At 59.8% G+C, this 230,686-nt stretch carries 165 protein-coding genes (1 of these 165 only partly in view); 76 read left to right on the top strand and 89 right to left on the bottom strand.

Annotated features, from left to right (window positions below; genetic code table 11):
- Positions 1-76 precede the first annotated feature (76 nt).
- From Enr13x_RS37770 to Enr13x_RS08850, 3 genes are all read right to left on the bottom strand, one after another.
- Positions 77-223, bottom strand: coding sequence for a hypothetical protein (locus Enr13x_RS37770; RefSeq protein WP_197455494.1), 147 nt, complete (start codon positions 221-223; stop codon positions 77-79).
- 685 nt (positions 224-908) lie between these two features.
- Positions 909-1,373, bottom strand: coding sequence for a hypothetical protein (locus Enr13x_RS08855; RefSeq protein ID WP_145385674.1), 465 nt, complete (start codon positions 1,371-1,373; stop codon positions 909-911).
- A gap of 735 nt (positions 1,374-2,108) precedes the next feature.
- Entirely contained in the window at positions 2,109-3,305 is a 1,197-nt protein-coding gene (locus Enr13x_RS08850; protein ID WP_145385673.1) for an IS91 family transposase, read from the bottom strand.
- A gap of 846 nt (positions 3,306-4,151) precedes the next feature.
- Here Enr13x_RS08850 and Enr13x_RS08845 point away from each other — a divergent pair.
- The 5 genes from Enr13x_RS08845 to Enr13x_RS08825 all read left to right on the top strand — a co-directional run bounded on the left by Enr13x_RS08845 (position 4,152) and on the right by Enr13x_RS08825 (position 11,066).
- A complete protein-coding gene (locus Enr13x_RS08845; RefSeq protein ID WP_145392196.1) occupies positions 4,152-5,492 on the top strand; it encodes an IS110 family RNA-guided transposase in 1,341 nt (446 codons plus the stop codon).
- A gap of 274 nt (positions 5,493-5,766) precedes the next feature.
- Positions 5,767-6,792, top strand: a complete 1,026-nt coding sequence (locus tag Enr13x_RS08840) for an IS630 family transposase (RefSeq protein ID WP_145385672.1) — start codon at positions 5,767-5,769, stop codon at positions 6,790-6,792.
- A 418-nt stretch (positions 6,793-7,210) separates the two neighbouring features.
- Positions 7,211-8,755: an arylsulfatase B gene (locus Enr13x_RS08835; RefSeq protein ID WP_145385671.1), complete on the top strand. Its 1,545-nt coding sequence runs from the start codon at positions 7,211-7,213 to the stop codon at positions 8,753-8,755.
- A 444-nt stretch (positions 8,756-9,199) separates the two neighbouring features.
- Positions 9,200-10,621 carry a DUF4832 domain-containing protein gene (locus Enr13x_RS08830; protein WP_145385670.1) on the top strand — a complete coding sequence of 474 codons (1,422 nt, stop codon included), beginning with the start codon at positions 9,200-9,202 and terminating at the stop codon, positions 10,619-10,621.
- A 169-nt stretch (positions 10,622-10,790) separates the two neighbouring features.
- Positions 10,791-11,066, top strand: a complete 276-nt coding sequence (locus tag Enr13x_RS08825; protein WP_145385669.1) for a hypothetical protein — start codon at positions 10,791-10,793, stop codon at positions 11,064-11,066.
- 444 nt (positions 11,067-11,510) lie between these two features.
- Here Enr13x_RS08825 and Enr13x_RS08820 read toward each other — a convergent pair whose 3' ends face one another.
- The gene (locus Enr13x_RS08820) at positions 11,511-12,857 is read right to left on the bottom strand and encodes a sulfatase (protein ID WP_145385668.1); all 1,347 of its coding nucleotides are present in this window, start codon (positions 12,855-12,857) and stop codon (positions 11,511-11,513) included.
- A 350-nt stretch (positions 12,858-13,207) separates the two neighbouring features.
- Here Enr13x_RS08820 and Enr13x_RS08815 point away from each other — a divergent pair, with 350 nt between their 5' ends.
- The 3 genes from Enr13x_RS08815 (at position 13,208) to Enr13x_RS08805 (ending at position 27,116) form a co-directional block, all read left to right on the top strand.
- The gene (locus Enr13x_RS08815) at positions 13,208-14,308 is read left to right on the top strand and encodes a cis-3-hydroxy-L-proline dehydratase (protein ID WP_145385667.1); all 1,101 of its coding nucleotides are present in this window, start codon (positions 13,208-13,210) and stop codon (positions 14,306-14,308) included.
- 192 nt (positions 14,309-14,500) lie between these two features.
- A complete protein-coding gene (locus tag Enr13x_RS08810; RefSeq protein ID WP_145385666.1) occupies positions 14,501-21,223 on the top strand; it encodes a tetratricopeptide repeat protein in 6,723 nt (2,240 codons plus the stop codon).
- A gap of 517 nt (positions 21,224-21,740) precedes the next feature.
- Positions 21,741-27,116: a tetratricopeptide repeat protein gene (locus Enr13x_RS08805; RefSeq protein WP_145385665.1), complete on the top strand. Its 5,376-nt coding sequence runs from the start codon at positions 21,741-21,743 to the stop codon at positions 27,114-27,116.
- 29 nt (positions 27,117-27,145) lie between these two features.
- Here the strand turns inward: Enr13x_RS08805 and Enr13x_RS08800 are convergent, their stop codons facing one another.
- Complete coding sequence (locus tag Enr13x_RS08800; RefSeq protein ID WP_145385664.1) at positions 27,146-28,207, bottom strand: hypothetical protein; 1,062 nt, start codon at positions 28,205-28,207, stop codon at positions 27,146-27,148.
- 223 nt (positions 28,208-28,430) lie between these two features.
- Here Enr13x_RS08800 and Enr13x_RS08795 point away from each other — a divergent pair, with 223 nt between their 5' ends.
- The 3 genes from Enr13x_RS08795 (at position 28,431) to Enr13x_RS08785 (ending at position 32,092) form a co-directional block, all read left to right on the top strand.
- Positions 28,431-29,741 carry a hypothetical protein gene (locus Enr13x_RS08795; RefSeq protein WP_145385663.1) on the top strand — a complete coding sequence of 437 codons (1,311 nt, stop codon included), beginning with the start codon at positions 28,431-28,433 and terminating at the stop codon, positions 29,739-29,741.
- 127 nt (positions 29,742-29,868) lie between these two features.
- On the top strand, positions 29,869-30,654 hold the full coding sequence (locus Enr13x_RS08790; protein WP_145385662.1) for a hypothetical protein: 786 nt from the start codon (positions 29,869-29,871) through the stop codon (positions 30,652-30,654).
- A 208-nt stretch (positions 30,655-30,862) separates the two neighbouring features.
- Positions 30,863-32,092: a DUF11 domain-containing protein gene (locus tag Enr13x_RS08785; RefSeq protein ID WP_197455880.1), complete on the top strand. Its 1,230-nt coding sequence runs from the start codon at positions 30,863-30,865 to the stop codon at positions 32,090-32,092.
- A gap of 45 nt (positions 32,093-32,137) precedes the next feature.
- On the opposite strand, the gene Enr13x_RS08780 is transcribed toward Enr13x_RS08785, so the two are convergent.
- From Enr13x_RS08780 to Enr13x_RS08760, 5 genes are all read right to left on the bottom strand, one after another.
- Positions 32,138-35,773 (bottom strand): protein kinase domain-containing protein, encoded by a 3,636-nt coding sequence (locus Enr13x_RS08780; protein WP_145385660.1) that lies wholly within the window; start codon positions 35,771-35,773, stop codon positions 32,138-32,140.
- Between the two features lie 69 nt (positions 35,774-35,842).
- Positions 35,843-36,595 (bottom strand): RNA polymerase sigma factor, encoded by a 753-nt coding sequence (locus Enr13x_RS08775; RefSeq protein WP_145385659.1) that lies wholly within the window; start codon positions 36,593-36,595, stop codon positions 35,843-35,845.
- 152 nt (positions 36,596-36,747) lie between these two features.
- Entirely contained in the window at positions 36,748-37,656 is a 909-nt protein-coding gene (locus tag Enr13x_RS08770) for an SDR family NAD(P)-dependent oxidoreductase (RefSeq protein WP_145385658.1), read from the bottom strand.
- Positions 37,657-38,106: 450 nt separating this feature from the next.
- Positions 38,107-38,619: a CAP domain-containing protein gene (locus Enr13x_RS08765; RefSeq protein WP_145385657.1), complete on the bottom strand. Its 513-nt coding sequence runs from the start codon at positions 38,617-38,619 to the stop codon at positions 38,107-38,109.
- The gene (locus Enr13x_RS08760; RefSeq protein ID WP_145385656.1) at positions 38,619-38,855 is read right to left on the bottom strand and encodes a hypothetical protein; all 237 of its coding nucleotides are present in this window, start codon (positions 38,853-38,855) and stop codon (positions 38,619-38,621) included. Before Enr13x_RS08760 ends, Enr13x_RS08765 begins: the two co-directional genes overlap by 1 nt.
- A 40-nt stretch (positions 38,856-38,895) precedes the next feature.
- On the opposite strand from Enr13x_RS08760, the gene Enr13x_RS08755 reads away from it, so the two are divergent.
- Together Enr13x_RS08755 and Enr13x_RS08750 are read left to right on the top strand one after the other, a co-directional pair.
- The gene (locus tag Enr13x_RS08755) at positions 38,896-40,320 is read left to right on the top strand and encodes a hypothetical protein (RefSeq protein WP_231744168.1); all 1,425 of its coding nucleotides are present in this window, start codon (positions 38,896-38,898) and stop codon (positions 40,318-40,320) included.
- Positions 40,321-40,393: 73 nt separating this feature from the next.
- Positions 40,394-41,299, top strand: a complete 906-nt coding sequence (locus Enr13x_RS08750) for an MBL fold metallo-hydrolase (protein WP_197455879.1) — start codon at positions 40,394-40,396, stop codon at positions 41,297-41,299.
- Between the two features lie 405 nt (positions 41,300-41,704).
- On the opposite strand, the gene Enr13x_RS08745 is transcribed toward Enr13x_RS08750, so the two are convergent.
- From Enr13x_RS08745 to msrA, 16 genes are all read right to left on the bottom strand, one after another.
- Positions 41,705-42,223 (bottom strand): hypothetical protein, encoded by a 519-nt coding sequence (locus Enr13x_RS08745; RefSeq protein WP_145385655.1) that lies wholly within the window; start codon positions 42,221-42,223, stop codon positions 41,705-41,707.
- A gap of 17 nt (positions 42,224-42,240) precedes the next feature.
- Entirely contained in the window at positions 42,241-43,332 is a 1,092-nt protein-coding gene (locus tag Enr13x_RS08740) for a carboxypeptidase-like regulatory domain-containing protein (RefSeq protein WP_145385654.1), read from the bottom strand.
- Between the two features lie 48 nt (positions 43,333-43,380).
- Positions 43,381-44,280, bottom strand: a complete 900-nt coding sequence (locus Enr13x_RS08735; protein WP_145385653.1) for a hypothetical protein — start codon at positions 44,278-44,280, stop codon at positions 43,381-43,383.
- Between the two features lie 513 nt (positions 44,281-44,793).
- Positions 44,794-46,605, bottom strand: coding sequence for a V-type ATP synthase subunit A (locus tag Enr13x_RS08730; RefSeq protein WP_145385652.1), 1,812 nt, complete (start codon positions 46,603-46,605; stop codon positions 44,794-44,796).
- Between the two features lie 151 nt (positions 46,606-46,756).
- Positions 46,757-47,416, bottom strand: a complete 660-nt coding sequence (locus tag Enr13x_RS08725) for a DUF2764 family protein (protein ID WP_145385651.1) — start codon at positions 47,414-47,416, stop codon at positions 46,757-46,759.
- Positions 47,417-47,422: 6 nt separating this feature from the next.
- Positions 47,423-48,145 carry a hypothetical protein gene (locus Enr13x_RS08720; RefSeq protein ID WP_145385650.1) on the bottom strand — a complete coding sequence of 241 codons (723 nt, stop codon included), beginning with the start codon at positions 48,143-48,145 and terminating at the stop codon, positions 47,423-47,425.
- Between the two features lie 4 nt (positions 48,146-48,149).
- Positions 48,150-48,614 (bottom strand): ATP synthase subunit C, encoded by a 465-nt coding sequence (locus tag Enr13x_RS08715; protein ID WP_145385649.1) that lies wholly within the window; start codon positions 48,612-48,614, stop codon positions 48,150-48,152.
- Positions 48,614-50,515: a V-type ATP synthase subunit I gene (locus tag Enr13x_RS08710; RefSeq protein ID WP_145385648.1), complete on the bottom strand. Its 1,902-nt coding sequence runs from the start codon at positions 50,513-50,515 to the stop codon at positions 48,614-48,616. The genes Enr13x_RS08715 and Enr13x_RS08710 overlap by 1 nt, the downstream gene beginning before the upstream one ends.
- A gap of 15 nt (positions 50,516-50,530) precedes the next feature.
- Positions 50,531-51,121 carry a V-type ATP synthase subunit D gene (locus Enr13x_RS08705; RefSeq protein WP_145385647.1) on the bottom strand — a complete coding sequence of 197 codons (591 nt, stop codon included), beginning with the start codon at positions 51,119-51,121 and terminating at the stop codon, positions 50,531-50,533.
- Positions 51,118-52,404, bottom strand: a complete 1,287-nt coding sequence (locus tag Enr13x_RS08700; RefSeq protein WP_145385646.1) for a V-type ATP synthase subunit B — start codon at positions 52,402-52,404, stop codon at positions 51,118-51,120. The genes Enr13x_RS08705 and Enr13x_RS08700 overlap by 4 nt, the downstream gene beginning before the upstream one ends.
- Before the next feature lie 753 nt (positions 52,405-53,157).
- Positions 53,158-55,179 carry a YXWGXW repeat-containing protein gene (locus tag Enr13x_RS39340; protein WP_145385645.1) on the bottom strand — a complete coding sequence of 674 codons (2,022 nt, stop codon included), beginning with the start codon at positions 55,177-55,179 and terminating at the stop codon, positions 53,158-53,160.
- Positions 55,180-55,791: 612 nt separating this feature from the next.
- A complete protein-coding gene (locus Enr13x_RS08690; protein ID WP_145385644.1) occupies positions 55,792-57,225 on the bottom strand; it encodes a phytoene desaturase family protein in 1,434 nt (477 codons plus the stop codon).
- 115 nt (positions 57,226-57,340) lie between these two features.
- The gene (locus Enr13x_RS08685; RefSeq protein ID WP_145385643.1) at positions 57,341-58,021 is read right to left on the bottom strand and encodes a hypothetical protein; all 681 of its coding nucleotides are present in this window, start codon (positions 58,019-58,021) and stop codon (positions 57,341-57,343) included.
- A complete protein-coding gene (locus Enr13x_RS08680) occupies positions 58,018-58,983 on the bottom strand; it encodes a sugar phosphate isomerase/epimerase family protein (protein ID WP_145385642.1) in 966 nt (321 codons plus the stop codon). The genes Enr13x_RS08685 and Enr13x_RS08680 overlap by 4 nt, the downstream gene beginning before the upstream one ends.
- Positions 58,984-59,416: 433 nt before the next feature.
- On the bottom strand, positions 59,417-59,995 hold the full coding sequence (locus Enr13x_RS08675; RefSeq protein ID WP_145385641.1) for a hypothetical protein: 579 nt from the start codon (positions 59,993-59,995) through the stop codon (positions 59,417-59,419).
- A 52-nt stretch (positions 59,996-60,047) separates the two neighbouring features.
- Complete coding sequence (gene msrA, locus Enr13x_RS08670) at positions 60,048-60,740, bottom strand: peptide-methionine (S)-S-oxide reductase MsrA (protein WP_145385640.1); 693 nt, start codon at positions 60,738-60,740, stop codon at positions 60,048-60,050.
- Between the two features lie 109 nt (positions 60,741-60,849).
- Between msrA and Enr13x_RS08665 the strand changes: the two genes are divergently transcribed.
- Positions 60,850-61,344 (top strand): acyl-CoA thioesterase, encoded by a 495-nt coding sequence (locus Enr13x_RS08665; RefSeq protein WP_231744167.1) that lies wholly within the window; start codon positions 60,850-60,852, stop codon positions 61,342-61,344.
- Between the two features lie 222 nt (positions 61,345-61,566).
- On the opposite strand, the gene Enr13x_RS08660 is transcribed toward Enr13x_RS08665, so the two are convergent.
- The 4 genes from Enr13x_RS08660 to Enr13x_RS08645 all read right to left on the bottom strand — a co-directional run bounded on the left by Enr13x_RS08660 (position 61,567) and on the right by Enr13x_RS08645 (position 67,340).
- Positions 61,567-62,835, bottom strand: a complete 1,269-nt coding sequence (locus Enr13x_RS08660; RefSeq protein WP_145385639.1) for a DUF1559 domain-containing protein — start codon at positions 62,833-62,835, stop codon at positions 61,567-61,569.
- A 41-nt stretch (positions 62,836-62,876) separates the two neighbouring features.
- Positions 62,877-63,140, bottom strand: coding sequence for a hypothetical protein (locus tag Enr13x_RS08655; protein WP_145385638.1), 264 nt, complete (start codon positions 63,138-63,140; stop codon positions 62,877-62,879).
- Between the two features lie 337 nt (positions 63,141-63,477).
- On the bottom strand, positions 63,478-66,006 hold the full coding sequence (gene uvrA, locus Enr13x_RS08650; protein ID WP_145385637.1) for an excinuclease ABC subunit UvrA: 2,529 nt from the start codon (positions 66,004-66,006) through the stop codon (positions 63,478-63,480).
- Positions 66,007-66,344: 338 nt separating this feature from the next.
- A complete protein-coding gene (locus Enr13x_RS08645) occupies positions 66,345-67,340 on the bottom strand; it encodes a lysophospholipid acyltransferase family protein (RefSeq protein WP_145385636.1) in 996 nt (331 codons plus the stop codon).
- A gap of 574 nt (positions 67,341-67,914) precedes the next feature.
- Here Enr13x_RS08645 and Enr13x_RS08640 point away from each other — a divergent pair.
- The 3 genes from Enr13x_RS08640 (at position 67,915) to Enr13x_RS08630 (ending at position 71,123) form a co-directional block, all read left to right on the top strand.
- The gene (locus Enr13x_RS08640) at positions 67,915-68,715 is read left to right on the top strand and encodes a sugar phosphate nucleotidyltransferase (protein WP_145385635.1); all 801 of its coding nucleotides are present in this window, start codon (positions 67,915-67,917) and stop codon (positions 68,713-68,715) included.
- Positions 68,708-69,658: a ribose-phosphate diphosphokinase gene (locus Enr13x_RS08635; RefSeq protein WP_145385634.1), complete on the top strand. Its 951-nt coding sequence runs from the start codon at positions 68,708-68,710 to the stop codon at positions 69,656-69,658. Before Enr13x_RS08640 ends, Enr13x_RS08635 begins: the two co-directional genes overlap by 8 nt.
- 364 nt (positions 69,659-70,022) lie before the next feature.
- On the top strand, positions 70,023-71,123 hold the full coding sequence (locus Enr13x_RS08630) for an acyltransferase family protein (protein WP_145385633.1): 1,101 nt from the start codon (positions 70,023-70,025) through the stop codon (positions 71,121-71,123).
- Between the two features lie 2 nt (positions 71,124-71,125).
- Here the strand turns inward: Enr13x_RS08630 and Enr13x_RS08625 are convergent, their stop codons facing one another.
- On the bottom strand, positions 71,126-72,739 hold the full coding sequence (locus tag Enr13x_RS08625) for an amidophosphoribosyltransferase (RefSeq protein WP_145385632.1): 1,614 nt from the start codon (positions 72,737-72,739) through the stop codon (positions 71,126-71,128).
- A gap of 313 nt (positions 72,740-73,052) precedes the next feature.
- Here Enr13x_RS08625 and proB point away from each other — a divergent pair, with 313 nt between their 5' ends.
- The 3 genes from proB to Enr13x_RS08610 all read left to right on the top strand — a co-directional run bounded on the left by proB (position 73,053) and on the right by Enr13x_RS08610 (position 76,754).
- The gene (gene proB, locus Enr13x_RS08620) at positions 73,053-74,204 is read left to right on the top strand and encodes a glutamate 5-kinase (RefSeq protein WP_231744166.1); all 1,152 of its coding nucleotides are present in this window, start codon (positions 73,053-73,055) and stop codon (positions 74,202-74,204) included.
- A gap of 98 nt (positions 74,205-74,302) precedes the next feature.
- The gene (locus Enr13x_RS08615; RefSeq protein ID WP_145385631.1) at positions 74,303-75,484 is read left to right on the top strand and encodes a S1 family peptidase; all 1,182 of its coding nucleotides are present in this window, start codon (positions 74,303-74,305) and stop codon (positions 75,482-75,484) included.
- A gap of 445 nt (positions 75,485-75,929) precedes the next feature.
- Positions 75,930-76,754 carry a hypothetical protein gene (locus tag Enr13x_RS08610; RefSeq protein WP_145385630.1) on the top strand — a complete coding sequence of 275 codons (825 nt, stop codon included), beginning with the start codon at positions 75,930-75,932 and terminating at the stop codon, positions 76,752-76,754.
- Between the two features lie 66 nt (positions 76,755-76,820).
- On the opposite strand, the gene rfbA is transcribed toward Enr13x_RS08610, so the two are convergent.
- The 3 genes from rfbA to Enr13x_RS08595 are packed head-to-tail and all read right to left on the bottom strand — an operon-like array spanning position 76,821 to position 80,118.
- Complete coding sequence (rfbA, locus tag Enr13x_RS08605) at positions 76,821-77,705, bottom strand: glucose-1-phosphate thymidylyltransferase RfbA (RefSeq protein WP_145385629.1); 885 nt, start codon at positions 77,703-77,705, stop codon at positions 76,821-76,823.
- The gene (gene rfbB / locus Enr13x_RS08600) at positions 77,702-78,769 is read right to left on the bottom strand and encodes a dTDP-glucose 4,6-dehydratase (protein ID WP_145385628.1); all 1,068 of its coding nucleotides are present in this window, start codon (positions 78,767-78,769) and stop codon (positions 77,702-77,704) included. The genes rfbA and rfbB overlap by 4 nt, the downstream gene beginning before the upstream one ends.
- A complete protein-coding gene (locus Enr13x_RS08595; protein WP_145385627.1) occupies positions 78,766-80,118 on the bottom strand; it encodes a prolipoprotein diacylglyceryl transferase in 1,353 nt (450 codons plus the stop codon). The genes rfbB and Enr13x_RS08595 overlap by 4 nt, the downstream gene beginning before the upstream one ends.
- A gap of 192 nt (positions 80,119-80,310) precedes the next feature.
- Between Enr13x_RS08595 and Enr13x_RS08590 the strand changes: the two genes are divergently transcribed.
- Positions 80,311-81,135 (top strand): hypothetical protein, encoded by an 825-nt coding sequence (locus tag Enr13x_RS08590; protein ID WP_145385626.1) that lies wholly within the window; start codon positions 80,311-80,313, stop codon positions 81,133-81,135.
- 49 nt (positions 81,136-81,184) lie between these two features.
- Here Enr13x_RS08590 and metF read toward each other — a convergent pair whose 3' ends face one another.
- Positions 81,185-82,075 (bottom strand): methylenetetrahydrofolate reductase [NAD(P)H], encoded by an 891-nt coding sequence (gene metF / locus Enr13x_RS08585; protein ID WP_145385625.1) that lies wholly within the window; start codon positions 82,073-82,075, stop codon positions 81,185-81,187.
- 486 nt (positions 82,076-82,561) lie between these two features.
- On the opposite strand from metF, the gene Enr13x_RS08580 reads away from it, so the two are divergent.
- Positions 82,562-84,022 carry a GntP family permease gene (locus tag Enr13x_RS08580; RefSeq protein ID WP_145385624.1) on the top strand — a complete coding sequence of 487 codons (1,461 nt, stop codon included), beginning with the start codon at positions 82,562-82,564 and terminating at the stop codon, positions 84,020-84,022.
- Here Enr13x_RS08580 and Enr13x_RS08575 read toward each other — a convergent pair.
- On the bottom strand, positions 83,939-85,276 hold the full coding sequence (locus Enr13x_RS08575) for an A24 family peptidase (protein ID WP_197455878.1): 1,338 nt from the start codon (positions 85,274-85,276) through the stop codon (positions 83,939-83,941). The genes Enr13x_RS08580 and Enr13x_RS08575 overlap by 84 nt on opposite strands.
- A gap of 186 nt (positions 85,277-85,462) precedes the next feature.
- On the opposite strand from Enr13x_RS08575, the gene Enr13x_RS08570 reads away from it, so the two are divergent.
- The 6 genes from Enr13x_RS08570 (at position 85,463) to Enr13x_RS08545 (ending at position 90,393) form a co-directional block, all read left to right on the top strand.
- The gene (locus Enr13x_RS08570; protein ID WP_145392190.1) at positions 85,463-86,848 is read left to right on the top strand and encodes a cryptochrome/DNA photolyase family protein; all 1,386 of its coding nucleotides are present in this window, start codon (positions 85,463-85,465) and stop codon (positions 86,846-86,848) included.
- Positions 86,849-87,224: 376 nt separating this feature from the next.
- Positions 87,225-87,656, top strand: coding sequence for a 50S ribosomal protein L13 (rplM, locus tag Enr13x_RS08565; RefSeq protein ID WP_145392189.1), 432 nt, complete (start codon positions 87,225-87,227; stop codon positions 87,654-87,656).
- A gap of 100 nt (positions 87,657-87,756) precedes the next feature.
- Positions 87,757-88,170 (top strand): 30S ribosomal protein S9, encoded by a 414-nt coding sequence (rpsI, locus tag Enr13x_RS08560; RefSeq protein ID WP_145385623.1) that lies wholly within the window; start codon positions 87,757-87,759, stop codon positions 88,168-88,170.
- Positions 88,171-88,185: 15 nt separating this feature from the next.
- Positions 88,186-88,407 carry a translation initiation factor IF-1 gene (gene infA, locus Enr13x_RS08555; protein WP_094411247.1) on the top strand — a complete coding sequence of 74 codons (222 nt, stop codon included), beginning with the start codon at positions 88,186-88,188 and terminating at the stop codon, positions 88,405-88,407.
- Between the two features lie 166 nt (positions 88,408-88,573).
- Positions 88,574-89,386, top strand: a complete 813-nt coding sequence (locus Enr13x_RS08550) for an inositol monophosphatase family protein (RefSeq protein WP_145385622.1) — start codon at positions 88,574-88,576, stop codon at positions 89,384-89,386.
- 407 nt (positions 89,387-89,793) lie between these two features.
- The gene (locus Enr13x_RS08545) at positions 89,794-90,393 is read left to right on the top strand and encodes a PIN domain-containing protein (protein ID WP_145385621.1); all 600 of its coding nucleotides are present in this window, start codon (positions 89,794-89,796) and stop codon (positions 90,391-90,393) included.
- Positions 90,394-90,671: 278 nt separating this feature from the next.
- Here Enr13x_RS08545 and Enr13x_RS08540 read toward each other — a convergent pair whose 3' ends face one another.
- The 7 genes from Enr13x_RS08540 to Enr13x_RS08510 form a co-directional block, all read right to left on the bottom strand.
- Positions 90,672-91,688 carry an acyl-CoA desaturase gene (locus tag Enr13x_RS08540; RefSeq protein WP_145385620.1) on the bottom strand — a complete coding sequence of 339 codons (1,017 nt, stop codon included), beginning with the start codon at positions 91,686-91,688 and terminating at the stop codon, positions 90,672-90,674.
- Positions 91,689-92,013: 325 nt separating this feature from the next.
- Positions 92,014-92,220 (bottom strand): small basic protein, encoded by a 207-nt coding sequence (locus Enr13x_RS08535; RefSeq protein ID WP_145385619.1) that lies wholly within the window; start codon positions 92,218-92,220, stop codon positions 92,014-92,016.
- Between the two features lie 120 nt (positions 92,221-92,340).
- The gene (locus Enr13x_RS08530) at positions 92,341-92,736 is read right to left on the bottom strand and encodes a hypothetical protein (RefSeq protein ID WP_145385618.1); all 396 of its coding nucleotides are present in this window, start codon (positions 92,734-92,736) and stop codon (positions 92,341-92,343) included.
- A 2-nt stretch (positions 92,737-92,738) separates the two neighbouring features.
- Positions 92,739-94,037 (bottom strand): beta-ketoacyl-[acyl-carrier-protein] synthase family protein, encoded by a 1,299-nt coding sequence (locus Enr13x_RS08525; RefSeq protein ID WP_145385617.1) that lies wholly within the window; start codon positions 94,035-94,037, stop codon positions 92,739-92,741.
- Between the two features lie 22 nt (positions 94,038-94,059).
- Positions 94,060-94,569 carry a 3-hydroxyacyl-ACP dehydratase FabZ family protein gene (locus Enr13x_RS08520; protein ID WP_145385616.1) on the bottom strand — a complete coding sequence of 170 codons (510 nt, stop codon included), beginning with the start codon at positions 94,567-94,569 and terminating at the stop codon, positions 94,060-94,062.
- Positions 94,569-94,958: an acyl carrier protein gene (locus Enr13x_RS08515; protein WP_095737163.1), complete on the bottom strand. Its 390-nt coding sequence runs from the start codon at positions 94,956-94,958 to the stop codon at positions 94,569-94,571. Before Enr13x_RS08515 ends, Enr13x_RS08520 begins: the two co-directional genes overlap by 1 nt.
- An 85-nt stretch (positions 94,959-95,043) precedes the next feature.
- The gene (locus Enr13x_RS08510) at positions 95,044-95,535 is read right to left on the bottom strand and encodes a 3-hydroxyacyl-ACP dehydratase FabZ family protein (RefSeq protein ID WP_145385615.1); all 492 of its coding nucleotides are present in this window, start codon (positions 95,533-95,535) and stop codon (positions 95,044-95,046) included.
- A gap of 661 nt (positions 95,536-96,196) precedes the next feature.
- Between Enr13x_RS08510 and Enr13x_RS08505 the strand changes: the two genes are divergently transcribed.
- From Enr13x_RS08505 to Enr13x_RS08485, 5 genes are all read left to right on the top strand, one after another.
- The gene (locus tag Enr13x_RS08505; RefSeq protein ID WP_231744165.1) at positions 96,197-99,085 is read left to right on the top strand and encodes a DUF1553 domain-containing protein; all 2,889 of its coding nucleotides are present in this window, start codon (positions 96,197-96,199) and stop codon (positions 99,083-99,085) included.
- A 1-nt stretch (position 99,086) separates the two neighbouring features.
- Complete coding sequence (locus tag Enr13x_RS08500; protein ID WP_145385614.1) at positions 99,087-100,487, top strand: DUF1501 domain-containing protein; 1,401 nt, start codon at positions 99,087-99,089, stop codon at positions 100,485-100,487.
- Between the two features lie 236 nt (positions 100,488-100,723).
- On the top strand, positions 100,724-101,335 hold the full coding sequence (locus Enr13x_RS08495; RefSeq protein WP_145385613.1) for a peptidylprolyl isomerase: 612 nt from the start codon (positions 100,724-100,726) through the stop codon (positions 101,333-101,335).
- Positions 101,336-101,865: 530 nt separating this feature from the next.
- Entirely contained in the window at positions 101,866-102,111 is a 246-nt protein-coding gene (locus tag Enr13x_RS08490; protein WP_145384425.1) for a hypothetical protein, read from the top strand.
- Between the two features lie 92 nt (positions 102,112-102,203).
- Positions 102,204-103,424, top strand: a complete 1,221-nt coding sequence (locus tag Enr13x_RS08485) for a hypothetical protein (RefSeq protein ID WP_145384426.1) — start codon at positions 102,204-102,206, stop codon at positions 103,422-103,424.
- Positions 103,425-103,558: 134 nt separating this feature from the next.
- Here Enr13x_RS08485 and Enr13x_RS08480 read toward each other — a convergent pair whose 3' ends face one another.
- The gene (locus Enr13x_RS08480) at positions 103,559-107,305 is read right to left on the bottom strand and encodes a family 16 glycoside hydrolase (protein WP_145385612.1); all 3,747 of its coding nucleotides are present in this window, start codon (positions 107,303-107,305) and stop codon (positions 103,559-103,561) included.
- A 585-nt stretch (positions 107,306-107,890) separates the two neighbouring features.
- On the opposite strand from Enr13x_RS08480, the gene Enr13x_RS08475 reads away from it, so the two are divergent.
- The 3 genes from Enr13x_RS08475 (at position 107,891) to Enr13x_RS08465 (ending at position 112,165) form a co-directional block, all read left to right on the top strand.
- Positions 107,891-108,562, top strand: coding sequence for an RNA polymerase sigma factor (locus Enr13x_RS08475; RefSeq protein ID WP_145385611.1), 672 nt, complete (start codon positions 107,891-107,893; stop codon positions 108,560-108,562).
- A gap of 135 nt (positions 108,563-108,697) precedes the next feature.
- Positions 108,698-109,972 carry a PQQ-binding-like beta-propeller repeat protein gene (locus Enr13x_RS08470; protein WP_145385610.1) on the top strand — a complete coding sequence of 425 codons (1,275 nt, stop codon included), beginning with the start codon at positions 108,698-108,700 and terminating at the stop codon, positions 109,970-109,972.
- A gap of 408 nt (positions 109,973-110,380) precedes the next feature.
- Complete coding sequence (locus Enr13x_RS08465; RefSeq protein WP_197455877.1) at positions 110,381-112,165, top strand: arylsulfatase; 1,785 nt, start codon at positions 110,381-110,383, stop codon at positions 112,163-112,165.
- A gap of 48 nt (positions 112,166-112,213) precedes the next feature.
- On the opposite strand, the gene Enr13x_RS08460 is transcribed toward Enr13x_RS08465, so the two are convergent.
- The 8 genes from Enr13x_RS08460 to Enr13x_RS08425 all read right to left on the bottom strand — a co-directional run bounded on the left by Enr13x_RS08460 (position 112,214) and on the right by Enr13x_RS08425 (position 124,430).
- On the bottom strand, positions 112,214-115,195 hold the full coding sequence (locus Enr13x_RS08460; RefSeq protein ID WP_145385608.1) for an exo-alpha-sialidase: 2,982 nt from the start codon (positions 115,193-115,195) through the stop codon (positions 112,214-112,216).
- Positions 115,196-115,426: 231 nt separating this feature from the next.
- A complete protein-coding gene (locus tag Enr13x_RS08455; protein WP_231744164.1) occupies positions 115,427-116,896 on the bottom strand; it encodes a sulfatase in 1,470 nt (489 codons plus the stop codon).
- Complete coding sequence (locus tag Enr13x_RS08450) at positions 116,893-118,488, bottom strand: sodium:solute symporter (RefSeq protein WP_145385607.1); 1,596 nt, start codon at positions 118,486-118,488, stop codon at positions 116,893-116,895. Before Enr13x_RS08450 ends, Enr13x_RS08455 begins: the two co-directional genes overlap by 4 nt.
- Positions 118,488-119,933 (bottom strand): sulfatase, encoded by a 1,446-nt coding sequence (locus Enr13x_RS08445; protein WP_145385606.1) that lies wholly within the window; start codon positions 119,931-119,933, stop codon positions 118,488-118,490. The genes Enr13x_RS08450 and Enr13x_RS08445 overlap by 1 nt, the downstream gene beginning before the upstream one ends.
- A gap of 264 nt (positions 119,934-120,197) precedes the next feature.
- Positions 120,198-121,163, bottom strand: a complete 966-nt coding sequence (locus tag Enr13x_RS08440) for a dihydrodipicolinate synthase family protein (RefSeq protein WP_145385605.1) — start codon at positions 121,161-121,163, stop codon at positions 120,198-120,200.
- The gene (locus Enr13x_RS08435) at positions 121,148-121,849 is read right to left on the bottom strand and encodes a GntR family transcriptional regulator (RefSeq protein ID WP_145385604.1); all 702 of its coding nucleotides are present in this window, start codon (positions 121,847-121,849) and stop codon (positions 121,148-121,150) included. The genes Enr13x_RS08440 and Enr13x_RS08435 overlap by 16 nt, the downstream gene beginning before the upstream one ends.
- 722 nt (positions 121,850-122,571) lie before the next feature.
- Positions 122,572-123,822: a DUF1559 domain-containing protein gene (locus tag Enr13x_RS08430; RefSeq protein ID WP_145385603.1), complete on the bottom strand. Its 1,251-nt coding sequence runs from the start codon at positions 123,820-123,822 to the stop codon at positions 122,572-122,574.
- Between the two features lie 191 nt (positions 123,823-124,013).
- Positions 124,014-124,430, bottom strand: a complete 417-nt coding sequence (locus tag Enr13x_RS08425; protein WP_145385602.1) for a hypothetical protein — start codon at positions 124,428-124,430, stop codon at positions 124,014-124,016.
- Positions 124,431-124,698: 268 nt separating this feature from the next.
- Between Enr13x_RS08425 and Enr13x_RS08420 the strand changes: the two genes are divergently transcribed.
- Positions 124,699-127,842: a DUF1553 domain-containing protein gene (locus Enr13x_RS08420; protein WP_145385601.1), complete on the top strand. Its 3,144-nt coding sequence runs from the start codon at positions 124,699-124,701 to the stop codon at positions 127,840-127,842.
- Between the two features lie 2 nt (positions 127,843-127,844).
- Entirely contained in the window at positions 127,845-129,302 is a 1,458-nt protein-coding gene (locus tag Enr13x_RS08415; RefSeq protein WP_145385600.1) for a DUF1501 domain-containing protein, read from the top strand.
- 490 nt (positions 129,303-129,792) lie between these two features.
- Here Enr13x_RS08415 and tnpC (Enr13x_RS08410) read toward each other — a convergent pair whose 3' ends face one another.
- The 4 genes from tnpC (Enr13x_RS08410) to Enr13x_RS08395 all read right to left on the bottom strand — a co-directional run bounded on the left by tnpC (Enr13x_RS08410) (position 129,793) and on the right by Enr13x_RS08395 (position 137,060).
- The gene (tnpC, locus tag Enr13x_RS08410; protein ID WP_145385599.1) at positions 129,793-131,349 is read right to left on the bottom strand and encodes an IS66 family transposase; all 1,557 of its coding nucleotides are present in this window, start codon (positions 131,347-131,349) and stop codon (positions 129,793-129,795) included.
- 349 nt (positions 131,350-131,698) lie between these two features.
- On the bottom strand, positions 131,699-133,255 hold the full coding sequence (gene tnpC, locus Enr13x_RS08405; protein WP_145385599.1) for an IS66 family transposase: 1,557 nt from the start codon (positions 133,253-133,255) through the stop codon (positions 131,699-131,701).
- 1,117 nt (positions 133,256-134,372) lie between these two features.
- Positions 134,373-135,596 carry an aldose 1-epimerase family protein gene (locus tag Enr13x_RS08400; RefSeq protein WP_145385598.1) on the bottom strand — a complete coding sequence of 408 codons (1,224 nt, stop codon included), beginning with the start codon at positions 135,594-135,596 and terminating at the stop codon, positions 134,373-134,375.
- 204 nt (positions 135,597-135,800) lie between these two features.
- Positions 135,801-137,060 (bottom strand): hypothetical protein, encoded by a 1,260-nt coding sequence (locus Enr13x_RS08395; protein WP_145385597.1) that lies wholly within the window; start codon positions 137,058-137,060, stop codon positions 135,801-135,803.
- Between the two features lie 239 nt (positions 137,061-137,299).
- Between Enr13x_RS08395 and Enr13x_RS08390 the strand changes: the two genes are divergently transcribed.
- Positions 137,300-138,652, top strand: coding sequence for a dihydroorotase (locus Enr13x_RS08390; RefSeq protein WP_145385596.1), 1,353 nt, complete (start codon positions 137,300-137,302; stop codon positions 138,650-138,652).
- Between the two features lie 363 nt (positions 138,653-139,015).
- Positions 139,016-139,693, top strand: a complete 678-nt coding sequence (locus Enr13x_RS08385; protein ID WP_145385595.1) for a YceH family protein — start codon at positions 139,016-139,018, stop codon at positions 139,691-139,693.
- 178 nt (positions 139,694-139,871) lie between these two features.
- Here Enr13x_RS08385 and Enr13x_RS08380 read toward each other — a convergent pair whose 3' ends face one another.
- Positions 139,872-143,003 (bottom strand): CRTAC1 family protein, encoded by a 3,132-nt coding sequence (locus Enr13x_RS08380; RefSeq protein WP_145385594.1) that lies wholly within the window; start codon positions 143,001-143,003, stop codon positions 139,872-139,874.
- 76 nt (positions 143,004-143,079) lie between these two features.
- Here Enr13x_RS08380 and Enr13x_RS08375 point away from each other — a divergent pair, with 76 nt between their 5' ends.
- Positions 143,080-144,711 (top strand): FG-GAP repeat domain-containing protein, encoded by a 1,632-nt coding sequence (locus Enr13x_RS08375; protein WP_145385593.1) that lies wholly within the window; start codon positions 143,080-143,082, stop codon positions 144,709-144,711.
- Between the two features lie 263 nt (positions 144,712-144,974).
- Positions 144,975-146,111: a serine hydrolase domain-containing protein gene (locus tag Enr13x_RS08370; RefSeq protein WP_197455876.1), complete on the top strand. Its 1,137-nt coding sequence runs from the start codon at positions 144,975-144,977 to the stop codon at positions 146,109-146,111.
- Between the two features lie 161 nt (positions 146,112-146,272).
- Here the strand turns inward: Enr13x_RS08370 and Enr13x_RS08365 are convergent, their stop codons facing one another.
- The 3 genes from Enr13x_RS08365 to pdxA all read right to left on the bottom strand — a co-directional run bounded on the left by Enr13x_RS08365 (position 146,273) and on the right by pdxA (position 151,041).
- Complete coding sequence (locus tag Enr13x_RS08365; protein ID WP_145385591.1) at positions 146,273-147,508, bottom strand: hypothetical protein; 1,236 nt, start codon at positions 147,506-147,508, stop codon at positions 146,273-146,275.
- Between the two features lie 285 nt (positions 147,509-147,793).
- Positions 147,794-149,410 carry a DUF6798 domain-containing protein gene (locus Enr13x_RS08360; RefSeq protein ID WP_231744163.1) on the bottom strand — a complete coding sequence of 539 codons (1,617 nt, stop codon included), beginning with the start codon at positions 149,408-149,410 and terminating at the stop codon, positions 147,794-147,796.
- A gap of 584 nt (positions 149,411-149,994) precedes the next feature.
- Positions 149,995-151,041 carry a 4-hydroxythreonine-4-phosphate dehydrogenase PdxA gene (pdxA, locus tag Enr13x_RS08355; RefSeq protein ID WP_145385590.1) on the bottom strand — a complete coding sequence of 349 codons (1,047 nt, stop codon included), beginning with the start codon at positions 151,039-151,041 and terminating at the stop codon, positions 149,995-149,997.
- A gap of 388 nt (positions 151,042-151,429) precedes the next feature.
- Here pdxA and Enr13x_RS08350 point away from each other — a divergent pair, with 388 nt between their 5' ends.
- Both Enr13x_RS08350 and Enr13x_RS08345 read left to right on the top strand, forming a co-directional pair.
- The gene (locus tag Enr13x_RS08350) at positions 151,430-152,965 is read left to right on the top strand and encodes a C25 family cysteine peptidase (protein ID WP_197455875.1); all 1,536 of its coding nucleotides are present in this window, start codon (positions 151,430-151,432) and stop codon (positions 152,963-152,965) included.
- A 119-nt stretch (positions 152,966-153,084) separates the two neighbouring features.
- On the top strand, positions 153,085-153,642 hold the full coding sequence (locus tag Enr13x_RS08345) for a hypothetical protein (RefSeq protein WP_145385588.1): 558 nt from the start codon (positions 153,085-153,087) through the stop codon (positions 153,640-153,642).
- 147 nt (positions 153,643-153,789) lie between these two features.
- Here the strand turns inward: Enr13x_RS08345 and Enr13x_RS08340 are convergent, their stop codons facing one another.
- Both Enr13x_RS08340 and Enr13x_RS08335 read right to left on the bottom strand, forming a co-directional pair.
- The gene (locus tag Enr13x_RS08340) at positions 153,790-154,593 is read right to left on the bottom strand and encodes an ABC transporter permease (protein ID WP_145385587.1); all 804 of its coding nucleotides are present in this window, start codon (positions 154,591-154,593) and stop codon (positions 153,790-153,792) included.
- A gap of 13 nt (positions 154,594-154,606) precedes the next feature.
- Entirely contained in the window at positions 154,607-155,290 is a 684-nt protein-coding gene (locus Enr13x_RS08335) for an ABC transporter ATP-binding protein (RefSeq protein ID WP_145385586.1), read from the bottom strand.
- 323 nt (positions 155,291-155,613) lie between these two features.
- Here Enr13x_RS08335 and Enr13x_RS08330 point away from each other — a divergent pair, with 323 nt between their 5' ends.
- From Enr13x_RS08330 to Enr13x_RS08300, 7 genes are all read left to right on the top strand, one after another.
- The gene (locus tag Enr13x_RS08330; RefSeq protein WP_145385585.1) at positions 155,614-156,387 is read left to right on the top strand and encodes a hypothetical protein; all 774 of its coding nucleotides are present in this window, start codon (positions 155,614-155,616) and stop codon (positions 156,385-156,387) included.
- 30 nt (positions 156,388-156,417) lie between these two features.
- Complete coding sequence (locus Enr13x_RS08325) at positions 156,418-156,879, top strand: hypothetical protein (RefSeq protein ID WP_231744162.1); 462 nt, start codon at positions 156,418-156,420, stop codon at positions 156,877-156,879.
- A gap of 170 nt (positions 156,880-157,049) precedes the next feature.
- Positions 157,050-157,577, top strand: a complete 528-nt coding sequence (locus Enr13x_RS08320) for a four helix bundle protein (RefSeq protein WP_145385584.1) — start codon at positions 157,050-157,052, stop codon at positions 157,575-157,577.
- A 22-nt stretch (positions 157,578-157,599) separates the two neighbouring features.
- Positions 157,600-157,905 carry a four helix bundle protein gene (locus tag Enr13x_RS08315; protein ID WP_145385583.1) on the top strand — a complete coding sequence of 102 codons (306 nt, stop codon included), beginning with the start codon at positions 157,600-157,602 and terminating at the stop codon, positions 157,903-157,905.
- A gap of 5 nt (positions 157,906-157,910) precedes the next feature.
- Entirely contained in the window at positions 157,911-159,188 is a 1,278-nt protein-coding gene (locus Enr13x_RS08310) for a valine--pyruvate transaminase (protein ID WP_145385582.1), read from the top strand.
- Between the two features lie 56 nt (positions 159,189-159,244).
- A complete protein-coding gene (locus Enr13x_RS08305; RefSeq protein WP_145385581.1) occupies positions 159,245-161,386 on the top strand; it encodes a hypothetical protein in 2,142 nt (713 codons plus the stop codon).
- Positions 161,387-161,430: 44 nt separating this feature from the next.
- On the top strand, positions 161,431-162,354 hold the full coding sequence (locus Enr13x_RS08300; protein WP_145385580.1) for an alpha/beta hydrolase: 924 nt from the start codon (positions 161,431-161,433) through the stop codon (positions 162,352-162,354).
- A gap of 185 nt (positions 162,355-162,539) precedes the next feature.
- On the opposite strand, the gene Enr13x_RS08295 is transcribed toward Enr13x_RS08300, so the two are convergent.
- Both Enr13x_RS08295 and Enr13x_RS08290 read right to left on the bottom strand, forming a co-directional pair.
- Positions 162,540-162,881 carry a hypothetical protein gene (locus Enr13x_RS08295; protein WP_145385579.1) on the bottom strand — a complete coding sequence of 114 codons (342 nt, stop codon included), beginning with the start codon at positions 162,879-162,881 and terminating at the stop codon, positions 162,540-162,542.
- On the bottom strand, positions 162,878-163,255 hold the full coding sequence (locus tag Enr13x_RS08290; protein ID WP_145385578.1) for a 4a-hydroxytetrahydrobiopterin dehydratase: 378 nt from the start codon (positions 163,253-163,255) through the stop codon (positions 162,878-162,880). Before Enr13x_RS08290 ends, Enr13x_RS08295 begins: the two co-directional genes overlap by 4 nt.
- Positions 163,256-163,522: 267 nt before the next feature.
- On the opposite strand from Enr13x_RS08290, the gene Enr13x_RS08285 reads away from it, so the two are divergent.
- Complete coding sequence (locus Enr13x_RS08285; protein WP_231744161.1) at positions 163,523-164,644, top strand: glycosyltransferase family 9 protein; 1,122 nt, start codon at positions 163,523-163,525, stop codon at positions 164,642-164,644.
- The gene (locus Enr13x_RS08280) at positions 164,644-165,000 is read left to right on the top strand and encodes a nucleotide pyrophosphohydrolase (RefSeq protein WP_145385577.1); all 357 of its coding nucleotides are present in this window, start codon (positions 164,644-164,646) and stop codon (positions 164,998-165,000) included. The genes Enr13x_RS08285 and Enr13x_RS08280 overlap by 1 nt, the downstream gene beginning before the upstream one ends.
- A 144-nt stretch (positions 165,001-165,144) precedes the next feature.
- Here Enr13x_RS08280 and Enr13x_RS08275 read toward each other — a convergent pair whose 3' ends face one another.
- Together Enr13x_RS08275 and Enr13x_RS08270 are read right to left on the bottom strand one after the other, a co-directional pair.
- A complete protein-coding gene (locus tag Enr13x_RS08275; RefSeq protein ID WP_145385576.1) occupies positions 165,145-166,173 on the bottom strand; it encodes a D-alanine--D-alanine ligase family protein in 1,029 nt (342 codons plus the stop codon).
- A complete protein-coding gene (locus Enr13x_RS08270) occupies positions 166,170-167,192 on the bottom strand; it encodes a putative zinc-binding metallopeptidase (protein ID WP_145385575.1) in 1,023 nt (340 codons plus the stop codon). Before Enr13x_RS08270 ends, Enr13x_RS08275 begins: the two co-directional genes overlap by 4 nt.
- A 90-nt stretch (positions 167,193-167,282) precedes the next feature.
- On the opposite strand from Enr13x_RS08270, the gene Enr13x_RS08265 reads away from it, so the two are divergent.
- Positions 167,283-168,566 (top strand): GTPase, encoded by a 1,284-nt coding sequence (locus tag Enr13x_RS08265; protein ID WP_145385574.1) that lies wholly within the window; start codon positions 167,283-167,285, stop codon positions 168,564-168,566.
- 368 nt (positions 168,567-168,934) lie between these two features.
- Here the strand turns inward: Enr13x_RS08265 and Enr13x_RS08260 are convergent, their stop codons facing one another.
- Complete coding sequence (locus tag Enr13x_RS08260) at positions 168,935-170,020, bottom strand: trypsin-like peptidase domain-containing protein (RefSeq protein ID WP_145385573.1); 1,086 nt, start codon at positions 170,018-170,020, stop codon at positions 168,935-168,937.
- A gap of 182 nt (positions 170,021-170,202) precedes the next feature.
- A complete protein-coding gene (locus Enr13x_RS08255) occupies positions 170,203-171,426 on the bottom strand; it encodes a S1C family serine protease (RefSeq protein ID WP_231744160.1) in 1,224 nt (407 codons plus the stop codon).
- A 56-nt stretch (positions 171,427-171,482) separates the two neighbouring features.
- Between Enr13x_RS08255 and Enr13x_RS08250 the strand changes: the two genes are divergently transcribed.
- Both Enr13x_RS08250 and Enr13x_RS08245 read left to right on the top strand, forming a co-directional pair.
- Positions 171,483-172,403, top strand: coding sequence for an NAD-dependent epimerase/dehydratase family protein (locus Enr13x_RS08250; RefSeq protein WP_145385571.1), 921 nt, complete (start codon positions 171,483-171,485; stop codon positions 172,401-172,403).
- Positions 172,404-172,437: 34 nt separating this feature from the next.
- The gene (locus tag Enr13x_RS08245) at positions 172,438-173,229 is read left to right on the top strand and encodes an MBL fold metallo-hydrolase (protein WP_145385570.1); all 792 of its coding nucleotides are present in this window, start codon (positions 172,438-172,440) and stop codon (positions 173,227-173,229) included.
- A gap of 54 nt (positions 173,230-173,283) precedes the next feature.
- On the opposite strand, the gene Enr13x_RS08240 is transcribed toward Enr13x_RS08245, so the two are convergent.
- Genes Enr13x_RS08240 through Enr13x_RS08230 form a run of 3 tightly spaced genes read right to left on the bottom strand, consistent with a single transcriptional unit; the run spans position 173,284 to position 176,507 of the window.
- The gene (locus Enr13x_RS08240; RefSeq protein ID WP_145385569.1) at positions 173,284-174,048 is read right to left on the bottom strand and encodes a 2-phosphosulfolactate phosphatase; all 765 of its coding nucleotides are present in this window, start codon (positions 174,046-174,048) and stop codon (positions 173,284-173,286) included.
- Positions 174,048-175,466 carry an MATE family efflux transporter gene (locus Enr13x_RS08235; protein ID WP_145385568.1) on the bottom strand — a complete coding sequence of 473 codons (1,419 nt, stop codon included), beginning with the start codon at positions 175,464-175,466 and terminating at the stop codon, positions 174,048-174,050. The genes Enr13x_RS08240 and Enr13x_RS08235 overlap by 1 nt, the downstream gene beginning before the upstream one ends.
- Before the next feature lie 6 nt (positions 175,467-175,472).
- A complete protein-coding gene (locus Enr13x_RS08230) occupies positions 175,473-176,507 on the bottom strand; it encodes a rhomboid family intramembrane serine protease (RefSeq protein ID WP_231744159.1) in 1,035 nt (344 codons plus the stop codon).
- Positions 176,508-176,822: 315 nt separating this feature from the next.
- Between Enr13x_RS08230 and Enr13x_RS08225 the strand changes: the two genes are divergently transcribed.
- From Enr13x_RS08225 to Enr13x_RS08200, 6 genes are all read left to right on the top strand, one after another.
- Positions 176,823-177,155, top strand: a complete 333-nt coding sequence (locus Enr13x_RS08225) for a HesB/IscA family protein (protein WP_095741396.1) — start codon at positions 176,823-176,825, stop codon at positions 177,153-177,155.
- Between the two features lie 307 nt (positions 177,156-177,462).
- Positions 177,463-177,663 carry a membrane protein insertion efficiency factor YidD gene (yidD, locus tag Enr13x_RS08220; protein ID WP_145211708.1) on the top strand — a complete coding sequence of 67 codons (201 nt, stop codon included), beginning with the start codon at positions 177,463-177,465 and terminating at the stop codon, positions 177,661-177,663.
- A 471-nt stretch (positions 177,664-178,134) separates the two neighbouring features.
- Positions 178,135-183,012, top strand: coding sequence for an Ig-like domain-containing protein (locus tag Enr13x_RS08215; protein ID WP_231744158.1), 4,878 nt, complete (start codon positions 178,135-178,137; stop codon positions 183,010-183,012).
- Positions 183,013-183,396: 384 nt separating this feature from the next.
- On the top strand, positions 183,397-183,714 hold the full coding sequence (locus tag Enr13x_RS08210; protein WP_095741374.1) for an HU family DNA-binding protein: 318 nt from the start codon (positions 183,397-183,399) through the stop codon (positions 183,712-183,714).
- Between the two features lie 227 nt (positions 183,715-183,941).
- Positions 183,942-185,234: a Gfo/Idh/MocA family protein gene (locus Enr13x_RS08205; protein ID WP_145385565.1), complete on the top strand. Its 1,293-nt coding sequence runs from the start codon at positions 183,942-183,944 to the stop codon at positions 185,232-185,234.
- Between the two features lie 171 nt (positions 185,235-185,405).
- Positions 185,406-187,457: a S46 family peptidase gene (locus Enr13x_RS08200; RefSeq protein ID WP_145385564.1), complete on the top strand. Its 2,052-nt coding sequence runs from the start codon at positions 185,406-185,408 to the stop codon at positions 187,455-187,457.
- 130 nt (positions 187,458-187,587) lie between these two features.
- On the opposite strand, the gene Enr13x_RS08195 is transcribed toward Enr13x_RS08200, so the two are convergent.
- Genes Enr13x_RS08195 through Enr13x_RS08180 form a run of 4 tightly spaced genes read right to left on the bottom strand, consistent with a single transcriptional unit; the run spans position 187,588 to position 191,816 of the window.
- Positions 187,588-189,102 (bottom strand): DUF1559 family PulG-like putative transporter, encoded by a 1,515-nt coding sequence (locus Enr13x_RS08195; RefSeq protein ID WP_145385563.1) that lies wholly within the window; start codon positions 189,100-189,102, stop codon positions 187,588-187,590.
- The gene (locus Enr13x_RS08190) at positions 189,099-190,607 is read right to left on the bottom strand and encodes a hypothetical protein (protein WP_145385562.1); all 1,509 of its coding nucleotides are present in this window, start codon (positions 190,605-190,607) and stop codon (positions 189,099-189,101) included. The genes Enr13x_RS08195 and Enr13x_RS08190 overlap by 4 nt, the downstream gene beginning before the upstream one ends.
- Complete coding sequence (locus Enr13x_RS08185) at positions 190,604-191,296, bottom strand: hypothetical protein (protein WP_145385561.1); 693 nt, start codon at positions 191,294-191,296, stop codon at positions 190,604-190,606. The genes Enr13x_RS08190 and Enr13x_RS08185 overlap by 4 nt, the downstream gene beginning before the upstream one ends.
- Positions 191,289-191,816 carry an RNA polymerase sigma factor gene (locus tag Enr13x_RS08180; RefSeq protein WP_145385560.1) on the bottom strand — a complete coding sequence of 176 codons (528 nt, stop codon included), beginning with the start codon at positions 191,814-191,816 and terminating at the stop codon, positions 191,289-191,291. The genes Enr13x_RS08185 and Enr13x_RS08180 overlap by 8 nt, the downstream gene beginning before the upstream one ends.
- 482 nt (positions 191,817-192,298) lie before the next feature.
- On the opposite strand from Enr13x_RS08180, the gene hrpA reads away from it, so the two are divergent.
- Together hrpA and Enr13x_RS08170 are read left to right on the top strand one after the other, a co-directional pair.
- A complete protein-coding gene (gene hrpA, locus Enr13x_RS08175) occupies positions 192,299-196,474 on the top strand; it encodes an ATP-dependent RNA helicase HrpA (RefSeq protein ID WP_145385559.1) in 4,176 nt (1,391 codons plus the stop codon).
- Positions 196,475-196,959: 485 nt separating this feature from the next.
- The gene (locus Enr13x_RS08170) at positions 196,960-197,169 is read left to right on the top strand and encodes a hypothetical protein (RefSeq protein WP_145385558.1); all 210 of its coding nucleotides are present in this window, start codon (positions 196,960-196,962) and stop codon (positions 197,167-197,169) included.
- 269 nt (positions 197,170-197,438) lie between these two features.
- Here the strand turns inward: Enr13x_RS08170 and Enr13x_RS08165 are convergent, their stop codons facing one another.
- From Enr13x_RS08165 to Enr13x_RS08140, 6 genes are all read right to left on the bottom strand, one after another.
- The gene (locus tag Enr13x_RS08165; protein WP_145385557.1) at positions 197,439-198,671 is read right to left on the bottom strand and encodes a M16 family metallopeptidase; all 1,233 of its coding nucleotides are present in this window, start codon (positions 198,669-198,671) and stop codon (positions 197,439-197,441) included.
- Between the two features lie 138 nt (positions 198,672-198,809).
- Positions 198,810-200,075 carry a M16 family metallopeptidase gene (locus Enr13x_RS08160; RefSeq protein WP_145385556.1) on the bottom strand — a complete coding sequence of 422 codons (1,266 nt, stop codon included), beginning with the start codon at positions 200,073-200,075 and terminating at the stop codon, positions 198,810-198,812.
- Positions 200,076-200,365: 290 nt separating this feature from the next.
- Complete coding sequence (miaB, locus tag Enr13x_RS08155; protein ID WP_145385555.1) at positions 200,366-201,775, bottom strand: tRNA (N6-isopentenyl adenosine(37)-C2)-methylthiotransferase MiaB; 1,410 nt, start codon at positions 201,773-201,775, stop codon at positions 200,366-200,368.
- A gap of 3 nt (positions 201,776-201,778) precedes the next feature.
- Positions 201,779-203,221 carry a dihydrolipoyl dehydrogenase gene (lpdA, locus tag Enr13x_RS08150; RefSeq protein WP_145385554.1) on the bottom strand — a complete coding sequence of 481 codons (1,443 nt, stop codon included), beginning with the start codon at positions 203,219-203,221 and terminating at the stop codon, positions 201,779-201,781.
- Positions 203,222-203,401: 180 nt separating this feature from the next.
- Positions 203,402-204,010, bottom strand: a complete 609-nt coding sequence (rpsD, locus tag Enr13x_RS08145; protein ID WP_145385553.1) for a 30S ribosomal protein S4 — start codon at positions 204,008-204,010, stop codon at positions 203,402-203,404.
- A 225-nt stretch (positions 204,011-204,235) separates the two neighbouring features.
- A complete protein-coding gene (locus Enr13x_RS08140; protein WP_197455874.1) occupies positions 204,236-205,348 on the bottom strand; it encodes a 3-oxoacyl-ACP synthase III in 1,113 nt (370 codons plus the stop codon).
- Positions 205,349-206,322: 974 nt separating this feature from the next.
- Between Enr13x_RS08140 and Enr13x_RS08135 the strand changes: the two genes are divergently transcribed.
- The 3 genes from Enr13x_RS08135 to Enr13x_RS08125 all read left to right on the top strand — a co-directional run bounded on the left by Enr13x_RS08135 (position 206,323) and on the right by Enr13x_RS08125 (position 210,824).
- Positions 206,323-207,096 (top strand): gamma-glutamyl-gamma-aminobutyrate hydrolase family protein, encoded by a 774-nt coding sequence (locus tag Enr13x_RS08135; RefSeq protein WP_231744157.1) that lies wholly within the window; start codon positions 206,323-206,325, stop codon positions 207,094-207,096.
- Between the two features lie 302 nt (positions 207,097-207,398).
- Positions 207,399-210,323 carry a hypothetical protein gene (locus tag Enr13x_RS08130; protein ID WP_145385552.1) on the top strand — a complete coding sequence of 975 codons (2,925 nt, stop codon included), beginning with the start codon at positions 207,399-207,401 and terminating at the stop codon, positions 210,321-210,323.
- 123 nt (positions 210,324-210,446) lie between these two features.
- Positions 210,447-210,824, top strand: a complete 378-nt coding sequence (locus Enr13x_RS08125; protein ID WP_145385551.1) for a PH domain-containing protein — start codon at positions 210,447-210,449, stop codon at positions 210,822-210,824.
- 71 nt (positions 210,825-210,895) lie between these two features.
- On the opposite strand, the gene Enr13x_RS08120 is transcribed toward Enr13x_RS08125, so the two are convergent.
- From Enr13x_RS08120 to Enr13x_RS08100, 5 genes are all read right to left on the bottom strand, one after another.
- Entirely contained in the window at positions 210,896-212,191 is a 1,296-nt protein-coding gene (locus Enr13x_RS08120) for a transposase (RefSeq protein WP_197455625.1), read from the bottom strand.
- Between the two features lie 205 nt (positions 212,192-212,396).
- Positions 212,397-213,710, bottom strand: a complete 1,314-nt coding sequence (locus Enr13x_RS08115) for a DUF3592 domain-containing protein (protein ID WP_145385550.1) — start codon at positions 213,708-213,710, stop codon at positions 212,397-212,399.
- A gap of 66 nt (positions 213,711-213,776) precedes the next feature.
- Positions 213,777-215,174, bottom strand: a complete 1,398-nt coding sequence (locus tag Enr13x_RS08110; protein WP_145385549.1) for a sulfatase family protein — start codon at positions 215,172-215,174, stop codon at positions 213,777-213,779.
- 57 nt (positions 215,175-215,231) lie between these two features.
- Complete coding sequence (locus Enr13x_RS08105) at positions 215,232-216,752, bottom strand: tripartite tricarboxylate transporter permease (RefSeq protein WP_197455873.1); 1,521 nt, start codon at positions 216,750-216,752, stop codon at positions 215,232-215,234.
- A 17-nt stretch (positions 216,753-216,769) separates the two neighbouring features.
- Complete coding sequence (locus Enr13x_RS08100; protein ID WP_197455872.1) at positions 216,770-218,173, bottom strand: Bug family tripartite tricarboxylate transporter substrate binding protein; 1,404 nt, start codon at positions 218,171-218,173, stop codon at positions 216,770-216,772.
- A gap of 168 nt (positions 218,174-218,341) precedes the next feature.
- On the opposite strand from Enr13x_RS08100, the gene Enr13x_RS08095 reads away from it, so the two are divergent.
- The 8 genes from Enr13x_RS08095 to Enr13x_RS08060 all read left to right on the top strand — a co-directional run bounded on the left by Enr13x_RS08095 (position 218,342) and on the right by Enr13x_RS08060 (position 227,937).
- Positions 218,342-218,539 (top strand): hypothetical protein, encoded by a 198-nt coding sequence (locus Enr13x_RS08095; protein WP_145385547.1) that lies wholly within the window; start codon positions 218,342-218,344, stop codon positions 218,537-218,539.
- A 145-nt stretch (positions 218,540-218,684) separates the two neighbouring features.
- On the top strand, positions 218,685-219,908 hold the full coding sequence (locus Enr13x_RS08090; protein ID WP_231744156.1) for a DUF1559 domain-containing protein: 1,224 nt from the start codon (positions 218,685-218,687) through the stop codon (positions 219,906-219,908).
- Positions 219,909-220,341: 433 nt separating this feature from the next.
- Positions 220,342-221,823, top strand: coding sequence for a sulfatase (locus tag Enr13x_RS08085; RefSeq protein ID WP_145385545.1), 1,482 nt, complete (start codon positions 220,342-220,344; stop codon positions 221,821-221,823).
- A gap of 108 nt (positions 221,824-221,931) precedes the next feature.
- Entirely contained in the window at positions 221,932-222,585 is a 654-nt protein-coding gene (locus Enr13x_RS08080; RefSeq protein ID WP_145385544.1) for a hypothetical protein, read from the top strand.
- Positions 222,586-223,005: 420 nt separating this feature from the next.
- Positions 223,006-223,665, top strand: coding sequence for an ECF-type sigma factor (locus tag Enr13x_RS08075; RefSeq protein WP_145385543.1), 660 nt, complete (start codon positions 223,006-223,008; stop codon positions 223,663-223,665).
- A 181-nt stretch (positions 223,666-223,846) separates the two neighbouring features.
- Positions 223,847-224,455, top strand: coding sequence for an RNA polymerase sigma factor (locus tag Enr13x_RS08070; RefSeq protein ID WP_197455871.1), 609 nt, complete (start codon positions 223,847-223,849; stop codon positions 224,453-224,455).
- A gap of 10 nt (positions 224,456-224,465) precedes the next feature.
- On the top strand, positions 224,466-227,444 hold the full coding sequence (locus Enr13x_RS08065; RefSeq protein ID WP_145385541.1) for an SUMF1/EgtB/PvdO family nonheme iron enzyme: 2,979 nt from the start codon (positions 224,466-224,468) through the stop codon (positions 227,442-227,444).
- A gap of 103 nt (positions 227,445-227,547) precedes the next feature.
- Positions 227,548-227,937 (top strand): translation initiation factor, encoded by a 390-nt coding sequence (locus Enr13x_RS08060; protein ID WP_145385540.1) that lies wholly within the window; start codon positions 227,548-227,550, stop codon positions 227,935-227,937.
- A gap of 17 nt (positions 227,938-227,954) precedes the next feature.
- Here Enr13x_RS08060 and Enr13x_RS08055 read toward each other — a convergent pair whose 3' ends face one another.
- Positions 227,955-228,362, bottom strand: coding sequence for an FHA domain-containing protein (locus Enr13x_RS08055; RefSeq protein ID WP_197455870.1), 408 nt, complete (start codon positions 228,360-228,362; stop codon positions 227,955-227,957).
- Positions 228,363-228,722: 360 nt separating this feature from the next.
- Between Enr13x_RS08055 and Enr13x_RS08050 the strand changes: the two genes are divergently transcribed.
- Positions 228,723-229,754 carry a nucleoside hydrolase gene (locus Enr13x_RS08050; protein ID WP_145385538.1) on the top strand — a complete coding sequence of 344 codons (1,032 nt, stop codon included), beginning with the start codon at positions 228,723-228,725 and terminating at the stop codon, positions 229,752-229,754.
- Between the two features lie 219 nt (positions 229,755-229,973).
- Here the strand turns inward: Enr13x_RS08050 and Enr13x_RS08045 are convergent, their stop codons facing one another.
- Both Enr13x_RS08045 and Enr13x_RS08040 read right to left on the bottom strand, forming a co-directional pair.
- Positions 229,974-230,630, bottom strand: coding sequence for a methyltransferase domain-containing protein (locus Enr13x_RS08045; RefSeq protein WP_145385537.1), 657 nt, complete (start codon positions 230,628-230,630; stop codon positions 229,974-229,976).
- Between the two features lie 49 nt (positions 230,631-230,679).
- Positions 230,680-230,686: the 3' portion of a hypothetical protein gene (locus Enr13x_RS08040; RefSeq protein ID WP_145385536.1), read on the bottom strand. 737 nt of this gene lie beyond the right edge of the window; the window shows 7 of its 744 coding nt (coding positions 738-744); the start codon falls outside the window, past its right edge — the gene reads right to left on this strand; it ends in the stop codon at positions 230,680-230,682.

Raw genomic sequence — 230,686 nt, 5'->3', positions numbered from 1 at the left:
GGTGGTCACCGCGTCGGCGCGATGGACCTGAACTCAAAAACAAACTCAACTCGCCGACTGCGGTGCACCACTTCGTTCACGCGGTCGGCCATGACGACAGCCCGAGCCATCGTCGCTGACGGCCAATGTACTCGATCGGAATCGCCGTGGGAAATCGAGTGTCCCAATCTGCGGTCGGCACTTCAGGCGTCGGTCTGTCTTGAATCGTACTCGTACTCAGCATCGCGGTACTCGTGCTCGTACTCGATCAACAGGCGCCGGTTTGTCTTCGTCGGTGGAGTCGACCGCGCACCTATCGAACCGTGACATCAAATGCGAATCCCAGGAAACAGAGGTCCGATGAAATCCGGTGGACGTCCTCCGGGTCACGATCAAACGACAGCAAATCAATTGCCACAAAAGAACGCGAGAAGACGCAAAAGAAGAAGTGGACGCTGTCACCAGGCGCCGGTTAGCAGCGCGAACGGTAGCGATAACGGGGTTGCGGCCAGAAAACCTGAACTCACGAAAAGACGGCGCCCGCAACTCCCGTTCATCGCATTGTTCATCGCGTGCTCGTGTTCGGGCGTCTCGGTCATCCGTTGCTTTACTTTACCCGATGCGAATCTCCGAAAGCAAACTTGCTACCGAGTGGTCAGGCGTCGGAGGTCAGCGGTGCAGTGTCCGGGCGTCGGATTTTGACAGGCGTCGGATTTTGACAGGCGTCGGTTTATTCGACAGGCGTTGGTTGAATCGACAGGCGTCGGATTATTGACAGGCGTTGGATTGTTCTGGTACGCGAGTCGTCTTCAGGCGTTGGACGTTTGCTCGTCGCAGTGTCCATCGCAACGCTCGCTTGATCTGACCTGAAGCCGATGAACGGTACACATCACCGAGGACGCGCGAGAGACTCTCCATTGCCAAACCGCTCAGCTCGCGTCCTTCGGTGCATGTGATGGTTCCCCTTGTTGTGTTGCGGTTTCTGCATCGTCGTTCTCGAATCCTCGAATGATACTCGATGCAAGGGATGCGGCAAACAATGCGATCAATAGATCAAACCAAGTCGCGATGATGCGATGCGGCCCCATTTCCCAACCATTGCCCATCGGCAAGGTATCGGGGCCATCGTACGTTATGTTCTCGTAGATCCATTGCTGCAAATCATAGGGGCAAGCGTGCATAAAGTGAGTCGCAAATCCAAATACGCCAAACGTAAGTGCGTAAGCGTGAATCGATCCCTTGGTGTACCGCGCGATGACGAGGGCGGTTGCAGCCGCGAGAACATGAAACACGTAGACGGCGTCCGCACCGAAACCGCTGGGATTCGAGACCATTGCGAACGCGATGGCGAAGGCCGTGACAAATAGCAGCAGTGTTGCCAGCGTAAATTTCACGTTGATGCGTTTCGTGAGAGCTTGTTCTTAAGTAGGGGAACGGCGGTGGTCACCGCGTCGGCGCGATGGACCTGAACTCAAAAACAAACTCAACTCGCCGACTGCGGTGCACCACGTGGTTCACGCGTCCGGCCACGACGACAGCCCGTTCCATCATCGCTGATTGCCAATGTACTCGATCGGAATCGCCGTGGGAAATTCGGTATCCCAATCAGCGGTCGGCACGTCAGGCGTCGGTTGTCAGCGTTGGGATCGACAGGCGTCGGTTTGTCTTCTTCGGCCGAGTCGACCGCGCACCTATCGAACCGTGACATCAAATGCGAAACCCAGGAAACGGAGGTTCGACGAATTCCGGTGGGCGCCCTTCGGGTCACGATCAAACGACAGCAAATCAATTGCCACAAGAGAACGCGAGAAGACGCAAAAGAAGAAGTGGACGCTGTCGTCAGGCGTGGGTTACCAGCGTGAACGTTTAAAATCACCCGGTCGCGACGAGAGATTCTCCAATGTCAAAACGCCCGACTTCGCGACTCGGGTGCATTTTTTGGTTGAACGAGGCCTTCGTTCGGCCCCGATGTCGTGGGACCGGCTCGACCGATGTTTAGGAGTTTACCCGATCGAACGACCCGTCGTGGGGGATTCTCGCAGCTGTCCCCAACGAATGGACCTCATCGGGCGCGCACCTTCGGTACCGTCGGTGGCAATGGCTGTCCCTTGTGAAATTCTCCAGCGGCATCATGCGGCTTGCCCTTGTTTCTCACGCCAAGAATACGCATCAGAGGGAGGATCCCGCCCGGCGGAAAATTCGTGATGCGAGACCAACCGTTTACCACACACCGGACACGTGCAAGCATCAAGCAGCCCGGCCGACTCGCACCATTGTTGCCAAGTCAACTGTTCAAGCGAGTCGGACTCTGGCGGCTCCACGCCGAGCGCGGCACGGGCCTCATCGAGCTGGGAGTATTGGTTGCCGCTGTACAGACCGTAGCCGCGGACCGTCTGAAATCGCCGCGGCGGCACGTGCTCCAGCCAGCGGCCGAGAAACTGATCGATCGGCAACGCGGTCACCCCCTGACGTTTCCCGTCCCCACCGTCCTGCGTTCCAATCCGATAGCGAAACACGACCTTGTCATCTTGAACGTCCAGTAACCGTGACTTGCCGATCGGGCCGCCCTTGATGTACCGAGCCAAATAGGTCGCCACACCGGAGCCATCACGATAGGCGTCAAATATTTTGACGTTCCACGGTTTGTCGCTGAGCTTGGCCAACAGCTTCTGAAAGTCGGACGCGCTCATCGAGTCGGGCAATTGGATCTTGCCTGATTGAACCTTCTGCTGAAGCATCGCCTTGAATTTGCCGCGGAACTTGAGCATCAACACTTTGCGGGGCAGCAAACAATCTTTTTGGGGACGGCGCCACGTCCCATCACCAGCCAGCCCGCCGGCGGTGACGATGCAATGCAAGTGCACGTGCGGCAACAGGGTCTGGTTCCAGGTGTGCAGCGCCGCCAGGATCCCAGGCTTCGCACCGAGGTACTTGGGGTCCTTGAGCAGTTGCTGGAGTGTTTCCTTCGCGGCGTTGAAGAGGGTCTCTGCATAGGCAGCCTTGTTGAACCGCCAGATTCGATTCAGTTCGCTCGGGAGTGTGAAGACGATGTGATGATGCGGGCAGGGCAGCAAGCGTTGCTTACATTTGGCCAGCCACTGCTCTCGGGCCACCCAGGCGCACTGGGGGCAGCACCGATGCCGACAGGAGTTGTAGGCGATGCTGTGGTAGTGACCTTCGGGGCAACTGTTGACGTGCCCACCGAGCGTCCGAGTGCGACAGTGTTGGATGCACCATGCGGCGCGAAGCATCTCCCGCGAGACGTGAAAACGCGAGGCGAAGGAGTCGAAATAGCGTCCGAAAATCTGTTGAAGCGTGATGGCCATCGGCACCTCGCAATCAATGTTTGCAGCTCAACCCGAAGGCCAGTTCAACGATTGATTATTGGTGGTTGAACCGAGGTAAAAAGCACATATTCCTCGGCTGGACCGCGGAATATCTCCTACCACCCAATCTTACGGGTTTGGAGCGAGTCGTTCAAGATTGTGGGTGGATCAGCCGGTGGAGATGGCGGGAAGCGGTCGGCAGCGGGCGTTGAGCCCTCCTTCCAGAGGACGTCGAATTGATAAACGGCGGCGTTGATCGTAGCGGAAGTCGCTGAGACTTTTGCAGCGCCGGCCCCCTCTGGCGTTTGCTTGCTGCGCAAACGCCGTCTCTCCCAGAAGGGGTTCTTCGTGGATTTTAGTGGCTAATCGCTCAGGACCCAGGTTTTTCGAGGCATTGCTGCGATGTCCGAATGGGGAGAGCGAGGACAAACGCTCGGTTCAAACGACCCTTCGCCGACACGGGGGCCGGCGGAGGGCACGAAGCACCTTCGGCGCATCGCAGACCAGGTGATTCCTTGGCGGGTTGCTCCTCAGCCGCCGCAGGCCACAAGTGACCAAATGATTCCGAGGAACTGGGTGTGAGGATTATCATGTCGGATACGCGGCGGGTCGTGGAGGCCGTTCTCTACGTGGTGCTTCGTGCCCGCTTCTCAGCCTGGTCCCGGGAGTTTGCTTGAAAATGACATTGGTGGCTCGCCTCACGGCGTTGACCCCGTTTGAGAGAATAACAGAGCCCTACTCCCGCGCCTGCCGCGTTTTTCCGTTGAAGTCACCTTTCGGAGTTCCGCCATGGCCAAGAAGAAATCCTCTGGGAAACCTAAGCGTCGATCACGTGGTGGGTTTCCGATTGACAACGCACCCGTTCCACAATCACTTGACACAATCAACTTGAACGCTGCCGGCATCGATATTGGTTCGACCCAGCACTATGTTGCCGTGCCCTCCGATCGCGACTCATCACACGTTCGCTGCTTCGGCACCTTTACATCCGATCTGGCGTCGCTCGCAGATTGGTTGGAAGAGTGCGGAATCAAAACGATTGCAATGGAGTCAACAGGGGTCTATTGGATTCCAGTTTTCGAGCTTCTCGAAGCCAGGGGGTTTGAAGTGAAGCTTGTTGAGCCTGGCAAGCTGAAGAGCGTTCCTAGCCGAAAAACGGATGTCTTGGATTGCCAGTGGATCCAGCAGCTTCACACATACGGTTTGCTGGCCGGATCGTTTCGACCGGATTCGGCAATTTGTGTTCTGCGTTCTTACATGCGGCAACGAGCCATGCTCGTCGCCAACGCGAGCGAGCATATCCAACGGATGCAGAAGGCGATGATGGAAATGAATGTCCAGCTCCATCACGTCATTTCGGACATCACCGGCACCACTGGCCTTGCCATTTTGGATGCCATTGTTGCGGGCAGTCGAGACCCTCACCTACTCGCAAAACTTCGCGATCCAAGGTGCAAAAATGACGAGTCGACGATCGCGAAAGCTCTGGAAGGCAATTGGCGTGAAGAACATGTATTTGCGTTAAAACAGGCTCTGGAACTGTACCGTTTTTACGGTTCCAAACTGTCGGAAGTCGATTCCAAGCTTGAAGAACATTTGGGTACATTTTCCGACCGAAGTGACGGTGAGATTCTGCCGAAGCTGAAGGCTCCTAAAGCTGGAAGCAATAGCCCCCGGTTCGATATGCGCAATCAGCTCTACCGGGTGCTGGGCGTCGACATGACGACCATTGATGGGATTAGCGGTCAATCCGCAATCACACTGATTTCTGAAATCGGTACCGACATGAGTAGGTGGGCAACAGAGAAGCATTTCACTTCTTGGCTTTGCCTATGTCCGGGCAGTAAGAAGACAGGTGGGAAATTGCTCAGTGGTAAAACACGTACAAGTGCGAACCGAGCCGCCGCCGCACTTCGAACAGCCGCCGCGTCCCTGGCACGATCAAACTGCGCCTTAGGAGCGTTCTTTCGCAGGATCCGTTCCCGTCTTGGTTCACCCAAAGCGATCACGGCGACGGCCCACAAGCTCGCGAAAATAGTTTATGGGATGCTGAAGTACGGGAGGGAATATGTCGATGTCGGCAACGACTATTACGAACAGCAATACAAGAAGCGAGCAATGGAAAACCTGGCGAAACGGGCAGCTGCACTCAACCTGCGAGTGGTCCCCAATGAACTAGCTGGGTAGGAAGTTCCTTGAGAGCAGAGCCCGCCTCCGCTTCACCTGGCTTCGCCATCCTACCGAACAGAACCATCGGACATCGCAGTCATCCCTCAAAAAACCTTCCCCGAGTATTCGAGAGCACCCACTAAGCACGTGAGCATGTGTAGTTCATGGAAATTGGCAAGGCTTTTGCAGGTTTGTCACGATGGGCGCGGTTCGTTCTTTTGCTAGCTAATTGTCCGGTCGTCGGACGGGCCTGGCAAGGTCGGTGCCTCCCGACAATCACGGGAGACTTACCATGGCAAGACCTGCAACCGTTTTCGCGAAAATCACGAACCAGCAGCAACGTGACCGTCTGATTGAGCTTTGGAAACAGCATCCAAACCATTACACACGAATACGGGCACACGCGATTCTTCTGAGCGATGCTCAATACGAAATTGAGCAGATCGTCGATATTCTTAGTGTCAGTAGAGACAGCGTGCGAGCTTGGATCAAACACTTTGAACAAGACGGACCAGACGCCCTGCTGGACGAAAAGCGACCAGGCGGACCGAGGAAGCTCAATGAACAGGAAGAGCAAATCCTCAAAGATTTGTTGCGGCAATTTCCCTCCCGGCCTGCCACAGTCCTGTCGCGTTTGCGAACACGGACCGGCAAATCGATCAGCCGACATTCGCTGCGTCGTTACGCCCGACGATTCAATTTGAGCTGGAAGCGGTTTCGGCGCAGCCTGCGGAAAAAACGAGACGAAAAGGCTTTCCGGTTGGCTCAAGAGGAACTCGCCGAGTTGCTCAATGAACCTGAACTGGATGTCGTATACTTTGACGAAGCGGGATTTTCGCTTAAGGGCGTGGTGCCATACGGATGGCTTCCCATCGGCGAACGGACCGATGTGCCAGTCACCGGCGCCCATGGGGCGACGGTTCAGGCACTTGGCTTTGAGCATCAAGATGGAACCACCCATACCTATCTTCACAAAGGGTACGTCAACACGCAAACGGTCATTGAAATCATGGATGATTTTTGTGAGACGATTGACCAAACAACGGTGGTCATCCTCGACAATGCATCTTGCCACACCAGCGGAGCTTTTGAAGCATCGATCGAACGCTGGGCAGAGCGTGGGCTGCTGGTTTATCATCTTCCGCCGTATAGTCCCGAACTGAATTCGATCGAGCGACTATGGAGGCAACTAAAGTATCAACAAATGCCCGCCACGGCCTGGGAACGATTCAAAACCTTGTTACAAACGCTGACGACGAAGCTATGCGAAATCGGTGAGGTAACCTACATGCCATCACTTGAAAGTTATGCCGAATAACTCGTGCTGACGTGCTTAATATCCGCGAAGAACCCTCAGTGGGAGAGAGACTCAATCGGTTGCCAAATCCGTAAGGACCGTCGGAAGAATTAGTGGCGGGGATTGATTGTGGGATAGGCTTCCAGCCTGTCGTTTTCGCCATGACAGGCTGGAAGCCTATCCCACTTATTCTTCCGACGGTCCTAAGTAATTGAATTGACGTCCCGAGGCGTCGTTGGGAGGCCTTCGACGGGACCGTCCAGCTTGGGAATGATGCGAAACGTGAAGAACGCTGGACACCACATTTCCTGGGAAACGTTCGTGCCGGGGAGGCTTCGCTTGTGACTCCGAAGCCGGGGCCTTGGATCGAGGTGGATGATTACAATAGGCTTTACCCGATTGCAACTTCTTTCCTCTTCCCCTCCTCAACCGGCTCCCCATGCAACTTTCGAATCGTTTTGCCATCATCGCCCTGGTCGCCTGGGCGTGTTTCGCTTCGCCGTCATCCGCGGCCGAACAGCCAAATATTGTTTTGATGTTGTCCGACGACATGGGTTGGGCCGATCCGGGGTTTCAGGGCGGCAATCCGGATTTGACTCCCAACCTGGATCGTCTGGCCGGCGAAAGTCTGCGGCTGACGCAGTTTTATGCCCATTCAGTTTGCGCCCCGACCCGCTGCGCCTTGATGACCGGCCGTTACGCGTTTCGCAATTGGATGGATTGGCGCTCGGAAGATTTTGGCAAACCGAGTTACCTGAAAAAACTCGGTCTGGAACTCGCACACACACCCGACGGCACACCGACGCGGATGCTGCACGGACTGGACACGGGCGAACACACGATCGCCGAAGCCTTGAAGGCATCGGGCTACTACACCGCCTTGATCGGCAAGTGGCACCTGGGCGAATGGCTGCCCGGACAACTGCCGATGGGCCAAGGCTTTGATCACCAGTACGGTCACTACGGCTGGGGCATCGATTACAACAACTACACGATCCCCCACAATTCACCGGCAACCTTTGCGGTTTATGACTGGCATCGCAATCAACAACCACTCGACGAACAGGGCTACTCGACTGACTTGTTCGCCAACGAAGCGGTCCGTTTGATTTCTGAGCGCAGCGATGATGTTCCGTTTTTCATCTATGTCCCCTTCAATGCGATTCATGGACCGCTGGAAGAAATTCCACGTTACACCGACACGCTGGATAAACGCTCGGCGGCATTGAAGTGTTTGGACGACGCCGTGGGGCGGATCGTCGGCGCGGTCGATCAACACGGATTCGCCGACAACACGATTGTCGTGTTCGCCAACGACAACGGGGGGCTGACCGAAGAGGTCAACCGTCCGTACCACGGGACGAAGAACACGACCTTTGAAGGCGGCGTTCGTGTGGCGTGCACGATGCGATGGCCCGGAAAAATTCCCGCCGGAAAAACCAACGACGCGATGATGCACGTCGTGGACTTGCTGCCCACGTTTGTCAGCCTCGCCGGCGGCAGCACCGAACCCTGTCAGACGCTCGATGGAATGGACATGTCAGGGGTAATCTTGAACGGACAACCGAGTCCACGAACGGAGGTCGTTTACGAAGTCGCCGGCAGCGTGCGTTTGCCGACGATTCGATCGGGCGACTACAAACTGATGGGTGACATGCTTTACAACGTCGTCAGCGATCCGAGCGAGTCGACGGACATCGCTGCAAAACATCCGGAAATCGTCGCGCGGTTGAAATCGCGTCTTGATGCGATCGGCAAGCAACGGCCGCCGCTGGAAAAGGTGCTCGGCTCGCCGCCGCGATTGATGCGCACGCCCCAGCCGTGGGTTTATGGACAAGCCGAAAATCGCGACGCGCCGGACTGGTTGAAAGAACGCGTGATGGCGGTGCGGATCAAGCAGCCCCAGTCGTGGGCGCCCGGCGAGACCCCGTGGCCCCAAGCGCCGACCGGTGCGACGATCCAGTACAGCGGCGACGGCCGTTAGGTCGCAGTGTCTTGGAACGGGGTGGCGCTGGTGCCCAGGCTTCCGCCGATTCGCCCCGCAGGGCGCTGTGCGGGGTGCGCGGGGTGCCTCAAGGCACCTGCAAGGCGCCTGAAGGCTGGACACCAACACTCCGCACGACCTGGTCGATTGAGTGCGATGTGGTCAGCGGATCGTTGTACGACGTCCTTTCTAGGTCGTCGTCGGGCAGAGCCCGACGAACGACGGCCCGGAAGGGCCGTCGTACTCGAAAAACAAGGCGCCTGAAGGCTGGACACCAACACTCACGTACGACCTAGTCGATTGAGTGCGATGTGGTCAGCGGATCGTTGTACGACGTCCTTTCCAGGTCGTCGTCGGGCAGAGCCCGACGGACGACGGCCCGGAAGGGCCGTCGTACTCGAAAAACAGGGCGACGTTACCTCCACAACCCTTTAGGTATCTCCGATGAAAAACCGAGTTCACGCGATACTGCGAATCTTCTGTTGCACTGTCATTTATTTGCTTGCGTTGCTCGGCGACCGGACCACGACCCACGCGCAGCAAGCGTTTGACCTGAAACCGGCCGACAGCCCGCTCGACAATCCGCTCAAGGGGTTGGTGCCGTACGCGCGTCCCTACCCGGATCGATTCCCGCACAGCATGGAGTTCAGCTATCTGGCACTCAGCGATCTGATGCTCGCGGAAGACGCATTCGATTGGCGGCCGCTGGAAAAGTTACTCGACGACATCGCTTCGCGCGGCAACCAGGCCGTGGTTCGCATCTACGTCGAATACCCCGGCAAGAAGAGAGGGATTCCGAAGTATCTGATCAAGGGCGGATTGAAGCTGCACACGTACCTGAACACCAACACGGCGCCGCTGCCGCCGAAACAGATCACGACACCGGACTACGAGGACGAACAGCTCCGTTCGGCGTTTCGTGCGTTCATCGCCGCGTTCGGCGACAAGTACGACGGAGACGCACGGTTGGCCTACATCACCGCCGGCTTGCTGGGCACCTGGGGAGAATGGCATACGTATCCACGAAGCGACCTCTGGGCCAGCAAAGGAACCCAAGGCATCGTGTTGGATGCCTACGAAGCCGCGTTCCCGTCGACTCCCGTCCTGCTGCGCTACCCGGCCGGACCGGATCACGGCTACCAGACCGAAAACGCCTCGCGCCCCTTCGGTTATCACGACGATTCGTTTGCCTGGGCGACGATCGACACCGGTAAACAGGAAGACGATTGGTTCTACATGCCGGCGCTCAAGGCCGCCGGTGGCGCGGCAATCAACAAATGGAAATCCCATCCGATCGGCGGCGAGATTCGCCCGGAGGCTTGGGGCAAAATCTTTGACGCCCCTGATCAGTGGCCCAAGCAGGCGCAGAGTTTCCGCGACTGTGTCAGCCAAACACACGCGACGTGGTTGATGGACACTGGTCTGTTTCGTGAAGTCGCTTCACCGCAGCGGTTGGAACGTGCAACGCGCGAAGTCCGGCGGATGGGGTATGATTTCTTTGTCCGCCGTGCGGCGTTTTTCCCCGATGAACGAACTGGCCGATGCAAAATCAATCTGCAGTTGATCAATCAAGGCGTCGCGCCGTTCTATGCCGACTGGCCCACCGAAGTGGCTCTTGTCGATGAAGCCGGCAAAATTGCCAAACGAAGGCTCGTTCCGGGGCTGTCCATGCGGGGGCACTTGCCGAGTGCAACGGCGCATGAATTATCGGCGTCGATCGACACCGCAGGGCTTTCGGGAACCTACAGCGTGTTGATGCGAGTGGTCCATCCACTCCAAGGAGGCAAACCGTTGCGGTTCGCCAACGCGGAGCAAGGACAAACGAAACCGGGCTGGTTGACCCTCGGGAAAATTCGCTTGCGGTAGCGGAAAATCAGCGGAGGGACGGCAGAATGATTCGGGGCAGAATGATGGGGCGTGTAGGCTGGAACAAGGTGGCAATCCATCCACAAAGCCCGGGGCTGTTCTGATAGGATTGGGGAATTGCACGTCATTCCGTGCAGCGGATCCCAAACAACGTTTGAGTTGAAGTGTCATGAAAAAGCTGATTGAAACGCAAATGGGCAACGAGATCGGGATTAACATTCACAGTGCCCACCGGATCGAATCGGCGTCGTTGCTTGCCGCCGAGGACGATTATTTTTCGGTTCGATCCGGCGATGACGCGAACGTTTTCCACGTCCCGTATGTCAACATCGTCAAAGTGATCGAGAACCCGGAGGGCGTGACGGTCAGCGGCTTTTTCAAGAGCCACAAAACCCATCCGTTTGTGATCAAAATCGGTCACGTGGTGGAATACGTCCCGACGTGATCTTGCCGCCGTAGTGGACCGTCTAGCGGTAAACGTCATGCGCCGGTCATCCGTCTGATTGGATCGCGGAGTCAAACCGGCGGGTTGCAGTGCGACGCTGGAAACGCCAGCCTAAGGACAGCCCCGAGTGCCCGATTTAAATGAACCCACGGATGGCAGAGCGAACCCACGGATAGAAAGCAGCCTGGGATCCGTGGGTACGCGCTGCCATCCGTGGGTGTGATCCATTGCTGTGGTACCGGAGATCGTCTGTTCGATCAGATCGATCGAGGGAAGCGGATTGCCAGACGGTCCATGGCTCCCCCGCATGACATCTACCGATAGACGCTGCAGTAGGTCACGCTGTGCATGACGTCACGATGGCATGCACAGCATGCCCTACTTTTTCTCGTTCTCAGTGATGTAGGTCACGCTGTGCGTGACGGGTGGCATGCACAGCATGCCCTACTTCTTTGGCTCGGGCTTTTCCTGCTTCGGCAACCACTTGGCCAACTGTGACCTAATAGCGTCACTTCCCTGTTTCGAGGCCAGGTTCTTCCATTCGTAAGGATCGGCGACGACGTCGTAGAGTTCTTCTTCGCCGTTGGCGTAGCGGATGTAACGATGCGTCTCGGTCTTGACCGAATGGTTGCCGCGTCCGTGCGTGGTGATCGCCGGGAATTCCCAAGCCGCTTGCGGATCCCGCAGCAACGACGAGATGTCTCGACCACTGACGTGATCCGGGGTCGCGATGCCGGTCAATTCGCACAGCGTCGGGTACACCGACATCAAATCCACCGAACGGTCACAGCGTGTGCCGGGCGTCGTCAATCCCGGCACGACCCAGATGAAGGCGGTCCGCGTGGTTTCTTCCCACAGCGCGAACTTACGCCAGTGTTCCTTTTCGCCCAGCGACCAACCGTGATCGCTCCACAGGCAGATGATCGTGTTGTCTTTGTTCGGGCTGGCGTCAAGTGCATCGAGCAATCGACCGAGGTTCATGTCGGTGTAGCTGCACGTCGCCAGATAGGATTGAATCGCGGCCTTCCAACGACCACTCTTGAGGAATTTGGCGTGGTCGCCTTGTGGGCCGGCCATCTTCACGCCCGACGGCGGAATGTCGGCCAAGTCGTTTTCGATGTGCGGCGGCAACTGGATCGATTCCAGCGGAAACGCATCGTAGTACTTTCGCGGGGCGACGAACGGCAGGTGGGGTTTGTACAGTCCGCAGGCGACGAAGAACGGCTTGTCGCTTTTCTTGGTGATGCGTTCGATGCAGTAGTTGACGCAGTGCCAATCCATGATGTCGTCGTCTTTCAGGTTGGGGTGCGTCACATCGTCGTGGTACCCATCCATTTTTTTTACCCCCGGTCCGTTCGCACTTAACCCGTCGTCGGACATGTACTCGGTCCATTCGCTGGGGTAGTACTGTCGGGAGTGGTAGATTTTTCCGGCACCGGCGACGTGGTAACCGGCGTTTAGAAATTGCGCGCTCAACCCCTCGCCGGCCGCTTGGTGTTTTTTCCAGGCGTGACCGTTTTTGTAGCAGCCTGACACCCACGGTCGCCGTCCGCTCATCAACGCACAACGCGACGGTTCGCAAGCCGGCACGGCACAATGGGCGTTGGTGAAGGTGACGCCGCGACGGGCCAGCCGATCAAAGTTCGGCGTGCGAGCCTGCGGGTTGCGGTTCAAATGCGTCAACCAATGGTTCAAGTCATCGACGGCGATGAACAGAACGTTCGGTCGATCCGCCGCCGAAGCGAAACCGGAGAGACAGCACAGGGCGGCGACAATCATCAATCGCGACATGGGAGATGGCCGGGGTAAGGGGGAGGCGGTCGAGGAGGGGGATATTCAACCGTGCCAGTGTATTCGATTCCCAAGGCTGCGGTGCGGCATGGAATCGAAGGGGCACCGAAGTCACCTGTTTGATGTCAAACGCATCCTCACCGGTTAGGCAACGAGCGGAATCTAAAGGCCATTCTGCAGGCGCAAGATCAATCAAAGGGTGCGCCCGGAGCCTCGCACGTGACCGCTGCCCCCGAACCGCTGCCGCAACGACGCCGTTGCTGTTAAATTCTCGGTTCGACATCGATTGCTGCCGTCGCGGAATTCGCCTGGCAGTCATCTCCCATTGCCCTACCGATCGAGACGACGAGATGAAGATTACCGGATTCAAGGTTTACCAAGTCGACCTGCCCCTGGCGGAAGGCAATTACAGCTGGTCGGAGGGGAAGAGCGTCGACGTCTTTGATTCCACGGTCGTCCAAATCGAGACGGATGCGGGCGTGGTCGGTTTCGGTGAAGTCTGCCCACTCGGACCGGTCTACCTGCCCGCCTACGCCGCCGGAGCCCGGGCGGGGCTCCAAGAACTCGCCCCCCAACTGATCGGCGCAGACCCGACCGAGTTGTTGGCGCTGAATCAAAAAATGGACCGCGTGATGAAGGGCCACCCCTACGTCAAAACGGCGATCGACATGGCATGCTGGGACATCCTGGGCAAAGTCTCTGGGTTGCCGGTTTGCACCTTGCTGGGCGGCCGATTCGGAGACGACGTGGTGCTCTATCGTGCGATCTCCCAACGACCGGCCGCCGAGATGGCCGAGAACGTCGCCGGGTATCGCGAAGAAGGCTATCGACGGTTCCAGTTGAAGGTCGGTGGCCGACCCGATGAGGACATCGAGCGAATCCGCGCGGCCCGAGAGGTGTTGCAGCCGGGCGATAAACTGGTCGCCGATGCCAATACGGGCTGGTTGATGCACGAAGCGATGCGGGTCGTCGGCGCCGTGCGTGACGTCGACGTTTACATCGAACAACCCTGCGCGACGTATCAGCAGTGTTTGACGATTCGCGAAAACACCAATCTGCCGTTTATCTTGGACGAAGTCATCGACTCGGTCGACGCGATCCTGAAAGGTGCCTCCGACCGTGCGATGGATGCAGTCAACATCAAGATCAGCAAGTTCGGCGGACTGACCAAAGCCAGACAGGCGCGCGACCTGTGCGTGTCCCTGGGGATCGCGATGACGATCGAAGATAGCTGGGGCGGAGACATCATCACCGCCGCGATCGCGCACCTGGCACACAGCACCCCGACGGACTATCTGTTCACGTCAACGGACTTCAACAGCTACGTCACCCAGTCGATCGCCGACGGGGCACCCAAACGGGTCAACGGCCGGATGGCGGCATCGACCGAGCCCGGGCTGGGGATCACCCCTAAATTCGACGTCCTGGGCGACCCGGTCTGGAGCTGCTGAGCGACCCCGTTGCTGCGAACACGCTCAGAATGGACGCCGGGCTCACGTCAAAAAATGAGCTGACCAGAAAAGGCAGTGGAGGATTTCACGCACATTTGCGTTATTGACGGGGTCTACGTCATACTGGGAATCAGCAAGCCGCAGACCAGGCGTTGCGGCAATGGATGTTGAGCACGCCCTGAGACGACAAAGATGGCGACACGGTTTTCCTTCTCACTGCGTTCCAGGTCGATTCATTCGCAGGCCGTCTCGATCCGTTTCGCAGCGCTGGGCCTGTTGACGCTGCTGGTCACCGCGTCGCCCTTGTCCGCGCAGCCTCCCGATCGAGAACGTCAGATCGCGGATCGGTTCCTCGAAGTCCTGGTACGGAATCCCCGTCCCGGCACGGCGCTCGATCGGGTCTATGACTTTCATGTCCAACACCAATCGCTCGATCGATTGCTGCAGTCGCTCGATGATGCCCATTCGGGTCACAAGCAGACGGTCCGCGGTCTGATTCAGCTCAAGCGGGCAGACGCATCGGCCGCGGTTGATTCCCTGCAAAATGCGGAAGCGTTGTTGACTGGAAATGCCAACGTCAGCCACCAGCTGGCCAAGGCGCTGGCGGACGCGGGTGAACACGAAAAGGCGATCGAAGCGTTTCAACGTGCCATCGCGAAACAGCCCGATCGTCGACACGCACCGGACATCTATCTCGATCTCGGCAAACTGCATTGCCGGACCGGCCACGTCGACCGGGCGATCACGCTTTGGCAACAGTTGGTCGATCAATTTCCCGACGATCCTTCGATCGCGGAAAAGGTCGCGACCGCCTTGGTGGCACAGCAAGCCTACGAACCAGCACTCGACCACTATCGACGATTAGCCGAACAAGCCAAGTCGGCGGAAACCCGGGTCGGCTATCAAATCAAAGTCGCTGATCTGACGGCCCGGATCGGTCAAACGCAGCAGGCCCGCGAGCAATTGCAATCGATTCTGGACCGTTTGCGTCCGGGAAGCTGGCTGCACGCCGACGTCCGCAGCCGATTCGAACGGAGCTATCTGTCCGCCGGCGACACCGACGCGTTGGCGGATTATTACCGGCACCAATCGGCACGTTTTCCGGACGACGTCACGCTGCCGATTCGTTTGGCGGAAATCCTGGCGGGATCGGGGCGCACTGCGGAAGCCGAGACGATCCTGTTGCAGACGCTCGACAGCGCGCCGCAAGATGTCGATGCCCGTCTTGCCTTGGTGGAAATTCTCCAAGGCGAAGGCAGGGCCGGCGAGGCTGCTGGACAAATCGAACAATTGATCGCCATCGATCCGGCCAATCCCGACTATCGGTTGCGTCTGGGAGAAGCCCGTCTCGATGATTTATCCATCAGTCTCAAGCGACGGCGCGGTGCGGCCCGCGACGCGTGGGATCAGCTCGCGGAAATCAAGTCTGATGATGCCGCCCTGCTGGCGATCATCGCTGGACGTATGCATTCCATCGAAGCCTCCGATCGCGCCATCGAACTCTATCGGCAAGCCATCGATGCGGCCCCCGACGCCCCACACTATCGCGCCTCCCTGGGCGAGCTGCTGCACGATCTCGGGCGGCACGACGATGCGGTCGCGGTCTGGCGGTCCCTTGCCGAGGGCCCGCGGCGCAGTGCGGAGACACTGATTCAGTTGGCCGGAATCTTCGCGTCCGTCGAGCGGACCGATCTGGCACTGCAAAGCTGGCAGCAAGCGGCCGAGTTGGATTTGTCGTTTGACCAACGCTTGCATTACGTCCGCGTGCTCTCCGACGCGAATCGGCACGACGCGGCGTTTCAAGAATTGGAAAACGCCTCGGGTTTGGCGGAAAGCGGCGAAGAACGCGAGCGGCTGATGCGGCATCGAATCGAAGCACTGCGGGCGGCGGGCAAACTGGACGAGCAGATTGCCCAGGTTTCCGTCCAAGAACCGACGGCGGAAAACCAGCGGTTTCTGGCATTGCTTTTCCGGGCCAACGGACAACCGGCGGCGGCATGGCTTTCGATCGACGCCGCACTGAAACTCGATCCGGAAAACGTGACGGCCCTTCGCGATGCGGTCGACATCGCCGACGGATTGGGTCGACTCTCCGCCGCCGCGACGCATCTGGAAGCGTTGGTGCAGTTGGACAAACGTTTCCAGGTCAACCATCTCGGTCGGCTGGTCCAACTTCGGGAACAGTTGGGCGAAACGGATCTCGCATTGAATGCCGCTCAAGCCATGATTGACGCGAACCCGGCGTCACCGGAATCGTATCATCAGTACGCTCGAATCGCCTTGGCGACCGGTCGGGATGAAGCGGGCGAGAGCGCGTTGCGACGAGCCATCCTGGTGGACCCCCGGGACATCGAAGCACGTGTCACGCTGGCAAGGCGATTCGCCGAACGGTATGAAACACTTGCCGCGATCGATTTGTTCTGGCAAGCCATCGAATACGAACCGGAATTCACGGCACGGACGGAGTTGGTCCAACAGCTGGTGCCCCTGTATGCACGACGCGGAGAAATCGACCAGCTCGTGGCCCGGCTGGAACGCGTCGAACTGGACGGGCTGGACCCAAAAACCAAGCCCATTCTGATCGCGACCGTTTGGACGGTTGTCAAAGATTTCCGGCAATCCCACACGGTTCTCAAGCGGATGCTCGGCAAACATCCTCGCGATGTCAAACTGCTGCAGGCGATGGTCGATCACTTGTCGCAATCCGGCGATTTGCTCGCGGCGGTTTCGTATCAACGCCGGCTGGTCCGTGTGGAAGACACGCCGTCGAATCAAAGTCGGCTATCGTCGCTCGAACTGGAAGCCGGATTGATCACGCAAACCGAAGTGACGATGCGGGAGATGAAGGCGACGAAGGATCCCACGCGGATGGCGTCCATCATTCGTCGGATCGCAGCCACCGATCCCGAGCAGGCGGCCGAACTGTGTCGCGTCGCGTTGCAGAACAATGGCGACTTGTGGGACATTCAAATCGTCCGGGCTCAACTGCTGTTACTGTCCGATGCCCCCGAACGCGCTGAGCATGTGGCCCAAGCCGGAAAGTTGGCCGGCGAAGTGGCGGGGTTGAAACTCGATCCGGACTTGGCGTCCATCTCAGGCCTTGCCCCGACGGCCCCGTCCAACGCCACCTTGCGGGTTTCCTCTGCTAGATACTCGAACCCCGCCGCACTCACGAAGTATGTTGTGGTGAGCCGCGCCGCGCCGGGAGCGTCCCTGACGCTCAAAGTCCGGCGACCGAGACAAGCCTCGGTGGGCCGCGATGGCTATCCCGCGTCCGCTGCGGCGTCACTGCAGACCATTTTGTTCCTCAATGAACGACGCATCACGAGTCGGCGAAACAACGGATCCAAAAGTTATTCGTTCTCCTTCGGCAGCAATTTTCTCGCACCCGGGGATTACTTCCAGGCTTACTGGATCGCGCGTTGCGTGCAGATTCTCGCGGATCGTGAATTGGCGTCACTCAACGGACAACCGATCACGGCGAAGCAAGTGATCGACAAACGGTTCTCCAACCCGCCGATCGAGTCCGAGGACGTCGACGCGTTTCGCCACGCAATCCGGCTGCATTCGATTCAAAATTCGCTCGACGATACCGACACGTTGCCACCCGAAGCGATCATCTGGCGGTTCGCCCAGCTCGATCCGGCGAGCGATCAACCGGCGCTCGCCGAGCTGCTCGCCAGGCGATCACGCAATCGACACGTACTGGCAAGGCCCCGGCAGGACAAGATTTCACCGCTCGACGATGCAAAACTGGCGATCCTGGCCGACGTTTGCCAAACACACCAGACCCTGGCGACGAAGCGTTCGGCGCCGATCGAAACGATTAGACGTGACCTGCAGTTGCGACAAAACCTGGTGGCGGAGTCTCGTCTGGCAGGAAAAGACGATCCGTTCTCCGAGACGCTTGATCAGCCGTTCGCCCCGTCGAGCTACCATCGCGGCATCGCAGAAATCCAAGCAGCATTGTGGGAAAACGCTTTCACACTGGCGGATGAAAAAGCCGCCGATTTGGTCCAGATCGCCAGGTCCAGTCGCCCCGGCAGATCGATGACCGACCAAGTGGTGCCGTGGATCGTCTCGCCAAACAGTGACGACGAACAAGCCTTCGTGATCCGCCATCGACAACTGCTGGCCGATGCTTGGATCGCGCATTGGTCGCGCTGGTCGATTCTTTACCGCCAAGGTCTGCCCCCGTCAGAATTGTTTGGTGGTGACCAGCTGCAAATCGTGACTCCGGTGTTGTTGCCGGGTCTGCACCCGCCACGCTATGAACTTTTCAAACTGCAGCTGCCACTATCGAAGCGATTGATCGAGGCCAATCTGTTGCGGGGAGTGCTGCCGCTGATTCCAAAGCAGTCTGTGAGAGGATCCTCATCGACCATCCTTTCGGTCCCGGACGATTTTCTGCAAAGGTTGGTCGAGCCGCTCGAGGGTGCAACGCCGCACGAGTTGAAATTGCGGCGGATTCTTGCTGCGTTCGCGGCGTGGTGGGACCAACGGCCGCTGGATTGTTTTGTCCAGCTGGAAACGCTGGCCGATGAGTTCCCCGACGATCTCGACTTGCAAATCGAAGCGGCGCGTCTGGCCGTGGTCACCGAGCAACCGGCTAAAGCATTCGAACGTCTCGATCAAATCAAAACCACGGACGATTCAGCCCGCCAACAAGTCGAATTGGCACGCGTGATTCTGGCCGCACAGGCGGGCAACGATGACCTCGTTCGTTCCACCGCCAGACAGCTACTCGCTCGGCCGATGGATGACGACACGCGAACATTCCTGACGAAACAATTGGAATCGATCCATTCGAAAAACGCATCGGTCGCTTCGTTGCAGCAGGCGATCAGGAAACAGCCCGTCGCCCCCGCCCCGAATCGCGTCCCCATCCGCAATCCCGTGGCGGATGCTGTCGAACAAATCCAGTTGGCGCAATCGCTGCTCGAATCGGGTAATTTTATCACCGCGTCGGAAGTCGCCTATTCGGTCATCCATCGCCAACAAGACCCACGCAAGGCAAACCGAACCGGTACACGGCGTCAAGCGATCCAGATCCTGGCCCAGACGAACCGCTTGCAGCCCCTGATCACCACGACCAAGCGTAAACTCGAGTCCTCTCCGAACTCGAGTGTCTATCGCGAAGAACTCGCCGATTTGTATGTCGCCGCTGGGGAACCGGAACTCGCCGGCCGGCTCTGGGAACAGACGATCGAATCGGAGAAGCTGACGCCGCGCCAAATCATCAGGCGGGCGAGTTCGCTGCGAGGCAAACAGAAATTCCATCACGCCGCGGTGCTATATTTGGTCGCGTTCGAGCGCGATCCGAAACAATGGCAGAGTCACTGGAATGTGTTCACTCGCGCGGCGTCGATGTCGACCTCGCAAGAGATTCTGTTTGATCACCTTTGTCGAATCGACATCCGATCGTTCCCCCTCGAATCCGCCTGCAGCGTGATCCGGATTCCCGGATCGGGGCCGTTCAGCGAGGCTCGGCGACGCTTTGCCCAGCATGTCGTGAACCATCCCCAAGCCGCCACACAATTGGACGTGCTGTTGGCTGCGATTCCAAAATCCGAACGGAAGCAGATTCCCGAATTGACCTCGATGATGGTCGATGCCATCACCTCACGGGATGCCTTTCGCCACGATTCGCCACTTTGGAGCATGCGGGGGTGGAACGAATCGGGAATCGTTCCAGGCGTGTTGAGCGATCTGATGGATCTGTTGCATCGCGATGACCAAGCGTCGCAACGGTTTCTCATGGCGGTCGATGTCTCAGCGTCGGAGGACACTCAGGCGAATGGCGAGTTTCTGAAGGCCGTTTATGAACTGCATGCCGAGGAGACACGGGGTGCGGCGGCGGAGCGGATTCGCGCGATGGTTCCGCCTCGCTTGGATGCAGCGATCACGGCGTCTCCGGCAGGAAACATTCCCGCCGGACTGCTTTGGCAAACCGGCCAACTGATCGAAACACTCGATCCGATCGATCAGAAAGCGATGCTGCAAATCGGAATCTTTCAGGCCGCGGTTCGCCATTCGCCATCGGATCCCGTCGCATCACATCCCGTCGGCTCGCCACTGGATCAACTGTTTCGCGCCTACGTCAAAGTCGGACGGGGCGATCTGGCCCGACGCGGTTGGCTGCAGCGACTCCGCACGTGGGAGTATCCGCGCACCACGGGCGTGCGAGAGAATCGGCAATTGCAGGTCGCGGCGCACCTCGCTGAGCACCTGTTCGAATCCGGTTTCCCGATCGATGCCGCCGGAATCTGTCGGCGTTTCCTGGACCAGCCCCTGGTGTTCCAATTGGCCAGACGATACAGCCAGGGGCGAAATCATCAAAGGATTTTGGAAACTCGCCTTGAATCCGCGATCGAATCCGTCGATGCCGAAAACGCCATCTTGTACGTCAATGCAATGCGGGCTGATCTGTTGGCCGGCGTTCAGGAGGCCCCTGTGGATCTGTACGCAACCAAGCTGGACCGCTTGACCGAGACTCCACGGGATTGCCTGTTCGAGCTGGCAATCCGAACGGCCTCAGAGACTCCGGCCGGACGCGATGCATGCCAGAAACTGCTCACAGAATTCGATCGCATCGCCGATGGCGAAAAGCAACCCTCATCCAATCTTCCCGCCCGTCTGATGTTGGCGTCGGTCGTCAGGCCGGACGATTTGAGCGACCTGGTCGATGAATGCCTGCAAACGTTGCCTACGGAGACACGGTTGAAAGCGGGTCCGTTGCGTGAATGGGTCCTGGCATTGACGGCGATCGAGAGGAGCGACGTCGAATCCGTCGACGCGGCATTGGAGCAAATGATCGCGCGGTTGGTTGAAATTGCGGACGAAAACGGTGACCAGGCAGCCCTGTCGGTGCTGACGGGCCTCCATCATCGCGACGACGCCCCCGCCGCTCGCTGACCGGCACAAGTGGCGTAAGCTTCCAGCTTGCGACCCCTGCAAGCCTCAGCTTGCACCCGCCGTCCCCAGGGGGAAGCGTCACGGTCTGTTGATTGAGTGAGCCGCGACGCGTCAGCGGCCGGGCATTTCGGCGCCCGCCCGAGGCCTGACGGCCAGCGGCTCACCATTGACTCCGCAGATCCCGAATCAATCAACAGCCCGGTCAGCAACCGGCACAAGTGGCGTAAGCTTCCAGCTTGCGACCCCTGCAAGCTTCAGCTTGCACCCGCCGCCCCCAGCGGGAAGCGTCACGGTCTGTTGATTGAGTGAGCCGCGACGCGTAAGCGGCCGGGCATCCAGACGCACGCCCGAGGCCTGACGGCCAGCGGCTCACCATTGACTCCGCAAATCCCGATTCAATCGACATGCTGGTCAGCCAGTGGCGCGTGATCTTGGTACGCTGAATCGGTACAATCGTTGATTGTCGTGCTCGTATCGATGTCGCAGCGGCGCAGTTCGGAGAGGAATTTCCACGACGATGACGCAAAACAATCGCTCTCGAATCCGATCGCCGCGTGTTGCCCTGCTGGTCTGTCTGCTCACGATCTGTGGCATGCTCTTTTCCGATCGATGTGGCGTCCTGGCCCAACGCCCGGCTGCCGAGGCTGACCAGGCGATCGAGCGATTCACCGAGGTGCTGCTGCGGCGGCCGAGACCGGGAATCGCGCTCGATCGCGTGTACAGCCACCATCTGCAAAATCGCACGCTCGACGATTTCCTTCGATCGCTCGACGTCGCCGAAACCGCCGAGCGTGCCGGTGAGCGTCAGATGACGCTCGGGTTGATTCAGCTCCGCCGCGGCTTGTACGACGATGCGATCGGGGCGCTCGGCAAGGCCGAACGCTGGTTGGAAAACAACGCCCTGGCGAGCTTTCATTTGGGAAAGGCGTTACAAGCGACGGGGAAAACCGACGAAGCGACCGAGGCCATGAAACGCTCGATCGAACGAGGCCCCGGACGCGTCGACGCGGTGGACATCTACCTGCAACTCGGTCGACTCTATGCTCAATCGGGCCACCAAGATAAAGCGATCCGAACGTGGAAACAACTCGAACAACAGTTCCCCGGCGATCAAACGATCGCTGAACGGGTCGCCCGTCACTTGGTCAATGAAAGACTGTACGAACCGGCCTTGGAACAATACACCCAACTGGTGCGCAAGACGGAGCACGCCGAACAGAAACTTCGTTTTCAAATCCAGACGGCGGAATTGCAGCGTCTGCTCGATCGCCCCGAACTGGCGAACGAACAATTAAAATCCCTGTTGCGGCGACTACGTCCGGGCAGTTGGCTGTATCGCGATGTCCGTGATCGGCTGGAGGCGGGATTGCTCCACGATGGCTCATTCGATGCACTGATCGAGTTTTATTCCGCGGAGGTGGAAAGGTTGCCCGATGACCTGTCGTTGCGGATTCGACTGGGTCAAATCCAAACACTTGCCGGGCGTTTGGATCTGGCCCGACAGACGATGCAGACCGCCGTCGATCGGGCTCCGGGCGACGTTGCCGCACGTCTGGCCTTGATCGATATTCTGGATCGCGCCGATCGTCCGGCAGAAACATCACCGCAGTTCGAAGCCCTGGTCCGTCTAGACCCCAACAACCCCGATCACTTCATTCGCTGGGGCCGTCTGTTGTTACGTGACGCGGACCGGAAAGTCGACGAACGACGTGACGCCGCGGTTGCCGTCTGGGAACGCCTATTGAAGTCGCGTCCCGATGATCCGGTTCTGCATGTCCGCGTCGCCAAATTGCTGGCCGGTATCAACCGCACGGAACACGCCATTGCCCTGTACCGCAAAGCGGTCGAACTGGCCCCCGATTCGACACCCTATCGCGAATACCTGGGTGAACAGCTTCATTCACTTAAGCGGAAGGACGAGGCCATCGAAGTATGGCGATCGATCGCGGCCGGGCCGCGGCGGAATCGCGAGTCGTTGATTCGGTTGGCGGAAATCTTTGCGGCGTTCAAGTTCAACTCTCAATCACTCCAGGCGTGGCAGGAGGCGTCGTCGTTCGATCTGACTTTCAATCAACAGCTCCGCTACGCCCGTGCCCTGCTGGACGCGAAAGCCTACCGCCAAGCCATCGCGCAACTGGAGGCGGCCGAGTCGATCGCCGAAACGCGAGACGAGCGTCAACACGTGCTTCGTGACCAAATCACGGCCTACACCGAAGCCGGAATACTGAGAGAAAAGATCGCAGAAACCGCCGATCAGGAACCCTCGGTCAAGAACCGCTTGCTTCTGGCGTTGCTGTACCTTGCCGACAATCAATTGTCCCGCGCCGCCCTGACGATCGAAGCCGCGGCCGAGCAGGCGCCCGACGATGTCGCAACACTACTCGTTGCGGCGGAGACCGCCGAGCAACAACAGCGGCGAATGGACGCGATCCGCTATTTCGAGCGTTTGGCGGAATTGGACCGAAGGTTCCAGACAACGTACCGGCGTCGGATCGTGACGCTGCACAACGAACTCGGCGATTTGGACCAAGCGATCGACGCCGCCGGCGCCTTGATCCGCGTCGCTCCGGGTGCACCTGATTCCTATCGAATCTATGCCGAACTGGCGTTCGCACTCGGTCGCGATGAAGAAGCGGTTGCGGCACTGCGAAACGCGATCGATTTGGCGCCGCGAGACAATCTGAACCGGCTGACGTTGGCCAAGCACTACGCCGAACGGTTCCAGACCGATCCGGCGATCCAACTGTATTGGGAAGCGATCGAACTGGAACGCGATTGGGATCGTCGTCACGAGCTGCTGGAATTGTTGGTTCCACTGTACGAGCGGCGTGGAGAATCGGGGCAGCTGCTAAGACGCCTGGAACAATTTGCGTTGGCGACCAAGGACCGTTACCACACGCAGCGGATGATCGCATCGTTTTGGCAATCGATCGGCAATTTCAAACGTGCGGGATTTCTGTTGCGGCAATTGGTGGATCAAAACCCGAACGATGATGATCTGATCCGCCAGACCGTCACCTGTCTGATGGCGGTGTCAGATTTCCAGGCCGCGATGGAGTATCAGCGTCGATTGACCGACCTGAAGGGCACACCGGACGACTATGACTTGTTGGCGGAACTTCATGCCCAATGCGGCCATTCAGATCCTTTCGAATTGTTCGCACGCGAACTGGCGGTCACAACCGATCCACAACGGGCGATGAAGATCATCGATCGCGCGGCCAATCGGAGTCACCAACAGGCCATCGAACTGTGCCGGATCGTGACCGCAGGTGAACCGGCGTGGTGGGGAATCCAGTGTGTTCATACTCAATTGCTGTTCAAAACCGCCGGCGACACCGACGACGCTCGTTTCGCCGAAGCGATCCGCATGGCCGGCGAGTTTGACACGTTGGACATGCGGCTCGATACACCGCCCCCATGCCTAGGCTCTCAGGCATCCGGCACGGGTTTGTCGGGCAACTACACAATTCGATTGCCCGCGAAAGTCAGTCGTTCCAGCAGGGCCAATGCGGGCACGGTCACGGTACCGAAACGTAGCTTCACGTATTTCCTGGGTAACTTGCTGGGAAAAGTGGACTCGCCCCGTGCCGTCGGTGTCCCGGTGCCGCCCGTCGTCAAGGATTACATGATCCCGGAAGACTTCCATCAAGCGCGCTGGATCTGTCGTGCGATCAGTGTGCTTGGCCGCTGCAAACAGAACGCCCGCGACGGCAAACAGCAAACGCCGCACGAAGTCATTGACGAATTGTTCCCCCTGCCGCCGCTGGATCAGATCGATGATCTGGGCAAGCTCGAAGAGAAGCTCGCATTTTATGGTCTAAAGAACTCGCTGACCGGTACATCCGGCGGCCCACCGGAATCGTTGTTTTGGAGAATGGCGGAAGTGGACCCGACAGGGGAGCACCCGGCATGGCGTAAGGCATTAGAAACCAGGAAGAAGCGTCTGAGCGTTGAAGGCGATGGGTCGTCGCGCCGCCTGAAGTCACTCGATGACCGCCAACTGGCAATCTTGGCAAAGGTTGTCGCGGCACGGCAGCAAATGCGACGTGCGGGCGTCGTGACGACGAAGCAGATCGGGGAAACGCTCGAATTGCATCGCACCATGATGCGTGAGTTTCGGCTCGCCGGAAAGGAAAGTCCGACACTGAATCGTGATCCCGCGCAGCAACCGAACCGTTTGATGGTTGCCATCGCGGATATCCAATTGGCGCTTTGGGACAACGACGTGCCCCATGCCGACAAACTTGTCGCCGGGTTGACCGACATCGCACGCCGCGATCCACAACCCGATTTGCTGAAAGAATTGCAGGCCAACAAAGTCATCACCTGGCTCCTTGCACCCACCGTGCCCTCGGAACTCGAATTCCAACGGCGCCATCAGACGGCTCTCCTTGATGCCTGGTTGGCCCACTGCACTCATCGAAACACGCTGAACCAGAAAACACTCAGCGTCGCCTCGCTCGTCCGCCAATACGAACCAGCCCACCAACGACAGGGCATCACGTCCACGGCTTCCATGACGGTCTTGAGCTTCCCCAATCGGCGTGTTTCGCAGCACGGTTGGCAATCAACACTTTCCAAACATCTGATCGACGACTATCTGATTCACGGTATCGAGCAACTGGCATTGAATAACAATTCCCGTCGTTGGAACGCCGCCGGGGATTCCCAGTCGGAGGGTTGGTGGATAGAGCTTCAACGTGATTTGGAAGGAGCGCCGGAACAAGAACTGAAACTGCGCCAGTTGGTCGCGGCGTATGCGGCGTGGTGGATGCACCAGCCCGCTGATTGTTACCAGAGGATGCAGTGGCTTTGCGAAAGGTATCCAGGGGATGTGGACCTGCAGATCGAGTTGGCGCGGTTCGAAATGGAAACCTCCAAAGCCGACCAAGGGTTCGCGCGGCTGAGCAACATGGAGACGACCGATGACCAGTCGAAGCTGAAAATTGAACTGGCCAAGTTTCATCTGGCGATGCGTTTCGGCGCCTTGCAATCGGCTCGCGGTACGGCCGCTCAGATCCTCACGCTGCACGTCGACCATGCCACGCGCACGGCGATGGAAAAGCTCGTGGCAGAGATGGGGCTGGACATCCAGTCGGGTCCGAGGGCCATGGCTCCACAAAGCAGGATGCAGGCGTCGCGTTTGTTGCGACAAGATGATCTGTATCAACTGCGAATGGCCCAATCCCTGTTGATCGACGGCAATCGCACCACGGCGTCGGAGGTCGCTTATTCGATCCTTCAAGATCACATGGCCAACGGAAAGATTCTACGGTCCGCGGTGTCTCGCCAAGCGATGGAGATCCTGATCCGTGCCGGTCGAATTGACCAACTGGTTTCGATGTTCGAGCGGCGAATCGGTCTTGGGACCACCCCCGACGCGCCGATTCCTGATGGCTTCGTGGACGCATTGGCAGAGTTGTATCAACGCGCCGATCAAGGTGAGAAGGCGATACAGATTTGGAAGCAAGCCATTGATCAGGAACAGTTAACGCCCGAATTGATGGTCGCCCGAGCCAACCAACTCGCTTCGGAACGCAAGTATCATCAAGCCGCCATCACGTACCTGTTCGCGTTCGAGCAAGCCCCCGGTCTGTGGAAATCGCATTGGAGTGCGTTCGCCCAGTCGGCGGAAATCTCGAAATATCCCTCGGCAATTTACTCGCGACTGTTGGCGATGGACGTCACCCCGCATTCGCTGTTTTCGCTTTGCAACGTGATCGGCATCCGCTCCGGCGACGAATTCAGCGAGACTCAACGAGCATTCGCCAGGCACGTGATCCAGACGCATCCGGACGTCTCCAAGAAACTCGCGTTGTTGAAGCAGTTCATCCCCGAATCGGAGCGGTCGAATTTTCCCCGATTGGTGGAATTGTTGAAGCGGGATTGAGCGAACGCGTGGGCGAGAGGTTCGGCGATTCAGCGGTACCGTTCGCGTTCTTTGGCGCTGACACGGATATTAAAACGGTCTTCGTAGCGACCGGTTTCGTTGACGAAATCGATTTCGGTGTCCTGGTTTTCGAAGCGGAAACGTTGGATCGGGGGAGGGGCAACGGGACGAATCGAATAGAATTCCAGCAACGAGATCATCTGGCGTTTTTTGAGCGTCGACCGGAGTTCCTGTTGGGGGGCATCGGACGAGGCGATCGGATCGCTGAAGTGCTCGATTCGAATCGGCAGGCCTTTGCCGAAGTTGATTTCGGGGTCGTCGTCTTGGGCGATGGCCACGTTGACGCGTGTGGGAAACAGTGCCGGCAACTCGGCCCCGTTGACCAGCGCGGTGATTTCGTCGCGTCGACTTTGTTTCAACGTGCCGATGACGACCAACAGGGACCGTCCGGCGAGCGAGCTTTTGCCGAGTTTCAAGTCATAGTCTCGGCGAATGCTATCCAGCATTTCGCACGGACCCCCGACCATCATGCTCGGTTTGATGCGGTCGTTCCTGCGTAGCGTCCGGGCTCCTTCGTCCAGCCAACCCACATCGACACGGCTGAGGGAGACGACGCCGGCGACCTCGGTGCGGGTCCAGGCCAGCCGTCCGTCGCTGATTTGTTGCAGACGATGTTTTCCGGTGCCATCGTGCATTTCGATTTGAAAAGAAAACTGTCCGGTGCCGCCGCCGACCTGCAGAAAGGTCCCGACGCCGAGCACTTCGCGGCCGGAGGTTCGAACACGTTGTCGAATTTTGCAATCAAAGGCGGCCCCATTGGCCAAGCGATCGATGACTTGATCGATCAGTGCGGCGGCGCGCTGCTGGTCGGCGACGCTGTCAGCCGAGTCATCGCCTGAGCCATCGCCCGTACTTTCGACAGCAGGTTCAATGGGCGGGGCGGGGTCGGCTGGGGGCGGCTGTCCACCGAGTGGAGAAGCGACAAACATCGCGACGAGGACGCAAGCGAAGGCGAAGGGGCGCATCGGCGGCGTGAAACGGAGTTTCACGGGGCCTTTCGGCTGATCGCGGTCGTGTCGATCGATCTTCATGGTCGGGTTATGGCGATTTTTCCAAAGAATCAGGACGCAACGTGCCGATGGGTTTATCACGTGGCCGTCCTGTCCGTTGCGTGGCGCGAATCGTAGATGCGATTCGGGTCACACGTCCAGGCAGATCGTGCACGAGAAACTACCTTTGATTTTTCAGCCCAGGCGGGGACCGACCCCGCAAACCGCATTCGAGCGCGGTGCTACCCAAGGAATGGGGGAAAAGATGAAACGATTCGTCACTCACTTGTCGCTGATTGCGGCTGGTGCGATGGTCGCGACCGGATGCGTACCGACTCGCCACAATTTACCGCCCGCGCAACAAATGATGGAGCCCGGTCCTGGAGTCGGAGGCCCCGGCCCCGGCGTTTTGGGACCACCACCGTACGCCGGTGCCATGAACGCTCCGGCCGGACCCGGCGGCATGATGGCGGCCAACAAGGTTCCCGCGGAACTCCCGTCGGAACTCGCCGCCGCAGGCCGAGATCTGAGCCAGAGCGAAATTCAACAAGTCGGATTCGTCCAGGGGATGCATGGCGGCGGTGCCGCCTGCGGATGCATGGACGGATCCAGCGGACCGATGGTCGGCGGCCCCGGCATGATGGTCGCCGCGCCGATCAATCAAGCCGTTCAAGTCACCTTTGGACGCCCCGAGGGCATGCAAGTTCGCTACGACCAAAGCGGCAGCGGCATGTTCGACAGCGAACCGTTGATCGTCCCCGCCCGCCAAAACTTTCCCCAAGGAGGTTTGTTCCGCATCAAGCTGACCAACATCCCGGGACGTGAAGGCGTGGAACTGTACCCGACGATCGAATTGGCCTATGCCAATCCTCGTACCGGGGCTTACCTTGCCCACAACTCGATTCCGCTTCAATTCGATGAAGAGGATTTCGACCAAGTGGTCACCGGTAACTTCGTGACCAAGGTGCTGTACCTGCCCGATCCGGATTTCCAAGGCCCGGCCTTGGCGGGAATCGATACGCTGGTGAGCACACGTTTGGATCCGGGCGTGGATCCGATCGTCGAAGCCGACCGACGCGGTTCGATCCTGGCGATCATCCGACTCGGTGACAAAGATATCGAAATGCCCGGCTCGGGCGGCATGGGACTGGGAATGTCTCCGCCGATCGCCGGACTGCCCGCACCGTTCGCACCCGCGTCAACCAGCGGCTGTGGACCCGATGGCGGTGCCTGTTCGATGATGCCGCCGCAGCTGCCGGGCATGATCGCCGGCGTCAACGCACCCCAGTACGGCATGCCGATGAGCGGCACGCCGATCGGGTTGCCCGGACCGCCGCACATTCCATTGGGGGCCCCCGCGGGATTGAAGAAACACGTGATGCGGAACCGCACCCCGATGAATATTCCCCAGCCCGTCGAAACCATGCGAACGACCGTTCGGCATCAGCCCGGCTACAGCTATCCCAACCCGGTCAGCCGAGTGCGGATCACCGAGCAGAACATCCACCCGGGTGCACCGGCGGGACGTCCCCTGTTGCAGGGTAGTCAATCAGTCGATCCGAATTGCGAACCCTGATCGCAGGGTCCGCAGGATGATGGGCTGAAGAGGTAACTGTTGAAAGCACGCGGCGTCGGCATCTGAATTTCGGATGACCGACGCCCACGTTTGAGTGGACCCCATGATGCAAACCAAGCCGAACGCCATGCATACCAGGCCCAAAACCGCCGCCATCGCGATCGACGTGGCCGAATCGAGCAACCGAACTGCGGCGTTGGTTTGGATGTTCGTCCTGGCCTTGCTGATCGCCTTGTTCAGCAGCGTCGCGTTCGAGAGCGTCGCCGCAGCGACCGAACCGCTCGACACCAGCGGCCGACATCCGCTGTATTACAAATCACTACCGCCGGGTGCGATCTGGCAAAGTCCGGCTGCGGTGACGATGCAGCAGGGCACGTTCCAACCCGTCGCCTTCTCAGGACCCGCCGGCACCAAGTTTTCCTTGCCGCTGGCGGGCAGCCACAGCGAAGAGGAACCGGATCTGATGGCCGGCTTGATGGTCGGTGCGGTGTACCGCTTTCGCATCACCGGCATCCCCGACGCCATCGGCGCTGAACTTTATCCGACGGTCGAGCTGATCGGGCGAATCTATCCGCCACGCGGACTCGAAACGCTTTACCCGATCCCGATCAACCTGAACGAATCGGACTTGCAGGAAGCTCTGGACGGCAATCTGGTCACCCGGGTCGTCTATCTGGAAGATCCTCAAACGGCCATTCCGCTTGCCCAGCAACGCACCGAGTCGCGTCCGATCGATATCCCGTTGGACCAAGACGCGCTCGCAACAGCCGATTCGTTCGGCCGCCCCGTCGCGATCGTACGTCTGGGATCCAAGTCGCCGCCGCGGAATCCGGCACTGACCTCCCAGTTCTACTTCGGCTTTCCCGCATGGGCGCCGATTTACAAGCCCGAACCGATGCCCGAAACACCTTGAACGCAGCCGCTGCACGGATCCGTTGAACCGGCGTCCGATGTTTCACTCCTCGCCCCACCGCACACCAACCGTGCGTTTGGACCACGGACGTGGACGACACGCTTTGTTCCCGATACACCTTCAACCTCAATCGACCATGTTTCACCGCTTTGTATCTTGCCGATCTTTCTGTCGAGGCACGTTCGCGGCAGGGACACTGTTGGGAACGATGGTGGTCCTTGTCGGGTGTCAGTCGCCGACGGCGACCAAGGGATTCAGGTTACCGGGAACGCCGCACTTGCCGGGCATCCATCAATCGCCGACGCCGAAGATGAATCCCGGCGGTCACACGCCTGCAGTCCCCGGGGTCTCCACCACTTCATCGATCCAACCGCAGCAAAACGAAATCGCACAGGTCGGCTACTTTGGCCGATTGAGTGATCGCGGCGACGATCCGGCCGGTGTCTGCCAAGGATGCATCCAAAGCACCGACGAAGGGCAATGCCAAACCTGCGCGCCCGCCTATCCCGTCATGACGATGGGCCAGCCGTATGATCCGCAAGAGTTCTTGTGCAACGGCGGTGACACCCCACCGGCAGCCCGCGTGATGATCAATGACCGCGTGGGCGGGTTGGAACCCCAAGATGCCGTGGTGCATTACACGACCGAAGCGGGAGACATCGCGGTCCAGGCCAGCAATCCCGTTTGCCTGTACTCACCCCGCTTTGGCGCGATTCGCCAAGTCAGCGGCGCGGTGGCCGGCGAGAAAGCCATCGGCCTGCGTGGCACCTTTCAACCGGTCGGGCCCAACGGGATTGGGTTGACCCAGCCGAGCTTGGTGGTCGGCGAGACGTTAGAACTGGCTCATGCGGATGTCGCACGACGCGTCGACGCGATGCGTGATCGCAATCGCGGTGTTCCGGTCGAAGGCATCGTGCAACCGCTGCTGGCCGAAGACGCCTTGGAGATTCTGGCGACACTCGATGCGATCTCGCTGAATCGCTTGGATGAATCGCAAATCGCGATCCTGAAACAAGGTGCCGTCGCCGCCCAATCGTGGATGATCCGCGATGCGGTGGAAGTCATGATCGAAAGCATGACGCCGCCGGTGCTGACACGTGATGCCAAGGTTGAAGGGTTCGTCGAATACGATTTCCCGGATGCCGGTCGTCTGGAAATCATGAAGGTGGCCGACAAGCATCATGCACAGCAGGGCGAAGAAGTCAGTTTCGCCATCCATGTGCGGAACGTCGGTGACTCTGCGGTCAGCAACATCGAAATCGCGGACAGCCTGGTCGGACGCTTGGAGTACATCGAAGACTCCCAAAACTGTGATCGCCAAGCCGAGTTCACGACGCACGGCAACGCCGCCGGTTCGGTGCGGATGCTGTGGACGCTCGCCGAGCCGCTGGCCGTCGGCGAAACGGCCAAGATCGAGTTCAAGTGCCGCGTGCGGTAGGGCACGCTGAGCTGGGCGCGGGAAGAAGTGGCAAAACAAACGGGCTTAGGGGAGTCGAAAACGATGGATCAACGTCGGTTCATGATCGTCCGTTTCGATCGAATCGATCTGCCCGACGAGGTCCCGCTCATTGGTCAGCGAGGCGACCACGGGATCGCTTGCGGCGCGGATCGACAGCGTCAGTTCAGCGGGCCGCGCATGATAAAACATCCGCTCGACCGCTTTCGACGTTTCGCCTAAATAATCGATTTGGTCTTGAACGGTCACCGCCACCGATCCTCCATGATCGAGTGCCACACGCATCAGCCGGTTCTTGATCGATCCATCGGCGAGCAACGCTTGATGCAGATCGAGCGCCGCCAGCACCGCTTGACTGGGATCCTCGAATCCGACGCGAATTCGATCCGCTGATCCCGGTAGCGTCGCCCCGCCGTGTCGCGCGACGACTTCCGAGGTGAGCCCCAAGAACATTTGACCGGCGATCGCATCGGCCACCTCGCTGCCCTGTGCCCCGTCCGAGATCGAGACCATCATCAATGCCATCGCGCCGACTGAAACAAGCTGGCCGGGTGCAAGAATCTCGCCGGGAAACCATTGACGGAACGAACGCAACGTCGACGCGCGGGCGGCGGTCAACACATCCGTTCGGGGAGAGCGTCGTTCGACACGGATGACTTGCTCACGCGGCGAGCGATTGGTCAGCATCAGACGTTGGTGACCGGACTTCATCTCCGGAGCCGGCATCGCCGCGGCCCCGCTCTCGGGATCCCCGCTCTCCGGATCGGCAGACGATTCCCGCGCATCAACGTCCACGTCCCAGCGAGACGTTTCACCGGGCTGTCCGACGTCGAAATCGATCGCCAACCCGCAGGGCAACCCACGAAGGTGATAGCTTCCCACGTCGAGCGAGAGGTCCAGACGAAACCGCTCTCCGGCCTCGATCCGAATCTGGGCGACGACGTGCGGTGAATGGGCCGGCCCGCCGATGCAGTACGTTTTGACGTCGGCTTCGCGGATCTGGGGACTGACGCGAAAAATCAACTCGACCGAATGGGCAAAGTCGACTTCGAACTCGAGGTTGCAGGCGGGACAATGACTATGGTTTTCTAACTCCCGCAGCGTTTCTTTGATGTCCGAGGGGATGCGGCAGATCGGACAAAGGAGATCCCAATACAACACCAACAACCCCTCGTGCGCCGCGGCGAGAAAGGTTTCCACGACCGAATCATCCGACAGGGCGAACTGCCGTGCGAAGGCAAGCGGTCGGATCCGCGCCAGTTCCTGCGCGGGTGCTTTCTCGATGTGGTGGGCCAATCGTTCGATCACCCGCCGGTCCAAACCTCGCGTGTTCAGACGATCGGTCAGGATTCCCAGCCGGCGTCGGCGGGCCAGCTTTAGTCGGTTGGGCTGACGAAACGGATCGTCGACGTCTTTGGCCGTGAGCGAACGATCGATATGGTGATAAACCCGCTTGAGCGCTCGTTTGGCTTTGACACCGACCTCCAACGCGGCAGCGGCGCGGCCGAGCACGCTGCGCGGCTGGACCATGACTTGGTGCACCAGATGCGTTCCGCCGTCGGATGAACCCTGCAACTGGACCATGCTGATCATCCATTTGAAAGGCCCGGATTGAAAATCACGCAAGACGGCCAGTTGCTTTCCTTCGATCCACTCGAAGGGGTGCTCCTGCCACTCGAATTCCATCCCCAGACGCTCCGCTCGGGCCGACTGCGTGACACCGCCTTCCGCGTCGACCTGCGGTGAATAGTCGACCACGGGAAGCCCGATCGCCTGGTTCAACCGTTCGGTGTTGGAGACGTGTGGCCACAGCGCAGCCGGAGCGGACTTCAGCGGCCACTCGAACCGAAACCGCATCGCGGCGTCGTGGTCCCCTGGTGCGATCGGATGCATTTCGATCGAAACCGGTTCGCCTCGCAAGAGTCGATCGACGTCGGTCAACAAACCCTCGGCGTCGGCGTGTCGCAGCACCGGCCGTTTGGCGAGCGTCCGATCGATGACGTCAGCGAGTGAATCAGACAGCCCGGCTCGAAGGTCCGTGACGCGCGGTGCCGGCTGGTTTTGATGCTGATCGATGACCTTCTGAATGTTGTCGCCGAGAAACGGAGGTCGACCGACGAGCAGATGAAACAGCGTCGCCCCCATGGCATAGACGTCGGTCTCGGGTCCGACCGGTTCCCCACCACATTGCTCCGGCGACATGTAGGCGGGCGTCCCCACGACGGACCGCGGTGCCGCGTTATCGCCGCCGTCGGCCTCAGCGACATCGTTGAACAAGTCCTGCGCGAGCCCGAAATCGACAAGCGTCACAGCGACGAGGTTGATGTCACCCGAACCCAGCGTCTCTGCACCACCAGGCTCGCGCACTTGAACAATCACGTTCGCCGGCTTGACATCACGGTGGACCACCCCGTCGGCGTGAGGCTCCACCAAGGCACGCGCGATATCCGACAGTATTTGCAGCGCGTGGTGCTCGTCAATCGTTCCGTATCGGGCCAGCAGCGTTGCCAAGTTGGGTCCGTCGACAAATTCCATCGCCAGATAGTGCACGCCGTCTTGGCAATTGACGTCCAGCAGTTTTGCGACGTGGGGATTGTCGATACGGGAGAGGATTAGTGCCTCGTCGCGAAATCGCTTGACCACATCCTTGCACCGGGCATGTTCCGGATGCAGCACTTTGACGGCGACCGTGGCGCCATCGGCCAAGTCGATCGCTCGATACACCGATCCCCACGCCCCCGAGCCGATCCGACGCTCGATTTGAAATCGGCCCAATCGCCGTCCCCCCAGGTCGCCTGGGTCACACGGACCGGGAGCGGACCGTTTCAGATCGATCGTGTCTCCTTCTTCCTCGCCGCCGGTTCCGATCGATTCTGACGTGGCCGCCGTAGCATAAGTCGATCCACGCGTTGCGGAGGCGGGCGGTAGGCGGGCGTTGAGTTCATGGCAGACTTCATCGGCCAAGGGGCGATCCAACGGATCTTCGGCCATCATCGATTCGACCAGTGACTCCAGTGCCGCTAAATCACCATCGGCCAATCCGGATACCATTTGGTTGCCCCGTTCACCGATTTGCCCAACGCCGAGCAACCATGACACGATCGCCCCGAGCGCAAAAATGTCGTTGGCGGCTCGGTCGACAGCCCCCGCATCGGATGACGTCGGCACACACGCTTGATCAAAGCGATGTGTCGCGCTAGACGAGACACCGAGCGATAGGAACTCGGTGAAGTCGATGACCGGTTCGCCGGCATCGCTCAGCCCAATGCGACTGGGGTAGAGCTTGCCGTGAGCAACCCCCAAGCCATGAGCGTGCATCAACACTTCGGCCAAGCTGACACAGATGCCCATCGTCTGCGGCCACTGGATCGATGGTTGGTCCAGACCATCGGCAAGCGTTTGCGACAACGCGGAACCCAACACGACAAATCGCGGTTCATCGTCCAGATGGATCTGGATCAAGCGTCGGCTGCCGGGATGATCGAGCAGGGCAATTTTTTGCAACTGCCGAGAGAGCCGAACCCAACGGCGTGGATTGGCCGCCGCCGCGGTCAGATCGTTCAGCTGAACCAGATTTCCCGTTGACGCCTGCCGTGCCAGATAAGCGACGCCATCCTTCCCGGCACCACGTTGCGACAGCAGTTGATAGCCGGGAAACATCATGGGATTCACAAGGAAAGGTTTGGTGCAATACCGCCAATGAAGGACCGACACTTCTTTTCCGTACGTTGTTTAGTACGCCGAGAGACACTGCTCCAAATCACGGATTTCGGCATCGACGTCCGCTTCGGCTGCACCACGGCCCTGCAACAACGATCGCATCGTTCGACAGAACATCCGTTTGGCGGTGACCAGAGCGTTTTGCGCCTGGGTCGTCGACTCGAACGCGCCGCGTCGTACGATTTCGTCGTAGGGTGTCGGTTCGGCCCCATCCAAAATCGGCCCCAAGATCCGACCCTGGAAGACGGTCCACAGGTCTTCGCGGCCGTCTGCGTGACATTCGTCCTTCATCTGCTGAAGAACGATCGCCAGTGTTTCTTGAGCCCAAGCGGTTTCGCTGATCTTGTCGGGCGTGTTGGTCGTCGCGTTCTGATTCGAAAGCGTCTCATCACTCAGGCTGACGGCCCGTTCCGCCTGGCGTTTCTTGGCGTTGCGGCGACGCAGTTGGTTTGCCAAGTAGTTTTCGAGCGATTTGACGAGCAAGGAGCGGAATTTGCCGCGGTCTTGATCGGCCGCCGCCAGCAGGTCACTGTCGAGCACGCTATCAGTCACAAAGCTCTGCACCAAATCGTCCGCGTCGTTCGGGTCGACTCCCTTTCGAATCACCAGATGCGCGCGAATCGCAGGCCAGTATTGACTCAAGACCTCGTTGAGTGCCTGACGCTGATCTTCGCTGACCCGATCGCACGCCCCCCGCACCAATGTCCACCGCGTGGTCGGAAAACGACAAAATTCACTCACCGTCACGCGTCGATTGCGAGTCATCGGTCTCCCCAAAACGTTGCAGGCCCCAACGCTTTCAGTGTATCACCGGCTGCGGCCGACGACGACGCATTCAGGTGGAAAGCGTGCCGGAATGAAGGCCCATCAGCCGGCGGCCCCACGTCGTGTCGGCGCAAGGTTGTCCTCGTCCGCGTTCAACGCCGTCCCCACTGACGCACTTTGGGAAGATTGCGGTACAACAGCCAATTGTACGCCCGGCTCGGCATGGTACGTCGCATCCAGGAAAACATCACCGCGTCGACACTTCCGTAGACCCGCAGCGGTGGAGACTTTCGCCGCATCACCCGAAGCACTTTCTTCGCCACCGAGTCGGGAGTGGCGAGCGCCCGATTCATCGCCATTGCAATGAATCGTTCCATGTGATGGTAGTGCTCGTGATAGTCGTTGTCGCAATTCGCCGAGGCTTCGGCACCCATCATCGTGTAGGGCACTTTCTCGAACGCGTCGGACCGCATGAACCCGGGCTGGACAAGTGTCACCGAGACATTCCATGGTTTCACTTCGTAATAGAGCGCCTCACTGGCCCCTTCTAAAGCGAACTTTGAAGCCGAATAAACGGACATGGTCGGCATCGCCATCATGCCGCCGACCGAGGAAATGTTGATGATCTTTCCGCACCGTTTTTTTCGCATGCCCGGCAAGACACAACGTGTCAGTTCGATGGGGGAGCGAAAGTTGATGTTCATTTGATGCAGGCGTTCCGGTTCGGTCACGTGTTCGACACAGGAACGATAGGCGACACCCGCGTTATTGATCAGAATGTCGACACCACCGAGCTTGGACGAGATCTCGTCGACTAGCGACTGCCGTTGGTCGGCGTTGGTGACATCGAGCGGGCGAATCCATACGTCATCGCATTGGGCAATCCCCTGCTCGCCGAATCGCGATAGTGATGATTCTCTTGCCGTCAGAACAATGTGGATCCGCCGCCTCCGTTGCTCCTCCAGCAGCCGGTGTCCGATCGCGAGCCCCAAGCCGACCGAAGCTCCCGTCACCAGCACGACCTGACGACGATCGGCGTTTGCGAGGATCTCCAGGGTCATCGGGTCGGGGCGAAGGGGGCACGAAGCGAGAAAAGACTCCTCTCGCTCGTGTGGGGCAAACCCCGTACCCGACCGGGCTAAGTTGGGAGGCCTCGGTGCCTAGTGGGCACGCCCTTGCCGTAAATCGCTTTCCCGGATCGGTCGCCGCCCTTACCGACCCTGCACGGTCTGCCCCGCGGCATCATCGCGGATCGGGTTGCCCAAATATCGTGCAGGACCGTGACCAGCGAGCGGAAAAGGGGTCAGGTACCAAAAACCAAATGGCCCGCAGGGTGCTTCGCATTTTTGGTACCTGACCCCTTTTCCGCGGTACCCTAAGTATAAAAGTTGACGAAGCCCTAGCAACGCACGGAACATAAGTGGGATAGGCTTCCAGCCTGTCGACGCTGCAATGACAGGCTGGAAGCCTATCCCACTCGCAAGATCCGATACTAATTTTCCGTGCGTTGCCTAGTGGACTCGGCCGCACTTCGGGCAGCGTTTGGGTGTGGAATCGGCCACCCGCGAGGTCACGCGCGATGCCGCCACACGCAACGGCTTGGGGGTCAGATGCGACGTCTTGATGATCGGGTAACGATTCGGATCGATCAGCGCCCGGCCGCTGCCGCCACGCCCGACAAAGACCATGTACCGCTCCCCGTCGGCGCCGATCGCCAGCCCTGCTCCGGCGTAGCGGAAATCGCATTCGGTCGCACAGGTCAGCCAACCCCAGGATTCCGTTGCTTCCCCACAACCTTCCGTCCAACCGGCCGGAACCGAGGGGCCCTGGTGCCCGTTCTTGAGCCCCCGTGCGGCGCGGTATTCGGCTTTACGTTTGGCAAATTCGGTCATCGCGGGGTCTTCGATCAATTGCGGCAACCCGGCGGCGCGGCGCCACGCGTTGACTTCATCAAAGGCGCCACCCTGGGCGATGGCAACGGAAGTCAGTGCGAATGCGGCGAGAAGAATCAAACGTGATTTCATCAAAACAATCCCTTTTCATCGATGGGGGCGACAAGCGTCCATGAAACGACCGTCGGCGAACGAGGCCCGACCGTCAGCGGCACACCGTCATCGGTGGCCGCGAGGAAACCTAACGCTTCCGCTTGAGCAGACAACCCGGCCGACGGGCCGATGCGCGACGGCAGGGCGGGTGGCGGACAGGCGAACACACCGCGTTGGGCCAAGGGGGCCGACCGGCGTGCTATATTCTTGACCACCACCCAAACCCCTCCGCCAAATCGATTTCCACATCACCGAATGAACCGCCAGCCCTCGATGCTCCGCCTGCTCGTTTCCCGCCAACTCTTGCTGATCGTTGTGCTGCTGGGCACTGCCTTGCCCTTGGCGGCACAGGCTCCGCCATACGATGTCATCCCCCAGGCGGATCCGCCCTACTATCGAGTCCGCTACGATGCGTCCGAGCAAGCCGCTGATCCGAACGCCACCGATCGGAAACCCGGCGAATTGATCTTCCCGGTCAGCTACACGATTTGGATTCCCCCGGGTGTGAACACGTTGCGAGGTGTCGTCGTGCACCAACACGGATGTGGCGAAGGCTCGTGCAAATCGGGACTGACGGGCGCCTTTGATCTACACTGGCAGGCCCTTGCCAAGAAACACGATTGTGCCTTGCTGGCTCCTGCTTATGAGCAACCGCAGGCAGCGGATTGTCAGATGTGGTGTGACCCTCGCAACGGATCGGTGACCACCTTTGAACAATCGCTGGTCGACCTCGGCAATCTGTCCGGCCACCCCGAGCTCGCATCGGCGCCGCTGGCGCTATGGGGACACAGCGGCGGCGGTCACTGGTGCGGCGGGATGGTGATGATCCGGCCGAACCGGGTTGTGGCGGCATGGCTGCGTTCGGGCGTTCCGCTGCTGGAACCTAATCCGGATCGCCCCGGCATCAAACCGCACACATTGCCGGAGGCCGCGTTGGGCGTGCCGATGATGTGCAATCCCGGTACAAAAGAAGGCGTGACGGTGAAGGACGGACGGTTTGCCGGCGTGTGGCCTGCGAACTTGCAATTCTTCGACGCGGTCCGCGGCCGCGGCGGGTTGCTCGGCATCGCAATCGATCCCCTGACCGCCCACGAGTGCGGGAACCAGCGTTACCTGGCGATCCCGTGGCTGGACCGCTGTCTGGAACTTCGGTTGCCGAAGAAACCCGGTGGTTCGCTGCGTCCCATGCCCACGGCGTCCGCCTGGTTGGCCGAGCCGACCGGCACGACCGCCGTGGCGGCGAACGACGTTGACGGCGATCCCCTGAAAGCCAGCTGGCTGCCGGACGAGACGATCGCGACGTTGTGGATACAGTACCGCAAGGACACCCGCGTTGCCGATTCGTCACCGCCACCGCCGCCCAAGTCGGTTCAGCGACAGGGCAATCGATTGCGTTGGCAAGCGGAAGCGGATCTGCAAAGCGGGATCGAGAAGTTCATCATCCTCCGCAACGGCAAGCCGCTCGCCGAAGTGCCATCGGAAGGGACAAACCGATTCGGTCGGCCGATCTTCCAAGGCTTGCAATACAGCGATACCCCCACGCAACCGTTGGTGCAGATGGAGTTCGTCGATCAATCCGCCCAGCGGGGTGAGGACGATGAATACTCCGTTGTCACGGTCAACACCGCTGGTTTGGAATCGCAACCGACCCAAGCCGGTCCGGCGCTCGGCGGTGATTGAACGCAGCCCGCCGCCGCAACCCGCCCAACCGCCGTGTGCCGACACGCAATCGGCGGCGACATGCTAGATCGAGGTGCTGGTCGAGACAATCGCAGAATTCCACGGTGACGACTGGAATGCCGTACTGGACAAACAGTGGACCGATGCATTGAACTATGCCGCGGCGATCATGCAGCAGTCGCCCCACGAATCGTCAGCCCCGTCATTCATCAGATTGTGTGGCCGCGGTTTCATTCCCCTGATCCTTCACCGAAACGCCCCGAACGAAAAAACGTCAACGATGACCGACACCGACCAGCCCGATGCCGCCCCGCAACCCCGTTTCCGCGTCAGCATCCTGCCGGTCACGCCGCTTCAGCAGAATTGTTCGATCATCTGGTCGACCGAAACGAAACAAGCCGCCATCGTTGATCCCGGCGGCGATGCCGATCAAATCATCGCGGCCGTCGAAGAACTCGGTGTCGACGTGTCGGCCATCTGGCTGACACACGGTCACATCGATCATGTCGGCGCGGCCGGCCCGCTGAAGAAGAAGTTTGGTGTCCCGATCATCGGCCCGAATGCGAAAGATCAGTTCTTACTCGATTCCGTCGAAGCCGAATGTGGCAAGTACGGCATCGTGGGCGCGACCAACGTCACGCCCGATCGTTACTTGAACGAAGGCGACAAGGTCGAACTGTCGGGCATCGAGTTTGACGTCTACGAGTGCCCGGGCCATACCCCCGGTCACATCGTGCTGGTGCAGCCCGACGACGCCTTCGCCTTCGTCGGCGACGTGTTGTTCTGCGGCTCGGTGGGACGTACCGATTTCCCCTACGGCAGCACCGAAGACCTGATCGAATCGATCGTCCAAAAACTCTGGCCGCTGGGCAAACAGATCCAATTCCTGCCCGGCCACGGACCGGTCTCCACCTTCGGCCAAGAACGTCTCAACAACGCCTTCGTCGCCGACTCAGTGCTCGGCATCGAAGACCAATAGGACGACCGGTTTTTCGAGTACGATGGCCCTTCCGGGTTGTCGGGCGAGAAAAAAGGGTCAGGAGCCAATTACGTGGACGAGGCAACCAAAGAGCTGCGCAGAACCCCCAAGATGCTCCTGCCCCTTCCTCCGGTCATCGCCATCTCTCCAACGCCGAAGAATCCAGTGTCCCAGATCGTCCATCTTTGTATCAGATGGCGCGGGGCATGCGGACCAGCAAATTGATTCGGATGATTGCTCATCCAGTGTCAACGAACTGGCCATGGAATGATCACTTTGAAAAGTACTTTGGCTGTAGATCTTCCATCGGCTGAAACGGTTCACCAGACGTGCTATCGATCAAAGTCCCGGCGTTCGCACCGGGAGTGGAGTTGCCGCTGATCTCGTTTCGTTGACCGGACAAACTCACGTCCTTCGCCAGTGCAGCGCCCAACAGAGCGGCTCCGGCCAGCGCCGTGACAGCGCCGTGACCGCGCCGGCAATCGGTGTGTAACGTCGGCTCTCTTTCCAATCAGGGTCTGCGTCGATGGAATTCATCAAGCCAAGGTTGATCAACGAGACGCCGGTCACGACGAGCGTGACACCGCCCAGCAACACAGTGGTGACACGCACCACATCCAAGCTTTGGGAACGGAGAGCGTTGCTCGATTCAATCGGTAAACTCATTTGAATCGTCGCGCCCAAGTACACGATCATCACCACCACCAAACCACCGACGGGCAACAAACACACCAGCAGCCTCAACGTCCGTCCGTCAAGGGGCAATTTTGCCGGACCGTCATCGTTGTCCGTTGCTGGTTCCGTGGCGGGCGTGTCCGCCCTCCCTGTGCTCTGACCATCAGGCGGGGCGGTCGCAGTTGAGTGGTCTTCCGCCGATTCCACATCGTCAATCGCGGAATCGGTTTTTTCGCCTTGATTGGTCATGGGAACCCTTCAGGTAACTACTGGCAAAGGAAGCGGCGGAACAGAGGCCGCGTTCTTGGCGGACAAACGGGTCGACAGACGGGGTGACAAACGCGGATGGTCGGACAAACCACCTGCGCAGAAGAGACTCCAGGGACCGGGCATGGGGAGACTTGATCAAAGGCCGTCAACCCGTACTCTTCACGAAGGTAGCGAATCTTGTTGGCAACACTGTTGTAGATGCGTCCGCTACCGGGCCGAATTTGGGGCAGTGTTTTCACCGCCTCCAGATACTCAAGAATTCGATTGCGAAGCTGGATGTCGTCGTCATCGACCTGATCTTTGAGTTCGGTTCGCTGTAGAAACTCCTCCATGGTCAGCAGATTGTCGAAGATCTGCTTCAGTTCATCTTGGGCCCGGTCTTCGGACAACATCGGCCGAAGCTCTGCGCGTTGCATCGGTGCAACCTGGATTCGCATCTCGCGAGGTGGGACGCCGTCAGCACTGTCCCCCATCGCTTCGACGGCCGCTGGTGCGGCACCGCCGGAGGAAGCGGGCACTCCATCTAAAACCTTATTGATGGTCTGGCCTTCATCGCTTTTCAATTGCTCGTCCGTTCCCGGTACCAAGCCCGGCAAGAGCGGGACAAAATCGAGCCGCACCTGACGGAGATCCACGTTCGTGGCGATCTTCAAACGATAGCTGCCATCGTCGGGATCTGTAATGTCGCGATCCAACACGATATCGGGTTCGTCCTGCCGCACCGCACGAACACTCACGTTCTTAGCCGGATTGCCGTTGCGATCCTTGACCGTTCCGGAAATCGTGACGTCCTCCGATTGAAGTACCGTCACGAATCGCTGCTGTACGTCGAGTGTCTGGCTCGATCGGATGAACGTGAGATCCTGGTCGGACAGGTCGGCGAGCCGCGCATGCAGCTCTCGATCATGGGCATCAAGGAATCGCGCCACGCCACGGTGCAGATCCACCTCCAACAGGGTCGCCCGAACCGATTTGCCAGTTTGACGATGCGTCCACTCTCGATCGGTTGCGTCCGACGCAACCACCACGTGCGACATCGCCAACCCCAAAACGGAAAGAAACGCCAACGCGGTCTTGTGTATCGTCATGCTGATGCTCCAAAGTAGAAAGAGACGAAGATGTTTTCAAAACAACCGCTAGGTCGTGATCAATTCCAAAGGAAGAATGGTCGTCGGAGTGGCCTGCTTGAATCGGAACTTGATGATAAAAAACAGGTAGTCGCCCGGTTGAGATTCTGGAACGTCGATGAAAAGTTCCTGGGTGACGTCGTCGTGTTTCCGCGTCAACGGCGTGAATGACTTCAAATGCCCTTTATCTGAAATCAGAAACGGCAGGATATCGTGGCGTTTGTCTGGACTGCCTTTCTCCAGCGAGGGAAGTGTTCGGATCATCGCGTCAAAGGCGCGGTGGGCGACATCGAATCGCGGCGTTTCGGCGATCGCATAAATCGTCTTTCCGTCCTCTTCATCCGCCGTCCCCTGCTGCAACGCCCGATCGATGACTTCAAGCTTTTGCTGGTCCGAAACCTGACCGGCAAGAGCCTTCGTCAAATCACCAATCGCGCGTCGGCCATCGATGACGTGCTGCATCGACTCATGATGCATCCCCATCAGCTCAATGGTCTTGAAGACCCATGTCGACTTCTGTGTTTGTGGAAACACTTCCGGTCGAATCAGGTTGTTGACCGACCAGACCTTCGCATTCAAAATCGAGGGCGGGTCACGCTGGACATTGACCGGATCAAGGCTGGGGGCAAGATTCGGCGCGGAGTAAAACGTGACCACGGCAAATGCGATCGCGCCGGTGGAGCGGATTTCGCTGTTTTCCTTCAGCCATTTGATCTCCAGATTGCCCGCGATAATGTTCGCCGACAATCCTGCCGCCAACGAAAGAAAGATCCGAAGCGCGTAGACCGTCATCGGATTGGTCGGCGGCTCGCTGATCACCAAGGACCAAATCGCGACGGCAAATCCGACGACAATGATGCCGTACGAAATCGCGTCAGAAAGCCGCAGTAGCTTTGGATGTTGCGTCACGCCCCAGATGCCCCCGAATGGCCAAAGTCAAACCACACACCCCTTTGTTGGGAGATCTGGACTATAACCCAACAGGCGGATCTTTAGCAAGCAATTCCTCCCAAACAGAAAAGATTAACACGCGTGATATCTGCACGCTTGTTCAGAGAGTGTCGGGCCACGTGTGACCGATCGGGCGAACCTCGAGCCTGCGATCCGAGCCTGCGATCCGAGCAGCGTCACGGGCGTGGCCTGCTGGCGCCGGCTTGCTGGCGCCGGCTTGCTGGCGCCGGCATGGGGTTTCGACGGTTGCGTAAACCCGATTCATGCGCAGGACGCCGGCCAGACCCAGGGTTGCATCAGGCTTCGTGGACGCGGCCGCGCTTCGGGCAGCGTTTGGGTGTGGAGTCGGCCAGCGGCGCGCTCACGCGCGATGCCGCCACACGCAACGGCTTGGGGGTCAGGCGAGAATACGTAGCGCGTAAAAGGTGTCCGACACCTTTTTGGTTGATTGGGAGAGACGGGAGGATCAGGTTAACTTGCGTCGACGACTAATGCGGTGGCTTGGAGTTCGGAAATCCGCTTGCGAAACCGTTTGAAATCATCGGAGTCGGTTTTCGCAGTGTTTAGGTTTTTGAACAGCCCGGTCAGTTCGGTGAAGAACACTCGGGCTTGCTCTTTGTCTTCGAATGCGTACTCGTCGTTGATCAGTTTCTGGCAGAGCAAGAACGTTTCCTTTTGTCGCTCCAGCGGCACCGAGACGTCGACCGGGTCGAAGGCATCTTGTTGCAAGTACACCATGTCCAAGAACATCGCCTTTTGATGCGTCACGTAGTCTTCGATCGAAATGCCTTCTTCGCCGGTGACCTGCATCATCTGGTCGATGCTCTCGCCGTCTCGCAACAGTTGGTGCATCGCCGAAACACCGGCGGTCCAATGCGGGTCGACTTCGGATTTAAAAAACGATTCCAGCTGATCGCGATAGCGGGACCACGAAATCAACGGATCGATCGCGGGATAAAACCGTTTGTAGGCGCGGTCATAGGACAATCCTAAAAAGCACTTGACTGTTCCCAAGGTCGACTGGGTGACCGGTTCTTCAAAATTGCCGCCGGCGGGCGAAACCGATCCGATCAGGGTCAAACTGCCGGTTTGGCCGTCGGCCATCCGCAACACACCGGCACGCTCGTAGAGTTCTTTGATCGCACTGTCCAAATAAGCCGGAAACGCCTCTTCGCCGGGGATCTCTTCCAACCGTCCGCTGGTTTCCCGCATCGCCTGGGCCCAACGCGAGGTTGAATCGGCCAACAGCAACACGTCCAGCCCCATCTGCCGATAGTATTCGCCCAGCGTGATGCCGGTGTAGATGGACGCTTCACGGGCGGCGACGGGCATCGACGAGGTGTTGCAGATGATGATCGTGCGGTCCATCAGTTTTCCGCCGGTTCGCGGATCCGGCATTTGGGCAAAGTCATGAATCGTTTCAACGACTTCGCCCGCCCGCTCGCCACAGGCCACCACGATCACCACGTCGACGGTGCTGTACCGCGCGATCAATCCCTGCATCACGGTTTTCCCGGCCCCGAACGGCCCGGGGATGCAGGCAGTCCCGCCACGGGCGATCGGAAAGAACGTGTCGATGATTCGCGTGGTGGTGATCAGTGGCTGTGACGGAAACTCCCGTTCGATCAGCCGCTGTTGCTGCATCAGCGCCGAGATCGGTCGACGAACGGGCCACGTTTGGACCAGCGGGATCCGCATCGGGCGGCCCTTGGAATCCGTCAACGTGGCCACCGTCGCGTCGGTCCGCCAGCGGCCTTCGGCGATCGCTTGGACCGTCATCGTACCGCTCGCATCGAAGGGAACCATCACCTTGTGAACGATGTTCTTTTCGGGGATGGTCCCCAGCACCTGACCGGCAACGACTTGATCGCCGACCTGACACACCGGTGTGAAATCCCACCGTCTGCCCGGGTCGAGCGCCGCGACGTCGCGGCCACGTTTGAGAAAGAAACCGTCCAACTCGGCCAGATCGCTGAGCGGGTTTTGCAAGCCGTCATAGATCGTTCCCAGCAGCCCCGGACCGAGTGACACCGACAACATCTCACCGGACAACTCGACCTTGTCACCGAAACGCACGCCGTCGGTTTCTTCAAAGACTTGCAATTCGGCCTGGTCGCCGTTGACCCGCAAGACTTCGGCTTTCAAACGTTCGTCACCGACGCACACGTAGGCGACCTCGTTCTTCATGATCCGTCCGCCGGACACTTCGATGCGAACGATGTTTCCGTTGACCCCCAAGACCTTGGCGGTGGCAGAGTCTTGATCGTTGGCGGTAGCGTTCATTGAATCCCCAGGTGTCGGCGAAAAGAAAAGAAACGTGGCGTCAGCTTCCAGCTTGCGTCCAGACGGTTTCCCACGCTTGGCGCGGGTGGAGCCGACGGCATTCGCCCAATGCCATCGGTTTTCGCACGGAAGGAGTTTGCGGAACAACGCATCAGCAATTTACCCCACCGGTTTGCAGCAGGTCATCGACCAAGGCGTTGAATCGTTGTCTGCCACGATCGACGTCTTGGCTTGCCCAACGATGCAGGATCTCCCATCGCGCCACGTACAACACCACCGACTCGAAGGAAAAATTGTAGTGATCGTTCCAACGACTCCAGTGATTCCACAGCTCCGTGAACAGGTGCCACTGGGCCCGTCGCGGTTGATGGTCATCGAGCGATTGGCAGAACCGGGGCAGCCAATGGAACCGGTCGTTGAGCCGAAAACAAGGTTCATCCCAGTGCCGTTGGATCCAGACGGCCAAGGGCAATTCGGGAAACACGGGCGGCGGCGATCCATCGCGTTGGCATCGCAGTGCCGCGACCAGCATCCGCATTTCAAATCGATGGTGAACCAGCCGGGCGACCAAGGGATGACGGATCTCGACAACCAGCCGGCGGTGCGTCTCGCGAATTTCGACGTCGCTGCGGTCGCGTGGCTGACGGTCCCAACGAAAGAAGTCGGAAACCTGTTGAACGATTTGCCGGTCGTGGTGACCGAGCATCGATAGCCTGTGCCGCAACGCGGCCGCGGAGATCGGGATCGGCCCGTCATCAAACGCGCGCGGCAACTGCGGCAGCGATGCGATCAGCGTGTAGTAGGACTGCATGTCACATCAGGCCTCGGTGGCGAGGGAACTGATCCGTTGGCGAAACTTGGGTGCCAGGAAACGCATCAGCGCCGCCGTGACCGCCTCGTCGCTGAAATTGATCTCGATGTCTTCGTCGACGATCCGGATGCGAAATCCGTGTGTCAACGATCGATCGGCTTGCAACTCAACGCCCTGCCGCAGCATTTGAGCGGCTTGGCCTTTGACGAACGCCTCGATCGCCTTTTCCCCGTCAGGGGAGACCAGGAGTTTTAGCTTGGCCGTTTCTCCGGACTTGTCGCCAGACTTCTCGCCGGCGGCCCCAGGTTCGAGGGTCGCGACCGCTTGGGCGGCCATTTCGCGGATCAGCTCGGCGACAAATTCGGTGTCCTCGAATTGTTCGCGGACCAATCCGCCGACCCAACCGCGGAATTCATGTTGCAGCTGTTCCTTGAGGTGCAAACTGGCATCGCGACTGGCCAATTCGAGCGCCCGCTTGCCGTTGGTCTGCGTCCGCTCGGCTTGCAGCTGGGCGTCGCTTGCGATCGTATCGGCTTCGGCACGCGCCGCGTCGATGATCTTGGCGGCCTGCTTCTTGGCTTCGGCCAACAAGGCTTCGGCCTGCTGTTGGCCTTCCTGAACGCCTTCGCTTTTGAGCCGGTCGATCAGTTCTTGAACGCCCACATTCGCGTCCGCTTTGGCTTCGGTTTGGGCGTTGGCGCCCGTGTCGACGGGGGATGAAGTTGACATGGAATCAGGACCCTCCAGCCGCTGCGGGCAATCCGCCCGCCAGGATCAATGCAAAGACGAACGCGAACACGGCGAAGCCTTCGACGATCGCCGCCGGTGCCACCGAGAGCCCGAAGACTTCGGGCTTACTCTTGGTCGCGTGAATCGCCGACGCACAACATTTGCCTTGGAACCAGCCGCTGAACAACAACGCCAGTCCGCACAGCACTCCGATCGCAAACATCCCCGGGGCCGCTTGGATCTGGAAACTGCCGTTCATCGACAGCATCACGACAATTCCATAAATGGTTTGTGAGGACGGCAGCGCGGACACACCGATCAGTCGCCCGTAGCCTCCTTCCACATCCAGCATCGCTCCGCACGCGGCTTGGCCCCCGGCGGCGCAGCCCAAGATGCTGCCGATCGCCCCCAGAAACAGCGGGGCATAGATTCCGATCCTGCCCAACATTTCCACCATCGGTTCGTCCATCACTTGTTCGCTCTCATTTCAAAGGCTTGGAACGGTTGTCCCTCATCAGTCAGGGACCAGCTAAAAAATTCAATGCAGGTCAAACGCAGCCCGTGGACGACGCCTCCGACCACTGCCAGGACGAAGTTCAGTGTGTGGCCCAACAGAAAGACCAATAACCCCAACAAGATGCCTACGCCGGGCACCTGCGACGCATCGGACGCCATCTCGTTGAACAACAGTGCCAGTTGAGCACTCGCCAACCCCAAGGCGAACAGCCTCAAGTAACTGAGTGCGTCCCCGAACGCCTTGGTCACACCGGTCAGCCCCAAGGCGCCGTCGAGACATCGCGCCAGCAGGTCGCGGGGACGACTGGAAAACACCGGCCGCGTGCTGGAAAAGAAAAACACCAACACCAGCCCGACGCCCAACATCCACCAGCCACCGGCGGCGACGGTTTCCGACCACGCCGCTGACTCTCCGCCGAGCGTTTCCGCCAACAATGCCATCACGTCGGGCTTGGGCAGCATGGTCAGCGTCAACAGCCAGCCGCCGATCAAGGCGACCACCCAGCCGACCGAGGACAATGCATGTCCGCTGCCCAGCCAACGCCAGGCGACCACCGCGTTGGCCAGCACCAGGTGAAAGACGCCGATGGTCGCCGAAATCAACATCATCGCCTCGCGGTCCTGCATGATCGAGTGGTCACCGCTCTTGATCACCAGACGGTCCAACCAACTCCCCGGTGCCGGGGAGACGCCGAAAAAGCTTCCGATCAACAGACCGTACACAATGGTGACGGCGACCATGAACACCGCCAACTGCAGGAACTGACGTCCCGCGGCGGTTCGGCCGAGCCGCCGGGCGGACAGGGCCACCAGGCAACCGAGCACGACGCCATAACCGGCGTCGGCCAAGATCATGGCAAAGAACGCGGCGAAGGAAAAAAACATCACCCAGGTCGGATCCCAACTGCGATAGCCGGGGGTCATGAAGAACGTGACGGCGCCCTCGGCACCGGCGATCGGACGCGGATTGCTGAGCAACGTCGGGGGTAATTCGTCCATCTCGGGGGCCCGCTGATGCAGCGCCAAGGTGTTTTCCCGAGCAAAGGTTTCCAGCGCCGCCAGTTTGCCGCGCGGCGCCCAGCCTTGCAAAGCAAACATCGGGCCATCGACCAACGAGCGTTGCTTCGCGTTCATCCGCGCCGTTTCATCCTCGATCGCCGCAAGCTCTCGTCGCAAACGATCCAACCAACGGGTCAGCGCAATCCGCTGCACTTGAAGCCGTTCGCGTTGTTCGCCGATCTCAGCCGATCGCGACTGCAGTTGCGACAGCGGACGCGGATCCAACTCCTCGGGATCGCACGGCATGTCGGCGGGCGGATGTTCCGCGATGATCACCCAGTATTCATGTTCCGCGTCGGTGTGGACCACGCTGACACAGCCGTTCGCTCGGACGGAATCCGGGACCTGGCGTGCCTCGCGATGCATCAGACGGTAAAAGAAGAACTGCTGTCCGCGCAGCTCGTCGGCCGCAGGCAAACGGAAGTCGCCCCACGGACGGGTTTGTTCGATGTTTTCAGCCACGTCTTCCTGTTCGTCAACCAATTCCCGCGATTCGGATTCGATCCGCAAGACTTCGGCAGCGATTCGCGTGACATCACCATGATCCGACACAGTCGTTGCCGAACCGCGCCGCGTGGATCGTGATGGCGGGGGACGTTTTTCGGGGCAACTGTCCAGATAGGCGATCGCCGCTTTCAAGTCCTCGGCACCAATGGCCGTCCCCTGGGGCTTGCTCCCATCGTTGACCAGATCAACCAGATGGACACAACCCAATCGTTGCAGTTCCAACACGACCCGGTCGCGGTCTTTCAATTCACCGATCAAGGTCACACGATGCAGCGGAACAATGGCCATCTCTTGATCCTCCGCCTAACGTGACTTGGCAATTTTGGAACGCACGACGGCCGCGCGTTCTTGGTCGGACAGAAAGATCACGATTCGGCGGATATTCTCCTCCGCCTGGGGAATCAGCACCTTGTCGAACAGATTCACCCGTTGGGTCACGCGCCGTAGCGCCGCGCCCAATGCTTCGGTTCGCTTTTCGGCAACCTTCATTCGCACCCGCAATCCCACCATCTGTTTGAGGGCTGCGACCAGAGAATCGACCCAGAACGGGATCGCCAGACGCGAATAAGAATCGACTTCTAAACGCAATTGGCCGAACTTGGGGATGGAGGTGCCGACGACGTTTTCCGTTTTGATGTCCACCTCGGCGACTCGCACCCATTGGGCCATTTCGGCGATGTCAATCGTGGAACCGCCGATCAGCGGATACAAGGATTGCAGCTCCTCACCGACACGATGCACTTCGGCCTCGATCTCCGCCAATTCCTGTTTCGACTGTCGCCACGCGGCTTGCAACTGCTGACGTTTCAGCTCCAACGAGGGCAAGAACCGGCGATACAGTTTGGCTTGATCGCGTTGCCGTTTGAGCGTCGTTTTGTTCAGCGCGAGTGTCATGATGCCGGGTAGTACTTGTTCAACAACTTTTCGCGAATCAACAACTCTTGTGGCTCAAAACATTCCGCCATCGTTTGCCACCCCAGGTCCAACGCTTCTTCCAACGGCACGGCGACGTCGAAACGCATAAAACGCTGGGTGAACAGCTCGCCGAATTTCAACAGCTTGTGGTCCATCGCCGACAACTCGAACGCCATCTGCTGTTTCTGTTCGGCTTGGCGAGCCCCCGAGAACAAGCGGATCATGGTGTTCATCACCGCGGAGTGGTCTTCGCGAGTGACTTTGCCGATCACTTGCTGTTTCAAACGTGACAGCGAACCGAAGGGGTCGATCATCCCGTCGTGCAAATAGAATTGTCCTTCGGTGATGTAGCCGGTGTTGTCGGGCACGGGATGGGTCACGTCGTTGCCGGGCATGGTGGTCACGGCCAACAACGTGACCGACCCGGCACCGCGATAATCACACGCCCGTTCGTAGCGCAACGCCAACTGGCTGTACAAGTCGCCCATGTAGCCGCGATTGGACGGGATGCGTTCCATCGCCACGCCGATCTCTTTCAAGGCATCGGCGAACGCCGTCATGTCGGTCATCAGCACGAGGACGCGTTTATTTTGTTCGACGGCAAACCGCTCAGCGACTTTCAACGCCAAATCGGGTGCCAGCAACCGTTCGACGATCGGATCCGATGCCCGATTGGCGAACATCACCGTGCGGGGGAACACACCTTCGTTTTCAAACGTGTCGCGAAAGAAGTGGAATTCATCAAAGATCAGCCCCAGCCCACAGAACACGACCACGTCGGCATCGGCCTGGATCGCAATCCGAGCCAGCAGTTCGTTGTAGGGTTCGCCGGCGATCGAAAAGATCGGGATCTTTTGACTTTCCACCAAACAATTGAAAACATCGATCATCGGAACCTTGGTCTCGATCATCTTCGACGGCACGACCCGCATCACGGGATTGACCGAAGGCCCGCCGACATCGACACGTCGATGCCCGAGTAGTTCCGGACCGCCGTCGACCGGTTGGCCGACGCCGTTGAAAATGCGGCCCAAGATGTCATCGCTGAAGAGCACTTGGGCGGCGTGTCCCAAAAAGCTGACCCGCGCGTCCGAACGCAACCCTTTGCCGCCGGCGAACACTTGTAGCGAAACACGTTCGCAATCAATCTCAGTGACTTGAGCCAACGAGGTGGTCCCGTCGCTGTTTTTGACCCAGGCGAGTTCTCCGAGCGCGACGCCACTGGCGTGAATCGTCAGGATGTCGCCAACGATCGAGAGCACTCGGGTATGTGAAAAGAGTTCTGGAAAAGGCACAGTGGAGTGATCCGCACAGGCGTAGGAGTTCACAGCATCATCACGTGGATATTTTTCAGATCAATGTCATCGTTAGACACAAGCGGTGGAGCACACTGTGTCGTACTCGCACGCCCGCACGGCGCCCGAAGCGTGACATTTGATCGCGTGAGTCGTCGTCGGCGCGGCAAACATGGATCGCGTCTCAGGTTTTGCAACGATCTACGAGAAAGCCCCAACGTCGGGTGTGCGGTCGGCAAAGCCTTCGCACAGCCACCCTCGAAAGAGCAATCCCCGGGCCAGACGATGAAGCCATTTAGAAAAAACAGTGGCGTAAGCTTCCAGCTTGCGTCAGAAGCGTCCAAGGCGGAGCCTTGGGACGAGGCAAGCAGGATGCTTACCCCACTTCCCACTTGTTCCCGGGCTCCGCCTGGGAACACAATGCGATGGAGGCTCCCGCCTCCCGAGTGCACACCGCGTGTGGCAAGAGCCGCACCGCAGAAGCGTTCCAAGGCGGAGCCTTGGAACGAGGCAAGCAGGATGCTTACCCCACTTCCCACTTGTCCCACTTGTTCCCGGGCTCCGCCTGGGAACACACTGCGATGGAGGCTCCCGCCTCCCGAGTGCACACCGCGTGTGGCAAGAGCCGCACCGTCAGAAGCGTTCCAAGGCGGAGCCTTGGAACGAGGCAAGCAGGATGCTTACCCCACTTCCCACTTGTTCGCAGACGCCGCCCTTCCGCTACTTGCCCCGACCTTTCCCCTTGGAACCCCTGGCTCCAGACCCCGGATTGCCGCGGCTGCCTCGGTCACCTCCGCCGCTCCGACCCACGTCGCGTCCGGACGCTTTGAATCCGCCGAAACCGCCGCCGGTCGCTTTGAGCCCGCCATCACCCCCACGGCCGCCGGACGCCTTGAGCCCACCGATGTCGCTGCGGTTGCCAAAGCTGCCGCGATTGATCATCGGCGGAGACGATTGCCGCGGCGGAGACGATTGCCGCGGCGTGTAAGATTGCCGCGGCGTGTAAGAGCGCCCCTGGGGGATCGAACGGCCGGGCGTGGAGGAACGAAGATCGGGGATGGAACGGACGCTCGGCAGGTCACGGCTGGTGGAACGACCGAATCCGGACGACGGATTAAATCCGCTGCCACGCGGTGATCCGAATTGACGAACCGGCGGCGATGAGTTCTCAGGTGTCGGCGTGCGGTTCCCCCTCTCGCTGCCCCTGATGTTGTTGCCACTGATGGCGCTGCCCCTGATGGCGCTGTTCGACCCGTCTCGCCCGCGAATCGACGAGGGCACGCTGCGCCGCGGCACATCGTCCTCTGGCAAGCGAAAACTGGATACCCGTGAAGGCCCCCGCATCGTTGCGGATCGACCGGCCGTTGATGCATCACCCAGCTTCCTTCCTGGTGACAACTTTTCAAAATCGCTGCGCGCCTTGCGAGTCTTCTCCTGTGACTGTTCCGCGAACCGCCCCAACGACGAGGCTTGGGTATCGCTGATGCGACGGAATCGAATGTCATCCGCATTCCGCCGGGCGTAGTCTTCCAACGGATTCCCCAAGTTTGGCCTGCCGACACTCACGCGGCTTCCCTGGCCCGGTTCGGGACCGGGGCCCTGCGGCCCTCGATCCGCATGTTGTCTCGCATAGGTACGCGGCGGTCTGAGTTCTTGATGTTCCCTGAACTGTTGATGTTGTCGTGCGATGCGATCCAGTGAAGGCTCTCGATCATGCAGCGAACGAATTCCGTAATAGGAGTACAACGGATCGTAGCGCCGTGGACGCTGGTAGTAGCTGATCCAGGGTTGGTACCGCGTACCGTATCCCGCTCCGTAATAATCGCCAAAGTAATAGCGACCATAACGCGGGTTAACGAACAGATTCGCCAGCAGATCCAGACCGCTGTTGATCACATAGCGCGGCCGATACCAGTAGTTGGCGCGCAGATAGATCGGTGACCGATAATACACCGGGGTAAACAGCACGCCACGCCGCTGAAGACGATAATCCCAATAGCCGGATCGGAAGATGCAGCCCCGCGGTGTCCAGACGTATTGATTCGGGATCCAGACCCAATTGGGCTGGGATCTGGCCCAGAAGCCCGGCGTCCATTGGTATTCGCTCGCTTGATAGTTCCAGTTCCCGGGCACATAGAAATAGTTGTCTGCCGGAGCCGGAGCGGCCGGCCCCTGCTCGAGTGATTCCGGCGGCGGGGGCAGATAATCGACGGTTGGCGATTGCTCGTTCGCCCAAAAGCCTGCGACGCGACGATAGCCGTCTTCGGCCGGCTCCCAGTAGCCGGCGACCCAGCGACGATGCGGGGGCACTTCGCGCCACACCCCACTGATCCACAGGTAGTCACCGAGTTCTTCATCCCAATCCCAATACCCCGGGATCCACGTCGACCGATCACTTTCCGGTCGCAGCGTCGGCGGCAGTTCCTTGACCGCCGGCGGAGGCGCTTTGGTGACCACGGGAGCGGGTTGCGGATCGGCCGAATACGGTTCGGCGTACGACTCGTGCAACGGTCCGTGCGTCAAGTATTCCACGCCCGCTTCGCCCGCCAGTGGATCGTTTGGCGCCGGATCCACCGTTTGGACGTCGGAACTGACGCTTTGCGGCGCTGGCTGAAGCTGAATCAGCGGGACGCTCCGCTCGTCGCCCTGAGGACTTTGAGCAAACAGCGGCGTGGACAACAGAATGACAACTGCGGTGTGGAGACCAGATTGGTAAAGAGAACTTGGGAAACGGATCATCATGGGGGGGTGGCTATGGTTGAATTGCCCGGCGGACGCCTTTGTGCTTCGTCAACTTTTATTCGTAGGGTACCGCGGAAAAGGGGTCAGGTACCAAAAATGCGAAGCACCCTGCGGGCCATTTGGTTTTTGGTACCTGACCCCTTTTCCGCTCGACAAACGCAGGCTCGAAAATTGAAAGCTGACAAAGCACTAGGTGCCAAACGTGATTGCAAACGACGTACCGTCCGCCCCATCTGATCCGATCCGAGCGGACATCCGAGCTTGTTGACGTTGTGGAACGCGAGTCTCCGGCGGTTGCGATTAATTTGTCCGCGATTGGGCCGAATCAATCGCGACGCAACGCGACAGATCGATTTGACGACACGCCGGCTGGTTTTGCGACGATACGGGAGCTTTGCCGGCTGCGATTTTCGGGTTACGTACGAGCGGCACGGGCATCGGTAACCTGAGATTCAGCAACCGTTGGTGTTCGAGCCTTGAGGGACCGTCCAACATTGGACGGCCGGTTTCTTGAGTACGATGGCCCTTCCGGGCTGTCGTCCGTTGGACTCCCGACGACGACCTGGAAAGGACGTCGTACCACTTTCGCAGCGATCGGGGCCGAGCCCGGGCTCACACCGGCGAGGATTCGCTGGTCAGCAACTGATCGACTTCGTTGCTGACGATGACGCCGTAATTGATCGCCCCCAGCCAACCGCTCATGATGATCCCGACGCTTCCGGCGTGGTACATGCCTCCGACCTGGCTGGGCAGTTCTCGGCTGACCCCCAGGCCTTCGAATTTGGTGCCGAAGCTGGCGCCTCGTTCGTGGAGGGTGTAGTGCTGGAACGTGCGCGGTGTCGCGGCCTCGGCATGTTCGATCTTGTCACGCACGCCCGGCAGGTAACGCTCCAACGCGTCGATCGTGGTCTCCACCAGATCTTGCTTGCTCGCTTCATAGTCCTGTTCGTTCAGATCGTTCCAGTCCGACCAATTGGCGTTGGTGCTGCTGACGACTGCGTAGCGTTCTTTCGTTTTCCACGGTCGCGTCCGCGGATAATAAAAGCTGAACGTGCGACTGGTGATGTCACGGCTGAGCAAGGACTCGGTTTTGAATTCCTCCGCCGTGCTGGTGAAAAACAGGTCGCCGCTGCTCTCGTCGATCGTTTCGCCCTCTTTGAGCGCCATGTAGACCTGCGTGCTGCTATTGTTCAGCCGCACGGCGTTGGTTCGTTGGACGTAGTCGGCATCGAGTTTTTCTTCGCCGATCATCTTCAAGATCGTGGTCCGCAGGTTCGCATTGCTGACGACGGCACGGCAACGAATGGTTCGATCGCCGACCCGGACCGCGTTGACCCGACCGTCTTTGATGTCGATGTGGTCGACCGGACAATTGATGCGGATGTCAACGCCGTTGGATTCCAATTCCTTTTTCATCCGCTTGATCAGGTCGTCGGTTCCCCCTTCATAGATATACACCCCCTTGCTCATGAAGTTGCTGAAGACGATTCCATAGGTGATCGCGGGGTCTTCCAGTGTGGAACCGTTGGCGTAGGTGATCGGTTCCATCAACAGACGAACGATGTCGTTGCGTCCGGGAAAGAACCGCTCGAACAATTCGCCGGTGGTGGTGGTTTGGTCGTCGTAAAAATTCATCCCCCGCGCGGTGTCAAAGAACGACTTGACCGTTTCGGGATCCTGATCGAACTGCTCGACCAACAACCGCGAGAAGTCTTCGCGGTCGAACGTCGTGGTGAGCGAAAATTGGGGGTTGTCGAAGCGGATGTTTTTCAGCTGGACGATTCGATCGGAGATGTCACGGTTCCAATAACGGCGACAGGATTTGATCATCCCGTGGGGGAACCCGTGCAGGGAGATGTCGAAGGTATGGCTTCCCGGCCGCAGAAACCAAGTTGCCAACCCGCCGAGTTTGTAGTGCTGTTCCAACAACAGCACCCGATGGCCGGCACGACCGAGAATGTTGGCACTGGTCAGCCCGGCCAACCCGCTGCCGATCACCACGACATCGTATTCGTCTTGGGCACCTTTTAGAAAATCACGCGGCATGGAACGGCAGCAGCAAGGGGGAAGAATGAATCGGATGCGTCTTGCGGGGATAATTTGAACGATGACAGGCTGGAAGCCTATCCCACCAGGGATGACAGGCTGGAAGCCTATCCCACTAGATGGCGCCGATGTCGGGTTGCAGTTCGGCGAACACGCCCACCATTTCACCGCTCGGCGGCCCGTCACCGTACAGCATCATCGCCCCCTCGCCAACCAAGACCCGCTCATCCAACAGCCGCAGCGACTGGCCGACCGGTCGGGTCGAACTCTGGCGGGTCACGCCAGCGGTCAGCCAATCGTGTGACCGGCGAAAGATCTCGACGTGGTTTTCCGGCAGCACGGTCGCCATCCGGCGGGTCCCATCGGCACCGCGACGAAGTGTCGTGATTTTCCAGCGATCATCCCGTGGATCTTTCAGAATTCGCACCGTCACGACCGATTCGCCCGGCGGCACGGCGACCGCACCGAACCAGCGGGGCGCGGCTGCGGATTCCGGCCACAGCGAACTGTACGCGATCCGATACGGCGGCGAGGCGGGGACACGCACCCGCAGCCGATACGTCATCGGCTGGTCACTGATCAGTCGTGCCGCAGCAATTTCGTCTGCTGCCGTGGGCGGCAGATACCCCGTTTCCTCACGCAACCGCCGCAATTCGGCTTCGGCCGTTCGCAAACGGACCGCCGTCACACCGTAGGCCGACGCGAGCGCGACCACCAACAGCATCGTCAACAACCCGGTCAGGGAAAACTGAACCGGCAAGCGTCGCGACGACGTTGCGGATGCCCCTTCGCTCATCCGACCGACAGGGACAGGGCTTGCTGGACGACGGCTTTTGATTTTTCCAAACCTTCGCTCGCAACGGCCAGCGCGTCACGTTTCCAGTAGTCGGGGTTGAACAATTCCAGCGAAAACGTTCCCGTGAATCCGTTGTCAATCAATCCGCGAATGATCTTCGGCAACGGGCACACGCCATCGCCGGGGAACACGCGATCCTTGTCGGCGATTTTGTCTTGCGGCGGATCGGCCGGGTAATCGTTGATGTGAAAGCACAGCATTTTAGAGGCTTCGATCATGGACAGACCGGCGAAGTCGTTGCCGCCCTTGTAGATGTGATAGAAGTCCGGCAAGACGCAAGCGGACGGATGAGCCGCCGCGGTGGCCACGTACGCCAATTCGCCGAGTTTGCTGAGCGTGGGCGAAAATCCCCACAATTCCAATTGGGGCTGAACGCCGACCGAGGCTCCGACTTCGCACAACGCGCGATAACGCTCGGCGACCAACTCCAACGGCGGCGAAACACTGCCGCCGCGATGCGCCCCGATCGGCGGCGCCGCGATCAGTTTGCCGCCCAGGCCCGCGACCAGTTCCATGTCGTGACGGGCCGCTTCCAGACCCGCCCGCCGCTGTTGGTCGTCGTCCGAAATCCAATTGGCAAAACCGATGGCGCTGGCGACAAACAGCCCCGCGTCCTCGATACGTTTGCGCAGGTCCGCAAGTTTGCCGCCTTCGGCAAGGAAGGTTTCGATGTCACGCATCCAGGGTTCGATCCCGTCGTAGCCGGCCGCCGACGCGACATCGACCTGTTTTTCGATGCTCAGATTTTGACCGCGAATCGTACTGGTGTTGAGCGAAAAACGAACGGGCAGGTCGGGGGTGCTCGGTTCTGCAGCGGCGAGTCGTGTGGGCAGGCTGGGAAACGTTGCAGCCGATGCCGTGGCGGCGGTGGCGGCCCAGATAAATGAACGTCGGTTGGTCATGTCGATCTTTGGAAAGCTAGGTAGGGTAGCCGCGTAGTTTAATCTCAAACGGACCTGCGTTGGCAACGTGGCGTAAGCTTCCCGCTTGCGTTTTCGGCACCGCTTGCGGAAATGGGGCAGGTACCAAAAATGCGAAGCACCCTACGGGCCATTTGGTTTTTTGTACCTGCCCCCTTTTCCGCTCATCGTTGATTTTAAAGGGATTTCGTCACTCTCCCTCTGGGAGAGTCGAGCGTAGCGAGGAGAGGGTTTGCGTCGTTGCTTGGGGGCGCCCATCAAGAGTGAAGTGAACGCCGCGATTCACCGTTCGACCTCCCCTCGCTGCGCTCGACCCTCCTGTCAGGAGGGTTGCTATAAAAACTGCACGACCTCCACACGGGAGGGTTGCTCGATTCGAATTTCAATTCGTACACAACGTTAGGGTCAGAAGATCCTAGCGACCATCGGCAACAAACCGGCCGGGCTGGATAGTGACGGGACGCTTCTCGGCTGGGAAGACGCGACGGAATTCAGCCGCCGCCAAGTCCGAGAGCCTGGGTGAGAGCGTTTCGATCGCCAGCCGATAGGCATCAAACGCGGACGTGCGACGGCCGGCAAGGTACTGCTTGCGGGCGAACCGAACGAGCGCTTTGCCTTCGGCATCGGGGTCCGTTTTCGAAGCCGCAGGCGTGATCGGTCGCTTGGAGAGCGACGAGGTTCCCGTCCCCTTCGGCGGCAACCCACGAATCTGGCGATCGATCGCGTCGTGATCGATGATCGTGACATGGGCACTCGCCCCGGCATGCCCCACCCCCGCTCCGATGCCGCGCCCGCCGCCACGACGCGAGGACCGTCCGCTCGCCGACCGCGAAACGCCGCCCAAAGAGGCTCGTCCACCGGTCGGCACGAGCACGCTGCCGGAGTACGTGAACCGCGAGAACGACGGCAATTGGATCGTCGACTGGGCCGACGCGAGATGATCGATCCCCAACGTCAACAGTGCGGTGGTGACAACAATGCCGAGTCGATTCATGGGACAAATCCGCCTCTGACGCGTCGTGATTGACCAACATCCAGACCGTCAGCTACTTCTTGATTTTGTCGCCAAAGTTACGATTGAACTTTCGCACCTTGTCTTTGACGACCAGTTGGCAATAGCCGTAATTGGGGTTCTTTCGATAGAAGTCCTGGTGAACTTCCTCGGCCGGATAGAACGTCGTGGCCTTTTCCAGCAGGGTGACGATCTTGCGGTCAAATTCGCCCGACTTGTTCAATTTCTTGATGTACGCTTCCGTCGCGTCCTTCTGCTGCTCGTTGTGGAAGAACACGCTGCTGCGGTACTGCGGCCCTTCGTCGGCACCCTGTTTGTTCAGTGTGGTCGGATCGTGCGTCTTGAAAAAGACTTCCAGTAGCTCTTCGTACGTGACCTGGGACGGGTCGTAGTAGATTTCGACCGCCTCGGCGTGTCCGGTTTTCTTTCCGCACACCTGCTCGTAGGTCGGATTGGGAACGGTGCCACCGATGTAACCGCTGATCACGTCGTTGACGCCGACCATCCGCTCGAACACCGCTTCGGTGCACCAGAAACATCCGCCGGCAAAGGTGGCGACAAGTTCTTCCTTCGGCGGCTGGTCTTTGGTATCAACCTCGACAGCGGAGACATTCAGGCAGAAGCTGGCCAGCGCGGCCAGGACCCAAAAGCAGATCCAGAGGGTTTTCAGCGTCTTGCGTTGGGGTTGCTCGACCACTCGAACTGCAACTCTCGTGTTTGACATCATCGAACGGATTCCTAACTGATCTGGTTCTGCGTGCACGTCTAGACTGGACTCGATTATACGCTTCCGGAAAGGTGAAAAGTCGTCAACCGACCGAACATAGGCAGAAAGCTTGACACAATCAATCGAAGATCACGCCGCGACGGCGACAGACGCCCATTTCGACATCGTCCACACCGTCGCGGAGGACGAAATCGACGCGCAGCAGCACGTCCACAATTTACGCTACGTCCAGTGGACTCTCTGGGCCGCCGGCCGGCACACCGAGTCGATCGGATGGGATGCCAAGGCGGCCCTGGCACGCGGGCTCGGGTGGGTGGTACGCGAACACTCCATCCAGTACCGCGGTGCGGCGTTGGCCGGAAACGAAATCATCGTCCGGACCTGGGTTCACGATCTGCAGCGTTTTGCTTCGCGGCGAAAATACCTGATCTGCCGCCCGGCCGATCGCACGGTGTTGGCCAAAGTGGAAACCCGTTGGGTGTTTGTGGACTTGAACCGACACAAGGCTTTGCCGATCCCGGACGAAGCCAAGCAGCATTTGGTGATCTGCCCCACGCCGCCGCCCTTGCCCTGGGAACCCGCCCGATCCCAGCGGGACGCGTGAGCGACCGGCATCCCAGCGGGACGCGTCACGGTCTGTTGATCAAGTGAGCTGCGACGCGTAAGCGGCCGGGCATTTCGGCGCGATGCCCGAGGCCTGACGGCCAGCGGCTCACCATTGACTCCGCAGATCCCGATTCGATCGACATGCCGGTCAGCGACCGGCGCGTGTTGATTTCGCCACCCCCAGCGCCACTGGCTCACGCCACGTGCTGAGATGCGGCCGCTACTGATTCAGGGCCTCGTCGATGATTTCGCGACTGGCACGCGTGCCGAGTGCACCGATGATGCCGTACGGGCTGGCGTCCCCGGGGCGAATGCCATCGTTTTGTCCGGCCCGGGAGTCTCCCGACCCGATCGAGTCGGAAATGAAGACGACCGCCCCGTCCCCCATCAAAATGTGCGCGCCGCCTTGGTGACGACTGCTGATCGACCAGTTGCCTTCGGTCAATTCGTGTGCACCGTGCAAGCACAATTCGGTGTTGGGGGGACGATTGGTGGTGACACTGGAATGGATGTGCCCGAAGTTGGCCCAACTGAATCCGCGCCGTGTTCCCAATTCGACCGCCACCAAATACGCCGAACCGTCGTCGTTCTTGGGGTTGTGTGCGGGGAACGCCGTCGGAACCCAAAACGAAGGCCGTTCCGGATCGATCAGGGTTCCGGAATCCTGGCAGGCCATCGTCCCACCGGCCGCACTCATCGTCACTTGCAGGCCGTCGACATTGCTGACGTCGAACAACCCGTGCGATCGAGTGTCGCGGTCCAGCAGGTCGGTCATGATTTCGCCACAGCAAATCGTGTTGGAGAGCCCGTCCAGGATGTCGCGGAATCGCGTGAATTTGCGTGTGACAAAAATCCCACGTTGCCAGCGGGCCACAGCGCTGGCCTGGATCACCGAAGGCGGTTGGTAGTCGCCGTGTAAAAAGTTGGTCAACCCGATCCGCGTCGACATCGCGCTGTCCCCGATGCAAGCCGCATAGTTGGTGCGCCCCAATGCCGGCAATCCCGTACCGGGGTCGCTGGGACAGCGCAGCGTAGGGATTTCGGTCACCCAGGGCCGGTAACCATATTGGCCCCCTTGGGGCTTGGGCCCCATCGGTTGCCAGGGCGGATTGATCGGGTTCCCCAGCGGGTCGGTGGCCAGCCGATTGGAAATCTGCCCCCACAAGGCTTGCTGCTCCATGAACGGGGTCAGCCCGACCAGAAAGCTGAGGCTCTTTTGGTTCGTGCGCGGTGAATAGAACGCCAACGTGTTACCGGCCAGGTAGTCGATCCCGGTCCCGCCGCCGTGCATCGGCAGTCGCTTGAAGGCGGAGTGATAATTGTGGAGCGCCAGACCGACTTGTTTGAAGTTGTTGCTGCAACTCATCCGCCGCGCCGCTTCGCGGGCCGCCTGGACGGCCGGCAACAACAGGCCCACCAAGATTCCGATGATCGCGATCACGACCAACAGTTCCACCAGCGTAAACCCGGCAGTGCTTCGCCTCGACATGGAGGGCTCCTCGTTTCTGAAAAATTGGTGGACGGTCGTCTTCACTCGGCAGGCGGCCCGGTCGCTGCCGCGGCATCTTGCTCCAACGCTTCCTGCTTGGCTTTCTCAAGCTCTTCGATCTCTTCCTCGGACAGCCCCGAGGTTTCATCGATCTTGGCGTTCATCGCCCGCTGCTCTTGCTCGCTGATCTGGTAGGGGTTCTCGTTCAAGGGGACATCAACCACCCCTCCTTCATGACCACCACAGCCCGTCATGACGAACATCGACAAGCAGACCAGACCGGCTGCCAAAAGCATGCTTTTCATTAGAGTTCACTCGAAAAGGACGTGAAGAGGACGCGTCGGCGGAGCCGGACAGAACCGGGACGACTGTATTGTAGCCAGTTTCGCGCGGCAAACACGCAGGAAGCATTTGGGGCGATGAAAGGGAAGTCGGCATGCCTCGTCGAGGCGAGGGGCATGCGGATCAGGTGAAGAAGTCACCCTCCCTGGCAGGGAGGGTCGCGGAGGAGTTTACGCTCGGAGCGGGGAGGGTCTATGTGGCTGGAAACCGCTCAGCGACGATCGCTCGACCCTCCCCTCGCTGCGCTCGACCCTCCCTGCCAGGGAGGGTGACTTGTCGCGTTCCCCACCGCGTCCCCGATTACCGTAGTTTCTTGGCCAGAAACCTCGCCGTCGCGTTGTCCGCTCGTCCGGCGATTTGTTCCGGCGTCCCCTCGGCCATCAGCCGGCCGCCGTTGATGCCGCCGCTGGGGCCGAGGTCGATGATCCAGTCACAGCAGGCCAGCAGGTCGAAGTCGTGCTCGATCACGACGACCGTGTTGCCCGAATCGACCAACCGTTGGAGCACGCCGACCAGGCGTTTGACGTCGTCAAAATGCAATCCCGTCGTCGGCTCGTCGAGCACGTACAGCGTGTTTCCGGTTGAGGTGCGGGCCAATTCCGTCCCCAGTTTGATTCGCTGAGCCTCGCCGCCGCTGAGCGTCGTGCTGCTCTGCCCCAGGTGCATGTAACCGAGCCCGACGGCTTGAAGCGAGCTGAGCAAGCGATGGGCCGAGGGCATGTTTTCAAAAAACGCGGCGGCCTGGTCGATCGTCATCGCCAGCACATCGGCCACGTTGGCGCCTTTGAATCGCACTTGCAACGTTTGGCGATTGAAACGTTTTCCGCCGCAGCGGGGACAGGTCACGAACAGGTCGCTGAGGAAATTCATCGAGATCCGCTCGACGCCGTGCCCCTTGCAAAGTTCGCAGCGTCCGGCGGCCGAGTTGAAACTGAATCGGCTGGTCGTGAACCCGCGTGTTTTGGCCTCCCGCGTCGCCGCAAAGACCTTGCGAATCTCGTCCAACACGCCGCTGTAGGTCGCCGGACAGGAACGTGGACTGCGCCCGATCGGGGCCTGATCGATCGGCACCAATTTGTCCAATTCCGCCGCGCCGGTCAGTTTGCCGAACTGGGCAATCCCGCCTGCCGGGGTGGGCAAACGTTTGCCGTGGGCCAATTGATACTCGACCGCGGGCAGCAGCGTGTCGACGACCAGCGAACTTTTACCGCTGCCGGACACGCCGCTGATTCCGATCAGACATCCCAGGGGAAATCGCGCGGTGATGGTTTTCAGGTTGTGTGTGTTGACGTCGGTCAGGGTCAGGAAACGATCCGCCGCGCGACGCGTTTCCGGGACCGGCACCGCGTCGACGCCGGACAGGTACCGTCCGGTCAAACTGCGTTTGTTGGCCTGGATCCGTTTGGGCGTTCCGGCTGCAACAATCTTGCCGCCCTGGGCTCCCGCGCCGGGACCGACATCGATCAAACGATCGGCCGCCCGCATCGTCGCTTCATCGTGTTCGACGACGACGACGGTGTTGCCGTTTTGTTGCAGCCGTCGCAGACAGCGGATCAAGCGATCATGATCGGCCGGATGCAATCCGATCGAGGGCTCGTCCAGGATGTAGCAAACGCCGACCAGGCCGCTGCCGATACTGGTCGCCAGCCGCACGCGTTGCAGTTCGCCGCCGGAGAGTGTTTCGGCGCTGCGGTCGAGCGTCAAATACGAGACGCCGACTTCGTCTAAGAATTCCAGTCGCTTACTCACCTCGGACTGGATCGGTTTGGCAACGGCGCGATGGAGTGGCGAGAGCGTGGGGCCGAGGCCGCCGATCCAAGTCGCCGCGTCGGTCAAATTCATCGCCGTCAGCTCGGTGATCGAAACGCCATCGATCGTCACGCCCATCGCTTCGCTGCGCAACCGCCCACCGTTGCAGCTCGGGCAAATCGTTTTCCCATCGCCCGAATCGACTTGCCCCAGCCCGTCACAGGTCGGGCAGGCGCCGTAGGGGCTGTTGAAGGAAAACGTCCGCGGTTCGATCTCTTCGACGCTGGCCCCGCACTCGATACATGCCATCGCGGTGTTGTAGATCGAATCGATCCAGTTTCCACTTTCATCTTGCACCGCCGCGGTCACCAGCCCCTTGCCCAGCCGCAACGCCAACGAGAGCGAATCGGCCAGCCGAGACTCGACGCCCTCTCGCACCACCAATCGGTCCACGACGGCTTCGATGGTGTGGTTTTTGCGCACCGCCAACTCGGGCGCGTCTTCCAACAGATACATTTCGCCGTCGACGCGGACGCGGACCAAACCGGCGACCTGGATCGATTCGAACACGTCCCGATGAGCTCCCTTGCGGCCGCGCACCATCGGCGCCATCAACACCAGCTTGCTGCCCTCGGGTCGGGACAACAACGCATCGCGGATCACGTCGGCGGACTGGCGGGCGATCGCCGCACCACAGCTGCCGCAATGCGGTAGCCCGACGCGTGAAAACAACAGACGCAGGTAATCGTAGATTTCGGTGACCGTGGCGACGGTGCTGCGGGCACTCGTCGAGCCAGGCTTTTGATCGATCGCCATCGTCGGCGCCAAACCGTCGATCAGATCCACATCCGGTCTCGGCAACGAATCCAAAAATTGCCGGGCATAGGCCGACAGGCTATCGATGTATTGGCGTTGTCCCTCGGCGAACAGCGTGTCAAAGGCCAGCGAACTCTTGCCGCTGCCCGAAACGCCCGTGATCACCGTGATCGCATCGCGGGGAATCTCCACGTCCACCGATTGCAGATTGTGAACCCGCGCGCCGCGGATTCGGATCGAGCTGGCGGAACGGGATTTCGGCACCGATCGTTCTGGATGCGGGGGAAGGGACGAAGACACGTGATGGTCCGTCAGTCTAGGACATCAGGCAACCGATGACATCAGGCCCAGCGACCGTCGGTGACGTTGTGTGTCACTTCTCGGGACGTCAATTGTATAAGTGACGGAGTTGATCGCAGCGGAAAACGCCAAGACTTTCGCGAGCCGCCGGCCCTCTCTGGCGTTTGCTTGCTGCGCAAACGCCGTCTCTCCCAGAGGGAGAGAGACTCAATCGGTTGCCAAAAGCAGCAGCAGTTGAATCGACGTCCCCAGACGTGACGCACAGCGTCACCTACAGCAGTACAGCATCACCTACCGCAAACTCAAGCCGCCTTGGCAAGTCGCTTGGCCACCCGTGGCGGCGGCTCGCGCCAGCGTCGGTGCAACCACCAGTATTGTTCGACCGCTTCGGAAACGCTGATCGCCAGCTGTCGGTTGTACCACTTGGTCAACGATTCGACGGACTCGCAATCACCCTGGGGGTCATTCTCCGGATCGGCGACGGCGACGCAAGCGGATTCAAATTTCATCGGCTGGCCATCGATCCGCCGGGTGGATCCGGCCAGCATGGGCGCACCGCTGCCGAGCGAAAACAACGCCAGCGCTTTGTGGCAGGACGCCGGAACGCCCAGAAACTTGGTCCAACATCCCTTCGGGCCGGCGTGTTGATCGGCCAGGATCGCGAGGGTGCCGCCGTCGGCCAAATGCTGATCGACCTGGATCGCGCAGCCGTCCTTGTCCAACATCCTCTGCCCCTTGGCGCTGCGGAATCGGTGGACCCAGGCGTCCAGAAAGGGGTTGTCCAAACGACGGGCAATGGTGGTCGATTCACACCCCATCAATCCCGCGGTGTAACCGCCGATTTCGAAGTTCCCGAAATGCCCGGTCACCATCACGGTCGGGCGTTTGGACAGACAGTTGCGCAAAATATCGCGGCTGTTGCGAAAACAAACATACTGGGACCAGTTGGTCAGGTGCAGCCGCCGCTGGGCCCAGGCGATTTCGCAGACCATCAGCATCAGCGAGTGCCACATCGATGCTTCGATCGCCTTCCGCTGACGCTCGCTGGCGTGGGGAAAGACCTGTTTCAAATTGCTCGCCGTGGTGCGTTTTCGGAGCGGCCCGAGACGGCAAATCAGGGTCGCCAACACTCGACAGAGGGCATCGCCCAGGTCCAGCGGCAGCGTCTGGATCACCGCGACGACCAGCCGAATGACGAGGTAGCTGGAAAAATCGATCGCCCGCTGCCGCGCCGGTTTCCAGCCGGCGGCCAGTTTCCTGCCGGCGAGGGGCATGAATCGTGTGATTGGCGTGACCATCGGGATCAGATCGAAACGGGGAAAGACTTGCGTAACCTGACGCCGCCTGCCGCGGACGCCCCCGTCCAGAGTGTCTCAGAAGTGACGCCTCGGACTCCAGAGCGATTTTTGCGGCTCCAGAGTAAAATGCCACCCCAGCGGGACGCGTCACAGGCTGTCGGTTTTGGACCGTCGGAAGAATAAGTGGCGGGGATTGATTGTGGGATAGGCTTCCAGCCTGTCGTTTTCGCCATGACAGGCTGGAAGCCTATCCCACTTATTCTTCCGACGGTGCTTAGTGAGCCGCGACGCGTCAGCGGCCGGGCATTTCGGCGCGATGCCCGAGGCCTGACGGCCAGCGGCTCACCATTGACTCCGGTCTTTCAAGCTGAAACCGGACGGCTCGCGCCGTTCCGCTAACACCTTCGGCCGACCGACGTGGGTTGATCGACGCGATAAAACCGGGCATACGGACACTATTTTCGCATTCGTCGATTGTCACCGCTGGGGTGGTGGTTGTTGGATCGGTGCTCGAAAGCGAACATGCCGCTTCCCAGCATTTGGTTTTCGTTTGTCCCCCCCAATCCCCAGACCGATGAATTCCCCCGACCCCTCCGGTTCATCTCCCCCCAAACCCCAGCCTTCCGACGGCCCCTGCGCGGTCGTGTTGGCCGCCGGCAAGGGGACCCGCATGAACAGCGATTTACCCAAAGTCCTCTGCCCGGTCGTCGGCCGTGCGATGATCCATTTCGTCATCGATGCGTTGGAAGCCGCCGGCATTTCGCGTCAGATCGTCGTGGTGGGCTACGAGGCCGATGCGGTCAAGCGAGAACTGGCGACGCGGTCGGGCAGCAACATTCAATTCGCGTTGCAGGCCGAACAGCTCGGGACCGGCCACGCCGTGCAGTGTTGCGGTGACTTCCTGGCCGATCAAACCGGGCCCACGATCGTGGTCGCGGGAGATTCCCCCTTGATCCAAGCCGCCAGCTTGAAAACGCTGCTCAAGCATTTCAACGAAACCCAACCGGCCCTGCTGTTGGGCACGCTGAAAAAAGACGACCCGACCGGTCTGGGCCGGATCGTGCGGAACGAAGCCGGCGAGTTCATTGGGATCGTCGAACACAAGGACGCGACCCCCGAGCAGTTGGCGATCAACGAAGTCAACATGAGCACCTACCTGTTTCGCACGCCGGATCTGCTCGACGCGCTGGCGATGTTAAAAAACGACAACGCCCAGGGCGAATACTACCTGACCGATTGTGCGCGTTTGTTGCGAGAATCCGGACGCCCGGTCGCGGCATTGCCGGCGCTGCAACCGTGTGAATCACTGTCGATCAACAATCCCGACGAACTTCGATTGGTCGACCAACAGATGCGGACGATGGGTTATGCGTGAATTAAAAATCTTTAGCGGCAGGGCCAATCCCGATCTGGCGATGAAAATCTGTCGCCACCTGCACCTTGAACCCGCCGCGATCTCGCTGGGCAAATTTCCCGACGGGGAAAACTACTGCAAACTGGACGAAGACGTTCGCGGACGCGACGTGTTCCTGGTCCAGCCGACTTGCCCGCCGGTCAACGACAACTTGTTCGAGTTGTTGGTGATGATCGATTGTTGCAAACGCGCCAGCGCCGAACGCGTCACCGCGGTGATCCCGTACTATGGCTACGCGCGACAAGATCGCAAAGACGAAGGCCGCGTGCCGATCACGGCCAAGATGGTCGCCAACATCATCGCCCGCGCCGGTGCCGATCGCGTGTTGACGATGGATCTGCACGCCGCCCAGATCCAAGGCTTCTTCGACGTCCCGGTCGATCACCTGTATGCCGCACCGGTGCTGAACGAACACTTCAGCAACCGCGGATTGACCGATGACAAGATCGTCGTGGTCAGCCCCGACGAAGGCAGCATCAAACGCGCCGTCGGCCACGGCAAACGCCTCGGCGGAAAACTGGCCATCGTCGACAAACGACGCACCAACGCCTTGGAAGTCCGTCAAAGCACGATCATCGGCGGTCCGGTCGAAGGCAAGATCGCGCTGATGTTTGACGACATGATCAGCACCGCCGGATCGATTTGTGGTGCCGCCAAACTGGTTCACGAAGCCGGTGCCGCGGAAATCCACATCGCCTGCACCCACGGAGTCTTCTGCGGACCGGCGATCGAACGGTTGCGCGAAGCCCCCGTCGATTCGATCACCGTCACCGACACGATTCCGATCGCCGCCGACAAAATGTTGCCCAAGATGGCCCAGCTGTCGGTCGCCCCCCTGTTGGCCGAAGCGATCAAACGGATCCATCACGATCAATCGATCAGCGAACTGTTCCGCGAACGGTAATACGTCCGGGCTCAATCGGAACACCGCACCCAGTTCAGAAACAACCCTCCCGCGCGGAGGTCGTACAGTTTTTAAAGCAACCCTCCCTGGCAGGGAGGGTCGAGCGCAGCGAGGGGAGGGCTCGGTCACTGCTTCGAGGAAGCTGCCGCTCAACTTCATGCCGATGCGATGAATCGGGCCTGCGGGGCCATGCCGGGGATGGCAATCAGGAAACTGACGGCGCATCCGGCACATCCGGAGTTTCTTGAATGGTTTTCGCTCCGCTCATCGCGGGTCGGGTGAAAACCCTCCGTTGGCGGCCAGCGGGCAATCCACATTTCAGGATCATCTCCGCACGCCCCACAACGGTCATCTCGGTTTTCTTATGGCCCAGAACTCGCCAGCCCCTGAACACGTTCTCCAGCCGCATCGACGGATTTTGGAGTTGGATTCGCTGCGGGCGCTGGCCGCGATCAATTTACTGTTGTTCCATTTCACGCACGTGTACAGCGTGAAATTCGGTTACACCTCGCCGCTGGGTTTCGAATGGCCCTACGGCGCGTACGGCGTCGAGATGTTTTTTATCCTGTCGGGGTTCGTCAACAGCATGTCGCTGATGCGACGCGGAAAACCCGTCGACTTCGTCGCCGCACGATTGATCCGCATCCTGCCGATCTTCTTGATGGTGATCGTTGCCAATCTTTGGATCATGAGCTTCGCGCCGCTCAACGAGATCGGCATCACGACGGCACAGTTCGCCGCCAATTTGACGTTGCTGCCGCGGATCTTCGGCCACGAGTGTGTCGATCCGGTGATGTGGACGCTGCAAGTCGAGATGATGTTCTACTTCACGCTGGTGGCCTTGTATCGATCCGGCGGTCTGCGACGCTACTTCATCGGTTGGGGATCGCTGCTGGTCTTGTCGTATTTCGTCTGTCCAACGCTCGATGCGGTGGAATCGACCGCGACGGGCACCTGGTGGTTCTCGCTCGCAACGGCCGCCCGGCGACTGATGCTGCTGGATTTCGTGCCGTTGTTTGCGATGGGGTTCCTGCTGTACATGATCAAAACCAAAACGGGTCGGATGTGGCAGAATCTGGCGGGCATCGTGGTCGCCGCCTTCGTCTTCCACAGCATCGATCACGGCAAACACAACCCGGCGGCGACGGCACTGATCCTGGGGCTGGTGACCGCGTGTGCGTATGGCAAGATGCCGCTCTTGCGATTCCGCCCGCTGTTGTTCGTCAGCACGATTTCCTACGCGCTCTACCTGTGCCACAACAACTTGGGGTGCGTGTTGATCCACCGACTGGACCACAGCGGTTATCCGCCGGTGGTGTGTTTCGGTTTGGCCGTCGTGTTCGCGTTCTGCCTGGCGACGCTGGTGACCACGCGGGTCGAAGGCCCGATCACGAACTGGTTGCGGACGCGTTGGGAACGCTATCGCAGTGGCGAAGAGGCCACAGCGACGGTGGCGGCGGAGTAGCGTCACTGCTCGCTGAGTGCGGCGGCGAGCTGTTCGTAGGTTCGCCCGGAATCGATCTTGTTGCCGCGGTTGTCCAGCGCGATCTGGTAGAGGTGTTGGCCACAGGTGGTCGGGTAATTCCCGGTCACACAGGCCCGACACAGATTGTCCGCTGGCAGATCGATGGCGCGTGCGAGCGCTTCGACCGGCAGATACCGGAGCGAGTCGGCGCCCAAGTCATCGGCGAGCCGTTGCTGGGCTTCATCGCTCAATTCGCCTTCGGTGCCGAAATACTTGGGCCCGATCAACTGATCGATCGTGCTCATGTCGATGCCGTAAAAACAGGGCGCGACGATCGGCGGACAAGCCACGCGAACGTGAATCTCTTTGGCCCCGCCGACTTCGCGAATCCGATCCAACAACACGTTCATGGTCGTGCTGCGGACGATCGAATCTTCGACCAGGATGATCCGTTTGCCTTCCATCACTTCCCGCAGCGGCGTGTATTTCGTCGCCGCTTTGACTTTGCGGGCCCGGCCGCCTTCGATGAACGTTCGACCGGCGTAGCGGTTTCGGATCAAGCCTTCGCGGCAGGGGATGGAGAGTTGATAGGCCATCGCGTCGGCGGCGGCTTTGCTGGTGTCCGGCACGGGGACGATGATCGTGTCGGGATCGTCCAACGGGACGCGACCGAGTTCGCGTTCACAGCGAGCGAGTTCTTCCCCCAGTCGTGTCCGGGTCATATAAACGCTGCGGTCATCCAACGTGCTGGCGACGTTGGCGAAGTAGATCCATTCAAAGAAACAGTGGGCGGGTTTTTGGACCGGCGCGAATTGTTCCATCCGAAACCCGGACTCGGGGCTGACAATGATCGCGTGTCCCGGCGGCAGCGATTTGATCTGATCGGTTTCAAACCCCAGGTTCAGCAGCGCGACACTTTCGCTGGCTGCGGCAAACAGGGGGCCTTCTTGGACATAGCACATCGGCTTGATGCCCAGCGGATCACGGGCGACGATCATTTCGCCTTCGGCGGTCAACAATGCCAACGAGTATGCACCGTCAAAATCGCCGGCGACTTGTCGCAGCACATCGATCCATTCGATCCGCTCGGTCGAATGGCTGAGCACCCGGCCGATTTCGTGCAGGATAATCTCGGTGTCGGTATCGAGTGTCAGGTGATGGTCACCGTCGGCCAACAAACGTTCTTTCAAGACGCCATAATTCGCCAGCTGGCCGTTGAAACAAAAACTGAACCATTTTCGTTTGTGGATGTGATCCCGCACAAACGGCTGGGCGTAACTGCGGTCGTCCTGGCCACAGGTGGCGTAGCGGACGTGACCGATGGCCGCACGCCCGGCCAGACCGCGCATCAGGGACTCGCATTTGGCGCGGTGGTTGAGCCGAAACACCTCGGTGACGGTGCCGACGTCTTTCCGCGTGTGCAGCAATTTGGCTCGATCGGGATCATAGGTGGACATCCCCGCAGCCAATTGGCCGCGGTTCTGGATATCCAGCAACATCCGGGGAAGCAGCCGAGAGATCTGACGCGGCCCCTCGTCGGTGCACATCGGGCTCCGCCCGCGGCCGGAAAGATGGTAAATCGCCGCGACACCGCATTCGTGATGCAACTCGCTCATGCCGGGGTTTGCTCGTCAAACGTTGAGAGGGGGGGATCATGGGATCGCAGCGAGCAAAAGACTCGTCGCTGATGTCTACGTGCCTATTGTCCAAATGCAGACCGATTTGTCGAACCGCCCAGTCGCGGGGAGGATTCGATTTTCGAAAATTTGACGCGGTTTGGCCAATCCCCCGCCGGTTGCCGGATAGCCGATCGTCGGGTCTAAAGTTATCGTGTCCGCACGTTCTGTCGCTTCGACAGTTTACCTGAGAACGTCCGCCGGAACTGGTTTTTCGCGTTCCATCCAAACTTCCTCGCCGTTTGTTGCCTTTGTGACTGATTCGGATTCCAGCCAGCTGCGTCACGCCGCGATCGAGGGAGCACGCTGCGTCGTCGTCAAAGTCGGCACGCGGGTGTTGACCGATCCCCAAGGCAAATTGGATCGCCGCCGCATCGAATCGCTCGCCGAGGGCCTATGTCAGATCGCCGACACGGGACGCCAGACGGTGATGGTCAGCAGCGGGGCGGTGGGCGCCGGCATGGGAAAACTGAATCTGGACCGACGCCCGACCGATTTGGCGAAACTGCAGGCCGTCGCCGCGGTCGGACAGGCCGATCTGATCCAGGCCTATGAGAAAGCGTTGGCCGGGTGCGGCCGGCACGCCGCACAAGTGCTGCTGACCCGCAACGATCTGCGCCGCCGCGACGGCTACCTGCACGTCCGAAATGCGTTGGCGAGCATCCATGAATTGGGCGCCGTGGCGATCGTCAATGAAAATGATTCCGTCGCCGTCGCTGAATTGATGACAACATTCGGCGACAATGATCGGCTGGCCGCACAAGTCGCCGGCCTGCTGGATCAAGCCTTGCTGATCATCCTGTCCGATGTCGACGGACTTTATGACGGTCCCCCGGACGCCACCGGCAGCCGACGTATCGACTTGGTGAAATCGCTCGACGAGGAAATCTTGGGACTGGCCCAAGATCATCGCAGCACGCTCAGCAAGGGCGGCATGTCCAGCAAGCTGTCGGCGGCAAAGCTGGCGACCGCCCACGGACACTCCGTCATCATCGGCCCCGGGCGCGACGACGCGGTGCTGGAAAAGATCCTCCGCGGTGATTCGATCGGAACGCTGTTTTTGCCCACCCAGCGAACCCTCCGCGGGCGACGCCGTTGGATCAGTGGTTCGGCGGAAGTCGAAGGTCAGTTGATCGTGGATGCCGGAGCGGCGCGGGCACTCCGCGAAAACGGCCGCAGCCTGTTGGCGATCGGAATCCATGCGGTCCAGGGCAAGTTCAACGCCGGGGCCGTGGTGGCGATCGTCGACCACGATGGCAACGAAATCGCCCGGGGCCTGTGCAATTATCCCTCCAAAGAAGTCGACCGGATCAAGGGCAAGATCAGCGACATGATCGCCGGCATTTTGGGGCACCGGCCTTACGATTCGGTCGTCCATCGCGACAACATGACGCTGCGAATCTGAGGCGGTAACACTCCCCGGCGTTCTCCGCTTGGTGAAACAGACCCGCCCGCCACGCGGCAAATGAATTCGCCGCGTCCTTTCTGTCGCCAGGTGCCGCCATGCCCGTTTGGACCCCCAAAACGCTGCTCTTTCCGTTCTTCATCGCCCTGGGCCTGATCGCCCTGCCCGACCGTCCACTCCGCGCCGATTCGGCCGGCTATCAAAAGACGCTCAAAAGTACCGCGTGGGTGATCACCAGCAACGCCGAAAACGAAACCTCCGCGGGGACCGGCGTCTACGTCGACGCCGAAAAAAAGCTGCTGTTGACCAACGCCCACGTGATCGGCGAAAGCCGCAAGGCCGTCGTCTTCTTTCCCACCCAAACCGCCGGCAAGCTCGCCGTCCGCCGCAAATTCTACCTCAACAACATCCTCAAACTGGGCATCCAGGGCGATGTCGTCGCGGTCGATCGCAAACGCGACTTGGCCCTGATCCAATTGCCCCGGGTGCCATCGGGCATCGAAGCGATCGAGATGGCCGACGACAGCACGACGCCGGGCGCCAAAGTCGCTTTGGTCGGCAACCCCGGCGATAGCGAAATCCTCTGGGTCTACACCGCCGGCACCGTTCGATCGGTGTACCAAAAGAAATTCAAATCCACCCACGGCGAACATGACTTCATGGCCCTGGAAACGCAGAGCCCGATCAAGCCGGGCGACAGCGGCGGCCCGATCGTCGACGAAGACGGCAAGTTGGTCGGATTGGCCCAGTCGTTCTCCCCGCAAAGTCCACTGGTCAGCTTCTGTGTCGACATCACCGAAATCCGCCCGATGCTGGACAGCCCCTGGAAAAGCGCCCCGCTGCCGGCCAAGGTGCTGCTCGATGAAGCCGGGATCGAATACACCAAACACGCCAGCGGCCACTACCAGATCGATCGCAGCGTCGGATCGAAAACCCAAGCGGTTTTCGTCGCCAAAAACACCGAGTACCACGGTCGGGCCGACATCCGCCGCATCTGGTCGACGGTGCAGACCACCGACCAGGCCCCCGGTGAAACGCTGCTGATGCGTCTGATGCGTCAGAACACCGCCACCAAACTGGGCGCCTGGGCGGTCGAAAAAACCGCCTCCGGCTACGTCATCTTCTACGTCGCCAAACTCGACGCCACCGCCAGCGACGAAGCCCTGGAAAGCACCATCGACTACGTCGCCCGCCTGGCCGCCGCCATGGAACAAGATCTCAAACCGAAACCCGACCAACAAACCGCCCAAGCGACCCTGCAAGCCTGGTTGGCCGAGTAGGGGGAGGGACAGGTTTCAGGTTGCAGGTTTCCTGACTCTGACGTTTTCTATGTATCGCGTTTCGCCGGACTGGCGAAGTCTGTTAGGCCCGGAGGGCCGGCAGAGTGCATGCCGGTGGCGTGAGCCACCGGAGATGGTTACACGGAATCTCTGAGGCCCAGCGGGCCGACACAATTCCCCAGCTTTTAGCATTACCCGCAGCTCATGAGACCGATTGTGCCGGCCTTTCAGGCCTCCGTGATCGAGGTCTTTCCATTTCGGTGGCTGACACCACCGGCAAGCATTGTGCCAGCCCTTCGGGCTGCATCGCGAACAAACATAGAAAACGTTAGCGTCAGAAAACTTGAAACTTGAAACTTGAAACATTCTCCCACGAGATCCGCTTGGATGTTTGAACGGCAACTCAACGCCGCAACCCAACATCCTTTCTTCCGGATCTCGACCCATGAAACGCACTGCCAAAAAAATCTTCGTCGCCGCAACAATCGCCGCCGTCTCGATTCAATCCGTTCCGACCGCTTCGGCCTGTGGCGGGCGCGGGGGACGCGTTTCTTACGCCCCGGTTTACGGGAGCTATGGCCGAGCCGCGTCGAACTATCGGACGACCTTGCCGACGACGCCACCGATCCACAACGCTCGGCCGCCCTTCAACCCGGCGCTGCATCAGACGTCGCAACCCGCCGCGGTCGCCCCGCCGGTTTCCACCGCATCGTCCGTCGCAGCCGTCCGCCCGCGGCCGCGGGCTCAAGTCGCATTGCAAACGGCGGCACCGCAACAAACCGGCACGCCACAAACCGTCCAACCGCAGGCGTCCCAGCAACTGACGTCCCAACAACCCGCCACGACGCCGGCGGCCACGCCCGATGCGGAATCGTCCGCGCTGGCAGCCCTCGCGTCGCTCGCCGCGGCGAATTCCACCGCGACCACCTCCACCGCGAACATTTCGAACCCGGCACCGACCTCGACGACTGCGGTCGCAGCCTCCACAACCACGCCCCAACACATCGGCAGCTTTCGGGCAGCACTGCCGAGCAACGTCACGATCCAATTGAACTTGAACGACAGCGGCACGTTCTCCTGGATCGTCTCCAAGGACGGCAAGACCAGCCAGTTCTCGGGCCAATACCGGGTGACCGACGGACGATTGACGCTGGTTCGCAGCAACGACTTGCAGCAGATGGCCGGCAAGCTGACGCTGGGACCGAACGGATTCACGTTCCAGTTGGACGGTGCCAACAACGCCGGCTTGGATTTCAAGAAAGTCGCGTAGTCGCGTAGGTCATGCTGTGCATGACAACCGGCTTGCATCGCATGCCCTACGCTTCGCCACGATCGTTTAGCTGCGATGCGTGATCGGATGCTCGAGCAACTTGCGGAGATAGCGTCCATACTCGCTGTGCCGGAGGGATTCGGCACAGCGTGCGAGCCCCTGGCGATCGATCCAGTTGTTTCGAAACGCGATCTCTTCGGGACAACAAACCTTCAGCCCGGTGCGTTTTTCGATCGCGCCGACAAAGCTGCTGGCGTCATGCAAGCTCTCGTGCGTGCCCGTGTCCAACCAGGCGATCCCGCGCCCCAGCACTTTCACTTCCAATGCACCCTGTTGCAGGTAAACGCGATTCAAATCGGTGATCTCCAGCTCGCCGCGCGGTGAAGGCGACAACTGCTTGGCAATCTCGCTGGCTTGGGGGTCGAAGAAATACAAACCGGGGACGGCAAAACTAGACCGCGGCTCGGCCGGTTTTTCTTCCAACGTGATCACCCGCCCGGCCGAATCAAACGAGACGACGCCATAGGCCGATGGATTGCGCACTTCATAGGCAAAGATCTTTGCACCGCGGACCAGTTTCGCCGAACCGCGGAGCAGTTGGATCAGGCCCTCGCCGTAAAACACGTTGTCCCCCAACACAAGACAACTCGGTTGGCCCTGCAGAAAGTCTTCCCCCAGAATCAGCGCTTCGGCTAACCCGCCGGGACGTGGTTGGACGGCGTAAGAAATCTGAATCCCCCACGCCGAACCGTCCCCCAACAACGACTGAAACAACGGCGTGTGACTGGGGGTGCTGATCAGCAAGATGTCTTGGATACCGGCCAACATCAACGTCGATAGCGGATAATAGATCATCGGTTTGTCATAGACGGGCAACAACTGTTTGCTGATCGCCGCCGTCAGCGGCGCCAGCCGACTGCCACTGCCGCCAGCTAAAATGATGCCCTTCATGATGGATCCGCCTTTGAGACCTGGCCGAGTCGCTGGAGTTGGTAATTCCCATCCAGGATAGCTTGCCACCAATCGCGATGGGTCAGGTACCAGCGGACGGTGTGGCGAAGACTGGTTTCCAGATCAAACTGCGGACGCCAACCGAGTTCGCTGCGAATCTTGGTCGAATCGATCGCGTACCTGAAATCATGGCCGGGCCGATCGGGAACAAACGTGATCAACTCCTCGTACCGCCCGCTGCGTCTGGGGTGCAACTCGTCCAGGATGCCGCACACCGAGCGGACCAGATCGATGTTGCGCCGCTGGCTATCCCCGCCGATGTTGTACGTTTGGCCGACGCGTCCGTTCTCCAACACACTGCACAGTGCTCGGGCATGATCCAGCACGTACAACCAGTCGCGGATGTTTTCGCCCTTGCCATAAACGGGCAGCTCTTGTTCCCCGAGCGCCTTGATGATCATCAACGGCAGCAGTTTTTCGGGGAACTGATACGGCCCATAGTTGTTGCTGCAATTGGTCACGATCACGGGCAAGTTGTATGTCGTTTTCCAAGCCCGCGCCAGGTGATCCGATGCGGCTTTGGTGGCCGAGTACGGCGAGTGCGGGTCATAGGGCGTCGACTCGGAGAACTCGCCGGTCGCACCGAGTGCCCCATAGACTTCATCGGTCGAGACGTGCAGAAAACGAAACGACGGGGCGCGTTCGCTCGCCAGGCCTTGGTGGTATTCCGCCGCCGCGGTCAGCAGCTGGAACGTGCCGACGATGTTGGTCTGGATGAATGCGGCAGGTCCATCGATAGAACGATCGACGTGCGACTCGGCGGCCAGATGCATCACGGCGTCGGGACGATGCTGGGCAAAGACGCCGCGCATTGCCTGCAGGTCCGCGATGTCGAGCTGACAAAACGTGTAACGGACATCGTCGGCCAAGTCGGCCAACGAGTTCGGATTGCCCGCGTACGTTAATTTGTCCACGTTGACGATCCGGTGGTCCGACGACGTCAGCAAATGTCGGATCAGGTTGCTGCCGATGAATCCGCACCCACCGGTGATCAAGATTTTCACTTAGCCACCCCTGGAGTCGCCGCGCCGTTGCCATCGACCGTTTCCGTGCGGACGAAATAAAGCCAGATCAATGCAGCGATCGAGAGGCAGAACACCACGACACTGACCCACTGTGAAATCGACAGCGACGTGTTGAATTGCCCCGCCTCGTCCACCCGAACGATCTCCAGCACGTACCGCAACACTGCATACGAAGCGAACCCGATGAACATCAACGCGCCGGTGCGCGTGATCATCAGCGACAAGGCACAAAGTGCGATGCAGAGGACCAGGGCACTGATGCTGCTGATCGGTTGCGCCGCACGCACCGGCAACGCCCGCTCGGGAAGATCGTCGGGGGACAACACATGGGTCGTTCCGGAAATCCGCATCATCCATCCCGGCACGACCTCTTCTTCGGCAGTCGCGGGGTCGGCTTGCTGGAACGGTCGCCGGTCAAAGTCACCGGCTTCGAAGACGTCGTTGGCCTTGATGCCCAGTTCGTCCGCAACACTGTCGGGCACCACCGAACGAATTTTGCCTGTTTTCAAATCGATGTCCATGCCCAGCAATTCGCCGCTGGTCAGTTGTTCCTGATAGACCTTGGTGATCGGCGGAAACTGCAGCGACGCCCAACCGGGTTCGCATCGTCCGCCGTAACAGCAACCGTTCAGCAGGCAGCCGATTCGTCCGAAAAAGACGCCCAGGAAGATGCACGGCACGATCGCATCGCCGAAACGCAGCAGCGGGATCTTGTTCCGGAAGGTGAAAATCAGGAAGGCGAGGAAGCCGCCGATGAACGAACCGTAGACGACCAGTCCGCCTTCGGTGAACGCCAGCATGTTCTTGATCGTTGCCAGTGTCGTCTCCCCGATGTACTGGTCGCGGTACTGGATCACATAAAACAGTCGTGCACCGACGATGCCCCCGATGAAGACCCAGGGGGCCAGAGAGAAAATCAACTCGGGGTTCATGCCGGCGCGCTCGGTTCGGTAGGCCGCCAGCGCGATCGCGCTGGAGACACCGAGGACCAAGAAGACGCCGTAGCCGCGGATCGCCATCCCGACCGGATCTCCGGCGACGTTTTCCAGTTCGACGTTGGGCAAAATAAAAACGACCAATCCCGCCGCGATCGCCCAAAACAAGCCTTCACCGGCCATCACCTGGCCGAGCGTCGGTGGTCGATGCTCGTCGTGACCGCGCTCGCCCTGCTTGCGTTCACCGTGCTGGCCGCCCATCCGGCTGATTTGACGCTGGGCCCAAACCAGTCGAACGACCAATGCCAGCACGAGGATCCCCAGCGCCCAGCCGAACCCAAACACGGGAAACGGCCCGATTTCGTGGGGAATAAAGAAAAGCGTGCGTTGCATCGATGTTGGTGAAGCGTTGAAGTTGCGAAAAACCCGGTGACATTGGCCTAGACCACCGGCGACTCCCTTTTCTACGCTCCAGAGAGTGAAAAAGTCCAGGTCGCCTCGCAATCCCCCCGGATACCGACGACGCGTTACCGACCACGCGATGCCGACCCCCCGATCACGAACCACACCCACGAGATCGCCAGCATGATGCGGCCTTCCCAATCCATCGCTCCCAAGCGGTTCGCGGCAACCCTGATGTTTGCCTGGTGCAGCCTGCTCGTGTTGGCAAGCACCAACGCGGCCGAACCGCCCCAGCTCCGGCTCGCCGCCGCCAACGTCCCGATTCCTCCCGGCGAAGCATTCCAGGTCACCGTCGAGGTGTTTGAAGTACTCGGCAACGAAAAACTGCAACTCCAGGACCGCCACCTGCTGCTGTTCAAAGGCGGCAAGGCCTACGACTTTGGATTGACCGAACCGCGCGACGTGACGCTGATCGATCCGGTGAATTCCCAAGTCATCCTGCTCTCACGCGTCGACCACGTCAAAGCGACGATCACCCATCAAGAGATTGTGACCGCCGCGGCCCGATTTCGACTGTTCGCAACCAACGAAGGCCTGGAAACCCGGTTGGGAATCGACGCCGAAACGACCAAGGAGGCGAACCAAGACAATCGCTACAGCATCGAATTCGGCGACTATCACTACAGCGTCACGACCGCCGAGCCGTCGATGGCGGCTCAACCGCATCGCTTTGCCGAGTTCACCGATTGGGTCGCCCGAGTGAATCTGGTTCGCAAGCTCGGCACGCCACCGTTTGCCAGAATCAACCTGGGAAACACCATCGCGGCCGACGGTTTGATTCCCCAAACCGTCACGCTGACACTGAAATCCCAGACGCGCTCCAGGATATTTGTCTCGTCGTACAAATTCAAACCGGGGCTGAGCAAGGAAAGCCAGCAACGTCTCGACGAGGTCGCCGGCATGCTGACCCTCTATCGGGACGTGCCGCTGGCGGCGTTTCCGAGATAGTCGTGCGCAACTTGTAGCGGAAGGGCGCGAGCCTCTCCGGTGTGTCACACTACGACTGAACGCCCAGCGACAACCCGTCCAGCATTTGGCCCGCCGCGTCGCTTTTGTTGAGCACGTAGTAGTGAATCCCGGGGACGCCGTTTTCGATCAAATCGATCGTTTGCACCCGCGCGTGATCCACGCCGACTTTGAATTGATAGTCGGCGTCGTCGTTTTCGTTCATCGCCGCTGCCATCTGGTCGGGAATCCGTGCCTTGCACATGCCGGCGATCCGAAGTGCTTGTTTGAAATTGGTCACCGGCAAGATCCCGGGCACGATCGGAATGCTGATCCCCGCGGTCTGGCAGGCATCACGAAAACGATAAAAGTCATCGTTGTCGTAGAACAGTTGTGTGACGATCACGTCCGCCCCCGCATCAACCTTTCGCTTCAGGTTGTCGAGATCGGTTTGTGCATCGGGCGCTTCCTGGTGAATTTCCGGATAACCGGCGACCGCGATGCCGAACTGGTCGGGAAAACTCGCTTGGATCAACTCGACCAGTTCATTGGCGTACCGCAATCCGCCTTCGACCGCCTGAAACGATTCGCTGCCCTTGGGCGGGTCGCCACGCAGGGCCACGATGTAATCCGCCCCGCGCCGCTTGGCTTCGGCCAAATACTCGCGGAGCTGCTCGACGGTCGATCCGACACAGGTCAGGTGCGACGCAACCGGCAACCCCGTCATCTCCCGCACCCGCTGGACGACATCCAACGTGCGCGACTGGGTCGAACCGCCGGCGCCGTAGGTGCAAGTGAAGAAACTCGGCTGAAACGCCTTCAATCGCTCGACGTTCTTTTCCAGCAGATCCATGCCCGCGTCGGTTTTCGGCGGAAATAATTCGAACGAAATCGCGCATTGCTCGCCGTTGAAGTGATCGGCAAGTTTGATCGGAGAACTCATCTGGGACCGAAGATCGGAGTGGGAAGTCGTACTGAAACGGACACCCATTGTAGCTGTCCGATCAAATTCGCAATGCGTGAGTCTCAGAAAGAGTGGGACAGAGGCTTCCCGCCAGGGACCGTCCAGCTCAAGGCGACCGCTTTTCGCACGTACGACGGCCCCTTCCGGGCCGTCGTCCGGAGGGCATTTCGCACGTACGACGGCCCTTCCGGGCCGTCGTCCGGAGGGCTCGCCCCGACGCCCCAGAAAAGACGTCGTCCCCTCAAGCCTGCACACCGGCGCACTCGTCACGCCCCTTTCTCCATCACGTCCCGTTAAGGGCCAAATCTTGACCCACGGTTCCCACCCGCCTAGACTCGCCGCTCCCGCCAGCGACTCCGGATCCGCTGAATGCTTCTCGGGCATCCCCTTCCGCCTTTCCGCCTGCTCCACACGGTGCCTCCGTTGATCGATGTGCCTTTGCTTCCCCCAGTTGATCTCTCGTCGATGACTTCTGCTGCGACGCTGTGGGGGCAAACCGAGTCGGTGACGCCGCCGGCAGGTCCGCTGATCGCGTTGCTGGTGTTCGGCATCGCGTTGCTGTTGGTGCTGATTCTGAAGCTGAAATTATCCGCGTTTCTGGCTCTGTTGGTCGTGTCGGTCTTCGTCGCCGCGACCAGTCGGACGGTCAATCCGGAAGCGGTCCCGCTGACCCAAGTCGCCGACACGATCGTCAAGAGCATGGGCAGCGCGCTGGGGTTCATCGCGACGATCATCGGGATCGGCGCGATCTTCGGCGCGATCCTGGAACACAGCGGCGGGACTCAGGCCCTGGCCAATCACCTGGTCCGCATCTTCGGCCCGAAGCGTGCTTCATGGGCGATGTTGTTGACCGGATTCATCATCTCGATCCCCGTCTTTCTGGACGTCGCCTTGGTGATCTTGGCGCCGCTGCTGTTCGCCCTGGCCCGCGACACCAAACGGCCGTTCCTGCATTTCGGGTTGCCGTTGGTCGCGGGGATGGCCGTGACCCACGCGTTCGTCCCCCCGACGCCCGGGCCGGTTGCCGTGGCGTATCTGCTGGGGGTCAATCTGGGTTGGGTGATTCTGTTCGGCGTGATGGTCGGGTTGCCGACGGCGATTCTGTGCGGCCCGTGGTTGTGCGTGAAGCTGTCCAAGGGCGTGGAGATCAACTTGCCGCCGGCCCCGTTGATCGAGGAGGAAGAGCAAGTCGCGTTGCCGTCCTTCGGTTTCATTTTATTTTTGATCGCGCTGCCGATCGCATTGATCTTGGCCAACACGATCGTCGAACAGTGGATCGCGGCCGGGTTGCCCGAAGGCCTGACGCGTGACGAGCGGGGCACACAACTCGCCGCGACGTTGGCCGCCGCATCGCCCGTGGTGCAGTTCATCACGTTCATCGGGCACCCCGTGATGGCGCTGCTGTTTTCAACGATTTTTGCGTTGTATTTCCTGGGCACCAAGCGTGGCGTGGACCGCGAGACGCTGCTCGAGATTTCGACCAAGGCGCTCGGCCCGGCGGGGATCATCATTCTGATCACCGGAGCGGGTGGTGTGTTCAAGGGCGTGCTGGCCGCGACGGGGATCACCGACGCGATGGAGGAAATTTTTCGCGATTCGGGAATCTCCGTGCTGTTGTTGGCCTGGGTGTTTGCGACGCTGATTCGAGTCGCGCAAGGGTCGGCAACCGTCGCGATGTTGACCGCGGCCGGTCTGATGGGAAATTTTGTCGATGGCATGAGCCAGCCGCAATTGGCACTGATCACCGTGGCGATCGCGGCCGGAGCGACCGGGTTTTCCCACGTCAACGATTCCGGGTTCTGGATGATCTCTCGCTATTTCCAGATGTCCGAAGCCCAGACGCTACGCACCTGGGGTGTGATCTCGACCCTGATCTCGTTGATCGGATTCTCCATCGCCATGGTGTTCTGGCAATTCGTCGGTTGACCCTTCCGCGGCGATCTCCGCTTCACCAACCCGGTCTTCGGCGACGGCGACCGAGGACGCGACAGCCGTGGCGGCGGTGCGGTCGCGGACGAACCACGGCACCACCAACACCAGCAACGCCGCGACGATGATCACGTTGCGGCTGCTCTGGTCGCTCGGCCAGTACGGCGTTTCCCAAAGCACACGCCAAAACACGAGATGCAATGTCAACGCAAACGGCAATGCAAACGCGAACGATTCCATCGCACCACGATCGGCGATCTGGCCCTTCGGCCCGTCATTGATGGGGATCCAGCGCAGCAACGGACGCAGCAGCCACGACAAGATCGCCGCACCGATCACCAACGCCGGCATCGATTGCCAGCCGATCACGATGGCGGGGATCGACAGCATCGCGATCAAATCGACCAGCCGCCGGGTACCGCCGCCGAGCGGATCCAGCTTTAGATCGGCCGTCGGACAAAGCCCCTTGGCGAGCACGCGTCCGAACAACGCCGCCGCAACCAACGCGGTGGCCACCCGCATGATCGCATCGACATGAAGCCCCTCGGGTACCCAGTACAGCGGCCGAGTGGCCTGCCAAGGGACGACCATCACGGTCGGATAGGCCAGCATCGCAGCGACCACAACGATGCCGGCAAACACGATCAATCGGGTCGGCAATCGCGTCCCATCAATCCGGATCAACGCCATCGCCCAGAGCGTCGAAACCGCGACGGTGTGGTAGGTCAAAATCGCCAACAACTGCGGTGACACCCGGGGCGTCCAAAGCGGACCGCCATGCCAGTGGACGAATTGCGCCGGCAGCGAAAGCGAATACAGCTGTGTGATTCCGATCAGCGTCAGCGAGACCCCGACCAGCGCTTCGACGATCGGATAACGGCGGGAGATCGGCAGCGAGCAAAACCGACAACGCCCGGCCAGCGAGATCCAACCCAAGACCGGGACGTTGTCCTGGATCTTCAACGTGTTGGCACAACGCGGGCAATGCGAGTGACCTCCGATGCCTTCGCCGCGCGGCATCCGCCAGGCGACGACGTTCAAAAAGCTGCCGATCGAACTGCAGAAAAACAGCAGCCAGCCGACGATCGTCGCATCAATCAACCGCGGCTGGATCAGATCCTCGAAGTCGTAAAAGGCATACATTCGCGACTGGATCGACGCCAAACCGAAGATGTAGGCGGCCGCGACAAGCGCGATCGCGGTCAGCGTGGCCAGCAGGGGAAGTTTTTTTCGCAGTCGATTTCGCGTCAAGTTGTCAGATCCGATTGAATGCCGGGCCGGTTGCTCTGGCACAATACTATCGCCGTGGTGACGTCCGCTACAGTCTTGCTTGAAAATTCCCCCCGTCGATGAACCAAGATGCCAATCCCCGAGATTCGACTCTCTCAGGCGAATTCCCGTTCCTTGCAACGCGACGGCCAGTACGTGTTGTACTGGATGATCGCGTCGCGACGAACACGTTACAGCTTCGCGCTCCAACATGCCGTCGACCGGGCTGAAGCACTCGGTAAACCGCTGGTGATCTTCGAACCGCTCCGCGTCCGCTACCGCTGGGCCAGCGACCGCATCCATCGCTTCATCATCGAAGGCATGCGCGACAACGCCGACGCCTTGCGCGACAAACCGGTGACTTATTTCCCGTACGTCGAACCGAAACCCGGTCGCGGTTCGCCGTTGCTGGCGAAATTGGCCGAAAAAGCCTGCACGGTGGTCACCGACGAATTCCCGTGCTTCTTTCTGCCCGACATGATCGATGCGGTCAAGGATCGCTTGCCGGTGCCGCTGGAACTGGTCGACGGCAATGGCGTCGTGCCGATGCGGCTGCCCGGTCGGACGTTCACGGTCGCACACAGCTATCGACGCTGGATGCAAAAAAACATCCTCGATTGTCTGACCGAATTGCCCGAACCCGACCCGCTGGGCGACGTTTCAATGCCCGAACTGGACAAATTACCGGCGTCGGTGACGCGAAAATGGAAGCCGGCGGACTTGGACGCACTGCTCGAACCCGACGGTTTGGCGGCGATCCCGATCGACCATGACGTCGCCCCCAGTCCGGTGGTGACCGGCGGCAGTGCGGACGCCGAGAAACGCTTGGACCGCTTTCTGGCCGAACGGCTTCAGGTCTACCACACCGACCGCAATCACCCCGACGAAGAAGCCACGACCGGACTGAGCCCGCACCTGCATTTCGGCCACATCGCCACCCACGAAATCGTCGAACGGGTCTTGGATCACGAAGAATGGACGCCGGACCAGGCCTCCGATGCGAACGGCAAAAACCACGATTTTTGGAACACCAGCGAACCGGCCGAAGGGTTTTTGGACCAGATCCTGACCTGGCGTGAAATGGGCTTCAACCTGGCGTTTCGCGAGCCTGACCAATACGACAAAATCGAGTCGCTGCCCGATTGGGCCAAGAAATCGATCGCGGCAACGGCCGACGACGAGCGTCCGGTGACCTACACGCTGGAGCAATTCGAGGCGGCCGAAACCCACGACGAGCTCTGGAACGCGGCCCAGCGGCAACTCGTCCGCGAGGGCGTGATGCACAACTACATGCGAATGCTGTGGGGCAAAAAAATCCTGCACTGGACCGAGTCCGCCGAGCAGGCGCTGGAGTTCATGATCCACCTGAACAATAAATATGGACTCGATGGGCGTGACCCCAATTCGTACAGCGGCATTTTCTGGGTGTTGGGGCGATACGACCGGGCCTGGGGTCCCAAACGCCCCATCTTTGGGAGTTTGCGCTACATGACCAGCGACAGCGCTCGCAAGAAACTTCGGCTGACGAAGTACTTAAGTCGTTTCGAAAGTTGAGGCCGCATCCCATTTTCGACCCCGAAAACTCTGAAAAGCCCTTGCCGAGCTGCGCGGGTGTCGATACGCTTCCGAATCCTCCGCCCGAGGACCGTTCTCGGTCTTTCATCGGCGGCAGACCCGCGAACTCGATTCGCTCAGCTTCCAAGCGAGATGGCGCCGTGATAAACCGGCTGAAATCGCAGCCGAAGACAAAGGGTGCCTGACAGCACGGCCGACCTGCACGTCAAAATTGCAGCGACCGCACCGATGGCAATGACCAGACTGGCAACGACCAGATCGATCGCCCCATTGTGCTGAGCCTTCCGTTTGACCTTCGCCCGACCGCACATTTTCCGTTACCCGTAGAACTGTTTCCGTGACGCAACCTACCTACATGGCCAAACCCGGCCAAGTTGAAAAGAATTGGCACGTCGTCGACGCCTCTGACGAGGTACTCGGACGCTTGGCCAGTGACATCGCTGTCGTCCTGATGGGCAAACACCGCCCGCAGTACACCCCGCACGTTGATTGCGGCGATTTCGTGATCGTCACCAACGCGGACAAGGTCGCGATGACAGGCCGCAAGATGGACGACCGGCACTACACCTGGTACACCGGCTACCCGGGGCTGAAGCTGGAAAGCTACGCCGATCGCCAGCAACGCAAGCCGGAAGATTTGATCTTCCACGCCGTCCGCCGGATGTTGCCGAAAAATAAATTGGCCCGCCAGATGATCAAGAAACTGAAGATCTATGCCGGCCCCGATCACCCGCACGTCGCCCAGGATCCGAAGCCGCTGGCCCGGAAGGGCAAGAAAGTTAGCTAGCCCGATTTGGCCAGCTCGATTTGGCCAGCCCAACGCGTCTGTCTCGCTCGGCTGGCACCTTGAAACCACCCTCCAAACGACTCATTTACCGACTCTACTGATGACCCTGGTCAAAAAAGACAAGATCAACGGTGACGCTCTTGGAACCGGACGACGCAAAAGCAGCGTCGCTCGCGTCCGCGTCCGTGCCGGCGAAGGCAAGATTACGATCAACCGAAAACCGTTGAACGAGTATTTCGTCAACGACCAAGATCAAGCTGCGATCACCGCAGCCCTTGCCGCCGTCGAACTCGCGGACAAGCTGGACGTCGTCGTGCGTGTCACCGGTGGCGGTCTGACCGGTCAAAGCGGAGCGGTTCGTATGGGACTCGGTCGTGCACTCGTCAGCTACGACGAGTCGCTTCACGATGCCCTTCGGGATGGCGGGTTCCTGACGCGAGACTCTCGCATGAAGGAACGAAAGAAACCTGGTTTGCGCGGTGCCCGACGTGGCGTCCAGTTCAGCAAACGATAAACCCTAGGAAAACAGTTGGGAAAGAAAGAAGAAGCGTTCGAAGTCGAGGGCACTGTCACACAGGCCCTCGCCAACACCCGGTTCCGAGTCCAATTGGAAACCGGCAACGAAGTCATGGCGCACGTCGCAGGACGGATGCGCAAGCACTTCATCCGTATCGTTCCAGGCGACAAGGTCCGCGTCGAGCTGTCGCCCTATGATTTGACCAAGGGTCGCATCACCTACCGAGAACGTTAGCGGTCAAGCGGAACGTACGCGGGCAAGCCTCGAGTACTTTGCCGACGTCTCGTTACAGAGTCCGTAAGAAAGTGGCGTAAGCTTCCAGCTTGCGCTCCACGGGTGAAACGAGACGGCATCCCGATCCCGCCCGCTCACCAGTCGCAGCAATTCGCCCGAGCCGTCCATGCCCAGCGACCTGGTATCGATCCTCCGCACCGCCAAGTCGGCCGCCTACTCCGGCGGCCACGTCTTGCATCGCTACTGGCACGAAGGGGTCGAGCTGCGCGACAAGTCCGACATCGGCGGCAAGAGCTACGACCTGGTCAGCGATGCGGATCTGGAAAGCCAATCGGTAATCGCCAATCTGATCACCGAGAAATTCCCCGATCACGAACTGATGGGCGAGGAAGACTTGGTAGGCGATACCGGTGCCGAGCACCTCTGGGTCATCGACCCGCTCGATGGCACCAACAACTTCCTCCACCATGTCCCGCACTTCGCCGTCTCGATCGCCTACTACCGCGACGGCATTCCGACTGTTGGTGTCGTCCACAACCCCATCAGCGGCGACACCTACGCGGCGGTGAGAGGCGAGGGGGCGAGCCACAACGGCGACCCCATCGGCACATCAGCGGCGACCGAGTTGTCCACGGCCCTGATCGGCTGCGGCTTTTATTACGACCGCGGCGCGATGATGCGATCGACCCTGGCGGCGATCGAAGATTTTTTTGGCCACCACATCCACGGGATCCGCCGCTTCGGAACCGCCGCGCTGGACCTGTGTGCCGTCGCCAACGGCATGTTCGGGGCGTTCTTCGAGTACAAGCTGTCGCCCTGGGATTTCGCCGCCGGCCAACTGATCGTGACCGAAGCCGGAGGCAAAATCTCCGACGCCCAGGGAAACCCGCTGGGTCTGGAACCGTCCAGCGTGCTGGCAAGCTGCCCCGGCCTCTACGACGCCGCCCTGGCGATCACGTCGAAGCATCACCCTGCGTAACTGCTGAAAGGCTGAAAGGCTGAAAGGTGCCACCCACCATTCCAGCGCTATGGGGCGAATGGGACAGATACGACCTATGTGTCCCATCGGTCCGATTTGCCCTATTTGCGGTGCGGTCACAAGGTGCCGCCTGCGGCCCCAAAAGGCGCCCCCCACCATCCTGCGACCAATTTTCGACGCGTGAAGCTGGGTCCGGAGGTGACGATCAATCACTTTGCGCCGAACGGGGTGAGTGCTGGTGAACCGATTGGTCGATCACGCGTGCCGGAACGCTGACGGTCCGACATTTCTGACCCAGTCTTGTCTCAGACTAGCAGGCGTGGTGCCGGCCATCTCTCTGGCAATGAAAGCCGATTCACACCCCCCAGTTTTGCGGGGGAAGTGACTTTCCGCAAAATCCCGAACAGATGCAACCGAAGTACATTTTGATCGATTCGGAAAACGTTGGCCGTGATTGCTCACGGCACCTGGTGGGAAACGCCTTCAAAGTGCTCGTGTTCGTCGGCGCCAAACAACCGAATGTTTCGGTCGAGACGGCGAAGGCTTTGCAGCCGTTCGGCAAGCAGGTGGAATACATCACGATTTCTGGCAGCGGCCCCAACGCGCTGGATTTCCACATCGCGTTTTACATCGGTCAAATCTCGCAGTCAGACCCGTCGGCGGCGTTCCGCATCATCTCCAACGACGAGGGCTTCGATCCGCTCGTTCGACACCTCAAATCACGTCAGATCGATGCCAAACGAATCGGATCACCGACGGCGGCGAAGTCGCCCATACCCGCCAACGACGGCACGCTGACGCAACGCTTCGAGGCGGCAATCGCGTTTCTGAAACGGAACAAGGCGTCCCGGCCGCGGAAGCTTGAGACACTTCGCTACGCCCTCTCCAATTCGTTCAAGAAGAAACTGCCGGACCAAGACATCGAACGGGTCGTCAACCAACTGATCGCCAAGAAGCACGTGACCGTTTCTGGAGCGCAGGTGAACTACAACCTGCCGGGGAAGTGACTCAAGCCGCTCACTTCGCACCGTCGGAAGAATGAGTGGCTGGGATTGATTGTGGGATAGGCTTCCAGCCTGTCGCTTTCGTCATGACAGGCTGGAAGCCTATCCCACCTATTCTTCCGACGGTCCTTAGCGCCAAGTGGGGCGTTTGTTGTTAGCGGCAGGGCGCGAGCCCTCCGGTCTTTCACGGTGCTAATGAAGCGCGACCGGACGGCTCGCGCCGTTCCGCTAACACCTTTAAAGCCAAAGTGGATGGCACTGGGGGGCAAGCCTCACCGGCCTTATTTCGTCATCGACTTGGGCCGCACGACGTCTTTGACCAGCCCGATCATTTCCATGCATCGAATCACACGCCACGACATATCAAACTCCCACCAACGGTGACCGTGGGCGGCCGATCGAGGTTCGGCGTGGTGATTGTTGTGCCAGCCCTCGCCATGGCTGAACAGCGCGACCAGCCAATTGTTGCGGCTATGGTCACGCGTCTCGTAGTTGCGATAGCCGAACGCGTGGGCGACCGAATTGACCGCCCAGGTGCCGTGCAGCACGAACACGGTCCGGACCGCGACGCCCCAGACGTAATAGCTGGCCGCATACTTGAGCGCCCCGGCACCGCCGTCGACAAAATAACCCACCAGGGCGCCGACCAGGGTCAACGCGATGGCGTGCCCCAGGAAGACAAAGAACCAGCCGCCTTTTCGCTCCAGCCGCAAATAGAACGGATCACGCAGCAAGTCGCGGACGTAGCGTTCGTAGTGGGACGTCCGATCCAGGTCTCGATTGCGGACCACGACCCAGCCCATGTGGCCCCATAAAAAGCTGACCAGCGGCGAGTGCGGATCGGGTTGGTCGTCGCTGTGCTGGTGGTGCATGCGGTGGATCGCGACCCAGCGAGCCGGCGAATCCTGCAAATTGCACATCCCCAGAATCGCCAAGCCATGCTCCAGCCATTTCGGGCACGTGAACCCGCGGTGGGTGAGCAGACGGTGGTAGCCGATCGTGATCCCCATCATCCCGAACACAAAGTGGCCTGCGATCGCAATCACCAGCCCCGACCAGGTGAACAGCCAGGGGACGAAGGCCAGCAAGGCAACCAGGTGGACGAAGGAGAGCACGGCGACGTATTCCCACAGAATCCGCGTCGGCCGCGTTTTCTCGGGGTGGGGAAGACGCTGCGGATCGATCGCCGGAACCTGATCACTGGCCGTCTCGGCAGCCGCTACGGCCTCCGCGGTCGAGCGTGACTCGGTGGGGTCGGGTTCCGCAACAGTCTTTGGGGTGGCGTCGGCAGTGGACATCAAAAGGGCCGGGTTGGGGGAATTGGCGACTGGCGGGTGCGACCCGCGACTGGCGTGCCGAAAAGGCCCCACGCGCATCCCGATTCAACTCGGCCACGCCGTCTTTCCAGACCGACGAAGCGATTGCGCCACGACGTTCGCCGGCACGCGACGAGGGATGCAGGGGCAAGCGTTTCCGAAGGTCTTAGTTGTACGCGAACCCCGTGGCATTCCGGCAGGGCAAACGGCGAAGAAAAAAGCCGTGGGCGAAAGAATTCGCTCACGGCTTGATCGTTCGTGCGGCAACGCACAGCCGAAGCTGAACCTGCGCGACAAATGGGCTCGACTACTTCTTGTCGTCTTCGGCTTTCTTGACCTTCTTTTTCTTCTTCAGCGAGACCTTCACCACGCGAACCTTGGGCATTCCCAAGATGGCTTCGTCTTCGTTGAATTTATCAAGTCGTTGCAACTGGGCGATCCGCTCGGCTCGGGTCAGCACGTTCCGCGCTTTGATCGCCCCAGCTTTTACCTTCAGGCTGCGATCGAGCGTCATGGTAGCTTCCTCGGGGGAGGGAAAAGGGGTGTATTGAAGTTGTTTCGAGCCGCGAAGGTTAATGCCTGGGGCCGGAATCCGCAAGGCTGAGCCGCGAATTTTCGCCACCGGGGGGCACGTTCACTTTTTCAAGTAACCGGCACTCGTTTGGAAATACTTTCGCCGCCGAACCACATGCCGGTCGGCGTCGGAAGCGGCCACCAAATCCGCCAGATTGGCTTGGCAGTAACGGCACTCCGCGGTCTCCAGGTGAAAGCGGATGTAGTCCGCTTGATCGTCCGCCAAGGTCTCCAGCAAGAACTGGCCCAGCTCCTCTCGCGAGGGGCACGACAATCGGCCGCGACGCCAGATCGCGCCCAGCGTGTGCAGCCCCGCGTTCTCGCGGCCACGCACGGTGATCAACCGCTGCCGCAACTCCGCGTCCTCGCGCAATTGCCCTTCCAACGCCGTCGAGCGCTCGTCGGAAAGCGCCTCATCGAGGAAAGCGACCAGTTCGGCGTCGGTGAATTCGGGCATCGTTACACGTCGCGGCTGAGGCACAGGGTGACGTTTTGGCCACCGAAGCCAAAGCTGTTGTTCAGGGCGTATTTCACGTCCGCCGGGCGCGCTTCGTTGGGGACATAGTCCAGATCGCAAGCGGGATCGGGGTTTTCGTAATTGATCGTCGGCGGCAGCACCGAATCTCGCATCGCCAACAGGCAAACGATCATCTCGGTCACCCCGGCGGCGGCAATCAGGTGGCCCATCATGCTCTTCGTGCTGCTGACGGGAACCTTGGCCGCGTCGTCGCCAAAAACTTCGTGGCAGGCCAGCGATTCGACTTTATCGTTGACCGTCGTGCTGGTCCCGTGGGCGTTGACGTAACAGATGTCGGCGGGTTTCAGGCCGGCGTCGGCGATCGCCATCCGCATCGCCGCGATTCCTCCGTGGCCGTCCGGGGGGATATCGGTGATCCGGTAGGCGTCGGCGGTGGTTCCGTACCCGGCGATTTCGCCGTAAATCGTCGCCCCACGAGCCTTCGCGCGATCCAGATCTTCCAAAATCACCATCGCCGCGCCTTCGCCGAGCACAAAACCATTGCGGAGCCGGTCGAACGGACGGCTGGCCTTGGTGGGTTCGTCATTGCTTTCGCTCAGCGCGGTCAGCAGGTTGAACCCCGTCACGCCGAAGGGATGGATCATGCTGTGCGTTCCACCGGCCAACATCACGTCGGCGTCGCCGCGGCGGATCATTTCGGTGGCTTCGCCGACCGCTTGGCTGCTGGCCGCACACGCGGTCAGACAGTTCATGTTGGGGCCCTGGGCATTGAACAGCGTCGCCAGGTGGGCCGCCGGCATGTTCGGCTCCTGTTCCAGTTCGCTGGCCGGATCGAGCAACTCCAGCCCGCGTGCGATGAACTTGGACGCGTCAAATTCTCCGCCGGCGATCGCCGCGGTCATCATCTGGCTGAACGTGTTGAAATCCTGGTTCCCTTCACCACTGCCCAAATAGACGCCGAAGCGGGTCGGATCGGTGATCGTTTCCAAAATCCCGCTGTCGGCCATCGCTTGCCGGGCGGCTCCGATGGCGAATTTGGTGTGCCGTCCCAAGGTCTGGGGACGGCCGAGAGGCAGATCTTCTTCGGCCAGCTCCCAATCCTTGACCTCGGCACTGATCTTGGTCGGAAACCCGCTGGCGTCGAACAGGGTGGTGTAGGCGACCCCGCTTTTTCCCGCCTGAAGCCCGGCCCAAACCGAATCGACGTCGTGGCCCATCGGGTTGACCATGCCGATCCCGGTGACGACGACGCGTCGGCGGTCTTTGTGATCACGCTGCATGCTGACTTCTCGGCGCTGGAAACTAATTGAGTTTATCGTAGGTCGGGAATCGATTTCCGTTGGCGTCGACCGCCACCGAAAAGAACTTCATGATCCGCAGCATGACCTTCAGATCATCCGGTTCGAACAACGGACCGTCGATCAAATAGCCATCTTCGAGAAACGCGAACATCAAATCGATCTCCGCTTGAATCTCGCCGTCGCAGTGGCTGGTACTGGTGACGGTTCCGCCATTCTCCTGAACGGCGTCCATTTTGACTTCATACTGCAGCGTGGTGCCGTTGAGCGCGGGCGCATGAAACTTCGCCCGTCCGACCTTGGCCAGGACGACACGTTTGTCGAACAAAAAATGCTCCGCCACCAGGATCCCGCCCAGCTGCGCCATCCCCTCAATGATCAGGGTCGGCGGCAAAAACGGGTATCCCGGGCAATAGTTGTCGACGGCCTCTTCAACCAAGCTGACGTTCTTGATGCCCTTGGCGTGCGAGCCCGAGACAAATTCGGTAAACCGATCGACCCAGAGCCATCGCATCAGTCGTTGACCTTGGCACCGACGTACCGGCAGAGATCGCCAACGGTCAGCAAATTGCCGAAGTTTTGCACCTTCGGGTCCGCTTCGAAGTCGCTCAAGTCGGCCCAGGGCATGCGTTTTTTCAGTTCTGCCAGGCCGTCGGCGGTGACCACGCCGTCTTGAACGTATTGGCTGTTGGTCAAAATGTCTTCGGGAGACAATTCTTCCCGCGGGATCTGGATATCGAACGCCTTTTCCAGCTTAAAAACGATGTCCAGGAAGTCGATCGATTCGGCGCCCAGGTCACCGACCAGGGTCGCGTCCATCGTGACCTCGTCGTCGTCGACGCCCAACGCGTCTTCGAGTGCCGATTGAACCTTCGCGAAAATTTCGTCTTCTGTCAGAGCCATCTCGTGTTTTCCTTTGCAAATGCTTTTCCGCACGTCCCGCCCAGGGGTTCGGTCCCCCGGTTCAAAACTGGACCTGCAGATGAAACTAGGTGGTTGGATTGGGGGTGAACGAAACGTCACCGAACAACTCTTTGAATTGCTTTTTTGCCCGCCGAATGATGTCCGCGTCTGTACCAGTCTCCGGCGGCTCGTTGCTACCCGAACGTTCTAAAATCAGCCGCGCCGAGACGGTCACCCGCCCCTGTTTTTCGGCATTCGCTTTGACCGTGATCAGCCCGTCGGCCTCTTTGACACGCTCGGCGGTGACCACCAGCGTTTCGTCGGGGGACAGGAAGTCGCCGAATTTCACGTTGCGGACTTCTCGGAGCAACACCAACGCCGAAGCAAACTCGTCTCCCGTCCGGATCATCCAGACCGCGGCTTGATGCAGCGCCTCAAGCATCATCACCCCCGGCATCACGGGAAACCGCGGAAAATGATCTTTCAAATATTCCTCATCCGCTCGCAAAGTACGTTCAGCCACGATCCGCTGTCCGGGATCCAGGCTGACGATGCGGTCGAGTTGGCGATACTTCATGAAACGGCGATGGTGAAACAAGAATCAGTAGGCATGGCGTCTTGCCATCTCGACGCGATTGAAACGCCCTGGACGCGTTTTCACTCTCTCCAGCCATCGGCTGTTGAGCCCGTCACGCTTGAGTTTGGATGGGTATCGGCACCGGTAATGTCAGCCGATTCGGAAAACTCAATGTTTTCCGCAGCCACAAAATAGTGATCTGGACAATTTCGCTCAACCACAGCAGAGCGAACTCCGCGGCTTGCCGACAAGGTTTTGTCATCAGCCCCCCCGGGGTCTGTCCCCGCCGAGACGTTTTGCCCCGGGGTCTGTCCCCGCCGAGACGTTGTTTCGATCGGTCGCGAGATGGGACCAATAGGACCAATGGGACACATAGGTCCTATCTGTCCCATTGGTCCCATTCACCCATGGCCCCCCGATCAAACAACCCGGGGTCTGTCCCCGGTGGGAAATTCGGGGTCTGTCCCCGGGGAAATTAACCCCGGCCGCAAACAACCCGGGGTCTGTCCCCGGCCGCAAAAAACCGGGGTCTGTCCCCGGGGAAATTGGGGTCTGTCCCCGGTGGGAAATTTGGCGGCGGTGGGGGATCTCTGGTACGCTACGGGACCTGCCTCTTGCATCGCCGTCTCCCCGATTGCCCTGCCTTGATTGTCCTGCCCCGATGCGATTTCACTCTCCTGCGCCGCGAGTCCGCTCCCAAGCCTGCTTTGCCGCGTTGTTTTCCTTGATGGCAACCGCCGTCGGCGACGTGATGGCGGTCGCCCCCGACTCCGAAGCGTTCTTTGAACAACGCATTCGCCCCGTCCTGGTCAAACACTGCTACGAATGCCACTCCGCCGAGTCCGACGAAATCGGCGGGGCCCTGTGGCTGGACAGCGCCGGGTCGATGCGCGATGGCGGTGAGAGCGGGCCGGCGATCCGCGTCGGCGATGCCGACGCGAGTCTGCTGATCTCCGCGATCCGCTACGAATCCAGTGAAATGCCTCCGGATGCACCGCTGCCGCCCGCGGTGGTCGACGACTTCGTCCGCTGGATCAACGCCGGCGCGATCGATCCGCGAAAAAAATCTGCCGACACATCGCCCCGTCCGGCCGCCGACGAAATTGATTTGCAGCAAGGACGCGAGTTCTGGGCGTTTCGCCCCCTAACCGACTTCCGCAAATCGCTTTCGCAGGACTCCAAAGACGCGATCGGTGAAGATCTGATCGACCACCAACTCGACGCACAATTGGCCGAACAGGGAATCGAGCCGGTCGGCACCGCACCGCCGGAACCGCGATTGCGGCGTCTGGCGTTTGATCTGACCGGTTTGCCGCCGTCCGAATCCATCCGGCGTCGATGGATGGAATCGCCGAGCGAAGCGACGTGGATCCAACTCGTCGACGAATTGCTCAGCTCCCGCGCCTTCGCTCAACATTGGGCACGGCACTGGATGGACGTCGCCCGCTACGCCGACAGCAACGGCAGCGACTTCAACGCGACCTTCCACGAGGCCTGGCGCTACCGTGACTACCTGATCGATTCGTTTGACAGCGATCGACCGCTGGACGAAATGATCCGCCAGCAAGTCGCCGGCGACCTGTTGCCCGCCGCGACTGATCAACAACGGCATGACAACGTCGTCGCGACGACGTTCCTGATGCTCGGCCCCAAGATGCTCAGCGAGCGGGCCAAAGAGAAATTGATTTTAGATGTGGTCGACGAACAGATCGACACGGTCGGCCGCGCGTTCCTGGGCATGACACTCGGATGCGCCCGTTGCCATGACCACAAGTTCGATCCGATTCCCACCGAAGACTACTACGCACTGGCTGGGATCTTTCAAAGCACCCAAACACTCAACGGCGAATCGCAAAAATACGTCAGCACATGGAATCGCGTCGAATTACCGACCACGGACGAACACCGGCAAGCACTCGACCAGCACCGCACCACGCTCGCTTCTCTGGAAAGCCAAGTCAAGCAAGCGACTCAAGAGCTGCAACTGGCAAAGGAGAGCGAAAACAACGGAATCGTCGTCGACGACCGTGAAGCGACCAAGATCGGCGATTGGGTGGGATCCACGTACACGAAAGGCTTCATCGGTTCAGGTTACGTGCACGACAACAACACCAACAAGGGATCGCTGTCGATCGAGTTTCGCAAACGCCTGCCGACCAGCGGCCGCTACCTCGTGCGTTTTGCCTACAGCAGCAACGCGAGCCGAGCGGCAAAAATCCCGGTCACGCTCATCACCGCCGATGGAAACGAACAGCTGATCGTCGACCAGCGGAAACGGTCGGACACGCCGCCTTGGAATGATTTGGGAACGTTCCGGTTTTCCGCCGATGAAGATGCGGTGGTGACGATACGCAACGACGCAACGGACGGCTATGTGATCGCCGACGCCGTCGCATTCGTCTCCGCTGAAGAAGCGGCGGAGTCTGACGAGTCGCGTCAGGCGGCCGAGCGAATCGCCGCCGCCCAGAAACGACTCGACGCACTGCAGAAGCAACTCGATGCCGCCAAGAAAAACGCACCGCCGCCGCTGCCGGTCGCGATGGCACCGCGAGATTTGCCGACCGACAAGATCGCCGACAGCCCCGTCCATATCCGTGGCGAAGTCAACAACGTCGGCGACGTGGTCCCGCGCGGTTTCTTGCAAGTCTGCGGCCCCGGCGACGCGGCGATCGAAACGCCCTCCGGCAGTGGTCGGGTCGAGTTGGCCCATTGGCTGACCGATCCCGACAATCCGCTGGTCGCCCGCGTGCTGGTCAACCGAATCTGGATGCACCTGTTCGGCGAAGGCATCGTTCGCACGGTCGACAACTTCGGCACCCGCGGCGATCGGCCCTCGCACCCCGAATTGCTCGATGCCCTGGCGATCGACTTCATGCGACAAGGCTGGCAGTTGAAACCCCTGGTGCGGCGGATCGTTCTCTCCCAATCCTACGCGCGCAGCAGCGAGTTCGACCAACAGGCTTACGCCACCGATCCAGAGAATCGACTGCTTTGGCGGGCGCATCGCAAACGACTATCGGCCGAATCGATTCGTGACACGATGGTGCTGGCCGCCGGCGCGCTGACCCAAGAGGAACGCACCGAACCGGTCGCCGACAAAGGCGTCTTGGTGACGGCCAACAATGCGGTCACCAAAGCCGTCGCCTCCGGCATCGACCAACCCGTTCGTTCGATTTACCTGCCCGTGATCCGAGGCTACCTCCCGCCGCTGATGACCGCGCTCGATGCCGCCGACCCGGATTTGCTGGTCGGCAAGCGACCGACGACCAACGTGCCCGGCCAAGCATTGGTGCTGATCAACAGCGACGCTGTGATCGGTTGGGCGCAGCAAACGGCCGACCGGATCGTCCAAACCGAGTCGACTTGGGAGGACCGGTTGCGGGCGGCCTATCGCATCTGTCTTTCGCGCCCCCCCTCCCCCAACGACTTGGACATGGCCGAGCACTACGTCGGGCTTTCCCAGTCACTGAGCGACGACCAACTCAAGAACCGCTTCGCAGACTTTGTCGCCGCGATCTTTGCCACGACCGAATTCCGAATGCTGGACTGACATGCCTGATTCCTCCACCTCTCCGCTCCAGCTCGGCCGCCGCAGCTTGCTTACCCGGGCCGGTTTTTCGATCGGGTCGCTGGCCGTTTCCGCACTGACGCCGATCGGTGCACGGGCAACCGGTGCAATGGATCGGAACGCCGGTGCGCATCCGAAGCCGCGCGCCAAACGGGTCATTTTTTTGTTCATGCACGGCGGGCCCAGCCACGTCGACACGTTTGATTACAAACCGCGACTGGCGACCGATGACGGCAAGCCGTTGCCGTTTGACTTGCCGCCGAACCTGGACGCCGTTCCCAAACTCATGAAGGGGCCGTGGGAATTCGCCCGCCGCGGGCAATCGGGATTATGGGTCAGCGATCTGTTACCACACATGGCCGCGCAAGCCGATTCGCTGTGCGTGATCCGCAGCATGCACACGCGGGGTCAGTCCCACGGTCAAGCGGTCGGGATGATCAACACCGGCAGCGACAACCTGGTCCGGCCGAGCGTCGGGGCGTGGCTCAGTTATGCGCTCGGCAGCGGGCATCCCGATCTGCCGGCACACATCGCGATCGGCCCCGCCACCGCACACGGCGGCCCGCGAAACTACGGCGCCGCGTTTTTGCCGGCGATGCACCAGGCGACCGCGATCGGCAGCAACGGCAAACCGGGATCCGCCAAGATCCCCCATCTCACCGGAACCCTGGATTCGGATCGCGTGGACCGGCGGATCGAGATGCTCGCCGCACTCAACGCGAACCATCGCTCCCGCAGCGGTCCGGATCGTGAAATCGAAGGTGCGATCCAGGCGGTGGATCTGGCCCGACGGATGCGATCAGCCGCACCGGATGTCTTCAACTTGGACTCCGAAACCCAGGCCACCGAGCGGGCTTATGGGATGGACGAAAAAGCGACCCGCGAATTCGGCAAGAGCTGTTTGCTGGCGAGACGATTGGCCGAAAGTGGCGTGCGGTTCATCACGGTGTCCAGCGGCCAGGTCTGGGACCAACACAGCAATTTACAGAAGGGGCATGAAAAAAACGCCTTGGCGACCGACAAACCGATCGCGGCCCTGATCACCGACCTCAAACAACGCGGCCTATGGGACGACACGTTGATCGTCTGGGGCGGCGAGTTCGGGCGGACGCCCGTCGTGCAGGGATCCAACGGCCGCGACCACAACCCGCAAGGCTTCTCCGTGGTCCTGTCCGGTGGCGGGGTCCGCGGCGGATTTGCCTACGGCCAGACCGATGAATTTGGCTACTATGCCCGCGAAAACCGGGTCCACATGCACGACCTGCATGCCACGATCCTGTACCTGATGGGGATCGACCACAAACAGTTGACGTATCGATACGCCGGACGCGATTTCCGCCTGACCGACGTCCACGGCAAAGTCGTCGACAGCATCGTGGCGTAGCGGGCTGTCGATGGAGTGAGCCGCGGGCGCGCCAGCGGTCGGGCATTCTGGCGCCCGCCCGAGGCCTTACGGCCAGCGGCTCACCATTGCTTGTGGGACACTTGGGGGGCATCGATTCGCCTCTGGCCAAACCTGTCGGCATGGCGATAATGTGGGGCCAAAGGAGCGGCCCTGTCGGCCGATCCGCTAGTTCGTTCTCCGTCTTGCCTGTAGACTCCCCGCCATCGGAACTCCCCATGCTACGAACCCTTACCGCATTGGCTCTCGCAGCCACCTTCCTGACCATGACCAACGAAGCATCCGCCAAATCCGCCTCTGAAGCCGAAGTCACCCACAAAGTCTATTTCGATATCGAGATCAACGGCGAGCCCGCCGGCCGGATCGTGATGGGCCTGTTCGGCGAAGACGTCCCGAAAACCGCTGAAAACTTCCGCGCCCTGTGCACCGGCGAAAAAGGTGTCGGAAAGATGGGCAAACCCTTGCATTACAAGGGCAGCAAGTTTCACCGCGTGATCACCGAGTTCATGTTGCAAGGCGGTGACTTCACGGCCGGAAACGGAACCGGTGGAGAGAGCATTTACGGTGAAAAATTCGCCGACGAGAAATTCGCCTTTGCCCACGACGAAGTCGGATTGCTGAGCATGGCCAACGCCGGCCCGAACACCAACGGCTCGCAATTCTTCATCACCACCGTCAAGACGCCTTGGTTGGATGGCAAGCACGTCATCTTCGGCCGCGTGATCGAAGGGATGGATGTCGTCAAGCGAATCGAGTCGCTCGGATCGCGAAGTGGCGCAACTCGACTGCCGATCGAAATCGCCGATAGCGGTGAATTGAAAGCCGAGTAGTCGTCGAGCGATCGATTGATGGCACGGGTTAAACACCGGAGGGCTCGCAGGCTGTCGTTTTAGTCGGGATCTGCTGAGTCAATGGTGAGCCGCTGGCCGTAAGGCCTCGGGCGGGCGTCGCAGTGCCCGGCCGCTTACGCGTCGCGGCTCACAAAATCGACAGCCCGCTCGCGCCCCGCCGCTAACAAATCGCGACTCGTTCCCAGGCCCCGCCTGGGAACAAGGCAAAGTGGGGTAAGCATCCTGCTTGCCATCCCGGCCGGCTCCGCCGGCGCGATCTGGAGGCGGAAGGCAAAGTGGGGTAAGCATCCTGCTTGCCACCCGGGCCGGCTCCGCCGGCGCGTTCTGGAGGCGGAAAGCAAAGTGGGGTAAGCATCCTGCTTGCCACCCGGGCCGGCTCCGCCGGCACGTTCTGGAGGCAGAGCCTGGGCTGCGCAAAACCGACCGGTTTTGTGTTGAAATTGCTATTTGAGAATTTGACGGAATTGGTTCTCTTATATGCAGTTTTTCCGCGTCATGGAGGTTCAGTCATGTCTCAAGCCACGATTGAGTATAAGTCACCTGTTTCCAAACTTCTTGGTTCGGCACGCCGTGGACGAGAGAAATGGAAGAACAACGCCATGCAATCCAAGCGGTTGATTAAGGAACTCAAGCAAAACCTCTGCAATGCGAGAGAGAGCCGCCAGCGATGGAGAGGCGAGGCAAGCCAACTGCGGCGGCGCGTCGCCGAGCTGCAGAGTGAATTAGAGCAGTTAAAAACGCGGAGCAGCCCCTGAAGAATCGCCCGACGCAGCCGTCGACTCAATTGCTGCCGCCGGCCCCCCAACATTCTTTTTCGTTGAGTCTCGTTGTACTCACGATTTCTTGGGTGCTCCAAGCAACCATCAGCTATCGAGCTTGTGAGAAAATTGCCCGCACGCTAGGCACCATCCATTCTGGATTGTCTCACGCCCCTACGGCAAACACGATTCAGAACTGGACGCTGCGACGGGGGCTGCATGAATTAACGCGTCCCAAAGAACAGGCCGACGATTGGATTCTCCTGGTCGACCACACGATCCAATTGGGAAACGAGAAATGTCTTTTGATCGTTGGGATTCGCCTTGAACATTGGCTCAATCTCGATCGGCCTATCCGACTGAGCGATCTCTCGGCCATCCTGATCGAGATTGTCCAGACATCCAACGGCAAGATTGTTGCCGAGCAACTGAAGAAAGCTGCTGACCGAGTCGGTCAGGTCAAGGCCATCATTTCCGACCAAGGTTCCGACTTGGTCAACGGAATCGCTGGTTTTCAACAGGAAAGCGAGTCGACGATCGCATTGACCGACATGTGTCACCGAACTGCGACGGCACTCAAACATGTCCTGCAGAAAGACCCTCAATGGGATTCGTTTCTCGGGCACTGTGGAAAGACACAACCGAAAGCCAAACAGACTGAGCTGGGATCGTTGTTGCCTCCCAAACTCAAGGTCAAGGCACGCTTCATGAATCTGCACAGTCTGATCGGGTGGGCAGAGCGGATGTTGCGTCTGCTTGACACCCCCCATGAAGAACGTCAGCAACAAGATCGACTTGGTCGCCTGGAAGAGAAATTCGCTTGGGTGCTTGACTATCGTGAATCGATCGCAGTCTGGGCACGCCTGATGCGGATGGTCGACAAGACGTTAGAGCACTCACGAACAGTCGGTTTTAACGCAGACTCGGCTGCTTCCCTGGCTGAAAAACTTTCGTGTGATGTAGGCGATTGGCAGAGCCAAGCGTTTCGCGACGAGATCGTCTCGGCGATCGAAGAGAATTCAAGCATTCTTGCCCCCGGGGAGAGGTTGCCGGCGAGCAGCGAAATCCTTGAATCCTTGATCGGTAAGGGCAAGCAGATGGGTCGACAACATTCTCGCAGCGGTTTCACCCGCAACGTCTTATCAATGGCTGCCAGCGTCGCCGACGTCAGTGCGGAAGCCATTGAAACGAGCCTCGCCTCCGTTACCCACAAAACCCTATGCAATTGGGTGAAGGACAACCTCAGACAAACCATGACGATGTTCCGCCGCAGCGTACTACCGTCATCCCCAGGAACCGATACGGCCTAAATCTGCTATCCTTCTGAGTTGCAATTTTGCGCAGCCCAGGCAGAGCCTCCAAGACAGTGTGTTCCCAGGCGGAGCCTGGGAACAAGCGAAAAAACGACAGGCTGGAAGCCTATCCCACACTCAAATTCCGTCACTTACCGTCCCCAGCGTTTGTCGTTGGGATTGCCGGCGGTCATCAGGTAGGTCAACAAGTCGCGGACCTCCTCGGCCGACAATCGATCCAACAAATTCTCCGGCATCTGAGAGACCTTGGAGGCTTCGATCAACTCCACACTGTCCGCTTCGATGTCGACCGCTTTGGCATTTTCGTCGATCGGATAGACGGTCAAGTCGCCGTTTTCTTTCTCGACCACCAAACCGATCAGCACTTGGCCGTCGTCGGTCAGCACGCGAGACGATCCATATTGGTCTGAAATGTCTTTGCTGGGGTGGACGATGGCTTCGACCAAATAACGTTCGTCGAATTTATTGGGGATGCTGGTCAAGTCCGGACCGATCGCACCTCCCAACCCCGCCAACCGATGGCAGGCGGCACACTTGGCGCTGAAGAACAGCGACCGCCCCCGCTCAAAGTTTTTCGCGCCTCGGGTGGCGGCCAGCGCCGCATCGACGGTCCACTTCTGGCCGGGGCCTTGGGGCTCGATGATCGGAAAATCCGGCTGGGGGTTGAAGTCTTCGCCGGTGATCTCCTGAAGCGCGACACGTTGCTCGGACGAACAATTGGCCAGGGCTTCGTCGCGGATCCGCGTCAGGTAGCCGGCATAGCTCGCTCCGCCGGATGCCTTGGCGGCTTGATTGAGAAACGTGAAGTAGCTGCGGCGTTGGTCGAGCGTCCAACCGCTTCTCACGTTCCGCAGCATGAACGCGTACAAGATCTCGCGCGACGGAGGCATCGAATCGATCATTTTATTGATCGCCCCGCCATAGCGACTGTTGCGGCTGGCGAGTTCGGACCACGGCGGAGGCTCCGTCGGCCGGCGGTTTTCGATCAACGCCATCGTCTTGGCAATCACCGACTCGCTGCGCAGATACGTCAGCACACGAATCAGTTCGGTGTTCACGTCATCGTCGTCGCTGGGCAACAGTGGATCGAGCTGCGCGAGCACTTGCTGGGATTCGATCTTTGTCGGTTTGCCCAGTCGATCAAAAATCAACGCGTAACCACGGAGCATGCCCAGCAATTGCGACTTGCTGAGCGAGTCGGCCTTCAGTGTCACTAAAGCAACCAGGGCACCGGCGCGATGGTATTCGCTGCCCAGACGTGCCAGCGCGACCGTCGCCGTGATCCGCGTCTGTGGATCGGACGCGAGGACCGCGCGTTCGGCCCACGTTTCCACGGGTTGACTTTCGACCGCGATTCTGGCGGCGTGACGCAGGAAACGATCTTCGCTGGAAAGCAGCGGCCAGGCGGCCTGGATCGCATCGGGTGACACGACACCATGAAACGCTTCCAACGATCGCCGCTGTTTCCGCGCCGCCTCCGCCGCGGGATCAACCTCCGTCGGTTGCGCCCGAGACTCGTCGCCGACATAGCGGGCACGATACAGCCCCGATTGCGTGCCCCGTCCACCGACGGCGAAATAGAGCGCACCGTCCCGACCGATCACGGCATCGGTCAACGGCAGCGGTGAACCGTACAAGAACGGCTCCGCCTCGCCACGGTATCCGGCCCCTTCGGGTTTCAAGTGAATTGCGTACATCGTGCCGAAAGTCCAATCGCAGGCAAACAGTGCATCGCGATAGCGCGTCGGAAAATCGGCGTCCGCCCCCGCCACCATGCCGGTCGGCGATCCCGGTCCGATTTCGACCACCGGCGGCAATGAATCTTCGTAGTAGGTCGGCCACTTTCCCGACCCGCTTCGCCAACCATAATCCGCGCCGCTGGCCGCCAAACAAATCCGCGTCGGCCGATACCACGGCAAACCGAGATCCCACTCCATGTCGGCGTCATACGCGAACAGATCGCCGTGCCGATTCAGTGCGATGTCGTACTGGTTTCGAAATCCGATCGTGCGAACGACTTGTTGCTTCGACGCGACGTCCAATTCCGTGACCCAGCCGCCGGGCGCCATGCGACCGCGGGCGTGGCCGTTGGCATCCCACATCCGCGGCAACAGGTGCCCTTCGTACCAGGTCGGCACACGGCTCCGGCTGTGACTGGCCAGCGGTGCGGCGTTGCCCCCGTCTAAATAAAGCCCCTTTCCGTCCAGCATCGGCAACACGGCATGATTGCCATGCTCGCCGCCGCCGGTGGTTCCCGGGTAGGTCTCCGCCACATCCAAGACGTCATCACCGTCGGAATCACCCAAGCGGATCAGGTTCCCGCCGTTGCGATGAAACCACAAACTTTCGAAGGCCCAGTGCAAGCCCTGCGCTCCGGAAACACCGGCCAGCGCCCCGGCGGAAACCTTTTCGACCAGCGGCGGTTCTCCCGATCGCAGCGTCACGCGATACAGCCCGGCGCCGCCTTGGTCACAGGCATACAAACGACCTTTCGGATCGGTCGCCAACGACACCCAACTGCCTTGCTCCTTCGGCACGTCGTAAACCTGTTCGACGACGAAGCCCGCCGGCGCGTAGATCTCTTGGGGGCGAAGGGTTACCCGCCCGCCGGCGTCCGCACCCTCCGACGTCGCAATCCCCCAAGGCCCCGCGCCGATCGCGGCGATGGCTTTGACGCCCGTCCAATCGGAATCGTCAAATCCAACGGCGTTCCAACCACGCGTTTGCGTTTCGGAACGTTTCCAAGTCGTGTCGGTCACGATCGAAGTGGTGTTGCCGTCGGCATCGTCAAGCGTCAACTTGGCGACCAGCGCCGCCACACCGCCTTCGTTTTGGCCGGCGATCGCGATCACGTTGCGTCCGGGCTGCAGCCGCTTGGCAACGTCCTGATCAATCGGCGATTGCCAGGCGTCGCTCTTGGCGACCTGTTTTCCGTTTAGAAAGACTGTCATGCGGTTGTCGCACGTCGTGTACAACCGGGCGTGCTTCACCGGCGCAGCGACTTGAAACGATTTCCGAAACCAGACCTTTTGATTTCCCGCCGACTTGTCCGCCCAGATCCACTGGGGCTGGGGCGATTGCTTGAGCCAGGCTTCGGCGTTCGGTTTGGCAACCGTTCCCTCAGCACCACGATCGGTCGCCGCGTCGGCGGATGGTGTCGAATCAATCGCGGCCTGCAGCACACGTTGTGCCTCGGCACCCTGGAGCGGTCGCAGCAACAGATTGCGGTACTCCGCCTTCATCGCGGGACCTTGATGAAGCTGCAGCCCCAACAGTCCGCTCCGCTGGGCATCGGGGTGGTTGTCCGTCACGTCGACGGTCGTGACGCCATTGACCTGATGGATCATGCGGTTTCCGACGGCGACGATCACCAATTCATTCCACTGTTCGGTGGCGATCCCCCGAAGTGGCGTAAAAGCCTCGGTCACATCGGACCGGCCGTCCGCCGAAATCATGACCCGCTGACCACCGGTGGCGATGATCCCACGTCCCGTTTTTTCACCGTACATCATGCCCATGTAGTCGGGTTTGGGATGCAGGTCGGCTTGGTAGCCACGCAGCGCCAATTGGCTTTCGTTTGCCATCGCACTGCGATACTGAACGCCGGAATTGTTTCCTTCGAAACGAACCAGGCAACGAAACTCAAAATCGCCGACCTCGCCGCCTTGCCAAATCAGAAACGTGTTTGTGGGGACGGGATTTTCGTTCGTCGACTGTCCGACGATCGCACCGTCACGGACCGACCAAAAGGGGTCCAATCCCTTCCACTGCGACAGATCCTTGCCGTTGAAAAGGACTTGGTATTTCGGCCCCTCGCCCTGTCCGATCGTCGCGGTCCAGGCAAGCAGTCCTAACAGTAATAATCGCAGTGGTCGCATCGAATCTCGTTTCCGCTATGAAGTCTTTTCGGCGTGTCATTGGGAGTCAATCATCTGGATCAGAACGGGCCACCCCGAGACATCAGTGCGTTTGAAAAAAGCAGTGGCTGGTGTTCGCCCAAGACGATTTGCGTCGCCATAGATCTTAACTGGTTCTTTTTGGAAGTGGTGCCTGCGAGCGGGCTGTCGGTTGAACGATGTTCCGAGACGAACGCGAAGATCCCAGCCCGACGCGTAAGCAAGGGGCGCCGCGTGGCGTCTTGCGTACGCGCGGGTGGGGCTTCAATCGACGGGCCACCAGCAGCGAGACTCCGTGGCCGCTTAGAAGTCAGATCCTGCGTGACTCCCAAAGTTGCAGGATTGCGAGGCCGCAAAACCCGCGACTTGGGGGGATGCCAGCACCGGAGGAACCGCAACCGGGCGACGGAATACGGCGGTGCCGGCGACTCCTGACCCCTGAGCAAGCGGTCCCAATCGACCGTTTTGGCTCACAATTCCCCACCACGCGAGTGTAAGCGGCGGACTCGATGCCGTTTAGACGATTAGTCAACTTTCGTGCTTTCGCCTACCCCGCCGACCGATTCCATGATCGCCCCCAGCCACTTTCATCATCCGGATGATCTCGATGCCCAGTTGATGTTCAGGATTAAGAATGGCGAGCACGAAGTGTTTGAGCGGTTGGTGCGACGCAATCGATCGACGGTCCTGCGGTTCATTCGGCATTTCCAGGCGCCCAGCCTAGTCGACCCGGAGGACCTGACCCAACAGGTTTTTCTGCGGGTGTACAAGGCGCGGCACACGTACCGAGCGACGGCCAAGTTTTCCAGTTGGCTGTACACCATCACCCGAAACGTCGTCTCCAACACCAATCGACAACTGGCCAGGCGTCGCGAGATTTCCATCCAAGGGGTGTCCGACGCCAAGTTCGAGCGTCAAACCCCGTTTGAGATCTCCGTCAACTCGGACCCGGCCAATAATCTGATCCGCAGCGAATGTAGACGTGCCGTGCATCGAGCCATGACCCGACTGGGCCGGCGTCAGCAGGAGGCCCTGCGATTGGTTCATTTTCAGGGCTACAGCTATCTGGCCGCCGCACAGGAATTGATGCTGTCGGAAATGGCCCTCAAATCTCTCGTTCAGCGTGCCCGAACCGGACTGAAAAAATCGCTGCAGCAGGAACATGGCGAAGACATCGACGATATGCTGAGAGCTTGCGCCCCCTGTCACCGAACGTCCTTCGCGCTCAAACGGTCGTGAATGGATCCGCCGAATCCTCTACCGGAATGCCCCTGGTCCGATCAGCGGTGACGTCCGATCAGCGGTGACGGACCAGACGACAGGCGGTCCACATGCGGGCAATCCGCTCAGATCCCTCTTTCTGAAAACAACACCATGAACATGATGCGTCATCTGATTTGCATTGCGATCTTCGCCGGTCTGTCCATCCCGTCCGCTTCCCAGGGCGAAGACAGCTGGCCGACCTTTCGTGGCGCCGACCGAACCGGGGTTTCCGAAGACACCGGTCTGCTGGACCAGTGGCCCAGCGACGGTCCCAAATTAATTTGGACCGCCGAAGGTGCCGGACGTGGCTATGCCAGCGTCGCGATCTCGGCGGGCAAACTGTTCACACTCGGCGATGGACTCTCCACCGCCGATGACGATGATGAATACCTGGTCTGCTTCGATCAAAAAACCGGCCGACATCTGTGGCACAGCAAGACGGGCTCGCCGTGGACCAGCGGCAAAGAATCCTGGCAAAGCTCGCGCAGCACACCCACCGTCGACGGTGATCGCGTCTATGTCGTCACCGCGTATGGCGAATTAATCTGCTTCAGCACCGCCGGGCAAGAACAATGGCGGCGTCACCTGAAAGACGATCTGGGCGGCAAGAAAGCCGATGGCTGGGGCTACAGCGAATCCGTTTTGATCGACGGAGAAAAACTGATCTGCACCCCCGGCGGTCCCCAGTGCACGATGGCGGCACTGGACAAATTGACCGGTGAAACCCTCTGGACCTGCGTCCGCGCGGAAGATCGTGGTGCCGGACACGCGTCGGTCGTCCCTTCAACGGTCGGCGACACCAAAGTGTATGTCCAAACGACCGGCAGCGGACCAATGGGCGTTCGCGCCGATGATGGAAAACTGTTGTGGTCCTACGAAATCCAACGCACCACCGCCGTGATTCCCACCCCGATCGTCAAGGGCGACCTGGTGTTCAGTTCTGCCGGCTACGGCACCGGCGGCGCCCTGCTCCGTCAAATCCCCGATGGGGACGGCGTGACCGCAGCAGAACTCTATCCGCCGAACCCCAAACTGGGCAACAAGCACGGCGGCATCGTGCTGGTCGGCGACTTCCTGTACGGCGACTCAGAAGACCAGGGAATCCCGTTCTGTGCCGAATTGATGACCGGCCGGACCGAATGGAAATCGCGTGGGTCCGGGAAGAAATCGGCGAGCGTCACCGCCGCCGACGGAAAACTCTTCATCCGCTTCAGCGACGGCACCGTCGCGCTGGTCCCGGCATCACCGGATGAGTACGAAGAACAAGGCAGTTTCAAAATCCCCGGCAGCGGCGAGCGTCCCAGCTGGGCACACCCCGTCGTCGTCGGCGGCAAACTCTATCTCCGCGAAGGCGACCAGATCTTCTGCTACGATGTCAGTAAGTAGCCGCCAACTGCGACAACAAAGCCGGTCAATCACGCGGTTCGGTTACCTGCTGGAGATGGCCACCTGAATGTTGCCGCTCCGGTCGATGGAACCGGAGCGCCCGCGGTGTTGCGTGATGCTTTCCCGCCGGGTCAACGATCGTGCAATGGGACCAATTGGACACATAGGACGTATGGGTCTCATCTGTCTTATTGGTCCTATCGATCGCGGGACCCATCAGTCCAGAGGTTGGACCAACCGCCAGCTCGAACAGAAGCCGCTTGGACGCGAAGGTACCAGCGACCGGAGCGACTTTCGATCACTTCACTTGCGCGCTCCAGTGGCCGACACCGGGGCTGAATGGGGTTCAAGATGTTTCAATTTCTCGCCTCGGCACAGGCCCGTTGCCGACTACCACTCCCAAGTCGATTGCGACCTCAAATCGCAACACTCGTCGGACTTGCCGTTGCAGGCCTGTTGACGCAAACCCTCGGCACACCCGTCGTGAACGCCGAGTCGCCGCCACGGCCCAACATCGTGTTCGTCATGACCGACGACCAAGGCTACTGGGATACCGGTGCGACCGGGAATCCGCACATCGACACGCCGAACATGAACGCGATCGCCGACCAGGGCATCCAGCTGGATCGCTATTATGCGGCGCCGGTTTGCGCCCCGACACGCGCCGGGTTGATGACCGGACGCTACTACCTGCGAACCGGTTTGTACAACACGCGTTTCGGCGGCGATTCGATAGGCCTGGGCGAAATCACCGTCGCCCAACTGCTCCAGCAAGCCGGCTATCGAACCGGTCTGTTCGGTAAATGGCACCTGGGAAAATACCCCGGTTATCAGCCTCAAGAGCGTGGCTTTGACGAATTCTTTGGACACTATCACGGGCACATCGAACGCTACCAATTTCCGAACCAGGTCTATCACAACGGACGACCGGTCGAAGCACGCGGTTACGTCAGCGATGTCTTTACCGATGCCTCCATCGACTTCATTCAACACGCCGTTGAATCGCATGACGGACCGTTCTTTTGTGCGCTGATGTTCAACGCGCCCCATTCACCGTTCTTGCTGGACACGTCGCACTATGCACAACCCGAAGGCGACAAGACGCTCAAAAAGTATCTCGATCGCGGCCTTCCCATCCGCGAAGCACGGATCTACGGATTGATCGACCGGGTGGACCAAAACATCGGACGCTTGCTGGACGTGATCGAACGGTTCGGCGCCGCGGAAAACACGCTGGTCGTATTCACCAGCGACAACGGCGGGGTCAGCAAATTTTGGAAAGGCGGGATGAACGGAAACAAGGCGGGTGTCTACGAAGGCGGAGTCCGGGCGCCCTGTTTTGTGCGCTGGCCGAACCGCATCAAGCCGGGCCAGAAAGTTCAAGCCCAGACCTCACACGTCGACTGGCTGCCGACGTTTTGTGAACTGGCCGGAGTCGACGTCCCGCAAGTCCGAACGATCGACGGCAAGAGTCTGGTTCCATTGTTGACCAGTGGAAACGACAAGACACATCATCGCTACGTCTACCACACCTGGGATCGCTACCAACCCAACGACGAAAAACGTTGGTCGATCAGCGACGACCGATGGAAATTGTTGTGCCAAGTCGGAAACACGGCGACCGCGTCAAAATCAAATTGGAAATTGTTCGATCTGCACGCCGATCCGGGTGAAAAGAAAAACGTCGCCCCACAGCACCCCGCCCACGTGGACCGGTTACGAACCGAATTCGTCCGCTGGTTCAACGACGTCACCGAGGGCCAAGCTTACACTCCGGTTCCTGTCCCGGTCGGTGACGTGCCCGTCGACATCGAACCGAGTTGGGCGACCTGGACCGGCAAACACATCGAGTACGTCTTTGACGGTTACGACTGGGACACGATCCAGGGCTGGAAAGCACCCGGTGAACAAGCGAGTTGGAAACTGGACGTCGATCGCGCCGGATCCTACCGCGTGCGACTGATCTACGGATGCCGTCCCCTGGACGCCGGCGGCACCTTGATCTTGCGAAGCGGCGATGACGTCACCCGCCACGTCGTCGTGGCCAGCGCCACCGCCGACCAATTCGAAAGCCACGCGGCCGGCGTGCTGCATCTGGAACAAGGCCGCGTTGAACTGGTCGCCGAAGTCGCCGAGTGCCCGGGCAACGAATTGATGCGTTTGAACCGGATCACGTTGGAGCCGGTGAAGTGAGCCCGTTGGCATGCACAGCATGCCCTACTCGCTACTCCCGTCCGGGCATCACTTCTCCTCGACCAACTTGCTCGGATCGATCACGACGTGCTTGACCTTTTGTCGCTTCCAGGTGTAGGTCGCGTGGACCATGCCGTCGTCGGTTTGGATGATCGCCGGGTAACTGAACTCCGCGCCCTTTTCCTGTTCCAACGTCCCGACGCGCGTCCAATGTTCCCCGTCTTCGGACATGGCCAGGTTCAACATTCCACGCCGCCCCCAACCCGTGCTTCCGCTGCCCAGGTGGTTGTAGATCAGCAAGTGACGACCGTCGGCCAACGAAACGACTTCGATGCCCGAATTGGGATTCGGCAGATCGATGCCTTTTAATGCCGACCAAGTGTTTCCGCCGTCGCTCGAGCGGGTGCTGACGATCACCCCTTCTTTGCTTCGACACAACGCTTGAAGCGTGCCGTCGGCGTGTTGCAGCAGGGTCGGCTGAATCGCGTTAAATTTGGACGCGTCGTTGATCGGTCCGATACGATCCCACGTCCCCGCGGGCTGACCACCGAGAAGATCGACTTTCTCGAAATGCACTCGCCAGCCGTCGTATTCGGTCGATGACCCACACAGCAGACGCCCGTCATCGGTCAAAATCGGCTTGCACCGCACCGGGCCGTCGATGCCCTCCGGCAATCGGACCCGGTCGCGGAAGGTACGCCCGCGGTCATAGCTGACCATCATCTCGCCCCACCAGCTCTGCGGGTCGGGGCCGACTTTGAAAAACAATAGCGTCGGGGCATCACCGGGCGGTTGAAACAGCACCGGGTTCCAACATGGATGACGCAAACCATCATGCTGAACACCCGTCGCGACTTGCGAGGGCGACGACCAGCGGCTTCCGTCGTGATAGCTGGTCCAGATCCCGACGTCCTTGTGCTTCTCTTTCGTTCCACCGAACCAGGCCGCAACCAATCCTCGACTGGTCTGACAGATCGTCGATGCGTGGCATTGTTTGGTCGGCAGTTTGTTGTAGATAAACTCTTCGCTCACCAACCCGGGCATGCGTGGCACCTCGGCCTCGTCAACGATATCGGCGGCGGTTTGCTCGTCAGAATAGTGGATGCAGTCGTCATGGGCGATGTAATAGATCCGTCCGTTTTCCGCACCGACCATCAAGTCGGGCTTGCCGTCGCGGTCGAGATCGCATGCCGATGGACTGGAGGTGTGCCCGGCGACGTTGCGACGGGCCAGATTGCCGATCCGCTTCAAGACGATCTTGCCGTCGACGGTTTTACAGTTGCGGTACCAGATTGCGTTCTCGGAATTGACCAACACATCCAACCGTTTGTCGCCGTCCCAATCGACCACGTCAAGTTTATAGCGACCCGATCCGCCGCATGATCTCTGGTTCAATTGAATCGGTTGCAACCGTTCATCGACAAACACGCGTTGTGCTTCGCCGGCATCGGATCGCAGCGTCAAATAGCCTTCTTGGTCCAGCATCACCAAGTCCAGTTTCTCGTCGGCATCAAAATCGACAACCAACGGTGTGGTCCGCCACTGGGTCAGCGCCGATTGACTCTTGGTTTGCCACCAGTACCACGCCGGCGGTGCCTCCGAGGGCGTTCCCGCGGTCTCCGCTTCGACCATCACGCCACCGTCGTTTCGCAGCCACTGGACGCGGGACAAGATGGAGTTGTAGACGATGTCGGGATCTCCATCGTCGTCCACGTCGGCCACCGAAAGCGTCGTGTATCCCCATTTTGCTTCACAGGGTCCCTGGATCGAACCACTGGGGCCGGCCATCACACGAAACGGCGCGCTGGTCCGCCCATCGGCCGACTGCACTTCCACCAACGAGGGTGCCGACCACTTCGGCGATCCGTTGCTGCCGGCGCCCAAGTTTTCGAAATAGGCGATGTTTCCCGCGGTATTCCCACACAAAATGTCTTCGTCACCATCGCCGTCCCAATCATAGGCATAGGGCGTGGCGAGCGCACCGAATTTCAGCGTGTCGGCCTCCTGTCGGAAGTAGCGAGGCGCGAGGAAGACCGGTCGACGCTCTCGCAGCGTTCCCGTGTTCTCGACCAACGCGACGCGACCGTCTTCGTCACCGACGATCAAGTCGATGTCGCCATCGCCGTCCCAGTCCATGGCCGTGGGGGTGATCATCTGCAGATGCATCACCAACGGATCGCCCAGATTGTCGTCCAGCTTGACGCCGGCGGCGTAGATCGGACCGGTTCGAGATCCGATGTTTTCAAAGTACGTGAACCCGTCCAAGAACTCGCCGCACAACAGATCCAAGTCCCCGTCGCCGTCAAAGTCGGCGAAGTTTGGCGACGGCCAACCGTAGACATCGATGTCGCCACCGGCCGCGGTCAGTCGCTGGGGAGTCGAAGAATAGCTCGGTTGTTCATCCGAACCTTCGTTGAGGATGATGTAGACGTTCCCGTGTAGCGGACCGTTTCTCCATCGCCCCGCTGCGTCGTAGGCGTGGTCCCAGCCGTAATCGGTCCAGTCTCCGGTGCCGACGGCTAAGTCTTGATCGCCATCGCCATCAAAATCGACGTAACGCCACATGTTGCCGCGCACCCGATTGGCATGCACGTTGGACTTGGGATAGATCTTTTCGGGCTTTTCAAAGTTGAACGATCCGGTCGATGCGTCGCGTGGGAATTCGCTGCCCGGTTGCAAAATCCGCGGCTGCCCATCGACGTAACTGACCTGCAGATTGTGCCCGGCTTTGCCGAGCCGAACGCCGGGTTTGAAGACCGGCATTTTGATCGTCGGATCTTGCGTCGGATTCTCAAAGTAATAAACGCCGCCGGACGGTTTGTCCGGACAGGCGACCAACAAGTCGATGTCGCCGTCGCCGTCATAATCCATCGGCATCGGCCAGGCCCAGAGTCCGACTCCGAGATCGACTTCCAATCCGGGGTGGTTGTACTTTAGCGGTTGAAGCTTCCAATCCGGGTCGGCAGCGTGTAGCGAACCGGTGACGAGGGCAAGTCCGAGAAGCAGTAAAGGAGGGGTGTGGCGATTCATGGTTTTGTCGTGGGGAGAGTGGCAGAACGATGGAAGGCGGGAGGATGGGAGGGAGGGGGGGCAAAACGATGGGGGCAAAACGATGGGAAGGATCGGTGGGAGGGATCGGAGGGAAGGCAGAATGATGGGGGGCAGAATGATGGGGTGGGGAATGATGGAGTGCGGAATGATGGGGTGGGCAGAATGATGGATGACAGTGTGATCGGGGTATGGCCATGATTCTGCCCCGTATCATTCTGCCACTTTTCTTCCGCGACGTGTCGCCATCCGTGCCTTCATCGATTTCAGTTTCCGTTGCAACTCGCGGCGCAGCGCTTCCGCTGTCTCCGCAGACGATTGGGAAAGATCGTGTTGCTCACCGGGGTCGGATTTTAAATCGTAAAGCTCGACGCGATCGTCTTCGGCAAACCACAGCAGTTTGTATTGATCGCGGCGGAGTGCGGATTGGGGCCGAGTTTGACTGACACGAAAATCGTCGATTCCGATCGTCTGTTTCGCATCCTTGTACCCGCGTTCGGGATGGTAGTAAGGAAAGTGCCAGATCAGACTGCGATCGGCCCGCTGTGATTCCCCTTTGAGCACGCCCCGAATCGATGCACCGTCGACGTGGTCCGCCGTACCGCCGGCGACATCCACAAACGTCGGCAACAAGTCATAGCCGATCACCGGCACATCCGACTGAGTCCCCGCGTCGATGCTGCCCGGCCACCTGGCGATCATCGGCACGCGTATTCCACCCTCGTACAAGTTCCATTTCGAACCGCGCAAAGGGGCGTTGGAAACGTATTCGGGGTGGCCGCCGTTGTCCGACATGAATACGACCAACGTGTCGTCGGCTTGCCCCGAGGCGTCCAAGGCATCGAGCATTTGACCGACATGGTGATCGAGTGTCTGCAAGAACGCCGCGTAGGTGACGCGTCGGTCACGATTGGGGATGCCTTGCGGAATGACTCGATCGAAGCGGTCGACCAGCCACTTGCACGGTGTTTTGACGGGCGTGTGCACATAAAACGACGATGCCATGGCGAAAAATGGCCGCTCGCGTTTCTCGACCAGGTAGTCGCAGACTTGGTCGACCATCGAATCGGATGCGTACTCACCTTCTCGCTCGATGCTCGCCACGGGAGACCGCTTCCATGAATACGGGTGCGCACCAAAGTCCTCGACGGCAATTTCGAATCCCTGCGCCGCCGGACCGTGCGTCGGACTCCAGCCGAGATAACCGCCGTGATGCTGATTGAGATGCCATTTCCCGAAGAACGCAGTTTCGTATCCGAGTCCGCTCAAGTGCTCGGCGATGGTGGTTTCCTGCAACGGCAAATTCAAGGTCAACGGTGGCGCTTGCAGCAACGTCGCCCCTTCGATCTTCTGAAACCCCGGTTGGTCTTTCGTGACAAACTCGAATCCCAGCCGGGCCGTCGTTTTGCCCGTCATCAGACTCGCCCGCGACGCGCTGCAGATCGGCGCCGACGCATAGCCATGATTCAGCCGCATGCCTTGGGCGGCCAATCGATCGATGTTGGGTGTCTGGTGCCAGGGATGGCCATAGCACGCCAGGTCCGACCAAGCCAGATCGTCGGCCAGGATGAACAGAATGTTGGTCCGAGTTTCCGAGTCGCCAAAACAACGCGCCGATCCCGCCACCCACAGCATCAGAACCAGCAACACTTGCCCCGGCTTGTTCCATCGTCCTTGCATCATTGCACCGCTCTTCTACGTGAAACCAAGAAACCAAGCATCATCATCACCGCGGGACCGAAGACGATGACCAGGAATGGATGGAACGGGCTGGCAATGGACTTGAGCGTCGCCGGCCAATACGCCGTTTTGGAAAACGTCATCCAAGCGATCAAGACGACACCGACACCGAGGATGAAAATCGCGGGGCGTTCCCGCAGTCTCGGTGACGTGGTGCCCAGTAAGAACAGCCCGATGATCGCTGCGCCGAGCACGCCCGAGAGTGTCCACCAAATGTCCAAAACACTATTGGTCAACCGCACCAAAATCAACGCCACGATCGTCCCGAGCGTGCCCCAAACCAACGTCGCCGATCGCAACACGAGGACGCTGGCCTGGTCGCTGGAATCGGGCCGCCACAGCCGCTTGTAAAAGTCACTCATCACCAACGTTGCCGACGAATTGAGCCCCGTCGAGACCGTACTCATGGCCGCCGCGAACACGGCCGCGATCAGCAACCCCCGCGCACCGACCGGTAGATTCGCCGCAATGAAATGGGGAAAAACGCGATCGCCCAGGTCGGTTTGCGACAACCCGTCCGCCGTGGTTTGCAATTGGACCTGATAGTCGGCGGAATCCGGATCGACACCGGCCTGCATCAGCTTTTGACTCGCCACGATGTTTCGCACCGCGTCCATGTCGTCGGGATGATTCTGATAGTGGGCATACAACGCCGTTCCGATGAACAAGAACAAACCGCTGACGGGGACGTACAACAGCGCCCCCAACCAGATACTTTTGGCGGCTTCGCGATCGCTGCTGGAGGCGATGTAACGCTGGACGTAACTTTGATCGATACCGAAATTCTTCAGGTTTTCAAACAATCCGTACGCCAACACGATCCACAAAGTCGGTGTGGCCCACTCGGTCAACGACCGACTGCCCAACGAGAACTTGCCTTCCGACGCAGCGACTTCAAACACTTGCACCGGGCCTTCGGGCATGCCCATCAACAGGATCGCCAGCGCCAGCAACGCGCCACCCAACAGCACGAAGGCCTGGATCGCATCGGCCCAGATCACCGCCGTGATACCGCCGATGAAGGAATACGCCGTCACGATCACCCCGGTCACCAGAATCAGCGTGCGGATGTCCCAGCCGAACAGGATCGCCATCGGCAAGGCCATCAAGTACATCACGACGCCGATGCGGGCGACCTGGAACAACAGGTAAAACGAACTGGCGAACAGCCGGGCCCACAACCCGAACCGATGTTCTAACAACGAATACGCGCTGACTTCGCCGGACGCCCGGTACATCGGCAGAAAGTATCGCACCGCAATCCAGGCAGCCGGAGGCAGGGCGAGTGAAAACGCGAACGCATTCCAATTGTCCACAAACGCCTTGCCCGGCAAGGCGAGGTAGCTGATGCTGCTCAGATAGGTTGCGAAGATCGACATGCCGCACAGCCATCCCGGCAACGATCGCCCGCCCGCTGTGAAGTCGTCGGCCGACTTGTTGCGCCGCCAAAAGATCAAACCGATCGCCAGGATGCCGACGAAGTAGACGACCAGCACGAACCAGTCGATGCCCGTAAAAAATGTCGCTGCGATCATCACTGTCCTCTCGGCTCCCCCGCCATCGAATTCAAGATCGTTCGCAACTCCGAAAGATAACTCTGGTAGTCGCCGTCTTCGGCACGGTTGACCGATTCGGATGGATCCACGTCGTGATCGTATAACTCCACTGCGACCAGCTCGCCGCCGGCCGGTGATCCGTCTTCGCTGGACCGCCATTCGGTGTATCGAAATCGCGGCGTCCGAATGCTGTGCCCCATCGCTTTCATCGACTTGCCGTAGTAGGACGGACGGGGGTGCTGAGTCAGGGCGGCTTGTTTGACCTTAGACGCCTCGCCATCGATCAGCGGGCGAAGACTGACACCCTCCAGCCCACTCGGTGCATCGAGACCGCAAAGGTCGGTGATCGTCGGGTACAGATCCAGCAGTTCCACGATCGCATCGGTCTGATCCACTGCAACACCCTCCGGCGGCGCGATGATCAGGGGCACGCGGGCGTCGAGTTCAAAATTGGACGTCTTGCACCACAGCGTGTGATCGCCAAGCTGGAATCCGTGGTCGGACCAGAACACGACCAGTGTCCGCTCGGTCAATTCCAGCCGATCCAATTCACCGAGCAGCCGACCGACTTGCGCGTCCATGTAGCTGATCGCGGCAAGGTAACCGTGACGCAGCTCTTGTTCGTCGTCCGCGGTCAACGTCGCCGGCTTGCTCTTGCCCAACAGTTCCTGACTATTGTGCCAGGCGATACGCGGCGTCCCGTCCGGCCATTGTGGGCAATCCGGCCCCGTGATCTGGTCGCGATCGTACAGGTCCCAATACTTCTTGGGCGCGTTGAACGGCAAATGGGGCTTCCAAAATCCGACCGCCAAAAAGAACGGCTCTTGCGACGCCGCGCGTTCCCGCAGCGCATCGAGCGCAAGCGTTGTGATCCGCCCGTCAAAGTAAGCGTCGTCGGGCACGTCACGGCATTCGCAACGAATCGCATCGGCGTAATCGCGTGGAAGCTGCCCTTCCACTTGCGGAAGATCGCGTCGGTGCGAATCGAAATGCATCACCGCCGGCACGCTCCAGGAATCCGGATCGCCCTGAATCTCCGTCGCCCAGTTGTGGAAGATTTTGCCAATGTTTTGGGCGAAGTAGCCGTTCTGTTTGAAATGTTGTGGCAACGTCACGACGTCGGGAATCGCATCGCGAAAATGCTTCGTCAAATTGTACTGGGCCAGCGTGTTCGGCCGCCGACCGGTGAGCAAACTGCTGCGCGCGGGATTGCAAAGTGCCTGGGCGCAATAGGCCCGATCGAATCGAGTCCCCCGCGCGGCCAACCGATCCAAATTCGGCGTCTTGACCAACGGGTGACCGTAGCAACCCAAATCACAGCGCAAATCATCCGCCGCAATGAACAGCACATTGGGACGATCGTCTGCCGCAGCGAGTGGCGTGATCGCCAACGTCAACCATAAGATGAATATCGTTCGAATCATTGAGGCGGAATCGGTCTTGAGTCTTGAGTCTTGAGTACTGAGTACTGAGTACTGAGTACTGAGTACCTTATTTGAAATCTGAAATCCCCCCCCATCATTCTGCCCCCATCATTCTGCCCCCCATCATTCTGCCACCCATCGTCTTGCCCCCATCGTCTTGCCCCCATCGTCTTGCCCCCATCGTCTTGCCCCCATCGTCTTGCCCCCATCGTCTTGCCCCCATCGTCTTGCCCCCATCGTCTTGCCCCCATCGTCTTGCCCCCATCACTTCCCCTTTCCCAAGACCCCGATCTCTCTCAGCACTTCCGCGACTTGCTCGCGTTGCGGGGCGAGGAACCGGTTGAAGGGATCGGCGGGCAGGTCTTCGCAGATGCCGATCAGCGAGAGTGCGGATTTGGTCGCCTTGATGTGTCGCGAGGCATACTTGCCGATCTCGTAGATCTCTTGGAACTTCAAAATCGTTGCCAACACCGCATCGACTGCTTCGGTGTCACCGGCGACGAGTGCCTTGTAGCAATCGACAAAGACGCTGGGCATGACGTTGGCGCCTCCATTGACGCCGCCATCGCCTCCCAACGCCATCGCCTGGGGCAGCAGGGCTTCCGGACCGATCAAGACCTGCCAATCGGTGCGAATTGATTTCAACTGGCACAGTCGTTCGAAATACTCCAGGTCACCGCTGCTGTCTTTGACACCGATGATCGATGGGATTTCGGACAATTGCTTCAGCGTCTCGATCTCGAACCAGACCTTCGTCAAACCCGGCATGTTGTAGAGCATCAACGGCAAGGGGATTTTCGGCGTGATGCTCTGCACGTAGCGCGTCAGTTCGGTCTGTCCGGCCGGGAAATAGTAGGGCGTTGTCAGCACGGCAGCGTCCGCTCCGCACTCGGCGGCATACTCGGCCAGGTTCACGGTTTCGACGTAAGCGGTATCGGTCACCCCGACCAGCACCGGCACACGGCCGCCGACGATGCGCACCGATTCGGCGATCATCTCGCGTCGCAATCGGTAACTCAAACTCGGGGCCTCGCCGGTGGTCCCCAGGATAAACACCGCAGCGACGCCACCCTCGATCACGTGATCCAGCAGTCGCTGCAACCCGGCATGGTCCAACTCATCGCGGTCCGCCAACGGCGTGACCAACGGTGGTACGATCCCCTGGAGCGAAATAGGGCTGGAGGGTGGAACGCGTTGTCCACTCGCTTCATTGGTCACGGCACTTCCCATCGATTGGTTTCTCTGGATTCAATTTCTTGCAGCGTCAACTGAAGTCCCGATGCGATGTGACGCTGCATCGCATCGCGGGCGCGCTCGGGATCCTTGGATCGGATCCCATCAAGGATTGACGCATGATCGTCGCACGTCGCCTCCATGATCGCGGCATCATACGCGTGCCGATCGGCGGCGAAGACGCGGACCAAGGCGTTGGAACTTTCGCTGGACCGGACCATCGTTTGGTTGCCGGTCGCGTCGATGATCAACATATGGAACCCGAGGTCGGCTCGTTCAAAATCGGCCGTGTCACGTTTACCGGCTTGCCTGTTTTTTATCTTCGCGACCTTGCCGGCGATCGTCCGCATTCGCCCCAGCGCCCGCTCGATGGCGGCGATCTGTGCCTGACTGGCACGCTCGGCCGCCTTGGCCGCCGCATAGGGCTCGATGGCTTCACGCATCTCGTACAGCTCCACCAACTCGTCCGAACTGATCGTGCGAACGACGGCCCCGAGTTGCGGAACCAGCTCGACGAACCCTTCGTTGGCCAACAGCCCCATCGCCTCGCGGACCGGAGTGGCACTGATCCCCAGTTCCCGTCCGATCGGCCCGTAGCGAATCCGGCTGCCCGGCGCGAACTCACCGGCGATCAACCGCGAGCGGAGGTTCTGGTAGGCCAGCTGGGCGTGGGTGGAAGTCACGGCGACACTCAGGTTTGTAGAGGTCTATAGACTTTAGCAGCTGTGTCCCGTGATGCAAGGGGCGGACGTCGCCGCATGTCTCATCTTGGTAGCGGCAGGGCGCGCGCCCTCCGGTCTTTCACGGTGATCCTGAAACGCGACCGGACGGCTCGCGCCGTTCCGCTAACGCAGCTGATTGGTAGCGGCAAGGCGCGAGCCCTCCGGTCTGCCACAGTGTTTTTGAAGCGCAACCGGACGGCTCGCGCCGTTCCGCTAACGTCAAACAGGTGACACTCCGCCGGCCCCCAGACACAGACACAGAGCACTCGTACGGGCAACCAGAGATCCAAATACACTGAATGCCGCCTACTTCGACTCCATTTCTTCTCTTTCGGTGGAAAAGCGGAGCACGTGGCCGCTCGGACGGCGATGGCGACGTCGATGGCCAAGATTACGGTCGATTCGGCCTGAATTTCTTGAAGCGTTTGGACGATGTGACCCGCTAGCGGGCTGTGGATTGAAGTCCGCACGGGTTAGCAAGACGCCACGCGACGCCCCCCGCTGATGCATCGGAGATTCTCGAACCCTGTCCCCCTTTTCGTGACGCTCCGATGATGACGACTTTGTTCGTCATTGTTCCGTGGTAGATCAAGGGTCACTCGGCTCGGTTCGCCCCAGGAAGGCGTGCCGCGAGGGCGCGAGATGGCCAGGCGGCCATCGACAACGACGACTGCTTGCCAGGGTTACTGGTTCAGCTGCTCTTGGACCGTCTCGCGTGACGCACGGGTCCCCAACGCTCCCCACAATCCATACGGACTCTTCGCCCCCGGTACCGACTCACCGGTTCCACCGCTCCAGACATTCGTATGATGAACGTTGCCGGCCTCGATCGAATCGGTCAAGAAGATCACGGCGCCGTCTCCCATCAACACGTGGACGCCGCCCTGGTGGCGGCTGCTCGGCGGGGCGATCCCCATCGAGTTTTCGTCGCCGGTGCTCTCGCCACCCAGACAGAGATCTTTGTTGGGTGGCAGGATGGTGTTCATCGCCGTGTAAACCGTTCCTCCGGCGGCCCATCGAAACCCGCGCCCCTGGTTGCTGGCCGCCAACGTCGGCGCCGTGCCTCCGTCGCTTCCGTCGGACCAGAATCGCGGTCGATCGGGGCTGATGTATCCCTCGTGCTCGCAGTGATCCGGCTCGTCGCGAATCTCTTCGTCTTCCCCCCGGATTGCGGCGATCGTTCGCTTGTCGCGGTCACCCAGGTCGGTTGTGATTTCACCGGCAAAGATCGTGTTGGACAATCCGTCCAAGACGTCTCGGAATCGCATGCTTTTGCGCGCAACAAAGGCTCCACGGCACGACGCGTTGGCTTCAACGGCGACGGCGATCGGCGGCGAGGTGACCACATGGTTGACTTGGTACCAGGGCCCTTGGTCCATCAGCACCACGGAATCACCCACGCAAGCGGCGTAGTTGGTTCGCCCCATCGCCGGCAGCCCCGTCCCCGGATCGCTGGGGCAACGCAACGTCGGGATCTCAACCTGCCAGGGCGGATAACTGGCTTGCGACGTCCGCGGCCCCATCGCCGGCCAAGGCGGCGTGCGTCGGCCGTTCGAATTCTCGATGCCGGTGTTCGGATTCGAAATCTGCCCCCACAGCGCTTGCTGCTCCATGTAGGGCGTCAGTCCAACCCAAATCGAAAGGTCCATCCGGTTGTCGCTGTCCGTTGTTCCGTCCAAACCGTTGACCCAAGTTCCACCCTTGTAGGTCGGTAGTCGCTTGTAGGCGCCGTGATAATTGTGCAGCGCAATGCCCAGCTGCTTCAAGTTATTGCTGCAGCTCATGCGACGGGCCGCTTCCCGCGCCGCTTGAACGGCCGGCAACAACAGTCCGACCAGAATGCCAATGATGGCGATGACGACCAGTAATTCGACAAGCGTAAAGGCCCGTCGCGGGCGCGATGCATGTGCCCGAGTTGCGTGATGGATGATCATAGAATTGCTGAATGAAGAATGATTTGGAGAACGGTTGCATGTGCCCGGCGACCAAACGGGCGCGGCCGCCCTGCTCGATCACTCCGATCAAGCAACAGGGGACGCCACGGGGAAGACGTGTGAAAAGACAGGCTGGAAGCCTATCCCACGGGGGATGACAGGCTGGAAGCCTATCCCACTTGGAAAATCATTCAGCTGATCGGTGGGCCGCGAAGATGCGGCAAAGACGTCGAAATCGATTCAACCCAGGGCGAATCCGCCAACACCTGACGCTCCACCAGAACGTCGCCGGTGGAACGAATCGGATCCGAAACGACCTCTCCGGCCGCCCAGGCGAGCGATTGGCAAACGGCACAATCGTCGGAATCGTGGGAGTGCGGCGGAGACGGGACTTCGGGCTGGTGGGAGTGCGTCGAAACCACCCCCTCGTCGTGGACGTGATGATGCCCGCAATCATGGCACGACTGGCCACCGCCGGAGCTAGCCGGCGATGCCGCGACGGCGCGATGCCCCTCGCAAGTGGCAACATGAATCCACGCGGCAGATTGGCCCATCAGGACCAAGCCACAGAGCAGCACGGAAATCGTTTTGCCGACCAAGGAGTTCATTTGCGCACGTTTTGGGTGTTTGCTCCGCACATTCATTGCATCGCACCACTGCTACGATCCAAAGAGTGCGGTGGTTCGTCAAGCTGAATTCGCCAAATTCACCGAATCCGCACGACCGCCACCGCCCGAGAACGCCGCACATTTCCCCCTGCGAAGTCATCCGTTTTGTGCGATAATCCGTTCCCAGCCACCCCGCCCGCCTTCGTCCGATCTTCAATCTGAACCGGTTCCGGCCCAGAGTTGAAATCCCCCCCCGACCGTTCCTGCCATGAAGAATCCGTTCTCAATCGTCCCGGTCTTGCTGCTCGTCGGCATCGGCAATGCGTCTGCCGCCGAGATCGATTTCAATCGCGACATCCGGCCGATCCTTTCGGACAACTGTTTCCTGTGTCACGGCCCCTCCGAATCGACCCGCGAAGCCGATCTGCGATTGGACGACCGTCAGTCCGCGATCGATTCGGGGATGCTGGTTGCCGGCCAACCGGACGAAAGCGAAGTGATCGCGCGGGTGTTCGCCGAAGACGCCGACTTGCTGATGCCGCCGCCGGATTCGAACAAGCGGCTGACCGACGCGCAGCGCACACTGCTCAAACAATGGGTCGCCCAGGGAGCGACGTATCAAGAACACTGGGCCTTCGTTCCGCCGCAAAAAGCCCCGGGTGTCGACACGGCCAATCCGGTCGACCATTTCATCGGCAAACGGCTGCGTGAGCACGGGCTGACGTTCTCTCCGCCAGCCGACTTGCGAACGTTGATCCGCCGCGTGTCGCTGGATTTGACCGGAATGGCCCCGACGCCCGAGCAAGTCGAACAATTCCTGGCGAGCGCGGATTCGCTGGGAGTCGATTTGGCCTACGAAGCACTCGTGGATCGATTGTTGGCCTCGGCGGACTACGGCGAACGCATGACGCTGGCTTGGCTGGATGCGGCACGCTACGGCGACACCAGCGTGATGCACGCCGACGGTCCGCGCGACATGTGGCCGTGGCGTGATTGGGTGATCGACGCGTACAACGCCAACATGCCGTTCGACCAATTCACGATCGAGCAGATCGCCGGCGACCTGATTCCCGACGCAACGGTCGATCAAAAAGTCGCATCGGGTTTCAATCGGAATCATGCGACCAGTGACGAAGGCGGGGCGTTTGCCGAGGAGTTGCGCGTCGAGTACGTCGTCGATCGCGTCCAAACCACCTCCACCGTCTGGCTGGCTCTGACGATGGAGTGCGCACAGTGCCACGATCACAAATACGACCCGATCTCCCAAACCGAGTACTACCAGTTCTACGCGTACTTCAACAACACGGCCGACCCCGGCATGCAAACCCGCAAAGGGAATCAGTCGCCCGTCGTCGACGTCTATGACCAACGGCATCAAGCCCGGATGGCGGAATTGCAGGCGGAGATCGATTCGAAAAAGAAACAGCTGGAATCGCACCAGCGCCACGCCGATCCGCAATTCGTCGCTTGGGCAGAACAGGAAACCGCCAAGTACGCCAGCGACGCCCAGCCGACCGAGCAACTCTCCGGCATCGCCCATTGGTTTCCGCTCGATGAATCCGACGGTTCGCAGTTGAAGAACGAAACCACCGGCGCGGTCGCGGTGTTGGAGAAAGGAAAGTTTCAGACGAGCGATCGAGAGGGCAACAAGGCATTGAAGCTGAATGGGCAAACCCAGTTCGCCTGTTCGGAGAACCCGCCGCAGCTGGAATCGGATCAGCCGTTTACGATGGCCGCCTGGATCAAATTCGATGGCAAATCCGGAGGCGCCGTGTTCTCGCGGATGAATGTCGCGGACAACTATCGCGGCTATGACATGTGGATCCAAGGCAAAAACATCGGAACGCACATCATCCATTCCTGGAGTGACAATGCGGTCAAAGTCGTCTCCAAAGACTCACTGAAAACCGACACTTGGCAACACGTCGTGATCACCTATGACGGCACCCAGAAAGCCGCCGGGGTGAAGATCTACATCGACGGAAAACTGTCGGCCAATCAAGTCGAAGCCGACACGCTCGGCGGCACACTGCAAACCGATGTGCCCTTCAAAATCGGCAGTCGCAGCAACGGCGCCAATTGGAAGGGTGAAGTCGACGACATTCGGATCTATCCCTTTGCCTTGAGCGAATCCGAGGTGCCGCTGGCCAAGGGTGACGTGATCGGAGGCATTTTGGCGACGGCTGCCGACGATCGCAGCGAAGCCCAGTGGGCAGCCCTGCGAAACGTCTACTTCAGCCAAGACGCGGACTTCCAATCGCTCCGCAAGTCGCTCGCCGCGACGACCAAACAACACGCCGATCTGGCGGCGAAAAAGACGACGTCGATGATCATGGCGGACAACCCCGACGACAAAATGCGGATGACGTTCGTCCTCGATCGCGGGCAATACGATTCGCCCAAGAAGGATGCCCCGGTTTCGCCCGGCGTCCCGGCGGCCCTGCCACCGTTGGCCGAGGACGCTCCGCCGAATCGATTGGGGTTGGCCCGATGGCTGACCGCGCCCGATCATCCGCTGACCGCACGCGTGGCCGTCAACCGTTATTGGACGATGCTCTTTGGCAACGGACTGGTCCGCACGATCAGCGATTTTGGTGCCCAAGGCATGCCGCCGACCCATCCGCAACTGCTCGATTGGCTGGCCGTCGATTTCGTCCAATCGGGCTGGGACGTCAAACGGATGCTGCGACAACTGGTGCTTTCACGAACGTACCGCCAGAGTTCGCGTCGAGAGCCCGTGCATGCGGAACAGGACCCCGAAAACCTGTTGTTAGCCCACAGCCCGCGATTTCGATTGCAAGGCGAATTGATTCGTGACCAGGCGTTGGCGGTCAGCGGATTGCTGACCCGTCAGGTCGGTGGCCCCGGCGTGAAACCGTATCAACCGGTGAATATCTGGAACGAGGTCAGTCTGAACGGCGGTCTGCGTTACACCCAGGACAAGGGCGAGAAACTGTATCGCAAGTCGATGTACACGTATTGGAAACGTAGCGCGCCGATGCCCAACATGATGATCTTTGACGCGCCGTCGCGTGAGAAGTGTGTCGTCGCCCGGGCCCGGACCAACACACCGCTGCAAGCCCTGGTGACGCTCAACGATCCGCAATTCGTCGAAGCGGCCCGGGCGCTCGCCCAGCGTCTGATCGAGTCGGAATCCGATGATCGCAAGCGAATCGATTTGGCCTACCGCCTGACGACCGCACGACCGGCAAGCGAGCGTGAGACGTCCGTGTTGCTGAGCATCCTTGCCGACCAGCGCGAACGCTTTGCCGCGGCCCCTGAATCCGCCAACCAATTCTTGTCGGTCGGCGAGTTGCCGCGCGACGAATCGATCGATGCAATCCAACACGCCGCTTGGACCGTGATCGCACAAATGATCTTGAACCTAGACGAAACGTTGACCCGAGGCTAACCATGGACTCCCTGACCACACAACGCCGCAAGTTTTTGCTCGGGACCGGTTACGGGCTGGGGGCAACGGCGCTGAGCACCCTGTTGAATCCTGAATTGGTCGGCACCGCCAACGCCGCCGCAGGCGCTTCGAATCCGGGATTGCCGCAATTCCCCAATTTTGCCCCCAAGGCCAAACGGATCATCTATCTGTTCATGGCCGGCGGCCCCAGTCATATCGACACCTTCGACTACAAACCGGAGATGCGTAAGTTTCACGGCCAAGAACTTCCCGAGTCGGTTCGTCAGGGACAACGGTTGACCGGGATGACCAGCGGCCAATCAACGTTCCCCTGCGTCGCGCCGATGTTCAATTTCGAACGCTTCGGCCAGCACGGGACCTGGGTCAACAAAGACATCTTGCCGTACACGTCTGGGATCGTCGACGACATCACGATCATCAAATCGATGCACACCGAAGCGGTCAATCATGACCCGGCGATCACGTACATCAACACGGGCGTCCAACAGCAAGGCAAACCCGCGCTCGGTTCCTGGCTCAGCTATGGACTGGGCAGCGAAAACGACAACATGCCCGCCTACATCGTGATGATTTCTCGGGGCCGCGGCCAATTGCAGGCACTCTACGATCGCCTGTGGGGCTCCGGGTTTCTGCCGGCACGTCACCAAGGCGTCAAGCTGCGCAGCAGTGGTGAACCGGTCTTGTACTTGAACAACCCGCCGGGCATCGATCGCCAATCGCGACGCAGCATGCTGGACGGATTGAACGAACTCAATCAGGTGGCCTATGACAAGTTTGCGGACCCGGAAACGCAGGCCAGAATCTCGCAGTACGAAATGGCGTTTCGCATGCAGAGCGAAGTGCCGGATCTGATGGCGATTGAACAAGAACCCCAGCACGTGTTGGATTTGTACGGCGACGACGTTCAAAAACCCGGCAGCTTTGCCAGGAATTGTCTGCTCGCCCGTCGCATGGTGCAGCAGGGTGTCCGCTACGTGCAGTTGTTCCATCGCGGCTGGGATCAACACGGCTCGCTGCCCTCGAAGCTACGTCAGCAGTGCAAGGACATCGATCAACCGGCCGCAGCGCTGATCAAGGACCTGAAACAACGCGGCATGCTGGACGACACGCTGGTCGTGTGGGGCGGCGAGTTCGGCCGCACGATTTACTCGCAAGGCAAATTGACGGCCGACAATCACGGCCGCGACCACCACGGCCGCTGTTTTACGATCTGGATGGCCGGCGCCGGCATCAAGCGTGGATTCGAATACGGCATGACCGATGACCACAGCTACAACATCCTGAACAACACCGGCGTGCACATCCGTGACATGAACGCCACGATTCTGCATCAACTGGGCATCGATCACGAAAAGTTGACCTTCAAGTTCCAAGGGCTGGATCAACGGCTGACCGGAGTCGAAGAACCGGCGCACGTCGTCCATCCCATTTTGAGTTAAGACGCGGCGATCGGCCCGCGCTCTGATGCCCCTCGTTCCAAGGCTCCGCCTGGGAACGCAAGGTCGGTGTGGCTCCGCCACACGCCGTGCGCGGTCGCGAGGCGGAGCCTCCGTGATCGTGTGTTCCCAGGCAGAGCCTGGGAACAAGTCGAAAAGTCACCCTCCTGGCAGGAGGGTCGAGCGAAGCGAGGGGAGGTCGAACGGTGAATGTAACAGTTTAGTTGAATGACCTGGGGGACGGTGGTGTCGGACCATCGCTCGAACTGCGCATCGCCGAAGGATTGGATTCAGCTCTCCCCGCAGTCTGTCATGGGGCGTGCCGATTGGTTTACCATCAGCGCAGCATTCAACGTCGTTTCACCGGAATCGTCCAGCGAACGTGACTACAGGTGAGTCGCTCGGCTGAGAATTTCGCTCGCTGCTTCTTCCGGAGTCGCAGCTTGTCTCTTCCTATGAAGAGGCGACACGATCGCCTGCACCGGCGTAGCCGCTACGCCGGTGCATAAAGCGAACGCAGTACTTCGTCCGGAGGTCGCGTGAAAAGACCGTAGTAGATGTCGCTGGCACGGTGCCCATGACGCCGCGCTGTCTCTGCAACGCTCATCAGATCTGCCATCCGCTCACCACCTTCCCGACTTCGGCTGCCGAAGCAGATCTTGCGCAACACGACTAGTGGGCGAATAGCACGTTCTGCAAGGTTGTTCGTCGGCGAAACTCGTGGATCGTCGATGAACACCAACCACTCTGAGAGGTGACGAAGAATTCGCCCTTGAAGTTGGATCGCTTTTTCGTCTTCGACATCAGTCAACGAAAGGCGTTCCAATTCGTTTCGCAGCCACAAGATCTCAGACTCAAGTGCAGCTCCTTTTAGCTTACCGGCTTTTCGTCGGCGGTGGAGGCGAGTACCGCGTTGGACGAATTGCTTGACATCTTCGAAGAACTGATAGTCGGCTGATACCGGAGCAACGAGCTTTTGCCAATCACGCGAGGTTCGAGCAAGATGTGCCAAACATTTTTGCTTCGCGCCAGCGACCTGAGCATTGTAGCCACCGTAGCAGTCCGTTACCAAAGTGCCGCAAAAGTCAGGGCCAAGAACGTCGCGTGAAACGAACCCCGCACGCGTCGTTTCAAAAGTGAAATGGATGAACTGTTCGTTGCCGTGTACCCAAAAGTAGGCGCGATCGCCGTCTAAGGTCCAGTAGGTTTCATCCGCATAGACTGGCCCGTCAGTGCTGGCAAGCTTCTTGGCGATATCGTCGACAACCGGTTCGGCAAGCTTCGCAAGAGCCTTTTCGAAACCGATCAGTGCTGCCGCTGTGAACGTGATTCCAAATAACTCTTCAATCGCTCGTGGGACCTTGCGGTAGGTAATGCCAATGACATTGCGGAGATAGATCGCCTTGCTGCGCAACCCTGGTCCTATGCGACTTCCCAGAACCTCTCCCGGACCAGCTTTTTGCACAAGCGTATCACAGGCGATGCATTTGGCGACCACATGACGATAGAGCACGACGCGGAACTGTCCATCAACAATATCTTCCTGCAGGTGCTCCAATGGATCGGCATCCAACAAAATGACTTGGCGACTCGCGCAGCAGGGGCAGACTCGAGGAGCCTTGACATCAATGTCCCAATCGTACTCTTGGGGAGTCTTTCGAAACCATCCTGGATGACCTACCGGGGCGCCGCGTTTAGCTTTGCGACCCGAATCATCTTGGTTGGCCTCTTGCAATTCCGGTTTCGCATCGTCGTCAGACTGCTCATTGGTTGCAAACTTGTTCTGCCGCTCAATCTTCAATTCAAGTTTGACGCGTTCCAGTTGCTCTTGGAGGCTGACGACGTCGCTGAGCAATTCGCTGTTACGCTTTTCGAGCAATCGAATCTGGCGAAGCGATGATTCTCGGGTGTCCTCGCTTTGATTAGCTACCATCGCAACAGAAATCACCGAGGCGCCACCAAGATGCGGGCAATTCCCTACATTGGGGCAAGCGTGCTCGTGGTTGGGATAGATTGGAATAGACATTTCGCGGCAATCCTCGATTGCCACCAATTTATCCCGCCGCCCCAAAATCGACCAATAGCAGTTCCAAGAGGACTAAACTGTTACGCAATTTTGTAACAGTTTAGTTGAATGACCTGGGGGACGGTGGTGTCGGACCATCGCTCGAACTGCGCATCGCCGAAGGATTGGATTCAGCTCTCCCCGCAGTCTGTCATGGGGCGTGCCGATTGGTTTACCATCAGCGCAGCATTCAACGTCGTTTCACCGGAATCGTCCAGCGAACGTGACTACAGGTGAGTCGCTCGGCTGAGAATTTCGCTCGCTGCTTCTTCCGGAGTCGCAGCTTGTCTCTTCCTATGAAGAGGCGACACGATCGCCTGCACCGGCGTAGCCGCTACGCCGGTGCATAAAGCGAACGCAGTACTTCGTCCGGAGGTCGCGTGAAAAGACCGTAGTAGATGTCGCTGGCACGGTGCCCATGACGCCGCGCTGTCTCTGCAACGCTCATCAGATCTGCCATCCGCTCACCACCTTCCCGACTTCGGCTGCCGAAGCAGATCTTGCGCAACACGACTAGTGGGCGAATAGCACGTTCTGCAAGGTTGTTCGTCGGCGAAACTCGTGGATCGTCGATGAACACCAACCACTCTGAGAGGTGACGAAGAATTCGCCCTTGAAGTTGGATCGCTTTTTCGTCTTCGACATCAGTCAACGAAAGGCGTTCCAATTCGTTTCGCAGCCACAAGATCTCAGACTCAAGTGCAGCTCCTTTTAGCTTACCGGCTTTTCGTCGGCGGTGGAGGCGAGTACCGCGTTGGACGAATTGCTTGACATCTTCGAAGAACTGATAGTCGGCTGATACCGGAGCAACGAGCTTTTGCCAATCACGCGAGGTTCGAGCAAGATGTGCCAAACATTTTTGCTTCGCGCCAGCGACCTGAGCATTGTAGCCACCGTAGCAGTCCGTTACCAAAGTGCCGCAAAAGTCAGGGCCAAGAACGTCGCGTGAAACGAACCCCGCACGCGTCGTTTCAAAAGTGAAATGGATGAACTGTTCGTTGCCGTGTACCCAAAAGTAGGCGCGATCGCCGTCTAAGGTCCAGTAGGTTTCATCCGCATAGACTGGCCCGTCAGTGCTGGCAAGCTTCTTGGCGATATCGTCGACAACCGGTTCGGCAAGCTTCGCAAGAGCCTTTTCGAAACCGATCAGTGCTGCCGCTGTGAACGTGATTCCAAATAACTCTTCAATCGCTCGTGGGACCTTGCGGTAGGTAATGCCAATGACATTGCGGAGATAGATCGCCTTGCTGCGCAACCCTGGTCCTATGCGACTTCCCAGAACCTCTCCCGGACCAGCTTTTTGCACAAGCGTATCACAGGCGATGCATTTGGCGACCACATGACGATAGAGCACGACGCGGAACTGTCCATCAACAATATCTTCCTGCAGGTGCTCCAATGGATCGGCATCCAACAAAATGACTTGGCGACTCGCGCAGCAGGGGCAGACTCGAGGAGCCTTGACATCAATGTCCCAATCGTACTCTTGGGGAGTCTTTCGAAACCATCCTGGATGACCTACCGGGGCGCCGCGTTTAGCTTTGCGACCCGAATCATCTTGGTTGGCCTCTTGCAATTCCGGTTTCGCATCGTCGTCAGACTGCTCATTGGTTGCAAACTTGTTCTGCCGCTCAATCTTCAATTCAAGTTTGACGCGTTCCAGTTGCTCTTGGAGGCTGACGACGTCGCTGAGCAATTCGCTGTTACGCTTTTCGAGCAATCGAATCTGGCGAAGCGATGATTCTCGGGTGTCCTCGCTTTGATTAGCTACCATCGCAACAGAAATCACCGAGGCGCCACCAAGATGCGGGCAATTCCCTACATTGGGGCAAGCGTGCTCGTGGTTGGGATAGATTGGAATAGACATTTCGCGGCAATCCTCGATTGCCACCAATTTATCCCGCCGCCCCAAAATCGACCAATAGCAGTTCCAAGAGGACTAAACTGTTACGCAATTTTTTAGATAGGAAAAAGGGTCAGGAGCCTTTTTGGCAGTTTAGGGGGATCAGGTGTTGCCGTCTGCCGTCGCGTCAAGTTGTTGCAATCGGTCAGGCGCTTCGTTGCACTTTCTAAGAATTGCTTACCGCTTCGATGCTTGATGTGCGGACACAACGGGTCGGGGTTGCGTGGGACTTGCAACCGAAAGGCTAACGCCAGCGTCCTGAATCTGCTGGCCGTAGGTCCGCGTCTTGGTGCGACAAGCGTCTTGATCTCTTGTGGCCCATCGAGCAATCCAGCGGCGCATGACTCCCCAGTGATTCGCGTCGTGTGGTTCAGCGTGTTTTTCTTTGACTCAAAGACGAATCCGACTCTGCGCACGACGCGGCGACCCTCGGGACTCGTGCGCCTGCGGATGTTTGCGCCGCGACGCCCATCAAGGCTACGCTGTAAAGCAATTTGTTAGCGGCAGCGCGCGAGCCCTCCGGTGTTTGGCAATAACAAGGAACCGGAGAGCTCGCGGCTGTCGATTGAGTGGAATTGGTGAGGCAATGGTGAGCCGCTGGCCGTAAGGCCTCGGGCGGGCGCCTGGATGCCCGGCCGCTTACGCGTCGCGGCTCACTCACTAAACGGACTGCCCGCTTGCGCCCTGCCGCTAAAACCTCCTAAAGCACAGGGAAAAACGCTTCACTGCGTCCCCGTCCGGGGTCGAGGGGCGGGATCGGAGTCGTGGTCCGGAGGTGGCGCTGCGCTGACCTCCGGCTACTCGCTGAAATCCCCCGGGGATGTCAATTGTATAAGTGACGGATTTGATCGTAGCGGTAGGCGCCAAGACTTTTGCAGCGCGAACCCTCTCTGGCGTTTGCTTGCTGCGCAAACGCCGTCTCTCCCAGCGGGAGAGAGACGAAATGGTTTGCCAAAAGCTGCAGCAAAAGAATCGACGTCCATTGGGATCAGGTCGACGCTCGGTCTGCGGCGTCTGCGTCGAGGTGCATGCCCGTTGGGCGATTCCCCGTTCCTACGCATTCGCGGATTGATCGCCATTTGTTCTGCGCCGGTTGTTTGCCGGTTCAGGATTGTGGCGGTTCACGACTGACTTTGGGTTGATCATCACCTTGAAGCGATTTGATTTGGTCCACAACCGTCTTGACGCTTTCTTCGCCGCGGTGCAATCCGATGTCCAGCGTGAATTGTCGTCTCTGTCCCGGCGATAGTTTGGGGACGCGTCCGGCGGCGCGCTCGACCTTGCGATTGTAGGGATAGCCCGTCGCCGGTTCGATGCCTGTCACGTAGCCGTCTTCGCGGGCCGCGGTGTTCTTCCAGATCGTCAAGTAGGGCAATTGTTCGGTTGACCAATGCATCGATGCCGCACGGTCCCCGGCTGCGTTGTGCAGCACCGCACCGGTTCGGTTGTTCTCGTCGGCCAGCGGCTCGACCAAATAAACTTGTTCGACAAAGCCGGCGGTCGGTGGCAGGTACGTCGCATAGCCGTCGATGCTTTCGGCCGCGTGGTCGTCCATCGGCGCCAACGACTTGACCGCGGCATGCACCTTCGCGCCCGATTCGAGCAATGGGGCACCAAAGTTGGCGTGATAGATGATTTGAAATTCCTGTTCGACGGCTCCCAAATTCTCGACGGTGTCATCGATGCGAAACGTCTCTTGACCGGGCACGACGGAAACCTCGGTGACCAGTTTTAATTTCGGTCCATAGAAGAACTTTTCGTACACGATGCCACGGACGCGGATGCGATGCGGCGCCGCCGAATCAATGACGACTTCAACCTCGCTGGCCGGGATGTTTCCGATTTTCCCGTGCAGTGTCAGGTCCCTTGTTGTGGTACCGCCGGCGCCGTCCTCGAATTCGTCCGTTCCCGGATGGCCGGCAAACTCGAGACCGCAGCGAACCATCCACTCGTTGAACCCTTCCAGCCAGCCGAGCCCGCCGCGGCTTTCCAAATCGACGAGCGCCGGATGCACGATCTCTTGCACCGGCGAGTCCCAGCCCAACCGCATGTCGCCCGAACGGATTTCATAGATACTCATCCCACGCGTGGGAATCACGTCGATCTGCAGCACGCCGTTGTCGATCGTGATCAGGTCCACGCCTTCTTGCTTGCCGCCGTGCAGCGTCTTCTTTTCGACCGACCAGCCCCCTCCGCTAAGTTTCCAGCTGTCCCGCTGGACGTTCTGCTCGGCACTCGTCAACACGTAACGCTGATCGGCATGAACCGACAACGTCGGCAGCGCAAACAACAAAGCAAACAGGATGAGAAAACGACGGCAACTTGGCATGAATGTCTCTCCAAACGGGATCTTGAAAGTCGAACAAAGAAGCAGGTGGAAGCGGGGGCAGGTACGTCTGGAACGGGCATCAGCAACAAGGGGTTCAGCAACCGTTGGTGTATAGCCTTTAGGCGATTCCCGGTCGCTGCGACGCAGCGAGAGTGATCGGCTAAAACCTGCACACCAACACTCTTGCCCGTGCCATTCGGGTCACTAGGGTCCGAGTCCGGGCACGCCGAGCGACTGTCCGAAGCGCGCCGCCAACGCCGCTTCGTTCAAACCGTAGTTCTGCTGCAACGCCTCCTCCATCGGGACTCCCAATTTGACATCGCGAAACATCTGGCTGAACGCGATCGGGTCGGACTGGATTAAAAACTGAACCAACTGGCCACACATCGGCCAACGTTCTTGGTCCAGCTTGGTCGCCCCCAACAACCCCAGCATCGAGCCGGCGTTTCGGAGTTGCCGGGTGACTTTGGATCGTTGCGTCGATTGGCGTTTGCGGTCGGGGACGATGGCGAACTGGACGGCGTTGGCGATCCCCATGTTCATCCACGGCACGGTGTTGGCATCGGAGTGCAGACGGCCGGCGAAACCCAGGCTGTATCCCCAGCTCAAACCTCGCGCGACGTTGCTGTCGAGCTTCTTGGCGATCGCGGTTTGCAGAAACCGTTTCGCGCCGCCACGCACGCCTGCCCGTCCGCCGTGGTTGGGATTGTTCATCACTTGTTCTTCAAAGGCGGCAAAACGCGCCGGCGTGCTGAAGACCGCCAAGATGGCTTTGCCGCGCCAGATCGAATCGCCTTGGGGGAGCCCAAACATCTGGTTCAGCTGTTGATTCAATTTGTCGACAAAGACGCGAAGACCCCCGGTTGCTGCGGCGGGATAATCGGTAAACAGCAGCGTCGACTCGGTTTCGATGACATGAAACTGGCCCACATCTTTCAGCGTCTTGGCAGCGTCTTCCAAAAAACGAAGGTGCTCCGCCGTGGCTTCGGCTTGCTGCTCTTCGTCCGCTTGCTCACGGATTTGTTTTCCCTGGGCCGCCAGACGACCCTCCGCCGCGGCATCGGCGGCGGCGGCGTTGATCACGAACAGTTGTCGCGTGGGCGGGAAATAGCGCAGGTGGAATCGTTGGCGGCCGACCCAAAACATGTAGAGGTCCTCGACCTTGACCGTGCTCGTTCGGCCGGTCTCGCTGCGGTACTTCAAGAATTTCAGCCCGTTCTGCTTGCGATCAAACTGCAACGCGTCCAGCACAACCTTGACAATAAAACGTCCCGACCGCAGCTTGATGGCCACGGGTTGGTCGACCAGGGATTCAAGCTCGCCGGCGCTGACCAGTCCGTCAAAACGAATGCCCGCCGGTGGTTGATTCGAAGCCGCCAGTGACGCGTTGACCGGCAAAGTCATCAACGCCCCAAGCATCAACAGCGGGATGGCGTTTCGCCGGAATAAGGACAGCCTGAGCATCGAAACCTCGCCGCATCGAGAGAAAATCGAAATCGGAAACCGACCAGGATACCGGATCGACGTTTCGCGTGCGAGAAAATGCCGAACCGGCCCTGATGCCGTGTCCTTCTCAGCCGGCCACTTCGCGTCGGTCGCTTGGACCGATACGATTGACGGGGGAGATGACGGGTGTGACTGCCCAGGTCTCCCATGAGGACTCCGACCCTACGATTTTTACGCCGCGTTTTTGGGACGATTTGATGCCCCGCACCCTGTTTCGAAATGCATCCGTTGTGCTGGCCGACACGGTCACAGAAAGTTCCGTCTTGATCGAGGACGGCAAGATCTTGGACGTGGCCGCGTCCGCCGACGCCGCGTCCGACCACGTCGTCGATTGCGCGGGATTGCATTTGATGCCGGGCGTGATCGATGACCAGGTTCACTTTCGAGAACCCGGGCTGACGCACAAAGAAGACCTGTCGACGGCCAGCCATGCCTGTGCCGCCGGCGGGGTGACGTCGTTTTTGGAGATGCCCAACACGAAACCGCCGGCGGTGACTCTGGACGGCGTCCGCGCCAAAGAGCAACTCGCCGCGGAAAAGTCATTGGTCAACTATGGCTTCTACATCGGCGCGACACCGGAGAACGCCGCCGAGTTGGCGAAGGTGACCGATGTCCCGGGCATCAAGATCTTCATCGGCAGCAGCACGGGTAACTTGTTGGTCGATGAACAAGAGGCGTTGGAACGGATCTTTGCCGAAACGACGCTGCCGATCTGTGCCCACTGCGAAGACGAACAGACGGTACGCGCCAATGCCGCTCGATTGGCCGGCACGACCGATGTGGCCGACCACTCCCGCATCCGGGATGTCCAGGCCGCCGTGATCGCGACTCGGCGGGCGACCGATTTGGCCCGCCGATACAAACATCGCTTCCACGTGCTGCATGTTTCCACGGCCGCTGAACTCGAAATCCTGGCCGACCCCGCACCGTACATCACCGCGGAAGTCTGCTTGCATCACGTGTTCTTCAATGTCGACGACTATCCCCGGCTGGGAACACGGATCCAAATGAATCCCTCGATCAAATCGGCCGACGACAATCGCCGACTGTTCGAGGCACTGCTGGATGGTACGATTCAAGTCATCGCGACCGATCACGCCCCCCACACCCTGGAAGAAAAAGCGGCCCCGTACCCGAACAGCCCCTCGGGGTTGCCGGCCGTTGAGAACAGTTTGGCCTTGATGCTCGATCAAGTCACCCAGGGGCGATGTACCATCAACCAGGTCGCGTCGTGGATGTGTGATGCCCCGGCGCGCGTCTGGGGAATCGTCGGCAAGGGACGGATCGAGAACGGATACGATGCCGATCTGGTGCTGGTGGATCTGGAAAAACAAAAGACGATTCGCGATGCCGAGCAACACACGAAAACCAAATGGTCGCCGTGGGATTCGGTCACGTTGACGGGCTGGCCGGTCGCGACCTACGTCGGCGGGCACAAGGTCTATGATGCCGACAACGGATTTGATGAACCGTTTCGCGGCGCCAAGCTGCGGTTCGATCATTCCCGCGGCGGTTACTGGGCCACGACCGACGGAATCGGCACCGAATGAAGCCGACTGACGAAGGGCGTTCGGGGCGTTAAACTATGGGCCTCAGCCGCGGAAACACCGTGTTGAGGCCCGAGGCTATCTCGCTCCTTTGTTTCTCGGTCAAAGATCGGCCAAAGGGACCGTCCAGCTTAGCAACGATGCGAAACGCGACGAATCCTCATGATCTCGTCGATTGAGTGTGATATGGTCAGCGGACCGATGTACGACGTCCTTTCCAGGTCGTCGTCGGGAGTCCAGCGGACGACGGCCCGGAAGGGCCATCGTACTCGAAAAACCGGTCGTTCCGAAGCTGGACGGTCTCTGACGCCTAGACACCAACGTGCCGAGGCTTGCCCCTTTCCCTTCCCCCCCTCCCAGTGCCCCATGTCTGAAAACGACGGCGACGACGCCAAGCCGGTTGTGCCCCTGTCCGCCAATGCCCGCCGTGTGCTGGGCGTGTTGGTCGAAAAAGCCAAAACGACGCCGGACAATTATCCGATGTCCGCCGCGGCGATCATCAGCGGCTGCAATCAGAAATCGAATCGTTCCCCGCAAATGCAGCTCGACGAAGACGACGTGCTGTTGGCGCTCGACGAGTTGCGTGGCGTCGGCGCGGCGCGGGAGATCCAGGGCAGCGGACGGGTCACCAAATATCGTCACGCCGCCTACGATTGGCTGGACCTGGACAATCCGCAGGCCGCCGTGTTGACCGAGTTGCTGCTGCGAGGCCCTCAAACGGTCGGTGAGATCCGCACGCGGGCGTCGCGGATGTGCAGCTTGCCCGATCTGGATTCGGTCAAGACCGTGTTGAAGTCGCTGGCCGAAAAGGACCTGGTGGAAGCGTTGACGCCGCCCGGCCGCGGGCAAACCTTTGCCCACAAACTTTATCCGCCCCAGGAACGCCAATACTTGGAAGCCCGAGTCGAAAAGCAGGCGGCGGCAAAGTCGGCGGCGATCCCCGACACCAGCAAGAATCTGATCGACCAATTGATCGCCCGACTGGACTCCGTCACCGAACGCATCGATGACCTGGAAGCCAGACTGAAGGAACTGGAGTCGTAGTGGGGTAAGCTTCCAGCTTGCCTTGCGGTGGGGTAAGCTTCCAGCTTGCCTCTCCCGGAAGCGTCAGCTTCCGGAGTACCTCGCCACTTGGAGTCCCAGGCTGGAAGCTAAAGCTTCCAGGATCGCAAGCTGGAAGCTTACGCCACTTGGATCGCAAGCTGGAAGCTTACGCCACTTGTTAGTGGGATTCGACGATCAGGGATTGCTCTCGGGTCGGGAGCTGCGTGAATCGTTCGGTGTCGCCGGTCGGCCAGGTCACCGAGACGGTCACCGAGGCGTCGTCCACCTCCCCCAACCCGAAGTGCATCACGCGCTCATTGCTGCATTGATAGCCGTCACCGGCGACCAGGAAACCGGTGTGTGTTCCCTGGCTGGTTTCGACGCGGACGGTGCTACCGATCGCCTCTCGAGAGGACGTTCGGCCTTTCAGCTCCAGGCGAATCCAGTTGCCGCTGTCCCCGGTGCGATTGATCAACAGCGCCGTCGGTTCGGTTTGGTGCGTGACCACGAAATCGACTTGTCCGTCGCGGTTGGCGTCGATCGTCCACAAGCCGCGGCCGACGTGGTTGTTCTGAAAGTACGGCCCCAGTGGCCCGACCGACACGCTGCGATAACGGCCCGCTGCGGAGCGTTGAAAGATCTGCATCGGCTGGTCATACATCGCTTTTTCGTCGCCGCGTGAGAACAGGTCGACGTGCCCATTGGTGACGACGATCTCCGCGTCGCCGCTGTTGTCCAGATCAATCGCTTCGGTGCCAAACGCGACCAGCGGACGTGTGTCCTCGACCAGCCCCAGCGGTCCGGTGCGGTCTTGCCAGATGCCGGAGGAGGACTGCGCGTGCAGCGTGTTGTATTCTTTGTCGAAGTTGGTGACGTACAAATCGACGTCGCCGTCTCGATCAAAGTCACCGGTCGCGATCCCCATCGAACCCTGCGGGATCCCACGGTCGTCGCCGCCGATCCCACGCAGCATCGCCGACTCGGACAGGAAAAGTATCCCGCCGGCCTGTTCACCAGCCAGGCGACTCCAGTAGTGATTGTTGGTCATGTCGTTGGCCACAAACACTTCATTGCCCAGCCGGCCATCCAAGTCGCCGACGATGATTCCCAGACCACGCCCGGGCGAATCCGTGATCGCGCCCCAGGTTTCGGTCGTGTCAGAAAACGTTCCGTCACCGCTGGAACGCAAAAAGCGATCCGGCATGGCGGGAAACAACATCGGGGAGCAGGAGCGCATCACGGTGGATCCGGACATCGGGCAGCCTTGCGTCACCGGTCCCAGCGTGGCGCAGTAGTTGACGATCACCAGATCCGCCAAGCCGTCGTGGTCGAGATCCGCGATCGCGGCGCTGGAAGACCATTCGTCGTCGGCGCCCGCCGGCATTTGATCACTGGCGTCCCGAAAGGTTCCGTCGCCGTTGTTGACGTACAAACGGTTGGGGCCGTAATTGAGCACCAAGAGATCGGGAAAACCGTCTTCGTTGACATCCCCGACGGCGACACCTTGCCCGAATCCCTTGTCGGCGGTTTGTGCGATTTCACCCACGCGTCGGAATTGCCCGGCCACGTTTCGGAACAGTTCGTTGGCTTCGGAATCTTGTGCCGGCGGTTGTCCTCCGGCGGCCACCAGGTACAGATCACTCCAGCCGTCCAAATCAAAATCGATCGTTCCGCCGCCGCAACCGAGCGTCTGGTAGAGCATGATTCCGGGCTGGTCGAGCGTCTCGCTCGTCCGCCCCCAAAACGTCAACCCGCGCTCCGCCGCTTCGTCTTCGATTTTCCAGTCGACCTCCACGCCGCTTGCTTCGCCGGCGTCACTGGCGACCGCGCCGTCGCGTCGGATCGTTTGTTCGCGAGGATCGTTCGTCGAAACCACTTTTTCGATACTCGGCAACGGCAGCCGGGCAAACAGGATCTCAAAATCGGGTAGCGCTTCGGGCACCCGCCAGGGAGTGCCGGGTTCCAATCGTTTGACCAACTCGTTTCGAAATCCGGCGACATCCACCGAGTCGTCTTCGGGCAACGTGGTCGCAATCGCCGACCAGGCTTCGGCCTCCCAAAGCCGCCCCAGTTTCGCCAGCGACTCGGCGATCTGCAGCGCGATCGCCCGCGAGATTTCGCCGGTCCGCGTGAAGCGATCTTTCAACTGGTGAAAACGCGTCAGCTGTTGGGCTCGATCATTGACGATCGTGACCATTTGCTTGCTGACGTCGGGGTTTTGGGCGGCAAACTCGGGCAACAGGGTCGCCAACCGCGTCCAGATCTGGACGACTTCGGGATCACCACAGACGGCTGCTTGGGCAAACGCCCGAAGTGCCGCGTGTCCGTCGTCGTGCGCCCGAGCCCAGTCGCCCAGGGCGATCCAATAGGCCGGGTAGTCCTGAATCCCATCGGATTGCTCGGCGGCCCAGGTTTCCAGTTCTTCGAACCGCCGCGACGCTGCCAGGGCCTGGCCCAAGAAGGCTTGGGAGGGATGATGTTCGGGGTGCAGGGCGACGATCTCGCGGAGCAACTCGATCGCTTCGTCGAATTTACTCTCGTCGAATTTTGACTTGGCCGCCCCCAACAGCGGACGTTTATCATCGGGGTTACGGGTGACCATCTGGTCCAGCGGGTCGGCGTCCAGCGTCCGTCGTTCGGTATTGCTCAAATCCTTCAGCATCCCGATGTCAAACCGCCGCGCGAGCACCAGGGTTTGCCCGTGTCGCAGCGCCGCAACGCGGTCATCGGCGCCGATATAAAAATCGAACAACCAACGCCGGGTTTCGTGCTGGTCCGGTTGGGCCTGCAGCGCCTGCTCCAGAAACGCCAACCCGTCATAATATTGCCCCAGCCCGATCATCGCGATCATCGTCTGGCGGACACGACTGGGGTTCTTGAACGACTCGGATTGACACGCCGAGCGCAAGAATTTGGCCGCCTGATCGGGACGTCCGGTCTCGTGGGCCGCCTGGGCGATCAGCACCAAGGTGTCCGGACCAATGTCCGTCAGCCCCGGATCGGTTGCCTCGATCGCTGCGGTTCGATTGATGCCGGCCTGGGCGAGGATGATCTGCGATGCCTCCCAAGCCTGATCCCACTGTCGGCGCCGCAGCGATAACTTGAGCGTGCCGACCGGGTTGGCCAGCGTTTTGGCGCCCGGCGTGGCGGCGGTTTCCCGCGGGGTATTGCCGCCCGGGTCTCCGGCAGGTGGTGAAGGATCACATCCCCATATCAGCGACACGGTCATCAACAGCAACACCACACCACGCAGCGGTGAGCCCAGCGGTGTGCGCGACGTGTGAAAGTCCTGTTTGCTTCGTTTCCGCATTGGTGCTGTGGATCTCCGTGGTTTGTTATAACCGACTGCGCCCGAACTGATTCATTCTCAGAACGTATTCTTGAACATGAAAGATTATTCGACACACCGTGTTGGTCGCACCCGGGGTCTGGCCCCTGGGCTTCTCTACGCCGCTCTGGTCGTCATGTTGGTCCCGGTTTGGGGCGGTTGTGCAAAAAAAGAGGATGATCCGACCGCGGCAGTCGAAGTGTCGACGGCGGAGACGACCACATGGGGCACGCTGTCCGCCAAAGATGTCGCGTTTCTGAGTCGATCGGCCCCCAAAATCGAGGCGTTTTGTGGGGATTGCCACGCCATGCCCCGTCCGACCAGTTCGCCGGAAGACGAATGGGAAATGGAGATCATCCAGGGATTCGATTTGTATCGCACGTCCGGACGCACCGACTTGGATGTTCCCGATGAAGCCGACGTGCAGCGGTACTTTAAGATGCAGGCCCCTAAAGATTCGGGGATGCCGGTGCCCGAAACGCTGAATTACCCCGCTGCGGCCCCGACGCACGTCAAGTCCGGTGTGCTGCGACAACGCGTTCGCGCCGCCGGTGTCACGAATGTCAATTGGATCGACCTGGGATTCGAATCAAAGCCGGGTCGCGCGTTGGTCTACTGTGACATCGGCACGGGAACCGTCAATGCCTACTGGCCAGGCGATCCCGATGGCGAAGTCCGACGCCTGGGCACGGTGCTGCAACCGGTCCACACCGAGCCCTGTGACCTGAATCAAGACGGGCTGGTGGATCTGCTGGTCGCCGACATCGGTGAATTCAACGCCAACGACAGTGACTTGGGACAGGTGCTGTGGATGGAACGATTGAAGGACAGCGAAGCGTTTCGCACCCACGTTCTGGTCGATGGACTCAGCCGCACCTCCGACGCCCGCGGCGGGGATTTGGACGGCGACGGGGACATCGATGTGCTGGTCGCCGCGTTCGGATGGCGAAACAGCGGACGGACCTTCATGCTGGTCAACCAGGGCATCGGTGACGACGGAAAACCGGTGTTCGAAACACGTGACGTCGACCCGCGACATGGCCCCGTGCACGTTCCGCTGGTGGACTTTGACGACGACGGCGACCTGGACTTTATTTCGCTGATCAGCCAGGAACACGAACGCGTCGAACTGTTTCGCAACGACGGCACGGGCCATTTTGAAAACGAACTGATCTGGGCGGCGCCGGATCCCGCTTACGGTTCCAGCGGCATCGAGTTGGTCGACATGGATGGCGACGGTGACCTGGACGTGCTGTACACCAACGGCGATTCCTTCGATCGCGGCCCCAAACCCTTTCACTCGGTCCAGTGGCTCGAGAACGACGGTCCGCTGCCGATGCAGCGACACGAAATCTGCCTGATGCCGGGCGTGCTGAATGCAACCGCCGGTGACTTCGATGGCGACGGCGACGCCGACGTCGTCGCCGTCGCGCTGCTGGGATCGCACATTTCCAAGGACTGGGTGGCCAAGGGATCCTCGCCGATCGTCATGCTGACCCAAGAAGACGACGGGTCGTTCTCGCCGTCACGCTTGCCCGGACGGATGCATGATCACCTGTCCGTCGTCAAGGGCGACTTCAACGGAGACCAAAAACTGGACTTCGCCATCGGCAATTTCTTTCGCCCCTCGGGCACGGAAGTGCAGACGGTGCTCGGGGAACCGGAGCTGCTGATTTGGACGTCGAAGTGATGGGGGGAGGGGACGGGAGACAAAACGATGGGGGCAAAACGATGGGGAGGGCAGAATGATGGACGGACTGAATGATGGACGGGCAGAATGATGGACGGGCAGAATGATGGGATGGCAGAATGATGGGATGGCAGAATGATGGGATGGCAGAATGATGGGGCTGGATGATGGGAGGGCTGGATGATGGAGGCGGGCGGTTGGTTGGATTACATTGTTTTGCCCGACATGGTTTTGCCGCTCCCGCCTTCAACGTTGGATCCCTTGTGACTCGCATCGCGACTTTCTTTCTGCTGACCATCGGCCTGATCCCGCCCGCCGTCTCGACGGCACAACAGGCCGATTCCAAGCTCCATGGCCAGATCGAGGCGCTGATCGAGGCGGCCATCGGGGACGGGGATCTGCCCGGTGCCGTGGTCTGTGTCGCGGACGGAAAACAAGTCCGGTATCTCCAGACGTTCGGTGACCGTCAAATGGAACCGAACGTATTGCCGATGACGACCGACACGGTGTTCGACCTCGCATCGATCACCAAGCCGGTCGCGACCGCGACTTCGATCGCCCTGTTGTCCCAGCGTGGCCAAATCGATCTCAACGCCCCGGTTTCGATTTACTTGCCCGAATTCACGGGGCACAAGAAGGAAACGATCACCGTCGCACAGTGTCTGTTGCACGTCAGCGGATTGATGCCGGACAATGCCTTGGCCGATTACCAAGACGGCCCGGAAACCGCTTGGCGGCGGATCTGTGACTTGACGTTACGATCGGATCCGGGAACCAAGTTTGCGTATTCCGATGTCGGATTCATCGTGCTGGGAAAGCTGGTCGAAAAAGTCAGCGGCCAGCCGTTGGATGTGTTTGCCAAAGAAAACGTGTTCCGCGCGATGGGAATGCAGGAGACGACGTTCAATCCGCCGGCGCAGCTGAAAGCACGTGCGGCGCCGACGGAAAAGCAGTCCGACGGTTGGCTGCGTGGCCAGGTGCATGACCCGCGGGCCTCGCGTTTGGGCGGCGTCGCGGGCCATGCGGGGCTATTTTCGACGGCGAACGACCTGGTCACGTTCGGCCAAAACCTGCTGGCCGCGTCGCACGGGAATTCATCGGTCCTCGAGCGAGAAACGTTTGACCGGATGACCGCCCCGCACGACGTCCCTGCCGGCAACCCGCGTGGAACCCGGACGTTGGGTTGGGATCATCAGTCACCTTATTCCAGCAACCGCGGCACGGCGTTGTCCGACAGCGCGTTTGGACACGGCGGATTCACCGGCACCGTGCTGTGGATCGACCCGCAGAAAGATCTGATCTTTATTTTCCTCAGTTCGCGACTGCATCCCGACGGCAAGGGCAGCGTGAACCATTTGGCCGGCGAGATTGTCACGCTGGTCGCCGCCGCCTCCCGCTAGCGCATGCCGCTCGCTGACGAGCGTGTCGATCGAATCGGGATCTGCCGAGTCAATGGTGAGCCGCTGGCCGTAAGGCCTCGGGCGGGCGCCGAAATGCCCGGCCGCTTACGCGTCGCGGCTCACTCAATCAACAGACCGAGACGCGTCCCGCTGACACGGCGTCACTGTCCGGCCGTGTTTCCTTCCAGCCATTGCTGATAGGCCGGCGAGGCGGCAAAGCGTTTGAAATCTTCGACCGCCGCCAGATCGGAGAACTCGTAGCCGTATTGATCGCGCAGCGCCGCCAAATGGTGCAGCGTGGATTCATGATCATCGCTCGCCAGGGACACGGTCAACGCAAAATCGTGGGCGCCGGCCAACCCGAGGGCGTCGACGTCGACCGTTTCGAGCATCTTCTGAGCCTCGTCGGTTGCCCCGAATGTAGCCCGCACCCCGGCGACCAACGTGGTCAAATAGGGATCGCCACCGGTCCATTTTTGGATCGAGTCATAAGATTTCAGCAACAGCGCTTCATCTTCTTTGATTCCCGCCGCGTCCAACGTGATCAGCCCCAAGCAGGCGTCGTTGGGGAACCGCTCGGAATACGCGTTGATCGCGTCGACGTAAACGTCATAGTCACCCTCGGCCAGCGACATGACTCGAAACAGCATCGGCAGTTTCATCTGTTGAATCTTGGCGGGCAGCTCCTCATAGATCTGCAGTGCCCGTTGGTAATCTCCCTGCTGGACGGCAGTCGACATCTCCTGTTGTTTGCTCAGATTCTCCATCTCGGCCTTGGCCGTCCCCGACAATCGCGAGAGGACCGAATTTTGACTTTGGATGACGGCGGCGACGTTCGTTCGGAGCGAATCACCAAACGATTCACCGGTCATCGCGATGAAAAAATGCTCGCCCACGACCTTGCCGTTTTTACGAGCCAGTTGGAAATCGTGATAATTGGTCCCGCCATCATCGGTCAACAATCGCATCACCACATGCTGCGTCTTGCCGCGTTGCACCGAGTGGACCAGGCGGTACGATCCACCGTTTCGGCTACTCTGATGAATCACGCCGACCAGATTCTTGACCGCTTGACTGGCCCCCTGGTGAAAGCCGGATCGGAATCGAGGATCCACGTCGAATCCCTCCAGGGCACGATCGAAAATCGAGGTCCAGTCGATCAATTCGGTCGCGGCCGCGGAATCATTTTGCTCAACCGCTTGCTGCCACTGTGCGGCGAATTGGTCCGCTTCCTCACTGCTGATATCGGACACCACCGAACCGTCATCCGTTGTGATCTCCTCCAGCGTCCTCGGCTGGGGTGCGGTGCTCGATTGCGTCGCTGGCTTATTGCATCCGGCAATCACGGCGAGCAGCAATACCACGGTGATGAATTTTGACCGATCTCTATCGCGCACTGCCGGACTCCAGAAAGAGTTAAATGTGGTGGATGAATCCCACAGGATAACCGATCAGGCCCGCGGCCGGTGATTCAACACCACTTACGTTGGCGCGGGTGGGTGAATCGCATGGGCAACGCGCCGCTCGCTGACCAGCTTGTCGATTGAATCGGGATCTGCGGAGTCAATCGTGAGCCGCTGGCCGTAAGGCCTCGGGCGGGCACCGAAATGCCCGGCCGCTTACGCGTCGCGGCTCACTCAATCGACAGCCCGTGACGCGTCCCGCTGGGATCGACAACGGTCTCAGTTGTACGGCAGCTCGTAGACGCTGTAGGTCTCGTTCTGCTGACCATCGACCGGGTAGATCTTGACCAAGGGCAAACGCTTGGTCGCGATGCGGTTGTCGACGATCATGAATCGCACGCCATACCGCTGGCGGTACGCCCGCAGTTTCGCATAGCTGATCGGGACCCGCACGGAATTCAAGGCGATCGCACCGGTTCGTTTGGGGAAGATGTCATCAAACCGGTCTCTCCACTGAAGCAACGACTTGGCATCCTGCGGCACATCCTTCCAATTGGCAACCTCCGCGCGGGCCGCATACCACTTGAACGTTTGCTGGTGTCGGGGCGTCAAAAAGATCTCATCGCGGGGCATCGAAACCCGCACCCAGTCACAGACGGCAACCCAATCCATGTGCGAGCGTTGCTGTCGCTCGGCATCGGCATTCAAGTCCACCCCCAACAGACGATGGCTGGTCGACGGTGGGACGCCGATTCGGTTCCGCTGCCACGCCGATCCCAGAAACAACCCGGTCGCGACCAGTAGTGCCAACACGGAGAGTCCGCGTGCAAGTGCAGCGGGTGCAGCCGATTTCCATGACACCACCCACTGCATCAACCACAGCGCCAGCACCAGCGGCACGATCGCATCACTCAGCCGGAACCAATAGTAACGCAACAATTTGGCCGCCAAGTCCGGCATCACCGCCGGAAGGGCTCCGACCAATAATCCGCAGCCGGCGATCCCCAGCGCTCCGACGCCGATCCAAATCACGCGCCGTTGTGCAGCCGTCGGCCGCCCGCGATAGGCCAACAGCAACAATCCGATCGCCAAGACACCGTGGCGGACGAACCAGCGCATCGGAAAATCACCGGGAAGCAAATGATGTCGGATCCTCATGTAGCTGTAGATCCTGGCCGCCTCCGCACTCTGTTCGGCCGTCGCACCAAGGGTCAAACTGATCGCCGGCAGCAATCCGAACAACGACAGGGCTCCGCCGACAAATAGCCCGACGCTGAAGAATCGAACGGGCGGCCGATCGGATTGATTGAACCAGCGTTCGGTCACCCCAAAGGCGACGGCCGCGGCGATCACCGCCCAGCCGCCGGTCAACACGTGAAACGCCGACGCGGCGCCGAACCAGATCCAGCCGCGCGACCAATTTCGCCGCGCCACCTCGGCGATCCCCATCAGCACCAACCCATACGCCGGCACCTTGGCTTCGATCCCGCCGACGACCCACTCGCCGGCCAAATTGCCGTATTCGATCCCGACCAACCACAGGACCGCGACACCGAGCGAAGCAAACGCGGGCAGACCGAAGCGGTGACCACATCGCAGCAATCCGATCGCCAGCATCAGCCAACCGACCAGGCGTCCGATCCAGGCCGTTGCCCCGAGCGAGACGACTTGGGTGAGCGCGCCGAAGGTCCAATAGAACGTCGTGTGTGCCTTTCCCGAGGCCGCAAACAGATCGCCCGAGCAGAACGTGGGATCCCAAAAGTTCTTGGCCTTGACCAGATAGTGGGCTTCGTTGACCGCCGGAGCTGGGTCGCCGGCGTAAATCAAAAACAATACCAGCAGCGCAGCGACCTCGGCGACCGCGATCCAAACCGACCGGTGGTGACTTCCTGGCATGTCGCTTGTTGATGTCTCGGCGTTCAACCGCTCTTACCGTGTTTTCCTTGTGAGGGTTCTTCGTGGATTTTAATGGCTAATCACCCAGGACCCAGGTTTTTTGAGGCATTGCGGCGATGTCCGAATGGGTGTTGGACGACAACCGCTCGGTTCAAACGCCCCTCCGGCGACGCGGGCCGGTGGAGGGCACGAAGCACCTTCGCCGCATCGCAGACCAGGTGATTCCTAGGCGGGTTGCTCCTCCGCAGAGCCCGTCTCCGCTACAGCTGGCTTCGCCATCAGACCGAACAGAACCATCGGACATCGCAGTCATCCCTCAAAAAACCTTCCCCGAGTATCCGAGAGCAGCCACTAAAATCCGCGAAGAACCCCTTGTGAGAGAGGCTTCAGCCTGGCATCGCCCCATGCCACTTACTTTAACGCCAAGCGGTATGTCTTTGTTAGCGGTATTGGGCGCGAGCCCTCCGGTCTTTCACGCTGAAACCGGACGGCTCGCGCCGTTCCGCTAACACCTTCAGACGCAAAGTAAGCGGCATTGGCGGCGAGCCGTCTGGCTCACCCTGAGTTAAAAAGTTGACATAGCCCTACCGACACAACTCGATCGCGCGGTCGATCGCCGACCGCATACTATTGGGACTGGCCGTTCCTTTCCAGGCAAGATCCATCGCCGTGCCGTGATCGACGCTGGTGCGAACGATCGGCAACCCCAGCGTGATGTTGACGGCGTCGTCGAACGACAATGCCTTCAACGGAATCAGACCCTGGTCATGATACATACAGATATGGACGTCGGTTTCGGCTCGCATCGCCGGCGTGAAGGCGGTGTCGGGCGGGACGGGGCCGCTGATCTGCCAATTTCGGTTCTCGGTTTCGCATTCCTCGCGAATCAACTCGATCGCCGGGCGAATCAAGGTGTCCTCCTCGCCATGGCTCAACAATCCGTTTTCACCGGCGTGGGGGTTCAGCCCCAATACCGTGATCCGCGGCGGCCGCCCGAACCGTTTTTCCAGCGCCGATCCGCCCAGCCGGATCGCCCGCGCGATCAGCGGAACGGTCAGCGTCGTGACCACATCGGCCAGCGGCACGTGGATGGTCGCCAGCACCGTCGAGCAGGCTTGACCGGACAACATCATGCAAAATTCACGCGTGTGGGTGCGATCGGCCAATAGTTCGGTGTGCCCCAAATAACCCGTCTCGGCGGCGTGCCACGCTTCTTTCTGAATCGGGCCGGTGACGATGGCGTCGAAATGGCCGGCCGAGGTTTCTGAGATGGCCAGATCGACCGCGGAAAACGACGCCAGTCCCGTATCTCGCGAAAAACTGCCGGGCACGAAGGATTCCAGAGGCACGTCACCGCAATCGAGCAACCCCGACGGCGGAACCGGCCCGGATCCGGCCAGTTGCTCGATCGAGATCTGTGGTGGCAGCTCTAGACCGCGCATCGCCGCAAGCTTTCCCAGGATCGCAGCAGGGCCGACTAGAATAGGATGGCATCGGCTGCGGACCGATGCTTCGGCCGCACAGGCCAAGGCCAGTTCCGGTCCGACCCCGGCTGCGTCGCCGACGGTGATCGCCAAACGGGGTTTGTCACGGTGGACGGACGGGGCTCCCGATGGCGACGGATCAGACATTGGACTAGCGTTTTCCTGGGGAATTGGTTGAGATAGCGGGTCGAGAACACGACGACGTCGTGGGATAGGCTTCCAGCCTGTCATGGTCGATCGTTGAATCGTCTGGTTGACGAATTGTCTGGTTGACGAATTGTCTGGTTTGACGGGCGGGACGCCTATCCCACACGCATTACAGAACGGAAAGGCAGGATTGTCGATGCGGCCAACGGTCAAAATAATCGAGTCGATCATCGGTGCAGTGAAAGCGGCGATTGCCCGTTCGACCTCCCCTCGCTTTGCTCGACCCTCCTGCCAGGAGGGTGACTTCGAAAACTGCACGCCCCCAACGAGTGAGCGGCGACGTTGGCCGATTGCGTTCGCGTGCGTCGCCGCACTGACGTTCATCGTGATGCCGACCGCTCCCGCTGCGGACCCCGAACCGGCCGAAACCGCGCTGGTCGTTTGTCCCTCTGACTTTCGCCAGCCGCTCGAAGCATGGATCGAGTATCGTCGGTCGCAGGGCATCGCCGTGCGCGTGATCGATTCCAAATCGACCGCCGGCGAATTGTTGACGTCGATCCGTCGGCGCGCCCTTCCAACCGATCGATTTCTATTGTTGGTCGGTGACGCGCCGGTGATCGGTTCGGCCGCGGACACTCGCAAGCAGGTGCCGATGCATTATGTCGCCACCACGGTCAGCGCCAAGTTCGGCAGCACACCGACGATGGCGACCGATTATCTCTACAGCGACTTTGATTCCGACGGCCGAGCCGATGTGTCGGTCGGTCGACTGCCGATCGATACCCCGGATCAACTGCGCGACATGATTCGGCGGATCAAGGCTTATGAGGCCAGTCGCAATTTTTCGCTCTGGCGCGAGCGCGTTCAATTGGTCGGCGGCGTCGGCGGCTTCGGCATGTTGGCTGATTCTGCGATCGAGTCGGTCACGCGAATGATGGTGACCGCTTCGCTACCGATTCCGGTTCGCACCAGTGTGACCTACGGCAGCCCCGGTCATTTATTTTATCCCCGCAAGCGATTTACCGAATCGGTGACCGAGCGCTACACCCAGGGCTGTCGGTTCTGGGTCTACGCCGGACACGGCATGGTCGATCGACTGGACAGCGTCCCCAGCGGTCCGACGGGTATTCCGGTGCTGGACGGCAATTCGATCGCTAACCTGAAATGCGATCCCGCCAACGCGCCGATCGCGGTCTTGCTGTGCTGTTTCACCGGGGCCATCGACGCCGGCGTCGACAGTTTTGCCGAGCGTTTGCTGTTACACGAGTGCGGTCCGATTGCGGTCATCGCCGGAAATCGAGTGACCATGCCCTACGGCAATGCGTCGTTGACGCTGGGCTTGATCGATTCGATCTACGGCCAGGGCGCCGATGGCGAGCCACCGGCCGATCGCTTGGGATCCGCGTGGCTGGCTTCGATCCGGCGGATGGAATCAGACGACGAAACGACGCAGAAAGGAGCCTTGCGGACGATGGTCGATGCCGTCGCCACGTTGGTCAGCCCGGCGGGGACAAAACTCGCCGACGAGCGCAGCGAGCACGCGGCGCTGTACGGATTGTTGGGCGACCCGCTGCTGAAGCTTCATCCGCCCGCGGTGGTCGAAGTCGAGACGGCGACGGGCTTCGATTCCGGCGCGCCGATTCAAGTCACCGTGACCAGTCCGATCGACGGCAAATGCGTCGTGATGCTCGATCATCCCTTGGGGGAAACGCGCAAGGCGGTCCCCGGTCGCCCCAAACCGGATCCGAATGAAATCACGCTGGCCCGGGTGGCGGAACCGATTTCCGCGGGCCGCCCCAAGACGTTTTCGATTTCTTTGGCAGAGCAACGCAGCGGAGTGATCGCCATTCGGGTGCACGTCGCCGGCCGAGAAACCTGGGCCGCCGGAGGCGGAAAGACCTTCGTGCGCCCGACCAGCAAATAACACTCGGCGCGCCCCGCGAACGCCTGATCTGTGCTTCAATAGTGGGATAGGCTTCCATCCTGTCACTGCGGATTTGACAGGCTGGAAGCCTATCCCACTTTCTCCCACCCATCCTGCCCATGAAAGTCATCTCGCTCAACTGCAATCACTGTGGTGCCCCGCTGGACGTGCCCGCGAAGGCTCGTTTCGCGACCTGCGGATTTTGTCAGGCAAAACTGGCCATCGAGCACGTCGGCAACAGCTACTCGACGACGGTCTTGGACGAGCTAAAAGAGACGACCGATCGGATTGCCCGCGACGTCGCCGAAATCAAGTCCTCCAGCGAGATCAAGGAGTTGGACTCCCGTTGGCAGCAGGAACGCCTGTCCCACATGGTGACCGGCAAGCACGGCCGTCAGAGTTTGCCGACCAAGACGGGAGCGGTCGCCGGCGGCGTGATGGTGGCCGTGTTTGGTCTGTTCTGGACCATCATGGCGGCCGGGATCACCGGCGCGGGATCGCGCATGGGCGCGCCGGGTGTCTTCAGCATCTTTCCCCTGTTCGGAATCGTGTTCATCGTCTTCGGCGTGTTCATGTCCTTTCAGGTGTACTCACGCGCCGAATCGTACGAGCAGGCCAACCAGAAGTATCTCGATGAGCGACGGAAACTTGCCAGGGAAAATGTCCATCGCGACTGACCGTGGCGTAAGCTTCCAGCTTGCGACCCGGGAAGCGTCAGCTTCCCACTCGTGAATCCAGCCCTGTGTCCGCCGGAAGCTGACGCTTCCGGGGAGGCAAGCAAGATGCTTTCATCACTTTGATGCTTGGTTTCTTCGTGGGGCCCGTCAGGACGCGTCTTTCCGAATCATCTCAAATTTAAATCGATGGTTCGCGTCGAACAGACGTCGGACCGACAGCAACACGACCGAAACGGTGCCCAGGGCCGTGGCGCCGGCGATCAGAAACATGATCACGATCTGGTAGCGGACCGCTTGGGCGGGATCCATTCCCGAAATCACTTGGCCGGTCATCATCCCCGGCAAGCTGACCACGCCGACGACCATCATCGAGTTGACGATCGGGATCATCCCCGTCCGCACTGCTTCGCGGATCGGTTCCCCCGCCGCTTCCCAACGTGTCGCACCGAGTGCGATCAATGTTTCCACTTGACCGCGCGAACGAACGAGTGTTTCGGTCAGCGTGCTCAGCCCTACCGAGATCCCGTTGAGCGTATTGCCCAGCACCATGCCCAACAGCGGGATCGCGTATTGTGGTTCGTACCACTTCGGCAAATCCTGAAAAACGAACAACAGCACGTAACCGGTCAAGATCCAAGCACAGGACCAAACCGAAGTGATGGCGATCAAACGGATTCCGGGAAACTTGCGTTTGCTGCGATCGGCGGCCGAAAAGCCGGCGACCAGCGTCATCACCGACGCGATCGCCAGAACGACGTACCAACGGTCCACTCGAAACACCCACGACAACACGAATCCGACCAGCGAAAGCTGCACGACGGTGCGAACACTCGCGATCGCCAGGGTCTTTTCCAGTCGCAACCGCAACACGATCGAGACGATGCCGTTGATGACGATCAAGATCGCCGCCAAGCAGACTTCGAAATTCGTTAATTCGATGTATGGCGACATAAAAGGTTTTGGGTCACGTGGTCGTTTGACGGCTTTGGATTTGGCCGGAGTGCATGGTGATCAAGGAATCGCAAACGCGATCAGCCTGACTGGGATCATGCGAGACCCAAATGTAGGCCCGCCGGTCGGGTGCGTCGCCATACCAACGCATCACGATCGATTCGACGTGTCGCGCCGATTGCCGATCCAGCGCCGAGGTGGGTTCGTCCAGCAACAACACGCGGGGCGACAATTGAATCGCGCGCAACAAGGCGACGAGTTGCGATTCGCCGCCGGAGAGCTGCTCGTGATGCTGGTCCAGGAACGCTGCGTCGCGGGCGACCGTTGCCAATTGATCGACGATCCAGTCACGATCAAAGCGACGGTCACGATGGGATTTCAACTGAAACGGCTGACGCAAGATGGTTTCCACCGTTCCTTCGAAGGCAGCGGCGCGTTGGTGCACGTAGATGACCTGGCTGCGATAGATCGTCGCCTGATCGTTCGTCACCGCTGCCCGCTGCCAAAGCAGATTGCCCGAGTCGACCGGTTCCAACAACGCCAAACTTCGCAGCAACAACGACTTTCCGCTGCCGGTCGGGCCGACCAGCCCGAGACGCGCCCCGGCAACCAGATCCAACGTGATGTCATCGAGCAACGTTTTGCCGGCGATGTGCCGCGTCAGGTTTTCGGCTCGTAGCAGGACGTCGGGGGTCACGGGCGTTTGACTCGAGGCTGAATCGCGAGGGGGTGGGTATCAAGGTGGCGCAAGCTTCCAGCTTGCGATGACCGGGCAATCCAAGCTGTCAGATGCCGCCCCCACCCATCGAAACAGACGCCTCGCAAATGCTTTGGAATCGCCTCGCCTTATGATAGCCAGCTTTGGCCTGACAGAAGAGCGTGTCAACAACATTCGTCCATCAAGCCGACGACAACCGGCCGACAAAGTTTTTCCTTGCATCTGAGTTGACGTCGTGGGAGGATTCCCTCTGGGGATTCCCCGCCCCTTCTGGCTCCCTTCTCGTTTTAAAAGGTGTTTTGATGCGTGTTCTTCCGGCGACGTTGGCGGCGTTGTTGTTTGTTTTCTCAAGTTCGATCGCGTGGTCTCAGACGGCGGATCCGTTTGGCGCCTCATCGGGCCAGCCGGCAGATCCGTTTGCACCACAGCCTGCGACCCGACCGGCAAAGCCGCAGAAAACGGCACCGCCCAAGAGTGTTCGCGCCGCCGTGCTACAGAAAGCCAAACAGGCGCTGGCCGAGGGCCGTAAACCCCAGCCGCCCCAGGCGCGGATGCACAACGAAGCGGAGCAGCGGATCAACGCGGTGTTGAACGATGAAACCTCGATCACGTTCATCCAAACGCCACTGCAGGAAGCAATGCAGACGCTCTCGGCGCAGCACAACATCCCGATCGTGATCGACCTACGGGCGCTGGAAGAAATCGGTCTGGATGACGAGGTGGGCGTCACCATCGATCTCAAGAACGTGACGCTCCGAGCGGCGCTGCGGTTAACGCTGCGTGATTTGGAATTGACGTACCTGATCAAGGACGAAGTGATGCAAATCACGACCGTCGAAGCGGCAGAAGACAACCTGATTCTGGCGATGTATGTGTTGCCGGACAATCTGGCGGCCAAAGCAGACCAAGTGATCAAGGTCATGACCGCCACCGTCGTTCCCGACATTTGGGAATCCCTCGGCGGTCCGTCCACGGCGATGGCGATCGATCATGTTCTGGTGATTTCCACGACCAGCGATGTCCAGCACCGGGCGGAAAAGTTTCTGACGATGCTGATCGAAAAATACGGCAAGTAATCGTTGCGTCGTCCAACTGTGCCACGATTGATGCGCAGTCGCGTCGTCGTCTTTGTCGCGCTGTTGCTGCTCTCTTGGATCGTGATGACATTCACGCACGAGCTGGGGCATCTGATCGGCGGCTGGGCGAGCGGCGCGACGCTGGTCGATGCGGACCTGGCGCCGTGGCGGATGCCCTACAGTTTGCACGGTCCCGATCCGCATCCCTTGGTCACGCTTTGGTGCGGCCCGCTCTTGGGGGTGCTGTTCCCGCTGGCGATCGCGGCTCTGATTCGCCGTCCATCGGCGTGGCTGGTCGCCGACTTCTGCCTGTTGGCCAACGGCATCTATCTCGCACTCGCCTGGCTCTCCGGCGACCGCTTCCTCGACACACCCCGACTGCTCGACGCCGGCGCCCACCCGGCAACGATCGCCGTTTATTGCTTGCTGACGATTTCGATCGGATACCTGCGGTTTCGCAAAGACTGTGTGCGGGGCTTGAAAGCGGATTGAATCGAGGGATCGTGTCGGCCGCGGCGTTGGCGGGGAGCGAGGATGGGTTTCAGGTTTCAGGTTTCAGATTTTAGATTTTAGATTTTAGATTTTAGATTTTAGATTTTAGATTTTAGATTTTAGATTTTAGATTTTAGATTTTAGATTTTAGATCAATGAAAAATTGAGTCATGGCATCATACAAACGGTTTGAGGACTTGCCGGTTTGGAACAAGGCGGTTGACTTGGCGGCATTGGTGATGGAGTGGACGATGCGGCCGGAATTTCGTGGCAAGGGCGATCTGGCGAATCAGATCCAGCGCGCAACGCTCTCGATCAGCAACAACATCGCCGAAGGATTCGAACGTGGCACGACCGCGGAGTTGTTGCATTTCATCTACATCGCCAAGGGATCGGCCGGAGAAGTCCGTTCGATGCTAGCGGTGATGGACCGAATGAATGCCTTCGACGATTTAAGATCTGAAATCTCAAATTTGAAATCCGACTTCGAGAACGTCTCGCGACAATTGCGGGGGTGGGCGAACAGCCTGCAAAATTCTGACATCCAAGGGCCACGGCATTTGAATGACGATTCCCGAGAACGGTATGAGCGAAAGAAGCGACAAAAAGCGTTTCAGCAACAGATGGATCAGTACAAGAAGGAACTCGAAGAGAGGCTCAAGCGAGAGGCGGCGGAGCGACAAAGCAAGATGGAATGATTTCAAATTTGAAATTTCAGATTTGAGCCCCAAAGAGTGTGAAGCGACGGAAAACAGGCGAATTGAAACCCTGCCGGATCGGAAACAAGCGGCGGAATTGACGGCGTTCATCATGGAATGGACGATGCGTCCGGAATTTCGTGGCAAGGGCGATTTGGCGAACCCAATCCGGCGTGCAACGCTCTCGATCAGCAATCACGTCGCCGAAGCAATCTCCAGGGGTTTGCCAACAGAGATGCTCCATTACATTGACATTGCCGAGGATCAGAGGGATTCCTTTGACGACTTGAAATCTGAGATTTTGCACAAGCCGCGACACCTTGATTGAACCTTATGAAACACTCGCTTTCGACATTCGGAAACCGCTTGGCCCTGGATTCGGGGATCGGCGAATTGATGCAGGACTTGGGCGAAACGCTGGCCTCCGGGGACGAGAACCTGTGCATGCTTGGGGGCGGTCAACCGGCTCACATTCCGGAGGTCGACCGGCGTTGGCTGGCGCGGTTCCAAGAATTGGCCGACGATCCGCGGCGGGTCGCCAGCGTGCTCGGGGATTATCAACCGCCCGGGGGCGACGCGGGCTTTCGTGATTCGGTCGCCAAATTGTTCGAGCGAGAATTCGGCTGGCCGATCACCGCGGAAAACGTCTGCATCACCGCGGGTGGCCAGACGGCGTTCTTCTTGTTGCTCAATGCGTTGGCGGGGAAGTTTGACGATGGCACCGAACGCAAGGTGCTGCTTCCGATCGTGCCCGAGTACATCGGTTACGCCGATCTGGCGACGTCGAGCGACCTGTATCGTGCCGTGCATCCGTTGATCGAAAAAATCGGCGACCACGAGTTCAAGTACGCGATCGATTTTGACGCATTGGAAATCGACGACTCGATCGCAGCAATCTGTCTTTCTCGGCCGACCAACCCTTCCTCCAATGTCGTCTCCGATGCGGAACTGGAACACTTGGCCCAACTGGCTGAGGAAAACGACATTCCGCTGATCGTCGACAACGCCTACGGCGATCCGTTTCCGGGCGTGATCTTCACCGACAGCACACCGGTCTGGAGGCCGTCGATGGTGCTGACCTACAGTCTCTCCAAACTGGGGCTACCCGGGACGCGAACGGGGATCGTGATCGCCAGCGAGGAAATGATCCAATGGATCGCATCGATGAACGCGATCTCGTCGTTGGCCAACAACAACGTCGGGCAAGCGATGATTCGCCCGATGATCGACAGCGGTGAAATCATCTCAATCAGCCACGAGGTGATTCGTCCGTTTTATGAAACGCGGTCACGACATGCGCACGATTGGTTGGTCGAGGCACTCGACGACTCGGTGCCCTATCGGATCCATCGCAGCGAAGGCGCTTTTTTCCTGTGGCTGTGGTTAGAGGGGCTGCCGATCTCGTCTGCCGAACTTTATCAGCGGCTGAAAAAACGTGGCGTCATGGTGATCTCCGGCCACTACTTCTTCTTCGGCCTTCCGGATGACGATTGGCCGCACCGCAACGAATGCCTGAGGATCAGCTTCACCACCTCGGAACACGTCCTCCGTCGCGGGATCAAAATCCTGGCTGATGAGATCAACCAGTTGTTTGCCCAGCAGGCGACCTAGCGCGTCGACGTGGTCGATGGATGCTTGCGACCGACTCGCGGGCGCAGTAATCCTCCATGAGGATCAGAGAGCAATGCATCCGCTATCATTCACGCTGCGTCTACCAAAACCGCCGAACGCGAGATCCCCATGAAATCGATCGCCTGGGTCGTCGCCCTGATCCCGATCCTGATTCACGCTCCCGCCGCCGACGGGCGCGGTCCGCAGCCCGGGGACCTGTAAGTGAGTATGCAGCGCACAACGGTGGTGATCGTGATTGGCGTGTCACCGACCAACGGGCGGTCGAGAAATTCGAACGCGCGAAAGCCCATCTGCCCAACTCTCGCGTTGAAATCCGAATCGATGATCTTGAGCATGCGATTCGGGCCGAAGCGATGTTGGATCGCTGGGGCGGACATCGCGGCACGGTCAACAAACGCATCCGGTTCAACGACAACACCTGGATTCCGGTCCCCGAATTGACAGGGCTGCCCGATGGCATCCGGCCCGAGCAGGTGTTCTTTCAAGACAATCCGACGGTCGAGGTGCCGCTCGAAGACTTGCGTGAAGGTGTCAACGTGTTTGATGCCGATTGCGATGAAGACGGAGGGTTCGGCTGGGGACAGTGGGGGCTGTATTCGATAGTCGTTCGGGTCTATTACGACAGAGACATCAAAGGCGAAAACCATCGGATCGCTGGTCAAATCACGAGCCCACAACGGGGCCAGACGCTGGGCGAGAATCCGGAAATCGAAGTGGTCGCCGAGGCGGCCATGGGCGTCGGACGGATCGACGTGTTGGCGTCGTACGACGGCTACGATGAAGATGGCGACGGCGAGTTCGGCGGCTATCACGAAAGCCATTTCCAACTCGTTCGCGGCCAGGCCAATGAGATTCGTGATCACGTCGGGACGCTTTGGAAACAGCCTTATCGCCTAAAATGGCAAACCGCTTGGGTGCCGGATCAAGCACCGGGCAGCATTTCGCTCGTCGCTCGGATCCAGGATGCCCGCGGTTATTGGTCGGTCACCGAACCGGTCGAACAGCTTTCGTTGCATCGGCCTGACCACAGCGTCCGGCTCTTCGCTGCCGAAGATGTGCCGGAAGATTTTGGGGTCCGCGCCGGAAAAACGAAGTCGTGCGCGTTTTCGATTCCCGACACGGCCCCGATCCATGCATCAACCGAAGCCGTGCTGCACCTGCGGACCTGGCACGGCTGGGACCGGCACCACGCACCGATTCGCATCAACGACCACTCGATGCCCGTCGACGGCAAGAATCATATCTACGACTATGACACGTTGTCGTTTCCGCCGAGTGTTTTGAAGCACGGCACCAATACGTTCACGATCCATAGCGAGACGGAACACCACATGTTGGAGGTGCTTTGGCCGGGACCGGCGATCGCCGTGCGGATGCCCAGACCCGAGGTGTTGATCAACGTGGGGCGATACCAGCAGCGCGATCATTTTGTGATCGACACCCCCAGCGCGACCTATTGGCTGGACAAGCGATCCGGCGGTCTGTCTCGTTTGATCGATCGAGACGGCAACGATTGGATCGCCTTCAAAACGGAACCCTGGGATCGATATCCTGCCGCGGCGGCGGCGTCCTTTCGTGGGTTGCCGAATCTGTTGTTTCAGGGGGAGGAAGGTGGATTTGGGCATCCCGGATGGGATCGCGGGACCAGCACACAAGTCGACCGGCGGACGATCGAGACGACCAGCGAAAGCGGCACCTGGCGACTTCGATGGACATTTCACGCCACACACGCGGATCTGCAGGTTCAGACCGATGCCCCGGAGCGTCCGTTCTGGTTTCTGTACGAAGGCCCGATCGCGGGGCGTTGGGCTCCGAAGTCACAGTACTTTGCCACCGACGTGACACCGCCGACGCGAACGCCACGTGACTACTTTGCAGGCGACAAAATCTTTGGTCGATTCCGTTGGGCGTACCTGGGCGACGTGCAAACGCCACGCGTCCTGGCGCTGGTTCATCGAACGCCTGACGATGCCCTCGACACGTTCGCCCATCTGGGAAACACCGATCAAGGTCTCCAATCACCCGACGGAATGGTCGTGTTCGGATTCGGCCGTGGAAGCAAGGGGATTCAGCCGTTGCTCAAGGGTGCTCAATCGTTTCGGATCGGTCTGATAGAATCTGGCGGACAAACCGACAGCGAGTATGACGCACTGCGGAAGCGACTCGAGACCTGGTAACGTCACCCTCTTCTGTCACTCGTTTCAGACCGCCGAAATCAACCATGCCGCTGCATCCACAAGCCAAAGCTTTTGTCGATACCCTGGCTGAAGAAGACCGTCCAAGCTGGGAAGAACTGGGCGTCGAAAAGGCACGCGAAGTCTTTTTGACGTTTGAAGAGATGTGTGGCGACGCGCCCGAGTTGGCTCGCATCGACGACCATACGATGCCGTGTGGGCTGCGACTGCGGCTCTACAGCGATCACGCGACGGCGGTGCCCGTCACGGTGTTTTTTCACGGCGGCGGATGGGTGCTCGGCAACCTGGACACACACGACGCATTCTGCCGTCGACTGGCCGACGCGTCGGGTTGCGCGGTCGTGGCGGTCGATTACCGATTGTCACCGGAGCATCCGTTTCCGGGGCCGATCGAGGACTGTTATCGGGCCACCCAATACGTCGTGGAAAACGCGGCGCGACTGAACGTGGATGCGTCGCGTCTGGCCGTCGCCGGGGACAGTGCCGGCGGCCACCTCGCCGCCTCGGTTGCGATCAAGGCGCGCGACCGGGCGGATTTTCCGATCGCGCTGCAAGTGTTGCTGTATCCGGTGATCGAGCCGAATTTCGAAACGCCCTCCTACCGCGAATTTGCCGACGGTTTTGGATTGACACGCGACACCATGCGCTGGTTCTGGCAACAGTTCCTCGGCGGGCGAGCGGCCGCCCCCGAAGCGGCCCCCAGTCACGCCGAATCGCATCAGGATCTGCCCCCGGCGTTGGTCATCACGGCCGAGTACGATGTGTTGCGTGACGAAGGCAACCGATACGCACAGCGGTTGCAGACCAGCGGCGTCGACGTGCAACACCGACAGCAAGACGGCATGCTTCACGCGTTCCTGCACTTCGCCGGAATTTTCGACACCGGGATGGAAGTCGGACAGCACGTGGCGGCGGAGATCGGCGCTCGGCTGCGGGGAAGCATCAGCTAAGCAACGAGCGGGAAATAAGTGGGATAGGCTTCCAGCCTGTCGATACTGAAATGACGAGCCTGGAAGCCTATCCCACTTCAAGAGATCCGACACTTATATTCCGCTCGTTGCTAAAAGGACCAGGGTTCATGTCGCGGATTGCAGGACAGGGAATTCACTTCAGCGGATCTGCTGGCGAATGCCCTTCAGAGTTCCTCGTCACCGTTCATGACGGCGTCCTTGATCGCCTGGACCAGTCGCGCGCGACCGAGTCGGGCCAGCGCGTTGGTGTCGACATGGATTCCCATCGACTCGGCCAAACGGATCGCCAGATCCACATCGCGGACGCCGTGGTACTGATTGGTCACACCGGCCTCGGTGTAGATCGTCTGATGATCGGATTGGAACCCCGATTCATAGGCGTCGGAGAGTTGCTGGATCCAGTGTTCCGGGATCCGCCGCGCCCGACAATGCTCGATGCTCCAGATGTCATCGCCGGTGCATTCGGCCAGCAGTGACAGCAAGCGATGGCGGGGCACGGCGTTCATTGGTCGTCCAACAATCGATCGATTTGAGCGGCCAGAATAAAATCGTTTTCGCTCAGGCCCCCGATCGCATGGGTCGTCAGCACGATGTCCAGATGTCGGTAACCGGTCAGGTGCAGATCGGGATGGTGCTGTTCGCGTTCGGCAATCTCGCAAATCTGGTTGATGCGTTTGACGGCCTTGGCAAAGTGTTTGCAGTTCAGCTTGCGGCGGATCTGGATGGCGTCCGAATCGACGGACCAATTCGGTGTCGCACGGGCAAAGCCGGCCGCTTGACCGGGCGTCAGTTTCGGCACCCCGCCTTCGCAGGGAACACAGTTCGAATCGGCAAGCGATTGTGCGGTCGGTGCGTCGGTCGGTGGATCGGAGTCGGACATGGTTCGATGCGGTGAGAAAACGTGTTTGATTTGCTAGCGGCCAGTGATGCACGGCAACCACTCCCGCACCTTGATGGTATCACGATTTCCGCACGGCGGGGCGTTGTGCGACTTGAGTCAAAAAGTCGATCTGGCGACAGTTTTGCGAAAAGACTAGGTTGCCGGTCAACGGCTTTCTGCGACCTCTCTTGGGAGCGTTCGCGGGATCCGAGTCGGGGGGATCGGATCAGCCTACTCTTCTCTCTATCAACACGAAGGATCGTGACGATGTCCAGTGGCGAAAAAACTCCGAAATCAGGTTTTCAGAAACGATCAAAAACGCAGCGAGCGGTGCAACCGGCGCCGCCGGCTCCGATCAAGCTCGCGACCGAGTCCCCGCGTTTTCTGATCAGCCGGATGAGTGCGATTGGCGACACGATCCTGACCTTGCCGGTGGCCTGTGCGCTGCGGGATCGATTTCCCAATGCCAACATTTCCTGGATCGTCGAAGAGAAATCGGCGCCGGTGGTTCGCCGACATTCCGCCGTGGACGAATTGATCGTGCTGCCGCGGGGCTGGTTCACTTCGCCCAGTCGAATCCGGGACGCCCGTCGACAGCTCCGGGCGCTCGAGTGCGATGTTTCGATCGACTGCCAGGGGATGACCAAGTCTAGTTTGGCGTGTTATCTATCCGGCGCGGCACATCGGATCGGGTACGCGGGAAAACACGCGCGGGAGCTGAGTCGTTGGTTTTCGAACGTTCAGGTCAATCCGGTCTTTCATCATTTGACCGACCGATCGTTGGAGTTGTTGATTCCGCTGGGCATTCATTCGCCTTCGGTGCGTTGGGATTTACCGATCGCGGGACCGGCCCAGGTTTGGGCGCGACGTTATCGCAACACGATTGAGTCGCAGCGGATCGCGATCCTCAATCCCGGTGCGACGTGGCACAGCAAGCGGTGGTTGCCGGAACGATTTGGTGCGACGGCGCGGTATCTGTACGACCGGTATGGCTACACGAGCATCGCGGTGTGGGGCACGCCGTTTGACCGGGCGATGGCATCGGACATTGTGGCGACCAGTAACGGAACCGCGATTCTGGCACCCGAAACCGATCTCCCGCATTTGGCGGCGATGATCGAGACAGCGGATTTGTTCATCAGCAATGACACCGGTCCGTTGCACATGGCGGTGGCGGTCGGCACCAAGACGATCGGTCTGTACGGTGCGACCAAGCCGGGCGACAGCGGCCCCTACGGCCAGACGGCGATTCAAGTCGCGTATGAATCGGGATCGGCACGTCAGCGTCGCGGCGCGTCCAATGCGGCGATGTGCGCCATCGGTGTCGAGCACGTTTGCCAAGCGGTCGATGAAATCGAGCATCATCGCCAGATGTTGGTTGCCGCCTGATGACGTCCTCTTCCATCGATCCCAGCAGCCGCGACGCATCGACCAGCGTGCAAGCGCTTCGCGACTTGGTGGAACAGTTTGTCGCCGAGCGCCATTGGCACTCGTTTCACAACCCCAAGAACCTGGCGATGTCGTTGGGGATTGAGACCGGGGAGTTGATGGAGCACTTCCAGTGGTTGACGCTGGAAGAGGCTGCCGACGTGCAGCACGACGCGGCCAAGAAACATGACGTCGGCGAAGAGCTGGCCGATTGTTTGGCCTATGTCTTGGCGATCGCCAACGCGATGCAGATCGATCTCAGTTCGACGTTGGCCAAAAAGATGATTCGCAACGCCGAAAAGTATCCGCCGCCGTAGGGCACGCTCGTTGGTGTGCAGCCTTCAGGGACTGTCCAACGTTTGACGACCGCATTTTCGGGTACGACGGTCCTTCCGGACCGTCGTCCGTTGGACTCCCAACGACGACCTAGAAAGGACGTCGTACAAATCATTCCCCCGGGTTCAGCCGAGCATCCAGGCGGCCTTGTAGCGGAGGCCGAGGTTGAGAATCCGCTGCATCAACATGGAATACTCGATGCCGGCCGTCTCGGCAGACTCGGCAAAGTCTTCGCCGTATTCCAGGTTCGGATTCGCATTGGCCTCCAGCACGTGAATTTCGCCGGAGTGGCTCAGACGCAGATCCATCCGGGCGTAGCCACTCATGTTGAGGGCGCGATAGACGCGTTTGCAGATCTTTTGGATCTTTTCGCCCATCTCGCCCTCCAGGTCGCTGGCCTTGTGCGTGGTGATGCCGTGTTTCTCTTGGTACTTGCGATTCCACTTGACCTGGCTGGTGGCGATGCGGGCGGTCTCGGCGGGCATTTGGCCGAAGTCCATTTCCCAGGGCGGGAACGTTTGCAGCCGCTGATTGCCGATCACGCCGACGTAGATCTCGCGACCTTCGATGTATTGTTCGACCATCGCGTCATCGCGGGTGTGCTCGTGGACAAACGCGACGCGTTCGTACAACTGTTCGTCGTTTTGCACGATCGAGGCTTGCGAGATGCCGAACGACGCGTCTTCGGAGACGGATTTGACGAACAGCGGAAACTCGAGCTTTTTGGGGCGGTGGATCGTGCGTCCGAACGGAAACACGGTGAACCGCGGTGTCTGGATGCGATGGTAGGTCAGGATCTTTTTGCTGAGCGCTTTGTCTTTGCTCAACAACAATCCGCGGGGGTTGCAACCGGTGTAGGGTTGCTGCATCAATTCCAGGTAGCTGATGACGGCAAAATCGTAAGTCACCACGCCGTGGAATTCTTCCAGCAGCATGAAGGTGATGTGCGGTTTGAATTCCGTCAGCGCGTTGCGGATCGGCGCCAGATCGTCGTACACGCCCAGCGGCAGCACCTCGTGCCCCAACAACCGCAGGGTGTCACAGACGTCGAATTCGGCTTTCCACGCGTCGAGTTCTTTTTCCGGGATACCTTCCAGGGTCAGGGGGGGAACATGCCCGGTGCGGACCAGCACCAATACACGTAGCTTGCTCACATCATTACTCGTCTATGACCCGAATTGAGATAATTACTCGTCCGCAGGGCCACCAGGATCATTGCGTCACGTTTGCAAGTTTCCGGTGCCGTCCCCAGCCTCAACTCTAACTCTCGACACCTTTCAATCATTTCCTGCAGGACTTGATCGACCATATACGAATACGCACCGGTCCAATTCGCGACGACCCTCCGAATCTCCCCACGCCAACGCGACAGCAGGGCGGCGGCGGTGGGGTTACGACGATGACTCCGGTCGCAGGAAAAGAGCTTGCGAAGATCTTTGTCAAAGACGTTCGGGTAATTCATTCCGTAGTACTCGCGTTTTCGCTGGTAGTGGGTCCGCAGCGTGCGGCGAAGTTGCGACACCGGATCGACCCGCTGTTTGGTTTGAACCACCGCGGGTTTGCCCTCCAGACTGCTCATCAGTTCGTCGATGAAGCACAGTTTCTTCAGCGCCGGCCAGTTCCGATAGCGCGCTTTCCAACGTGACTTGGGCGGCAACCAGACGGCAAAGGTTTCCGCAAAATCCTCCAGCGGATGCGCCTGGGCATACCACATGTCCAAATGCAGGACGTACTCACGTGACTGTGGCTTGGGACTGTAGAATTCCGGATAGGGATCCGAGGACCGGCCGAACAGCTCTCGATAGCGGGCCTTGCGACGGATCTGGAACGCCGTGTCGATCGCGTGCCCGGCCTCGTGTCGCAAGATTTTCATGCACCAACTCTTGGTGCCGCCTTCGACCTCGAGCAACTGCTTGCGTTCCAAACGGATCAGCCGGGGGTGTGCCAGATAGAACGGAATCGCGATGCCGGGGATTCCATCGGGAGAGAACCAATCGTCGCTGAGCCAGAAGTGCGGGCGAAACTTCAGTCCCCGCTCGGCCAATTCGCTGTTCAATTGATCGATCCGGGCTTCCAATGGCGTACCGACAATGGAAAGCTGTAGATCGCAGATCCGCATGTCCAACAATTGGTCGTCCGAGAGTGACGACAGGTCGAGCGTTCTCCGTGCCATGGTTGTTGCGGTTGGGTCGTGAAATGGAAGTCCGATCGATGATCTTGGCGAGCCACGATTGACTGCCCGCATCCGTGCATCCGACGTTACATGATGTCCTTATCCCAAAACAATACGTTACCGATACCAGGCGACGAGTCTAACGCCCAATCGCTGTCGAAACAAACGACACGATGCGCGCTGCTGACCGGTGCCGGCCGATCCGCCATCGCCGTCATCGCCTTGTGGGGTGAAACCGCCGACGCATCTCTGACGCGTTTCTTTCGCTGCAACCGATCGCGGGCGATGGACGTCGGCCAAGTGCGGTATGGTGTCTGGTCCGGCCGGTCTTCGGATGATCCGTCGCCGACAGACGATTCATCAACCAAACCTGCCGCGACGGCCGGCGAGTCGATCGTGGTGGTGCCGACCGCACCCCAACACTACGAACTTCATTGTCACGGGGGAGAAGCCGCGATCGATCGAATCCTGGATGATCTGTCCTCCATCGGTGTCGCCCGCGTCGCTCCGCATCCCCTGGACGGCGTCCCCTCGGCCGGACGGCTTTCGGCCGAGGACGCGGTCGATCAGCGATTGATCGACGAGGCCGGTGAGGTGTTGACCCAATGCACGACCGTGAAAACGGCTGCCATCGCGTTGGACCAAGTCCGCGGTGCGCTGTGCACGTGGCGACAACGGTCGATCCAGCTGCTCGGCGACGATGCCCGACGGGCGGCCGAAATCGCCGCGCAAGCCCAACAGATCGCCGCAGCCGGTCGCATCGGACACCGCCTGACGCGTCCGTTTGATGTCGTGTTGGCTGGCCCCCCCAACGTCGGCAAAAGCAGTCTGATCAATGCGATGGTGGGTTACGATCGCAGCATCATCATGGATTTCGCCGGCACCACCCGCGATGTCCTCGACGCCGAAACCGTGTTCGACGGCTGGCCGCTGCGGCTGCGAGACACCGCGGGGCTGCACCGCAGCGACGACCTGATCGAGAAACAGGGCATCGATCGCGCGCTGGACGCCATCGCGACGGCGGATCTGGTCGCCCAAGTCACCGAGCCGGGGTTGCAATGGGATCACCAGGTGTTGGATGCACTCGGACGCATCAATGCCTCCGTGCCGATCGTCAAGGTGATCAACAAATCGGACCTGTCACCGCTCGAACAACATGATCCGCCGACCGATGCCTTGGCAACGGTGGCCACCACGGGAGCGGGAATCGGCAACCTGCTGCAAACCATGGTCCAGATGCTGATCGACGATCTGCCACCACTCGGTCGCCCGGTCCCGATCCATCCCCGTCAATGGGATTGGGTGACCGAGATCGCCAAACTGGGCGAGCAGCCCGAGCAGATGCTCGCCTGTTTGCAACGCGGCGAGCGTTAGGCCAATGCCATCGACTTGGGCTCCAAAGGTGTCAGCGGAACGGCGCGAGCGGGCTGTCGATTTAGTCGGGATCTGCTGAGTCAATGGTGAGCCGCTGGCCGTAAGGCCTCGGGCAGCGTCGCAATGCCCGGCCGCTTACGCGTCGCGGCTCACAAAAACGACAGCCCGCGAGCCGTCCGGTCACGCTTCAAAAACACCGTGAAAGACCGGAGGACTTGCACCCTACCGCGAACAAAACACACCCCGCTTGGCGTCAAAGTCGATGGCATGGATGTCTACACATCTCGCGTCACGCTCCCGCATACGGGAGGGTGACTTCCTCACTTGATGCGGATGGCGACTGAACGCTAAACCCCCTTCCGCACACGTCACTGTTTGGGTCGACGAGCCTCTTCGAGCATCTCGACCATCTCGGCGGTGACCAATGACGACGGCAGGGCATAGCTGACGACCCGGCCGGCGCGGGCGATGTTGATGCCGATGACGTGGCCGTGGCTGTCCAACAACGGGCCGCCGCATTGATTGGGCGCCAGCACGGTGTCGTGTTGGATGACGCTGTCAAAACCGCTCAGCCGCACGTTCCGTGGGCCGTTGACCTTGGCGTCATTTTCCGATTCCATCAACAACGCCTTGTCGCTCATTTGGGCGTCCAATTCGAGCGTGTTTTCGCCGCGCATGATCGTCAATCGCACGACATCACCGGGATACATTTTTTTCAGCGTGTTGACCGCCGATTCCGAGCCGAGCAACTGCAGTCCATTGATTTTCAGAATCTGATCGCCGTCCTGCAGTCCGGCATTGTCGGCACCACTTTCCGGGTGAACGCGGCGGACCATCGCCGGGCCCGTCTGTGCGTCATAAAAATTGACGCCCAAAAGTCCGTGATGGGCGACGTAACGTGGCGGAACCCCCAGCACCCCGATCCCGATCGTAAATCCGTCGCGACCGGGTGAAATCAAAAAACTTCCCGTCGGCGGTTCAACGGTGCTGAATGTCACCGGTTTGATGTTCCAGCTCGCTTCCTCTCCGCCGTGAATTTTCAGCAGCGCCAGATCGTTGGATTTTCTTCTGGCCGCGACACGGGCGTCCACTTTTTCGCCGCTGGGCAAACGAACCGAGACCGGATCGCCCCCGCTCAGCTCGCTCCGCTTGGTCAGGATGTAGCCGTCTTCGGACACCACCGTTCCCAACGAAACGACTTGGCCGCCCGAGTAGACCTGCACGACCGATTGTTCCACGGTTTCGGACAGCGGCCGAACCAGACGCATCATCGCACCGCTGTCACGCGACGCGATCGAGGTGCGGTACCCGCCGTGGCCCATCCAGTGCGGCGTTGACTGGGCCTGAACCACGGGTGCCGACAGGCTGCCCAAGGTGACCACCGACACCGCCGCGACCAACACCGAGGCGGACGCATGACGTTTTGAAAACCAGTCGAGCGGATGATGAATCATTGCAGCAATCAATCAAGGAGAAGAAAATAGTCTTAAACGATTGGCGGGTTCCAGCCAATCGGAACCGCCATCGCGTCTTCGTTCGCACGAGGTTTGGACGCACGGGGAGAGCGGCACGGCGACTTCCGCGTGTGATCCGACGCGATCAACAGGCCGGCGCGACAAGGTGTTTGACGCCCGCATCATCCCGACCTGCCGATTTCGATGACCAATCGCACCGTGGCGTTGCCTCGTTGGACCAACACCGGCACGCGTTCGCCGGGCATGGTTTCGGCAACGGCATCGACCAGCGATTGAAAATCCGTAATCGGCTGCCCACCGAATTTGATGACGATATCGCCTGCCAACATCCCGCCGGCTTCGGCCGCCATGCCGGGCTTGACCGTGATGATTTCCGCGGCCTTGGTGGATTTGTTCCCCGAGACGCCGAGGGTGGGTTTGAAATTCGGCAAGAACCCCCAGGCCTGCCCGAGCGCCATCCGGTCCCAGGATTCGTCGTAGTGATCGATCGGCACGTGCAGGTTGTCGGCGACGTCGTTCCCGATCCGACTGTGGACGGCGATCAGCTGGCCGGCAAAATTAAACAGCGGGCCGCCGCTGTCACCACCGATCAGGGCGCAGTCGGTGCGGATCACATCGGAACTGACTTCCAGCAATCTGCCGACCCGGATCACCGCGCCCCGGGACGGATCGTAACCGCCGGGGTGCCCCATCGCGATGCACCACATCCCCGGCACCAGAGCGTCGCTGGTGCCCAGGCTGGCGTGGGGCCAAGGCTTGCCGCCGTTTTGATCGGGATCGATTTTGATCAGCCCGGCGTCCACCTCTCGATTCATACCGAGCGTGGTCGCGGAGACCTGGCGTCCGTTGGACAGCGTCACGATCGCTCGCTTTCGGGGTCGCATCGCGACATGGGCGGCCGTGATGATGAAGCCGGTCTCCGAGACGATCACGCCACAGCCCTGGGCCGCACCGATTTTGACACTCACGGTACACTTGCTCGCCCGCTCGGCCACGCGACGCTGTTGTTTTTCCATCAACTGCAATATTTCAAGCGATTCGGGGACGCCTCCGCGGCGGTGAATCGGTTCCAGATCGATCGGCACCGAGACGTACGTTCCGGCCGTGCTGGCCGCCGCATCGCGCGAATCGTTTGGCACGAACGCGTTTTCTTGGATCGGCGGCGAATCGCGTTCGCCAGCGGCGGCATCCTCGCCGCGGGCCGATGGCGCAAACAGCAGGGCGACCAGGACCATACCGACCCGCCACGAACGCGACAGACCGAAAAAGCAACCACTGGCAAAACTACGACCGGGCAACCCAGCCCCCGTCCCCGCGATCCGATTGGTTTCACCACCCTGGTTCAAAACACGCTCCCCGTCAGAAAAGGCCCGGTTGAAAGTCACGCCACCCATTGTAGCCTCAACCCCAGAATTTTGAAAAAGTCGCGGAAAAAGCCGGAATGAACGACAATACAGATGTTTTAGTGGTCGGTGCAGGCTACTTAGGGCAAACCGTGGCCCAGCTGTCCGGGGCGTCCGGCGCGAAAGTTTACGCGACGACGCGCTCCAAGAACCGCTTCGCAACCTTGGCCGACAACGGATTTCAGCCGATCCGTTTCGATTGGACCGATCAGGCAACCTATAGAAATCTCCCTTTGCGGCAATTGTCCGCCGCCGCTCGGGTGCTGGTCGCGGTCAGCTACGACCGCAACAGCCGGCTGGGACGCGACGAGTCACAGGTCGGGGGGCTGAGAAACCTGCTCGGTGTTTTGCCGACCGACGTCAGACTTTGTTACATCAGCACGACCGGCGTCTATCACCAAACCGATGGCCGCTGGGTGGACGAAACCTCGCCGACGCACCCCAATCGACTCGGCGGACGCGTCCATCTGCGGGCCGAAGGCTTGCTGCACGCCCTCCGCCCGGCGTCACCGTGGACCGTGTTGCGGTTGGCGGGAATCTACGGCCCCGGCCGAGTGCCCCGCGCCGCCGATGTCGTCGCCGGTCGCCCGATCGCGTCGCCCGAATCGGGATATTTGAATTTGATACACGTCCGAGACGCGGCCCGAGCGGTGCTGGCGGCCTGGCAAACCATGGCCGATCCGCCGCACAACGTTTCCGTCGGGATGCAATCGCGGTTGTATGTCGTCGGCGACAACGCGCCGGTCATCCGAGGCGATTTTTATCGCGAAATCGCCCGACAATGCGGCGCCCCGCCGCCTCGCTTTGTGGCCCCCGCGGCCGACGCGCCGGTCCGGATGCGGAGTGACAGCAACAAACGCGTATGGAATCGAAAGCTACGGCGCGAGCTGTTACCGGGGTTGGAGTTCCCAGACTACCGCTGCGGGCTGGCGGATGTCTTACAGGCCCCCATAGAATGACGCCCCAACGACTTCTGATCACCACACCGAACGCATGATCCAGCGCACCCCCCTGTTCCCCGGCATTCTCGAGTTAAACTTTCAAGCCCGTGAAGTGCTCGGTTGCAATGTCTATCTGATCTACGACGAAGACGAATGGGCACTCGTTGACATCGGCTACGAAGAAACCGTCGACGATTTCGTCGAGATCATTCGCAAGCTCGATTTCCCCCTGTCCCGTTGCAAAACCCTGATCGCGACGCACGCCGACGTCGATCACATCCAGGGGCTGGCCAAACTCAAGTCGCTGCTCAAAACCAGCGTGACGGCCCATCCCAACGCCGTCCGTCCGTTGGCCGAAGGCGACACGCTGTGGACGCTCGCCGAAATCGAAGCCCAAAACCTGAAACTGGACATGCCCAAGGTCGACGTCGAACACCAGGTGAACGACGGCGACGTGATCAAAATCGGCAACCTGGAGGTCGAAGTCTGGCACACGCCGGGCCACACCAACAGCCAACTCGCCTTCCGCATCGGCGACGTGCTGCTGAGCGGCGACAACATTTATCGCGACGGATGCATCGGCGCCATCGACGCGCACCACGGCAGCGACATCAAGGCGTTCCTGCAATCGCTGCGACGCATCCGCGACAGCGACGTGAAGTGGTTGGCACCGAGCCACGGCCCGATCTTTGCCAACGACAAGGACTTCATGAACAAGACCATCGATCGCGTCAGCGGTTATTTGAAGATGGCCGATTTTGGAACCCTGGCCGAATCCTGGCCGCTGATGGACCAGTGGGACGAAGAAGTCGCCGCGGGCAAATTGCCCGAAGGGCTAGGCTAGTCCGCTCGGTCACGCCGGGGACGGAAGTATCCCGGAGGGATTTCAGCGAGTAGCCTATCCCCTGCGGCGGAACTCAAACACGGCTTCGCCCGGATCGACCCGCTCGATGGTCCCGTCGATCGTGCTGACTTGGGCGCAGCGCTGAAGATCCGCCTCGTACCCGGCCTCGATCAAGTTGCGTCCACCCAACGACTGTGCGAGCGATTGTCCTAGCGGTCTCGTGTTCACATCTGCCTGTCGCCAAGCACTCCAGGCGATCCGCGCCGAGTCATCGAGGTGACCGGACGGCGCGGAATCCTGCAACGCGGGCGGATCCAATCGGTCAATGATCGCACCGGCCAACAGGACGTCTTCGAAACTGATCTGACCGTTGGTCCCCGCGCAGACGATTTGCAGGTGCGGTTCGGAACGGACGGCGGCAACGGTCGCGTTCAGGTTCAAGAACGAAGCGGCCAACAAACGACGCGACCGCATGGCCGCATGAATCGCGCGGGTGCCGTTGGTGGTCGTCAACACGAGGTCGCGGTCCGCCACCCGCTCGGGCGTGTACTCGGCCGGCGAGTTGCCCAGATCAAATCCGTCGATCGGTTTGCAATGCCGTTCGCCGCACAGCAGCGGACGAATCGGCGTCTGATCGGCCAGCTGAGCGGCCGCGTGAACGTTTTCGCAGGTGGTCATTCGGCCGACGCCCGACTGGCCGGCGGTCGCCATCACGCTAGTCGCCCGCAAGACATCGATGATGACCGAACACGCCTGGTGCAAATCGCACTCCGGCGACAGCTCCGACGGAGTCAACGAGACAGAGATCGATTGATTCATCAAACCATCCGCATGGATTTCCAGCGGCCTCCTAGGAATCGTGTGGTCATGGTGATTGCCAACGCCCAAATCCAAATCGTGATCACCCACCACCACCACGTCAGCGATGACTGGCCGGGATCAAACGCGACTCCGGCGGCGATCGAAACCGCGCTCGTCGCCGCACCGGCGGCGAGCACAAACCAAGTGTCTCCGGCACCCTTGAGCGCCGCACTGAAAATCAATTGAACCGCGTCGACCAGGACATACGAGGCGACAAACCCCAGCAATCCGCCGGCCAGCACGATCGCCTGGCGGGAATTGTCGTCCGGCGTCCCCAAAGCGTACAGTGACAGCATCCAGTCGCCGACCACCAGATACGCGACCGCCCAAAACGCCGAATAGACCAGCGCGATCAGCAGCGACGCCAGTGACGTGCGGACGGCAAAGGCGGGACCGTTTTGAAGCAGATGCCGCCCGACCAGCACCGACGCGGCGATCGCGATGCCGACCAGCGGGATGAATGCGATCATATTGAAATTGATCGCCATCGTCGTCGCGCGAAGTGGCACGTCGCCGAGCTGGCCGATTTTCAAAATGATGATTGTGAACGCGCCGGCTTCGGTCAGGTACATCAACCCGCTGGGCAGACTGTAGAACAGGAAATTGCGCAACATCGGAAAATCAATCACCAACCCGCGACGCATCCCATAACGACGCTCCAAGGCCGGCCGGCTGAGCAGCCAGGCGTAGCAAACGACTTTGAACCAGAACGCGATCACGCTGCCGACGGCCGCCCCCGCGATGCCCCAAGCCGGAAACCCCGCCCAGCCAAAAATCAACACCACATCCAAGGCCACATTGAGCAGCCCGCTGGCGACCGAGACCCACATGATCACCGACGTCCGCTCGGTGCCGCTGAAGAAACCGCTCAGCGCCGACTCGACGACCAGCCCCAACCCGCCCAGCATCAACCAACGCATGTAGGTCGTTTCGGCGGCAATCAATTCCTCCGGTTGCCCCGTCAAACGGAACAGCGATTCGGCGGCCAGGAAGGCGGCGATGAAGAACGGAACCGTCATCAGGGCCAACCAAATCGATTGCCAGAGGAGACGCCCGACCTTGTCGGGTTCCCCGTTGCCGATCAGCTGGCCGATCACCGCGCCGGTCATCGCGGCGGCTCCGATCGGCACACAGACCACCACCCAGAACAGATTGCCGCCGGCCATCGACGCACTCATCGACATGCCGTCATAAAACATCAACAGCGTCCGATCGACGAACAACACGATCGACATCATGCCGGCACTGACCATCAACGGGATCGCCACGCGCAGCACTTCGGCGGCCGCTTCTGCCAGATTGGTCGGGACTGGCAGGGCTGGAGCGGTCTCCGGTGGCTGTGACAGGTCATGACGCCCGCCAGAGATTTCCGACATCGGCAGTTACGCGAACCGGTCCGAGGGCATCCGCGAGACGACCACGGCGATGACGACCCCGGCGACCAACCCGCCGATGTGCGCCCCGTTGGCGATCCGCTCGACAAAGAAAATGCAAAACACCAGCCAGCCGAGCATGATCGCGACGTTGGACGGCATCATGCGAACCGGATAGGACGGCGTCAGGGCCGGCCGAATCCACAGGTAACCGAACAGTCCATAGACGGCCCCGGAGGCCCCGATCGAAAACGGCGACCCGGCCAACCCCGCCAGCATCGGCGGCAGCGCGTCGACCGGTGGCAACCAGATTTGCACCAAGCCGCCAAAGATGCCGCTGGCCAACAACAGCAACGCCATGAACCACGACCCCTCGAGCCGCTCGATCGCCGAACCGAGAAAGAAGATCCCCAACATGTTGAACGCCAAATGATACGTGTCGCCGTGCAAGAACAGCGGCGTGACGAGCCGCCAAACCTCGCCCTGCTTGATCGACGCCAACGGGTCTTTTCCGATCACGTAGTCGCGCCAATCGACGAAGGACAGACCATAAAAGATGGTTTCTTCGGTCGAAAGTTCGCCGGGAACTGGAGACGTTTTGGGATTACCGAATCCGGTGGAGAAACTGGCGATCACCGAAAGGATCACCATCGCGATGACCACCGGAATCGTCTGCTGCCGCGTCGGCACGCCCATCAAGGGGCCGGTGCCGGCGGCGGGCGCTTTCGGATTGACCTTTTGCTGCAAGCGTTTTTTCCGCTTTTCTTCGCTTTGCCGCTGTTTGCGAATCCGCTCGGCCTCGTCACCGACACGGTACTTTTCATCCGTCGGCGACCGCAAAAAGGCGTCCAATTCCTGCTTCGCACGCTCGACGTGGGATTCATCGCGAATCCACAAATGGCACTGTTTTCCGCCGGCCGCAGTCTCCCCCGCACCGCCGGTCGGCTTGTCCGCCGCGGGGGCGTCTTCGATGTCGACGTTGCATTCGATCGAGAGCGTGAACAGAAAGTCCGCAAAACGTCTCGCTTGGTCGGGATCCGTCAAAGTGCCGATTCGGCGCATGCAATTGTTACAAATAGGTGGAAATAACGGCCGTAGATGGGGATGCAATGCGCTCGGAGCGGGCTGGGGCGGCGCGCAAAGACTTGCCGCCGGCGGCGGACTACCCGATACTATGACGGTTAGTCAGTTTTGCCGCCATGCGGTCCAAAAAATAGTCACCGATCGACGGCCGTTTCCCAGCGTTCGTCTTACATTCCATCCGGTGTCCGACTAAATACAATGGCAATGCGGCGGCAAATGCGGTCGCGTTGGAACGAACAAGTTTATTTGTCCTCCAAAAAACCAGGTGACGCCCCGATGGCAGTCAAATTGAGTGAAAGAGCGGCCCAAGAGGTCCAACGATTCCGTACCGAACACAATTTTGGCGAAGAAATGGTCCTGCGGATCGGTGTCGCCGGTGGCGGGTGCAGCGGATTCAACTACACGCTGAATTTCGACGACAGCTACGATGAAAAAGCGGACTCGAAGTACGAGTGCCACGGAGTTGAACTGGTCGTCGACAAGAAAAGCGCCCTGTACCTCGACGGAACCACCGTCGATTGGTACGAAAGTCTGGAAAAACAAGGGTTTACCTTCGAAAACCCCAATGCCGTCAAAACCTGCGGCTGCGGAAGCTCGTTCCAGGCCTAGTGCCAACTGAAGGAATAGACGCGAGACGCGTTCAGAACCAACGCTCTCGTCGTTTAAGTCTGATCCGCTCAGCGGATTGGTGGACGACGTGCTTTCCAGGTCGTCGCGGAAAGTGCTGCCGACGACGGCCCGGAAGGGCCATCGTCCCCGGAGGAAAGCGCTCCCAACGACGGCCCGGAAGGGCCATCGTACGTGGAGAATCGTACCTGGAGAGCCGAGACGATCGGCCTCGGCTGGACCGTCCGTCACCCGCTTCCCGTCGACCTCCGTTTGACGAGGTGATCCGCTGGGAATCTTCTCGAAATCGATGATCTGGCTGATTCGGGTCTATCAGACTCGGATCAGCCCCCTATTCCCACCCCGCTGCCGGTTCACGCCGACCTGCAGCCAGTATGCGGTCGAAGCGATCCGCAATCGCGGTCCGATCGCCGGTGTCTTCTGGACGATCGTGCGAATTTTGAAGTGTCATCCCTGGCATCCCGGTGGCCACGACCCACCGCCGCAATAAAAAATACAGTTTCCTGCGGATTTGGCGTGCGCCGGAGCGACTCAATCCGCCCTTAGAGAGAGCATTCCCGGTCGGATGGATGTTCAGAATGGATCCTCGACGCCGGCCCCAACCAGGGTTCCGGGCGGTGGCCGTTCCCCGCAGCGTGCCGGCGAACACACCGATGTGGGGGTTCCCGCTGCCCGCCAGGCATTTTTGCTGGAACCATCGCGGGTTCCGAAACGTCCTAGACCGGGGTGTGAAAAGGTAGCGGTTGTGCGGGATTTTCTCAGTCCGCCCCGCCCTCTGTGCCGAATGGCCCAAGAGACGGTTCTGAGCAGTTGAAATCTCAAGATCCGTGATTGTCCTGGGTGTTCGCAAGCATTTCTCCCGTCGTCGCCCCAAAGCCGTTCACTGAAGCTGGTTAAATAGATGTTCCAAGGTCGCGAAAAACGAGCCCGTCGAAGTCGCCTGAGCCGTCTGCTGGGTCAATTGAGCCTGAATTCCCAAAAGTCCTCCGCGATCACCCCCCGGATCCATCGTGGGGAGCGGCTGAAACTGGAAAGTCTGGAGGCTCGCCAATTGCTCGCCGCTGACGTTTCGATCGTGTCCACCGAATCGATGGGCCCGATCGACGCGGGGGCCGAAGTCGCGACCGTTGCGTCCGCGACCTCCGAATCGACGCTGACAACGGTGAGCGACGCCGAGGGCGAATCGGCGCCGGATCTGGTCCAGTTTGCCAAAGACCTGGCGGCGGTCGGTCGAGATGCAAACGGCAATCCGATCTCCGGACAAGGCCAGGTGACGTTCTATGGCGCCGGCTGGTGCCCGGCATGTACCGAACAAAAGGAACTGTTCCAAGACGGGAAGAAATACCTGCCCTTTGTGGAGGTGACCAACCCCGATCGATCGATCAGCCAGCTCGGCATCGACAACAACATCACGGCCTATCCGACGTGGGTGTTTCCCGATGGGACGCGCGAGACGGGCGTACTGACGCTGCAACAACTGAGCGATCGCTCCGGCGTGCCGATTCCCCAAGGCGAGAATCCGAGCTTCGTCGAGATCGGTGACCAGACCGCCTTGATCGGTTCGCCGCTGCACGTGCCCGTGGACGCCTACGACCCCGACGGCGGACCGTTGACCGTGACCGTTTCGGTCGCCGATTCCAATCTGCTCGAAGCCAGCGTGGTCAGCGGCAACCGCTCGATCCGGATCGACATGGCGACTTACGGCGACATGGTGTTCCAGTTGTTCGAACAACGCGCCCCGACCGCCGCGGGACGTGTCATCGAGTTAGCCGAACTCGGTTTCTATGACGACATCATCTTTCACCGCGTGATCGATGATTTCGTGATCCAAGCCGGCGACCCGACGGGAACCGGAACCAGCGGTTCGACGCTGGGCAATTTCGACGATGACTTTCATCCCGAACTGCAACACAACCGTTCGGGCGTGCTGTCCTTTGCCAAATCCAGCGACGACACCAACAACTCCCAATTCTTCGTCACCGAAGTGCCCACGCGGTTTTTGGATTACAACCACAGCGTGTTCGGCCAATTGATCGAAGGCGAGGATGTCCGTGACGCGATCAGTGAACATGCCGTCAACGGATCCGACCGGCCGACGACGGACATCGCGATCAATACGATCGAGGTGTTCACCGACACGGAAAATTCGTTGATCATGTTGAAGCCGACCGGCAGTGGCGTCGGATCGACCAACGTGACCGTGACCGTGACCGACGGTGACGGCAATACGCACAGTGAAACGTTCCAGGTCGACGTCAACAACGACACACAGAACAGCCAGCCTTATTTGAATGCGGTGACGGTGCCCGACGAATTCGCGCGTGACACGCCGGCGACGTTGCAGATGTCCAGCACCGACATCGAAGGCGACGCGGTCAGCTATTCGGCGACCGTCGTTTCGGGCGGATCGAACGCGACCGCTGCGATCGATCAGAACGGATTGCTGACGGTCACACCGGCATCCGGCTTCACCGGAACGGTCGACGTGCAAGTCACCGTCCAACCCGGCCCCGGAGTCACCGGCAACAGTTCCAGTGACAGCGACAACCAAGTCCTGACGTTTAACTTCGAAGGCGAACAGGTGCTCGCCGCCCCCACGTCAATTGACTTGAGTGCCAGCAGCGACACCGGCAGCAGCGACAGCGACAACATCACCAATTCGGGCTCGCTGGCGTTTGTGGTCGATGGCGTCACCAGCGGCGCGACGGTCCAATTGATCAATCTGCAAACGTCCGCGGTCTTGGGCGAAGCCGTCGCCAGCGGGACGAGTGTCACCGTCACGACCAATAACATCGCGGCCCTCGGCGAGGGCACCTACAACGTGACCGCTCGCCAAGTCTTCAACGGCCAGACCAGCGAACAAACCTCTCCGGTCAGCGTCACCTACGACACCACCGTGCCGACCTCGGTGATCAGCAGCGCCAACACCCGCGCCAACGTCGGACGACTGTACGAGACCGATTTGATCAACAGCGAAGAAGGATCGATCACGTACGCGTTGACGCAGTTTCCCGTCGGCGCGACGATCAACGCCGGATCCGGTGTGATCCAGTGGACGCCCGAGACCGGCGATGTCGGTGACACGCAGTTCTCGCTGGCCATCACCGACTTGGCCGGCAACACGCGTAACGAAAACTTTACCGTCACGGTCGCCGAGGCACCCAAAGCCGAAGTCAAATTGGTGCTCAAGGACACCGACGGAAACGTGATCAACAACGTCAACGTCGGCGACGAATTCATCTTGGAACTGGTCGGGGTCGACGCCCGCAACAGCTTTGACCGCGACGGGGTGTTTGCGATTTACACGGACATCCTGTTCGACTCCTCGGTGATTCGCGTCAAAGGCGGGACGACGATCGAATACGTCGGCAACTTCACGCTGTCACCCAAGGGAACGATTTCGACCGGACTGATTGACGAACTCGGTGCCGCATCGACCGCCGCGGTCGCGACCGGTGAAGCCGAATCCGTGATCGCCCGCGTGCAGATGGAAGCCATCGCCTCGGGAAGCGTCAACATCCGCAGCGAGGAAGCCGACGAGACCAGTAGCGAGGTCTTGGTGTACGGCGAAGATGACCAAGTCCCGGCCGAATCGGTGTTCTTTGGCAACGTCAACTTGACCGTCGGTCTGGAGTTCACGGTGCTCGATGACGCGATCACCGTCGCCGAAGATTCCGGGGCGACGCCGATCGATGTGCTGGCCAACGACACCACCACCGGCACCACAGCGTTGTCGATCGTCTCGGTCACCCAACCGGCCAGCGGGGGCACGGTCAGTGTGGATTCGGGACAAGTCTCGTTCACCCCGACGACAAACTTCAACGGCACGACGACGTTCACCTATCGGGTCGCCGACGGCAGCGGCGCGCAAGACACCGCCACGGTGACCGTCACCGTCACGCCGGTCAACGATCCGCCGACCGGGCTGGACGACGCGTTTGATGTCGTGGAGGGAACCACCGGCAATCGACTGGACGTGTTGGCCAATGACTCCCTCGACCCCGACACCGATGGCACGCTGACCGTCACGTCGGTGACCAGCAACACCGCCGGGGCAACGGTTCAAGTTTCCTCTGACGGACTGGCCGTCGATTACACGCCGCCGACCGGGTTCACGGGAACCGACACCTTCACCTATGTCGTCAGCGACGGCGAAGCCACCGATACGCTGACGGTAACCGTCACGGTGACCTCGTCCGACCCACCACCGACCGCCCGCGACAACGCCTTTACGGTCAACGAAGACGCCGCCGAAACCTCCTTTGACATCCTGGCCAATGACGACCGCGACGTCGATGACCAGCCGTTTGTCATCGAGAACGTCGGAACGCCCAGCCAAGGCGGAACGGCGCGATTCAGCAGCGACGGTTCCACGTTCTTCTACGCCCCGGCGGCCGACTTCTTCGGCACCGAAACGGTGACCTACACCATCCGTGATAGCGGCGGCGGCGTTGCGACCGCGACGGTCACCTTTACCGTCACCGATGTCGAGGATCCGCCACCGGTGCTCGACGACACGATTCAAATCAGCCTGGGCGACGGCCCCTCGGTCGTGCTCCGCTTGGAGGATCTGCCGGAAAACGTCGATGGCAGCGGCGAAACGCTGCAGTTCACCCTGACAACGGCACAAGAAACGACCGCTCAAAATGGAACCGCGTCGGTCAACACCGCCGGTACCGAGTTGACGTACACGCCGCCCAGCAGCACGTTCACCGGGACCGACACGCTGACCTACACCGTCTCCGATGGTTCGGGCACCGACAGCGTGGGGACGTTGACCATCGAAGTGCTGGACCTGACTCAACGAACGATCACGGTCAAGTTCAGCGGCAGCCAAGGCCGCCGACTCGTTTCGGCGGTTCGCTTGATCGGGACCGATGCGTTGGGCAATGCCATCAGCGAGTCTCCGGGACTGCAGGGTGACAACCTATACTTCGCAAACTTGTTGCCCGGTGAATACGTCGTCGAGATCCCGGCGATTCCGTTCTACAGCGGTGGTGACCAGCCCCAACAGTACACGATCAACAGCACCGCGGACGACGGCGACGTGGTGATCGAAGCACAGATGGGACGGATCAAACCGGAATACATCTCGCTTCAAGATTGGCTGGGGTCGACGCCGCAGCAATCCGCGTTGGTCGTCGTCCAACCCGGCCAACAGGCGCTGTTGTCCGAGCCCACTTCACTTGCCTCGGAATCGATTTCCAACGCCAACTTCACGCTCAACGACTTGGGAACCGAACTGATCATCGCCGGTGAAGACGAGGATGCGAGTTCCAGCAGCACCGACCCCGACACGTTGAACGCAGCCATCCTGACCAGCAATCGCAACATCGTCCAGCCGCGCGGAGAGATCGGCGACTTGAGACTGTACCGCGTGAACGTGGATAGCAATGCCGTCAATTACAGCCGCACCCCCGCCGCAGACAACAGCGATACGACGGCGGAAGCGGAATTTGTCGCGGGCAGCGGTGAAGGCGAGCAGGTCGCAGAGAGTGAACCGGCGACGGGCATCTTCTCGACGGCCGGTTCCGGCGAAGGGGAATCGGTCGCCCAGGCGACGTCGGTCAACGAGGTCGCCGCACCGCTGTTGTCGGCCGATCTGCTGGCCCCGACCACGTCAGACGATTCCGATCGCGAGGACGAACTTGACGCGGCGGCCATGGAAGTCGCCCCTGCCGGCGCCAGTCCAATCCTGGCCTCGGACGCCGCTGCGGAGACCGCTGCGGAGGCAGAGGAAACGGCCCCGCAAACCGAAGGCGAGGCATCGGAGGACGAGTCGGCTGCGGAGCCGGAATCGACCACCGAATCCGGTCTGGATGCCAGCAGCCTCAGTTGATTCTTCCGGTTTAGCCGGTGATTTGCGGTTTTTTTGAGATTCGGTCAGGAAATTTGGCCGCTGTTTTTGGGGCATTTTCCGAGCCTTTGACGGCGGCTTTTTGGCGACGTGTTTGCGACGGACCGGTCGCGGAAGCCGTCACAATCCCCGAAAACACGGGCTTTTACGCGTTTTCTGGTGAATTCGGCCTCGTCATTTCCCCACGCGAGCTACGGTTGGTTCGGCTAAGAATCGCCGGAAACCCCGCAATTTGCAGGGTTTTTTGGAAGATGCCGGGTTGCACCAACCTTTGGCGCAACATAACACTTGGCCGTCACAAACACACGGGATCGCAATCCCCTCTTCAACCCTTCCTGCATAAGCAATCAGAAAAGGTTCTCCCAAATGGCTAAAGCTCCGCCGAAGGCACCTACGAAGACTCAGATCATCGCGAACATCGCTGAGTCGACCGAATTGTCCAAAAAAGACGTCGCCGCGGTTTTCGACGCGCTGACCGACGAGATCGCTCGTGAAATGGGCCGCACCGGCTCCGGTCAATTCACCATCCCGGGTCTGTGCAAGATCCAACGCAAGGATGTGGAAGCCAAACCGAAACGAAAGGGACGCAACCCGTCCGACGGAAGCGAAATCTGGCTGAAGCCCAAACCGGCCAGCAAGAAGGTCGTCATCCGACCGCTCAAGGGTCTCAAGGAAATGATCTGAGCTTGCCTCCAAGCCTCCCCCTGAGAAACGTTCGAAACGGCACGCGACACTCCCAGTCGCGTGTCGTTTTTTTATGGCTCAACCCTCGCATCAGCCGGCCAGCGGCGGATCCGTCGGTACCACCGGCCGATCCATCAAAACTTGCTTCCCCTCCCACACCGCTTCTGATTTGATGGGCTAAAATGCTCGGCATCACCCCGCCTTTCAACCCTGCAAACGAACCCGCCATGCAACGTCGCCAATTTCTCAAACACTCCGCCGCCCTCTCCACCGCAGCGCTGACCGCCGGGGTGTGGAGCGAAACCCAAGCCGCCGATTCCCTGTCGCCCAATGAAAAGCTCAAGGTGCTTTGCGTCGGGACGGCCAATCGTGCCGGCGCAAACGTCGATGGCGTCAAGGGCGAAGACATCGTCGGATTGTGCGACATCGATTCCAAGTACCTCGCCAAAGCCGCGGCCCAATTCCCATCGGCCAAGACCTATCGCGACTATCGCGAAATGATCGCCCAAGAAGCCGACTCCGCCGATGCGATCGTGATCTCAACGGCAGACCACAATCATGCGCCCGCGGCGATCCGGGGCATTCGCGCCGGGCTGCATTGTTACTGCGAAAAACCGCTGACCCACACCGTTCACGAAGCGCGGCTGATCGCCGAAACGGCCAAGGAAATGGGTGTCGCGACGCAGATGGGCACACAGATCCACGCCGGCAACAACTATCGACGTGTCGTGGAAATCATTCGCGCCGGAACCATCGGCGATGTCGCCGAAGTCCACGTCTGGGTGGGCAAAGGCTGGGGCGGTGGCGAACGCCCCGAATCGGGCGATCCCGTCCCAGAACATTTGGATTGGGATCTGTGGCTCGGACCGGCACCCGAACGCCCCTACAAAGAAGGCCGCTATCACCCGGCCAACTGGCGGCGTTGGTGGGACTTCGGACAAGGAACCCTGGGCGACATGGGATGCCACTACATGGACTTGCCCTTCTGGGCGCTGGATTTAAGACATCCCACCCGCGTCGCAGCCGAAGGTCCCGAAGTGCATCCGGAAACCTGCCCGCTGGGATTGACAGTCCACTACGAATTCCCCGCCCGCGGATCGCAGGTCCCCGTCAAGATGACGTGGTACGACGGCGACCACATCCCCAAGACCGTGGCCGGCGAAAAAGTCCCCGGCAGCGGCGTGATGTTCGTCGGCAGCGAAGGCAAGATGTTCGCCAGCTACGGCAACTACCGACTGTACCCCGAAGACAGCTTCCAAAACTTTCAGCCGCCGACCCCGACGATTCCCGATTCGATCGGGCACCACCAGGAATGGATCCATGCCTGTAAGACGGGCGCCGAAACGACGTGCAACTTTGATTACTCCGGCGCCCTGACCGAGTCGGTCTTGCTGGGCAACGTCGCCTTCCGCACCGGCAAGGCACTCGACTGGGACGGCAAGCATCTCAAAGCGACCAACTGCCCCGAGGCCGACACGCTGATCCAAAAACAGTACCGCACCGGCTGGGAAGTGGCCTAAGCATTCCCAAGTGGCGTAAGCTTCCAGCTTGCGATCCCAGTGGCGTAAGCTTCCAGCTTGCGATCCACACTGAGTCTGTCACACTCGGAAGCTGACGCTTCCGAGGAAGGCAAGCAAGATGCTTACCCCACGTTTGTTGTATCCTCCATCAGGTTCCAATCTCCACCGACCATGCGAAAGCTCTACCCATTGGCTCTGGCAACGATGACCTTGCTCTGCCCTGTCTTTGAAACCTCCGGCGACGAAGGCATGTACTTGTTCAACGATCTGCCGGTCGATCAGCTGAAATCGAAGTACGACTTTCAGCCTTCTCAGGCGTGGGCCGATGCCTTGCGTTTGTCGTCGGTGCGATTCAACAGCGGCGGTTCGGGCTCGTTCATCTCCAGCGACGGTTTGGTGCTGACCAACCATCATGTCGCCAGCGACACGTTGCACAAACTCAGCTCCGAAGACCGCAACCTGATCGATGATGGTTACCTGGCCAAATCGTTGGACCAAGAACTCAAAGCCCCCGATCTGGAATTGAACCAGTTGGTTTCGATCGACGACGTGACCGAGCGAGTCAATGCCGCGGTCGCCGAAGACGCGTCGGTTGCCGATGCGGCGGTGCAGCGGCGCGCGGTGATCGCGGAGATCGAAAAAGAGTCGACCGACAAAACCGGATTACGCAGCGACGTCGTGACACTCTTCGGCGGCGCACAATATCACTTGTATCGCTACAAGAAGTACACCGACGTACGGTTGGTATGGGCTCCTGAGACGGCAGCCGCGTTCTTCGGCGGCGACGCCGATAACTTTGAATACCCCCGCTACAATCTGGATGCCACCATCATGCGGGTGTACGAAGACGACAAGCCGGCCGAGCTGGATCACTTCCTGCGGTGGAGCGACTCGGGCGTCAGCGAAGGCGAGTTGGTCTTCGTCAGCGGAAACCCCGGACGGACCCAACGAATCTTCACCGTCGAGGCGCTCAAGTATCTGCGAGATTCCCGGCTGCCCTACGTGTTGGATTACCTCCGCCGCAAAGAAATCATGTTGCAGCAATTCGGCTTGGAAGGCGCCGAAGCGACACGTCGTGCCCGGGACGAATTGTTCGGTGTCCAGAACGGACGCAAAGCCTACACGGGGATGCTGGCCGGGTTGCAAGACCCCAACACCATCGCGACGAAACAAACGCGAGAAACCAAGCTGCGGGCGGCGGCCCAATCGGATCCCGATCTCAGCGACACCGAAAGTGCGTTCGCCGAGATCGCGGCCGTGCAAGCGGAAAAGAAGCGCATGCTGGGACAGACGGTCACGTTCCGTTCACGGCTGTTCGACCTGGCACTGACGACGGTCTTGCGAGCCGCCGAAGACGCAAAACCCAATGGCGAGCGACTACGCGAATTCACCGAGTCGGGGCGTGATTCGCTGGTCCAAGATCTGCTCAGCACTGCACCGATTTACCGAGACTTGGAACGCGTCAAACTGGCCGATGAATTGGCCCGTTTCGTCGAAAGCCGTGGCGGCGACGACCAATGGGTCGCCGTGGTCTTGGACGGCAAGGGGCCGCGCGAGCGCGCCGCCGAACTGATCGAAGGCACCAAGCTGGACGAGATCAGCGTTCGCAAAACCTATCTCGACGGAACGCTCGATGACATCAAACGCTCCGACGATGCGTTGATCGAGCTGGCTCGCAAGCTGGAACCCGAATATCGCCGGATCCGAACGATCAACGAAGAACTCGATGAACGCGAACGCCAAGCCTATGCCAAGATCACCGCGGCGGTCAGCAAGTTGCAAGGAGCGTCGGGATACCCGGACGCGACGTTCACGCTGCGATTGGCATTCGGGCAAGTCAAAAGCTACATCCAGGACGGCGAGACGATTGAGCCGGCGACTGACTTTGCCGGAGCCTTTAAGCACGAAGCGCAACACCAAGGTCAAACAGATTTCGACTTGCCACCCTCATGGAATCAAGCCCAAGACAAATTGGACCTCTCCACGCAATTGAACTTTGTCTGCACCGCGGACATCATCGGCGGCAACAGCGGCTCACCGGTGGTCAACCGCAAGGGTGAACTGGTCGGGTTGATCTTCGACGGCAACATTCAAAGTCTGACCAGCGATTACCTCTACACCGACCAGCAAGCCCGCGCGGTCAGTGTTTCCGGCGTCGGAATCCTCGAAGCCCTGCGCAACATCTACGGAGCCGACCAACTCGCCGACTCCATCGGCAAATAAGTGGGGTAAGCTTCCAGCTTGCCTCCCTGTGGGATAGGCTTCCAGCCTGTCATTTCAGTGAGAGAGCCTTCCCGGTTCATCCATTGAGCATCGACAGGCTGGAAGCCTATCCCACACCTTTTCACCCACCTCAATCCCCCGCAGCGATCGTCAACATCGCTTTCAATTTCTGCTGGTCAATCTCGGCCCGTTTGATCAACAGCACCGAACCGTCGGCAAGCAGCACGCGTGCATCGTCGCGGTCGCCGAAAACATCCTCGACCGGATCGTCTTCGGAAATCACCCACGGTGTCGGGTCGACCCAGTGAATCGAAGCATCGTCGGGTGCCTCGATCAACAAGATCGTATTGGCCGCCCCGTCGGTGATGTCGTCCCGTCGTTTCGGCGGGCCGTCCCCATGCCAGAGCGATCCGGGAAACACCGGTGCCCGGATGATGGTGTGTCCGACGGGCAAGTGCTGGCTGCCGAACCCGGCCGGCACGGTTGTTCGCAGCCGCTCGTTTTCGTCGGCATCCCAAGTCAGGTCCAGCCGGATACTTCGATACAACGCCAGATTGTTCATGTCGGGCAACACCGCGACCAGCCAGCTGTGCAGCGGTTTGCCATCGGGATCGACGAAACAGCGTGGCGGAAAATGTTTTTCGCGGTCGTGGTAGTTGTCAAACGCGATGCCCAGTTGTTTCATGGTCGCGACCCGTTTGGCCCGGGCTGCCGATCGACGCATCTCGGATGCGATCGTCTCAAAGAATTCAATTGTTTTGCCGTCCACTTCCACGGTGACCCGTTGTTGTTCGCGGTTCACGGTCACGTTGGCCAGCATCGGATCGAATTGCTGCTTGATTGCTGCCAACGTGTTGCGGACTCGGTCGGCTGCTTCGGCGTCGACGGAATCAAAATGCAGTCTGACCAACGGATGGGGCGGAGTTTGAACGGTGATCACCAGACGATGAATGTCGGCGGCAGCCTGGCTCGGTGAAACCTTGACGGGAAATCGACTGGGCTGGTCGACGGGCCACAACTTGGCCAACAAATCGCGTGACGCGTTGGGCAGAGAGAGCACCGCGGTATGGTCGAGACGATTCGCGTCGCGGAGCGGCGACAGCAGGTCGTTTCGACTGACGGGGTTCAACGATTCAACGCGTTGCAGTTGATCGGGCGTTCCGAACAGCAAGGCGGATCCCGACGGTGCGATTCGGACGTTGTCGCCGAACAGGTCTTTCAAGGAAGCGAACAGGGTGGGCAGGGTGGGTGCGTCCGGCGTCGCAACGACGATCAACGGCGCGCGGTCGGTGAGCGTTTGCAGCCCCGCCAAGACGTAGATGCGACCGGCTTTACCCGCTTTGAGTTTCCCGATCAGATCTTTCACCATGGCCGTGTCGGACGGTCGATCACCGGTCAATTTTTGGACCGAGGCAAACAACGCGTCGACATCCATTTTCTCCCAGTCGATCTCCGCGACCAACAGAGTCGATGCATCGATGTACGCCGACACCGGATGGCTTGCCGCCAAATCATTGATCAGGACCGCATGGGGCGGGCCCTCACGGCGATCTTGTCCGTCGGCGACGGAGCTCAGACCGACGCTAAACACCATCAACAAAGCAATCACGCGTCGTGCGAAGCTGGCTCGTTCGGAAGGGGTCATTGTGTCACCTGCAGATTGATCGAAAGGGTAAGGTTTTCTTTGTTGCGTCGCCCTGCGGCACGCGACAGCGTGGCTTCGGTGGGTGTCTGTCGAAGATAGACGAACGGTTTGCGCGAGATCGGGTCCAACCAGGCCGGCACGGGGGTGAGATTGTCGATCGCCTCGGGCAACGCCCCCGTTTCAGCGGCATGCATCCGCAACGCTTCCAATGTCAGCAATCGATGATGCTGCTGTTTGACGTCCAGCCCACTCGATGTCGCAGTTTGGAACGAGGGCAACATGACGCGAGCCAATTGTCCCCCGAGCGTGACCGTGTCCGTTGAAACCTTCATCGCCGCGTCGCGTTCGGCCTTGCTGACGTCCCACAAATCACTGGGCAACAACGACCAAGCCAACCATCGCTCGCGAATCCGAGACAATTCGAAATCGCTCGCCCGCAACACGGCTTCGGCGTCGGAGAGTTCATCGACGCGTTCTTTCCAGTCGTCGTTTTCAAGCAACAGCTGACGAGACGGCTGAACCATCATCGTGATCAGCACGCCGGTCGACAATTGATGCAGCCAAGTCGTTTCAGCCGGCGTGTTGACCGAATCGTACATCGTCGCAATCACATCGGACAATTCCTTGAGTCGATTCAACGCCCTTGCTTCGCCGATGATTTCGTCGGGTAGTTCGTCCAGTCCCGCCAGGATGCCGGCGTGGTAGGCCACCGTCGATTCGTATTCGATCGCTTCACGCATTTCAAACAGGCGGTCGACAGGCAACCCCGCCAGCGCCCAATAAAGGTTGGGACAGTCCGGCTGCTGGATCATCGACTCGATCGTCTCGAGCAACGATTCGGAGATCGCAATCCCGATCAAGCGACTGAGCAGCGTATTGGTGCTGTGGGCGGTGATTTCGGAGAGTCGGAATCCCAAACGCAGATCGTCGACGGCGTCCGTCCAGCGGTGTTCAGCTGCGGCGACGCGGGCACGCATGCACAGCAGACGCGCCAGATCTCGCGATTCCTGGAGTTCGGGAAGTAGCGTCCCCAACTTCTCGGAAAACGACATGTCTTCCAACCCGAGATCGTACTTCAAGTCCATCCAATTCTCGCCCGTCCGCAAGACGCCGATCGCGGTTTCAAACGGCAAGCAACTCGCCTTGGCCTGCTCGACCGGAAGCTCGTCCAGGGGCATCTGCGACCAGGCATCGTAACGATCCAAAAAGTCACGTTTTTGTTTCGCCGAGACCTGAGCGACCAACAGCATGGAACGGTTGACCGCCACCATCGCGCCACGCGGACGACGTCGCTCGGGAGCCGGCCACAATCGATAGCGCAGCGGCGGGTCGCTCTGTTGCCGGGCGTGAAGCACCAACGGGGGCGATGGACTTGCCGGTTCGACCACCGTCTCACTTTTTTCGATGGCCGGCGACCGCATCACCTGTCCATGGCTGAGTTGCGTCCAGACAGCCGCCGCGAAGCAGCAGAGAATCACGACAGGTTTGCCGGGGAAAACATTCATCGATGATTGACCTCAAGTCCAAGGGTGAAATCTGCAAGATCGCCGGCCGACAGCGTTTCGCGCGGAAGCATCGGATCGTCGGGAGCGAAGGTCCAAGCGGAACGCGGAAGATCCTCCAGCGAAGCTCCGTGAAACGCGGTCAGCGTGTCGGCCGACGGCTCGCGCAATTTCCAGGCGGGTTGCCACAGCCGCGCGAGCTGCTTGAAATCGAATGGCGTCACGGCAAACGACGCCGGCGTGTTTTCGGAATCAAGCTTCGGGGCGATCGGTGACGGTGACTCGCCCGGTTTTCCAGTCCGCTCATTGACACGCTGAACTTCGGCGCGGCTCGCTGCGGCGGGATCGACCGTGCCCTGTTGATTCACTTCCTCGCCCCCGGCAATCACACCGGAGCCGATCACACCGGAGTCCGTTTCCAGGGATCGTTGCCCGACCCGATAGGCGACCGGCATGGTCAAGATGGCCGTCAACAGACTGGCGGCCACGATCGAGAACCAGGTGGTGGTGTGACGCGATGCCGCGAGGCGATGGACATGTTGCTCGCGACCGGCCTGATACCCGGCTTGGTACAGCATGCTCGCCAGAGCGGGTTGGTCGTCGGATCGCTGTCCGCCGGGCATCGAAGCGGGAACCAACGCTTTGAGTTGCTCGGCGAAAGCGTCGTCGAGTGGATCGTTTGTCTCATTCATCGCTGATGGCTCCTTGAACGGAGACTCCGGGTTGAGCGTCTGGAGAGGGTTTGAACTGTTGCCGCATCAATCGGATGCCTGCTTGGAAGACACGGTGGGCTGTCGAACGTGAACAGCCCATGACCTCGGCGATCTTGTCGAAACTCATTTCGCCCCATAAATGCATCACGATGACCTGTCGGGTCTCGGCGTCCAACATCACCAACGCGTCGGTCACTTGCCGGGCGTCCAATTGGACTTCGACCCGGCGGTGGGCGTCGTCGAACCAAACATGACCTTGCGTCGTCTGCTCGCGACGGCGTCGGCGATCTCCGCTGCGACGCCACTGCAAGATCTGGTTTCGCGTCACGGTGACCAGCCATGCAAAGGGATCGTCCGGTGGCGGCGATTGGCGGGCGAGCTGAAGAAAAGCCTCCTGCACCGCATCCTCGGCCGGCTCGCCGATCGCGCGGGCGATCAGCAACAACCGCGACGAATAGCGGTTCCACGTTTCGGCAAGTTCTTGGGGGCACATCGACATCAGCGTCCGCGTTCCTTTTCTGACGCCCTCGGGCGTTGCAACTGAGACAAGGATGTTACCGGGAGCTATCTGTCTCAGGGTTTTCGAAAGATTGATGCGAGGTTTTGAGAGCCACCCTCCCTGGGGGACGTCGATTGTCTAAGTGGCGGAGTGGATCGTAGCGGAAGCCGTCAAGCCTTTCGCAAGCCGCCGGCCCTCTCTGGCGTTTGCTTGCTGCGCAAACGCCGTCTCTCCCAGAGGGAGAGAATCTAAATCGGTTGCCAAATCCTGCAGTAAAAGAAGCGACGTCCTTCAGGGAGGGTGGATCGCAGCGAGGATGACGTCCAACCCGGAACCGGCGCCGGCGCGAACCGGCGGGTGTCCTGCCAGTGTCCCTGGGGCTTGGTCGTTTGCCTGCCCCGCCCACTGTCAGGCCGGCGATAATTTCGTACCGTGTGGTCTTCCACCTGACTTCTTCGCCGCGTTTTCTGTTCCCCTGCTCCATGAATTTCAAACCTTCCAGCCCTCGATTGGAGCCTCAGCCCGAGCCCGACGAGGCGACCTCGGCATCGTCGGGTGGTGACGAGGGCGACGTTGCCCGACCGGAAGCGTCCGCGAAAGCCCCCGCGTCTGAATCCCCGACCCTGCTCGACGTCGCCGACATCCCCCGCGATCGGTTGGTGATCGACAACGCGATGCGGGCCGACCAGTTTCGGCTCCGACGCCAGCAAAAGCGACTTTCCAACGAGGAATTCGAATCGCGGCTGGCCCAGTCGATCGCCCGCCGCCAACAACGCGAAGCCTATCAACCGCTGCTGGACTACCCGTCCGAGCTGCCGATCACGGGCTACAAGGATCAGATCATCGAGCTGATTCAGACGCGGCAGGTGATCGTCATTTGCGGCGAAACCGGCAGCGGCAAGAGCACCCAGTTGCCCAAGTTCTGTCTGGAAGCCGGTCGGGGTCGGGCCGCGATGATCGGGCACACCCAACCGCGGCGTCTGGCCGCCCGCAGCATCGCCACGCGGTTGTGCGAGGAGATGCAATGTCCACTCGGACAGCAAGTCGGTTACCAAGTTCGCTTCGGCGACCAGACCGGTCCCGAAACGATGATCAAACTGATGACCGACGGCATCCTGCTGGCGGAAACCGGTTCGGATCGGTTCCTTGACCAATATGACACGATCATCATCGACGAAGCGCACGAACGCTCGTTGAACATCGATTTCTTGCTCGCCTACCTGCGTGGGCTGCTACAAAAACGCCCCGATCTGAAACTGATCATCACCTCGGCCACGATCGACGCCGAACGCTTCGCCGAACACTTTGGCGACGAACACGGACCGGCGCCGATCTTGACCGTCGAAGGCCGCGGCTACCCCGTCGAGATGCGTTATTTGCCTTGGGAAGACGTCGCCGACGAGAATCGTTCCTACGACTTGCCGCAGCACGTGATCGCCGGGATCAAAGATCTGTCGCGCGGTCACGGCGGCGGCGGCGACACGCTGATCTTTCTGCCCACCGAACGCGACATCCGTTTGGTGTCCCACCGTGTGGCCGGTCATTACAAACGCTTGGGGTTGGAGGGACGCGTCGAAATCCTGCCGCTGTACGCGCGGTTGCCGCAAAAAGATCAACAGCGGATCTTTCATCCCAGCGGCCAAAAACAACGGCTGATCTTTGCGACCAACGTGGCCGAAAGCTCGTTGACCGTGCCCGGCATTCGCTCGGTGATCGACACGGGCACCGCTCGCATCAGCCGCTACAGCCCGCGCAGCAAACTGCAACGGTTGCCGATCGAACCGGTTTCACAGGCCAGCGCGAAACAGCGTGCCGGTCGCTGCGGTCGCGTCGGCCCCGGCGTCTGTGTGCGGCTGTATTCGGCCATGGACTTGGAGTCGCGTGATGCCTTCACGACACCCGAGATCCGTCGCACGAACCTGGCGTCGGTCGTCCTGCAAAGTAAAATGCTGGGATTCGGATCGCTGGATTCGTTGCCGCTGTTGGATGTCCCGCGTCCGGAATCGATCCGCGAAGGCGTGCAGACGTTGTTGGAACTCGGTGCGATCGACGAACAACAAGAATTGACGGCGATCGGAAAATCGCTCGGTCGCATGCCGGTCGACCCGCGGATCGGACGCATCATTCTGGCTGCGGACGAGCTGGGGGTGCTGCCGGAAATCTTGCCGATCGCGGCGGCGATGGAAATCCCCGATCCCCGGCAACGTCCGCAAGACCAACAGCAGGCGGCCGATCAGGCCCACGCGGAATTCCGCGACGCCGAAAGCGATTTTCTATCGTTCCTCCGACTGTGGCGGTACTACGAACAGGCGCGCGCCGATTGTTCGCGGTCCAAACTGACGCGACAACTGCGTCGGCGTTTCCTGTCGCCGACACGCATGCGGGAATGGGCCGACACCTACCGCCAACTCCGCGAGATCGCGTTGGACCTGAACCGCTCGCGGGCCACTGGTGCATCGTCCCCGCGACGGCGAATCGGGACGATTCAATTCGCCGACGATCAAACCAAACACACGATCGCCAAAGAACGTTACGCGGCGGTCCACCAGGCGCTGCTGAGCGGTTTCCTGTCCGGCGTCGCCCTGGCCGGCGAAAAAAACGTCTACCTGGGTCCACGCAATTTAAAGCTGTTCCTGTGGCCGGGCAGCGGCGTGTTCGATTCCAAACCGAAGTGGATCGTCGCCGCCGAACTGGTCGAAACCAGCAAACAATATGCCCGTACCGTGGCGAAAATCCAGCCGCAGTGGATCGAATCGATCGCCGCGCACCTGCTCAAGTCCTCGTTCAGCGATCCACACTGGAGCCAGAAGGCGGGCGGTGCGTTTTGTTATCAACGCCAATCCCTGTTCGGATTGCCGATCGTCGTCCGCCGCCGTGTGCCGCTGCCGCCGGTCGATCCGGCCACCGCGCGCGACCTGTTGATCCAACACGGACTGGTCGAACAACAACTGCAGACGAACGCCAGATTTGTTCGACACAACCGATCACTCCGCGAATCATTCGAGATCCTGGCCGCCAAGACGCGACGACGCGACATGGTCGTCGATGACTACGTGATCGCGCAGTTCTACCAGCAACGTCTGCCGGCCGAGGTCTGTGACAAGGGACGACTGGAGAAACTGGCCAAAGCCATGCCGGTGCCCGATTGGGTCGGCCGCTTGACCGATTCGGCTGCCCTGTCGGCCTGGTTGCATGACCGCCCCGACATGCAGGCCGACGAGACGACGTTGTTCATGATGCCGTCCGATTTGATCGACATCGCCACGGATGAAATCTCCAACGAAGCGTTTCCCGACCAGCTGGCCGTCGGCAAAACCGAATTGCCGCTGAAGTATCGTTACGAACCCGGTGCCGAAGACGATGGCGTCAGCTTGCGGATCCACCAAGCAGCAGTCTCGCAAATCAGCGACGATCGACTCGGTTGGCTCGTCCCGGGGCTGTTGCCCGGCAAGATCATCGCGATGATCAAATCGCTGCCCAAACGGATCCGTCGTAACCTGGTTCCGGCGGCTGACGTTGCCCAGCAACTCTACGAAGAACTGTTGCCCCAATACGGCCAAGTTCCCTTCATGCCGGCACTGTGCAGTGCGATGTCACGGCATGCGGAAATGACGATCAGCGAATCCGATTTCCAAGACGAAAAACTGGAGGATCATCTGCGGTTCCTGATCTCGGTCGTCGACGACGAAGGCAACCTGGTCGCGCAAGGCCGATCGGTCGATCCACTGGCCAGGCAATTCGCAACAAGCGGTGGCGAAGCGTCCGGCGACACCGGCGGCCAGGTGGATACCGAGTTGCCGAGCGATCCGATGCGGACCTTCGATCTGGATCATCTGCCGGTCGATGTCACGCGGGAGCGCGGCGGAGTGCGCGTCGCGCAGTATCCCGCGCTGGTCGACCAGGGGGATCAGGTCACCATCGGACTGTTTGCCGACCAAGCGACCGCCGATGCGATCATGCGGCAGGGTCTGACCCGCTTGTTCGCGATCAGCGATCGCGCGGAACTGAGACGCCAGGTCCGCTGGTTGCCCGAACTCAATGACACCAAGATCCGACTCGCCGGCGCGGTTCCGGCGGCCCAGTTCGAACCGTCGCTGATCGACCTGCTAGCCCGGATCGCATTTGTCGAAAATCAAGCTCTGGTGCGTCGCCGAGAGGAATTCGAAGCGCGGCGAGTCGATCGTGGCGAACGCATCTCCGTCGCCGTTCAAGAAGTCGCCAAATGGCTGACGCAGTTCGGCCAGTCTTACCTGAACATGCGGAGCGAAATCGAGTCACTTTCCCGCTCGCGTTTCTCCGCCGTCGCCCAGGACGTGCAAGAACAACTCCGCTGGCTGATTCATCCTGATTTCCTTTCTGTCACACCCTGGCGGTGGCTTCAACACTATCCGCGCTATTTGTCAGCAATCACGTATCGGCTGGACAAATTGCGTAGCGGGGCCGGATCACGCGATCAATCGGGTGCCGAAACCGTTGCCGCCCTCTGGCAGCAGTGGATCGCGCGTTTTCCCGAATCGGAACAGCAACCCAAAGCCCGCTCGGCGGACGAATTTCGTTGGATGATCGAAGAATTGCGTGTCAGCCTGTTTGCCCAGCCGCTAGGCACCTCGATCAAGATTTCCGCCAAGCGCTGTGAAAAATGGCTGGCGCAACAGTGACCGCCACCGTCACCGCTTCGTTGACCCTGGTAACCCGTGTCTCAAATCGGGCAAAAAAAACATTTAAAGTCGCAACAGGTTCCTTTATCGGACGATAACGGAGTATTCTATGGCAGTGCGGCCTCTTTGAGCAATCGGAGACACCGGCTGCATGAAGAAGTGGCAGTTTCGCAACAAACCGTCGCCAGAACGACACACTCGGGCTTGCCGACGAATGAGTTCGAAATTGCCAGAAATAAATTTTCGAGTCGTTTTTCGCGTGAAAAGAGGATGCAATCCACGGTCAGGTGACAAGAAGTCGGCGGCAAGCCCGAAGAAAGGCATGCGGCTTGCTGCTACTGAAGAATTGTTCCCCAAAGAACCTTTGTTAATACGATGAACCCCGGACTTGGTGGGCGCGTCTAACTGGCAGAGCCGACGTGGGACTGAGAATCGGTTTCCAGATTTGATCACATCACAACCACCCCCAACCGGAGGGTTTCGATATGTCGACATCCAGCGACAAACAAACGCCAAGTTTGAAGAGCGAATCGGCCAAGCAGGTGATCACAACGAATTGGGATCAGTTCACCGCGCTGGTCGAAGACGTCTCGCGGGCGGAGTTTGCCACTTGGCTCGACGAGGAGCTGATCCAAATGGAAAAGGATCTGGATCGGTTCGTCACCAGTAAGTCCCGCTACGGCGGGCGTCGGTAGGCGGTGGTGATCGGGGCGCCCGCGCGTCTTGGCGGGCCCATCGCGCAATGATGTGCGACTCGGTTTTGGCGGCAGGGCGCAAGCCCTCCGGTTCTAACGGCAGGGCGCGAGCGGTCTGTCGATTTCGTGAGCCGCGACGCGTAAGCGGCCGGGCACTGCGACGCTGCCCGAGGTCTTACGGCCAGCGGCTCACCATTGACTCAACCGATCCCGAAGAAGGCGACAGACCGCTCACACTCTTCCGCTCACGAAGGCTTCGCAACGTTGCCTCACATGGCCAGGATTTCTGTCGGTTCTTCGGACAAGTAGGTTTTGGCGACTTCCGCGATCGCGGCTTGATCGACCGACCGGATGTTGGCCAGGGATTGATCCAGATCGACATACTCGTTGTGGATCAACCAACGGCTTCCGATGCTGAACAATCGATTGCTCGGCCGTTCGCTTTGCATGATGTAGCCGGCGGCCGTTTTGTTGATCGCTTGCTCGAGCTCTTCTTCGGTGACACCCTTCTCCACGACGCTGCGGATGATTTCGCGGATGAAGCGCTGGTTGCTTTCCAAATCGTCGGGCACGCACACCAGGTAGTTGAACCAAGCCCCACGATCACTGAATTCCTGGGGCCAACAGGTCGCCACTTCGGCACGACCGGTGTCGATCAAATCCCAAAAGAATCGGCTGCCGCCTTCGTCGCCCAGGATGGATGCCAACAATCGGGCCGCATGCCGCTGGCTGCTGGCCGAGGAGGGCCCGTTGCCGATCTGGATGCAGTAGGCCTGAACCGCATCGGGCGTCGCGACTCGATGGGACAGCTCGATTCCCTCGGGGATCGATTCGGAGTCGTCGGCGGCCAGCGTTTCCGCGGCCCTTCGGTCGCCCCAGGACGCCGTGCGTTTTTCGATCTCGGCGACCAGTGCGTCGAAGTCGACGTTGCCGGAGGCGGCCAGCACGATGTTTTCGGGCCGATAGCGTTGATTGAAATAGTCGCGCATCCGCGCCGCCGTCATCGCTTCGATCGATTCGCTGGTCCCGAGCACGCGTCGTCCCAACCCGCGCGGCGAAAAGTAGATTTCCATCGCGCGTTCGAATCCGCCGAAGGGCGGCTGATCTTCGTACTTGGCGATCTCTTCCAAGATGACGTTGCGTTCGGTCTCGAATTCATCTCCATCAAGAATCGGCGACATCATGTCGGTCAACAAGTCGACGATTCGGTCCTGGAACTTGGGCAGCACGGTCGCGTAGTAAACCGTTTGTTCTTCGGACGTGTAGGCGTTGGATTGGCCGCCGAGTTCGTCGAGTTCCCGGTTGACGTCTTCGGCACTCCGCCGCTGCGTCCCCTTGAACATCATGTGTTCGAGAAAGTGGCTGAGCCCGGATTGTGGGTCGAGTTCGTTTCGCGATCCGGCCCGGACGAAGTACCCCAAGGACATCGAGTAATTGCGCGGATCCGTCTCGGCAACGATACGCAGTCCGTTGGCGAGGGTGGCGTGTTGGAACTGAGGCATGTGAAATTCAGACAGGGTGTGTCGTTGCTAGGGATCAGGCGGACAACAGGTGTCGGATTGGGAGGCGGGATGGGCTGCCAGGCTCGTCCTTTCGGCATCGACAGGCTGCAAGCCTATCCCACTGGTTGCCGCTGGCGGTTAAACGTTTAGTTTTTCGGGTCCGAGCGTGACGATTCGATAGTCCGACGGCGGGTGTTGTTCCCAATAACCCTTCACGTCATCGAGCGTCAACGCTGCGATGATCTCACTGAGCTCGGCCGTCGGCATCGCCCTGCCGATCTGATAAAAATCACTGGCCAGGGAACTGGCGCGGGAGGCACTGGATTCCTGTTCCATGATCAGCCCGCTTTCGATTCGAACCTTCCAACGATCCAGCTCGCTCTGCTCCAAGTCGCTGGGCAGATTCCGGATCTCTCCCAACGTGACATCCAATGTTTCTTGGGCGCGGGCGGGAGTGGTTCCGGCATAGCCGAACACGCCGCCGGCGTTGATCAGCGAATGACAACTCGCCGAGACGGTGTAACACAGCCCGCGTTTTTCACGGACGCGATCGAACAGCCGGCTGCTCATCCCGTCGCTCAAGATGCCGATGCCCGCACGCATGGCGAAATAATCCGGGTGACCGTAGGGGATGCTGGGGAACGCGAACGCGATGTGGGTTTGGCTGCTGGCCGCTTGGATGTGTTCATACACCGCCGCGCCGCTGGGCAACGGGGCGTCGCCAAAGTCCTCGCTGCGCCAATCCCCGAACGCTTCCTGGGCGAGCCGCACCACCGCGTCGGCTTCGACTCTCCCGGCGACGGTCAGGATCGCACCGCCGGCGTGATAATTGGCTTGATAAAACTGCCGAATGTCATCGCTGTTGATCGCTGCCAACGATTCCATAGTTCCCTGGTTGCCGCGCCCGAGACGTGAGCCGTAGTGTAATTCGCGGACACGCTTCATCACCCGCTGTGTCGGCTCGTCTTCGACCGCACGCAGCTCCTGGACCATCATCATCCGGGCATCTTCGATTTGATCCGACGGCAGGTGCGGCCGCCGGACGATGTCCGCATACAGTTTCAATGCTTCGGCAAACGATTCGCTGGGCATCGCCGCGCCGAAGGATGCGGTGGCCGTCGAAACACCGCTGTTGCGATCCATGCCCAGATTGTCTTGGATCGCGACCAGGTCCCGGCTGCTGAAACTGCCCGCCCCGCGCTGCACCATCTCGCAGACCATCGACGCCAACCCGGCTCGATTGTCCGGCTCGGTCTGAATGCCGCTGCGCAGCGAGAGCGTGAAGGCCGCGGTTCGAAGCCAAGGCATCGGTTGGACCAAAACCGTCATCCCGCACGGCAGCGGATGCGTCGTGATCTCGCTGCGGGAGGATGGGTCCGCGGCGGATTCGGTGGAAGTGGACATAGGCAATTTCTGTAGGGGAGAGTGGCCGGATTGTCACGAATGCGGGCGGCGAAGCACAGGGGGCAATGGCGAGCAGCACGACGCCCAGGGCCCTGCTCCATCGACCGTTTTGCATGTACGAAGGCACATCATTTGGAACATAACTCCCCTCTCCCCCAACACTCTGGCTCGCTGGGGCTCGCCAGAGTGTTGGGGGAGAGGGGAGCCAGAATCATTACTTGACTGTGAAACTGTTGATCCAGTTCGGGTAACTTGCGCCGCTCACTGCACCGCCCCGCACGATCCACCCGCTACAACCCGATCGAGACGACGTCGACCGTTTTGACACGGCCGATCAACGTGTGGCTGCTGACGTCGTCGACGTGGATGTCCAGCAATTGCCCAGCCTGGCGGCGGTTGCCGTCGAACACGACGATGCGATCGCAAGGGGTCCGCCCGGTCATTTGAACGGCGGGGCTGTCCGCATCGGCGTCGGCGGCTTTCTTGCTGGGGCCTTCGACCAACACCTGGACCTCGCGGCCGATCATTTTGGCGTTTTCTTCTTTGGCGATCCGGTTCTGGACTTCCAGCAAGCGATGGTTCCTCTCGGCTTTGACCTCGCGCGGGACGTCGTCTTCCAATCGCTCGGCAGCCTTGGTACCGGGCCGGACGCTGTACTGGAAGATGAAGCTGTTCTTGAAGCGGCAGCGTTCGACCAGCGCGACGGATTTTTCAAAGTCCTCGTCGGTCTCGCCGCAGAACCCGACGATGAAGTCGCTGCTGACCGCGGCCTCGGGCAAGATCCGCTCGATCCGCTCGAACATCTCCATGTAGGCGGCGATCGTGTAGCCGCGTTTCATGCGTTTGAGCACGTCGTCGCTGCCGCTCTGGGCGGGAACGTGCAAATACGGTGAGACCTTGGGCAGATCGCGGACGGCGACCAACAACCGTTCGGTCATGTCTTTGGGGTAATTGGTGACGAACTTGATCCGCTCGATCCCGTCGACCTCGTGCAGCATTTCCAACAGCGACGTCATGTCCGTCGTTTCGCCGTCGGCAGAGAACTTGTAGCTGTTGACGGTTTGACCGAGCAACGTGATCTCGCGGCATCCCTGTTCGGCCAGCACGCGCGCCTCGGAGACGATTTGCTGGGGCGGACGACCTTGCTCGGGGCCACGCGTGTTAGGAACGACACAGTAGGTGCAAAATTTATCGCAACCGATCTGGATCCGCAGGTACGCCTGGAACGGGGTCGGCCGCATCGTGGGGTCACGGAGCGGGTCGAACGTTTCATGGCTCCGCGCGACGACGGCTTGCTTGTCGTCCTTGCGGCCCAGCGAGATCGCCATCTGACGGCCTTCGCCGTTTCGCAGCTTGGTCAACAGATCCGGGATCGTGTGCAGCTGCCCCGGACCGACGACCATGTCGACGTAAGGCGCACGTTTGAAAATGATCTCCTGATCCTTCTGGGCCATGCAGCCCATCACACCGATCAGTTTGTCCGGATGATCCTTCTTGGATTCACGGATCTTGCCGAGCGCGCTGTAGACCTTTTCCTCGGCATGCTCGCGGACGCTGCAGGTGTTGTACAACACACAATCCGCGTCTTCGTGGCGGTCCACGACGGTGTAGCCGTGACGTTTCAAGTCAGCGATGACCATTTCGCTGTCCAGCACGTTCATCTGGCAGCCGACGGTTTTGATGTAGACGCGTTGTGTCATGGATTAACCCACCGACGCAGGTTTTCGTTTGGGTTTGAAGATTTCGGTGGCGGTGCCGAAGTGCACTTCACCGGCGTTCATCAATGTTTCACTGAGCGTCGGGTGCGGGTGCACGCTTTCGGTCACGTCGTGGACTTCGCATCCCATTTCGATCGCCAAGACGGCTTCGGCGATCAATTCACCGGCCCCCGATCCGACGATCCCGCAACCGATGATGCGTCCGGAGTCCGGGTCGACGAGCCACTTGGTCAGCCCCTCGGTGATCCCCAGCGCCTGGGCACGACCGCTCGCCGCCCAGGGATAGACTTCGACGGTGACTTTCACCCCGTCTCGCTTGGCTTCGGTTTCGGTGATGCCGGCCCAGGCGATTTCGGGGTCGGTGAAGACGACCGCCGGGATCGCTTTCTTGTCAAAGCTGGCGGCTTTGCCGGCCAGAACTTCGGCGGCCACCCGGCCTTCGTGTGTCGCTTTGTGGGCCAGCATCGGATCCCCGGCGACGTCACCGATGGCCAGGATGTGCGGATCGGCCGTGCGTTGCCGGTCGTCGCATTCGACGAAGCCCCGCTCGTTGACAACGACGGACGTGTTTTCCAGGCCCAGGCCGCGGGTCACCGGACGACGGCCGATACTGACCAACACGCGATCGAATTGCTCATGCCCGAAATGGGCCGGCCCCTCAAAGGTGACCTCAATCTTGTCGCCGACTTCGGTCAACGAGCCGACCTTGGTGTTGGTCAGCACGCGACCCTCGCAAAGTTTGTCGATCCGTTTGGCCAACGGTTTGACGAGATCGCGATCCGCCCCCGGCAACAGCCCCTCGGCCAATTCGACGACCGTGACCTTGGACCCCAAATGGGCGTACACGCTGCCCATTTCCAATCCGATGTAGCCGCCGCCGACGACCAGCATCGATTCGGGGATGTCCGCCAGCGCAAGTGCGCCGGTGCTGTCCATCACGCGGTCGCTGCCGATGTTGAACGCCGGCGGCATCGCGGGGACGCTGCCGGTGGCCAGGATGCAATGGTCAAACGTCAGTTGTCCGCCGACGGGGATCGATTCGTGGTCGCCTTCCAATTGCAGCGTGGTCGAATTGACAAACGTGCCGCGGGCCTGGATCACGGTGACGTTGCGACGCTTGGCCAGATTGCCGAGCCCGCCGGTCAGGTTGGAAATCACCTGGTCCTTGCGGGCCCGCACCTTGTCGATGTCGATCGACGGTTTGCCGGGATATTCCACGCCCCAGTTCGCTTTCAAGTCGTCCACCTCGTGGATCACCTTGGCGACGTGCAACAACGCCTTGCTGGGGATACAGCCGCGCAACAAGCAGGTCCCGCCGAGCCGGGGTTCCGCTTCGACAATCGTGACATCCAATCCTTCGTCGGCGGCCAAAAACGCGGCCGCATAACCACCGGGACCACCGCCCAAGACAACAACGGGACTATGCATTTTTCTGTATTCGATCTGGCGAGGAAGACTGTTGGTTTCGGAGACGACCGTCGGGGCAAAAAAGAACGGACGCCGAGGCGTCCGCGACGGAAGCTGAATTGTACTGTCAAACCGCAAATCGGCGTATGCTTCCAGCCCGCGAATCCCCGTGATGGCAAGCTGGACGCCACACCGATTCGATTAACGAGACAGGAATTCGACGACGGCGTTGGCGTCGACCGGCAAGCTGATGTCGCTCGCGCCGGGCATCCCCAGCATCGTCGCCTTCAAGCTCTCGCTGTCAAACGCCACCCAGTCCAGGGCATCGGGGGCCGCGTTGGCGATCACGCCCCGGTACAGGTTCTTCAGGTTTTCGCGGTTGCGGACTTCGACAATGTCACCCGGACGCAGGATATAGCTGGGCTTGTCGACTTTCACGCCGTTGACCAGGAAGTGGCCGTGCGCGACGCCTTGACGGGCCTGGGGACGGGTCTTGGTGAATCCGACACGGCGGACCACGTTGTCCAACCGACGCTCGCACATCAGCAACAACAGCTCACCGGTGTTGCCCGACTTGCGACCGACGGCGTCAAAGTAGCGACGCAACTGGCGTTCGCCCAACCCGTAATAGTGCTTGATCTTTTGCTTCTCTTGCAACGCCGCACCGTAGTTACTCGGGCGACGGCCGCGGACGTGCATCCCGGGCGGCGTGTTGCGGCGGTCGAGGGCGCGTGCGGCACCCGCGGTTTCATAAATCAGGGTGCCGAGTCGACGGTTGACGCGTGCTTTGGGGCCGGTGTAACGAGCCATAGACGATGATTCTCCTGGGTGTCCGCAATCGGCCCTGCTGACGGATCGGCAAAAAACCGAGCCGCGGGTGGACCGCTACAGATCAAAAAAGGGTCGGGCTGCGGGACGAACGGTAAATCGAAACCGATCGAAACGCTGCCGGCGCGATCCGCTGCTTTCACCCGGAGAGACGATTCTCCGAGGACGGTCGCGCGTCGGTTTTGGGAAGCGGCAGAGTGTCGCCGCTCAGCTCGGGATTTTCAAGGCCAACGGGACATTTTGAATCGCTTTGATGTTTCCCGCGATCGGGATGTGCCCCCAGCGGGCCGCCAGCATCACGCTGTTGATCCCCGACCCGATCCCCAACATCGCCACCCGGTCCCCCCCGGCCAGGTCGCCCTGATCGGCCGCCGAAGCCACCGTCAGCGGCAGCGCCACCGAGCCTGTGTTGCCCAACTGGGGAAACGAAACACTGTCTCGCTCGGTGGAAAGCCCCATCGATTCCAGCATCGCCATCCGATGACGCGTCCCAACTTGATGGCAAACCGTTCGCTCGATCGACCCGCGGTCCCAGCCGCTTTCGGCCAACAGTTTCTCAAACGCCGCGGCCCCCGTGGCGATCCCCTCCGCCATCAGCTGCTCCGAATCGGTCTCCATCAACGGTTGCATCGCCGCGCCGGCCGAGTCGCTGTCGCTGACGCACAGATCGTGAAATCGGGTGCGGGCCTCGGCGATGCCGACCTCGATCGCGGTCGCCTCGGGCGCCAAACGCTCGTGGGCCAGCAGCCAGGCACAACTGCCCGAACCGATCGTCAACGACGCAAACGCGCCCTTGATGTCCTTGCGCCGCAGCGACGTGTCCCCGTTGAGCGCCTGGATCGTCGATTCGAGCAACATCCGGCTGTTCTCGGTCCCGACCACAATCCCGGCTTCGATCGCCCCGCTCTGGATCATCATCGCAATCTGAATCGCGCCATTGATCAGGCCCAGACAGGCATTGGAGACATCATAGACCCAGCAATCCGACGACAGCCCGATCCCGTGATGCACCCGTGATGCCGTCGCCGGCTCCAGGAAATCGCGACACACGCTGGCGTGAATCAGGCAGCCGATCGATTCGACGCCCACCCCTGCCGCCTGAACGGCCAACTTTCCCGCTTCGATGCTGGGACCACTGGGGACAGTCCCCACCGGCCAGACACGGCGCTGGGCGATCCCCGACATCAGCTCCAAACGGCCTTCGGGTAACTTCAATCGCTGATAGAGCGGCTGCAACCGCTGTTCGATCTCGTCACTCGACCAAACTTCGTCGGGGACCAACGCGCCGATGGCCGCCAGTCGAACGTTCTTAAATTTCACGGACGCGTTTCCTGCAGGTGATGTTGCCGGTTTGAGCAGACGGCGGCGCATCGCCGGCCCCCAGCCGGTTCGCACAGCCGGTTCGCACAGCCGCGCGGGCCCACCGACCGGCAACGCGGTGAAGCATTTTTTAGCGGCAGGGCGCGAGCCCTCCGGTGTGTTGGCAGCGATGAGGAACCGGAGGGCTCGCGCCCTGCCGCTAACACCCCGCAAAACACAGAAAAGAAATGCTTCACCGCGTTACCTGTTCGGTCTTGAAGCCCAGGGTTCGATTTCGAGCCCAGGGTTCGATTTCGAGCCCAGGGTTCGATTTCGAGCCCAGGGTTCGATTTCGAGCCCAGGGTTCGATTTCGAGCCCAGGGTTCGATTTCGAGCCGATGGCAGGCCTGATTTTGTGGCCTGGGGCCGACTTCCGCCAGCGGTCTGGGCGGCATTCCGGTCGCATTCCCAATGCATACCGGTCCCGTTCCGGTCCCATTCCGGTCGTCACCGGGGCCGTCGCAGGCCGCTTTGATAGCAAAAAAACGCATTGCTATCACTGCCTGTCGTGCTAGCACACCCCAATTTACACAAGATGTAGAGATTGTTTGGAACGTGTGAAAACTACCGCTACTTTTCCCACCGCTCGGAGAGACCCGCGGAACGTCGCCGGTTTCTGACTCAGAGCCGAAACCGCCGGGGCGGTCCTGATTCAAGGACGAATACAATGGATTCCAAGATGGATTCTTATCGCTCTTCTATTCATCGAGTCCAGCGGACTCACCCCGACTCGGCAGTTCGGTTTGGCAATCCCAGTTCATTCGCAACTGCGTTGCCGCTGCGTTTTCCTGCTTCCCCTCACTTCCGACCGACGCTTTGTTTGCGTCGAGCCGAAGTGGCGGGGCATTCTTCCAGGTAACCGTGCACATTTTTTGACGCAGCACGCGGCTGCGTTGTCATTCTTGCATTTTGCGACTTTTATGAGGAAACGTCGGATGTCAAGCGAAGCTCTGGTTAGCAAGCCGATCATTGGTATCAATTGTGATTTTAAAGCTGCTGACCGCAGAAAACCCGGGTTCGCCTATCTGGCGTCGGGGTATTTTCAATCGATCCTTTCCGCCGGTGGCATTCCGGTGGTCGTGCCGCCGATGGACGACCCCGAATCGATCGCCCGCGTTTTAGATCACGTGGAAGGCTTCATGATGATCGGCGGCGGAGACCTGGATCCGCGCAACGACGGCTTCATGTTGCATTCGAGCGTTCGCCCGATGGATCCGGTTCGCGAAACCAGCGACCGTTTGTTGGTCGCAGAAATCGCCGAGCGTCGCATCCCGTTGCTGGCGATCGGAGCCGGCATGCAATTGCTGAACATCCAACAGGGCGGCAACCTGTTCTTGCACATCAAGGAAGACTTGCCGGCGGCGGTTCCGCACCTGGACCCCCACGACCCCAACCACCGACACACCCTGGAAGTCGAAAGCGATTCGTTGGTCGGCCGCGTGTTCGGCGACGGCGAGATTCGCGTCAGCAGCCGCCATCACATGGCGATCGACGAAGTCGCACCGGGTTTCCGCGTGACCGCTCGCTGCCCCGATGGCGTGATCGAGGCCATCGAAAGTGAAATGATGGATTGGTTCGCGGTCGGAACCCAATTCCATCCCGAATGTGCCGCCGCCTCGGCGCTGGACGTCCGCATCTTCGAAGAATTCATCGAAGGCATCTGCGCCGCCAAGGCCCAAGAAGCCGAAAACCTCCGCCTGGTTGCCTGATCGCCAGCCCGAGAACAGGCCCGCCGTCGCGGATTGAAATGACCCCACGGATGGCAGAGCGTACCCACGGATGAAGAGCAGCCAGCGATCCGTGGTGACGCTCTGCCATCCGTGGGTGTGATACGGGAGATCGTTTGTCCGATCACCTTGCCCCCGACGGGATACGGATGGCAACGCATGCCTCTCTACAAATAATTGCGAGATTCTCTCCCCGTGGCGCTCTGCGAGTCGCTCCACGGGCTCTTGAGTCGTCACTGCGCGAAAACCGAACGCCGAACGACGACTTCGAGGCACCGAGAGACATGAATCATTCTTTTGCACACGCCATGCTCTGTTGCGGGATCCTCGGCGGGGCAACCGCCCTGGCCCAGGAGCTTCCGGCCCAGGAGCTTCCGTTCCAGCACGCCGTCGAGGTCTATCGCAGCGACGAGGACGAAACGATCGCGTTCTCCCTGCGGCTGGAGCAGCCGTTCCTGGCCGAAGAATTCGAAAAGAGCAACTACCTGCGGCTGCGATCGAGCGATCCCAACGCCTACTTGATCTATCCGAAAGAAACCAAGTTTCACCAAAAGCACGCCGAGTTCTACGGCCGACTCAAGGGTGACGGCAAAGTCGACGTGCAGCTGTCCTATGAAACCGTCTCGGAAAACCTGGACGGCACGCGCCGCGTTCAGGTCCGCGAAGGGACGATCACGATTGCGATTCCCGACGTGCCGGCCGACCGGAAATCCGTCGGCCCACGCAGCATCTTTCAAGACTGGGCCCGGCAACAGAACGAACACTTTGCGCGGCTGTTGACCTACTACCCCGACGAATCCTTTTTCCAGTACTGCTTGCTTCAGTCCAAGGCACGCTATGGCGTTGATCCGCCGGCGATTCCGAAACGCATGCCGACGCAAGACAACTTGGAAGACGGACTCTACAAGCTGTTCACCGGATCGCTGGCGATTCAAGAGTCGCTTCAACGGCGGACGCTCAGTTCATCGGCCAACCGTGGGGCGTACACGCGTCACATCAGTTCGATCTCGCCACCACGCATCCGATCACTCGACTACGAAGACTTGCTCGAGCAGCGACTGGACAAAGAAAAAGACGTCGCGGTCCAGGTTCACGAGATCTCCAAACTGGTTCCGGCCGACCAGTATTTCTTGCACTTCAATTCCTTCGCATCGCTGGGCGAGACCGTTGATCTGGCGACCCAGTGGGGCGACGACCTGGTGCGGCTTTCGAAGTTGACCGCCCAGGACAATCGGCTGCTGGCCAAACTGGAGGAACAGCTCGTCATCCGTCGATCCGGGATGGAGCAATTGTTTGCCGAGGGCGTCGCGACCGAAGTTGCCGTGACCGGCTCGGATCCCTATCTGCTCGACGGAACCGATGTCACGGTCATCTTTCGCGTCCAGGACGAGCAAGCCTTCAACAAGCAGTTGATCGGCTGGATCGACCAGGAACGCGGACGACACCCGGATCTGGTCCAACGGGACTTCAATTACCGCGGGCACCAAGTGACCGCCCGTTACACCAGCGATCGGCTGGTCAGTGCGTTCACGACGCGACACGACGACTACTACGTTTTTTCCAATTCCCACCGCGCCATTCGGCACATCGTCGACGCATCGCTCGGTGAAATCGACTGCCTGCATGATGCCGCCGACTATCGATACATCAGCACGCTGCTGCCGCCGTCACGCGATGCCAACTCGGGATACTATTTCGCCTCCGACGCGTTCATCCGACGCATCGTTGCCCCGGCAGCAAAGATCTCGCAAAAGCGCCGCGTCGAATGTTTCAACAATCTGGTGATGCAAAACAACGCGTCGCTGTTTTTTCGTTTGGAACACGGTCGCTCGCCGAATTCCCTGAGCGAGATGATCGAGAAACGTTTCATCGCGGCCGACCGAATCACGTGCCCACACGGTGGAGCGTACGCGTTCGACGCGGACAGTGACACGTGCACCTGCTCGCTGCACAACCGACTCCGCTACCTGACGCCCAATGCCGAATTGTCGGTACAGAACGTGTCGGCCGACGAAGCAGCCCAATACGAACGCTACAAGACCCGGTACCAATCGTTCTGGCAAAAGGTTTTCGACCCCGTCGCGACCCGCATCACGGTTGCGCCCACGATGAAGCTGGAAACCTGTGTGTTGCCGATGGCCGGCAGCACGTACTACCAGGACGTGCGTGGCATGGTCGACCAAAACCCGCAGCCCATCGATGTCGCCACGATCGCGCCGTCCGCGGTCGCGTCGATGGTCATGGTCCCCGGACGCAAGAACACCGCGCAGTTCCTGATGGCCATCCCCGGCCTGGCGAACGTGGTCTCGCAAGACCCGACGCTGACCGATCTGGAATGGCTGGGGGATAACGTTTCGTTGCATTTTTGTGACGGAGAGATCGTGTTTGAAATCGACCCGACGCAACTGTCACCGATCAACCTGCCGATCATCGGCGAACCGCCGGCGATCCGGCAGGCGCTCGTCGGCGGTTTGATCTTGACGGCCAACATGCCGGTCTACGCCACGATCGATGTCGAAAACAAGGACAAGGCCGAACGTTTGCTGGAACAGTTTTCGCAGAAAGCGTTTTTGATGGGCGGCAATCTGGGGCCGTTCCCCAGCAAGATCGATGCGTACCGTCTGCCCGACTATCGCGATCACGAAATGTATGTGTTGAGCGCTCGCCTGCACGCGATCGCGCTGCGTCTGCACATCGCACTGGTCAATGACCAATTGGTGCTGGCGACGAAACCCGAGATTTTACGTGAAGTCATCGACGCGAGTTCGAACGCGCCGTCCCCCGAACAGCCGATGGCGCACCTGATGTTCCGGCTCAATCGCAAGGCCTTGGACCAACTGCAGGATGACGTTCACCTGCACTGGGCAGAAAAGTCCCGTCTGGCATGCCACCGCAACATCATCTCGATCTACAACTTTCATCAGCTGTACGATGCACCGATGGATCAGATCGCACAATTGTCCGAAGCCAAATACGGGATTCGTTACTTCTGCCCCGAAGACGGCCACTACTCGTACGACGAGGGCTCCAGCCAGGTCGTCTGCAGCGTCCACGGCAACCGCGAGTCGTCGCGTCAGAATCCGGGGCTGAACCCGAACGCCTCGTCGGCCAGATTCATCGAGAGCATTGACCAGATCATCGCGTACCTGCGTTATGAGCAGCAGGCCATGATTGCGACGGTCGAAATCGAACGCAACGATGGGAAGTAGCGCATCACCGGTGGCGGCAAAACGGTTAGACTGAACAACCGCAACCTGCTTCGTCTGGCAGTTTTTTCGGACCGCCGTCAGCGGCGACTGCGACGACACGCCTTTTCAAGGGACAAAAATTCGATGGGACTATTATCGGGCATGCTGGGTTCGGCCTCGGAGGCGAATCTGGACAAGGTGGAAAAACAGATCGCTTCGATCGTCATCGAAGACGAGTCGGTGGAACGGGCCTATCAGCTCGTCCGCGACATGATCGTCTTGACCAACAAACGCATCATCGTGATCGACAAGCAGGGCATGACCGGACGGAAAACCGAGTATCTTTCGATCCCCTATCGCAGCATCGTGCGTTATTCGATCGAAAGCGCCGGGCACTTCGATTTGGATTCCGACCTCAAACTCTGGCTCTCCAGCACCCACGAGCCGATGACGTTTGATTTCCGCAAAGCCGAAAACGTCGCCGACATCATCAAGGTCATCACGCGACATACCTGTCACTAAGCCCTGTCACTAAGCAACGCACGGAAATGAAGTGGGATAGGCTCCCAGCCCAGGGCTGTAAGGGTATCCTGCTAGGTCAATCCTAGCAGTTTCGCGGTCGAAACATGAGACGAGGCTACATTCCTTGATCGGTGCGGCTTTTTCTTCTTCGGGCCGCGGACCGATTTTCTGTACTCCTTTAGGTCGATCGTCCGAGCGATCTTCTTCAGCATCGCGACGAGGCCTTTGATTGTCGTCGGAATCAATTCTGCCCACTCGTCCTCGGTGATCGCAATCAACATCCCTTCGGTTTTATCGGAGACATTTTTTGAGACGTGAAAGTGGCTGATCGCTTCCACCTCTGATTCGTCATGGGTCGCAAACAAAGCCGCAAAGATGGTTTGTCGAAGATTGAACGCGAGCAGCGACATACAAAACAGGAACGTTGCTGCTTTGGGATGACCGACACCTGATTTCTCGCAAGTGAGCGTCATCTGTAAAATATTGAACGCGGTTTCTTCTTCCCAGCGATGCCGGTAAACCTCTGCCACGTCCTTAGCCGAAACTGTGGCGGGAAGATTCGTCAACACGTGAATCTCTTCGTCGCCATCTCGCGTTGGCGAGTCCAATATGACAGTGATTCGGCGAACCACCATGGCATCTTCGGCAGCAGATAGTTTCAACGCTTGTTCGTAGACTACGCCTGTGCTGCTGCGGCCAATGCGTTTGCGTTTTCCCAGTAAAACGCCTTTCAAACGCCCGTGCTGGCGGATCACGAAGAAGCTTTTGGATTGAGCGAGTTTGTTGAGGAATGGGACGATGCAATAATGCCGGTCCGCAATTACGACATCATTCGGCTGGATATCATCCACGATCCGATCGCAACACGTCGACTCTTGCGCGTGGCCGTCAAGCAGCACGTACGCGCGGTCAAACACCTGTCGCTGTAGGTCAAACCTCGCGACTAGTTTACCCGGCAACGGTGCACCCTTGACGTCTCGAAGGTCTTTCAATCTTTTGTCAGACTTCGCCAAGACATTCCCATCAATACTCAAGCAACGATAACCTGGAAGCAATTCCCAGGGTGTGAACCCCATCGCGTCTTGCATTTGGATAGTCCGCTTTGCCGCGTGCGAAACGAGCGACTCACTTACCGCTGGTTCTATGCCTCTGGTTTTGGCATAGAATGACTGTCGAGAAACGTCGAGATTCTCTTTGTGCTCCTTGTAGGCTTGATTGAAATTCTCGCTGAAATTCAAGGCCACGTCAGCGACCGTCATCGCCACTGCCTGGAATGTGGCGAGGTACTCATACTGCTTTTCTCGATTGTTATCGAAAACCAGTTGCAAATCGCTCCCGATAAAGTCCTGCGTGAGCGCCCTGGTCATGACAGCAAATGGTGCCTTGGTTACAAACCGATCAAAAACTTTCGATGACATCGCGAACCTCCGTGTAGCGTAAAACACGGGAATACACAAAAATCGCGGTCACGCGATACCCTTACAGCCCTGGGCTCCCAGCCTGTCGACGCTGGAATGACAGGCTGGAATCCTATCCCACTCGCTAGATCCGACACTTATTGTTCCGGCGGTGCTAAATCGCCAAGATGCCCGCGATCGCTGCAACACAGATCAGCGGCACGAGGATCAATCCGAACGCCGAACGCCAACCGGCGTCGCCGTGAAGGACCGCTTCGTCCTGGGTGGAAAGCCCGACGTTGTGATGCGGGGCGCCCCGCCGATAGAGCACGGTGCAGTACAGCTGATCAGCTGAAATCGCTGATCGAGGGTTGACCAGATACGTCGATCCGTTGGCGGTGAATTCGTGTTTCGTCAACGGATTTGCGACATCGGAGCGTCCCGCGTCGACCAAGATCGCTCCGGCGGCCTCGCCGTGACGGGCAAGTCCCCAGTAGCGAAAGCGTGAGAGATAACTGGTCACGATCCCCGGCACCAGCAACGCGATGACGCCGCCGGGAAACAACAGAATCCAAACGGGAGTGAGCCGCTGCCGTGTCTCCGCGATCCTGGCCCGCGACGGTTCACCTGGATCGACAACCACCGTCACCGGATCGTCCACATCGTATCCGCCGTCAAAGGTATAGCTGACGCCTTCGCGAAGCTGATCGGCGTATTCGTATTGAAAGGAAAGCTCATAGAGTTGTCGACGCGATTCCTGCGCCGGCGCCTGTTCGATTGCGGTGACGCTCCCCTCAACGGTCACCTCGTCCCGAACCATCAAATCACGCACATGCTCGGGGCCTTCCAGCATTTTAAAAATGATGACAAACCCGACCAGGAATGCCCAAGCCAGCAATGTCTCGGTGGGAGGTCGCAGCAGCGCCACACGCTGGGGCCAAGTCAGGTTCCGTGGTGGTGGTGGAAGCGGATCGGCTGTTTGCAAGGCGACCGATTCGTCTGTGCGGCGATGGACGACACTCCAACCGACCGAAAACAACAATGCTGCGCCCGCGGTCAGAAACGGCGTCGACAACAACAACAGATTTCGCGTCGCGTCGTCGCCATGGGTCGGGTCCAGCACGGATTGATCGGGGCGATCCGGATTCACGTAACACGTCGCTTCGGCACCCTTGGGGTGCGCTTCGTGCAGTTGTTGTTCCCATTCCCCCTCATCGCCGCCCCGCCCCGGCACCATGTCCAGCCGATCACCCCGGTAGCGTTTTCCGTTGACCAGATACCGATACTCGATGACGAGATAGCGATCACCCTCGGAGTCGCGATCAAACTCGGAGCGTTCGATCAGGCAAGGCGTCGGCGTCCAGGATTGTGCGGTTTTTAATCCCGACACGCCGACCTGACGCACACCGAGTAGAGCCGAGCCCACCATCAACGTGATGATCCCGAACAGCAAACGAGCACCGATGTCGGATCGATTTGATTGGTTCATATTGGATCGGGTTGGTTTGGAAGCGTTTCGGCGAACGCTTCATCGCGGGACGAACCCAATACCACATCACATCGGGGCGATTCGCCGCGAACCCATGTCGGTCGTCAGCACGACGTGGGCGTCAAACGCGTCTTGAATCAGGCCGTGCTTGATCGATTGATGATTGGGGTCATCCCACAGGTCTTCGAACTCCCAGGGATCGGATTGAAGGTCATACAGTTCACCGAGCCCTTTATCATGATACACGCACAGCTTGTACCGCGGTGTCCGGTACATCGTGCCGAACGTCCCCACGCCGCCGGTGAAGTGTGGATCGAGCGCATCGAAATACTCGCTGCGGACGAAATCATGATGCTGCGCCGGATCCGCTTCGCCGCGCAGAATCGGCAACAAGCTCTTGCCTTGCATGTAGTCGGGGCACTCCAACCCGCACAACTCCATCAGCGTAGAGGTCAGATCGAGCAATTCGACCAGTCCGTCACAGATCAATCCCGATTGAAATTGGGCCGGCCAAGAAAAGATCAACGGAACCCGCACCAGGCCTTCGTAGAATCGGCACCCCTTGAACATCAGCCCGTGATCGCCGAGTGCTTCGCCGTGATCGCTGGTGAAAATGATCACCGTGTTGTCCCGCGCGCCGGTTCGATCGAGCGTCTCAAGGATGCGTGCAAATTGGTCATCGATCTGCGCGATCATTGCGTAGTAGTCCGCTTGCACGCGTTTGGCGTTGTGCTGCTCGGGCGTGCGGATTTCGTCTTGAAAGTCCAGCGAGGCGAGCTTCTTTTGTTGGATCAAATCCGAATCGCGGAAGTGCGGCCCCGGCATGTCGGCGGCATCAAATCGATCGGCGTACGCTTGGGGCGGAATGAAGGGCGGGTGGGGATCGTAGATGTTTAAATTCAACAACCACGGTTGCTCCGCCGCCGCATGGTCTTGGATGAACTCGATGGCGCACTCGCTGGCCCAGGTCGTTTGATGAAACTCCGTGGGAACCCGTTCGGCGGATTGCCGCATCGTATCCAAGTCCCCCCCGCGACGGCGCACCCACTCGGCATAGTCATGGCCTTGGGACCAATCATCCCGTGGCGCGTGACTGAATTTCCAATACGAAAACCCGTCGTCGATCCGCGGTTCGGTGCGATGCCCCGCGCTTTGCAAATGAAACTTGCCGACCAGACCGCAGTCGTAGCCGGCATCTGCGATCAACTTCGTGATCACCGGAGGGTAGGCCGGAAACGATTCATTGCCGTTGCGGGTGTTGTGAACCCGCGAAGGGTACATGCCGGTCATGAAACTGGAACGACTCGGCGTGCAGATGGGGCTTTGACAATAGGCATGGGTCATCGCGACGCCGTCGGCGACCAATTGGTCGATCGTCGGTGTGACCACGTGCGGATTTCCCAACGCACCGATCGTGTCGAAACGCTGTTGGTCGGTGCAATACCAGAGGATGTTGGGACGCATGGTTTCGGCGGGTCGCGTAGGAGGGCAGATCAAATGGGTTTCTGAAGCGGTGTTGTTCTACGACGACTCGTCGGGCAATCGAATCGCTTTGCCGTCGTTGAATCGACGCCATAGTGTCCACGCCAACAGCGCCAGTGCAACCAGAGACAAACCCAGCGAGATCGGCTGGGTGAACATCGGCATCAAACTGCCACCGCTGTTCATCAGCCCCGCCGCCAAGTGCTCTTCGCCGATCGGCGCCAACACAAACCCGATCACCAGCGGCGCGATCGGGATGTGGAAGCGTTCCATCAGGTACCCGACGACACCGAAGGCGAGCATCACCCAAACGTCGAACATGCGATTGGCGAGCGCGTAGGAACCGATCACGCAGAAAATCAGCACGACCGGGACCAGGACAAACAGCGGAACTCTTGCCGCCCGCACCATCACACGCACCGACGCCAGCAAGAACAACAGGGTCAGCAGGTTGGCGATCAGCATCGTGCCGACAATCGTCTGCACCGCCAGCGGGTCGCTTTGGACCAGCATCGGTCCGGGTTGCAGGCCATGAATCACCAGTGCGCCCAACAAGATCGCGTCGATCACGCTGCCGGGGATCCCCATCGCGACCAGCGGGATCAGTGCCCCGCCGACGGTCGCGTTGTTGGCGGTTTCGGACGCCACCACGCCTTCTTCACTGCCGTTGCCGAATCGATCCGGCGTCTTGGAGGCGCGCTTGGCGGCCGAGTAGGCGATCACCGAACCGACGTTGGCGCCGATGCCGGGCAAGATCCCGATCCAGGTGCCGATCAAGGCCGAGCGGACAAAGTTGACGCCGTGTGTCGCCAGATCGCGGAACCGAAAGTCCAGTTTATCGCCCGCGTTGACTTCCGTGACGCCGCCACCGACATCGCCGCCGACATCGCCCTGCAAGACCTGCCGAATCACTTGATTGACCGCAAACAGGCCGATCAGGACTGGCAACAACTTGAACCCGTCATCCATCTCATGGATCCCGAACGTGAATCGCGTGATGCCGGTTGCCGGGGACGAGCCCGGCATGGCGATCATCACACCCAGCGCGCCGGAGAACAGCCCCAAACTGAGCGACTTGCCGCCGACAGTCGCAATCAAGACCATCGCGACCAACACGAGCGCAAAGAATTCGAAGGGGCCAAACGTCAACGACCAGGCCGCCATCGGTTGGGCCAGGCAAATCAGGAATCCCCACGAGATCATCCCGCCGATGAAGGTGCCGCCGATGCCCAGTGCCAGCGCCCGCCCCGCCTTGCCCTGCTGGGCCATCGGGTATCCGTCCAACGTCGTCATCATCGATGCCGGCGTCCCGGGGATCCGCAACAACGTCGCCGTCACCAGTCCTCCGCTGACCGAACCGACGTACATCGAAACCAGCAACACGAGCGCCAACTCACTCGGCATCGAATAGGTCAGCGGCAAGGTCAACGCGATCAACATCGCGCCGGTCAATCCGGGGATCGCGCCGACGAAGATGCCCAACAACGAACCGACCGCCGCCATCAACAACGACGTGGGGGACAACAGGAATCGGATCGCGACGTCGGGCTCGGTAAACAAACGATGTTTCTCCTGCGTTAGGGCAAATCCACGACCAGCACTTCGGTGAACAGGTGATGCATCACGACGCTCATCAAAACGCTGACGACCAACAACGCGATCGTCGCCTTGGCGGCCTTGATCCGACGCGACTGAATCAACGGCCCGAGCAGGATCCCGCCGATCAGTAGGGCGTAGACCGCGGTGACGGGAACAAAGCGGACCAGCTGGAACTGCAGCGTGATGACATAGCCGATGGTGATACAGCCGATCGCCGCGAGCTGACGCGTGTGTGCCGACCGATCGCCACCTTCACGATCTGTGGTTCGGCGTGGAACCCCGCTGCGTCGCCGACCGACCGCCCGGATCGATGCCGCGACGGCGGTCAGGATGACGCCGCCCAAAGCGAACATCGCAAAATTGGGCAATTCCACTCCGGCCGACGGAGCGACCTCGGCGATGCGACGCTCGCGCTGTTGCAGTTCCGCTTCCAGTTCGGCCCCCCGCAGCACCGTGTCGGTGATCTTCATCTCCGCCAACGTCTCGCGAACCTCGTCCGTCTGCATCGCCGCCGACAACGCATCGGCAATCGTTTCGACACGCTCGCGCGGCGTGCCCAACGGCGCCCACCAGAACTGCATGTTCTGACTTTCGACGCTGAACCCCTGTTCGGTCGCCGTGGCCAGATCCGGCAGATCCGCATGGCGTTCCGGTCCGAGCAGTGCCAACGCGCGGATCCCACTGGGTTTGAATTGAACGTATTCGGCGATCGAAAACGACGACACGTCGGCATGGCCGCCCTGAAGTGCGGCAAACCGCTTGGCACCGCCACCGGTCTGGGTGTATCGAAAGCTCGATCCCGGGATCTTCGATTGCAGCATCAACCCGGCAAAGTGACTGGGGGCACCGATGTTGGCCGAGAAAACGATCGAGTCAGGGTGGAGCGCGGCTTCTCGCATCAGCGACCGCAAATCCGAATACGGCGAGTCATCGCGAACGGCGACCACCTGCGTCGCGTTTCCGGTCCCGGCGATCGGCACGAACGCTTCCGCCGAATAGCTCGCGCTGCCCGAATGCCGGGCCGTCAGGATGCCTTCGTGCAACAACAACAATGTGTAACCATCCGGTCGCGCGTGTTTGACACGTCGACTGCCGATCGTCCCACCGGCCCCCGGCACATTGATGATCACCAATCGCTCGGGCAACAGTCGATGTGTTTCGATGGCGTTTTGAATCACGCGGCCGAACGTGTCGCTGCCACCACCGGCGGCGAAGGGGACCACCAGCTTGATGGGGCGCCGCGGATAGGCGTCGGCGTGTTGCTCGCGGTCGACGCAACCGACGAGCAGCAACAGCGCCGTGGCGCAGCCCCACCAGCGCAGCCGCCATGGCAACGACCGGGGCGCATCGAAAGAGCCGACGTGATACGAAGTGTTACGCAATGGGTGGGGGGAGTGCGCGGCAAGTTGCGGAAAATCGCGTCCACTATATGCGAATTTTGTCTGGGAGTTTTCGTGCAAATGGCTGAAAAAAACTTTATGGTGGTCACTGGAAACTGCATTGCTTGAGTCTCCACGTCTTCCTGTCGTTCGTTCTATCACGGTGAGCAGATGAAAATCTCTTGGATCAACTTAGCCGTTGTTTCTCTATCGGTCGGGACTCTCACGTTCGTCGGATGTGGTCCGTCCAAAGAGCCGACGGGGCCGGATGAGGGATCGGTTCAAGCGTATCTGGATGCGAATCCGGAAGCGGCGGCTCGAATCGATGAAGAGGTGGACGAGGGCGAAGACGACGGAACGGGCGAGTAGATCGTTGATAACAAATTCGTGGATGATGACGCACATGCGTCTTGGTTTTTATAGCGGTGCGCTGGTCGTCGCGATGGTCGATTAGTCGACCGGTCGCATGCTTCGCACCTCGGTTTTATTTCGTTCTTGTTGCGGGAGAAGTCAGATGCGAAGAAATTCTAGACGAGCCTTCACGCTGGTCGAACTGTTGGTGGTCATCGCGATCATCGGCATCTTGGTGGGTTTGCTGTTGCCGGCGGTGCAGGCGGCACGCGAAGCTGCGCGTCGGATGAGTTGCAGTAACAACTTCAAACAGATCGGCTTGGCATTCCACAATTACCACTCGACGTACAAGAACTTGCCGAGAAACCGTGGTGGCACTTATCGCTACGGTAACAACACCCAGGCCAGGACGCCGGTCCCACCGGGGGCACCCTACGGCGGAAATAATTTCTTCAACCTCAGTGCCCTCGTCGGCATCTTGCCCTTCGTCGAGCAGCAGGCCTTGTGGGATCAAATCAGCAATCCGTTCGCCGTCCAAGAACCCGCGTCGGCGCAAGGGTTGTTCTTCAGCGCGATGGGGCCCCAGGTCGCCATGAGCCTGGCCGAACATGGTCAATTTCAATACGACCCCTGGCTGACCAACATCCCATCGTATCGATGCCCCAGTGATCCCGGAGTCGGTTTTCCCGCACAAGGGCGCACCAACTATGGCGTCGCCCTGGGAGATTCGATTCAGTTCCAGAACAACGGGGGACGCAATCAAACCGGGGTGATCGCGCGGACTCGCATGACACGGATGCGTTCGACAACACGCGGGATGTTTGTGCCACGCGAGGAAACCCGGTTCCGTGATGTGCTTGATGGCCTGTCCAACACGATCATGGGCGGCGAAATGAACACGGCGCTCGGTGACAACCAAATCACGACACGCGTGGCCCAGCGTGGCGGGATCATCAACGACCCCAGTCTGTGTGCCGATCAAATCGATCCGGATCGCCCCAAGTTCTGGGCCCCCGGCACCGACTTCGCCAGCAACAACCGAGAAGTCCAACGGGGCTACAAATGGATGAATGGCATGGCCGTCAATGTCGGCATCACCTCGATTCTGCCGCCGAACCGGGAGATCTGCAGCAACGGCAACAACACGTTCACCATCGGCATCTACGGACCGAGCAGCCGTCACCAAGGCGGCACCCATATCCTGATGGGGGACGGTGCCGTCGTCTTCATCACCGATTCGATCGAATCGGGCGACACGTCCGCGGGGAACGTCAAGTGGAATGGCACCGACGACCAGGCCCCCGGAATGCCCAGCCCGTATGGATTGTGGGGTGCACTCGGAACCCGCGCCAGCGGTGAAACGATCGAGGAGCAGCTCAACCAATAGTTGCCGCTTGATCGGGGCTGACGTCGCCTTCGCACGCCAACCATGGGCTCCCTTCTCCCCCCGAATTTGCAGGGGGGGAGAAAGAAGGAGGTCGTGCGGTTTTAAAGTCACCCTCCTGGCAGGAGGGTCGAGCGCAGCGAGGGGAGGTCGATTGGATCAGTGGCGGAGTTGATCGTAGCGGAATTCGCTAAGACTTTCGCGAGCCGCCAGCCCTCTCTGGCGTTTGCTTGCTGCGCAAACGCCGTCTCTCCCAGAGGGAGAGAGACTAAATGGGTTGCAAAATCCTGGAGCAAATGAATCGACTCTCCGGGGAGAGAGTGAATCGAAACCTTTCATTCGATGTCCGGGGGCGAAGCCCCAATTGGGAGTTGTTGGTTACACTAAGCCCGACAGTCTCCCCCATCACTCCGACACGACACGTACTGGATCGCCGATGCGTTTGCCCCCACGACTCCTTGCCGCCCTGATCGTTTGCGTTGTTGCGACGACGTTTCTGCCCTGCAAAACGATTCACGCCAAGTCTCCCAACGTCGTCTTTTTCTTGGTGGATGACTTGGGGTTCATGGATGTGGGCGTCAACAATCCCGAGACGTTCTACGAAACGCCCAACATCGACCGACTTGCCGATCGGGGAACCAATTTCACCAACGGCTATGCCGCCAATCCCGTTTGTTCTCCGACCCGCTACAGCATCCTGACGGGGCGGTACCCCACCCGCGCCGATGCCACCAATTTCTTTTCCGGCAAACGCCCCGGCCGTTTTTTGCCCGCGGTCCTCAACGACCACATGCCGCTGAGCGAGGTCACCCTGGCCGAAGCATTCAAGCAACAGGGCTACCACACGATGTTTGCCGGAAAATGGCACCTCGGGCCGAGCGAGGAGTTCTGGCCGACCCGCCAAGGGTTTGATCTGAATTTCGGCGGTTACAGCCGAGGCGGACCGTATGGCGGGAAGCGTTATTTTTCTCCCTATGGCAACCCGCGACTGACCGACGGCCCCGATGGCGAGCACCTGCCGATTCGCTTGGCCCAGGAAACCGCCAACTTCATTTCCGAAAACCAATCCGATCCGTTCTTTGCCTACCTGGCCTTCTACAGCGTTCACACCCCGTTGCTGGCACCCGAGTCGTTGGTGAAAAAGTACCAGGAGAAAGCGAAGCGTTTGGGATTGGAGACGCAAGAGGCGTTTGCCGATGAAGAACAGGTTTGGCCCAACGCAAAACAACCGCGTCGCGTCCGAACGCTGCAGGCCCACGCGACCTACGCCGCCATGGTCGAATCGATGGACCGCGCCGTGGGCATCGTCATCGATCGGCTCGAAGCCTTGAACTTGATGGACGAAACCATCATCTGTTTGACCAGCGACAACGGCGGCCTGTCCACCTCGGAAGGCTCACCGACAAGCAACTTGCCACTTCGCGGCGGCAAGGGATGGGTCTACGAAGGCGGGATCCGTGAAGCGTTCATGATGCACGCCCCGATGATCAAGGACGCACCCGATTCGTGCGACGTGCCCGTCGTCAGCACCGACTTCTATCCGACCCTGCTGGAACTGGCCGGTCTGCCCACGAAACCCGAACAACACCTCGACGGGGTTTCCCTGGTGCCGCTGCTAAAGGGAGAAACGGAACTGGATCGCGATGCCATCTATTGGCACTACCCGCACTACAGCAATCAAGGCGGATTCCCGGGCGGAGCGATTCGAATCGGCGACTGGAAGCTGGTCGAGCGGTACGAGGACGGCCGGGTTCATTTATACAACTTGGCCGAGGACGTCGGTGAGCAAAACGATCTCGCCGATCAACATCCCGAGCGAGTTGAACGGATGCGCAAAAAACTGCATCGCTGGTACCAGGACGTCGACGCCAAATTCCTGCGCGCCAAAGACAACGGCCCGCAGCCCTGGCAACCGTAGCCCTGGCAACCGTAGCATTGCGGCCGATCGATTGCGCCATCGCACTTGCCCGGTCGCGACAATGGTGTCCACTGCCTTCCCCGCCAAAGCTCCTCCTCCATGAATCCGATGACAACACGAACACTGCTGGCCGCGTTGCTTGCTCTCGCGCTCGTTCATTCCAAGCCCGCCCACGCCGTCGAATCTCAATTCGATGTCGCCCCGCAAAACAGCGATTTGGTCGTCGATCAATCGTTCGACGGGCCGCTCGGCGACCGGTGGCACATCAACACCGGAGCTTGGAAAGTGGTCGACGGCGTGCTGCAGGGGAATGAAGTGTCGGCCGACAAACATGCCGCCGCGGCCCGCTACACCGTGCAAACCGACAATGCCGTCTACCAGTTGCGTTTCAAACTCTCCGACGGCACCAAGGCCTTTCATTTCGGATTCGATCCGGCCAAGGGCGAACTGGATAAAAAGGGCCACCTGTTTTCGGTCATCGTCACGCCCACCGGCTGGCGGATCATGAAGCATGTCGACAAGAACCGGCGGCAGGAAGATCCCAACGAAGTGCTCGCCTCCTCTGACGCAGCGGTCCAGGCGGATCAGTGGCACGAATTGCGTCTGACGACCTGGGGGCCGTACGTGACGGCGACCCTCGACCAAACGCAACTCAAGACGACGCACCCAACATTCGGGGTGAAAAAGCCGACGCTCGTCTTCCGCTGCGCGGGAGAAGGCGTCCAGATCGACGACGTCAAGGTTTGGAATCAGGTCAAGTGACCCTGGTTGGACTGCACGATCCTGGTCGCGGCTCCATCAAAAAAAGCCAGCGACGGTAGGTCCCATCATGAGTGGGGCAAACTCATGCGGGCCACCATCGCTGGCTGGATCAAGTGTCAGAGTTGATTGTAGGTGTTCGGCAACCGATCACGCCACCGAATTCTTCCGGCCATCACGACGGGGAAACGGGAAAACGTGGTCGGGTCGGGTCGCTACAATGTTGTAGACGCGCGCAGTTGCACTCGTCCGCCACCATCTCCCGGCGCCCCCCGTTTGCCCCTCATTGAATTCAGAGAAAATCTGAGAATAAAATCGGCGGCCGGGGCGTCGCTGACCAGTCGTCGTCAAAATGATCCTTGCCGCGGCTTGGGTCCAGCCCCATGACGACGGCAAGCCCTTTCCCCACCAGGATGCGTGACCTTGAATCGCAAAACCCGAAACCTTGCGAAATCCGGTACACTGTTGTCCATGCCCTGTGACCAAAAAGACGACAGCGATCAAGACAGTGTTTCGGAGTGGATCGCCGATATGAAGCGCGGCGACTCCCGGGCCGTCGCTTCCTTATGGGATCGTTATTTCGAGCGGATCTGCCAATTGGCAGATAAAAAACTTGCCGGAGCCTCGCGCAGCTTCGTCGATGAACATGATCTCGCCATCGTGGCGATGCGGGCCATTTGGGAAGGCGCTCGAAAGGGCCGATTTCGGCAATTGCAGAATCGCGAGGACCTTTGGCAACTGTTGGTCGTGATCACGAAACGCAAAGCGGCCAACGTGCATCGCGACCAACATGCTTTTAAACAACGCCGCGGCCGCGGGAGTGACTTTTACCCCAGCATTTTGTTGGACTTCGTCGAACTGGTCGAATCACCGCCGACCGAATCGCTGATCGACCAGATCCCGTTGTCGTGCCAGGAGTTACTCTCGCGTCTGGACGATCGTGATTGCGAGATCGCATTGATGCGTTTGGCGGGGCATTCGAACCGAGAAATCGCCGCGGAGCAAAAATGCAGTGTCGCGACGGTGGAGCGGCGCTTGCGGAACATCCGCGAGGTCTGGTCGGATCACGACCCGAGTTTGTGACCAGCGTGTCACCAGGCCGCGCTCCGTTGAGTTTCAGGACGTTTCTCTGCCGTTAAGTTTGCACGGCAGCCGTTGGACGGGTATTTTAAAAGTCCCCAAGATAGCCGTTTTCTTGTCCATCGGTCGGGGTGTCGAGACGACTCGAATGACCACACGGCGGAAGGTTGGAGGAACAAGGTTGATGAGCTTATCGGTCGGCGGGGACGATTCAACAAAATCGGGAACGACGGCTAGCGGTTTGATCCGTCAGCTGTGCGATGAAGATCCGCACGCCTGGGCTCGATTCGCCGATCTCTACACACCGATGGTGTATCGCTGGTCGCGGCGTGCCAACTTGCAGATGGCGGACGCCCAAGAGGTCACCGAAGAGGTCTTTCGAGTCGTCTCGACGCGGCTGAAAACTTTTACGCCCACCGGTGTCGCGGGCAGCTTTCGGGCATGGCTGTGGGGAATCAACCGGATGACCTTGATTCGGCATTTTGAACGTCTGCAGAAAACGCATGATGGTGAAGCAGATTCGACGGCGCAAGCCCGGCGGGTCGACGTACCAGAACTGCTCCGTTGCGACGTACCGCCCGATGACGATGAAGTGAGCAAGGGGCTGTTGTTTCGAATGCTGCGGATGATTCGCGATGATTTTGAGGAGACGACGTGGCAAGCGTTTTGGCAAACCACGATCGAAGACCAATCCGCAACGGATGTCGGACGCGACTTGGCAATGACTGCGAATGCCGTCCGCCGGGCAACCGATCGCGTCTTGCGTCGGATGCGCGAGGAAATGAAGGAATGAACTTCGTCCGATGACCGCTCCCGATGATTCCGCAGAAGCATTCGATCGCGAGCTCTCCTTGCTTCGCGAGTTGAGGGACTGGGAGGGTGATCCGTTTGAGTTGGAATCGGGCTGCATCGAATCGGTTTCCAAAGTCCGTTCGCTGTCCAGTAAGCGCGGCGATGCGGAACACGCGACCGACATCCGTGACGCTGCCGGGGATCCGTTTCCACCCTTGAAAATCGGTCCGTATCAATTGTTATCCAATCTTGGGCAGGGAGGCATGGGGCGGGTATTCAAGGCGCGGCACGAGCGTCTGGACCGCATCGTCGCGCTCAAGGTGCTGACCGCTTCAAAACGGGGTCGATCGGCGATCAATCGACGATTTCGCCGCGAGATGAAGGCACTCGGCAAGATCAGCCATCCGAACATCGTCGCAGCGACCGATGGCGGCATGCGTGACGGCATCCAGTTTCTGGCGATGGAGCTTGTCGACGGGGTGACGTTTTCCCAACTGCTGCGTTATTGCCGACCGTTGGCGGTCGCCGACGCTTGTGAATTGGCCCGACAGACCGCGATCGGTTTGGCCGCGGCGCATGGCGCCGGGCTGATCCATCGGGATATCAAACCGTCCAACCTGATGCTGACCCTGGATCACCAGGGGGCGCCGGTGGTCAAGATTCTGGATCTGGGATTGGCCTCGATCTGTGACCCGCACTCGGACCGTGACGAGTTGACCGCGACCGGCCAGGTGATCGGCACCCTGGAGTTCATGTCGCCCGAACAGGGGCTCAACAGTCGCGACGTCGATTATCGCGCCGACATCTATTCGCTCGGTGCGACACTGACGAAGATGCTGTGTGGCAAGACGCCCAGTCACGCGGACGCGAACACGACGGCGGTCGAGCGTGCGGTGGCGTTGACCACACGCGACGCGCCCTCGATTTCGACGCTGCGAGACGATCTGCCGCCGCAACTGGTCGCCCTGATCGACCAGATGGTCCGCCGGTTGCCGGAACAGCGGCCGGCAGACCTGGACGAAATCGCCGATCGACTGCTGCCCTTCGCCCAGGATCATCAGCTCGCCAAACTACTCGTCGCCTGCCCCAAACTGAATCAGCGCGATGCGGAGCTGATCAGCGATGCGCATTTGATCGGCCCCGCCAGCGGAATCCACCCCGCCACCGTCAGCCTGCACCGATCGCAAGCTCAATTGCCAAAGTCTGTCGACCGACACGACAGGCTTGGCTTACGCGGCCGGACCATCGTCCTCGGTCTCCTGATCGTCTCGATGCTCACCTGGTATGGTTTCGTCGCCAGTCCCTTCGACCGGGCAGCCCCCAGCGCACTTCCGATTGCAAGCACCGAATCGCCGCCGCAAACACCGTCACCGGATGCATCGCGGGCCACCTTGCCAAAGGACTGGACGGCGTGGAATCTCTCGTCCAACTTGATCGCCTATTGGCCGATTGATACGGCCGACGAAAATCGGCTGGCCGACCGATCCGGAAACGGGCACGCTGCCGTTGACGTCTCGGAAGGAAGGCTGATGCTTCGCGACGGTGCGCCACTGCCCGGCGAGCGCGCCTCGTTAAACGTCGTTGCGATCGCCGAACCGATCGTTGTCAATCCGCAGCGTGCTTTGTTCAACGACGAAATGACCGTGGCGTTTTGGATCAAACGGAAGCACTTCGAATTCGATGTGTTGCCGATCCTTCGTCATGCAGCGCCGACCAGCGGTTTCTCAATCAACTTGACCGGAAAGAAATCGCAGCGGTCGGGTAAGATCATGGTCGACGTCTTTAGCGAATCCCGCCAAGACTCGAATCCTGAAGCATTGAGATCGGACATTGACGCGTTCTGGCATCACATTGCCGTCGCGAGAACCGCAACCGAATTACGACTCTACGTGGACGGTCGGTTGGTCGACTCCACCGGTTTCGACAACTCGCATCGGCGTGACGATGCGCCCCTGCGGATCGGCGCCCAAGTCGAACGCAAGGGCATTTCGATCCTGATGGATGAATTGGTTTTATTGGATCGCGCACTCGACGTCGACGAAATCGTCTACCTGACACAACACCGGCTTCCACCGAAGCCCTTGCTCGCCCCCGTCCCCCAACCGGACGTGCGCAACATCCGGCATCAATGGGCGAAGGATCTGGATGTCGACGAGTCGACGTACAATTCGATCGGGATGAAACTCTGCCTGGTGCCTCCCGGTGAATTCACGATGGGCACCAGCCCGGACGAACTCCAGCAACTGTCGATCCAAGACAAACGCAAACACATGCATGATCGTTACCTGACCGAAACGCCGGCGCACCGCGTTCGTGTGTCGCGGCCGATGTACGTGGCCGCGATGGAAGTCACACAATCCCAGTACGAAGCGGTGATGGGAGAGAACCCGGCGTCGTTCTCCGCCGGCGGCGAAAAACACAAACGCGTCGAGGGAGTGGACACCGGCGATTTTCCCGTGGACTCGGTCAGCTGGTTCGATGCGATCGAATTTTGCAATCGACTCAGCGAGCGCGAAGGGTTGAAACCTTGCTACGACATCCGCGGTAGCGACATCAAAGTCCTTGCCGGCGACGGCTATCGATTGCCGACCGAGGCGGAATGGGAGTATGCCTGTCGCGCGGGAACGGAAACGCCATGGTCATTCGGCGAAAACGACTTTCAACAGTCTTCGTGGGTCGTCGCAAACGCCCTGGAACAGACGCATCCGGTGGCACAGCTTCGTCCCAATGCGTTGGGCCTGTACGACATGCACGGCAACGTCTTCGAATGGTGCTTTGACTTCTTTGATGAAGACACCTATACCGATTGTTGTGCCGACGTGGGGATCGACCCGACCGGGCCGACCACCGGCACACGCCGCGTGTTTCGCGGCGGAAGCTGGTGGCAACGCCGCCCCAATTCCCGATCGGCGTTTCGCGGCCATCACTTCCCGCATTTCCAGTCCCGTGAACACGGGTTTCGGATCGTGCGGCCAATCGACCGGCCGTAGCGGGTCCCGCTCGATTGGACGGGACCGGCCATGCACTCAATGACGCGTCGCGATGGTATAGTGCGGCTTTCGTCTCTCTCCGACAATCCATGCTTCCATCGCGATGACCAGGCTCTTTGCAGGCACACCGTTCGATATTCCTCCCCAGTGTGAGGATTGCGGCAAACCAGAATCCGAATGCGTTTGCACGCCGGAAGAAAAGGCACAAGCGGAAGCGAAACGCAAACGCGAAGCCGATCGATTGCCTCCGGAAAAACAAACCGCCCGGATCAGTGTTCAAAAACGCAAGGGCGGACGCAAGGCAACGGTCGTCGAAGGCTTGACAGCCAGGGCGAACGACCTTCCAGACGTGTTGACCCGATTACAAGCCGCCTGCGGCAGCGGTGGGACGGTCAAACCCAAAGAGGACCTGATCGAAATCCAGGGCGACCACGCCGACACCGTTCGCGGCACATTGGCGGGACTCGGATTCAAAGTGAAACCGGCCCGGTGACGCGATGCCCAGCGCCGTCAGCCGACATCTTCGGTCGGCGGAATGATTTTCACCGGTTGCGTTTCTCCTAGATCAAAGACTTCCAGATCGTAGGCGGATTCAGGCTCGTCAATTTGGTCGATCGCTTCGTCGGTCATTTCCACGCGCAACGTGATCACACCGATCTTCACCTCGCTGCCCGGCAACAGGACCGCCTTGTCGACGCGTCGATCATCGACGTAAACGCCATTCTTGGATCCCAAATCACGGACCACGAGCGATCCGTAAGGGTCGATCAGAAACTGGCAGTGTTTGCGGCTGATCGAACCGTCACTGAGCGTGATTTCGGCCGTCGGACAGCGACCGATCGTCACCGGAGGGGAAAGGACCCATTGTTGTCGGTCGATGCCGCTGGCGGTATCGACCCAAACAAACTTGTAATTCATCGGCAGCGTTCCAAGAAAGAGAAGAAAAGAAGGATCCGCCTGAATGTTCTCAGTAGCAAATTTACACCATGGCAGGCCCGGCGTCGAATTGAGTTGCATCAGAAAACTCACAGACGCCGAAAATCGTGCCCGCTGGCTGGCAGCCAACCTGCCCGCCGGCCAATGCCACCGACGTCGACGCCGCGCGGCACGGCTGTTCATTGTTAGCGGCAGGGCGCGAGCCCTCCGGTCTTTCACGGTGCAACCCGCCGCTTGCCGAACGGCCGCCTGCCGAACAGGCGGTGGACCCCGAATCGTTTCCGAGTAGATTGGTCGTCCCCCTTCGCCATTCCCACCTGCAACCCTTCACGACAAGAATTCATGAAAACCACCTGGTCATCCCTGCCCGCCTGGGGCGTGCTGTTTTTTCTCACACTCATCTCCAATGTGTCGCGGGGTGACCAACCGGTTTCTGTGATTTTTGACACCGACATCACGGGTGATGTGGACGACGTGCTGGCGCTGGCCATGCTGCACACGTTGGCCGATCGTGACGAGTGCACGATCGCCGCGGTGACGGTTTCGAAGATCAATCCGTTGGCCGCACCGTTTGTCGACGCGGTCAACACGTTCTATGGACGGCCGGATATCCCCATCGGGGTGACACGTGATGCCCAACACCGTGACAGCAAGTACCTGAACTTGGTCGAAGCAAAAGACGATGACACGTTTCGCTATCCCCACGACCTGGTTTCCGCCGACGATGCACCGGATGCATTGTCGGTGCTGCGTCAAACGTTGTCCCAGGCGGCCGATCAAAGTGTCGCCTTGGTGCAAGTCGGACTGGCAGCAAACCTCGCTGATTTGATCGAGTCGCCGGCGGATTCGATCAGCCCACTCTCCGGCATCGAACTGGTGCGCCGCAAAGTGCGTTTGGTTTCGGTGATGGCCGGCGCCTTTCGACCGGTCCGCGGCGACACCCATTTCTTGGAAGCCAACGTCCGCAACGGGATCGGGTCGATGCAACGATTCGCTCAGCAGTGGCCCGCGGACGTGCCGGTCGTCTGGAGCGACTTTCTGATCGGCATCGCCGCTCCCTATCCCCGCGAGAGTATCGCCCGAGACTTTCGTTATCGCGTCCATCACATCGTGCCCGAAGCCTACCTCTTGCACAGTGGTCCCAACCACGATCGGCCGACGTGGGATTTGACCAGCGTGTTGTACGCCGTGCGACCCGACGACCAGTATTTCGGCCTCTCCCGGCGCGGCACGGTCGCGGTCGACGATGACGGCTTCACCCGATTCACGCCCGACCCGCAGGGGCGCGACCGCTACCTGACCATGAACGCGATCCAGACCGCTCGGGTCATCGAAGTCCAGCGTGCGCTCGTCAGCCAACCGCCGAGAGATTGAGCGAGCTGCCTTACCTTCCGCTCAGCGCCAGCGGTCGCGCAGCGTTCGGCGCCACCCTCCTGGGGAAGGATCGATTGTAGAACGGCAGCTTTTGGCAACCGATCTAGATTCTCTCCCTCAGGGAGAGACGGCGTTTGCGCAGCAAGCAAACGCCAGAGAGGGCCCGCGCTGCAAAAGTTTTGGCGCCTTCCGCTACGATCAAATCCGTCACTTCGACAATTAACGTCCCGCAGGACGGTCGAGCGAAGCCTGGGGAGGTCGAACCGTGTCGAAAGGCAGCGTGTAGAGGTAGATGTCGTGTTTCGCACCGTCTTGAGTCGACTTGACGGTGATCATCCGGTCGTACCGAATGCCCTCGAACGGGAACTGATGACACACGATTCGTGAGCCGTCTTTTAAGGTTTTCAGTTGAGGAACGAGCCTGTCGTTCATCTCCGGCAGCAAGTAGAGCGTGATCACGGACGCCTCCCGCAGATCCAGCTTGAAGATATCCTGCTGTTTGATCTGCACCAGCGTCTCGAGCTTGTGTCGTTTGACGTTGTCTTTGGACTGTTTCACTTTCCTGGCGTCGATGTCGTAACCCACGGCTCGGCATCGGTACGTTGATGCGGCGGCGATGACAATGCGGCCGTCGCCGCAACCCAAGTCATACAGCAGGTCATCGGAGGAGACCCGCGCCAATTCAAGCATCTTGTCCACAATATCAGGCGGCGTCGGCACGTGGATCGCCGTGTCTTCAGAACTCTGCGCCGGCTCGGCGGCTTCGACGAAGCATGGTTCCGCAAGGATGGCGGCTGCGACGAGCACAAAAAGTAAGAAGTGCGCCATCATGTTCGGATTCCAAGTTTCACTCGGGGGCGAATTGATCGTCGGCATTGCTTTCAGGCATCCCTATCTTACCGCAAAAGAGCGTCAACTCCGTCACTTAGACC

It is taken from the genome of Stieleria neptunia (assembly GCF_007754155.1).
GTDB classification, from domain to species: domain Bacteria; phylum Planctomycetota; class Planctomycetia; order Pirellulales; family Pirellulaceae; genus Stieleria; species Stieleria neptunia.
The sequence above is the reverse complement of the archived record's forward strand: the minus strand, read 5'-3'. Positions and strand labels throughout refer to the sequence as shown.

Excerpts from the sequence above, each read along its gene's own strand:
- Enr13x_RS08725 (WP_145385651.1), bottom strand. The coding sequence starts at position 47,416 with ATGCAGTCCTACTACACGCTGATCGCATCGCTGCCGCAGTTGCCGCGC.
- Enr13x_RS08475 (WP_145385611.1), top strand. The coding sequence starts at position 107,891 with ATGATCGCCCCCAGCCACTTTCATCATCCGGATGATCTCGATGCCCAG.
- Enr13x_RS08840 (WP_145385672.1), top strand. The coding sequence starts at position 5,767 with ATGGCAAGACCTGCAACCGTTTTCGCGAAAATCACGAACCAGCAGCAA.
- Enr13x_RS08320 (WP_145385584.1), top strand. The coding sequence starts at position 157,050 with ATGGCATCATACAAACGGTTTGAGGACTTGCCGGTTTGGAACAAGGCG.
- Enr13x_RS08680 (WP_145385642.1), bottom strand. The coding sequence starts at position 58,983 with ATGACCAACCGACGTTCATTTATCTGGGCCGCCACCGCCGCCACGGCA.
- Enr13x_RS08595 (WP_145385627.1), bottom strand. The coding sequence starts at position 80,118 with ATGCAACGCACGCTTTTCTTTATTCCCCACGAAATCGGGCCGTTTCCC.
- Enr13x_RS08430 (WP_145385603.1), bottom strand. The coding sequence starts at position 123,822 with ATGATCATCCATCACGCAACTCGGGCACATGCATCGCGCCCGCGACGG.
- Enr13x_RS08195 (WP_145385563.1), bottom strand. The coding sequence starts at position 189,102 with ATGACCCCTTCCGAACGAGCCAGCTTCGCACGACGCGTGATTGCTTTG.
- Enr13x_RS08170 (WP_145385558.1), top strand. The coding sequence starts at position 196,960 with ATGTCGACATCCAGCGACAAACAAACGCCAAGTTTGAAGAGCGAATCG.
- Enr13x_RS37770 (WP_197455494.1), bottom strand. The coding sequence starts at position 223 with ATGCTGAGTACGAGTACGATTCAAGACAGACCGACGCCTGAAGTGCCG.
- Enr13x_RS08590 (WP_145385626.1), top strand. The coding sequence starts at position 80,311 with ATGATGCGGCCTTCCCAATCCATCGCTCCCAAGCGGTTCGCGGCAACC.
- Enr13x_RS08090 (WP_231744156.1), top strand. The coding sequence starts at position 218,685 with ATGCGAAGAAATTCTAGACGAGCCTTCACGCTGGTCGAACTGTTGGTG.
- Enr13x_RS08400 (WP_145385598.1), bottom strand. The coding sequence starts at position 135,596 with ATGCCAAGTTGCCGTCGTTTTCTCATCCTGTTTGCTTTGTTGTTTGCG.
- Enr13x_RS08570 (WP_145392190.1), top strand. The coding sequence starts at position 85,463 with ATGATCGCGTCGCGACGAACACGTTACAGCTTCGCGCTCCAACATGCC.
- Enr13x_RS08360 (WP_231744163.1), bottom strand. The coding sequence starts at position 149,410 with ATGCCAGGAAGTCACCACCGGTCGGTTTGGATCGCGGTCGCCGAGGTC.
- Enr13x_RS08095 (WP_145385547.1), top strand. The coding sequence starts at position 218,342 with ATGAAAATCTCTTGGATCAACTTAGCCGTTGTTTCTCTATCGGTCGGG.
- Enr13x_RS08640 (WP_145385635.1), top strand. The coding sequence starts at position 67,915 with ATGAATTCCCCCGACCCCTCCGGTTCATCTCCCCCCAAACCCCAGCCT.
- Enr13x_RS08290 (WP_145385578.1), bottom strand. The coding sequence starts at position 163,255 with ATGTCCGACTCCGATCCACCGACCGACGCACCGACCGCACAATCGCTT.
- Enr13x_RS08380 (WP_145385594.1), bottom strand. The coding sequence starts at position 143,003 with ATGCGGAAACGAAGCAAACAGGACTTTCACACGTCGCGCACACCGCTG.
- Enr13x_RS08705 (WP_145385647.1), bottom strand. The coding sequence starts at position 51,121 with ATGACACTCGCGCTGAACAAAACGACGCTCAAACGGCAACGCGATCAA.
- Enr13x_RS08130 (WP_145385552.1), top strand. The coding sequence starts at position 207,399 with ATGAATCATTCTTTTGCACACGCCATGCTCTGTTGCGGGATCCTCGGC.
- rfbA (WP_145385629.1), bottom strand. The coding sequence starts at position 77,705 with ATGAAGGGCATCATTTTAGCTGGCGGCAGTGGCAGTCGGCTGGCGCCG.
- Enr13x_RS08795 (WP_145385663.1), top strand. The coding sequence starts at position 28,431 with ATGAAACGATTCGTCACTCACTTGTCGCTGATTGCGGCTGGTGCGATG.
- Enr13x_RS08280 (WP_145385577.1), top strand. The coding sequence starts at position 164,644 with ATGACGTCCTCTTCCATCGATCCCAGCAGCCGCGACGCATCGACCAGC.
- Enr13x_RS08225 (WP_095741396.1), top strand. The coding sequence starts at position 176,823 with ATGGCAGTCAAATTGAGTGAAAGAGCGGCCCAAGAGGTCCAACGATTC.
- Enr13x_RS08800 (WP_145385664.1), bottom strand. The coding sequence starts at position 28,207 with ATGAAGATCGATCGACACGACCGCGATCAGCCGAAAGGCCCCGTGAAA.
- Enr13x_RS08055 (WP_197455870.1), bottom strand. The coding sequence starts at position 228,362 with ATGAATTACAAGTTTGTTTGGGTCGATACCGCCAGCGGCATCGACCGA.
- miaB (WP_145385555.1), bottom strand. The coding sequence starts at position 201,775 with ATGACACAACGCGTCTACATCAAAACCGTCGGCTGCCAGATGAACGTG.
- Enr13x_RS08045 (WP_145385537.1), bottom strand. The coding sequence starts at position 230,630 with ATGCCGACGATCAATTCGCCCCCGAGTGAAACTTGGAATCCGAACATG.
- Enr13x_RS08780 (WP_145385660.1), bottom strand. The coding sequence starts at position 35,773 with ATGATGTTTCCCGGCTATCAACTGCTGTCGCAACGTGGTGCCGGGAAG.
- Enr13x_RS08615 (WP_145385631.1), top strand. The coding sequence starts at position 74,303 with ATGCCCGTTTGGACCCCCAAAACGCTGCTCTTTCCGTTCTTCATCGCC.
- Enr13x_RS08490 (WP_145384425.1), top strand. The coding sequence starts at position 101,866 with ATGTCTCAAGCCACGATTGAGTATAAGTCACCTGTTTCCAAACTTCTT.
- Enr13x_RS08325 (WP_231744162.1), top strand. The coding sequence starts at position 156,418 with ATGCGCAGTCGCGTCGTCGTCTTTGTCGCGCTGTTGCTGCTCTCTTGG.
- lpdA (WP_145385554.1), bottom strand. The coding sequence starts at position 203,221 with ATGCATAGTCCCGTTGTTGTCTTGGGCGGTGGTCCCGGTGGTTATGCG.
- Enr13x_RS08480 (WP_145385612.1), bottom strand. The coding sequence starts at position 107,305 with ATGCGACCACTGCGATTATTACTGTTAGGACTGCTTGCCTGGACCGCG.
- Enr13x_RS08545 (WP_145385621.1), top strand. The coding sequence starts at position 89,794 with ATGCAACCGAAGTACATTTTGATCGATTCGGAAAACGTTGGCCGTGAT.
- Enr13x_RS08440 (WP_145385605.1), bottom strand. The coding sequence starts at position 121,163 with ATGGGAAGTGCCGTGACCAATGAAGCGAGTGGACAACGCGTTCCACCC.
- Enr13x_RS08350 (WP_197455875.1), top strand. The coding sequence starts at position 151,430 with ATGCCGACCGCTCCCGCTGCGGACCCCGAACCGGCCGAAACCGCGCTG.
- Enr13x_RS08630 (WP_145385633.1), top strand. The coding sequence starts at position 70,023 with ATGGCCCAGAACTCGCCAGCCCCTGAACACGTTCTCCAGCCGCATCGA.
- Enr13x_RS08110 (WP_145385549.1), bottom strand. The coding sequence starts at position 215,174 with ATGCGTCCCAACATCCTCTGGTATTGCACCGACCAACAGCGTTTCGAC.
- Enr13x_RS08645 (WP_145385636.1), bottom strand. The coding sequence starts at position 67,340 with ATGGTCACGCCAATCACACGATTCATGCCCCTCGCCGGCAGGAAACTG.
- Enr13x_RS08375 (WP_145385593.1), top strand. The coding sequence starts at position 143,080 with ATGAAAGATTATTCGACACACCGTGTTGGTCGCACCCGGGGTCTGGCC.
- Enr13x_RS08710 (WP_145385648.1), bottom strand. The coding sequence starts at position 50,515 with ATGGCCATTGTTCCGCTGCATCGTGTGACCTTGATCGGTGAATTGAAA.
- rpsI (WP_145385623.1), top strand. The coding sequence starts at position 87,757 with ATGACCCTGGTCAAAAAAGACAAGATCAACGGTGACGCTCTTGGAACC.
- Enr13x_RS08250 (WP_145385571.1), top strand. The coding sequence starts at position 171,483 with ATGAACGACAATACAGATGTTTTAGTGGTCGGTGCAGGCTACTTAGGG.
- Enr13x_RS08330 (WP_145385585.1), top strand. The coding sequence starts at position 155,614 with ATGCGTGTTCTTCCGGCGACGTTGGCGGCGTTGTTGTTTGTTTTCTCA.
- Enr13x_RS08530 (WP_145385618.1), bottom strand. The coding sequence starts at position 92,736 with ATGCCCGAATTCACCGACGCCGAACTGGTCGCTTTCCTCGATGAGGCG.
- Enr13x_RS08385 (WP_145385595.1), top strand. The coding sequence starts at position 139,016 with ATGTCTGAAAACGACGGCGACGACGCCAAGCCGGTTGTGCCCCTGTCC.
- Enr13x_RS08635 (WP_145385634.1), top strand. The coding sequence starts at position 68,708 with ATGCGTGAATTAAAAATCTTTAGCGGCAGGGCCAATCCCGATCTGGCG.
- Enr13x_RS08190 (WP_145385562.1), bottom strand. The coding sequence starts at position 190,607 with ATGAATGTTTTCCCCGGCAAACCTGTCGTGATTCTCTGCTGCTTCGCG.
- Enr13x_RS08420 (WP_145385601.1), top strand. The coding sequence starts at position 124,699 with ATGAAGAATCCGTTCTCAATCGTCCCGGTCTTGCTGCTCGTCGGCATC.
- pdxA (WP_145385590.1), bottom strand. The coding sequence starts at position 151,041 with ATGTCTGATCCGTCGCCATCGGGAGCCCCGTCCGTCCACCGTGACAAA.
- Enr13x_RS08515 (WP_095737163.1), bottom strand. The coding sequence starts at position 94,958 with ATGGCTCTGACAGAAGACGAAATTTTCGCGAAGGTTCAATCGGCACTC.
- Enr13x_RS08625 (WP_145385632.1), bottom strand. The coding sequence starts at position 72,739 with ATGAGCGAGTTGCATCACGAATGCGGTGTCGCGGCGATTTACCATCTT.
- Enr13x_RS08070 (WP_197455871.1), top strand. The coding sequence starts at position 223,847 with ATGAGCTTATCGGTCGGCGGGGACGATTCAACAAAATCGGGAACGACG.
- Enr13x_RS08830 (WP_145385670.1), top strand. The coding sequence starts at position 9,200 with ATGAAAAACCGAGTTCACGCGATACTGCGAATCTTCTGTTGCACTGTC.
- Enr13x_RS08310 (WP_145385582.1), top strand. The coding sequence starts at position 157,911 with ATGAAACACTCGCTTTCGACATTCGGAAACCGCTTGGCCCTGGATTCG.
- Enr13x_RS08345 (WP_145385588.1), top strand. The coding sequence starts at position 153,085 with ATGAAAGTCATCTCGCTCAACTGCAATCACTGTGGTGCCCCGCTGGAC.
- Enr13x_RS08285 (WP_231744161.1), top strand. The coding sequence starts at position 163,523 with ATGTCCAGTGGCGAAAAAACTCCGAAATCAGGTTTTCAGAAACGATCA.
- Enr13x_RS08810 (WP_145385666.1), top strand. The coding sequence starts at position 14,501 with ATGGCGACACGGTTTTCCTTCTCACTGCGTTCCAGGTCGATTCATTCG.
- Enr13x_RS08450 (WP_145385607.1), bottom strand. The coding sequence starts at position 118,488 with ATGATCGCAGCGACATTTTTTACGGGCATCGACTGGTTCGTGCTGGTC.
- Enr13x_RS08425 (WP_145385602.1), bottom strand. The coding sequence starts at position 124,430 with ATGAACTCCTTGGTCGGCAAAACGATTTCCGTGCTGCTCTGTGGCTTG.
- Enr13x_RS08180 (WP_145385560.1), bottom strand. The coding sequence starts at position 191,816 with ATGTCGATGTGCCCCCAAGAACTTGCCGAAACGTGGAACCGCTATTCG.
- Enr13x_RS08060 (WP_145385540.1), top strand. The coding sequence starts at position 227,548 with ATGACCAGGCTCTTTGCAGGCACACCGTTCGATATTCCTCCCCAGTGT.
- Enr13x_RS08050 (WP_145385538.1), top strand. The coding sequence starts at position 228,723 with ATGAAAACCACCTGGTCATCCCTGCCCGCCTGGGGCGTGCTGTTTTTT.
- Enr13x_RS08185 (WP_145385561.1), bottom strand. The coding sequence starts at position 191,296 with ATGAATGAGACAAACGATCCACTCGACGACGCTTTCGCCGAGCAACTC.
- Enr13x_RS08825 (WP_145385669.1), top strand. The coding sequence starts at position 10,791 with ATGAAAAAGCTGATTGAAACGCAAATGGGCAACGAGATCGGGATTAAC.
- Enr13x_RS08730 (WP_145385652.1), bottom strand. The coding sequence starts at position 46,605 with ATGAACGCTACCGCCAACGATCAAGACTCTGCCACCGCCAAGGTCTTG.
- Enr13x_RS08805 (WP_145385665.1), top strand. The coding sequence starts at position 21,741 with ATGACGCAAAACAATCGCTCTCGAATCCGATCGCCGCGTGTTGCCCTG.
- Enr13x_RS08165 (WP_145385557.1), bottom strand. The coding sequence starts at position 198,671 with ATGCCTCAGTTCCAACACGCCACCCTCGCCAACGGACTGCGTATCGTT.
- Enr13x_RS08660 (WP_145385639.1), bottom strand. The coding sequence starts at position 62,835 with ATGTCGAGGCGAAGCACTGCCGGGTTTACGCTGGTGGAACTGTTGGTC.
- Enr13x_RS08470 (WP_145385610.1), top strand. The coding sequence starts at position 108,698 with ATGAACATGATGCGTCATCTGATTTGCATTGCGATCTTCGCCGGTCTG.
- Enr13x_RS08265 (WP_145385574.1), top strand. The coding sequence starts at position 167,283 with ATGATGTCCTTATCCCAAAACAATACGTTACCGATACCAGGCGACGAG.
- Enr13x_RS08690 (WP_145385644.1), bottom strand. The coding sequence starts at position 57,225 with ATGCCGCGTGATTTTCTAAAAGGTGCCCAAGACGAATACGATGTCGTG.
- Enr13x_RS08395 (WP_145385597.1), bottom strand. The coding sequence starts at position 137,060 with ATGCTCAGGCTGTCCTTATTCCGGCGAAACGCCATCCCGCTGTTGATG.
- rplM (WP_145392189.1), top strand. The coding sequence starts at position 87,225 with ATGGCCAAACCCGGCCAAGTTGAAAAGAATTGGCACGTCGTCGACGCC.
- Enr13x_RS08790 (WP_145385662.1), top strand. The coding sequence starts at position 29,869 with ATGCATACCAGGCCCAAAACCGCCGCCATCGCGATCGACGTGGCCGAA.
- Enr13x_RS08815 (WP_145385667.1), top strand. The coding sequence starts at position 13,208 with ATGAAGATTACCGGATTCAAGGTTTACCAAGTCGACCTGCCCCTGGCG.
- yidD (WP_145211708.1), top strand. The coding sequence starts at position 177,463 with ATGATCTGGCTGATTCGGGTCTATCAGACTCGGATCAGCCCCCTATTC.
- Enr13x_RS08715 (WP_145385649.1), bottom strand. The coding sequence starts at position 48,614 with ATGGACGAACCGATGGTGGAAATGTTGGGCAGGATCGGAATCTATGCC.
- Enr13x_RS08235 (WP_145385568.1), bottom strand. The coding sequence starts at position 175,466 with ATGTCGGAAATCTCTGGCGGGCGTCATGACCTGTCACAGCCACCGGAG.
- Enr13x_RS08850 (WP_145385673.1), bottom strand. The coding sequence starts at position 3,305 with ATGGCCATCACGCTTCAACAGATTTTCGGACGCTATTTCGACTCCTTC.
- msrA (WP_145385640.1), bottom strand. The coding sequence starts at position 60,740 with ATGATGTCAAACACGAGAGTTGCAGTTCGAGTGGTCGAGCAACCCCAA.
- Enr13x_RS08755 (WP_231744168.1), top strand. The coding sequence starts at position 38,896 with ATGAACCGCCAGCCCTCGATGCTCCGCCTGCTCGTTTCCCGCCAACTC.
- Enr13x_RS08610 (WP_145385630.1), top strand. The coding sequence starts at position 75,930 with ATGAAACGCACTGCCAAAAAAATCTTCGTCGCCGCAACAATCGCCGCC.
- Enr13x_RS08340 (WP_145385587.1), bottom strand. The coding sequence starts at position 154,593 with ATGTCGCCATACATCGAATTAACGAATTTCGAAGTCTGCTTGGCGGCG.
- Enr13x_RS08415 (WP_145385600.1), top strand. The coding sequence starts at position 127,845 with ATGGACTCCCTGACCACACAACGCCGCAAGTTTTTGCTCGGGACCGGT.
- Enr13x_RS08300 (WP_145385580.1), top strand. The coding sequence starts at position 161,431 with ATGCCGCTGCATCCACAAGCCAAAGCTTTTGTCGATACCCTGGCTGAA.
- Enr13x_RS08580 (WP_145385624.1), top strand. The coding sequence starts at position 82,562 with ATGACTTCTGCTGCGACGCTGTGGGGGCAAACCGAGTCGGTGACGCCG.
- Enr13x_RS08745 (WP_145385655.1), bottom strand. The coding sequence starts at position 42,223 with ATGACCAATCAAGGCGAAAAAACCGATTCCGCGATTGACGATGTGGAA.
- Enr13x_RS08305 (WP_145385581.1), top strand. The coding sequence starts at position 159,245 with ATGAGGATCAGAGAGCAATGCATCCGCTATCATTCACGCTGCGTCTAC.
- Enr13x_RS08085 (WP_145385545.1), top strand. The coding sequence starts at position 220,342 with ATGCGTTTGCCCCCACGACTCCTTGCCGCCCTGATCGTTTGCGTTGTT.
- Enr13x_RS08160 (WP_145385556.1), bottom strand. The coding sequence starts at position 200,075 with ATGTCCACTTCCACCGAATCCGCCGCGGACCCATCCTCCCGCAGCGAG.
- Enr13x_RS08520 (WP_145385616.1), bottom strand. The coding sequence starts at position 94,569 with ATGCGATGGCTCTGGGTCGATCGGTTTACCGAATTTGTCTCGGGCTCG.
- Enr13x_RS08080 (WP_145385544.1), top strand. The coding sequence starts at position 221,932 with ATGACAACACGAACACTGCTGGCCGCGTTGCTTGCTCTCGCGCTCGTT.
- Enr13x_RS08500 (WP_145385614.1), top strand. The coding sequence starts at position 99,087 with ATGCCTGATTCCTCCACCTCTCCGCTCCAGCTCGGCCGCCGCAGCTTG.
- Enr13x_RS08210 (WP_095741374.1), top strand. The coding sequence starts at position 183,397 with ATGGCTAAAGCTCCGCCGAAGGCACCTACGAAGACTCAGATCATCGCG.
- Enr13x_RS08260 (WP_145385573.1), bottom strand. The coding sequence starts at position 170,020 with ATGATTCATCATCCGCTCGACTGGTTTTCAAAACGTCATGCGTCCGCC.
- Enr13x_RS08525 (WP_145385617.1), bottom strand. The coding sequence starts at position 94,037 with ATGCAGCGTGATCACAAAGACCGCCGACGCGTCGTCGTCACCGGGATC.
- Enr13x_RS08115 (WP_145385550.1), bottom strand. The coding sequence starts at position 213,710 with ATGAACCAATCAAATCGATCCGACATCGGTGCTCGTTTGCTGTTCGGG.
- Enr13x_RS08390 (WP_145385596.1), top strand. The coding sequence starts at position 137,300 with ATGCCCCGCACCCTGTTTCGAAATGCATCCGTTGTGCTGGCCGACACG.
- Enr13x_RS08125 (WP_145385551.1), top strand. The coding sequence starts at position 210,447 with ATGGGACTATTATCGGGCATGCTGGGTTCGGCCTCGGAGGCGAATCTG.
- Enr13x_RS08495 (WP_145385613.1), top strand. The coding sequence starts at position 100,724 with ATGCTACGAACCCTTACCGCATTGGCTCTCGCAGCCACCTTCCTGACC.
- Enr13x_RS08770 (WP_145385658.1), bottom strand. The coding sequence starts at position 37,656 with ATGACCCTGGAGATCCTCGCAAACGCCGATCGTCGTCAGGTCGTGCTG.
- Enr13x_RS08200 (WP_145385564.1), top strand. The coding sequence starts at position 185,406 with ATGCGAAAGCTCTACCCATTGGCTCTGGCAACGATGACCTTGCTCTGC.
- metF (WP_145385625.1), bottom strand. The coding sequence starts at position 82,075 with ATGAGTTCTCCGATCAAACTTGCCGATCACTTCAACGGCGAGCAATGC.
- Enr13x_RS08510 (WP_145385615.1), bottom strand. The coding sequence starts at position 95,535 with ATGAAGTATCGCCAACTCGACCGCATCGTCAGCCTGGATCCCGGACAG.
- Enr13x_RS08655 (WP_145385638.1), bottom strand. The coding sequence starts at position 63,140 with ATGAAAAGCATGCTTTTGGCAGCCGGTCTGGTCTGCTTGTCGATGTTC.
- Enr13x_RS08740 (WP_145385654.1), bottom strand. The coding sequence starts at position 43,332 with ATGACGATACACAAGACCGCGTTGGCGTTTCTTTCCGTTTTGGGGTTG.
- Enr13x_RS08240 (WP_145385569.1), bottom strand. The coding sequence starts at position 174,048 with ATGAATCAATCGATCTCTGTCTCGTTGACTCCGTCGGAGCTGTCGCCG.
- Enr13x_RS08820 (WP_145385668.1), bottom strand. The coding sequence starts at position 12,857 with ATGTCGCGATTGATGATTGTCGCCGCCCTGTGCTGTCTCTCCGGTTTC.
- Enr13x_RS08455 (WP_231744164.1), bottom strand. The coding sequence starts at position 116,896 with ATGATGCAAGGACGATGGAACAAGCCGGGGCAAGTGTTGCTGGTTCTG.
- Enr13x_RS08135 (WP_231744157.1), top strand. The coding sequence starts at position 206,323 with ATGTCAAGCGAAGCTCTGGTTAGCAAGCCGATCATTGGTATCAATTGT.
- Enr13x_RS08720 (WP_145385650.1), bottom strand. The coding sequence starts at position 48,145 with ATGTCAACTTCATCCCCCGTCGACACGGGCGCCAACGCCCAAACCGAA.
- Enr13x_RS08785 (WP_197455880.1), top strand. The coding sequence starts at position 30,863 with ATGGTGGTCCTTGTCGGGTGTCAGTCGCCGACGGCGACCAAGGGATTC.
- Enr13x_RS08065 (WP_145385541.1), top strand. The coding sequence starts at position 224,466 with ATGACCGCTCCCGATGATTCCGCAGAAGCATTCGATCGCGAGCTCTCC.
- Enr13x_RS08675 (WP_145385641.1), bottom strand. The coding sequence starts at position 59,995 with ATGAATCGACTCGGCATTGTTGTCACCACCGCACTGTTGACGTTGGGG.
- Enr13x_RS08245 (WP_145385570.1), top strand. The coding sequence starts at position 172,438 with ATGATCCAGCGCACCCCCCTGTTCCCCGGCATTCTCGAGTTAAACTTT.
- Enr13x_RS08550 (WP_145385622.1), top strand. The coding sequence starts at position 88,574 with ATGCCCAGCGACCTGGTATCGATCCTCCGCACCGCCAAGTCGGCCGCC.
- Enr13x_RS08835 (WP_145385671.1), top strand. The coding sequence starts at position 7,211 with ATGCAACTTTCGAATCGTTTTGCCATCATCGCCCTGGTCGCCTGGGCG.
- Enr13x_RS08685 (WP_145385643.1), bottom strand. The coding sequence starts at position 58,021 with ATGAGCGAAGGGGCATCCGCAACGTCGTCGCGACGCTTGCCGGTTCAG.
- Enr13x_RS08505 (WP_231744165.1), top strand. The coding sequence starts at position 96,197 with ATGCGATTTCACTCTCCTGCGCCGCGAGTCCGCTCCCAAGCCTGCTTT.
- Enr13x_RS08540 (WP_145385620.1), bottom strand. The coding sequence starts at position 91,688 with ATGTCCACTGCCGACGCCACCCCAAAGACTGTTGCGGAACCCGACCCC.
- Enr13x_RS39340 (WP_145385645.1), bottom strand. The coding sequence starts at position 55,179 with ATGATGATCCGTTTCCCAAGTTCTCTTTACCAATCTGGTCTCCACACC.
- rpsD (WP_145385553.1), bottom strand. The coding sequence starts at position 204,010 with ATGGCTCGTTACACCGGCCCCAAAGCACGCGTCAACCGTCGACTCGGC.
- Enr13x_RS08535 (WP_145385619.1), bottom strand. The coding sequence starts at position 92,220 with ATGACGCTCGATCGCAGCCTGAAGGTAAAAGCTGGGGCGATCAAAGCG.
- Enr13x_RS08765 (WP_145385657.1), bottom strand. The coding sequence starts at position 38,619 with ATGAAATCACGTTTGATTCTTCTCGCCGCATTCGCACTGACTTCCGTT.
- Enr13x_RS08460 (WP_145385608.1), bottom strand. The coding sequence starts at position 115,195 with ATGAATCGCCACACCCCTCCTTTACTGCTTCTCGGACTTGCCCTCGTC.
- Enr13x_RS08295 (WP_145385579.1), bottom strand. The coding sequence starts at position 162,881 with ATGAACGCCGTGCCCCGCCATCGCTTGCTGTCACTGCTGGCCGAATGC.
- Enr13x_RS08205 (WP_145385565.1), top strand. The coding sequence starts at position 183,942 with ATGCAACGTCGCCAATTTCTCAAACACTCCGCCGCCCTCTCCACCGCA.
- Enr13x_RS08775 (WP_145385659.1), bottom strand. The coding sequence starts at position 36,595 with ATGACTCGCAATCGACGCGTGACGGTGAGTGAATTTTGTCGTTTTCCG.
- Enr13x_RS08445 (WP_145385606.1), bottom strand. The coding sequence starts at position 119,933 with ATGATTCGAACGATATTCATCTTATGGTTGACGTTGGCGATCACGCCA.
- hrpA (WP_145385559.1), top strand. The coding sequence starts at position 192,299 with ATGAATTTCAAACCTTCCAGCCCTCGATTGGAGCCTCAGCCCGAGCCC.
- Enr13x_RS08120 (WP_197455625.1), bottom strand. The coding sequence starts at position 212,191 with ATGACCAGGGCGCTCACGCAGGACTTTATCGGGAGCGATTTGCAACTG.
- Enr13x_RS08270 (WP_145385575.1), bottom strand. The coding sequence starts at position 167,192 with ATGGCACGGAGAACGCTCGACCTGTCGTCACTCTCGGACGACCAATTG.